Below are 219,359 nucleotides of genomic sequence, written 5' to 3'. Positions count from 1 at the left end.
GGCATTGGCCGCGAAATTACCCCCTCAGGGGGTCACTATTGCGAGCGATTTTACAGGTGACGCTCGCGTTTCGCCATGCGTTGCCCCACGTGCCGGGCCAGACCCTGACGGGGCTGCTGGTCACCTATCCCCCGGCGGGGCGCTCGCCCGTCCATCACCATGCCGGAAGCGTCGTGGCCTACGTGCTCTCGGGCGCCGTGCGATCGGAGAACTCGGCGACGGGACCGGCCCGCACCTACAAGGCGGGTGAAAGCTTCTTCGAGCCGCCGGGCAGCACGCATCTCGTTAGCGAGAACGCGAGCGCGACGGAGCCCGCCAGCCTCCTGGCCGTCTTCGTCGCCGACGACGGAGCCGTGCTGAAGACGGACGAACGATGAGGGCGGCTAGCCGCCCGGCTCCGCCCGCCATCGACGACGATGCAATCGCGGCGCTGATGGAAGCGTTCTACGGCCGCGTCCGGCAGGACGCGATGCTGGCGCCGGTGTTCGTCCAGGCGATCGGCTCGGCTGAGGCGGACTGGGTGGACCACCTCGCCACGCTGCGCGCTTTCTGGTCGTCCGTCATGCTGACGAGCGGGCGCTACAGCGGCAACCCGCTGATCGCGCACGCGCGGCTGCCCGACCTTGAACCCGCCATGTTCGACCGATGGCTCGCGATCTTCGAGCAGACCTGCACCCACACGCTCGAGCCGGACGTCGCGGCCGCCTTCGTCGAGAAAGCCAACCGGATCGCCCATAGTCTCCGGCGCGGGGTGTTCGGACCACCGACTCAGGAGGACGTCTGATGGCGTCGTGCGTGACGCACCGATGGACGCGCGGGACGGTGATCCTGCTCATGACGGTCGCTGCTATTACGCCCGCCGCGGCGCACGTGAAGTGGTTCGCGCCTTACATCGTGGGCGCACCGCCGGCGCCCGTCGGCCAAACTCTGCGCGACAGCTGGTTCTGGCTGGCCATTGGCCTCGTGCTGGCCTTCTTCACCGGAACAAGATGGATCGAGATTGGGCCCCATGGCGGGGCCGTGATGGACGGCCTCGACCGGCTGACCCAACCCATGTGGGGACGCCTCGACGACTACGTGCGCGCCATCGTGGCCGCTTTTTTCGTCGCGATCTTCTCGGTCGGCGGCATCTATCTCACGCCGGATCTGAAGACACCGGCCGAGTGGGTGTCATGGATGCAGCTCGTCATCGCGGCCCTCATCTTCTGGCGCGCCACCATGCCAATCGCAGGCGCCGGCATCGTGGCGCTCTGGCTCTTGGCGTTGCGCGACTACGACCTGTTCCACCTTTTCGACTATCTCGCACTTGGGCTCGGCGTCGCGGCCTATTTGGTGCTCGCGGCCTTGCCGCAGGAGGGCTGGCGCGTCCACCGCTTCGAGGCGCTGCGCTGGGGGCTGGCGGTCGCGCTCATGTGGTCGAGCCTGGAGAAGTTCGCCTACCCGTCCTGGTTCTACCCGCTCGTCGTCGAGAAGCCGTTCCTCACTTTCGGGCTGCCGCGCGACGCCTTCATCCCTATAGCGGGCGTCGCCGAGTTCACGCTCGGCTTCGGCCTCCTGTGGACACCGCTGATTCGTCGCCTCTCGGCCGTGGCGCTGTTCGTGATCTTCACATCGGCCGTGTGGCCGTTCGGGCGCATCGAGATCATCGGCCATGGGTTGATCATGGCCATTCTGCTCGCTGTTGCGGCGGACCACAGCCGCCTGTCGCACGTCTTCGCGACCTTCAAGCTGCCGCTGCGCAGCATCCCGATCGGGCTGGCGGCGGCGCTTGTTGCCTTCGTGACGGGCTACTGGGAGCTGCACGTGGCCTTCTACGGTCCGAACGGCCATGCCGGACCGGCCACGACCGAGAAGACCACGCACTCCCACAACCCCGAGCACCCGGATGGACCTGTTGCAGCCGGCGGCATCGGCGCGCCCCCCACGCGGGGGCAGGACACCGCCGACTGACGGCCATCTGCATGACAGGCGAGCGAAGCTTGCGCCAACAGCGGCCTTTCGCGCCTTTGCCGAAGGCAGACATGGGTGATGGTACATCACTCAAGCAGACCGTGCGGAAAGTCCTGAGTTTCGGGCTGGTCTCGTAGGGGCATGCTGCAGGGACTAATTTCGGGACGTGACGGCCCCGGTGGGAACCAGTGGCCATCCTGAGGGCACCAGGAGCCGATCCTGGACCGGCTACGGCCCGCGGCAGGGCGCACAGCCCTTCATTCGCCTGCGGCGGTGATCAGGCCTGGAACCCCGACCAATGTGATGGCGCGGCGTATGTTGTAGGCGAGCGCCGTCAGGCTGAACTCGCCGCGCACGTTCTCCAGCCGCCGCATCAGGAACGCACCCTGGCCCATCCACTGCTTGATGGTGCCGAACGGGTGCTCGACGGTTTCACGCCGACGGTCGAGGATGTCGGGGCGCGCCGCCAGTCGGGCCGCCATGCGATCGAGCACGGCCTCGTTCTCCAGCCGCGAGACGTGCCGGTATGTCCTCGTGCAGCGCGGGCGGAGGGCGCAGCCTTTGCAGGCAGCTCGGTTCGCGTAGTCGATCTTCACGTTGTCACGCGAGCGGCCCCGGCGACAGGGTGAGAGCGTCTGCCCGGCCGGACAGGTGAAGACGTTCGCCTCGGGGTCGAAGCGGAACGCCGTCTTGGGGAAGAACCCCTCGCGCACCGCTGGACCGCCTACGGACTTGGGAAGATAGGCTGTGACGCCGGCCTTCTCGCAGGCCTCAACATCCTCGATTTTAAAGTAGCCCTTGTCGGCCACCGCTTCGATCCGCTCCACGCCGAGCGTCACCATGGCGGCTTCCACGGTCGGCGCGAGAAGCCCCATGTCGAGGACCTGATTGCAGACCTCCTGCTCGACGATCAGCTTGTGCTTGGCATCGACGGCGATCTGCACGTTGTAGCCGACCCCGACCTTGGTCATTCGCGCCATGGCGCGGCTGTCCGGGTCGGTCAGCGAGATCTGGTCCTGACCCGTCTGTTCCAGCTCGACCAGCATCGCCTTGTGGCGGTCACGCTTGCCCTGAATGGCGGCGATCTTCTCCTTCAGCTTGTCCCTACCGCCTCTGGTGCCGCCCACGTGCTCTTCCTGCGCGTCGCCATCATCCAGGCGCTGCAGGTACTTCGCCAGCCTCTCGTCAGCCAAGCGAATGAACTCGGTGAGAAAGCCCCGGGTGAAGTTACGATCCTTGTTGTTGACCGCCTTGATGCGCGTGCCGTCGACCGCCAGCAACTCGCGCCCGAACAGGTCGAGCTGGCGGCACAGCAGGACGAACTCGCGGAACACGGCATTGAAGGCCGCCCGGTTGTCGCGGCGGAAGTCGGCGATGGTCTTGTGGTCCGGCTTCAGGTGCCGCACCAGCCAGATCACCTCGATGTTGCGGTGGGCCTCGGCTTCCAGGCGCCGGCTGGAGCGAACCCGATTGAGGTAGCCGTAGATGTAGAGCTTGAGCAGGTCGGCCGGATCATAGCCGGGACGGCCCGTCGCCTTGGCCTGCACGCGGGCAAAGCCGGCCGTCTGGAGGTCGAGCTGATCCACGAAGGCTTCGATGAAGCGCACCGGGTTGTCGGGACCGACATAGTCGTCCACCGTCTCCGGCAGGAGCATAAGCTGCGAGCGATCAGAGCCGGCCAGGTGCGCCATGCCGAAAGCTACCATGACCCGTCAACGGGAGAAATCCTCAGCCGCCTTTCCGCACGGTCTGCAAGAATGATGCACCATAAACTCAGACGCTAAGACTATGCACGGCGTACACAAGCCGTTCGCCGCGTTCTTCGCTGTGGACAGCGCTGCAAAAGGCCATGCCGAGCTTTCTCAACGTTGAGATCGAACCATGGTTTTTCGGCGAGACCTGAGCCAAAACGCGCTTTAAATGAAGGGTGCTGAACCCATACTCGATTTGTCCAAGCCCGATCTCAGTCGCGTAGCCACGCCCCCATGCGTCCCGACGCAGAACAAAGCCAAGCTCGAAGTCCGGCTGACCAAGCGCACCGCATGGGACCAAGCCCGCGAAACCAGTGAGCTCTTTCGTTTCGCGCTCGATCAGGACACCAAGCTTCCTGCCTGTTTGATCGTGGTCGAAGTTGCTATCGAAAAACGCCTTAGATTGCGCCGAGGACAGCGGATTGCCCGAGAAGGCGAAACGCATGACATCGGGATCGGACAGCACGTGATCTTGTAGGCCCTGCAGGTCTTGGGCAACCGGACTCCGAAGAACGAGCCGCCGCGTCACGATGATGTCCATTGTGGAATTATAAAGCGGCGCGGCGCGCCCTGACCAGATTCACTGGAAGCGGACATTCCCAATTTCCTCAAATGGTCAACTCGAGACCATGGCCGACAGCGCGCTCAGCATGGTTGGATGCATTGTCATCCTGTATCGCCCCATGACGCGAACGTTCAGGCGTAAACACGCAGGATCGGGGCTCACACGACGCGCTGCACCCATTCCATCTTGGCGACCAGACCTACCTCCGTTTCCATTGTTCGCACCACCCGAAAGAGCCTGCTGCAACCCCGATCATAGATGAGGTCGCCGATCCGGACGGAGAGAAGTTGAGCCGGAAGGATCCGATGCACCGTCCAGCCGAGGTCAGCATACAGGGGGCGAACCCTCGCGAAGGATAGTGCCAGGAGCGCCGCGCAGATGTTGCGGCGGCTCGGTTCAACTCTCACCAGATCCTGCATGATGCCGTCCTTCAGCACAGGTCGTCGTCGAACGGGATAGCCGATTTCTACGGCCGGTCCGACTCCAAATTACCGATGCATGTTTTACACCGGATCATGATGAGGAGGTTGGAAGGTCTGCAGGGAGCAGCAGAAATAGCAAAAGGTGATCTCCGAAACAGGAAGGGCCCCAAAGGAGAGTCGGCGAGACCGAAGCCGGTCCGTCTCACACCGGCCCAGAGTAAGAACCATGACCACGATGAACCCCGGCGAGACCTCCAGCCGCACTCAGGCCAAAACGCTCATCGCCCACCTCGCCTCCCGGGTGTACGACACCTACGGGCAGCTCGTCGCCGCGCGCGGGACGGATCCGCACCGCGCCGACGCGCTTGAACTGCAGTTCAGGACGCTGACGCTGTTGATGGCCTCCGAGCCGGCCCAGGACTGGAGCGAGGTCGAGCCGAAGGTGATCGCGGCAGCCTTCCTCCGCTACGATCGCGAGCACGGGCTCGTGTCGCTGTCCCACTCCCATCTCGCGACGCTCTTGGATGTCGCCATCGAGGCCGATCATCGACGGCTTAACAGCGATTCACTGCCGAACTGATCGGCCCACGCCGTTGCATGTTGGCCGCCGCCGTACGCGACGGCCGCTTCCATTTGCGGCCAGGCGCATGGCCCTGTCCGCATCATCACCTACCACCTCAATCCACGCGGATTCAGCCCACCTGCCGGCACTCACGTCAGGGCGGGCGAAGTCGCGCCCAGGCTCTCCTGCAAGTTGGCACCCATGACACCCACATTCTCCATGTCCGCCGTTGGCGACGCTCGACCAGACACCCGTGCAAGCATGCCCGAGGATCCAGCGCCCGTACCGGCCATACCAGCCACCCTCCATGCGGCGGCCCGCGTCGCATGGTCGGTCCGGCAAGAGGACGATCCGTTCGAAGCCGCCATCCCTGCAACGCTGCCCGACGCCGTCGAGGAGGACCGCATCGCGGAACGCACCATCCCAGGCACGATGGCGATCGAACGCATGGCCATCCACCGCGCGATCCAGGCGACCGGCTTCGACGGCAACTTCGATACCCTGTCGAGCAACGAGGAGCAGCGCGTCAGGCTCCTGCTCCACTATCGCGACCGCGTGCGGCTCCACAAACCACACCTGATCGCCTCTGAAATAACAGCCGGTCGGCTCGACACCTTGGCGCAGGCGCAGCCCAACTTCGCGGGCGTCACCGCATTGGTCCACGATGCCGCACAGCTATCGCTTGCGACCCAGACGCCGATGCGCGTCACGCCGCTGCTCCTGCTCGGGCCGCCAGGGGTCGGCAAGACGCGCTTCGCGAGGGCGCTCGCCCAAGCGTTGGACACGACGCTCGACACCATCGACGGTGCCACCATTCCGGACATGGGCTCGATCGTCGGCTACCCACCCGTATGGCGCGCGGCCGGACCCGGGTATGCCGCGAAGGCGCTGGTCCAGGCGACCTCGAGCGCACCTTTGATCCTGTGCGACGAGATCGAGAAGGTCGTCGACCACGACCGCAACCCGCACCCGGCCAACAAGCTCCTCGGGCTGCTCGAGCGGCACACCGCGCGCGTCTACCAGGACGAGTTCATCCGCGTGCCGATGAACGCGGCGCATGCGATCTGGATCTTCACCGCGAACAGCACGACAGGATTGTCCGCGCCCTTTCTCGACCGCGTCGTGACGGTCGCCATCCCGCGCCTGTCCCGTGCAGCGCGCGACGCCGTTCTCGAAGCCATGCTGGCCGAGGTCGCGGGGGAAATCGGACTGCCGGTGACGATAGAGAACCGGACCGCGCTCCATGCGACGCGGCCGCTCGGCCTTCGTCGGGCGCGGCTCGCCATCGAACTCGCCGTCGCCCATGCGGTCGCGGATGGCCGGCGGGTGCTCAGCCGCGACGACCTCGTTGCCGCCGCTCTCCGGCTTCGCGCGCGTGCCACGTCGCCCCGCATGCCCGCACAGAAGCCGACGTTGCGCGGCCCTGTCGGCTTCATCGACCTGCGCCGACCGCGATTTGTGTCGCGGCAGGATGTCCCCGACGCGAGTGGCTTCTGACAAAGGCTGAGGAGCAATGCCGGCCACGACGCGCCGGGCCGGTCCAGAGGCGAGTCGACGTACGATCAGAAGCCGGCGCGGCCGTGGTGAAGGCGATCAACAGAACACGGGTGGAAGTGCGGGCGACAGGTGCGCCAGCCCCAAGCCGAAACGAACCAAAGATGAAGGAAGAGACATATCATGAACATACTTACTGCAGCCCTCAATCCAGCCGTATCGTCCGCCCTGGCGTCGTGGCTTCAGCTGACGCAAGAGGATCGCTCCATGTTGCGTAACGCCATAGAGGCGCTCAGCACCCTGGACCCCTCGCCCCGACGGTCCGCGATGTCGGCGCCTTGCGAACCGCCTGTTTCAGCGGGACTGCGGCCGATCACCATCGACGACGTTCCGGAGGTCGATGCCGAGCTGTTTCGCTCGGCAGCCTACCGGGCCCTCGGCCGCGGACCGAGCATGTGCTTCTACCTCGGCGGGTGCCGCGGGCTGTTCGAGTGCGCCCAGGTCGTTGGGTTCGGCATCTACAAGGCCGGGTTCAGCCGCGGCACGGCCGCCCAAACGCGCTTCGCCCACCTGCGCCAGAGCCGCTACGCGTCGCACCGGCAGGATCAGGACGTCATGATGGCCGAGCCCGGCTTCGACAACTGGGAAGGCACGATCGTGCCCGCCGGTGTTCGCCCGATCGACAGCCCGGTGCGCACGCTTCGGGCGGCGCTTTCGATCGACCTGCCCGGGGGTGTCGACCCTTCCGCGCTCGATCGCGCACTGATGCAGGCTCTCGCGCCGCGGAGCCTCGCCGGTTTCGCCGCAAGTGCCGAGGGCCTCGCACATTGCCGGTCGTGCGGCATCGACCCGCAACGGCTCCTGCGCTTCACGGTGCATGAGACGAAGCGCGGCCGCACCCACAAGGCTGCGCGCGAGCTGTTTCGCCTCGCGCCGCGGCAGGAGGCCGAGACGCTCGCACGGCTCGTGGAGGTGCTGGTGATCCGCGCCGCGGCGCCGCTCATGAACCGCTGACGCCATTCCCAACATCCCGACACTATCCACCGGATCGACAGGTCATGTCCTCATCCATCATCACCAATCGCACCGACCCACACCCGTTGGCCGCAACACCCGATCGGTCCACCGGACTTGATGCCCCTTTCCTGCCGCTTCGCGCCTTCCTCGACCTGGCGGGCCAACTGCTTCGCGGCCTTCCCGAGACCGTGTGGCTCGAGGCCACCATCGTGGCCAGCAAGGCCGGACGGAGCGGCCACACCCTTGAGCTCGTCGAAGCGGGGGCGCCCGTCGGCCAGGGTGGAGCGCTGCGCGTCTTCCTGGCCGGCGCCGTGCTGGACCGCATCTCGAGCAGCATCGGCGGTCCGGTCGAGGCGGGCCTCCTGGTCGGCATGACAACCGTTCTCAAAGTGTCGCCGCAGTGGTCGAGCCGCTACCACCTCGGGGCGCGCGTCCTCGATCTTGGGCGCGACACGACCCAGAGCCTGGCCCAGAAGCGGCTCGAGCAGTTGCGGCAGGCGCTCCGCCGCGAGGGCCTCTATGACCGGCAACGGCGCCTGCCGATGCCGCGCGATGTCACCCGCGTCGCCATCGTTCACCCGGCAGGGGCCGCGGGCTATGCCGACATCGCCGCGACCCTGGCCCGCTGGGAAGGCGCCGGCCTGCTCGTGATCCGCAGCCACGCGGTGCCGTTCGAAGGGGCATCGGCCCCGCAGGCGCTCGCCACCGCGCTACGCGCCGCGGTCGAGCCGCTGGCCGGGAGCAGGCCCGACCTCGTCCTCATGGTGCGCGGCGGGGGTAGTCGCGCCGGTCTGGCGGTCCTCGATCACGAGACCATCGTGCGCGCCGTCGCCCTTTGCCCGGTGCCGATCGCCTGCGGTCTCGGCCACGCCATCGACAACGACCTCCTGCTCTGCGAGATCGCTTGGCGGAACCTCGACACACCATCGAAAGCCCTGGCATGCGTGGCCGAGCTCATGCGCGCGCCGGCGCGGCAGGTTCGAGGCGCCCTGGAGGCGATCACGAGCCTCGCTGGGCAGCGGCTCCAGGCCGAAGAAATCCGGCTGCAGGCGTACCGGTCGGGGCTGACGGCGCAGGGCGGCCGCTGCCTCACCGGGGCCGAGGCCGATGTCGACCGCGTCTTCGCCGAGGTCCGCATCGCGATCGGTGCCGCCGGGGCGCGCTGCCGGCAGGCGATGAGCGACCTGCGGCACATGATGGCCGCGCTGCACGCGACGGTTCCGCTGCGCATCGACGCCGCCGCACGCGCGAGCCGGGACCTGCGGGTCCAGGTGTCGTCGGGGATGCGAATGCGCCTGAGCGCGATTGACCCGGGCGAGCCGGCATGGCGCAGCGTCGTCCAGGCCGCCGGGACGCAGTTGCACCTGCAAGCAGCGGGCCTGCGCCCCCTCCGCGACGCGGTCGGCACGGCTGCAACCACAAGCCTCGATCGATCGGCCGCGGCGCTCGTGGCAGCCGAGGCGATCGTCGCGGCCGCAAGTCCCGAGACGGTTCTGGCGCGGGGCTTCGCCCTGGTGCGCGGCCCGGACGGGCGCGTGATCCGCACGGTCGCGGCTGCGCACGAGGCGCATGGCCTCACCCTTCACCTTCATGACGGCGATGTGGCTGCCGTCGTGGAGGCCTGACCCGTGCCACGCTTTCAGAAAGGACCAACCACCATGCCGACCAACACACCCGCGGGGACCGCGCTTCCCGCGACCGCGACCTTCGCCGAGGCTTACGCACGGCTCTCCGCCATTGCGACCAAGCTCAAAGGGCCGGGCAGCGCGACGTCGATCGACAGCCTGGTCCAGGACGTACGCGACGCAAAGGAGGCTTATGCGCTATGCAAGGCGCGATTGCAGGTCATCCGGACCGAAGTCGAGGGTCTCGAGCACGCCGAACCCGAGGATCTCTGACGGGCTCGTGCCTCTCGGACCATCGGAGACACCTCAAGCTTCGCTGATCCGAGCCTTGCCTGCCGCGCGGCGAGTGCTGCTCGGCAGCGTCTGGAACAATGGAGCCGGCACCGAAGACCACGTTGCCGGTCTTTGGTCGACCCTTGAAATTACGCCTCGTTCCAACCCAGCTTGGTGAGGTCGAGCCCTGGGAAGCTGATCCTCTCTACGTCGCTCAACAGGATCTCGAGCGAGAAGGCACCTTCCCCATCGTCGCCATAGCCCAACGTCGTGTCGGAGCTGCGATGCCCCACCGACGCCTTGATACGCTCCTCAGGCACCTCGGCGGCCCGTAGCTTGGCGATGAAGAGATGCCGGAAGCTGTGGAACGTCTTGTCCGGCTCCTTCGTGACATGTTCGTCCGTGTGCCGGCCCCACCATTTGCTGAACTCCTTGGTGCAGCGATTACGGTAGACTGGCAGCTCGTGAAACAGACGGGTCGCTCCGCGTCGCCGCCGGCCGGCGACGAAGTTCATGAACCCGAGTTGCAGCAGCGTAGGGTGCAGCGGGACGCGGCGACGGGCGGCGTTCGTCTTCACCGACTTCGTGGCGGCACCCTCGGGCTTGGCCGCGTCGTCGTCATCGTCCGTGACGTCGGTGATGTGCAGGTAGGGGATGCGATCCGCGACCTTGACGTCGGCCAGCTCCAGCTGTCCAAGCTCCTCGAGCCGCGCGCCCGCGAACATCGCCAGCAGCGGCAGCCAGAACGCCGCGGCGCCACACCCGGCCTTGGGCACGACAGCCGGCTGCTTGTAGATGGAGGTCGCGTAAATCTTCTTCAGGTTGGTCAAGCTGTACGGCTTGCGCTTCATGACCTCGTCGACGCTTTCGTCGAGGTCCATGCCCTTACACGGATTGGCGGAGACCAGGCCCAGGCGCTCAGCCTGGGTCAGGCAGGCGCTAAGGGAGCCGAGACCCTTCGCATTGATGGTGCGGCGCTTGAGGCGGCGCTTGCCGCGGTTGTCCGGCAGCTCGCTCCATTCGGCACGGGCCATTAGGCTTCCGCGACGCAGGGCATGCGGAACGTTGCGAGCACAGCGGTCGAGAAGCTTGAGGTATTGGTCGATCATCGGTCGCGTGATGTCCGCCACCGGCAAATCGCCGAAGAGCGACACGAAGTAGCCGACGTAGAGAGCATTGTCGTCCCGCGGCTTCTGTTCGGGGCGCTTGTCCAGAATCCAGGCTTCCCGCATGGCCGAGAGGGTTTGCGACGGCTGCGCGGGGAGTGCCGCAGGCCGCGGCATCATGGTTGGCGGCCGGGATGGCGTGTCGATCCCGGCCCCGGCATCGCGTCGCTTGATGATCTCGTGCGTCGAAACCTGGGTACGAAGGAGCGACAAGGCCAGAGCGCGGCGATCGGCATGGCCTTCGGGCAACGCCAACCCGTTCTCGGCGAGGCGACAATCGATCTCGCTCGGCATCGTCGTCGCTTTTGCTTCCGCCTCGTGCATAGCGCGCATCTGGGCCGTCGTAAAATGCGTAATCCGTCCCGACCGGAGGCCTTCGATGTCGAACAGGCTAGCGTCGAGCTCTGACACCAGGATGCTGCGGTCGACCCATCCTGGCTCGCGTTCCCGCAAGGCTGCCCGCGCCTGCTGATGCTCGATGTCCTCGGCTTTGCGCCGGGCGCCTTCGATGAGCTTCCTGTCTGCAGCCTCGACGGTGCTCTGTCGCAACAGCTTGAGCACGACGCCCGCGAGCGGCGACGTGAAGGTGGGATCGATCCAGCCCTGATCATGGGCGTTGAGCCGATCGTGCTTCAACTGACCCGCGATGGTGGCGCTCACCCCCGGCGCGAGACCTTCCACCGGCCGAACGGCTTTTTTCCGCACAGCCTCGGTATTGGCCGCGATCTGTGCGAGTTGGAGCAGCGCTTCGACCTGCGTATGGACGTGCAGCCAGCGCACGCGTGCGGTCTTTTCATCCCCAGTCGACAGGGAGATCTTGATCACCGAGCGACAAGGCTCGAGCCGTGCGATCCGCGCCGTCCAATCGAGCGAGACGTCTCCCGAAACATGGAGAGCCAAACTTGGGTTCAGATCGCGCTGGTAGGCATATTTGCCCGTATCTTTCCTGAGCACCAGGAACGGAAAGCCGGACGGCGACATGGGCACTCTCTCGCGCAAGGTTCCTACCGGAAATCCTACCGGTTTTCCGCCCGAATCGAGCAAGCCCGGGAGGAGCATGCGAGGAGAGTAGGGAAAACAGCGCCTTAGCGCAAAAATGGAGCGGGCGAAGGGAATCGAACCCTCGTATTCAGCTTGGAAGGCTGCTGCTCTACCATTGAGCTACACCCGCGCTGTATTCCCATAGCCCATCGTGACTGGAAAGGCGATGGTTTTTGCGAGGTCGCGGAGGCTGAACAGGTTGCTCTTGGACGTGGAAGCCGTGGTTCCCCGGCCTTCGCTTATGGCCGAGACGCCTCGTTACGGAGGCTGCCCGGGCATGGCCCGAGGACTCTCCGGTCTCACATCGTTTTTCTGCAGCGGGGTCACCGAGGAAGAGGGCAGCCCTCGCCAGCGCGCATTCGACGCATCATTTGGTGCTGGCATTGTGCCGATTGACCGATAGGTCTCCCTCCCAGTCCTGGACCGAAGGCCTTCGAATTATATCGGAGCCGGCGGGCCGGGGAACCGATGGATACCATGACGCGCTTCGACCTTTCCCGAGTTACGACGCCCTTCATCGAATTGAATGACCTGAAGCGCATCACGTCGGCCGGCCGGCCGAGCTCGATCGCGACGCGGTTGTTTGCCGACGCCTGGGCGGCGCTTGTCGGCGGGGTGGCGCTCGATGCCGTAGCCGGCAGCATTGTCGGGCGCGGCCTTGCGGCAGCGCGGCTCGGCGACCTGGATGCGACCGTCCTGCTGGTGGCTGGGGTGCCGCGGCCTGCCGTGCGCAGCATTCTGATCGAGGCCGCCGAGGCGGTCGCCGGTGACCTGCTGGTCCCCCTGCGGTCCATGGTCGAGCAGGGCTTCGACCGGGACGACCGCGAAAGCCCCGCTGGCCCGGCCTTTGTGGCCGCGCTGGCGATGCAGCCTCGGGCGGGCATCACCTGTCCGGGCAAGCCGCGCATCATGCTCGAGCCGCCCGAGAACCATGCCGAACATTGTTTGATGGTGGCGCTCTACGGCGTGCTGCTGTCGCCGTTGTATGGAGCCGATCCCGGTCGCGTCTTCCTCGCCGGTCTGGCGCACCACTTCCACAATGCTGGCATGCCGGATTCCGGCTTCACGGGTGAGGTCTTGCTTGGACCCTATCTGAAGACCCTGATGGACCACCATACGGCCGCCTGCCTGGCACAATTGTCGCCCGCGTTGCGGCACACCGTCGAGCAGGCGCGCGCCGTCCTGCCCGACACCACCACCCCCGAGGGCCAGGCCTTCCACGCGGCCGATGTGCTCGACCGCGTACTGCAACTGAACCAATACATGCGGGCTTCGGCCCTCACGCCCGAACGTATGCTCGGCGAGATGGAACTCGTTCACGCCGGGCCGGTGAAGGGGTTCCAGGACGAGGTGCTGCGCCAGGCAGGCCTCCTGTGATCGCTCCGTTGCGATCCCCCGTCACGGGGGCGTTCCTCGAGCCTGACGGCCCGGCCCTGCTTCGCGACCAGGATGGCCGGTTCTGGCCGGTGGTCGACGGCATCCCTTATCTGCGGGTCGGACGCGAGGCCCTGGTGGATGCCGCCGTCGCATGCCTCCGAGACAATGATCGCGACGGCGCGTTGATTATTCTGCTGGCCGACCAGGACGATTGGTGGACCGGCGCCAAGCCGGAAGAGCGTGCCCTGCGCCATCTCCTGGCGGAACGGGACCGCTTGTCGCTGCGGGACGCGATGGATCTGCTCGGCTTCGACCGCGTCGGGCATTATTTCGCGCATCGTTGGAGCGATCCTACCTTCCTGGCCGGGCTTGCCTTGCTCGAAGCGCATTGGCGGCCCGCCGGTGCGGCCTTCGAACTCGCCTGCGGCATTGGCCATTATGGCCGCGAACTGCTGCGCCGCGGCGTCGCCTTCACGGGCGGCGATGTGGTGTTCAGCAAGCTCTGGCTGGCGCGTCATTGGGTGTTGCCGCCCGCGGCCACCCTCGTCTGCTTCGATGCGGCCGCCCCCTGGCCTGTCGCCGACGGACGGTTCGACCTCGTGTTCTGTCACGATGCCTTTTACTTCCTCGAGCCGAAGCCGGCCATCCTGGCCGCCCTGCGGCGGCTCAGGTCACCAACCGGACGGCTCGCCTTGAGCCACATCCATAATAGCGGGGCCGACAACCTGTCGGCGGGCCGTGCCGTGTCGGTCGACGACATGGGCCGTTTCTTCCCCGACGCCACGATCTACGACGATGCCGAGCTGACGCAGGCGCTGGTCGAGGCACGGCCGCCTCGCTCGCAGGCATTGCCGGACCTCAGCCGTGTCGAGGCCTTTTCGCTCGAGGATGGCGTTATGGCCGCCGATCCAGTGGCGTCCGGTTGGGATGCGCCGCTGCCGGCTGCGGCGCTGCGGCTCAATCCGCTGTACCAAGGAGAGGGCGAGGCGCTGGCGGTGGCATGGCCTTCGCCGCGCTACGAGGCCGAATATGCGGGCCGCTCGACCTTTCCGCTGCATTTGTCGCGTGCCGAGGGCGATCGCCTGCTCCAGGCCAGGGATGCAACGGCAGTGCGCACCCGGACCCTGGTCGACCTGCCGGAGCGCTGGTGATGGCACGGCCGATCGGTTGGGGCATTGCCGGCTTCGGGTGGGTGGCGGCCGACTATATGGCGCCGGCGATCGCGGCGGCGGGAGATCGTCTGGTGGCGGTGGCGGACCCTTCGCCTCGCGCGCAGGCGGCCGCTAAGGCGCGCGGTGTTCCATCCTACGCCAGTGTCGCCGAATTGGCGGCGGATGCGGCAGTCGAGGCCATCTATGTGGCGACGCCAAACCATCTGCACCGCGTGGCGGTCGAGGCCGCGGCGGCGGCCGGCAAGGCGGTGTTGTGCGAAAAGCCGATTGCCGCGACCCTGGCCGATGCGGAAGCCGCGGTCGCGGCCTGCCGGAAGGCCGGCGTGCTTTATGGCACCGCCTTCGATCAGCGCCACCATCCGGCCCACAAGGCCTTGCGCCAGGCGGTCGCCGATGGCGCCATCGGCTCCGTCACGGCGGTTCGCATCCTTTACGCCTGCTGGCTCGGGCCGGACTGGAGTTCCGGCCACGATGGGGGCCACAACTGGCGCGCCGATGCCGGGCAGGCCGGAGGCGGCGCCTTGATGGACCTGGCCCCGCATGGGCTCGATCTCGTCGAGTTCCTGCTGGGCGAGCCGGTCGCCCAGGTCGCCGCCATGCTGCAGCGACGCATCCACGCCTATCCGGTCGACGATGGCGCCATGTTGATCGGCGGCACCCGCTTAGGCGTGCTGGTCAACCTGCATGTCGCTTATAATTGTCCCGATGCCCTGCCACGCCGACGGCTCGAAGTGGCCGGCAGCGCCGGGCTGCTGGTGGCCGAGAACACCATGGGCCAGGACGCTGGCGGGTCGCTGACACGCATCGACGGTGCCACGGGCCGGCACGACGCGATGGTTGTCGCCGATGCGGATGCGTCACCGTTCCTCGGTCAGGTCCAGGCATTCGGCGATGCGCTCCGATCGGGACGATGGGACGCATTCTCGGGAGCGCGGGATCTGGACACCATGCGGCTTCTTGCCCAAGCTTATCGCAACGAGGTGAAGATTTGACCGGTTTGCCCGAAAACCTGCCGGAGGCCGCCAAAGCCTATATCGCGGGTTTGCCGAAAGGCCGGCTCGTCGGCTTTCCGATGACGCCGATCGACCGTACCGGTGTACCGGCCTGGAAGGTGGCGTTATTCCTCGACGATGGCGGCCGGCTTCCCGGCAACATGCCGTCGGGCTATGGTTACGGCACCACGGACGGCGAGGCCATCATCGGCGCCCTGGCCGAGATCGCGGAGGCGATCTGTCCGACACTGCGGCTCATGGAAACGCCGCATCGGCTCGGCAGCTACGCATCGCTCGTGACGGAGGTCGGGCGCGATCGCATCGTCGATCCGCTGACCCTGTGTCTGCCGGCCGGCAGCCCCGTCGATGCCGACACGCCGCTCGCCTGGACCGAGGCCGTGCGGGCCCGCAATGGGGAGCGCGTTCTGGTGCCGCTCGATGTGGCGGCCACCGACTGGTTCGAGTTGCCGGATGGCTATCAACCCTTCACGACATTGATCACCAACGGTCTCGGCGCCGGGCCGGACCTCGACTGGGCGGTCGGGCATGGCCTGCTCGAATGTCTACAGCGCGACGGCAATGGTCTGCTGTTCCGCGCCCTCGACCAGGGCATCGTGCTCGACCTCGACGACAGCCTCGACGCGGATACCCGCGCCCTGGTGCGCCATGTCGAAGGCTGCGGCATCGAATTGCTGCCGAAGTTCGCCACCGACGAGTTCGGCCTGGCCAACCTTTACGTGGTCGGCTTCGACCGGGAAGGGCAGGGGCCGCGCGTGCCCATCATGTTGTCGGCCTGCGGCGAAGCCTGCGATCCCGACCGTAACCGGGCGCTGCGCAAGGCGATCCTCGAATTCTGTTCGGCCCGGGTGCGCAAGACCTATGGACACGGCCCGCTCAGCGAGGCGCTCGGCGTGGCGCCACCCGGCTATGTGCGCGACTTCGTCGGACGCGCCCTGCCGAGCCTCGAACAGGAAGAAAGCCGCGCGCTTCGGTCGATGATGGCGTGGGCGCAAGACGGCGCGATGATCCGGACCGCGCTGGCCGACACGGTGTTTTCGGTCAAGGGCCACAAGGCGTTTTCGGATCTGCCGGCCGTGACGCTCAACGACACGCGCGAACGGGGCGCCTTTGCCCGCCGCAGGCTCGAGGCGGCGGGCTTCGATGTGCTCTACATCGACGGGTCGCCCGCCGGTGGCGAGTTCGCGGTCGCCAAGGTGATCGTGCCGGGCCTCGAGGTCGAGACCATGAGTTACGGCCGGATTGGCGAACGCAACACCCGGAAGCTGCTGGAGCGCGACAGCGCGCTGATCCGCTTCGGCGAGGCTTCCGACACGCGGCGCCCGGTGCGCATCACGGCAGCGGCGGCCGAGCGGCTGTCTCCGCTTACCGGCGGGCGCCAGCCCTTGTTCGACACCGCCGAGGCCGAGCGCGTCGTCGGCCCGCTCTACCCTCTCTACCGCGAGCCGGAAGCTCACCACGTCGCCCTGCGTCTCGGGCAGATCGTACCGGAGGAAACACCATGAACTTGCGCTATGCCTACAACACCAACGGCACGGCTTGGCACCGGCTCGACGACGCCCTCGTTCTGATGCACGAAGGTGGCTACGACGGCGTCGCGCTGACGCTCGACCACAACCATTTCGATCCGTTGTCCCCCGACTGGGAGCGCAACGCCAAGCTGCTGCGCAAGCGCGTCGATGACCTCGGCCTCGGCGTGGTCATCGAAACGGGCGCGCATTTCCTGCTCGACCATCGGCAGAAGCATGAGCCGACCTTTGTGTCGGCCGCCAAGGACGGTCGCGCCCGCCGCCTCGAGTTCCTCAAGCGCGCCGCCGACATCGGGGCGATCCTCGGAGCCGAGGTGCTGTCCTTCTGGGCTGGGCGCCTGAAGCCGGGCGTCGATGAGCGGGACGCCACCGATTGGCTCTACGAGGGCACGGCCGCGATCGTCGAATACGCCAAGCGTCAGGGCCTCGTGCCGGCGCTCGAGCCCGAGCCCGAAATGTTCGTGTCAACCGTCGACGATTTCGCCAAGCTGGTGCGCGTCGTCCCCGACGTGAAGCTGGCGCTCGACCTCGGCCATGTGCTGGTCACCGGCGAACGGGAGCCCCATGCGGCGATCCGCGAATTCGGACGCTTCATCGCCGACGTGCACCTCGAGGACATGAAGCGCGGCGACCATGTGCATCTCGCCTTCGGGGATGGCGACATGGATGTGCCGGAAGCCCTGCGGGCGCTGCGCGACATCGATTTCCAAGGACTCGTCTGCGTGGAGCTGTCGCGTGACAGCTATCGGGCCGACACCATGATCCCGGAGGCCCGCCAGGCCATCGCGGCTTATGAGCGCGAGCTCGTCGCGTGAGGGTTTGCTTCGTCAGTCGGCGCTTCTTCCCGGCCATCTCGGGAATGAGCGTTTATGCCGTGAATTTGCTACGCGAGCTTGTGCGGGCCGGGCACGACGTGACGATGATCAGCCAATATCGCGGCGATGCGTTCGGCACCCGCGTTTATGGGGGTGGCCCGCCGCCGGCGGTGCCGGGCGTCACTGTGATCGGCCTCGAACAGCTCGGCGAACAGACCGATGGCGACTTTGAGCGCGACATCGACACCATGGTCGAAACCATCAAGGCTGCGCATGGGCGTCACCCCTTCGACGTGCTGCATGCGCAATATGGCTATCCGACCGGCTGGGCCACCCTGTTGGCGGGACGCGCGTTGGGGCTGCCGGTGGTGGTGTCGATCCAGGGGGGTGACGGCCACTGGGTCGGATCCTGTTGCGAAACCCACCGGCTTGCCATGCAGCGGGTGCTCGACGGGGCCGACGCCCTGTTGATCGGCGGCGAAAGCTTCGTCACCGAGGTGAGCGAACGCCTCGGCACAGCCCGCGACCGCTTCACCATCGTGCCGGGCGCCGTCGACACCGAACGGTTCCGTCCGATCGACCCCGCAAAGGTCGGCGAAGCGCCCTGGCCGGTGCGGCTGCTCTACCACGGCCGCGTCGACCGTCGCAAAGGCGCGCTCGACTTCATCGATGCGCTCGACATGCTGCGCGCCCGCGGCGTGCCGTTCGAGGGCATCATTTCGGGTATCGGGCCGGACCTCGACGCCTGCAAGGCCAGGGCCGCTGCGCTGAGCTTCGACGCCCGCAAGCTGCGCTTCACCGATTATGCCGACTACGAGACCGTGCCCGACATCTACCGCCGCGCCGATATCTTCGTGTCGCCGACCTATGGCGAAGGCTTTTCCAACACCATCCTCGAGGCGATGGCGACCGGCCTCGCCAACATGTCCTGCTTCGCCGTGGGCGTGAACGATTGTTTGCGCAACGGGGAGAACGGCCTGTTGTTCGAACCCGGCGACATCGTCGGCCAGGCGGACGGATTGCAGCGGTTGATCGAGGATGCCGCCCTGCGGCGGCGCATCGCCCAGGCGGGATACGACGAGTGCCGGCGCGTGTATTCCTGGGACGCAGTCGGACGGCAGATCATGGACGTTTACGCCCGCGTGCTGAAGTCGGAGCCGGGTCCGCAGGTCGATCCCCATCTGCCGATGACGTCCTGCCGCTTCCGCGCCGAGCCGCATCTGCTGTGAGCCGCACCGCCCTCGCGTTGTCGCCCCATCTCGACGATGCCGTCTTCTCCTGCGGCGGCACGCTGAACCGGCTCGCGCGTGCGGGGTGGCGGGTCGTGGTGGCGACCTTGTTCACGCGGTCGGTTCTGAACCCGACCGGCTTCGCGCTGGCCTGCCAGCTCGACAAGGGATTGACACCCGAGGTCGACTATATGGCGTTGCGGCGGGCCGAGGATGATGCGGCGCTGCAGCGGCTTGGCTGCGAGCCCGACCACGGTGACTTGGTGGAGGCTCCGCATCGCGGCTACGATTCCGCCAGGGCGCTGTTCGCCGGACCGCTACCGGCCGACACCATTGTCGAGGCGCTGGGCCGCACCGTCTCGGATCTTCGGGCCAGGGTCCGGCCGGATCTGCTGCTGGCGCCGCAGGCCATCGGCGGTCATGTCGATCACATTCAGCTGGTGCGTGCACTTGGCGAGCCTGAAGGCCCCGTGCTGTGGTGGCGCGATTTTCCCTATCTCGTCCGCAGCGCCACGCCGCCCGAGCCCTTCGGCGCCGTTATGGCGGCCAAGCCAGAATGGGCGGTGACGCTGGACGCTCTGGCAATCGCGCAGAAAGAGGCCGCTTGTTTGGCCTATGCGAGCCAGCTCGGATACCAGTTCGGCGGCCCTGACGGCCTGCGGGAGCGCTTGGCGGCGACCGGCGGCATCGAGCATTTTCGGCAGGACGGACAGGTCGATGTGGCGTTGGAGCCCACCATCCGGAGCGCGTCGGTGCGATGACGGGTTCCACGCCCATGGTGGTGCTGGCGGGCGGCACGGGCGACCTCGGCGCGCGGGTCGCCAAGGCCCTGGTGCGCCGCAAGGTCGAGGTGCGGGCCTTGCTGCGACCCGGTCGAGATCCGGGACCGCTGAAGGCTCTCGGTGTGACGCCGATCGTGGCGGCGCTCGAGGCACGATCGGCTTTGATCGAGGCATGCCGCGGCGCGGTGTGCGTCGCCTCGACGTTGAACGGCCTCGGTGATGTGATCGTCGACGCGCAGGGCCGTCTGCTCGAGGCTGCGGTCGCGGCCGGCGTGCCCCGCTTCATCCCTTCGGATTTCTCCCTCGATTATACGCGGGTTCCGGTGGGATCGAACCGCAACTTCGACCTACGCCGCGCTTTCCGGTCGAAGCTCGATGCGGCGCCGATCCGCGCCACGTCGGTGTTCAACGGCGCCTTTGCCGATATGTTGGCCGGGGAGATGCCGCTGATCGTCCGGCCGATCCGCCGCGTGCTTTATTGGGAGGATGCCGACCATGGTTTTCCGCTCACGACCAAAGACGACACTGCGGCCGTAACGGCTGCCGCGGCGCTGGATTCCGAGGCGCCACGCGACCTGCATGTGGCGGGCAGCGTCGCGAGCGCCCGCATCCTGGCGGAGACCCTGTCGCGGATCAGCGGCCAGCCCTATCGGCCGTTGCGGTTTGGCTCGCTGCAATCGCTGCGGCGTTGGATCGGCATCACGCGGCGGATCGCGCCGCAGGCCAACAGCGTGTTCCCGGCCTGGCAGGCCATGCAATATCTCGACACCATGTTCAGCGGCCAAACCCCCGCCGCGGGCGGCGACAACAACCGCTATCCCGATGTTGCCTTGACGCCGATCGACACCGTGCTGCGCGCCTGGCTGAGTTGAGCTGAGCCGCCGCAGCGCCGTCAGAGCGTCTCGAGCGGCACCGGATAGGCATGCGGCCGGGTGGCCATCATGGTGTCGATCAAGGTCAATGCTTCCCGCCGTCCACTATTGGCGGCCTGTTCGAAGGGCGTCCAGGTCTGGGTGAAGTCGAGCGCCGCAAAGACATCGCGATAGCGGCGGAGCTCGGCGGGGGTCAGCGGGATGCCGCGTACAAAGGCCTTGTGGGCCGAGATCGTGGTGGCTCGGCGCGCGTCGGCCGGATCGAGCTCGAATTTCAGGCAATCGCCGCAGAACAGGATGTGTCGCCCGCGATCGTACAACACCGTATGGCCGTCGAAATGCCCGGCCGTCAGGTGCAGGCTGAGGCCGGGCAGGGGTTCCAGCACGTCGTCGAACGGCCAGCTGACGCAGAGCGCCCCCGACCAGGACAGGTCGCCGGGGTGCAGCGCCAGCTCGGGATCGAAGCGATCCTGCAGTTGCCAGATGGCACCATAGGAATGCGGATGCGAGGCGGCCAGCACCTGCACGCCGCCGAGCGTCGCGATTAAAGCCAACGCGTCCTCGCTGTAGACGCCGCACCCCTCGAAGGCGAGGTTTCCGGCCGCCGTCTGGATCAGGTAGCCCGAGGAGCCGATGCCATCGATGGGATCGTTGAAGAAGCGCCACACGCCGGGTTCCACCTCGGCCCAATGGCACGGATAGCGGTCCCGGGCTTCCTCCACGGTGTGGAAGTGCCAGCCGCGCTGCGGCATCACGTGACGCGAATCGATGCAGAGCGGGCAGGAGTCGGGCCGGGTGAAGTGCCGCTGCCAGAAGCCGCAATTCTCGCAAAAGAAGGCCGGCAGGTCGAGCGCGTCCTTGAACGGCAGGTATCCGGGACTCATGGTGATGTCGCCTTAAGCTCAGGGTGCGTCGTCGGCGCCGGCTTGGCGCCATTCGGGGTAAAGCGTGTTGGCGATCGTCAGAACACGGTCGGCCTCGGCTTCGGATAGCACGCCCCGCCAACGGTCGCGCGGCGGCATGGCCTGGGCCGCGAAGACATCCGGGTGCACGGTCGCGGACGGGCGGGAGAAATCGACTGTCCGCCTCGGCACGAGCCCGAGCCGGCCGCATAGGCCCGCCAAGGTCGCGGCCGGGTCGGACGCAAAGTCCTCGTAGCGGATGACCGCCCCCCAGGACTGTGCGGCCAGGGCGGCGGCTGCGATGCGCTCCGTCACGGCCCAAAAGGTCACGATTCGGGACAGGGCGTCGGTGTCGAACCGAAGGGCCGCCTCGTGCTGCTCCGCAGGCAAAGCGGTCCCGAGCCGCGGCAACACCACCGCCAGCGGCGCCCGGGCGAAGCTCCAATGCCAATCGGCCGTCATCAGGCTGGACACGACCGCACCTGGATGGCGCCGGATATGCACCACGGGCGTGCGGCATCGCTCACGGTAGCCACCGAGGTTGGCTTGCAGCCGCACGTCCTTCAACACGACCACAGGGCGCATCGACTCGGCCACGTCGCGCCGGCAACTCATCAGGTAGCTGGTGGCGATGCGGCCCGTCGCGGTGCGGTCGAGATAGGTCCAGAAGGCATCCCCTTGCGGCACGGGACCGGGAATCGTGGCCTGCCGGACGTCTTCGCTGTCGTTGGGATGGATGGCGAGCATCGCGCCGCGACGGCGCGGCTCCATCGGCGACAACGGCTCGAACACCGTCTTGGCCTGCAGCGCCTCGGCCAGGCTTTCCTGCAACCACGTGGTGCCGCTGCGCCAGAACCCGCTGACCAGCACGACGGGGCGCGCCACACCAAGGCCGCCGAGACTCCGATCGATGCCGCAGGCAGCGGCATTCTCCAGGGCTGTTCTGACACGCCCATGCCGCAGCCCGTCGCGCGTCCCGTAGATGAGACGGCTCGTCGCCTTGCGGCTTGCCGGTCGGCTCGCATCCTCTGCCATGAGGCCGTTCTGCCATCGGGCGGCATCGCTCCGCCATGCGTTTGGGTCAGCATGCGAACACCTGTCGCACGGGGGCTTTGGCTCGGGGCTTGGTACAACGGTCCATGACCCCCATCGGTTCGACTCTCGACACCCGTCCAGCGCCGCTTTCCTTGCCCGAATTGCGGCGGCTGAACCTGCGACGGCTCGCTCTCGTACTGCCCAGCCTCGGCCTCGCGGCCACCGTGCTGGGCCTTGGCGGCGCGGTGCTGGCGGCCCGGCCGCATGGGTGGGTCGACTGGGCCTTGCTGGTGCCCTTCAGCCTCGCCATGGGCTGGGAATGTTTCATCGTCTGGCAACTCGTGCTGGGGTTCGTGCAATGGCTGCGCGGCCCAGCTGGGCGATCGCCCATCGAGAATACGGCCGACGCGGTCGAGCCGGTCGCCACCGGGCGTAGCCGCACCGCGCTCCTGGTGCCGATCTACGAGGAGGACGTCGCAGCGGTGTTCCTCGGCGTTCGGGTGATGCTGCAATCGCTGGCCCGGCTCGGGACCTGCGACGACATCGAACTCCACGTGCTGAGCGATACGCGCGACCTCGCAGTCGCGGCCGCCGAGGAGGCCGCCACGGCGGCGGTGCGGGCCGACTTTCCCGGTATCGGCTTCGCCTATCGGCGCCGCGTCTCGAATGCCGGCCGCAAGGCTGGCAACATCGCGGATTTCCTCGATCGACAGGGAACGGGGTTCGATTTCGCCATCGTGCTCGACGCCGACAGCCTGATGAGCGGCAGCGCCATCCGGCGCCTGATCCGCACCATGGAGGAAAGCCCACGGGTCGGGCTGCTGCAGACCGTGAGCTATGCGGCCGGGCGCGGCACCTTGTTTGCCCGCATCCAGCAATTCGCGGTGCGGCTCTACGCACCCCTGGCGTTGCGGGGCCTGCACTTCTGGCAAGGGCCTGAGGGCTCTTATTGGGGCCACAACGCCATTTTCCGGGTGGCCCCGTTCCGCGCCCATTGCCGGCTTCCCGTGCTGCCCGGCCAGCCGCCGCTTGGGGGCGAAATCCTGTGTCACGACATCGTCGAAGGCGCGATGCTGGCCCGGGCCGGCTGGGAGGTGCACCTCCTGCCGGACTTCGAGGGGACCTGGGAGGAGATGCCGACCAACACGCTCGACCTGCTGGGTCGAGAGCGGCGTTGGTGCCAGGGCAATCTGCAGCACATGCGCGTGCTGCCCTGGCCGGGCCTGAAGCCAGCCAGCCGCGCCCACCTCGGTCTCGGCATCGGCGGCTATCTCGTGGTGCCGGTCTGGTGGGCTTTCGTGCTCGGCGGTGCCCTGCGGGTGCTGCTGGTGCCCGCCCCGGAAGGCTACGGTCTGTTGGCCTATGGGCTGACGGAAGGCGGTGCGGCCGCAACCGCGCTGCTGAGCCTCACCCTCGTGCTGACGATCCTGCCGCGCCTGCTCAACGTGGTCTGCGCGCTGGCGCGGCGGAGTGTCCGACTGGGTTTCGGCGGAGCGCGACGGCTGCTGATCGGGGCTGCGGTCGAGCAGATCTTCGCCCTGCTGCTCAACCCCGTGCTGTCGATCACCACCGCCGGGTCGGTTCTGGCCATCCTGGCGGGCCGCAACGCCGGGTGGGGACGTCAGGTCCGTTCGGACCGGCAGATCACGGTGTTGGAGGCGGCCCGGCACCATGGCCTGCAGATCGGGTTCGGCCTGCTGCTTTGCGGCGCCGTTGCGGTCGGTGGCGGCTGGTACGCGCTTTGGATGGCGCCGACCGCCCTGGGGCTCTGCATCAGTCCGTGGCTCACCGTCCTGTCGAGCCGGCAGGATCTGGGGCGCGCGTCGCAGCGCCTCGGCCTTTTCATCACGCAGGACGACGTGCATGCGGCCCCCGAACTGGTGGCCTTGCAGGAAGCACGCGCCCTCGGGGCGTGACCGCGCTCCCTTGCCGACTCCGCTAAGGTCGCGCCCATGCTCCTAACGTCGCGTTCAGGAGCTTTGCCGACGCTTCCCGGTCCGCGGCCGATCATGCGCAGGCGTAGGGTAGGGGTCCCATGGTCCAGGGCGCCTCGCGATGTTTCTCAGCGTCTTCGATGTGTTCAAGCTCGGTATCGGCCCGTCGTCGTCCCACACAATGGGACCGATGACGGCGGCGGCGGACTTCCTCGATCGGCTCCGAGCCTCGGAGGTGCGCCACGATGTGCGCCGGCTATGGGTGACGCTGCACGGCTCGCTCGCCTTTACGGGCCGGGGCCACGCGACCGACCGGGCCGTGGCACTGGGCCTGTTGGGCTTTCGCCCGGCCGACCTCGACATCGACAAGGCCGAGCATGCTTTGGCAGCCCTGCAGGCGAGCCGGCGGCTGACCCCCGCGGACCTGCCCGACATCGCCTTCGACCCCGCCTCCGATATCGTTTTCGATTTCGGGCCGCCGTTGATTGGCCATGCCAACGGGCTGATGTTCCATGCTACCGGCGCCGCAGGGGCCATCCTGGTGTCCGAGACCTATTATTCGATCGGTGGCGGTTTCGTCGTGACGGCCGCCGAACGGGATCAGCGGAGCGAGACGATCCTCGGCGGACAGCCGGCCCCGCCTCCTTGGCCTTATCCCTTCGCGACCGCGGCCGAGATGCTCCGCATGGCGCGGGCGAGCGGCCTGACGATCGCCGGCATGAAGCGAGTCAACGACGCGGCCGCCCGGCCCGACGTCGAAGTGCAGGCGGGCCTCGACCGCATCTGGTCGACCATGGACGGCTGCATCGATCGTGGCTTGTCGCACGAAGGCACCTTGCCGGGCGGTCTAGGGGTGCGGCGTCGCGCCAGGCAGATCCGACAACAGCTCGACCGCGAACGCGGCTCGAACCGCAGCCAGCCGCATGTCGTATCGGATTGGCTGAACGTTTACGCCATGGCGGTCAACGAGGAGAATGCCGCCGGTGGCCGGGTCGTGACGGCGCCGACCAATGGCGCCGCCGGCGTCGTTCCGGCGGTGATCCGCTATTATCTCGACCATTGCATCGGCGGCCGGCGCGACCGTGTGCCGGAATTCCTGCTCACCGCGGCGGCGATCGGCGGGCTGATCAAGCACAACGCCTCGATTTCGGGGGCCGAGGCCGGTTGCCAGGGGGAGGTCGGCTCAGCCGCCGCCATGGCGGCGGCGGGCCTCTGCGCCGTGCTGGACGGCACGCCCGAGCAGGTCGAGAATGCCGCAGAAATCGCGCTCGAGCATCATCTCGGCATGACCTGCGATCCCGTGGGCGGCCTGGTGCAGGTCCCCTGCATCGAGCGCAACGGCATCGGCGCCACCAAGGCGGTGGCGGCCGCCTCCCTGGCGCTGCGCGGAGACGGGTCGCATTTCATGCCGCTCGACAATTGCATCGAGGCCATGCGGCAGACGGGCGTCGAAATGAGCCATAAGTACAAGGAAACCAGCCTCGGCGGGTTGGCGGTCAACCTGCCGGAATGCTGAGCCGGCCGCGACGACGCCCCAGGGTCGCCACCTCAGTCGCGGACGGCTGCCTTGCAGATCCAGCGATGGCCGTCCGGATCCTGGAACGACAAGGCCGAAGATCCATCCCAAACGCCCTGACGCATCGCGTGACCACGCGCGCTCAGCCTGGCCCTGATCCGCGCCATGTCGCCGACCAGAATGGTGCGCGACGCGACAGCATCGATGCCGGACGCCGCGGGCGCTGCGCGACGGCTGCCGGTGCGATAGCCGAGGAGTTCGAGGTGCGGGGGCGACGCGCCGGGCTGTAGCGCCACGACGTCGACCGCGTCGTTCGGGACTGCGTCGAGCTTGCTTTGTTCGATGCCCGCGTTGCGGGTGCATGCCGTGACCGTGAAGGCGAGTACATCGGCGTAGAACGCGGCACTGGTGTCGGCGTCCGAGACCGCGATGGCGGTATGGTCGACCCCCTGGAACACCGGCGGCGCCGCCGTGTGCCACGACGGATCACCGATGCCGGTTGGGAAGAACAGCAGTTCGAGCGGATGGCCGGTCGGATCGCGGAACTTAAAGGCCGCGACGCCCCCTGTGTTGGCAGGCAGGCGCTGCGGTCCGTGTTCGGAGATGGGCTGCGCCCCGGCCTGCATGACGCGGGTGTAGGCGCTGGCCATGTCGGACACCACCACGGCGCAGTGCTGAAACCAAAGGTCGCTCGACCGGCTGCCTGTGGGATAGGGCCGGCCTTGCGGCAGGAAGTTCAGCAGTGTGATGGATTGCCGGCCCAGCCGCAGGGTCTGGCGCCAGCCCCGTGCCTCGGTGGCGTCGAGCAGATCGAGCTCGCCGGACGACAGCGCCACCGGCTCGCCTTCGCTGACGCACCCCCAGGCGGCCGCGTAAAACTGATGCGCAACGGCCAGGTCCGGCACTGTCCGTGTGACGGTCTCGATGTGGCTGCTGCCTGTTGTGCCGGTCGTCATGGAAAAACGACGCCCCGCTGGTTGGTGGAGATGGTGAACAGGGCGTGCGAGGCGCAGATGAACAGCTGGCTGCGGTTGCGACCACCAAACGTCAGGTTCGACACGGTGAACGGCAGCTTGATCTTGCCCAGCAGCGTGCCGTCAGGCGCGATGCAGTGCACGCCATCCCCGGCGCTGCTCCACAGATTGCCGTCCTGGTCGCAACAGATGCCGTCGGCATTGCCCGGCTTCACGCTATGGAAAACGCGCCCGTTGCGCAGTTGCGATCCCGCCTCGACATCGTACGCCCGGATATATTGCGTGGCCTTCGGGTCGAACTGCCGCCCCGTCTCGACCACGTAGAGCACCGCCTCGTCGGGTGAGAAACACAAGCCATTCGGTCCGACGAGATCATCGGCCACGATGCTGAGCTCGCGGCCGGCTGGATCGAGGCGGTATACGGTGGCCGGTCGTTCCTGGATCTGCTTGCCGCCCTCGTAGTCCGTGTTGATGCCATAGGGCGGATCGCTGAACCAGATCGAACCATCCGACTTCACCACAACATCGTTGGGGGAGTTCAGCCGCCTGCCGTCGAAGCGGTCGGCCAGCATCGTCACGGTGCCGTCGAGCTCGGTCCGGGTGATGCCGCGATCACGATGCGAACAGGACACGAGGCGGCCCTGGCGGTCACGCGTATGGCCGTTCTCGAATTGCGACGGCTCCCGGAACACGGAGACGCCGCCCGAAGACGTCCAGCGCATCACCCGGTTGTTCGGCACGTCGCTGAACAACAGGCATTGCAGGTCGGCGAACCAGACCGGCCCCTCGGTCCAGCCGAACCCGTCGCCCAGGCAGACCAGAGGCGCATTCGGCAACACGTAACCGTTGAATCGCTCGTCGTAGACTTCGTAGTCGTTTGACATGACCACATCCAATCGTCGGCCGGCTTCGTGCCGGGCCGACCTAGGCCGCGACGGTTCTCTGAAGATCGCCCAGCACGTAGCTGTTGCCGCGTGCCGGTTGGGCCTGCGGGCTATCGGCCACACCCATGCGGGCCTTCAGGTGGTCGGCGACCCTGAGCGCGTTGGCCACGATGGTCAGTGTCGGATTCACGGCACCGATTGAGGGAAAGAAGCTCGCATCCGTGACATAAAGGTTGTCGATCTCGTGCGCCTTGCAATTGAGGTCGAGCACGGAGGTTTCGGGGTCGGTGCCGAAGCGCAGCGTCCCGGCCTGGTGGGCGGTGCCGCCGATCGGGATGTCCTTGCCGAAATACAGCTTGCGTTCCAGCAGCACGGGCGCTGCGCCCTCCTTGGTCATGATCTCCTTCAGCTTGGCCCGCAGGCGGCGATGCGCCTCCATGTTGTTTTCATGCAGATCGAGCACGACGCGCTCACCATCGTAGAGGATGCGGTTTTCCGGCCGGGGCAGGTCCTCGCTCGACAGCCAGAAGTCGAGCGCATGGTCGGCCATGACGTCGAACGGGGTGTTGGGCAGCCAATTGGTCATCCACGCCGGCACTTCCTCGCCGCTGATCTGCGGGCCTTGCGTGGTGGCGCACATCTGGATGAGGCCGAGCGGATGTTTCCAGTCGTCGGACCCGAAATAGAAGTCCGAAACGCCCAGCGTCTTCTGGAACACCGTCGTGTTCTTCTTCTTCAGCAGTGCCATCAGCACCGACTGATTATGCCGCATGTAATTGCGTCCGACCTGGCCCGACCGGTTGGCGAGGCCATTCGGATGCTTGTCGGTCGCGGAACGCAGGAACAACAGCGCCGACGACAGCGAGCCGCAGGCCACCACCACGGTCTCGGCGGTGTAGCGCTCATCGACGCCATGCCGGACCACCTGCACGCCGGTGATGGCCGTGCCGGCCGGGTTGGTCTCGAGCCGCTTCGCATAAGCACCGGTCAACAGCGTCACATTGGAAAACCGGGCGACGGTGGGATCGATGCATACAACCTGGGCATCCGCCTTGCCGTTCAGCAGGCACGGAAAGCCGTCAAAAGCGTTGCAGCGGATACAGATGCTGGTCGGCGTGGCCTTGCCGTTGCGCTCGTCCAGCATGATGCCGAGTGGAAGGTGGAACGGGTTCAGGCCCTGGCGGGCAAAGCCTTCGCTCAGGTTCTGCACCATCGGCTCATGCGACACCGGCGGATAAGGGAAGTCATCGGAGCGCGGCGGTTCGTTCGGGTCTTCCTTCCATTGCCCATGCACATGGAAGAGCGCCTCGGCCTGTCCGTAATAAGGTTCGAGTTCGGCGTATTTGATCGGCCACGCCGGTGCGATCCCCTCGCTGTGCTCAACGTCGTCGAAGTCACGTTCGCGCAAGCGGATCAGCGCCGCGCCATAAACCTTGGAGTTGCCGCCGACATAATAATGCAGGCCGGGGTGGAACGTCTTGCCGTCTGTGCCGTACCAGACCTCCTTGGTCTGATATTTGCCATCGACGAAGACGGTTTTTGCATCCCAATTGGCCTGCTCACGTGGAAGGTAGTCGCCGCGTTCGAGGATGAGGATGCGCTTGCCGGTGGGCGCCAGCCGGTGCGCCATGGAGCCGCCGCCCGGGCCGGAGCCGATGATGATGACGTCGTAGTGCGTGTCGGACATACGGGCCTCGGCCGTTCGCAAAGCATCGAAACCCTCAGGCTGGATCGTTGCCGTCGTGGTTTCAGCATCAACGGCAGGTTTCGCGGATCGTTGCATGAGACCGTAATGCCGTCGGGCGGGCGCCCCACGCCATTGGTGGCGCCTAAGGTGGCGACGCGTGGCTTGGCAGCCCAGGGTGGACAAAAACGGGGCGGCCTGCGAAATCAGCCATCTCGTCCTTTTGCTCGTCCGCTCCTCACATGGTCAGGCGAAGCCCTGCCAGGTGGCCCTCATGAAGTTCCTCGACGAAGCCAAGATCTACATCCGTTCCGGTGACGGCGGTGCTGGGGCCGTGTCGTTCCGCCGCGAAAAATTCATCGAGTTCGGCGGCCCCGACGGCGGCGATGGCGGCAAGGGCGGCGACGTGGTGGTGGAATGCGTCGGCGGCCTCAACACGCTGATCGACTACCGGTTTCAGCAGCACTTCAAGGGCAAGACCGGCATGCACGGCATGGGCAAGAACCGCGCCGGTGCGAAGGGCGCCGATGCGGTGCTGAAGGTGCCCGAGGGTACGCAGATCCTCGATGAAGACGGGGAAACGCTGATCGCCGACCTGACCACGGTCGGGCAGACGCTGCGGCTGTCCAAAGGCGGCAATGGCGGTTTCGGCAACGCGTATTTCAAGACCTCCACCAATCAGGCGCCGCGTCACGCCAACCCGGGCCAGGCCGGTATCGAGCGGACGATCTGGCTGCGATTGAAGCTGATCGCCGATGCGGGGCTGGTGGGACTGCCGAATGCCGGCAAGTCCACCTTCCTGGCCGCCGTATCGGCCGCCAAGCCGAAGATCGCTGACTACCCGTTTACGACGCTGAAGCCGGGGCTTGGTGTCGTCAGGGTCGACGACCGCGAATTCGTCATGGCCGACATCCCCGGCCTCATCGAGGGCGCACACGAAGGGCTCGGCCTCGGTGATCGGTTCCTCGGCCACGTCGAGCGCTGCTCGGTGCTGCTGCATCTCGTTGAAGCCACCAGCGAACATGCCGGCCAAGCCTACAAGACGGTGCGTCACGAGCTCGAGGCCTATGGCGACGAACTCGCGGCCAAGCCGGAGCTCGTGGCCTTGTCGAAGGTCGATGCCGTCGATGCCGACACCTTGAAGACCCAGCTCGCCCGATTGAAGCGCGCCGCCAAGAAGACGCCGCTCTGCTTGTCGGCCGTCAGCGGCGAAGGCATGCGCGAAGCGCTCGGGGCCGTGCTGGCCGAGGTCGGCGAGGAGCGTGCCCGGACCACGCAACGCGACGATCCCGCGCCCGCCTGGACCCCCTGATGCGGTGGCCCGCCGCTCTGGCACGGTTGGTGCCGGACCTCGGCGAGGTCAGCGCGGCAGAGCGGCTTCGGGCGAGCGTCGGCGCTTTGCTGGGCTTGCTGGTGACCGGCTTCGTCAGCCGCGCCGCAGTCGGTCCCGGTGACAGCCTGCCGTTGTTGATCGCCCCGATGGGCGCGTCGGCGGTGCTGCTCTTCGCCGTGCCGTCGAGCCCGCTGGCACAGCCGTGGTCGATTCTTGGCGGCAACATCGTTTCGGCCACGGTCGGCGTCACGGCCGCCCGCCTGATCCCGGACCCGATCGCCGCTGCCGCGATCGGTGGCGCTCTCGCCATCGCCTGCATGATGGTGCTGCGCTGCCTGCATCCACCGAGCGGCGCCGTGGCACTGACGGCCGTGCTGGGAGGCCCGGCAATTCGTGTGGCGGGCTATGGCTTCGTGTTCTGGCCGGTGGGGATCAATTCCGTTCTTCTGCTGGCTGTGGCCCTCGTTTTCAACAACGCGACGGGGCGGCGCTATCCACACGGTTGGTCCAGCCGGACGCAGGCCCCGACGACCGCCGTCGTGTCGGCGCTCCGCGCCCACGACGAGATCGTCGATATCGGACGGCACGATCTCGCCGTTCTGGTCAGCGAGGTGCAGGAGCGGTCCCGATCCACCCCGGCGAGCCTCGACAGATGTGCGGACATCATGCGTCCCGAACCGGATTCGCTCGCAGCCTCCAGTTCGCTTGAGGACGCGCTCGATGGCATGGCCGCCACCGGACGCGTCGCCTTGCCGGTCGTGTCCTCGACCGGCTGGTGCATCGGCGAGGTCCACCAGTCAGCCCTCGTGCGCCATCTTAGATCAATCCGGGCAGGACGTCGTACGGCACAATTGTTCCAGCGTTCCCTGCATCAGCGGCTGGCGCCCACGACCGTCGGCACCATGGCGACGCCGATGGCGGTTGCCGCTCGGCCCGACGATCCCGTGCACGTCATCGTCGACGCTTTGTTGCGCGCCGGCGCCGATTATTGCCCGGTGCTCGACCACGATGGCCGCATCCTTGGCGCCATCACCCAGTCGGATTGTTTGCGCTGGTCGTTGACACGCCCGAAGGCCGCTTGAGCCACCTCGGCGTTTTCAGCCAAGTTCCGTCATCCAGCGTTTGTAATGGTCGAGCAGGTCGGCCGGGTCGGCGTAAATCTGGCTGGCGCCACCCGCGCGAAGATCGAACTCAGGAAAGCCGCCGCATAACACGCCCGTGGTCCGGACACCGGCCTTCAGGGCGGCTTCGGCGTCAAAGGGCGTATCCCCGACCACCACGCAAGTCTTCGCCGGCAGTTTCAGGCGATCCAATGCCGCCAGAAAGATATCGGGATGCGGCTTCGACTTCTCCGCGTCGTCCGAGGACGTCTGGCTGAGGTCGAGGTCGGCGATGCCTGCCGCCTTCTTATAGGCTTCCAATTCGTCACCCTTAGCCGAAGACGCGAGTGCGATCCGCTTGCCATCGTTCAGAAGCCGCTCGAACAAGGCCCTGACCTGGGGAAAGCCCTTCACCTTGTGGAGGTAATCCTGGGCAAACAGCGTCTTGCGATAGGCCTCGATCTCCTTGCCCTGGCGCTCCACGGCATCGTCGGGCAGGAAAACCGGTAGCAGTTGATCGCCGCCCTTGCCGATCTGACCGCGGGCCTGGGCGGTCTCGACCGTCCAGCCGAAATGAGCGAAGGCCCGGCTCCACGCCTCGGCATGCAGATCGACCGAGTCGACCAGCGTGCCGTCCACGTCGAAGATCACCGCATCCAGCATCGTGTCCGCTCCCGTCAGTCCTAAGCGAAACAGGACGGAAGCGGGCTTGTTCCCTGGCCGAAAACGCGGCGACCGCGTCCCGCCGACCCGGTCAAGCCTTGGTCTTGGCCACGCAGGCCTTGATGGCGGCGCTGCGGGCGCCCTTGTCCATGGTCTTCAGGCTCGGGTCCATGTGGCACTTGACCCGCGCCTCCATGTCGGGCCGCTGCTTGACGATGCAATCCGCCATGGCCTGCTTGCGGGCGTCGCCCTTGAGGTCTTGGCTCTTCACTACGTCGCGACACTGGGCGCGCACCACCTTCATGCGCGGCTTGCCGTCCTTGGTGAGCTCGGCCGATCCGGCAGCCGTGGCCGCGGGCGCTGCCTGCGCGGCAGGGGCCGCAGGCGCAGCATTCTGCGCATAGGCCGCGCCGGATGCGAGCATCAAGGCGAGTGCGGCTGCGGTGCGAATCAGGGTCATGGGTTAGCTCCGGTGTCTGGCGTGCACGTTAAAAGGCGCGACGATTGAACACGGCCTGAACGGGAGCGTCGAGAACCGTTCAGGCCGCACTCCATGTTGGCAACACAGGAACGAGAAGCGCGAAGGGAAGTCGAGACTTGAACTATATTGCAAGCAATAGCGCGCCGATCCTGGTTGCCTCCCTGGCAGGGCTTCTGATCGGTGCGCTTTACGGGACTGCCATCCATCGCGGCCGTGTCGGACCCATCAATCCTGCCATGCTGGTTGCGGCATGCATGGCCGAGTTCTGGCTCGCTTGCATCCTGGCCGGAGCTCTCATTTTGGCGCCGAATGGGGCAGGGCGCTGGACCATGGCGATCGGCAGTGCCGTGGTGATCTGGATCGGCTTCGTGCTGCCGACCATGCTGGTCAGCTACGCGTTCCGTCGCCTCGGTTTCGGCGCCATCGTGGCTGACGCGTTGCACTGGCTCATTGTCATGGTGGTGCAGGCGGCGGTTCTGGAAGCGATCGGCCTCGTGCATCCGTGAACGGTTGTTGTGCGTCTGCGGCCGCGTTGCAATCGCTGTCGCCCTGGCGCAAACATGCCAGCGAATCTAAAGAAGCACCATGCCGGCGCGGCGTGGAGGATGAAGTCATGTCACACGAAATGAACCCTGCGAGCCCGCCTGCGCCGACGCCCGGCAAGCGCAAGCTGCGGTCGCAATTGTGGTTCGACAATCCCGAGAACCCCGGCATGACGGCGCTCTACATCGAGCGCTATCTCAACTTCGGCATCACACCCGGCGAATTGCGGTCCGGCAAGCCGATCATCGGCATCGCCCAGACCGGCAACGACCTCAGCCCGTGCAACCGTCACCACCTCGAGCTCGCCAAGCGCGTGCGCGACGGCATCATCGCGATGGGCGGCGTGCCGATGGAATTCCCGGTTCATCCGATCCAGGAAACCGGCAAGCGTCCGACCGCGGCGCTCGACCGCAACCTCGCCTATCTGGGCCTCGTTGAAACGCTCTATGGCTATCCGCTCGACGGCGTGGTGCTGACCACCGGCTGCGACAAGACCACCCCGGCCTGCATCATGGCGGCCGCGACCGTCAACATCCCATCGATCGTGTTGTGCGGCGGCCCGATGCTGAACGGCTGGCACAACGGCGAGCGCACCGGCTCCGGCACCATCGTCTGGAAAAGCCGCGACCTTCTGGCCGGCGGCCAGATCGGCTACGAGGAGTTCATGGATCTCGTGACCTCGTCGGCCCCCTCGGTCGGCCATTGCAACACGATGGGCACGGCGTCCACCATGAACGCGCTCGCGGAAGCGCTCGGTATGACGCTGCCGGGCTGCGCCGCCATTCCGGCGCCCTACCGCGAACGCGGCCAGATCGCCTACGAGACGGGCCGTCGCATCGTCGACATGGTGTGGGAGGATTTGAAGCCGTCCGACATCATGGACAAGCGGGCGCTCGAGAATGCCATCGTGGTGAACTCGGCGATCGGCGGCTCCACCAATGCCACCATCCACATCAATGCCATCGCGCGTCACGTCGGGGTGCCGCTCCACATCACCGAATGGGAAACGGTCGGCCATAAGATCCCGCTGCTGGTCAACATGCAGCCGGCCGGCAAGTATCTCGGTGAGGAGTTCCATCGGGCCGGCGGCGTGCCGGCCGTGATTGCCGAGCTGATGAAGGCCGGTCACATCCGCGAGGGTGCCCTGACGGTTAACGGCAAGACGATCGGCGACAACAACCGCGGCCGCACGGTCAGCGACCCGGACGTGATCTTCCCGATCGACGCGCCGATGCGCGAAGACGCCGGCTTCATCATCCTGAAGGGCAATCTGTTCGACAACGCCGTGATGAAGACGAGCGTGATCTCGAAGGAATTCGCTGACCGCTATCTGTCGAACCCGGCCGACCCGGGCGCCTTCGAGGGCCGGGCCATCGTGTTCGAAGGCCCGGAAGATTATCACCATCGCATCGACGACCCGTCGCTGGACATCGACGAGCATTGCCTGTTGTTCATCCGCGGCACCGGCCCGATCGGTTATCCGGGCGGCGCCGAGGTGGTTAACATGCAGCCGCCGGCGCACCTCATCAAGCGGGGCATCCATGCGCTGCCGTGCATCGGCGACGGGCGCCAGTCGGGCACGTCGGCGTCGCCGTCGATCCTCAACGCGTCGCCCGAAGCCGCGGCTGGGGGCGGCCTCGCGCTGCTTCGGACGGGCGACAGGGTGCGCATCGACCTCAACAAGCGCGCTGCCGACATCATGGTGTCGGCCGAGGAGATCAACCAGCGCCGCGCCACGCTGCAGGGGCAGGGCGGCTACCAATATGCCGGCAATCAGACGCCCTGGCAGGAGATCCAGCGTGCCATGGTGGATCAGTTTGACGAAGGCATGGTGTTGAAGCCGGCCGTCAAGTATCAGCGCGTCGCCCAGACCATGGGCGTGCCGCGCGACAACCATTGAGGGTGACGCAACCGCCCCTATGAAGCTGTGAACAAAGCAACCCGGGCGGGAACCACGCCCGGGTTTTCTTCATTCTGCTCCCAAACCTGGAGCATGACGATGACGACCAAGACATTGAAGCCCCGCGATAAGGTGACCTGGGACACGGCGCAAGGCGAGACCCACGGCACCGTGGTCAAGAAGGTGACCGGCACCGAGAAGGTCGGTGGCCACACCGCAAAGGCGACTGAGGACGAACCGCAATATAAGGTGAAGTCCGATAAATCCGGCAAGGATGCGATCCACAAGCCGGAACAGTTGAAGAAGCACTGACACGAAGTCACGAGCCCGCAGCTCGAAGCGGCTTGCCGCAACCGGGCCGCGGTGCCAAGCAGGATGCTATCACGGTCAGATCGGCTGACCGTTCCATGAGCCTCATGCCCATGTCGGAACCGCCTCGTCCTCTCGGCGCCACGGTTGGAGGTTCGCCGGCGCTCCGGCCGCGGCATCGTGCCGTCACAGGGCGGTTCGTGACGCTGACGCCGTTGTCGCCGCATCATGCGGCCGAGTTGTTTGCGAGCGTCGGCGGCCAGGACAAGGCCTGGCTGTGGGACTACATGCCCGATGGCCCTTTCGAAGACCTTGGCGCTTTCCGAGACATGATCGCGCAGAAGGCCGCGTCCGAGGACCCGCTGTTCTTCACGATCATGGACCAGAACACCGGACGCGCCGTCGGCTATGCGGCGCTGATGCGGATCGATCCAGCCCAACGCACGATCGAGGTCGGCAACATCATGCTCTCGCCCGCCATACAGCGCAGCGCGGGCGCCACCGAGGCTCTGTTTCTTCTGGCCCGAACGGTGTTCGACGACCTTGGCTACCGTCGGTACGAATGGAAGTGCAATGCCCTGAATGCGCCGTCTCGTCGGGCCGCCGAGCGCTTGGGCTTCAGCTTCGAAGGCGTGTTCCGCCAGCACATGATCGTCAAGGGCCGCAATCGCGACACCGCCTGGTTTTCCATGCTCGATCACGAATGGCCGGCCATCAAGGCCGGGTTCGAGGCTTGGCTGCTGCCGGATAATTTCCGAGCGGATGGCCAACAGGTGCAGAGCCTGAGCGAATTGCGCCGGTAACGCCCGGCGCTTGGCATCGCGTCGGCTCGGCGCTACCTAGGTCGCAGACGGCAGCGCCTGAGCGCGCGGCCTGGATCCCTCGTTGATCGACGACGCAGACAAGAGTGCCATGACGTCCTTGCTTGAAGCCGTTACGCCGATCGAGGCTGGCGCGCATGTCACGGCCGCCGCCTTTCTGGGCGGCACGCCGGTTCTGGCGCTCGGTGACGGTGCCCTCGTTTTCGCGGGGCCGGAACCGCGTCGCGTCGAAGCCCACCCCGACGGCGCGATCCTGGTGGCCTGCGTGGCGGGCGACCGGCTTCTAACTGGTGGCGACGATGGCCGTGTCGTGCTGGTCGAAGCGAGCGGCGGCTCCACCGAGATCGGCAATGAGGCCGGAACCTGGATCGATGCGGTGGCGCTCCGGCCTGACGGGGCTGCGGCCTGGACGGCCGGCAAGACCGTGCGGGCCCGATCCCCCAAGGGAGAGATCAAGACCCTGACGGTCGCCTCGACGGCGCGGGGCGTCGCCTTCGCGCCCAAGGGCTATCGGCTTGCGGTCGCGCATTACAACGGGGCGTCGCTCTGGTTCCCGAACACCGCCGAAGCTCCTGAAGCGCTGAGCTGGAAGGGGTCGCATCTCGACATCACCTTCTCGCCCGACGGCCGGTTCCTGGTGACCTCGATGCAGGAAAACGCGATGCACGGTTGGCGCCTCGCCGATGCCGGCAACATGCGCATGTCCGGCTATCCGGCGAAGCCAAGATCGCTCAGTTGGACGCGCGACGGCGACTGGCTCGCCACATCGGGCGCCGAGGCTTGCGTGGTGTGGCCGTTCGAGGGCAAGACCGGCCCGATGGGCAAGCAGCCCCGCGAATGCGGTGTCAGGCCCGCCAAGGTCACCCAGGTGGCCTGCCACCCGAAGGCCATGGTGCTGGCTATCGGCTATGAGGACGGTTTCGTGCTGTTATGCCGTTTGTCGGATGCCTCCGAGCTGCCGGTTCGGCTGGACGATCCGAGCGGCGGCGCCGTCTCGGCCCTGGCCTGGGACCACAAGGGCGAGCACCTGCTGTTCGGCACCCGCGGGGGCCGCGCCGGTTTGCTGCGCATGCCCCTCTGACGCGAGCCCTCCCATGCGCATCAAGGTCATCAACCCCAACACAACCGAATCGATGACGCGGACCATCGCGGCGGCGGCCCGCGCCGCGGCCGCGCCCGGCACCGAGATCCTGGCCGCCACCGCCAGCACAGGGCCGGTCTCGATCGAGGGCCATTACGACGAGGCCATCAGCGTCATCGGGCTGCTCGAGGCCATCCGGGAAGGCGAGCAACAGGGCTGCGACGGCTATGTGATCGCTTGTTTCGGCGACCCCGGCCTGTTGGCGGCCCGCGAAATGACGCGGGCGCCGGTGCTCGGCATCGCCGAAGCCGCCATGCACGCCGCGAGCTTCGTGGCGACCGGCTTCAGCGTCGTCACGACACTCGGCCGCACCCGTATCATCGCGGAACATCTGGTGCACGCTTATGGCATGGGGCGGCACTGTCGCCGTGTGCGGGCCACCGAACTGGCTGTGCTCGAGCTGGACGATCCCGCCTCGGATGCACGCCGCAAGATCGTCAACGAATGCCGGCGCGCGCTCGACGAGGACGGGTCCGGCGCCATCGTGCTCGGCTGCGGCGGCATGGCGGACCTCGCCCGCGAGCTGACGGCCGAACTCGGCGTGCCGGTGATCGACGGCGTCGGCGTGGCGGTGAAATTCATCGAGGCTCTGGCCGGACTCGGCATCGGCACCAGCAAGCGGGGCGATTTCGCGCCGCCGCTGCCGAAATTCTACACGGGGCGCCTGTCCGACATGGCATTCCAAGCGCCCGGCAAACCATCGGCGCCGTAGCGCCGATGGTTTCGGGGTTACCAGACGCGGCAGATGCGACGCGGTCCGTAATAGCCGTCAACCCAGCGGCGATGGCGGCGCGGACCACCCCAATAGGGCGGCGGGGGCGGCCGATGGTGCCATCCCCAACCGGGCGGCGGGGGTGGGGGCGGGCCCCAGCCATAAGGCTGGGCTTCTGCGGCAGCGCTGCCGAGCAGCAGCAGGGCGCACCCCACCAAAACAGATCGCATCGTCGAACCTCCGTGATCGCTTGACCCGCGACGGTTTAGGCCGGTGAAGTTGAACGGACGCTGAAGCGATCTTCCTAGCGTCCTTCCTCGTCCTGCGTCTCTGCATCCACCACTGCGACGGCCGTCGAGAATGAGAATCCGGCACGGATCAGCCGGCGCAAATCCTTGTCCCGGGCGACGGCACGGTCGCCGAGGCGGAATGGCCCCAGGCGCTTGCGCTCGGCGAAACGCCGGGCCTGGACGGCATCGTCGAGCGGTTCCTCCTCGGCGGTGTCGTCTTCGATCTGGAGGCCCTGCTGGCGAAGTGTCATGGTGATGCGAGAGGCCGGCAATCCCTTGCGGGCCAGGGCGCGGCTGCGTGAGGCCGCCAGGAGCGTATCGTCCAGCAGCCCTAGCGCTTGAAGCCGCGCCACGACGTCCTCGACGGCCGTCCGCACCGCGTCGGGTTCGGGAGGCTCGAGACCGCGGGTTGCGCACCAGCGTGCGATCCGTCGGGCCAGCACCTGGCGGAGCCGCTGACTCGACGCCGCATAGCGCGCCAGGTAACCGGTCGCCATGCGCATCAGAGCGGAGCGGTCGGGGATCGCAGGGGGCTCAGCCGACATTGGCGCGGCCTTCCCGCCAACCCTGCGAGGCATGTGTCATCATTGTGTCAGATCCGACGGATGACATCCGTCTACCTCGATTCGGGTTCTCCATGCTGTCCGTCAAGATCGCCTCCTCGACCAGCAGTTTCGATATCGACTTGGCCGTGGCTTTCATAAAGGCCATGCCGGAAGCCGTGCTGTTGTTATCGCCGGATATTCGCGTGCTGGCCGCCAACGCGCCGGCCATGCAGACGCTGCCGAGCCTCAAGGTCGGTGGCCCTCTGGCCTTGTCGTTACGCGATCCGACCGTGCTCGATGCCGTGCGACGCGTCGAGGCCGGCGGGCCGTGCGAAACCGCGGTCTGGCGTGACAGGGTGCCGGTGGAACGGACCTTCGAGGTCACGGTGGCGCCGCTCGCGCCACATGGCGTGCCGCAGGCCGTGGTTCTGACGCTGCACGATTTGACCGAAGCACACCGCATCGAGCGGATGCGGGCCGAATTCATCGCCAATGCTAGCCACGAGCTCCGGACGCCGCTGGCCTCGCTGCTGGGCTTTGTCGAGACGCTGCAGGGGCCGGCCCGCGATGACGCGCGGGCGCGTGAACGCTTCCTCGGGATCATGGCCGATCAGGCCCGGCGCATGGCCCGGCTGGTCGACGATCTGTTGTCGCTGTCGCGCATCGAGCAGAAGCGCCACATCCGCCCATCGGCTCCCGTCGACCTGTCGAGCCTCGTCGGCCACGTGGCCGACACGCTGGGGCCCATCGCCCGCGATGGCGGGCTGACCTTCCATCTCGCCATCGAACCGGGCGTGATCGTCACCGGCGACCGTGACGAGTTGGTGCGTGTGGCCGAAAACCTGATCGAGAACGCCATCAAATACGGGCGACCCAGCGGGCCGCGTGGCGACGACGCCGAGCGTTGCACCATCGCGATCAACGTCGCGCGTCGAGGTGGCCAGGGCACCCTGACGGTGCGCGACCAGGGTGACGGCATCGCGCGTGAACATCTGCCGAGATTGACCGAGCGCTTCTACCGGATCGATGCGGGCCAGAGCCGTGCCAAGGGCGGTACCGGCCTCGGTCTGGCGTTGGTCAAGCACATCGTGGCGCACCATCGTGGCCGCTTCAGCTTCGACAGCATTCTGGCGGACGGGTCGGTGTTCTCGGTTGCGATTCCTTTGTTCGGAAAAGCCTAGTCCGAACAAAGCGATCGCCTGTCATATCGTTGTCGTCGGACCGTCGTACAAGCCACACGAGACCCCGCTACAAAGCCGCCGCCGGGACGATGAGCCCCGGACGCCATCAAACCCCGAGGTTCCATGTTCAACCCTTCGTTCAAGCGCGCCGCGCTGCTGGCTAGCGTCTTCGCGGCTGGCGTGGCGACCGCGCAGGCCGCCGACATTTCCGGCGCCGGAGCCACCTTCCCTTATCCCGTCTATGCGAAATGGGCGCAAACCTATAAAAATGCGACCGGCACGGGCGTGAACTACCAGTCGATCGGCTCGGGTGGCGGTATCAAGCAGATCAAGGCGAAGACCGTGACGTTCGGCGCCACCGACGCGCCGCTGCAGGCCAAGGACCTCGACGCCGCCGGGCTCGAGCAATGGCCGATGGTGATGGGCGGCATCGTGCCGGTGATCAACGTCGACGGCATCAAGGCCGGTGACGTGGTCATCGACGGTCCGGCATTGGCCGGCATCTTCATGGGCACCATCACCAAGTGGAACGATGCGGCCCTGAAGAAGCTGAACCCCAGCGTGGCGCTGCCCGACATGGCGATCGCGGTCGTGCACCGCTCGGACGGGTCAGGCACGACCTTCAACTTCACCAACTACCTGTCGAAGGCCTCGGCCGACTGGAAGTCCAAGGTCGGTGAGAACACGGCCGTCGAATGGCCCGTCGGCCTCGGCGCCAAGGGCAACGAGGGCGTGGCCAACAACGTGGCCAACACCAAGGGCTCGATCGGCTATGTCGAATACGCCTTTGCGAGGCAGAACAACCTGACCACGACCAAGATGGTCAACAAGGACGGCAAGGTGGTGGCCCCCACGGTCCCGGCCTTCCAAGCCGCGGCTGCCAGCGCCGACTGGGCCCACGCGCCCGGCTTCTACCAGATCCTGACCGACCAGTCGGGTGCGGAGTCCTGGCCCCTGACGGCTGCCACCTTCATTCTGATGCAGAAGCAGCCGGCCGACACCGCCGCCGCTGCGGAAGCCATCAAGTTTTTCGGCTGGGCTTTTGAGAAGGGCGACGCCGAGGCGGAGTCGCTGGACTACATCCCCATGCCGGGTGCCGTGAAGACGCTGATCAAGAAGGCGATCAGCACGGACATCAAGGGCGCCGACGGCAAGCCGGTCGTCACCCTCCAGTAAGGCTCCAAAGCCTGATCGATGCAGGTGGAAACGTGCTTCGATCAGGCCGCCGCCAAAGCGGCCATGCAAGGGTCTGACGGGTTCAGCGAGGACCGGTCAGGCTTTCGGCACGGGGTGTTGGCCCGCTGGGCCGCCCCTCCACTAACAGGAGCCGCATTTGGCTAATCTTGCGATCGAGGCGGGGCACGGCCGCGCCGGAGCGAAAGACGCTCGCACCACGCGGTTGGAGCGCTTCCGCTCCATCGACCGGTTGTTCGCCGGTCTGACGCGCGGCTCGGCCCTGGCGGTGCTGGTGTTGATGGGTGGCGTCATCGTGGCCCTGGTGCAGGGCTCCGCGCTGGCCTTCAAGACGTTCGGCTTCAGCTTCCTGACCACGCAGGTCTGGAACCCTGTCGACGACCGCTATGGCGCGCTCGCGGCCATCTACGGCACCGTGATGACCTCGCTCATCGCCATGCTGATCGCCGTGCCGGTCGGCCTCGGCATCGCGATCTTCCTGACGGAGCTTTGCCCGCACTGGCTGCGGCGCCCGATCGGCATCGCCATCGAGCTGCTGGCCGGCATTCCAAGCATCATCTACGGCATCTGGGGCCTGTTCGTTTTCGCGCCCTTCCTGCAGCAGCACGTTCAGCCCGGCCTCATCGCCCTGTTCGGCCCGATCCCTGTGCTCGGTGCGATCTTCGCCGGGCCGCCTTACGGCATCGGCATCCTGACAGCCGGCATCATTTTGGGCGTCATGGTGCTGCCCTTCGTCAGCTCGGTGTCGCGCGACGTGTTTGAGACCGTGCCGCCTGTGTTGAAGGAAGCCGCCTATGGCATCGGCTGCACCACCCGCGAGGTGGTGAGCCACGTCGTGATCCCGCATTCTCGCACCGGCATCATCGGTGGCGTCATGCTCGGGCTCGGCCGCGCGCTTGGCGAAACCATGGCGGTCACCTTCGTGATCGGCAATGCGCATCGCATCTCCGGTTCGATCCTGGCGCCCGGCACGACCATCTCGGCCTCGATCGCCAACGAATTCACCGAAGCCGTGGGTGACATCTATACCTCGTCGCTGATCGCCCTCGGCTTGATCCTTTTCGTCATCACCTTCGTGGTGCTGGCCATCGCGCGGCTCATGCTGATGCGTCTCAACCGTCGATCGGGAGCCTGACCCATGGCGACCACAACCTTCATGGCGCGGCGGCGCCGGTCGAACGCCATCTTCCTCGGCCTCTCGATCGCGGCCGCGCTGTTCGGCCTCGTGTTTCTCGTCATCATCCTGGCGGCGCTGCTCTACAACGGCCTCGCGGGGCTGCGACCGGCCGTGTTCCTGGAAATGACGCCGCCGCCGGGTAGCGCGGGCGGCCTGCTGAATGCCATCGTGGGCAGCCTCATCATGACGCTGATCGGCGTCGCGGTCGGGACGCCGCTCGGCATGCTGGCCGGCACCTATATGGCGGAATACGGCCGCTATTCGAAGCTGACCGTCGTGGTGCGCTTCATCAACGACATCCTGCTCAGCGCGCCATCCATCATCATCGGCCTTTTCGTCTACGAGGTGCTGGTGGCGCCGCTCGGCCATTTCTCCGCTTTCGCCGGCGCCGTGGCCTTGGCCTTCATCGTGGTGCCGATCGTGGCCCGCACGACGGAGGACATGCTGCTGCTGGTGCCGAACCCGCTGCGGGAGGCCGCCGCCGCCATGGGACTGCCGCGCGCCTATGTGATCACCAAGGTGGCCTACAAGGCCGCTCAGGCCGGCATCGTCACCGGCGTGCTGCTGGCCGTGGCCCGGGTGAGCGGCGAAACGGCGCCGCTGCTCTTCACCGCGCTCAACAACCAGTTCTTTTCGGCCAACCTCAACGGGCCGATGGCCAGCCTGCCGACGGTGATCTTCCAGTTCGCGCTCAGCCCCTACAAGGACTGGCAGTCGCTGGCCTGGACGGGGGCGCTGCTGATCACCGTCACGGTTCTCCTGCTCAGCATCGTGGCCCGGGCGCTCGGAACGCCAAGGACAAGCAAATGACCATGACCGAGACGGCGCCCATCGAGGCGCCCCGCGCCCGTGTCCAGCCGAAAATTGCCGTGAAGGACCTCAAGTTCTTCTACGGCGACACCATGACCCTGAAGGGGATCTCGCTCGACCTGGCGCCCAACCGCGTCACGGCCTTTATCGGGCCGTCCGGCTGCGGCAAGTCCACGCTGCTGCGCGTGATGAACCGCATGTACGACCTGTATCCGCGCCAGCGCGCCGAAGGCCAGGTGCTGCTCGACGGCGAGGACATTTTGCGGCGGGACATCGACCTCAACCTGCTGCGCTCGCGCGTCGGTATGGTGTTCCAGAAGCCGACGCCGTTCCCGATGTCGATCTACGAGAACATCGCGTTCGGGATCAGGCTTTACGAGAAGGTGGCGAAGTCCGAGATGGATGGCCGCGTCGAGCAGGCGCTGAAGGGTTCGGCCCTCTGGCCGGAGGTGAAAGACAAGCTGCACACGAGCGGCCTCGGCCTGTCGGGCGGCCAGCAGCAGCGCCTTTGCATCGCCCGCACCATCGCGCTGCAACCCGACGTGATCCTGCTCGACGAGCCCTGCTCGGCGCTCGACCCGATCTCGACCGCCAAAATCGAGGAATTGATCGACGAGCTGAAAAGCCGCTTCACGCTTGCGATCGTGACCCACAACATGCAGCAGGCCGCGCGCGTGTCCGACAAGACCGCCTTCATGTATCTCGGCGAGCTGATCGAATTCGACGACACCCGCAAGATCTTCACCAGCCCGGCCGTCAAGCAGACCCAGGCCTATATTACCGGCCGTTTCGGCTGAAGGGCTCCGCCATGTCCGAACATATCGTTTCCGCCTACGACCAGGAACTCGAGGGTCTCGGCCGCAAGATCGCCGAGATGGGCGGCATTGCCGAGCACATGCTGTCCGACGCCATGGATGCCTTGTCGGCGCTCGACACCGAGCTCGCCAACCGGGTGATCGGGATCGATCCGCGCCTCGACACGCTGCAGCGCGAGATCGAAGAGGCCGCGATCCTGACCATCGCACGCCGGCAGCCGATGGCCGTCGACCTGCGCGAGATCGTGGCCGCCATCCGGGTGTCGGGCGACCTCGAGCGCATCGGTGATCTGGCCAAGAACATTGCCAAGCGCACCATGAGCGTCGCCACCGAACCGCGCGTCGCGCGCGCCGCCGTCGGGTTGCGCCACATGAGCGAGATCGCGGCCCATCAGCTGAAGGATGTTCTCGACGCTTACGCGCAGCGCGACGTCGAGCGTGCGCAATCGGTGTGGTCGCGCGACGGCGAACTCGACTCTCTCGAGGATTCGGTGTTCCGCGACCTGCTGACCTTCATGATGGAAGACCCGCGCAACATCTCGTTCTGCACCCACCTGTTGTTCTGCTCGAAGAACATCGAGCGCGTCGGCGATCATGCCACCAACATTGCCGAAACGGTGGTCTATCTCGTGACCGGCGAGGCTCTGCCGATCGACCGGCCGAAGGGCCGTCTCGCGCCCTTGTCCGGCTGACGGCTTCGGAGCGCCGCCCGATGAACACGCTGCGATCGACCGCCGACCGCGTCCCCGTGGCGGGAGCGGCACCCCATATCCTCGTCGTCGAGGACGAGCAGGCCCTTGGGACGCTGCTGGCCTACAATCTCGAAGCGGAAGGCTTCTCGGTCGAGCGGGTCGAGCGCGGCGATGACGCGGAACTGCGCCTGACCGAGATGGCGCCCGACCTGGTGATCCTCGACTGGATGCTGCCCGGCGTGTCGGGCCTCGAGATCTGCCGGCGCCTGCGCGCCCGCGAGGCAACCCGCACCCTGCCGGTCATCATGCTGACCGCCAGGGGCGAGGAAGGCGAGCGCGTCCGGGGGCTGTCGGTCGGGGCGGACGATTATGTCGTCAAGCCGTTTTCGGTGCCGGAACTGATGGCGCGGGTGCGCTCGCTGTTGCGGCGCTCGCGGCCCGAGCGCCTCGCCAACCGGTTGACCGCCGGCGACCTCGATCTCGACCGCGAAACCCACCGGGTGCGCCGCGGCCACCGCGACATCGCCCTCGGGCCCACCGAGTTCCGGCTGCTGGATTACCTGATGGAGCGCCCCGGTCGCGTTTTCTCCCGGGCGCAATTGCTCGACGGCGTGTGGGGATTGTCGGCCGAGATCGACGAGCGCACCGTCGATGTGCATGTCGGGCGGCTGCGCAAGGCGCTGTCGCGCGGTCGTGAGCGCGATCCGATCCGAACCGTGCGGGGCGCCGGTTACGCCTTTGACGAAACCTTCGGCAAGGGCTGAGGCCTTGCTCCGGCCTGTGAGGCGGCGCTCCCTTTAGAGGATGAGGTCTTCCCCGAACTGATCTGCCGGCAGCGGCACCGTGAACTGAATACCGACGCCATTCCCGAAGGCGCGCACCACACGTCCCGGCGTCGAACCCAGCATGACGATGCTGCCGAGGGGCGGCCGCTGGTCCGCGATGATGGCGGCGCCCGAAATCGAGATGTCGAGCAGCCGCACTGCCATCTCGGTGCCGTCGTCCATGCGCAGGGTGGTGCGGAGGTGTTTCGGAACGATACGCCCGTGACGGCGATCTTCCGGCAAGCCGAGCGCCTGCCGGTTGGCCAGCCAAGTCAGCTGATCGGCCCATTTCTCTCGCTTGATCAACGGCACGCTGAACCCGAGCGCGAAACCGTGCGAAAACTGGCGCGCGACCGTGCCTTCGACACGGCCGATCTGCTCCAGGTAGCAGACAACGCGCTCGCCGACCTCTCCCAGCACCGGCGCCACCAGGGCCAGGCCGCCGGGCGACATGTCGATCGATTGACAAGGGTATTCCTGACGGTCGGCCAGCATGTAGCGGCCGAGCAGCACGACGCCGACGCGTTGATGGCGGCGGCGTTCTTCCGGTCTGTGATCGAGCTTGCGCTGCGGGGTCATGAACGACGCGTCGAGAGGGGCGGTTCGGATGACCTTGGCATACCGGTCTTAACGCGGACTTGCTTGGGCGCTGCCGTTACGTCACCGTTGCGTCCGCCTTCGTAAACCACGAGGTGGGCCCGTCGTATGCCCCCGGTAAACCGCATCGGTGCGGCGTGCTGCATGGCGGCGCTCTCGGCACGTGCGTCTAGGGCGCGCCATCCTGCGAGGCTCAGCGGCGCCAGCGGCAGCAAGCCGATCCAGCTCGGCGTGCCGGCCGGCACGAGGCTGCACAGCAGCCGCGCCTGGGTGCGGCCGTGATGCCGTAGCGGAAGTACCAACAATTCAAAGGCCGTGACGGTATCACCCGCGGGAGCACCGGACACGCCGAACAACATCGGCTGGGTGTCGTCCAGAACGCCGTCGAGGAGCGTGCGCATCTCCGGCGCCGCGTCGTCCGACCAGAGATCGTCGAAATCGGCACCCTTCATCTCGCGCCGGAACAGCGCATCCAATCGCGTGCCGCTGAGGCGGATCGTGAAGCGTCGCTCCGACGCCGGGCCGTGCACCTCGAGCATGAAGGTATGGGCCAGCATGCCCCGCATGGCTGCGGGGTCGAGGTCGTGCCTGTCGGGCGCGACGCGTCCCCGGCACAAGGAATGCCAATATTCGAACACCGCTTGCGAGGTTGCCAGCTTCATGACTTGCGCCCCTGTGTGGATGCGGCGCGCCATTGTTCCGAAACAGGACGCCACATCGCTGTCGAGAGGAAAAGAGCAGGAGCGATGCCAGCCGGTGGCGGACCTTTCCGGTCGCAGCCGAAGCCGCGGTCGGCTAATCTCATGGATCGCGATAAGGCCTCAGGACACACCTTGCAATCCGACCGCTCAGAACCCGTCTTCAACATTCCCGCGGTGATCCTCGCGGTTCTCGGCGTCCTGGTGCTGGTCCAGGCCGGGCGAGGGCTGCTCGGGGCGGGCAGCGACATGGCGATCGTGTCGCGCTTCGCCTTCGTGCCGGGCCGGCTGACCTTCGCGGTCGACCCGATGGGAGTCGTCCGGCATCTCGCCGCGGGTCAGAACAGCGCCGCGGGGGCCCAGCAATCCGCTTGGGCCGACATGCTGCTCCGCCGCGGTGGGTCGGCGCCATGGAGCCTGCTGACCTACGCGCTGTTGCACGGCGGCTGGACGCATCTCGGCCTGAACGGCGTCTGGCTGGTGGCGTTCGGCACGCCCGTGGCCCGGCGTTTCGGTGCCGCTCGCTTTCTCCTGTTCATGGCCGTGACGGCGGTCGCCGGCGCCCTGGCGCACTGGCTTTGCTTCCCATTCGGGTTTCTGCCCGTGGTGGGGGCTTCGGCCGCCATCTCGGGTCTCATGGGGGCTGCCGTGCGCTTCATGTTCCAGGGGGAGGCGCCGGGAGCGGACCTTCGCCGGGTCGTCCCGTTGGGGCTCGCCGTGGTGTTCCGCGACCGGCGGGCCTTGTCGTTCGTGCTCGTGTGGTTCGTCACCAACGGCTTGTTCGGGGTCGGGGCGCAGACGATGGGCTTTTCCGATGCGCCTGTGGCTTGGCAGGCCCATCTGGGAGGCTTTCTGGCCGGCCTCGTGTTGTTCCCATGGTTCGACCCCAGCGGTTCCGCCGCCCTCGCGGTGGAACCGCAGGATGTCATGTCGCTCGACCCGGCCGACCACGGCCAAGCGTCAGATGGGGAAGCCAGCGAGCCGCGTTGACGCCTCCTCTCGGCTCGGTGTAGCTTGATTGCGTGGTGATTTCGCTGACTTGCCGCCACGGTAAACAAAGCGCTAAGGGCCGAGTTCTTTCGAGCCTCTCCCCGATCCGGTCATGCTGCGAGCCTTTGGCGCGTGGCTGATGGACAAGCGCCGGCGCAGCGGGATGGAGAGTGTGATGGCAAGCGATAATCGCATCGCCTCGTTGAGGCCCGCGACCCGGCTCGTGCATGGGGGAACCCTGCGGTCGCAATTTGCGGAAACCTCCGAGGCCCTGTTCCTGACCCAGGGCTATGTGTATCCGAGCATGGAGGCCGCCGAGGCCCGCTTCAACGGCGAGGACCCCGGCTTCATCTATTCGCGGTTCTCGAACCCGACCGTGGCCATGTTCGAGGAGCGGATGGCCCTGCTCGAAGGCGTTGAAGCGGCGCGGGCCACCGCCACCGGCATGGCGGCCGTCACGGCTGCCATCATGGGGCAGGTGAAGGCCGGCGACCATGTGGTGGGCGCCAAGGCCTTGTTCGGGTCGTGCCGCTACGTGATCGAGGATCTGCTGCCGCGCTTCGGTGTCGAGACGACCCTGGTCGATGGCGAAGACCTCGACCAATGGCGAAGCGCCATGCGGCCCAACACCAAGACGCTGTTCCTCGAAAGCCCGACCAACCCGACGTTGAGCCTCGTCGATATCGCGGCTGTGGCCGAGATTGCCCATGCGGGCGGCGCGACCCTGGTGGTCGACAACGTCTTCGCAACCCCGATGCTGCAGAGCCCGCTGCAGCTCGGGGCCGATTGCGTGGTTTATTCGGTGACCAAGCACGTCGACGGGCAGGGGCGTTGCCTTGGCGGCGTCATCCTGGCCAGCAAGGCCTTCATCGAAGCCCACGTGCACAACCTGTTGCGCCAGACCGGCCCCGCCATGTCGCCTTTCACGGCCTGGGTCATGCTGAAGGGCCTGGAAACCCTCGACCTCAGGGTGACGGCCCAGAACGCCGCTGCCGCGATCGTCGCGGACTTCCTGGCCGAGCAGGGCGTCATCGAGCGGGTGATCTATCCGTTCCGCGCCGATCACCCCCAGCACGCGCTGGCGAAGCGCCAGATGCGGGGTGGTGGCACCCTGGTGGCCTTTGAACTGGCCAACAAGGCCAAGGCATTCCAGGCCGCCAATGCGCTCCGGATCATCGCCATCTCGAACAATCTCGGCGACTCGAAGAGCCTCGTCACTCATCCGGCCACGACGACGCACCAGCGTCTCCCCGCCGAAGTGCGGGCCGGCCTTGGCATTGGGGAAGGCATGCTGCGCTTGTCGGTCGGGCTTGAGGATGTCGAGGACCTGAAAGACGATCTCAGCCAAGCTTTCGAGAGCCTCGGCCGTTAAGGCTGGGCTTTCGCATCAACAAGGAGGAATCGCGCACATGTACACGGCCGTGACGGAAGGCATCCAGGTGACCGTGACGCCCGCGTTTCTCGCCGAACGATCGGATCCCGATCAGGACCAGTATTTCTGGGCCTATACGATCGAGATTCTCAACCGCGGGCCGCGGCTGATGCAATTGATCGCCCGCCATTGGCTGATCACCGACGGTAACGGCAAGCTCGAAGAGGTGCAGGGCTTGGGCGTGGTGGGCGAACAGCCGGTGCTAAAGCCGGGCGAAACCTTCCGCTATACCTCGGGCTGCCCCTTGGCGACCCCGACCGGCATCATGGCCGGGACTTACACGATGACCGATGAGGATGGGATATCGATCGAGATCGAGATTCCCGCCTTCTCGCTGGACGTGCCGGAGATGCGCCGCGTCCTCAATTAGGCGGGCCGGCAGCACGCTCGTCTACGCACGCGCCTGGTTTGACCGCGACCCGGAGGCAGGGCGCGACCGCTCAGCGAGCCCGCAGTGAGGCGCCCACCCGCTGAATGGTCATGCTGCCGAGCGCCGTCACCAGCTTGGCCGGCGGGATCTGTCGGCGCGCCTCGTCGTTGCACCAGTATTCCACAAGCCCGTGGCGGATGACCTTCAGGAACTGCCAGAAGGCTGACGAGATACGCAGATCCGTCATGGCCAGGATGGCCATCGTGGCGGCGGCACTGCGATCGTCGCGGCGCCAATAGCGCAACAGCCCGGATCGGACCACACGCAACTCGGGCTCGCGGCGGCTGCAAACGTCGTGAAGCGCCGTGGCCACCATGCGGCGGCTGCGCTGCGTCCGACGGCGGGCGCGGCCGTAATGCCGGAACGCCTTCTCGAAATCGGCCGGATGTCGACGCAGCGCATCGCGCAGGCGAATGCCGTCGCTGATCCCGACCGTCATGCCGGTCGCGGTCAACGGGTGACAACTGCCGCCGGCATCGCCAACCAGCACGACGGCGCCCTTGTGGGTGGCCTCGGCGATCACCTCGGCGCTGCGGAACCCGAGCGGCTTCTGCACGCGGATCGTTTCCGCGACCTGATGCCGAAACGGTTCCGGAATGGCTGCAAGCAAGGCCTCGCGATGATCCACGGGCGTCAGGCCGTCCTGCTCGAGAGGCTGATCGAACATGACGCGAGCACGGCCGTTGCCAATCTCGTAAGCCAGCACCACCGACGATCCGCCCATGATGACATGGCCGAAGCCCGGCGCCGGCAAGGCAGCGTTCTCCACCACGTAGCCTGAAATGTTCGAGATGCTGCGCCGGCTATGGGCGATGCCGACCATGCTGCGCACGGCACTCGCGGCGCCATCGGCCACCACCAGCATGCGGCACCGGATGACGTCGAGGCCGGACGGCGCTTCGATCGAAACGACAGGCGCCTTGGGATCGGTGAGGTCGACCGACTTCACGCGCGCGTCGTCGATGAAACTGATGTGGTCGAGCCGGCGTGCCGCCTGATCGAGGTTGCGCCGCAACAGGCCGTAGTCGACCGCCATGGCGCAGGGCGCCCGCCCGGCTTGACGCCCATAGCGCAAGGCGATCTTCGATGACGCGTCACCGGCGTCCGGAATGACCGCAAAGCCGTGGATCATCACCGCCTCCGCGAAGGCCTCTTCGGCAAACAACCCGAGTTCGCGCAAACCCGCCACACCGAGAGGGTGGATCATCTCACCCGCAAGGCGACGATCGGTGCGCTGGCCGGGTTCGACCACGACCACCGACATGCCGGATTCACGCAGGGCCGCAGCGGCCGCAAGCCCCGCGATGCTGCCGCCGGCAACAACGACGTCGACCTCACGCATGGGTGAGGCGGTCCAGTTGGGTCAAAGCCATGAGGGGGAAGTAAGTATTGTAGAGGCGGTAGTCCAGCATCGCAGTCCCGAAGAAAACGCCATTCACGCTATCGCGCGGCCAATCGCCCGTCTCGTCCTGATGGAGCCTCAGCCATGCGCCCCCACGCATCGCCGCCACACCCGGCTTCTCGCTCGTACACAACAAGGCCAAGGTCGCCCATGCCGTGGATATCACCAGACTCTCGGGATTGTCGACGTATGTACCTGTCGCACAACCCGAAAAGTGCTCGCCCCAGCCGCCGTCGCCCTTTTGCCTCGCTTCGAGCCAAGCGCGAGCAGCCTGAATCGAGGCATGGTCTGTCGCAAGGCCGACATCTCGCAAAGCCGTCAGGGCGAACAAGGTTCCATAGACCGCGTTGATCCCCCAGAATCCTGGCCAGCTGCCGTCCAGGTTCTGGCGCGACAGCACGATCGCGGTACCCTGCCGGACGGCCTGCTCCGCAGCGGCACGATCGATCGGCGCCTCCGTGTCGAGGATGCGGCGCAGGGCGCGGATCGCCGATGCGGTGCACTCGACATAGGTGAGCTCCGTCATGCAGCGACCGAACATTTCGGACGGGTTGAGAGTCTCCAGGAACCGAGCCCCGCGCCGGCGTTCATAGCTGCCGAAGCCGCCGTCTGCGTTTTGTCGGCTCAGGATGAAGCTGGCCGCCTCGGCGAGGTGCTGCGGCGATATGCGCTGATCGGGATCGATCAAACCCGGGTGGTCGTGACAGGCCAGCAGGGCCAGTACGGCTTCGGCGGTGCAGTCGCTGACCGGCCAGGCCTGCGTACCTTCGGTGAAGCACCATCCACCCAGGATGGTGTCGCGGTCTTCCGCGATGCGATCGGGCAGTTCCGTCGTGGCCTGCATGGTGCGAAGCCGGTCGTAGCCGCGCCGCATCGCATCCCCATGCTCCTCGACCGAGCCGATGGACCCATCAGCGAGAGCCTGCAAAGCGAAGCTCGTGTCCCAGGCCATCGACCGAGCCCCCGCATAACGCAGGCCGTCTGTCGCATCGTTCCAGCACCAATATTCGGCGCCGGCGAGGCTTGCGGCAGCATCCGGGTCGGCTGCATTGGCATGATGAAGCGCCAGCGTGTTCAACAGTCCGCTGACCGGGGACAAGCCCTGGAACCCGGTGGCGCGCTGCTCATAGCGAATGCGCGCCAACGCGTTGCGGAGAGCCCTTCGACGCAGGAGTTCAGACCCCGGCATGGCCCGCCACAGCGGCCCGAGCACCCGCGTCGCCGCATAGGCGATCGACAACACCGGGCCGGGCAGCTCGTGCAGATCGGTCGCGGCCACCGCAACCGCATGCCGGGCGCCGCGCGCCCCCGCAAGCCCGGGCAGTTCGGCCCGGATATCGTCGAGTACAGGGCCAAGATCGGCGTGGAAGCGCACGCCGCCCAGATAGGCCATAGCGAGGTAGATGTACCGGGTGTGGCAGTAGAACCGCAAAGGTGAGAGTGCCGAACCGCGCGGCAGCAGAAAGAGCTCGGCCGGGCAGGCGTTCAGGTCGGCCCAGTCGTAGAGGCCGACGAGCGCCATCCAGAAGCGGCCCCATTGCGGATTCGCCAGAACGCCGCCGGGCTGCCGGCTCAGGAAGGCCCGGGCCCCGGCCAGCATGGCATCGCCGGCCGGAACGCCAAGGAGACGAGCCGCGATATACACCACCGTGGTGACGAATACGTAGGAGTGTGACTCGGGGTGCAGCCCCCACCCGCCATCGGGGCGCAACGTCACACGGAACTGCTGCACCATGCGGTCGCGTCGTGCGCCTGTCGGGCACTGGCCGACACAGGCCTGCACGATAGCGGCCTGCGCGGTGACGACCGGGCTCCACACCACCTCGGCTTCCCACGATCCGTCGGGGTGTTGCAGGCCAGCGAGGCAAGCCTGCCCGCGCGCGACGCTCGAGCCCGTCCGCGATGTCAGGTCTGCGGTGCTGTTCATCCGGTCGCGTCTGGCTCCATGGGGTAGGGCGGCCTTGTCGGGTCGGCGCGTCTCGCACTAGAAGGACTGGTCGGGAGACACCGTCTTGTTCTACCGGACGGGATCGATGCGCAAGAGCTCGCTGCAGGTCTGGCCGCGGTGGTTCACCGGATCACCGAGGCTGAATTCCTGATCGCGACTGAGAACCGGCCTAGCCGCCTTGAGCACAGGGTAGCGCTTCAGGTCTGGCCCGGCCTCAGCTTGTAAAAGATATGGTTACCGATCTTGTCGGCCCGCACCAGGCGGCGAGCCCAGCGCGGTCGCACGTAATTGGCGTGGTAATGGGTCGCGTCACCGATGTCGGACACATAGGCGGCGCCCTCCAGAACTTCGCGCGCGACCCGCGCCGCACGGCTCCAGGCCGCCGGCTCGGTGACGTGGAGCGCGTGGCCTTCGCACGCGAAGGAAAACTGGCAGGCGTTGCGGCGCTGCTGGTTCTGGAACACTACGCCACAGATCGAGGCAGGGTAGAGCCCGCTCATGGCGCGGTTGAGCACCACCTGCGCCACGGCGGCCTGCCCTTCTTCGGGCTCGCTGCGTGCCTCGAAATAGACGGCCTCGGCCAGACAATGTTGTTCCGCCGCGGCGTTTTCGCCGCTGAGGAGCGCCGCATAGGTCGGCGTTGGCTCGACCACGCCCATCACCACGGTGGTGCCGCTTGCCAGTACGCCGTTCGTGCCGCGGGAGAATTTCGGCAAGGGCGCGATCTGGATCGGGGTCGAGCCGGCTTCGACCGGCGTGGAGGAGGCGAGGACCGAGGCGCGGGTCACGGCGGGCGACGACCCGTCCTGGTGAGACGGCTGGGTTGTGCCGGTGCCGCCAGCCGACGGGGAAGCGGCCGCAAAGGATTGCCGCGTCGTCAAGGCGACGCCGTCGGGGAGGGGCATAAAATGCGCCACGCTGTCGGGTCCAGGCGGCGCATCGCCGGGCGGGATCAACTCATGCGGCGGCGCTCCGTCGTCGCCGTCGGCGAAGACGACCGCGGCGCGGACGTAGTCCGGCAGGGCTCCGCGCCGTCGGAGACCGATCTCAAAGGTGGGACGCAAGCCGATCGAGGGATCGCCCTTGGGGGCGCGGTTCACCTCCGGCACAGAGCCATGGTCGGCTTTGACGACAATGCGGGGGTCGGTCTCGTCGGGCGTGGCATCGAGATCCGGTCGGCTGCCGACATTGAGCCGGGCCTCCCGCACGATGCCGTCGCGGGCCAAAGACTGCAGACTGTCGCGCACGCCCGCATCAAAAATGTCCATGGCGGGAACCAGCACGCCCGGTTGGCCGAGCCCGACGGCGCTCAGCGTCGCACGGGTGGCGCCGATCACCGGATCCTGGCCCGCATCGGCCACGAAGGACATCAACAATCCGATCGCCAAGCACCAGGGCGCAACCGTCCAACCGGCCCAGAACAAGGGGCTGTGGGATCGGACCCGTGATCGAACCGCGACGCGCCTGCGGGCCATGCTGCTTCCCGACGGCCGTCGCCCCGCTGCCCGAACGGCATCGACGAAAACCACATCGCCGATTTATCGGTGCGCAGGCTTGACGAAACGTTAAGGCGTCGAGGCCAGCGGCTCGGCACGAGGTGCGGCCCGGGTGTAGGTGCGCGCGGCCTCGATGTTGGCCAGGAACTGCCGGGTGCTTTCGGTCCAGGAGAATCGCATCGCGTGGGCCCGCGCTTGCGCCTTGGGGATCGCGAGGGCCGCCAGGCAGGCAGCACGGAGGTCGTGGCTCAGCACGCCGGCGCCGCTCGTGCCGATCACGTCGAGCGGGCCGCCGGCCGGGTAGGCCGCAACCGGCAGGCCGCTCGCCAGGGCTTCCAGCAACACAATGCCGAAAGTGTCGGTGCGGCTCGGAAAGACGAACACATCGGCGCTGGCATAAAGACGGGCCAGATCTTCTCCGGTGCGGGTGCCCAGGAAGGTCGCACCGGCATGCCGCGCCTGCAGCTCCGCCTTGGCCGGGCCGTCGCCCACCACCACGCACGACCCCGGCAGGTCGAGCGACAGGAATTCGTCGAGGTTTTTCTCGACCGCGACGCGCCCGACCGACAGGAAGATCGGCCGCGGCAGGTCGAGAATCGATATCTCGCGCGGATGGTAGAGCGAGGCATCGACACCGCGCGACCATCGCATCACCCGTTGAAAGCCGCGGCCGGTCAGCTCGTCCGCGAGGCCATCGGTGGCGACCATCACGCCGTGGCTTGCATTGTGGAACCAGCGCAGCGCCGCGAAGGTCAGGCCGCGCGGCACCGGCAGGCGGGCCGCGAGATAATCCGGAAAACGCGTGTGAAAGCTGGTCGTAAAAAGGCGCCCCTGCCGCAGGCAGGCACGCCGCACCGCCAATCCGATGGGACCTTCGGTGGCGATATGGACATGATCGGGTCGGATCGCCTCGAGGTGGCGGCCCATCGCGGTGGCGCCCACCAGCGCGAGCCGGATGTCGGGGTAGCTCGGCAAGGCGATGGTCCGCCGACCTTCCGGCGTGATCATCGTCACCGCAATGCCGATACGGCCCAGTTCCGCGGCGGTCGCCTGCAGGGACCGCACCACGCCGTTGACCTGGGGATGCCACGCGTCGGTGGCGATGGCGAGGCGCATCAGGCGTATTCGGGTTCGGCGATCTCCCCCAAGCCTTCCGGCTCCCGTTGCGGTCGCAGCGCCCTCCATTTGAGGATCTCGAGAGACCCGTCGAAATGTTCCGCGACGGCGGTGCAGCTTTCCACCCAGTCGCCCGTGTTGACGTAGCTGACGCCATGCAGGTCGCGAATGACCGCGTGATGGATGTGGCCGCAGATGATGCCGTCGAATCCATGCTTCGAGGCATACTCCGACAAGACGTCCTCGAAGGCTCCGATGAAGTTGACGGCGTTCTTCACCTTCAGCTTGGCCCAGGCCGAGAAAGACCAATAGGGCAGCCCTAGCTTGCGCCGGCCGTAGTTGAAGTACGTGTTGCAGAACAAGGCCGCCTGATAGGCCCAGTCCCCCAGAAAGGCGAGCCAGCGGGCATGGCGGATGACGATGTCATATTCGTCGCCATGAGTGACGTGGTAGCGGCGACCCGCAGCCGTCACATGGGTGGCGTTGCGCACCACCTGGATGCCGCCCATGCTCAGCCCGGCATAATCGCGCGCAAAGTCGTCGTGGTTGCCCGGAATAAAGATGATGCGGCAGCCCTTGCGGGCTTTTCGCAAGAATTTCTGGACGATGGTGTTGTGGGCTTCCGGCCAATACCAGCCGGACCGCAATTGCCAGCCATCGATGATGTCGCCGACCAGATAGATCGTCTCGGCATCGTTGTGGCGGAGGAAGTCGAGGAACAGTTCGCCCTGGCACCCCTTGGTGCCGAGATGCAGGTCCGAGATGAACAGCGTGCGAAATCGCGCCTGGGGCTTCATGGCGTCATCCGGCTCCTCTCGCGTCGAGGCGTCGTCAGCTAGGCCAGCCCCACGTGGCATGCGTGTGACGCTCTTGGGTGTCGTCGATCCGAAGGGGTCGCGGTGTGTTTTTCGAAGCACGGCGCGCGTCAGGGCCTCGATCACCATGCGGTTTGCCGCGGCGTCACCGTCCCGCCCTTCGCGCACCCTTGTCCGCCCATGCGTTCCGTTCTGTATTTCGAACGATTTCGTATAGTATGAGGAACACTGTTCATACGACCAGGATGGATTGCGACATGGGTGTCGAAGGCAGGGACAAGGCTCGCGTGCTCGAGGCCGGCGCCCTGGCCTTGACGGGGCAGCTCGGCAAGACCGTGCAGCGCCTGCGCAAGACCTACAACATGTCCTTGTCGGAATTGGCCGAGCATTCGGGCGTCGCGAAGTCGATCATCAGCCAGATCGAACGCAACGAAACCAACCCCACCCTCGCCACCATCTGGCGCCTGACGCAGGCGCTCGACGTGTCGATCGACCGGGTGTTGCAGGGCGCGGACGACGACGCCTTCGTGGCCAAGACCACGCGGGCCGACACCCCCATCCTGGTATCCGACGACGGCCGCTGCCGGCTCGCAATCATCGGCTGGATCAAGACGGTCGACTGGCTGCAATGGTACGATTTTGCCGCCGACCCAGGCGGGCAGCTCGAATCGGAAGCGCATCAACGCGGCTCGATCGAGTGTCTTTCGGTGCTCGACGGAGAACTCGAGGTCGAAGTCGCGGGGACGCTCGATCGGGCCAAGGCGGGCGAAACGCTGCGCTACCGCTGCGACCGGCCGCATGTGATCCGCAACTGCGGTCCCGTCACCGCCCATGCCACCATGGTGTGCATCTTGAAGGCCGCGGTCATGGATTGACCGGCCGCCCGCGTCGCGGCTTCTCATCCCCAGAGGTCAGCGGTCGGAGGGTGGATGATCGAGCCGTCATAGTGCAGCCCCGGGTCCCGGTCTTGCGCCAGAAGCAGCGGCCCATCGAGATCGACGAACCGGGCCCGGGCCGCCAGCAGCATGGCCGGCGCCATGGCGAGCGATGTCCCTACCATGCATCCGACGAAAAGTCCGAAGCCAAGCGCCTCGGCTTCCGTGCAGACCGCCAAGGCTTCGGTGAGGCCCCCCGTCTTGTCGAGCTTGACGTTGATCAGGCCGTAGCGGTCGCGGAGCGCAGCCAGGCCCTCACGGGTATGGACGCTCTCGTCGGCGCAAAGCGGCACGGTCGTGCGGATTGTGGCCAGCAGAGCGTCCTGCCCGGCCGGGAGCGGTTGTTCCACCAGGGCGACGCCGGCTTTCTCGCAGGCCGCGAGGTTCTCGGCCAGAGTATCGGAAGTCCAGCCTTCATTGGCATCGACGATCAGCGTCGCCTCGGGTGCCGCAGCCCGCACGGCCGCAATCCGGGCCACGTCTCCGTCACACCCGAGTTTGATCTTCAACACGGGACGGTGGGAGGCAGCCGCCGCAGCCGCAGCCATGCGGTCGGGGCTATCGAGCGAAAGCGTAAAGGCTGTGGTGGCCGGCGCCAACCGATGCAGCCCCGCCAAGCTGGCGACCGGAACCTCGAGGCGCTTCGCTTCGAGGTCCCACAAGGCGCAATCGACCGCGTTGCGGGCCGCCCCGGCGGGGAGCAAACCCTGCAACACGCCCCGCGAGGCACCCGCTTCCAGTTGCGGCCGGATCGATTCGATCTGGGCCACCACGCTTTCGAGGCTTTCCCCGTATCGTCCATAGGGCACGCATTCACCGCGCCCGCGAACCCCATCCTGCATCACGGTCGCCATGACGACGACGCTTTCCGTTTTGATGCCGCGGGCGATTGCGAAAGGCTGCGCCAGAGCGAAGCGCTCCACCGCAACCGTCAGCACCCGCCTCATCGGTCGAGCCGCCTAGTCAAGCCGGCCCGCCGCATGAGCCAGCATGGCGTAGACCTTGCCGGTATCGGAGGCGAGGTAGCTTCGTGACAGATTGCCGTCGCGATCCTGCGGCTCGGCTTCGCGCAGCACCCGTTCGAACTCCTCCGTGTAGCGCAACACCGTGTCGCGGAATGCAACGTCGCTGCGAACGCGGCGCCGAATCTCCTCGAGCGTCTGCTGGCCTGCCGCCGTGTAGACACGACGCCCGAAAGCATTGCTTTCGCCCCGACGGTAATGCTCCCAGGCGTCCATCAGCGCGTCCGCGTTGATGAGCTTGGTCACATCGAACGACAGGCTGTGGAGCGGTTCCTCGCCGTTCGCGGCCGGCGGCGCAACAGCCTCGCCGTCGCCATCGCCATCCTCGGCCGAAGCCCTGGCCAGAAGATCGGACAGCCAGCCGCCGTTGCGGTCCACGGGTGCGGCGCGTGTCGGAGCAGCCGAGCGGGTCCGCGCGGCGTCACGCGCCGGACGGACCGGCGGGGTCGAGGGGCGCAGATCCAAGGCCGGCGCCACGGGCTCCCGGGTACCGGCGTCACCGGCCTGGCTTGCGGCTGCCTCGAAGCTTGGCGACACGCGTCCCAACAGGTCGGTGAGCGACGCAAGCGTCCGCACCTGCTCGTCGAGAACCGTGCGAACCTGCCGGGCCTGATCGGCCGTTTCGCGGGGGAGATCGACCGTGATGCGCTTCAGGTCGTCCCGCGTCGCGGTCAACTCGCGCTGCAAAGCCGCCGCCATTCCGCGCACTTCCGTCGAAGACTGGCGGAACTTCTCGAGCGTCTTGCCGAACATGCCGCCAACATCAGTGACGGCCTGCTCGAACAACCCGCTGAGTTCCACGGCCGCGTCCTGCCGCACCTGGGCGGCCTGAGCCCCGAGGGTGTCGAACTGCTGCGCGATGATGCCCTGCGCATGCCGGGTCGCCTCGACGACGCTGGCTTCGAGCTGACGGGTTTGCTGGCCCGTGTGGCTCACCGCGTCTTCGATCCGACCGGAGAAGCTGTGCATCAGGCTGCCGAGGTCCTCGGTCCGCTGGCCCAGGGCATCGAACAGCCCTTCGAGGGCCAGCCGGCGCCGTTCGACGTCACCGTCGAGTTCCTGCTGCACATGGGCCAGCGTGCGGGCCGCGGTGACGAGCGAGCGATGCTGCGCTTCGATCGATTGCGCGACGCCATCGGCGTCCTGCACCGTCGAGGCCGCGGCCTCGCTGACGGCTTCAAGCCGTCCCGCCACATCGCTCACCGATCCTTGCAGACCGTTGATGCGTGCCGCGAGCGTGCGATCGACCGCCGACAGCTTCTCACCCGCAAGGACAATCAACTGCCCCAGCGAGGCGGTGGCGCCAGACACTTCATCGAGGAGGCCGCCCAGTTCGACCCGCAACCGCTCCGTCGACCCCGAGACGGCGCCTACGTTCCGATCGACCGAAGCATCAAGCAGATGCTGCAGGGCACCGCCGGCATCGCGTAGACCACCGGCGAGTTCGGCCTGCCGTTGCGCCAAACGATCCAACAAGGTGACGCTGCGCTCATCGATCGTCGCCGCGATGGCCTGCCCGGCCTCGGCTAGAAGGCGCGAGGCTTGGTTGCCACGCGCGGACAGCAACTCGACGAGCTCCCGTCCCCTTGTGTCGAACAAGGTCTTCAGCGCATCCGAACGGGTCGCGAGAACGGTCTCGAGACCGTGACCGCCCTGTTCGACAAGGCTTGCCAGCGCTTCCAAGCGTCCGTCGAGAGCGGCGTGGACATCGTCGAGCCGTCCCGCGACGGCATCGCGGATCTCGCCCGAGCGGGCGCCGAGCGTATCGTCGAGGTGGCGGGTGGCCTCCGCCAGCACGGTTTCCAAGCTTTGCGTGGTCGTGCCGAGAGACTGCTCGATTTCGCCCGATCGCGAAATCAGCGTTAGGCTGATCTCGGAGCCGCGCGTTCCCAGCACACCGTCAAGGTCGGTCACGGTGCGCCCGAGCACATCCGTCAAGGCGTCGATGTGGCCGCCAAGCGACTGGCCGATCTGCTCAGTGCCGCCGGCGAAAACATCCGCCACATCCCGCGCGTGCCCCGCCAAGGCCGATCCGAGATCGCGCTTCGACCGGTCGAGCATCGTGCCCAGGGCGTCGTTCTGATGTTCGAGCGTCGCGCGCAGACTCTCGGCGCGCTCCTGGAAGTCTGCCTGCACGGCGCTGGCGCGCTCGGTCAAAGCCACACTGCTTTGCATCACCGCGGCGGCATGCTGGCCGAGCGCCACGTCGATGGCGCCCGTGCCGGCCTGTAGCGCCTCGTGAATGGCGCCAGCATGGCTTTCGAACACCTCGTAAGCTCCGCGCACCTCGCTCGCCAGCGCCTGGCCCTGCGCCGCAGCAGCGCTGCGGAGTTCGGCCACCCCCTCGGCCACGGTCTCCTTGATGGCCGCCACATGCGCCATCACAGCGTCATGAATTGTGCCGCCGCGCGACTCGAGCGTCGCCTCGACATCCTGGATGCCTGAACCGAGCAGGCTTTCGATGTCCTTCAGCCTGGCGTCGAGCCCGTCCTGGAGGAAGGCGACCCGGCGCTCCAGGGCGACCCCGATCTGCTCCGATCCGGCGTCGAAGGCGGCCCGGATGCCGGCGACCTGCTGGTCCATCAGGGACGCGATCCCATCGGCGCGGCCATCGAGGGCCGATTGCAGTGCCAGAGCCTGACCGCCGATCAGCCCATCGACGCGTTCGGCGGTCGTCTGCAGCGTGCGTACCGCAGCCTCGCTTCCCGTGTCGAGGCGACCCGCCACGACCTCGAGCCTCGACACGACATGCCCTTCATAGCGTTCGATCTGCTGGTCCATGGCGGACAGCACGCCCCCGGTCCGGCTGCCGAAAGCCTGATCCAGGCTGGAAAGCCGGTCGAACAGCGTGTCAGCCAGCGTGTTGGACCGCGTCGTCAATCGCGCATCCACCTCTGCGGCACGCCGATCGAGGGCTTCCGCCATGTCGCGACCGCCTTCGCCTAGCGCATGGGCCATGTCCATGATGCGCTGCGTCAGCGCCTCATTGAGGGCCGAGGCGCGCGCTTCGAGATCGGTGTCGACCCGCGACATCACGGCATCGAGCGACACCTCGATCATCTGGGCCTTGCCGCCGAGCCGCTCCTCGAAAGCGGTCATCTGTGCTTCGAGACCTTCGGTGGTTTCACGGGCGTGATCGCCCATGCGCGCCACAAGGCCTTCGCCATGCTGGCCAAGCGATTGCTCAACCGCGCCGATGCGCTCGTTGACGGAGCTCACGAGATGGTCGGAATGGCGACCCATGCGGGTGTTGAGTTGATCGCCGCTTTCCGCGAAGGCGCCCTCGATGCGATCCACGTAGCCAGCCAGTCGCGTCCCGATCTCCGACGTCTGCAGGTCGAGGCGCTCGGACAACCGGCCGCCTTCCTGCACCAGCGTCGTCTCGAACCGCGTCAGGCGCTGCGCCAAAGCGTCGTTAACCCGGTCGCCATGCACGCCGATTGCCGCCAGGGCCTCCGTGGCCACCACGGCGAAGCGCTGGCTCATGGTTTCCGCGCCATCGGTGATGCCCGCCAGGGATTGACGTGACGCCGCCAGGAACTTGTCGCGCAACTCGTCGGCCTGCGACACCAGCAGGTCGCGCATCATGCCTTCGCGTCCATCGAACGCGAGGGCGAGATCCTCGATCGTGCGTTCCATGCCGCTCCGGGCGAGGGCTGCCCGCTCTTCGATCAAGCTGGCGATGCGCTCGCCCGCCTGTTGCAGCAGGTCGGTGCATTCGCCCGCCAGGGTCGCCATGCGCCCTTGTGTTTCGGCGAGGGCCGCGTGGCGGGCATCCAGCAGCGCATCGATGGCTTGCCCCGACGTGTCGAGGAGCGCACGGGCCGACGACAGCCGGTCGTCCAGCACGATGGCGAACCGGTCGCCCGCCACCGCCAGCTCCTGCGATTTGCGCTCGATCACGGCCGCCAAGGCGGTTTCGGAATCGGCGAGATGCTGGCGCGTCGACGCGGAGGTCTCGTCCAGAACGGCTCCGACCCGCTCGCCCACCGACAGGATGTCACGGGCGCGATCTTCCATCAGGCGACCGATGTTCTGCTCGGTGATGTCGAGAGCACGCTGGGTTTCGCCCGACTTGCGGTCGAGTTCGGCCAGGAACCGCTCGCTGCTGCCGTTGAGCGCCGTCGTCCGGGCATCGAGCAACGAGGCGAAAGCGTCTTCGGATGCACTGAGCGCCAGACGCGCGGCTTCGACCTTACCGTCGAGCACGGTCGCGAGCGCGTCCCCGACATCCGCAAGGGCGCCCGAGCGCGCATCGACCAGGGTCGACAGATGGGCCTGCGCCGCATCCAGCGTCTGCTGCGCCGCGACGACTGCCTCCTCGAAGCGCGCTGCGATTCGTTGGCCCGCGGTCGACAGATGTTCCTCGCGTCCCGACAACACCTGCTCGAAGGCTTCCTGGGTGGTGAGCAGCGCACCCTGGCTCGCAGCGGTCCGCTCATCCAACAGCGTGACGAAGTCCTCACCGGCCACGCGGATCTGCTGTTCGCGGTCGGCCAAAAGCCGCTCGATGTCCTGCCCGGCCGCGGTCAGGCTTTGGCGGTTGGCATCGCTGCGCTCATCGATGACGGCGGCGATCCGCTCGCCGATCGCGGCCAGTTCGTCGGTCCGATCGACGAAGAACCGGTCGAGCGCGCCTTCCGACAAGCCAAGCGCCTGCCGCATCGCCTCAAGGCGCTCATCCAGCACGGCTGCAACATGGTCGGTCGACACCATCAGGTCGGCCACGCGCGTGTCGAGCAGCGCATTGACGGCACCATGGGCGGTCTCGAGCGTTGCCCGGGCGTCAGCGATCCTGTCGTCGATCTCATTGGCGACACGCTGACCGACATTGGCGAGCGCTGCGCTGCCGCCATCGTCGATGCGGGCCACGGCCTGTTCGAGCGCCGCGAGCGTTTCGCCACTGCGGGCCGCATGAGCGTCGAGCAAGGCAACCAGACGCTCGCTCGAGCCGGACGCCTCGGCGGTCCTGCTGTCGAGCAGTTGCGCCATGTCGCCATGCAGGCCCTCGAGCGTGGTCCGCAACGTCGCGACCTTGGTTTCCAAGTCGGCAGCGACGCGGCCACCGGCCTCGACCACCGCCGTCGTGTTGGTGCGGCCGGCATCCTCTGTCACCGACGCGAAGAGCGCGACGGTCTCGGCCATGCGCTCGGCATGAGCGGTGAAGAGGCCGGACATCGTGGTGTCGAGGTTGCCGAAATCGGCCACACGCGCGTCGATCAGCCGGCCGATCTCGGTCTGGGCGGCCGCGACATCGTCACGAAGCGCTGACACCTTGCCGTCCAGCATCCGGGCCAGCCGATCGCCAGCCGCCGACATAGCAATCCCGCCGGTTTCGCCGAGTGCTGCGAGACGCGTTTCGGCATCGGCCAACGTCGCGTCGGATGCGGCCGCATAGGAATCCAGCATGGCGACGAGACGCGCCTGAGCGGCCTCGACCTGCTGGCCACGGTCTTCCAAGGCGCGCAAAACGGCGTCCTGCGACGACGCGAGCGCCGAGCCGGTCGCTTCGCTGCCAGTGCGGAACTCGGCGACAATCCGATCCCCGGCCTCGACTAGATTCTGGCCGCGCTCCGCGAACAGGCGCTCCATATCGTCGTTGGCGGCCGTCAGGGCCGTTCCGAGAACGTCGGCCTGATGCCGGACGAGACCGGACAGCCGGTCCTGCGCCAGGGCAAGCGCGTCCGCCTGCTGGTTCACCGAGTCGTCGTGCAGAGCCATGATCTCCGCCATCGTGGTGCGCTGGCCCGCGAGCCGCTCCTCGAACTCGGCGGCAATGCGCTCGGCCGTGGCCGCGAGGCCGGCCTCATGGGTCGCAAAAGCCTGATCGAAGTAATGGGCAAGCCCGTTCAGGTTGCCCTGGGTCAGCGCGGCGGAGTCCTGCAGGCCCGCTACGGCCTCATCGACCTTTGCCGCGATTGCCGAGCGCTTGTCTTCGAACACAGCCTCGAAGCGATCGGCCTGCTGTTCGGACAGGTGAGCCAGATGATCCGTGACGGCGGCAAGCTGGTCGCGCTGCTCGGCAGCCGTGCGGTCGATCGCCACCGCCAGATCGGCGGTGCCGGACCTTGCATCGTCGGCCCGGGCGTCGAGAAGCGTCATCAGGCCCGCGTCACGCTGCGTCAGTTCGGTCAGATGCGTTTCGAAGGCAGTCCGCAGGGCTGTGGTCGCCTCCTGCAGAGCCAGCTCGACACGGGCAATGCGATCAGCACTGTCGCGCTCGATGCGCGCAGCCGTTTCACCGAGGGTCGCGTGGTGGCCGTCCAGGTCGTGGCTGAGACCGCCCGCTATCGTGGCATAGCTTTCCCGCATGCCGGCTGCCTGGGCCGCAAAGGCGTCGGCGGCTTCCGCATGGCGCGACGACAGGGTCGACAGATGGGCGTCGAACAAGCCGCGCAGCGTCGAACCCGCAGCCTCGACCGTGTCACGCAGGCGTTCGGTGCCTTCTGCGGACGCCGAAGCATAGAACTGGCCGGCATCGCGCAGGCTGTGCCCATGGGCCTCGAACGTGCTGGCAAGGTTGGACGCGGCGCCGTCCAGGGCGACCTGAATGGCGGAAGATCGATCGTCGAGCAGCGTGCGAATGCGATCTTCGACCGCCGCAAGCCCCTCCTGGCGCTCGTCGAAGACCGCTGCGAGGCTGACATTGGAATCCTGCACCGCCGCCTTGGCGGCCGCGGTCCGATCTGCCAGCAGATCCGCCACGCGGCTTCCTGCCGATTCCAGCGTTGCGGCGAGGTCGCTGCCCCGTACCGCGACCGTGTCGTGCAGGCGATCGTTCGTTTCGGCCAAACGCGCCACCAGCGAGGTACCGTGCGTGGCGAGGGTTTCCGTGACCCTGGCGCCGGCGGCCTCGAGCTCGGCCGCAACATCGCTGCCCTGCCGATCGAAGCGACCGACGAGGTCTTCGCCCGCCTGCTTCAGCTTGGCATCGACCTGATCGACGCGGCTGCCGAGCAATTGGGTGACGCTGTCGGTGGCATGGCTCAATTGTGCAGCCACATCGGCGCTGGTTCGCTGCAGCTGCTCCACGAGGTCGCTTCCGTGCGCCGCAAGGTCGCGGCTGACGGAGCCGTTGGTCTGCCCCAGGGCTTCGGAAATGTCCTCGGCTCGTGCGCTGAGCGAATCGGCCACACGGTGCCCGACCTCCTCCACCGTCCGGGCGATGCGATCGCCCGCGTCGTCGAGCTGGCGTCCCAGCATCTCATTGGCCGAACCGATTGCGGCGCGAACGCGCTCGGCGTTGAGCACCACGGCCTCACGCTCGCTTGCGAGCCCGTCCACCAGGGCGCGGATGCGCCGTTCATTGTCGGAATACGAGCGCTCGAGATTGCCGACCTCGGTTCGCACCATGGCTTCGAGCTCGCCGGCTCGCGCCAGGGCGCGCTCCAGGCCGTCGCCCATGGAGGCGACTTCGCGCCGGATCGCCTGCGACAAGGTGACGACCTGGTCGCCCGCCACGGCTTCGGGCTGCAACAGTCGCAAGGCCACCTCGGCGACAGAGCGGGTCGCGACGCGGAGTTCCTGCGCCCGGCGCAGCATGGAAGCGGCAAGGATGATGAACAGGATCGGGCCGAGGGTCAGGCCCGACACGATGCCCCATTCGGGGCGTGAGAATGTGGTGCGCAGCGGCCCCGCATGCTCGTAGATGCGCCAATAGATGAAGTAACCGCAGACCGCGAGCCAGGCGATGGCCAGCAGGGTCGCCATCGTGCCGATGCCGCGGCCCGGCGCGCTCGTAAGGCCGGGCGCAATCGGACGAGCAAAGCGAACGTCGTCATTGGCAGGTTGACGGGATGGATCGGCCCGACGAGGCACCGGGGCGTCGACGAGGCTTTCGCGCGCCGCGCCCACGAAGGCAGGCCCGGTCCCGGAAAAATCGCGGCTTTCGCTTTTGACGGGCGGCGAAGCCGTGGTGCCGACGTCGGCATCGTTCTTGGTGGCACCGGGCAAGGCTGGAACATCGAGCCCCGTCGCTTCGGGCAAGTGTTCGCCATCGAGTTTGGCCAGATTAAGGGCTTCCTCAATGGCCAGGAGCGCGGCTGCCGCGGGATCCCTGGCTTGGTTCTGCACGCTCATTCTCGCCTCATACGCAGACGGAGAAACGGCCCCTGCCACAGGACCGTCTTGGCATCTCCCGACAAAAGCCACCGAAGCACGCCGCCGCGCCGGGACCAGGGAGACACTCCATTAACCACATCGCAGTGTACTCCTGCCATGCCATTCTGAACACCAGCAGAGCCGCTCATCCACAAACGTCGTTAATCCTCGCGGCGATGGCGGGGCGGACGGGCCGGAGACCCCCGTGTGATCGATCTCGAACATCTGGCGCGGCAAACGGCAGGGGATCTGTCCCTGCAACACGAGTTGCTGACCTTATTCCAGACGCAGCTTGATGAGCTGCGGGATTGCGTCACGGCGGCCACGCAGCGACCTCACGTCACGCTGGAGGCTACCCTGCACCGTGTTCGGGGCGCGGCGGTAGCGATCGGGGCTTTCGGGCTGGCTGAAGCACTGGGCCGCGCCGAGGCTATCTGCGATCAAGAGGCGCTGTCTCCTCTCCAATCTGCGACGCTTGTCGCGGTGATCGAAGCAACGCGCACCGAGACCACGGGTTTGATCGCCGCGTCAGCACCCCAACGTCTCGCCAAGGCTGGGGAAAGTCGGTAAGAGCCTGCCGAACGGCTGCACCACGCGGCCGAATGCGATTGGCGAGACCGGGCCGGCATGGCGCAGATTACCTTCATCGACTCCGCGGGACAGGCCAGGACGGTCCAGGGCGACAATGGCGCCACCGTCATGGAGACGGCGATCCGCAACGGCGTGCCCGAGATCGAGGCTGAGTGCGGTGGCGCCTGCGCCTGCGCGACCTGCCATGTCTATGTGGAACCCGATTGGGCCGACAAGGTCGGCAAGCCTCAGCCGATGGAAGAAGACATGCTCGACTTTGCCTGGGAGGTGAAGCCGACGTCCCGACTGTCGTGTCAGATCAAGATCAAGCCGGAGTTGGACGGTCTGGTTGTCCGCACGCCGTCGCAGCAGGGCTGAAGCCCGAGCGAAGGTCGAGGCCGATGCGCACTGCCTCAGCGACGCGTGGCCCGCGCTTCTGGGGGAAAGCGCGGGCCGTCGCCCTTCCTGCGAAGGGAGAGTTCTCGGCCGTCTCGAATGAGGGGGCTGGTACGGCCGGGAACTCGGTCAAAGTTACGGGTCGTAGGGCCGAGGGTTTCAGGCCGATCGATAATTTCCGGGACGGGCGGGGAAGCGACATCCTGGCGCTCGACGGCTTCTCGCGTCGGGGTCGAGCATGAGCGTCGCGTCTTCCGTTCCCCGGCTGGCCCAGCCGCTGTTCGACCGGTCCGGCCGATGGTCGTGGCTGAAATCCGCGACATTCGTCGCCCTGTTCCTTCCCGGCCTTTGGATCGCGCTCAGCTGGCAGCAGGGCTGGCTCGAGCCGAAGCCCGTGCTCGAGGCCATTCATGGCAGCGGTCAATGGGCCGTGCGACTGCTGCTGGTGTCGCTGCTGGTCTCGCCCTTGCGCCGGATTGCACGGTGGAACCGCTTGATTCTGATCCGGCGTATGCTGGGCTTATCGGTTCTGGCCTATCTGCTGATCCATTTCGCGCTCTACGTCGTCGACCTGCGTTTCGATCTCGCGCGCGTGGCCAGCGAAATCGCATTGCGGATCTATCTGACGATCGGCTTCGTGGCGTTGGTGGGCTTCTGTGCGCTTGGCGCCACCTCCACCGATGCGATGATCCGCCGGATCGGACCCGAACGCTGGAACGGGCTACATCGGGTTGTCTACGGGCTGACCATCCTCGGCCTCCTGCATTTCTTCATGCAATCGAAACTGGACGTCACACAGCCGACCCTGGTGGCGGGGTTCTTCCTGCTTTTGATGGGACAACGGCTGCTGACGCGCCTGCGTGTCGGCGACCACTGGGCCGCGCTGCTGGCCCTGGCGCCTGCGGCCGGGGTAGCGACGGCGCTGCTTGAAGCCGCGTGGTACCGGTTCGCCAGCGGCGTTCCACCCCTACGCGTGCTCGAAGCCGATCTCGACTTCAGCGACGGTCTGCGTCCGGCCTGGTGGGTGGCGATCGTCGGGTTGGGTTTCGTGGTGCTGCGCGTGGCGCGACCCTTGTGGGCGGATCGCGGCAGAGCGTCGCGGCCGCAACGACGGACCGCCTGACAGGCCGCTCGTCGAGCGGTCTGCGTCAGCAGCAAAGAGGCTTCACTAAGCCGGCGATTCGGCCTTGCTGCTCGGGTGGCTCGGGCCCGGCCCGTTCGGTTGCGCTTCAGTGCCGGCCAGAAACATGCCGTAGGCCGGGTTTTCGGTTTCAGACCAGCACGGGTAGTCGAGGTCCTCGAGGAAGCGCTCGAAGAGGGGATAATCTGCCGGCGGCACCCGGATGCCGGCTAGGACGCGGCCGTAGTCGGCGCCGTGGTTGCGGTAATGGAACAAGGAAATGTCCCAGGTGCCGGCCATCCGGCTGAGAAAGTCCAGCAAGGCGCCGGGCCGCTCGGGAAACTGGAATCGGTATAGCAGCTCATCCGGGATGGCGCCTGCGCGGCCGCCCACCATGTAGCGGATGTGCAGCTTGGCGAGCTCATTGTCGGTCATATCGACGACCGGGTAGCCGGCCTGGCTCAGCTCGGCCAACAGTGCCTGCTTCTCGGCCACGCCGCGCGTCAGCTGCACGCCGAGGAAGATCTGGGCCGACGCGGCATCGGCATAGCGGTAGTTGAACTCCGTCACGGCGCGGTTGCCGAGCAGGCCGATCAGTTCGCGATAACTGCCAGGGCGTTCCGGGATGGTGACGGCCAGCAGGGCTTCGCGATGCTCGCCGATCTCGGCCCGCTCGGCCACATGGCGCAGCCGGTCGAAGTTCATGTTGGCGCCGCTGTTGATGGCGATCAGGCTGCCGGCGCCCTCCGGGCGGCGTTCCGCATAAACCTTCAAACCCGCGAGTGACAGCGCACCGGACGGTTCCGCGATGGTCCGGGTGTCGTCAAAGATGTCCTTGATGGCGGCGCAGATGGCATCGGTGTCGACCAGGATCACGTCATCCAGCAGGGCATGGCAGAGGCGAAAGGTTTCCTCGCCGGCTTCCCGCACCGCCACGCCATCGGCGAACAGCCCGACGCTGTCGAGCTTCACCCGCCGTCCCGCCTGAAGCGCCGCCGCCATGCCGCCGGCATCCACCGGCTCGACGCCGATCACCTTGATCTCCGGCCGCAGGTATTTGGTGAAGGCCGCGATGCCGCTGGCAAGACCGCCGCCGCCGATCGGCACGAAGATGGCCTCGATGGGATCGGCGTGCTGGCGCAGGATCTCGAGACCAACCGTGCCTTGGCCGGCAATGACGTCCGGATCGTCGAACGGATGGATGAACGTCAGGCCGCGCTCATGTTCGAGCGTCTTGGCGTAGGTCAGGGCCTCGTCGAAGGCGTTGCCGACCAGCAGCACCTGAGCGCCCCGGTCCTCCACGGCCCGCACCTTGATGCCGGGCGTGGTGCGGGGCATCACGATCGTGGCCGCGATGCCGAGCCGCTGGCCCGCGAAGGCCACCCCCTGGGCGTGATTGCCGGCCGAAGCGCAGACGACGCCGCGCTGCGCTTCATCGGCGGTCAAGCTCGCCATCTTGTTGAAGGCGCCGCGAATCTTGAAGGAGAAGACGGGCTGCTGGTCTTCGCGCTTGATCAGCACCGGCCGATCGAGGCGCTTGGCGAGGCGCGGCAGCGGATCGAGGGCAGTCTCGATCGCGGCTTGATAGACTTTCGAGCCGAGGATGCGCTTGGCATAGGCCTCGAGGTCGGGCAGGGGCGGGGGCGACGTTTCGCTGGTCATGCGCTTCAGCTATCCTGACTGGCGCCGAACAGGAAGGGCGCCACGTCCTTGACGCCCGGTTGCGGCCCTGCCGCGAACGGCATCGGCCGGCAGACCGCCATCGCCGACAAGCCGACGCGTGTCGTCAGCAGCCCGTTCAGCACCCCTTCGCCGAGCCGCGCCGACAGCTTGGCCGCGATGCCGTGCCCGACCACCTGCTGCAGCAGACTGTCGCCGATCGCCATGCCGCCCGTGACGGCCAGGTGGGCTCCGACCGACCGGGCCAGCTTGACGAAGCCCAGGAACCCGGGCCGGCCGCTATAAAGCTCGGCTACGCGGCGGATCAGGCGGATGATCTGGCCGACGACGAAGACGAGGTCGAGGATGGCCCGGGGGCTGATCGCCGTCACCAGCGAAACGCGCTTGGCCGCTTCCGCGATCTCGCGCGCCACGGCGGCATCAATCGGGTGCAGCAGCAGGCGTTCGGTAATATCCAGAAGGTCGCGTCCATCGACAATCTCGCCAGTTGTCCGGGTGATCTCGGCCCGGGCCGCGGCGGTCGACGAACGCTGTGCGTACAGGGCCGCAAGCTCGCCGACCAGACGTCGCGCCGCATCGGTGTCGTCCGCCAGATGGGCGGCAGCGAGCGCCGCGTGCAGCTTGGCGACATGCGCCTGGCGAAAGACGCCGATCACCTCGCGAATCGTCAAGGCCAGCAGCGCCAGCACCACCAGGGCCGCGAGCGCCACCGCGATCCAGCCGAGCCCCGCCGCCCGGCTGAACAGCTGTTCGATCAGCCCATCGATCCACAAGCCGATCCCAAGCGACACGAGGCCGCCGAGCGCGGACCAGAACAGCCCGCCCCAGCCCAGACGAAACCAACCCAGCATGCCGCGCCGCTGCGCCATCTCGACCACCGCCTCGTCGACCGGCAGCGCGACGGGCTTCAGCTCATAAGGATCGGGCTGCAGTTCGATTTCGATCTGCGGCGGCTTGGAAACAGGTTGCGCCATGGCGGCTTCCGCCACCTGACCCTGCGGGTCGAGCCGGAACGCCCGCGGGCGGGCGCGGCGGTCGTCGGCCGTCATGCGAGCTTGTCTCCGATCAGGAACTGCAGGGCGCGGTCGAGCCGGATGTGGGGGAGCGGCTTGGCCTGCCCCCCTTCGCCGGACTGCGCCACGGGAGGGCGGAAGCGCACGAAGCGGTAATCCGCCTCCGTATCCGGCACCGCCAGGGCATCGCCCCGCAAGGCGCGGCGCGGATCGGCCGGCAGTTCGCCCGGAAAGATCGCCGCTTCGGCGACGCCGTCGAACAATTCGCCGTCGACGCGCTCTCCCGCGAGCGGCGTCCCGATGATGGCTTCCAGCTGGGCGCCATCATGCGTCACCCGGGCCTCGCGGGTGGCCCGGGTGGCCGCAAGCGCGATCACGTCGATCTTCGCGCCGACATCCTCGGCCCGGGTGATGGCCCGTGCGGTCAACACCCGCAGGATGGCCTCGAGCCGGTCATGGCTCGTGTGGTGCAGGTGGTCGGCCTTGGTGGCCGCGAACAGAATGCGGTCGATGCGCGGCCGGAACAGCGAGGCCAGCCGCGACGCGCGACCGGCGCGAAAACTCTGCATCACGTCGCCGAGCGCCACCTGCAGGTCGCGCACCGCGGACGGGCCGGAGTTGAGGGCGCCGAGCGCGTCCACCAGGACGATCTGCCGGTCGAGCCGGGAAAAGTGGTCGCGAAAGAACGGGCGTACCACGTGGGTCTTATAGGCCTCGTAGCGGCGCTCCATCATACCGGCCATGGTGGTGGCGCCGTAAGCAGCCCCCTCGGTGACCGGTAAGGGCGCGAAGGTCAGAGCCGGAGAGCCTTCGAGTTCGCCAGGCATCAGGAAGCGGCCCGGAGGCAGGGTCGACAGCGCGTAGCGGTCGGATTTCGAAGCCCGCAGGTAGGCGGTGAAGCGTTCCGCCTGATGTCGGGCTGCGGTTTCGGAGAACGCGTCTTCCAGACGCAGCCCCTGCAGGCCGCCGCGCCAGTCGGCCGCGAGGCCCGCCCGCCCGGCCTCGGCACTGGCCTCCAGGGTTTCGCGCGACCACTGGGCGAAGCTCTTGTCGAGCAGCGGAAGGTCGAGCAGCCACTCACCCGGATAGTCGATGATGTCGAGCGTCAACGAGCCCGTGCGCGACCGCCAGCCGGCTTGCCGCTCGAATTCGAGATTGATCCGCAGTTCCGAGATGCGACGCGTTGATTCGGGCCAGTGACGGTCGAGCGTCAGTGACGCGAGGTGGTCTTCATAGGTGAAGCGCGGGATGGCATCGTCGGGCTGCGCCTGAAGCGTGGCCGAAGTGATGCGCCCTTCCGCGCTGGCGCGCAGCACGGGAAGCCGCCCCCCTGCGGTGAGATTGTGGACGAGGCTGGTGATGAACACCGTTTTGCCGGCCCGTGACAGGCCCGTCACCCCGAGCCGCAATCCCGTGCCGCCCATGTAATCGGCGACACTGCGGGCCGTGATCTGGGCTTCGCTCAACAGGTTGGAGAAGAAGGTCACGGAGCGTTCCGGCATTCCTGGTGGCAGGCCCAGGCTGCGGACGCCGCCGGATCGACCGCTATGTGGAGAGGCGGGGCGGCTTTGCCCAGGGGCGATGCGCTCCGCGTCGGTCAGTCCTGGTCCGGCTTGCCATCGAGGACGCCGACCAACACACACGCGTGCGGCGCCAATCCGGCCCAATCCGAGTCGAACCGGAACAGCGCCGCCTCGGCCGTCGCGAGACCCTGGGCCAGCCGCGCCGGATCCGATGCAGGGCCACCCGCCGCCAACAGGGCCGCCAAAACGCTGATGCCCGGATTGTGCCCCACCAGCACCGCACCGGGAAGGCCCGGCGGCAAGGCGCGCAGCAGGCTCAGCAATGCCTCGGGATGCGCCTCATAGATGGCTTCTTCGATCGTCACATGGGCCGGCTCCCAGGTCGGAAAGGCCAGTGCGGCGGTTTCGCGGGTCCTGGCGGCGTCGGAAACCAGCAAGGCAGTGCCGGACGGCAGGAGTTGGGTCAGCCGTTCGCCGACCGCCGTCGCGGCGCCACGCCCCGCTTGACTTAAAGGTCGGGCATGATCGCCACCGGGCGCTTGCTTGGTCGCTTCGGCATGGCGGAGAAGGGCAAGAACCGTCATGGCCTGCCATAGCGCAACCGCCAAGGCCGGCAAAATGCTGGACGATCAGGGATTGTGCCGCCTGAGCGCGGCAGCGAAGACACGCTGCGGCATCAACGAACGATTAAGTCATGTGCGAGCAATTGTACGCTCGGTCCTCGCCGACTATAAGGGCGCCGCGTGGATGACGTCCGGGCCAGGGAGGCCAGCGTTGATGATGTTTTCCAACCTTTTGGGCGACGCCTACAAGCCGTCCGACGAAGAAATGTTCATGAACGATCGCCACCGGGATTATTTCCGGCGGAAGCTGATCGCATGGAAGGACGACATCCTTCGCGAAAGCAAGGAAACGCTCGCTGCCCTGCAAAGCGAGAACGAGAACCATCCCGATTTTGCCGACCGGGCTTCGTCGGAAACCGATCGATCCATCGAGCTTCGCGCCCGCGACCGACAACGCAAGCTGATCTCCAAGATCGATGCGGCGTTGAGCCGGATCGATGAGGGCACCTACGGGTATTGCGAAGAAACCGGCGATCCGATCGCGCTTCGTCGTCTGGATGCGCGCCCGATCGCGACCTTGTCGGTCGAGGCGCAAGAGCGGCACGAAAAGCGCGAGCGCATCTACCGCGACGATTGAGAACGCCGACCGGCCGCGTGCCGCCGCCGATCAAACGGAGTGATCGAAGCAAACAAAAAGGGCAGCGCCACGATGGCGCTGCCCTTTTTGTTTCAAGACCGGCCGGGTGTCAGCTGTCCGAGCCCGATGGGTCGGGCGGCGGCATGGGCCGCCCCAGAAGTTTCGCCATCTCTTCCTCGAGCGACCCGAGCGAAGGAAGAGGCGCGCGCGGTGCCGCCTGAGTCGGCGCGGCGGGTGGCGGGCTCGAGGGCGTCGTGGGACGGGGTGGCACCGCGCGGGTCGGTGCCGATGGCGTCGTGGCAGGGCGCGGTAGCGGCCGGGCCACGGAAGGCACGGGCGCAGCGTTGTCCTCGCCGGTGGTCGGACGCGGCAGCGAAGGACCTGGGCCGACGCCCCGCGTCGCGTCTGCAGGCGAAGCCGCGTCCTCGGTGCGGCCGACCCTGATTGCGGGCGCCCGACCGAGCGGGCTCGACTCGCGCGGCTGATCGGCGTTCTTGTCCCGGTCGGGCGCAGACACCGGGGCCGGGTCGAGCGGTCGCCCGAGCGCTGGCTCCTGGCGTCCGCCTCCATTCTGGCCCGAAGCGGGAGCCGGGGCGTTTGGCGTGGCGCGCGGCAGATTGGTGCGCGGCGTCGGAGTCGAGACCGGCCGTGTCACGGGCCCTACGGGCGGCCGGGGCGGCAGGCCGGCACCCGGGCGAGGGGTCGTTTGCACGGGCCGGGCGGCTGCGGGCAGCGTCGCGGCCGTCGGCAAGCGGGTTTCTGGCGTCGGCTGGCTTGAAGGAGCCGCTTCGGGCGCCCGCGACGACGATGAAGGGGCCATGCCGGGGTCCGACACGACCGATGGTCGCGGCTCGGCCGGCATCGGCATCGGAACACCCGGCCCGCTCTCGAGGCCTGCGTTCGGCAGCATCGGTGCCAAGGCCGGAACGGCGGTGGGTTGCAGGGCCAGGACTGGCTGCACCGGCGCTTGTTGCGCGACCGGGGCCGGAATGCCGACGGTCGGGCTTACGCCTGCGTCCTTTTCGCGCCCCGCCAGCATCGCCGGCGTTCGTACGATGGCGGCTTCCACCAGGACGTCGTTGGGTCCACCGATCATCAGCAGATGTTCGACATTGTCCCGCCGGATCAGCACGAGCTGGCGCTGGCGGTCGAGATCGAAGGCGTCCACCACGCCGAGGCGCGGCTGACGTGTCCGCCCGCCCGACATGTGCAGGCGTCGTCCGAAGATCAACCTGAACAACGCCACCCCGACCGCAAGGATGACCGCGATCGCAGCCAGCACAATGCCAATGGCCAAAAGCCTGTTATTCGCAAAAAGATCACTGAACGACTGCATCAGGCTTCCAACTCAACAACCTGGTTCGATCCGACCCACAAGGTTTCTACGCTATAGCGGCTCGGGACCGACGTGGTAAATGAGCCCTAGCGTTGCGAAGGCGATTTTTGTGTGTGCAGAGTGCGCACCGGACGCGCCCACGCGACGGCGGAAACTTAACGGTTCCCCCAGCTTTTTCGACCATGCTGGCATCGCGGCCAGTTCCACATGGTGACCGTCCCTGGATCAGATGACTGACACTTCCCTGCGAGCCGTGAACCGTGGCGGCCGGACCGGCAGCCCGGGGCTGGTGCTGTTCCTGGCCTTGTGCCTCGTGGCGGCGGCCGTGTCCTATTCGCTGTTGCCGCAGGACGACGCGGGACGGCTGACCCTTGCGCTGCTGGCGCTGCTGGCCATCGTCGGCTTGATGGCCCTGTTCTTCTTCGCCGTCGGGTTCCTGCAGGTTTCCAGCCAGGCGGGCTCGAACGACCTGACCAAGACCGTGGCCGACACGTCGCCCGAGGGTCTGCTGATCTCGGAGGACGGCGGCCGCATCCTTTATGCCAACGAATCCTACATGGCGATGTCGGGCACGCGAGACGGCGTCGGGCTGCGCGGCGTCGAGCGGCTCTTTGCGGGCTCGCCGGACGTGTCCGAGGCCGTGTACCGGCTGGCTCAGGCGGCGCGCGACCACAAGCGCGGCACCGAGGAAATGCGCTTGTCGCCCGCCCTGGTGGGCGAGGCGGCCGTCGGTTGGTACCGGGTCCGCGTGCGGCCCATCGGCTATCAGGGCCGCGACGCAAGCCTGTGGACCGTGGCCGATGTGACGCGCGAGCGCGAGCGGCACGAGAACGTCTTCCAGGAACTGCGCCACGCCATCGATTATCTCGATCATGCGCCGGCAGGCTTCTTCTCGGCCGAGCCGGATGGCCGCATCTCCTATATGAACGCCACGCTGACGGCTTGGCTCGACTACGACCTCGCCCAGGTCGGTTCGGGTGGCTTGTACGTCACCGATCTGATCGCCGCCGACGGCGCCGCCATGCTGACCGCTATCGCGGGAGCCCCGGCCGAAGTGAAGACCGAGCAGTTCGACATCGACCTGAAGCGCCGCAACGGACAGCGGCTGCCGGTCCGTATCCTGCACCGGGTCGCCTTCTCGCAGGACGGCATCCCCGGCTCATCGCGGACGCTGGTCATCAACCAGGCCCCGGGCGAGACCCCGAGCGAGGATCTGCGGGCCATCGAGGTGCGCTTCGCCCGCCTGTTCAACTCGACCCCGATGGCGATGGCGTCGGTCGATGCCGCCGGCACGGTGACGCGATCGAACGCCGCCTTTGCCAAGCTGTTCGGAGACCGGCTGCGCGGCGGCGAAGCTGGACGCGCCATTTATGCGGGGCTGATCGACCGTGACCGCGCCGCCCTGCAGGCTGCCGTAGCGGCGGCCGTGACGGGCAAAAGCGATGTGGCGCCCGTCGACGCCAGCCTCGACGGCCCCGGCAACCGCGCCGCCCGCTTCTATGTTTCGGCCGAGGACGAGCGCGAGGGCGGCCGCACCGCCAGCATCTTCGCACTCGACACCACCGAACAGCGCACCCTGCAGGAAAGCTTCGCCCAGGCACAGAAGATGCAGGCCATCGGCCAGCTGGCCGGCGGCGTCGCGCATGACTTCAACAACGTGTTGACCGCCATCATCGGCTACTCGGACCTGCTGCTCGCCAACCATCGGCCGACCGACCCGTCCTTCCAGGACATCATGCAGATCAAGCAGAACGCCAACCGGGCCGCCGGTCTGGTGCGTCAGCTGCTGGCCTTTTCGCGACGGCAGACGCTGCGCCCGGAGGTGATCCAGTTCGGCGAAGTGTTGGCCGAGCTGCAGAACATGATGCGCCGCCTCGTCGGTGAGAAGATCGACATCGACGTCAAGCACGGCCGCGACTTGTGGCTCGTCAAGGCGGACGTCAACCAACTCGAGCAGGTCATCGTCAACCTGGTGGTCAATGCTCGCGATGCGATGCTGGAAGGCGGTCGCGTCACGGTGCGGACCCGCAACGTGGCGGCTGCCGAAGCCGCCGGCTTCATCACCGAAGTGGCGAGTGCCACCGCGGTCGATTGTGTGATGGTCGAGATCGAAGACAACGGTCAGGGCATTCCGCCCGATGTGCTGCCGAAGATCTTCGAACCCTTCTTCACCACCAAGGAGGTCGGCAAGGGTACGGGCCTCGGCTTGTCGACCGTCTATGGCATCGTCAAGCAGACCGGCGGCTTCATCTTCTGCGATTCGACGGTCGGCATCGGTACCACCTTCCGCATCCTGCTGCCCCGCTTCAAGCCGGCCGACAAGCCTGCCGTCGAGGAGGTCGACCCGAAGGCTGTCGCCAAGCCGGTCGGCGCCGATCTGACGGGTCGCGGCACCATCCTGCTGGTCGAGGACGAGGAAGCGGTGCGGGCCTTCGGGGCTCGGGCCCTGACGTCGCGCGGCTACACAGTGCTCGAGGCGGGCTCCGGCGTCGAAGCCTTGCAGGTGGTCGAAGACAGCGACACCCTGCCGGACATCATCGTGTCGGATGTGGTGATGCCCGAGATGGATGGCCCGACCATGCTGGGTGAGCTGCGCAAGCGCGGCATCAAGGCCAAGATGATCTTCGTGTCCGGCTATGCCGAGGATGCCTTCGAGAAGAACCTCCCCGAAGGCCAGGAATTCACCTTTCTGCCAAAACCCTTCTCGCTCAAACAGTTGGTCGAGACGGTCAAGGAAGCGATGGAGCCTGATCCGACCTGATCACAGCTTCGACAGGAAACCTGCGAAGCTCATCAGACCTTCGGGCCAGGGCCCATGCCCCGACTCGCTGTTGATATGTCTGGCTGCGCCGGCATCGAGCAGCGTCGCGCCCCAGGCTTCCGCCATCGCGGCCGCGGCCGGCAAGCTGCAATAAGGGTCGTCGCTGCTGGCCACCAGCATGGCGGTGCAGGGCAGCGGCTCTCGCGGGTAAGGGCGAAAGTTTGCCGATACCTCCGGGATGCCGGCGACGCGGGCCTCCTCCGGCGGCGCCACCAGGAAGGCCCCGGCGACGCGGCGGGGAGCAGCGGTCCGCAAGGCAAACACAGCTGCGACGACGCCAAGCGAATGAGCCACCAACACCACCGGCTTCTCCGCGGCGTCGATTGCCAGCAAAATCTGAGCGACCCAGACGTCTCGATCGGGGTGGTCCCAATCGGCCTGGACCACCCGGCGGGCGGCGGACAGCTTGGCCTCCCACCGGGTCTGCCAGTGTTCGGGGCCCGAGCCGCCGAGGCCAGGGACGATGAGGATGTCGGCGTCGCGCGATTTCATACCGATCTGATTCCCTGAACTGGGCGGGAGGGTCAAGCCACCTCGGCGCTGGACAGAAACGCGCGGCGACGTCAAAGCACGGACTAAACCAAGAAGGAGGCCAGGGTGGTCGCACGGGTCGCATGCGCTGGCGAATGTATGGTGGAGCTGCGCGAGCAGCCGGACGGCAGCCTGATCCGGGGCTATGGCGGTGACACGTTGAACACCGCCGTTTATCTGGCCCGCCTCGGCGTACCGGTGGATTACGTCACGGCGCTCGGCGACGATGCCTGGAGCGACGAGATGGTGGCGGGCTGGCAGGCCGAAGGCGTCAACACCGGCCACGTTCACCGGCTGCCCGGTCGGTTGCCGGGGCTCTACATCATCCAGACCGATGCGACGGGCGAGCGGCGGTTCTCCTACTGGCGCGACAGTGCCGCCGCCCGGCATGTGTTCGATCACGCCGATCTCGAAGCGCTGAGCGGCTTCGACGTTCTCTACGTTTCCGGCATCACGCTATCGATCTTCGATCGCGCAGCGCGGGAAACCCTGCTGGCGACGTTGCGCCGATTGCGTCAGAGGGGCGGTCGGGTGGTGTTCGACACCAATTTCCGTCCACGCGGTTGGCCCGATCGCGATGTCGCACGAAGCCTTTACGAACAGGTCTTCACCTTGTCCGACATGGTGTTCGCCTCGGCCGAGGACTTGGTTCAGCTGTTCGGTCCTGATGGCGACGCCGCGTTGCTGCGCCATGCCGACACCGTCGAGATCATCCTGAAGGCCGAGCAGCCGTCCTGCCGGGTGCTGCATGGCGGGATTGTCGTGACGGTCGCGGCCGAGCCGGTGGCCAAGGTCGTCGATACCACGGCGGCCGGCGACAGCTTCGCGGCCGCTTATCTGGCAGCCCGCCTGCGGGGCGCCGAACCCATCGAGGCGGCGCGCGCCGGGCATGCCCTGGCCGGACTGGTGGTCGGCCATTCCGGTGCCGTGATCCCACGGAGCGCCATGGCGTCGCTGATGCAGGCGAACCGGGACGGAGCCGTCAGCGCGCCTTGATGCGATCGGCCCAGCGCTTCGACAGGCGCGGCTCCGGGGCATAGGCGAAGCCGTCCTGGAACGGGAAGGTCGGCCGCAAGCGCCGACGGTTGGCGAGGCGGGGAATGTCCTGGTTCACGACGCCTTCGGTCAGCGCCATGAGATTGGGATTGGCCAGTGGCGCCAGTTCCGGCGACAGGTAGCCCGATTTGACGACCAGAAGCCGCACGGCAGCCGGATCGAGGCCGAGCGCCTGAAAATCGGACATATTGTGATACGGGCGGCGTCGGGACGACAACACCACCGTGATGTCGTGGTCGGCCAGCCGCACTACGGCCTGCCGGTCGGCAAGGTCGAGGCGAAGCACGTCCGCCTCGCCCGAAACCTGGATGCCGGCCGGATCGAGCGAAGCGCCGATGGTCAGCCTGAGCCGCGCCCCCGTGCCTGCCGCAATGCAAGCCGCGACGGCGGAGCGGTCGACGATGCCGGCCAGCAAGGCGCCGTGCTGGCGGCGAGCCATCAGGGCCGCCAACACATCGGCGCGGTCGCCCACGCCGCCCCCGGTCGGGTTGTCGCCGGAATCGGCCAGGATCACAGGGTGCGTCGTGGCAGCCGCGGCGATGTCCAGCATGGCATCGAGCGAGCCGGTTTTGGGGCCGAAGCGGAACGCGCGGCGTGCGTCCCAATAGCCTTGCGCGATGCCGGCCGCGATCCGGCTGGCTTCCGTCGGGTCGGTGCCGGTCACCAGGGCCGCCGCGGTGGCCCGCGGCTGGTCGGCCCACACATAGCCGACCAGGAGGTTGGCGTCGCAAACACCCGGCAAGCGGTCGAGCTCGGCCAAGCCACCGTAAAGGCCGCGCGCGGGCTCGTCTTCTGTCGAGGTGCGTTCGCCCGGCAACAGCACCGGGATCGGTGCCCAGGCCAGACCCGGTCGAATCGCGTCGCGCAACGTCGCCAGGAGCAGAACCCAGGCCCGCAGCGCCGTGTCCCGCACGTCGATGTGCGGGGCTGTGCGATAGGCGGCCAGAATGTCGAGCCCATCGACGATGGTCTGACTGAGGTTGCCGTGCAGGTCGTAGCTTGCCGCCATCCAGCAGGCCGGCCCGACACAGGCGCGGGCCGCGCCGATCCAGTCGGCTTCGGCGTCGTCGAGCCCTTCCACCGTCACGGCACCGTGCGTGGCGAGGAAAAGGCCATCGAGCGGCAGGGTCGCCCGCAATCGGTCGAGAAACTCCGCCTTGAAGGCCTCATAGGTGGCGCGCGACACCGGGCCGCCCGGCACGGCGCGGGCATAGAAGGTCGGCAGCAGCGCGACATCGGGAGCGGCGAGGCTGCCGAGCGCCTCGGTGGCGAACATCTCGGGGCCGCGCAGTACGCGAAAGTCACCCTCGGTCATCACCACCGGCGAGGCGGTGCTGCATTCCGTATGCAGGCCGCCGAGCGCCACGCGGTAGCGCGGGCTCATAGGCGGGGAGCCAGCGGCGCGATGGCGGCGAAGCGCGGCCAGTCCTTGCCGGCGCTGGGGGTCCAGGCCGCTTCCGCCACCGCTGGCAGGCGGGGGAACACCAGCCGGTTGAAATAGGCCCGGGAGGTGAAATGCTCCGACCAGATGCAGGCCTGCACGCCTTTCAGATGCACCTGAAGCTCTTCGGGGAACTCACCCGCCGCCTCGTAGCCGTAGGAATGGGCGGGCGGCACCGTGCCGGCCCAGCTGGCGCCCGGCTCCTGCCACGCCTCGTCCTGCACCATGTCGAGGTAATAGGCTTGGCCGGGCGTCATCACCACGTCGTAGCCGCGCCGCGCCAGATCGATGCCGACCTCCGGGGTTTCCCAGGCCATCAACAGGGTGCCCTCGGGCGCGACGCCGCCGCCATGCGCGACCTCGTTCCAGCCCACCATCACCTTGCCGCGGCGCGTCAGCATCGCCTTGACGCGCCGCAGGAGATGCGCCTGCAGCTCGAAGGTGCCGGCGAGCCCTTCGCGTTGCATCAGGGCCTTGGCTTGTGGCGAGCCCAGCCAGGCGTCGCGGGCCACCTCGTCGCCGCCGACATGCAGGTAGGGCGACGGGAACAACGCCACCAGCTCGTCGAAGACGGCTTCGAGAAACGTGTAGGTCAACGGCAGCGCGGGGTTCAGGGCGTTGTTGGCGAAGCCTTGCACCGACAGGTAGCTGTTCGGCGCCTCGGCCCGATCGACGAGGTCGGGCAGGGCCACCAGGGTCGCGGCATTATGGCCAGGGATGTCGATCTCCGGCACCACCTCGATGCCGAGCGACGCCGCATGGGCCACCACGGCGCGGACGTCGCGCTGGCTATAATGCCCCTCGGTCGGGACCGCGCCGCCGCCGAGTTGTGGCGTCAACGGCGCATCGGGCCCCCGCCGCACCCCGGTGCTGGTCAGCTCCGGAAAGGCCTTGATCTCGATCCGCCACGCCTCGTCGTCCGTGAGGTGCCAGTGGAAGATGTTCAGCTTGTACCAGGCCAGGATGTCGATCAGGCGGGTGACGTCGGCCACGGGATAGAACTGCCGCGACACGTCGAGGTGGCAGCCGCGCCATGCGTGGCGCGGCGCGTCGACGATGTTGCCCGCGTCGGGAAAGGCAAAGCGGCCGGGCTCCCGCCGCGCGCCGAGCAGCAGCTGCGCCAGCGTCACCAGGGCATGCCGCCGCCCCGCCTCGCCGGCCGCCACGACGACTTCGTCGACGGAGAACCGGATCGCATAGCTCTCCGGGGTGGCCTCATGGGCCGGCTCGAAGCGCAGCGGACGACCTTGGGGGTCTGCCACGAGGCTGAAGGGCGCGTGGTCGGTCGGGAACAGGCGGGCGTGCAACCGCATGGCCGTGTCGACCGACGCCACCGTGTCGCGATCACACTCCGGCGCAGGAAACAGCGTCACCGGGCAGGACTCGCCGGGACGGGCGTCGATCTGCATCGGCCAAGGGATGAGGGCGAAAGGCTGGGCGGGCGCGTCGGTCGGCAGCAGGCGCGGGGGCGGCGCGCTCGGCTGGCCTTCGAGGAGCAGGTCCGAGACGGCGGCCTCGATGTGGGTGCCGTCCCCGAGCGTCACATAGGCGGATTTCGCCCCGTCGGTGCAGTGCCGGGCTTTGCGCTGTAGGCCGCCGACCGTGAACCGCCACGTGGCTCCGGGCGCCAGAGACAAGCCCTCAGGCGGTGCGACCTGGTGAAAGCTGGCATCCCGGGCAACGAGGCTGGCGTTCCCGATGGCGGCCGGATCGACCATCCGGGTTAGCGTCGTATAGGCGAGGCGGAACCCCGTGACGGCCTCGGCGCCAAGGTTCAGCAAGGTGAAGGCGAAGGTGCCGTTGCCGGCGTCCGGCTGCCACACGGTTTCGAGACGGAAGGCATGCGGCATGGCGGCTCTCATCGATAGCTGTCGGATTGCGAAAAGGTGCCGGCGACCTCGCCCTGGCCGGCCGTCAGGCCACAATCGACCGGCAGGCAGACGCCCGTGATGGCCGCAGCCTGCGGGCTGGCCAGGAACGCGACGGCGGCCGCCACATCCTCCGGCTCGACGATACGACCGAGCGGGTACCAGCGCGCCGCCTCGGCGAACACCGCCGGGTTGCCGGCCGCGCGGGCGTTCCAGGCCTGGGTCCGCACCGTGCCGGGCGCCACCGCATTGGCCCGGATGCCGCTGCGGCCGTATTCGACGGCGATCAGCCGCGTCAGGTGCAGCAGGCCGGCCTTTGCGGCGCTGTAGGCCGGGTGGCCGAATACCGCCATGCCGTTGACCGACGCGACATTGACGACCGATCCCTTGGCGGCCGCGAGATGCGGCTCGGCGGCGCGGAAGCACAGGTAGGCCGCCTCGAGGTTGAGAGCCACGTCTTGCCGCCAGATGGCCGGCGTCGTGTCGCGCAGGCTGACGGCGCGGGCCGCGCCGGCGTTGTTGACGAGCGTCCGCACGCTGCCGATCGCGGCCGCTGCCGCCACCATGGCGGCCACGCTGGACTCGTCCGTCACATCGGCCGCATGGGCCACATAATGGCCGGTGTCACCGAGCGTCGCGGCGGCGGTCTCGACCGCGGCGGCGTCGATGTCGGCCATCAGCACGATGTCGTGGTCGGCCGCGAGGCGGCGCGACAGGGCGCGGCCGATGTCGCCGGCGGCTCCGGTCACGATGGCGACGGTCTGGGTCATGCGGGCTCCGATCCCTAGTCGCCGAGCGGTTGGCGGTCGTCGCCATCCCGGTGGACGACGAGCTGTTGCTTGATGCGCCGCAGGGTGGCGGTGGCCTGCGGCTGCATGCGGGTGGCGATCAGGCTCGCCAGGATGTCGACCGCCACCAGATAGGCGACCCGCGTCGCGGTGGGGCGGTAGATGTTGGGTGCCTCGGCAAGGTCGATCGGGATGGTCACGTCGGCCGCCGCGGCGACGGGGCTGGCGCTCTGTGTCAGCGCCACCGTGGCGGTTCCCTGCTGCCGGGCCAGCGAAAAGGCGCGAGCGAGTTCGGCGTTGCGCCCCGACAACGACGAGCCGATCAGCACGTCGCCGGGTCGCGCCGCAGCCGCCATCATCAGTTGCAGCGCATGGTCGGCGCTGGCCGTGATGCGCAGGCCCAGGCGGAACAGCCGGTTTTGCAGCTCGCCGGCGATCATCGACGAATTGCCGCCCGACCCGAAGGCATAGATCATCTCGGCCCCGGCCAGCAGATCGGCGGCCCGCTCGATGGCCGGCAGATCGAGCGCACGGTGCATGAGGAACAGCGCGTTCTGGGCCTGCTCGACCACATCCTTGGCAATGTCGCCGGCAGCGTGGCTTTGCGGCTCGGGCCGCAGATAGCGGATCCCCACATAAGCCGTGCGCGCGAGCTGCACCTTGAAGTCCGAATAAGAGTCGCAGCCCATGCGCCGGCAGAAGCGCGTCACCGTCGGCGGCGATACGCCGGCCCGCTCGGCCAAGCCCGTGATGGAAGCGTTCACGGCGAATTCGTAGTCGTTGACCAGGATGTCGGCGATGCGGCCCTCGGAGGCCGACAGGCGGGTCCGCTCGTCCTGCAGCATCGAGAACAGGTCCATGACGCTTCCGGTCTAGCCCTGGGGGTCCTTATAGGCCACGCAGTCGATCTCGACCTTGCAATCGACCATCATGGCCGACTGCACGCAGGCACGCGCCGGCGGATGGGCGCCGAAATAGCTCTGGTAGATGCTGTTGAAGCTCCAGAAATCGCGCGGATCGTCGAGCCAGACACCGACCCGGACCACATGCTCGACGCCGTATCCGGCCTCGTCCAGGATCGCCAGCAGGTTGGCGATGGCCTTGTGGGTTTGGGCCACGATGGTGCCCTCGATGATCTCGCCATTTTCCATGGCGACCTGTCCCGACACGTGCAGCCAGCCCGCCGCCTCGACGGCGCGCGCGAAGGGCAGGGGCTTGCCGCCCGCGCCAGCCTGCACGGTGCCATAGCGTTTGATCGTCATCACCATTCCGAAAATTATTTTCGTGATCGATTGACAGGGGACCATGATCTCCGGATTTTCGCCAGAGCAAAACCACGTCCGTGAAAATATTTTCAACAATGGTCGAAGTCATGCGCGATCCGTTCCGTAACCCCTTCCCGATCGACGACGCGCCACGCCACGCCATCTGGACCATGTTGGTCGAGCGCGACATCGACGCGTTCCTGAACGCCGACTGGAGCCTGGTCGAGGCGGATTTCGTCGCCGAAGGCTTCCTCGGCATCGACGCGGGCCGCGACACCAACCCGGACCGCTGGCGCCTCGGCTTCCCGACGCTGGCCGCCTACCGGGACGAATGGCTGCGGCAGGCGCAGGATTTCCAAGGACAGCGCTTCGCTGAAGACCCGCGCGCCGCGATCTTCTCCACCACGACGCTCGAGTCGATCGACATCGACGGCGACGCAGCCCTGGTGCGCAAGAAGTTCGACGGTGGTTTGAAGAAGGCCGACGGCAACTACGACGTGATGAAGTGGCAGACGCTGTATTATTGCCGCCGCCAGGACGGACGCTGGAAGATCGCCGGCTTCACGGGCTACCTGCCCAATCCCATGGGCGTGGCCTGAGCCGGCAGGGCGCAACTCCGATGCGCGTCTTCACGGCCGCCCTGGCGACGGAAACCAACACATTTTCGCCGATCTGCATCGATCGGCGTGCCTTCGAGGCGTCGCTTTATGCCCCGCCCGGCCAGCATCCCGCAACCCCGACGCTCTGCACGGCGCCGCTGACGGTCGGGCGTCGCGTCGCGGCCGAACGCGGCTGGACGCTGATCGAGGGGACCGCTGCCTGGGCCGACCCGGCAGGATTGTTGAATCGCGAGGCCTATGAAAGCCTGCGCGACGAGATCCTCGATCAACTCCGGGCCGCCCTGCCGGTCGATGCCATCGTGATGGGCCTGCATGGTGCCATGGTGGCGGACGGGACCGAGGACACGGAAGGCGACCTGCTGGCCCGCATGCGGGACCTCGTGGGACCGGGCGTGCCGATCTTCGCGGAACTCGACCCGCATAGCCATTTGACGGCCAAACGGGTGACGGCCGCGACCGCGCTGGTGTTCTTCAAGGAGTTCCCGCACACCGATTTCGTCGACCGGGCCGAGGACCTGTGGCGCATCGCAGTCGACACGCTTGAAGGGCGTGTCGACCCGGTGATGTCGGTCTTCGATTGCCGGATGATCGACGTCTACCCTACCTCGCGCGAACCGATGCGCGGCATCGTGGACGGGCTGATGCGCCGCGAACAAGCCGACGCCGATATCCTGTCGCTGTCGATCGTGCACGGGTTCATGGCGGGCGACGTGCCCGAAATGGGCACCAAGGTGCTGGCCGTGACGAATGCCCGGCCCGACAAGGGCGCGGCCATGGCGCGGGAGATCGGCCTCGAACTCTTCGCCCGGCGCGGCACCTTCATCATGCCGCAGATCGGGCCCGACGAAGCCGTGGCGGAGGCGCTCGCGGCGCCACGCGGGCCGGTGGTGATCGCCGATGTGTGGGACAACCCCGGCGGCGGCACCGCCGGTGACGCAACGGTGTTGCTGGCGACGCTGCTGGCCCAGGGCGCCCGTGATGCGGTCATCGGCACGATCTGGGACCCGATGGCGGTGCAGATCTGCATGGCGGCCGGCGAGGGCGCCAGCATTCCGCTGCGGTTCGGCGCCAAGTCGGCGCCCGGCACCGGCCAGCCGATCGATGCGCGGGTCGAGATCGTGCGGCTTGTCCGTGACGCCCATATGCGGTTCGGCGACAGCGCGGTGCCGTTCGGCGACGCCGCCCATATCCGCTTCGACGGCCTCGACGTGATCCTCAACTCGACGCGCGCCCAGGGCTTCGACCCGAGCCTCTTCACGGCGCTCGGCATCGATCCGCTGGCCAAGAAGATCCTGGTGGTCAAATCCACCAACCACTTCCATGCCGCCTTTTCGCCGATCGCCGCCGCCATCCTGTATTGCTCGGCCGGCACGCCTTATCCCAACAATCCGGCCGAAACAGCCTACCGACGCGCGCCCCGCACCCTCTGGCCAATGGTGCCGGCGCCGCATGGAGCCTCGATCCCATGAGCGATGACGATGCGCTGCCCAGACCCGGCGATCCGCTCAGCAGCGTCTCGACGCCGCGCCCGGTTATCGACGAGGACCGGCTCACGGCCAATATCGCCCGCGTCCAGACCTACATGGACCGCGTCGGCCTTGCGTTCCGACCGCACATCAAGACCCACAAGATCCCGGCCGTGGCACGGGCCCAGGTGGCGGCGGGCGCCACCGGCATCAACTGCCAGAAGATCAGCGAGGCGGAGGTTTTCGCCGATGCCGGATTCGACGACATCCTGATCACCTTCAACATCCTCGGTGCGGCCAAGCTCGACCAGTTGGCGGCGCTGCATGGCCGCATCGGCGGCCTGAAGGTCGTGGCCGACAGCGCCGTGACGGTGGACGGGCTCGCGGCCCGCTTCGAGGCTGGCCGGCCGCTGCCGGTGCTGGTCGAGTGCGACACGGGCGCCGGACGCTGCGGCGTGCAGACGCCCGAGGCGGCGGTGGCGCTCGCGGCCCGCATCCATGCCGCCCCGGGGCTCAACTTCGCCGGGCTGCTCACCTATCCGAAGCCCGGCGGCGCGCGCGACACCGAGGCGTTTCTGGCCGCCACGCTGGCGCGTCTCGAGGGGAACGGGATCGCCTGCCCGATCCGCAGCAATGCCGGCACGCCGAGTTTGTTCGACGCGCACTTGGTGCCCTCCGCCACCGAACATCGCGCCGGCACCTATGCGTATAACGACCGGGCCATGGTGCAGGCCGGCCATTGCGGGGCGGACGATTGCGCCATGCACATCCTGGCGACCGTGGTGTCACGGCCGACACCCGATCGCGCCGTGATCGACGCGGGGTCGAAGGCCATCACGTCCGACCTGCTGGGCCTCGAGGGTTATGGCGCGGTCGAGGGCTACCCCGGTGCCGTGATCCGCAGTCTGTCGGAAGAACACGGCACCCTCGATCTTTCGGCCTGCGAGGGTCCGCGGCCCGCCATCGGCGAGCAGCTACGCATCGTGCCGAACCACACCTGCGTGGTGTCGAACCTGTTCGACCACATGGTGTTCCACCGCAACGGCGTCGTCACCCGGGTCGAGGCCGTCGCGGCCCGCGGGCGCGTCTGGTAGGACGGCCTCAGGCCGCCACGGCAGGTCGCAGCAGGCCCGCGTCCATCTGCGACAGGTCGATGCTCCGCTCATAGGCACGGCCCACGGCATCGAACAGGTGGCAGTCGGTGACCCGCACCCCGGCCAGCATGGGCTCGTCCACCCGCACGCCCGCCATGCCGGGCAAGAGGGCGCAGAAGCCGTCGCCAGCCTCCGTCGACGCATAGGCGACCGTCTGCGGTCCGAGCCGCTCGATCACGGTGGGCTTCAGCGAAAGCGCAAGGTCGGCCGGCCCGATCTGGACGTGATCGGGCCGGATGCCGAGCGTCAGCGCCGTTCCGGGTTCGGTCGGTCGCGCCGCGACCGGCAGGGTGACGCGCTGGCCGCGATAATCGACCGTCATGCCGGCACCGTCACTCGCCACAGCCGTGACAGGGAGCAGGTTCATCCTCGGATTGCCGATGAAGGTGGCGACGAACAGGTCGGCCGGCTTGTGGTAAAGCTCGAGCGGCGCCCCGACCTGAGCGATGACGCCGCCGTTCAGCACCACGATGCGATCGGCCATCGTCATCGCCTCGATCTGGTCGTGGGTGACGTAGATCATCGTGGCGGCGAGTTGCTTGTGCAGTCGCGCCAGCTCGATCCGCATGTCGGCCCGGAGCGCGGCGTCGAGGTTCGACAGGGGTTCGTCGAAAAGGAAGATCTTAGGATGCCGCACGATGGCGCGGCCAATGGCGACACGCTGCCGCTGGCCGCCCGACAGCTGGCCGGGCCTCTGCTGAAGGCGTGATTCGAGGTGCAGCACGCGTGCCGCCTGTTCGACCTGGCTCTTGATCTTGTCTTCCGGCAGCTTCTCGACCCGTAGCGGGAAGGCGATGTTCTCGAAGACGCTCATGTGCGGGTAGAGCGCATAAGATTGAAACACCATGGCGATGCCGCGCTTCACCGGTGGCAGGTCGTTGACGCGCTGGCCGTCGATGTGGATGTCGCCCGCCGTGATCTCCTCGAGGCCGGCGATCATACGCAGCAGGGTGCTCTTCCCGCAGCCGGAAGGTCCGACGAAGACCATGAATTCGCCGTCGCGAACCTCGAGGTTGACGCCCTTGATGATTTCGAGGGGCGCGTAGGATTTGCGAACGGCACTGAGCGTGAGTTGACCCAAAGGGCTGTCTCCAGGTTACGGGTCAAACGATAAGCCCCATCCCGGAGGAAGCGGAGCGACGATCCGGAACCGGGGCGCCACGGCCACGGGGGTCGGTGCACACCGGTTCCGGGTTCGGCTGCGCCGCGCCCGGGAATGAGGGATCGTGGTTTGGGCGGCCTACTTATATTGCTCGACGTCGGCCGCGGTCTTCTTCAACGCGTCGGCCGGGGTGGCCTTGACGGTCACCACCGCCTGGACCATGTCGATCATGGCGTTCTGGAAGCCCTTGTAGTCGGTGAAGAGGGGCTCCGGGCCGCCGAACTTGATGCCGTCGAGGAACGGCTTCCAGGCCGGGTGGTCGGCCACGAACTTGTCGACCGTCGGCGACGGGCGCAACGGCACGAGACCGTCGTCGCCTTCGAGCTCGTATTCTTCCTGACGGGCCGGGGCCGTGAGGAACTTGGCGAACTCGATCGCCTTCGGCTCGACGCCCGAACCCTTGAACACCGCGAGGCTGTCGGTGATCAGCAACGTGCCGGGGCCCTTGGCATCCGGCCCGAGCGGCAGGTTGGCGACGCCCCAATGCAGCTTTGTGCCTTCGAGCCGCTTGATGGCGCCGGTGCTGTTCTCGATCATGCCGAGCTTGCCGTCGAGGAAGATGGCCCGCACCTCGTTCTGCTCATAGGCGGTCGGACCTTCTTCCGCATAAGGGACGAGGTCCTTGATCGTCGTCAGCGCCGCCAAGTTCTGCGGGCTGTCGAGCACCACCTTGCCGGAGGCATCCTCGATCTGCCCGTTGTTGGTGAACACGTAATGCAGGAACTGGTGCATCGTGTTGTCGAAGGTCTTGGCCGGCAGACCGTAGCCCGCGATGCCGGTCTTCTCCTTGATGGCCTTGGCGTCGGCGATCTCCTCGGCCCAGGTGGTCGGCGGCTTCTCGGGGTCGAGGCCGGCCTGTTTGAACAGGTCCTTGTTCCAGAACAGGGCCTTGGTCGAGAAGGCGATCGGCACGCCCCATTGCTTGCCGTCGAAGGTGATCGTGTCGATGATGTGGGGCTGGTAGCTGGCCTTTTCGGCATCGGTCATCGGGATCGGCACGATCAGCTCGTCGCGGGCGAATTGCTTGAGGGTACGGGACCCCACATAGGCGAGCGCCACCGGGTTGCCTGCGGCGGCCAGCGTGGTGGCTTTGTCCTGGCATTGTTCCCAGCCGACGAGCTCGGGCGCCACCTTGGCGTCGGCGTTGGCGGAGTTCCAGGCGTCGAACGCCTTCTTGTGCACCGGGTTGATGGCGTCGCCGCAGTAGATGAAGCTGATGTCCTTGGCGAAGGCCGCCGGGGACAAGGCCGTCGAGGCCAACAAGGCCAACGAACCGGCCAGTACCGAACCACGCAATGTCATGGAAACCCCTCTGAACGAGAAACGTGCGTTCCTACTTCACGGCGCCGGCCGTCAGCCCGGCGACGAGATAGCGTTGCAACAGGAAGATGAGGACCAGGGCCGGGGCGATGCCGACGAAGCTCGCGGCCATCAGCTCGTTCCACACCACTTCCTGTTTGCCGAAATAAGCGAAGAGCCCCACCGAAAGCGGCATGTATTCCGTCTTCGAGTTGAAGGTCAGCGCATAGATGAATTGCTGCGCATAGGCCGTGATGAAGGCGTTGATGGCCACCACGATGATGCCCGGCATGGCGAGCGGCAGGATCACCCGCCGGAACGTGTAGAAATACCCCGCGCCGTCCACATAGGCGGCTTCCTCGAGTTCGCGCGGGATGCGCAGCATGTAGGTGCGCAGCAGCCAGATCGCGGTGGGGATCAGGAAGGCGGCGCCCGGCACGATCATGGCGAAGTAGGTGTTCAGCAGGCCGAGGCCGCGCATCAGCCGGTACAGCGGGATCAACAGAACGGCGCCGGAGAACATGTTGACGGCCAGAAACATGCCGAGCAACGGCCCGCGGCCCCGGAAGGTGAAGCGCGCGAACGCATAGGCGGCCGGCACCACCAGGATCAGCGTCATGGCCGTCGCCGCGAACGAGATCAGGAACGAGTTCAGGATGTACCAGCCGATCTCCGGCACGCTGGTCCACATGGTGCGGTAGGCCGTGAAGGAGCCGTTGGCGGGCCAGAACCGGTAGGGCGAGGAAAACAATAGGCTGAGCGGCTTCAGCGACACCAGGAAGCCTTCGACGAAGGGCGCCAGCAGGAAGATCAAGAACACCGCCGCGCCGGCGTAAAGCCCTAGCATCTCGTACCAGCGATAGCGTTTGATCAGGGCGCCCTGGCTCATCGGGCCTGCTCCGCGCCAATCCGGCTCGTGACCTTGAAATAAAGGTAGCAGAACCCCGACAGGAACAAGCAGATCAGCACCGCCCGCGCGGCGCCCTCGCCGTATTTGTAGGAGCCGATCGCGGTTCGGTAGGTGTCGATGATCATCGTGGTGGTGGAGCCGGAGGGGCCGCCCTTGGTCAAAATCCAGATGATGTCGAAGGAATTGAAGGTCGAGATCAGCGAGATCATCGAGATGGTGATGATCGAGGGCACCAGCAGCGGCAGGGTAATGCGGCGGAACCGGTAGAGGCGGCCGGCCCCGTCGGTCCAGGCCGCCTCGTACAGGTCTTCCGGGATCGCCTGCATGGCGGCCAGCAGATAGAGCGTGACGAGCGGCACGCCGATCCAGACATCCGTGACGATGGTGGCCCAGAAAGCGCTGCTCCCGTAGGCCAGGAACGCCACAGGGCCGCTGGTGATGCCAAAGTTCTGCAACTCGCCCGAGATCATCCCGAACTGGCCGTTGTACATCCAGCCCCACATGAAGATGCCGATCGCCATCGGCACGATCCAGGGTGGCATCGTCAGGATGCGGAACAGCGCCCGCCCCGGGATGGCGGCGTTGAGCAGCACCGCGCCGCCGGTGCCGACGATCATCTTCAGCAGCACCGAGAAGAAGGTCCAGACAAAGGTGCGGACGATGACGGCCGCGAAAGTCTCGTTGAAGATCTTGGCGTAGTTGAACCAGCCCACCCAGTTAGTGGTGCGCTTCAGCGAGGCGTCCGTGAAGGACAGGATGCCGGTGTCGACCAGCGGATAGGCGACGATCACCCCGATATACAGAATGGCAGGCGCCAGCAGGGCCCAGGCGAAGATCGTGGTGCTGCGCTGGTTGAACATGGTGCGCGCGGCGCCTGCTAGGCGGCCCGGCCAAGAAGCGCTTCGTCGAAGCGATCCCAGACCGGTCGGAGGTCGACCACGGTGCGACTGATGCGGGCCTCGTCCATGGCGAGGGCCAGGATGCCAGCTTCGAGCGCGTTGAGGGTGGATACCGGCAGCGGCATTGCCCGTGTCAGGTTGGCCAGGATGTCGGCCGCCATCTGCTCGTCGGCCCCATAATGCTGCGACAACGCCGTCTCGGTGTAGCGCGTATCCACCGCCATCTCGCCCGTGAGCGCCCGATGAACCTGCAGGCTCCCACGGACGAAGTCGCCTTCCGCCATGCCCCTCGTGCCGATGACGCTGAAGCGGCGGTATTCGTCCGGCACGTTGAGGTTCGTGTGGAAGTTCATGCCGACACCATTGGCATATTCGACGATGGCCACCTGATAGTCGATGATGTCGCCGTCCGAGTCGAAGACTTTGTCGCTGCCCATCCAGCCGCTCGGCTTCTTGTGGAAAACCGTGAGGTCGTTGATGCCCTCGCGTGCCGGATCGTTGTTCGGCACGAAGGTCTTGCGGCCGCCGAAACTCGCCACGCGCTCGGGCCGGGCGCCCACGACGCCGTTGTAGAGGTCGAGGTCGTGGCAGCATTTTTCCAGCATGAAGCTGCCTGACCAGCGCGCGTAGCGACGCCAGTCCCGCATGAAGAAGGCGCCATGGTAGGGCGCGATGTGTTCGGACGCTTCGATCGACACCACGTCGCCGAGCAGACCCTCGGCCTGGGCCGATCGTAGGTCACGATAGAGCGGCGAATAGCGCAGCACGAGGCCGACGATCAGCCGCTCGGCTCCGAAGCGCGCCATCAGGGCTGCAAGCTCCAGGCTTTGGGCCACGGTGGTGACGACGGGCTTCTCGCAAAACACCGTCAGGCCCGCTTCGAGCCCGGCCCGGATGTGGTCGAGGTGCATGTGGTTGGGCGAGCCCACCATCAGCAGATCGAGCGGCTCGGTGGCAATCAGTTCGGCCGGCGTGGCATAGGCGACCCCGGTGGCGATGCCGTGCTGGTCGAGTTCGGCCTTGCCGGCCGGGGCCGGATCGACGGTGCCGACGATGCGGAAACCCGGGTCGATCGTCGAAAAGACGCGGCCCAGGTAGCCCAGTCGAAACCCCAAGCCGATGATCCCGACCTTCACGACCGCTCCATCCCCGCGAAATTCATTTTCGCAGAATGCGGCCGACTATGGGCACCGTCAATCCTTCGGCAAGGCCCGTCCCGCGCAATGAAAAGAATTTTCATGCTTGCCGTTTAGGCAGGGGCGATCCCGGTGCCCAGCGCGGGAGCAGCGGACCGGACACACGTCACGCGATGGCGACCCGCAACGCGGCCACGATGCTGGCGTCCGTGGCGAACAGGGTGGGGGGGCAGAAGCCCCAGCGGACGAGGTCGGCGTCCTGAATCACCGCGGTTTTGGCGGACGCATGCACCTCGCCGACCCCGGTCTCTTGCAGCAGCGCACCGACGGTGGCCGGGGTCACGCCGCCGCCGGCCATGATCGTGATGCGCGATCCGGCGCGCGCCACCAGGGCTGCGAGGCGGTCGCGCCCCGCGGCTGCGTCGGTGGCGCCACCGGAGGTGAGGATGCGTTCGAAGCCAAGCTCGATCGCGGCGTCCAACGCCACGTCGAGGTCGGGCGTCAGGTCGAAGGCGCGGTGCAGCGTGCGGCCGAGGCCCGCGGCGGCTCGGCACAGCGTTCCCAGTGTATCGATGTCGACGCTACGGTCGGCGCGGGAAGCGCCCAGCACCACGCCGGCAAGGCCCGCCTGCCGGGCGGCCGCGATGTCGCCCAGCATCACCGCGATATCCGCCGTGCCGTAGATGAAGTCACCGGCGCGCGGGCGGATCATCGCATAAACGGGGATCGGCGCCGCGCGGGCGGACGCCATGAGGCCAGGGCTCGGCGTCAACCCGCCCACCCCGAGGTCGGCGCAAAGCTCGATCCGGTCGGCGCCGCCGCGGATGGCGGCTGCCAGCCCCTCGGCGGTATCGACGCAGATTTCCAGGCGTGTGGGGGCGCGTGAGGGCATGCCGGCTCGGTTGGCTGATTTCGCGGGACGGTGATGGGGCGCTTGACAGGTACGCCCTGCGGCCCCCTGTGCGAGCCGCAACGCACCTCGTCCCTACCGCCTTCGCCAAGCCATGACCAGCAGCCCTGAAATCAACACCTCAGCCACCCATCCGCCGCGTGGCATCTGCGCCGATGTCGGCGGGTCGTTCATCAAATCCGTCGTGCTCGGCGCGACCGGCGTGGCGGCTGCGCCACAACGGCGACCGACGCCGGCAGGCGATTGGAACGCGTTCAGGGTTGCCCTGCAGAGCCTTTGCGCCGATCTCCCAGGCGACGCCCCCTTGGCGCTGTCGATCGCCGGCATCGTCGATCCCGAAAGCGGCATGGCGCTCAGTGCCAACGTGCCGTGCATCACCGGGCGACGGCTTGGCGCAGAATTGAGCCAGGACCTCGGACGCGCCGTGCTGGTGGCCAACGATGCCGATTGCATGGTGCTGGCCGAGGCGATGCGCGGCGCCGCCACGGGGCACCGGGTGGTGTTCGGCATCGTGCTGGGTTCGGGCGTCGGCGGCGGCCTCGTGGTGGACGGTCGCATCGTCGAGGGCGCGGGCGGCATCGCGGGCGAATGGGGCCATGGCCCGATCCTTGGGGCGACGCAATTCGGCGATGTCGTGATCCCTCCGCTCGCCTGCGGCTGTGGCCAGTCCGGTTGTCTCGACACCCTCGGTGGCGCCGTCGGCCTGGAGCGGCTGCACCGGTTGCTGCATGGCATTAAGTGCGACAGCCGAACCATCTGCGCGGCCTGGAGTCAGGGCGAGCCCCAGGCTGGCGCCACGATCGCGGCCTGGCTCGATCTCCTTGCGGGGCCGCTCGCCATGGTGGTCAACGCCACCGGAGCCGGCATCGTGCCGGTGTCGGGCGGCCTCGGCAATGATCCCGCGCTGATCGAGGCGCTCGACCACGCAGTGCGCCGCCGCATCCTAAGACGCAGCCGCGAGCCCCTGGTGGTGCCCTCCCGGTTCGGAGATGCGGCCGGGCTCGAGGGCGCGGCGGAAGTGTTGAACACCTATCGACAAGCGGTTCGCCCGCACGCGAAAGGGTGATTGCAACTGCACTGGCGGTGGCGCCATTCCGCGCCACCATTCAAGGCGGATCAAGCGAAGGCTGCCCGAGGCGGCACGAAAGGGTGACATTCCATGAACGACACCAGCGCATTCGGTATCGGTGAAGAACGTGACCTCGACATCGCGGCCGGGCAGGAAACCAACATCCGTGCCGGCAGCGAGGTCAGCCGCCTGAAGATGACCTTCGCGGACGGCGCGGAGGTGGAGCTGACGATCGGCCCGAACGAGGTGATCCGCATCAAGCGCGGCACCGGGCCGGTCCGCATCCAATTCGAGGAAGCCGGTGCCAGCGTGCACGACCCGCTGCGTTCGGCTGTGTAACGGACGGTCGCCACCGCCGCCGTAGTCGGCCGTTCGATCGGGCAAGGTGGCAGCCCACCGCGCCCGAACGGGTTCTAACCTGTGTTGCGAAGGCCTGCCGCGACGCCGTTGATCGAGATCAGGATGCCGCGCTGGATCTTCTCCTCGGTCTGACCGGCGCGCCAACGGCGGATTAGGTCGACCTGCAGGTGGTTCAGCGGCGTGATATAGGGGAACCGATGGGCGATCGAGCGGGCCAGGCTGGGGTTTTCGGCCAGCCTTTCGGTCGATTCCGTGATGGCGTCGATCGCCTCGACGGTGCTGTTCCATTCACCTTCGATGGCCTCGAAGATGCGGCGAGCCAGGGCGCGATCCGGCACCAGCTCTGAATAGCGACGCGCCACCGAGCGGTCCGCCTTGGCCAGCACCATGTCCATGTTGGACAACAAGGTGCGGAAGAACGGCCATTCGGCATGCATACGCCGCAACAAGGCAAGCCCGTCGGGCGTCGCCTCGAGAAAGCGCGACACCGCAGAACCGAAGCCGAACCAGCCCGGCAGGGTAACGCGGCTCTGCCCCCAGGAGAAGCTCCATGGGATGGCGCGCAGGTCCTCGATCTTGCGGTTGGCCTTTCGGGATGCCGGCCGCGAGCCGATGTTGAGGTCGGCGATTTCAGAGATCGGCGTGGCGGCGAAGAAGTAATCCGTGAAGCCCGGCATGTCGTAGACCACCGACCGGTAAGCCGCCATGCTGTCGGCCGACAAGGTCGCGGCCGCTTGTAAAAAGGCGTCGGGCGGTACCTCCTTGCCTGACAGGAAGGTGGCTTCGAGGCTTGCGGCCATCAAGGTCTCGAGGTTGCGGCGGCCGATGTCGGCGTTGGCGTATTTGCTCGAGATGACCTCGCCTTGCTCAGTCAAGCGGATCTGCCCGTTCACGGTGCCGGGCGGCTGGGCCAGAATCGCCTGGTAGCTCGGGCCGCCACCGCGGCCGACGACGCCGCCCCGGCCATGGAACAGCCGCAAGGTGACGTCGGGCAGCGTATCGAAAAAGCGCATCAGCGCGGTCGAGCCGCGGTAAAGCTCCCATGAGCTCGTGAAGAAGCCGCCATCCTTGTTGCTGTCGGAATAGCCCAGCATGATGTCCTGCTGGGCGCCCGAACGCCCGACGAGACCCCGGATGCCTGGCAAGGCGTAGAACGCCCGCATGATGGGTTCGGCGTTGCGCAGGTCGGCGATGGTCTCGAACAGCGGCGACACGATCAGTTCCGCCCGGCTGTCCGCGGCCGTGTCCGACACCGTGCCCCGCAGCAGGCCGAATTCCTTTTGGAGCAGCAGCACTTCGAGCAGGTCGCTGACCGTCTCGGTATGGCTGATGATGTAGTGCCGGATCGTGTCAGGGCCGAAGGCGTGACGTAGCTCGCGCGCCTTGATGAAAATGTCGAACTCGCCCTGTGCCTTTTCGGAATAGGTCGCGAAGGGCAGTCGCAGCGGACGGGCGTCGCCGAGCACCCGCAGCAGCAGGGCCTGCTTGGAGGCCTCGTCGAGCCCCGAATAATCGGGCTCGACACCCGAAACGCTGAACAGCTCAGCCAGGGATTCCTCGTGCCGGTCCGAACTCTGCCGCAGATCGACCGTGGCCAGATGGAAGCCGAACACCTCCACGGCGCGGATCAGAGGCCGCAGACGCAGATCCGCCAAGGCACCGCCATGGTGAGCCGCGAGGGACGCTTCCAGCACCCGCAGGTCGGCGATCATCTCGCCAGGAGAACTATACGGCTCGAGCGTTCCGCCGCGCACATGCAGGGCCGCCGCTCCGGTCAGTGCCGTGAGGGTGGCGGCGAGCCGGCCGTGGATGCCGCGGGCGGCCCGGCGATAGGGCTCGTCGTCCCGGTGGGCACTCGAATCCTGCGAGGCCATCGCGAGGGCGTCCACCTCCGGGGTGCAGCCGACCAGCATGCGGGACACCGACAATTCGGCACCGAGGTTGTGCAACTCCCCGAGATAATAGGTGAGGGCGGTTTCGCATTGGCGGCGCACCGCGATCGTCAGCGTCTCGGCATCGACATTGGGATTGCCGTCGCGGTCGCCGCCGATCCAATTGCCCATGCGGAAGAAGGGCGCCACCGGCTCGCCGAGCAGGTGCTCCAGTTCGGCATAAAGGCGTGGGATCTCACGCAGGAATGTGGTCCGGTAATAGCTGAGGGCGTTTTCGATCTCGTCGCGGACCGTCAGCTTGCGATAGCGCAGCAGGCGGGTCTGCCACAGTTGCATGATGCGCGTGCGGAGTTGGCTCTCGTTCAGGGCCCGCTCCCGGGCGTTGAACAGCCCGTCTCGCGCAGCCAGCAATTCCGCGACAGCGAGCTCGGCGTCGAGGAGGCTTTTGCGTTGCACTTCGGTCGGGTGGGCGGTCAGCACCGGCGACACCCAGGCGTCCTGCAGGGCCGCGGCGATCTCCTGCTTGCCGATGCCGGCCTCGGAAAAGCGGCGAAACGCCTGAGCCAAGCTGCCGGGCTGCAGCGCTCCGCCGTCGGGATTCTCACGCTCGTGGTGGGCGCGACGCCGGACGTGGTGCCGGTCTTCCGCGATGTTGGTGAGGTGCGAGAAATAGGTGAAGGCCCGCACGACCGACACGGCCTGAGAGGGCGTCAGACCCCGAAGCAGCAATTCGAGCGCATGGCCGGCGGCTTCATCGGAATTGCGCTGATGGGCGACGCTCAACCGCCTGATCGACTCGACGAGATCGAAGGCTGCGGCCCCCTCCTGCTCTCGGATGATGTCGCCCAACATAGTGCCGAGCAGGCGAATGTCGTCAATCAGCGGCTGCGTCTTGCTGTCCAGACCGGGTGCGGGAGCTGAGTTCGACGAAACGACCGCGTCCATGATCCACCTGCAAGTCCAAGCACCAAGGCCAGGCGGTTAGGCCGGCTCGCGCTGCTTGTTGCAAATCACGTGCCCGATCACAACGGGCGGACCGCGCCTCAGTCGGGATTGATGCCGTCGATACGATGCCCGGCTGTTTCGATGGCCGGTTGCGCTCGACGCTGCGCCCCGACCCAGCCGTGCACGAGATCGTGCATGAAGCCGAGTTTTTCGATGATGGTCGGCGTCAACACGAAGGGGTAGAAGTCACCAAGACCCATGCTGCGGTTCAAGCTGTTGACCGCAAAGGTCAGCGGCACCCAGGCCTCGATGATCGGCGCGATGCTGTCGGCCGTGTAGGGCGAGAAATCGACACGCGTCGCCAGGGCGTCGGACGCCACGATGTCTTTCGGCTTGATCCGGATGCCGAAAGCTTCAGCGGTGTTCAGCGTGTCGATGATGTGCAGGTAATGCGCCCAGGTCTCCGCAAAATCCTCCCACGGATGGGTGGTGGCATAGGCGCTGACGTAGTGCTCCCGCCAATGGGCGGGCGGCCCCTCGCGATAATGCTTCTGCAGCGCGGCATTATAATCTTCCCGCTCGTCGCCGAAGATGGCGCGGCAGGGCTCGAGCGCCGGGGCATCGCGCACCAGGCGATCCCAATAATAATGGCCGACCTCATGCCGGAAGTGGCCCAGCAGGGTCCGGTACGGCTCGTGCATGGCGGCCCGGCGGCGCTCCCGCTCGGCGTCGTCGGCTTCCGCGATGTTGATCGTGATGTCGCCATGGTCATGGCCGGTCAACACCCGCTTGGTCGCCGATTCGTCCTCCTTGAACTCGAAGATCAAGCCTTCGATCGGATCCTGGCCGCGCGTCACGAGGGGCAGCTTGAGGGCCAGCAGGGTGTAGAACAGCCGGTGCTTGGCAAATTCGAGCTGCTTCCACAGCAGCTTGTTGTGGTCCTTACCGAGGTCCGGGACGGTCCGGTTGTGACGGCAGGCGAGGCAATAATCGTCCGAATCGTCGGCCGCGATCAGCCAGTTGCAGACATCGTAGGCCGCGTTGTCACAGAACTTGACCGAATGACTCGGGTCGCCGGCCTTATGCCAGACCAGATGGCTGAGCTCTTCGGCGTCGCGGTCGAGGGCCATCAGCGTGTTGGAGCACGTGTCGTAGCCGACCCGCAGGCCGCAGCGCTCGCACCGCGTGTTTTCGAAGAACAGGGTCTGCCCACAATTCTGGCAATCGAACAGCTTCACGACCTCGCTCCCAACGCGGCTTACGCGACCAAAGGGTCACGCCAGCTTGCCTCGCAAACTCGGCAGGTCTCGGATCGATCCCTCTCGCCCCCAGAATCTTCCGCATTGCAGCAGAGACGCTGGCCCGGCGACGACTGTTCAGGAGCCGCCGTAAAGCCAGTCCAGCCGGGCAAGCGCGCGGGAGCCTCCGAGCAGCCGCATCGCGAGGTCGCGTGCGTCGGCCGCGGGTCTGCCGAGGTGATAGATGTCGCCTTGCCGCCGGGATTGCTGCTGAACCCGCGCGGCCTTGTCGCGACGCTGGTGTTCATAGGCCGCAAAGGCAGGAACGACCGACACGCCCTCCGCGAGGCATACCGCGAGGCTGCCGGCATCCTCGATCGCCTGGGAGGCGCCCTGGGCCAGGAACGGCAGCATGGGATGGGCGGCGTCACCCAGCACCGTCATGTTGCCCTCCGACCATCGCGCCCGAGGCGCGGCATCGCGAAGGCGCCAGCAGCGCCATTCCGCAGTCGGATCGAGAAGCTGCAGCGCCTCGGTGTGCCACCCCGCGAAGGCATGCCGCAGCGCCGCAGGATCGCCGGGACGCGACCAGGGATCGTCCGACCGGGACGGCGTCGCGGCGGAGGCTTGCGTGATGGCGACGACGTTGACGTGCGTCCCCCCAGGAACGGGGTAATGCACCAGATGGGTACGAGGCCCAAGCCAAAGGTTGGTGTCGGGCGCCCGGTGGGTGGTGCCCAGTCGCGCGCTCGGCACCAGGGCCCGCCAGGCGATGCGGCCGCTGTCGCGCGCCGCCGCTGTTGCGATGCCGCGCGCATCCACGAAGCCGTCGCATGCGAAAGGCTCGCCTTGACCTGCGAGCGCCACGCCCTTCGCCGAGGTGCCCGCGACGTCGGCGCCGAAAACAAGGCGGATCGCGGGCTCCACACTGGCGTGCTCGGCCAGCACCCGTTGCAGATCCCGGCGCAACACAAGCAGGAACGGCGCGCCATAGCGCACTACGGCATGGTCGCCCAACGGAAAGCGGATCAGCTCGGCGCCATCGCGACTGCGCCGTACCCGGACCGAGCGGGGTTCGAGCGCCACGGCCCGCACGGCCTCGAGAAGCCGCAACCGCGACAACACTCGCGTCGCATTGGGGGAGAGTTGAAGCCCGGCGCCGAACTCGGCCAAGGCCGGTCGTCGTTCGAACAGGCTGACGCGCAAGCCTACGCGCGCCAAGGACAAGGCTGCCGCGAGGCCGCCGATGCCGGCTCCCGCGACCGCCAGATGGGTCACGCCCGAAGGCAGGGTCAGGGGGCCGTGTCGGGCCGATAGGCGCAGGAGGCAGGCTCGCACCCATGGCCGAGCGAGCCGTCATGCACGTAGTGGGTCGAACAATAAGGGCAGACCGCGTCGCCGCTGTCGCCCATGTCGATAAAGGTGTGCGGGTGGTCGAATGGCGGCAACGCTCCCGTGCACATGAACTCACGGACGCCGACCCGGATGGTCGGCACGCCGATCTCGTTGTGGAAATGCGGCGTCTGGTGAGGAGCGGCCATGAAGAGTTCCGGAGAAATGTTGCTTTCCCGGCCGGTATCGCTCAGTTCGATATGGGATGCGAGCGAAAACCGGCAGGGTGTCGGCTTGCAACTCATCGCCCTCGACGAGCCAGCCATGCCCGAATTCCGATCCGGCGACCTTACGCTTTTCTATATCGACGAGCCGCCGGTCGGCCAGGACCGGCGCGAACCCATCCTGCTGATCCACGGCTTCGCCTCCAACCATGCGGTGAACTGGGTCAACACCGGCTGGGTCAAGGCGCTGCAGGCCGATGGACGACGGGTGATCGCGCTCGACAACCGCGGGCATGGCCGAAGCGACAAGCCGCGCCGGCCGGAAGACTACCACACCGACCTGATGGCCACCGATGCCGTGCGGCTGCTCGATCACCTCGGCCTCGAACGGGTGGATGTGATGGGCTATTCGATGGGCGCGCGGATCACCGCTTTCCTGGCTTCGATGGCTCCGGAGCGCACCCGCTCGGCCCTGCTCGGGGGCCTTGGCATCCATCTTCTGGACGGCACCGGGCTGCCGCAATCCATTGCCGATGCCCTCGAGGCGCCATCGCTCGATGCCGTCAGCGGCGCCATGCCGCGCATGTTCCGGCGCTTCGCCGATGCGACGGGTGGCGACCTCGGGGCACTCGCGGCCTGCATCCGGGGGTCTCGCCAGAGCCTGTCGACCGAGCGGCTTGCCCGCATTCTGGTGCCGGTGCTGGTGTCGGTCGGCACGCGGGACGATATCGCGGGCGATCCGCACGCCCTGGCGCGCCTGCTCATTCAAGGCAGGGCGCTCGACATCCCGGATCGCGATCACAATCTCGCAGTGGGTGATAAGGTCCACAAGGCCGGTGTCCTTGCGTTCCTGGCCGAGCGCCCGTAACCACCGCGGCCGGCCGCTCGGAACCGCTGCGACGGTTGTGGTTTATGCTATGAAGACGTCGACGCGGCCGCGAGGCGCGCGGCACGAATGGGCCCTGTGATGCACGCAGTTACCGCAAAGGTCATCGACTTCGCGGCCATCGATCCGGTGTTTTCGCGCATCCGGATCGAGGCCGACGATATGGTCAGGACGGAGCCGCGCTTGGCCGGGTTCGTGTTCTCCAACATCCTCAATCATGCGACGCTGGCGCAGGCGGTGATCTACCGGGTCGCGACGCGGTTGGGGCACGAGGACCTGCCGACCGCCTTGCTGCAGCAGACCTTCGGCGACGTGCTGGCCGGGCATCCGGGGATTGCCGAGGCGATCTCGACCGACATCATGGCGGTCTTCGACCGTGACCCGGCCTGCACGCGGCTGATCGAGCCTATCCTGTATTTCAAGGGTTTTCACGCCATCCAGGCGCACCGGCTGGCGCATGCGCTCTGGGCCAACGGCCGTCGCGACCTCGCGCTGTATCTGCAGAGCCGGTCGTCCTCGGTGTTCCAGACCGACATCCACCCGGCGGTGCCGTTCGGCAAGGGCATCTTTCTCGACCATGCGACGGGGCTGGTCGTGGGCGCCACCACCACCATCGACGACAACGTTTCGTTGCTGCAGAACGTGACGCTCGGCGGCACCGGCAAGGAACAGGGCGACCGGCATCCCAAGATCCGCAAGGGCGTGCTGATCGGCGCTGGCGCCAAGGTGCTGGGCAACATCGAAATCGGCCATTGTTCGCGGGTCGCGGCCGGCTCCGTGGTGTTGGCGGCCGTGCCGCCCAACAAGACGGTCGCCGGCGTGCCGGCGCGCATCGTCGGCGAGGCTGGCTGCGCCGAACCCGCGCGCAGCATGGATCAAATTATTGCCCAAAAGACCGCCGATCGAGCGGAACAGGGCTTCTGACGGCGCCCCCCGCCGCCACGACAAAGGACGAGCGCGTGCTGGAAAAGACGGAAATCCATAAGCTGCAGGAGTTTCTGCGGCGGACATTCGGTAATGATGGCCTGAAGGTGACGCCGGGCGCCAAGGACAGCGACGCGGCCGATGTGGCGCTCGGCGAACGCAAGATCGCCCATATAACGGTCGACGACGAGGACGGCGACCGTTCCTTCTCGCTCGATATGAAAGTGCCGGTCGAGCGCGCCGCGATTGAATCCTATCTCCGTAAGCTGTTCAGCAACGACAAGCTGAAAGTCGCTGCGCGCTTGAAGAAGACCGATTCCGTGGAGTTGAATTCGGGCAGCGACTTCATCGGCGTGATTTCGGCCGACGATCCCAAGGGCAAGTCCTTCACCCTGCAGATGGCCATTCTCGACTTCGACCTCGAAGAAACCTGATCGCCGATGGCCATAGGGCTTCCCCGAGTGGCGCGATGTGGAACGCTTTGGACAAGCGCCGCGTCGCGCTTTCTGACGCGGCCAGCATCTCACCGGGCCATTGCGGGCGGCCCGACGCGATCTTCCGCTTGATGCTTGCGACAGCTGCCTTGCTTGAACAAGGCGAATTGAAAGCGCGGCAAATGGATCGTGATTGGGTTGCCGACCGCATCGCATCCGGGCCGGGGCTTGACGCTGCGGTCGGGCGTAGTCAGTTCAGCGCAAGCGGCTTAGCACCGAAAGGCTCCTGCCATGACGATGACCGAAACCTATCCCGTGACCCGCAGCGACGCCGAATGGCGGGAGCGTCTGACCCCCGAGCAGTATCAGGTGATGCGCCGCCATGGCACCGAGCGCCCCGGCAGCTGTGCCCTGCTGCATGAAAAGCGGCCCGGCACGTTTGTTTGCGCGGGGTGCGACACGCCGCTGTTCGAATCTTCGCTGAAGTTCGAGAGCGGCACCGGCTGGCCGAGCTTCAACGATCCGGTCGAGGGTTCGGTCGCTGTGACCGAAGATCGCTCGCACGGCATGGTGCGGACCGAAGTCCATTGCGCCACCTGCGGCAGCCATCTCGGCCATATCTTCGACGACGGCCCGGCTCCCACCTACCTGCGCTATTGCATCAATGGCGTGGCGCTGGATTTCGTGCCGGGCACCTGAGGCGTCTTGGGAGCGGCCTCGGGCCGCTTTCGGTCATGCAGAGCCGAGCCAGGAAGGCGCGCCCTGAAAGCCTACGATCTGGCGACACGGGCGACCGTCCAACCGACTCCCGTGTCAGCCATAACGGCACCTTTGCCTTGCCACTCAGAAGGCTTAGAGGCGAGGTTGCGACATCATACGGCTTCCTGCTGGTCGAGCGTCAGACGGAGCCAGTCCTCCTCAGCCAGCACCAGGGCGCGTGCCAGTTCGCCGCGCTGGCGCGCCAGAGTCGAGGCCCGCTCGGGCTCGCGGGCGAAGATGCCGCCATCCCCGAGCGCCCGATCGATCTTGTCGATGAGGGCCTGAAACTTTGCCATCTTGTCTTCCTGCGCGGCCACCTGCTTCTTCAGCGAGGACGGTTTGGCGACGGGAGGGGGCGCGCTTGCCTTCTCGTCGGCCTTAGCGGCGCCGCGGTTGTTGCGGCGGCTGCCGCCGCCTGCGCGATCGAGGACGAGCTTCTTGTAATCGTCCATGTCACCGTCGAAGCTCTTCACCGTGCCGCCGTCGACGAGCCACAGGCGATCCGCGCAGGCATCGATCAGGTGACGATCATGCGCGATCAGCACGATGGCGCCCTCGTAGGCATTGATGGCCTCGATCAGGGCGGCACGGCTGTCGATGTCGAGATGGTTCGTGGGCTCGTCGAGGATCAGCAGGTGGGGCGCATGAAAGGTCGCGAGGCCCATCATCAGCCGCGCCTTCTCGCCGCCCGACAGCTGCGACACCGGCGTGTCAGCCTTCTGGCCTGGGAAGCCGAACTGGGCGCATTTGGCCCGCACCTTCGATTCCGGCTGGTCGCGCATCAGCTCCGACAAGCAGGCGAACGGCGTCTGCGTGAGATCGAGCTCCTCGACCTGGTGCTGGGCAAAGAACCCGACGTCAAGCTTGCTCGAGCGCCGCATCGTGCCCCCCAGGGCCGGCAGGCGCCCGGCGATCAGCTTGGCAAACGTCGACTTGCCGTTGCCGTTCGAGCCCAGCAGGCCGATGCGGTCGTCATTGGAGATGTTGAGGCTGAGCTTCGACAGCACGGTGCGCTCGCCATAGCCGGCGCTGGCGCCCTCGAGCGCGATGATAGGCGGGCTCAGCTGCTTCTCGGGCGAGGGCAGCACGATCGGCAGCACGTCGCTGTCCACCATGGCTGAGATCGGCTGCAGCTTTTCCAGCATCTTCAGGCGGGATTGCGCCTGGCTGGCTTTCGAGGCCTTGGCCCGGAAGCGGTCCACGAAGGCCTGCAAGTGCTTGCGGTGTTCGTCCTGCTTCTTCTGATGCTTGAGCTGGATTGCCTGCTGCTCGCGGCGCTGGCGTTCGAAGCTGTCGTAATTGCCCCGCCACAGCGTCAGCTTGGCACGGTCGAGATGGAGGATGTGGTCGCAAACCGCATCGAGCAGGTCGCGGTCATGGCTGATGACCAGCATGGTGGCCGGGTAGGTGGCGAGATAGTCAATCAACCACAACGTTCCCTCGAGGTCGAGGTAGTTGGTCGGCTCGTCGAGCAACAGGAAATCGGGCTGGGAAAACAGCACGGCCGCCAGCGCCACGCGCATGCGCCAGCCGCCGGAAAACTCCGACAAGGCCCGGTTCTGCGCCGCCTCGTCGAAGCCGAGACCGGACAAGATCGTGGCGGCTCGGGCCGGCGCCGAATGGGCGTCGATGTCGACGAGGCGCGTCTGGATGTCGGCGATGCGGCCGGCGTCGGTGGCGGTGTCGGCTTCCGCCATCAGGGCGGCCCGCTCGGTATCGGCTTCGAGCACGAAATCGATCAGCGTCGTCGGCCCGCCGGGCGCTTCCTGCTCGACCCGGCCCATCCGCATGGTGCGGGGCAGGGTGATGCCGCCGCTTTCCGGATGCAAGTCGCCGGAGATCATGTTGAACAGCGTCGTCTTGCCGGTACCGTTGCGTCCGACAAAGCCGACACGCGCCCCTTCCGGCAAAGCCGCTCCGGCCTTGTCGAACAGGATGCGCGGCCCGAGCCGATAGGTCAGATCATTGATGTGCAGCATGGGAGGCTATGTCGCGTGGCGACGCCCATCATGCAAGCGGATTGGCGGCCTCAGTTCTTGCGACCCTGGCAAAGTACGATCGGGTTCGACAGGGCATTGGCAAAGCCATAGCCCTGGTAGACGGCTTGGTTCGAGGCTCCCGGCGGGAGCAGGAACGATCCCTGGACCGTGCTGAGCGCGCCGTCCGTCGAGGACAAGGTCCAGCTGAAGGTGCAGAACTGCTCGGGTGCGCTTGGCCGCCTATGGCTGCACACCAACTCCGCTCCGCCCGCCATCGCGGCGCCGCCGCAACTGACCACCGCCTCCGCCCGCGCCGGGCTGACGGCACCTCCCACGAGAGCCATGGCCGCGCCGATCAGCCACGCGGTGCGGAGCCGATGAAATCGAGCGACAGCCTTCACGTCGAACGCTTGCCGTTGGGCGCTTTACCGTTTATGTGTTGCACTATCATAAGCTAGCTTATCAATTGCCTCGAGCCCGTCGTCAATGGTTCATGACTCCCCGACGCTCGGGTTCCTTCTGAATGATGTGGCACGCCTGCTGCAGAAACGCTTCGAGCAACGCGCTCGTTCACTCGGTCTCACGCGGGCACAGTGGCAGGTGCTGGTCTACCTCGCGCCGAACGAGGGCATTCATCAGGGCGGCTTGGCGGAACTCCTCGACATCGAGCCGATCACGCTGGTGCGCATTCTCGACAAGCTCGAAGCACGCAAGTTGGTCGAAAGGCGCCGCCATGCGACCGACCGGCGTCTCTGGCTGCTTTACCTGCAGGAGGGTGCCCATCCTCTGCTGAAGATCCTGCGGGCCTACGGTGATGCCACGCGAGCCGAGATGCTGGTGGGCATCGACGAGGACGCGCAGCAACAATTGTTCGATCGCCTGGGCGGCATGAAGTCCAATCTCCTCAAAGCCTTGATCTTGCCGGTCGAGGACGATCGCGAGGCTCGCTATGGTTGAATATTCTTCCCCGCGTGAGGCCGACGATGGTCAGGACCGGGTTCGCGACCTCGAGTCAGGGGTGGCCCATGATTATCGGGACGACGACAAGCGTCCCAGGGTCGACTTCGAGGCCGCGGTCGCACCGGAACCCGTCGGCAAGGTCGCGGCGCCCGTCCTCCCGCCGGCACCTCCGGTGCTCGCAGCAAAATCCCGGCGTGGCTGGACGCGTCCGGTGCTGTTCGCGCTGCTTCCGGTCGCGCTCGTGGCGGGCGGCTATGCCTATGTGACGGGCGGCCAGGTGATGTCGACCGACAACGCCTATGTGCAGGCCCAGATGCTGGGATTGTCGACCGACGTGTCGGGAACGGTGAGCGAGATCGCTGTTCACAACAACCAGCATGTCGCCAAGGGACAGCTGTTGTTCCGGCTCAGGCCGGACTCCTTCCACATCGCGCTCGAAGGCGCCGAAGCGCAGCTCGGCACGGTGCGCAACCAGGTGCTGACGCTGCAGGCCAGCTACAAGCAGTCGATGGCGCAGATCGATCAGGCGAAGGCCGACCTGCCGTTCTATGAGACGAGCTTCAAACGGCAAATGGACCTGATCGCCACGGCGGTGGCCTCAAAGGCGAGCTTCGATCAAGCCGAGCACGACCTCACCTCAGCCCGTCAGCGCCTGACGGTGTCGGAGGCACAGGCGCTCTCCATGCTGGCCCAACTCGGCGGCGACGCCAATCAATCCGTCGAGCAGAACCCCTTCTACCTCCAGGCCAAGTCCCTGGTCGACAACGCGCGCCGCGACCTCGACGACACGGTGGTGCGGGCGCCCTTCGACGGCACCGTGACCCGCGTCGACAGCCTGCAGGCGGGTGCCTACCTGAAGGCCGCGCAGCCCGGCTTCATGCTGGTCAGCGACACCAATATGTGGATCGAGGCGAGTCCGAAGGAGACCGAGCTCACCTGGGTGCAGCCCGGCCAGAAGGCGACGATCACGGTCGACACCTATCCCGGCGTCGCCTGGCAGGGCACCGTGGCCAGCATCAACCCGGCTTCGGGTGGTAGCTTCTCGCTACTGCCGGCCCAGAACACCACCGGCAACTGGGTGAAGGTGGTGCAGCGCATTCCCATGCGGGTCGTGGTCGACGACATGGCCGGCAAGCCGCCGCTGCGCGTCGGTATGAGCGTGGTGGTCGATGTCGACACCGGACACGCGCGCGGCGTGCCCGAGATGCTGAAGCCAATTACGGCTTGGCTCTCGCCCTGGGTCGATCGGGCCCGGCACTTCGCGTCTCACCGTGGGGTCACCCATGGCTGAGGCGTCAGCGCCCGCCGACGGCGGCATCGTCGCCAACCGCGGCATGATCACCGCCTGCGTGATCCTGGCCGTCATCATGCAGGCGCTCGACACCACCATCGCCAATGTGGCGCTGCCCTACATTCAGGGCAGCGTTTCGGCCAGCGCCGATCAGATCAACTGGGTGCTGACGTCCTATATCGTGGCAGCCGCCATCATGACGCCGCCGTCCGGCTACATCGCCAACCGGTTCGGCCGCAAGCGCGTCCTGCTGGTCTCGATCGCCGGCTTCGTGGCGGCCTCGATCCTGTGTGGCGTCGCCCAGTCTCTCGTGGAGATCGTTGGATTTCGTCTGCTGCAGGGCTTTTTCGGCGCCGCCCTGGTGCCACTCAGCCAAGCCATCCTGCTCGACATCTACCGGCCTGAGGAGCGCGGCTCCGCCATGGCGCTGTTTGGCGTCTCGGTGATGGTGGGGCCCGTGCTCGGGCCCGTCATCGGTGGCTGGCTGACCGACAATATTTCGTGGCGCTGGGTGTTCTACATCAACCTCGGCATCGGGGCCGTGGCCTTCGCGGGCGTCTCGGCCTTCGTGACGGAATCGAAGCGCGATGCGACCGCCAAGCTCGACTGGCTCGGTTTTGGCACGCTTAGCCTCGCCATCGCGTCGCTTCAGCTCTGCTTGGACCGCGGCGAGCAACTCGATTGGTTCTCGTCCGGCGAGGTGTTGATCGAGGCGCTGGTGGCGGCCTGCGCGGCTTACGTGTTCGCGGTCCATACCTTCACGAGTCGGAATTCTTTTGTGAATCCGCGGTTGTTCCTCGATCGCAATTTTACGGTCGGGATGGTCTTCATCTTCATCGTCGGCATCACCTATCTAGCCTCGATGGCTCTGATGACGCCTTACCTGCAGACCCTCATGGGTTATCCGGTGGTGACAGCCGGCATCGTCATGGGGCCGCGTGGCATGGGCACCATGCTTTGCATGTTCGTAGTGGGCAAACTGATCGGCAAGATCGAGATCAAGTGGCTGCTGCTGGCCGGCCTCATGCTCACGGCCTGGGCCATGTCGGACATGACGGGCTGGACGCCCGACGTTTCAGAGCAGCGCATCATCACCACCGGGTTCATCCAGGGCATGGGGCTCGGGTTCCTGTTCGTACCGCTCACCGTCGTCACCTTCTCGACGCTCCCGGCCGAGAAGCGGGGCGAGGGCACGGGGCTCTACAACCTGTCGCGCAACATCGGCTCGAGCGTCGGCATCTCGACCGTGACGGCGCTGCTGACCGAAAACGTCCAGGAGAACCATGCCGAGATCGCCCGCTACGTGACGCCGTTCAACCGGGCCTTCCAGAACGAGGCGGTCACGCAATATCTCAACCCTCTCACGGCGGCCGGGCGGGCGGCGCTCGACGGCATCATCACGGTACAGGCCACGGTCATCGCCTATATCGACGACTTCAAGCTGATGATGGTGCTCTGTATCGCCGTGATGCCCCTGGTGTTCCTGCTCAAGAAATCGGCTCAGCCCGTGGCGGTCGACCATAGCGCCATCATGGAATAGGGCGGCTCGCCTTGCTGGCATGGGGCCCGGCCGCTATAAGCCCGGCGTACCCCTGCCTTCAAGATGAGCAAACGCGCCATGGCGATCGAACAAACCTTCTCCATCCTCAAGCCCGACGTTACCCGGCGCAACCTGACGGGCGCGGTCAATGCCGTGATCGAGAAGTCCGGTCTCCGCATCGTGGCGCAGAAGCGCATCCACATGACGCGGCCGCAAGCGGAGCAGTTCTACGGTGTCCACAAGGAGCGGCCCTTCTTCGGCGAGCTCGTCGAGATGATGACCTCCGCCCCTGTGGTGGTGCAGGTGCTGCGCGGCGAGAACGCCATCCTTAAGTATCGTGAGATCATGGGCGCCACGAACCCGGAAAAGGCCGATGCCGGCACGATCCGCAAGGATTTCGCGCTGTCGATGGGCGAGAACTCGGTGCATGGCTCCGACGCTCCCGAGACGGCCGCAACCGAGATCGCCCAGTTCTTCGCCGAGGGCGAAGTCGTCGGCTGATCGCTTCCGAGCGAACGAGGCAACGCCGGCGCCTGGGCCGGCGTTTTCATTTGAGGATCAGCACGGCGCCTTCGCGGCCGATCAGCCGGGCCAGTTGACGGAGCCGGTTCATCACGCGGTCGCTGACGAGGTCGGCCTCGGCCGGCGCCACCGTCAGCGACACGGCCGCGCGGGTGCAGGCCAGCGGAAAACGGCGCAAGACGCCGGCCTGGCCCGCCGTCATGATAAAAGCGATCCGCATGGCGGCGGCCAGGATGCGAGCCCGGTCGAGCAGACGTGGCGACACGAGGCTGCGCAACGAAGCATTGCCGTCGTCATCCGCATTGGCGTGCCTATAGGCGCAGGCCAATGCCAGAAAGGCGCGGCCCGCATGGTCGATGCCGATCAGGTTGGCGTTGGCGATAATGTTGAGGGATTGGGCGGCCCGATAATCCGGATGCGCCCGCCAGGAAATGTCCGACAAAAGGCAGGCGGCGTGTCGCAGGCGCCGCTCGTCCTCGCTCTCGTCGAGGTCGGCCGAGGCCATGAAGGCATCGGTCCAGCCGCACAGGTCATGGCCATGGCCGGGGCTGCGGGCCCGCAGCGCATCATAGTGCTCGACCGCCTCGATCAGCGGGTCGGCGTCGCGGCGCTTCGTCGACAAGCGCTCGAAGAGCAGGCCTTCGCGCACTCCTGCGGCCGACACCACGATGGCGCGGGGCCGACCCTGGTGGATGATTTCGTCCAGCACCACCGCCCCATAGGACAACAACGGTCGGCGGGCGGCCGACACCGAGCCGATGGCGGTCAGCATGTTGGTGTCGACCCGCTCGACCAGCCGGGCAAAGGCCTCGGCCTCGTCGCCCGGGATGACGTAGCCGTGCATGACGTCGAGCGGGTAATTGCGCTGATGCATGTGGAGGCGGGCGAGCGCCCGCCAGGTGCCACCGACCGCGTAGAAGGTGCGTCCGCGCAGCGCGTCGAGCGGCCCCGCGGCTTTGAGGGCGTCACGGGCGATCTTCAGCGCCCGCTTCGGGCTGCCCTTCGACAGGTCCGACAAGGCGAGGCCACCGATCGGCAGCGACACGCCCTTGCGCAGCTTGGCCTTGCGGAGCTCGATCAGCTCGAGCGAGCCGCCGCCGAGGTCGCCGACGATGCCATCGGGCTTGTGGAACGAGGAGGCGACGCCAAGCGCCGCCAGCTCCGCCTCGCGGGCGCCGCCGATCAGCTGTGCCGGCACCCCGATGGCGTCCTGGGCAGCTTCGAGGAAGGCGGCGCCGTTGCGGGCATCGCGCGTCGCCGCCGTGGCCACCACGGTGATGTCGTCGATCCCCATGTTGCGACATAGGGCCCGGAAAGTGCGCAGCGCCGCCAGCGCCTTGTCGGCCGCCTCGGGGGCCAGCAGCCCGGTGGTGGCGACACCCTTGCCGAGGCCGCACAGCACCTTTTCGTTGAACAACGGAGTCGGGGCCCGGGTCAGCGCCTCATAGGCGACGAGGCGGACCGAGTTCGAGCCGATATCCACGATGGCGAGCGGAGCCGCCGCCGCAGAGGCGGCGGTCGACGGCACCTCAGGTCTTGCCGAGTTTCTTGAGGAGGATTTTGGGACTGGATTCACGCAGCGATTTGCCTCGACCCGACAGGCTCGGGTTGGTCATGAAATAGTTGTGGGCGTTGAACGGCTCCTCGTTCGGAGCCGGCACCACCCGCTCGCTCCGGCCGTTCGGCAGCACCCGGTAGCTTTGCTGGTTGTCGATCAGGTTGGCGATCATGATCTGGTCGAGCACCTGATCGTGCACGGTGGGGTTGGTGATGGGGATCAGCGCCTCGACGCGACGATCGAGGTTGCGGGGCATCAGGTCGGCCGAGGAGATGTACACGCGCGCCTTGGCGTGCGGCAAGCCGAAGCCGGCCCCGAACGCATAGATGCGGGTGTGTTCGAGAAAGCGGCCGATGATCGACTTGACCCGGATGTTGTCGCTGAGGCCCGGCACCTCCGGCCTGAGCGCGCACATGCCGCGCACCACGCAGGTGATCTTCACCCCCGCCTGGCTCGCCTCGTAAAGGGCATCGATCACGGTTGGATCGACCAAGGCGTTGCACTTCAGCCAGATGGCGGCCGGCTTGCCGGCCCTGGCGAAGCCGGTCTCGGCGGCGATGTGCTTCAGCAGCGTCGTCTTGAGGTTTAGCGGCGAGACGGCCAGGCGCTCGAGCCCTACCGGCTCGGCATAACCGGTGATGTAGTTGAACAGGTGCAGCACATCGCGGCCGATGGCGGGATCGGCCGTGAACAGCGACACATCCGTATAGATCTTGGCCGTTTGCGGATGGTAGTTGCCGGTGCCGAGATGGCAGTAGGTGGTCAGCGCGCCCCCTTCGCGACGCACCACCATCGACAGCTTAGCATGGGTCTTCAGCTCGATGAAGCCGAACACCACCTGGACGCCGGCGCGTTCGAGGTCGCGGGCCCAGCGGATGTTGGCTTCTTCGTCGAAGCGCGCTTTCAATTCCACCAGCGCCGTAACCGACTTGCCGGCTTCCGCCGCCTCGATCAGCGCCCTGACGATCGGGCTGTCCTTCGAAGTGCGGTAGAGCGTCTGCTTGATGGCTACCACATTGGGGTCGCGCGACGCCTGCACCAAGAACTGGACGACGACGTCGAAGGCTTCATAAGGGTGATGGACGATGAGGTCCTTTTGGCGGATCGCCGCGAAGCAATCGCCCGAGTTGTCGCGCACGCGCTCGGGAAAGCGGGCGATATAGGGCTTGAACTTCAGGTCCGGCCGGTTGAGCGCCACCAGCTCGGCAAGCTCGTTCAAGGCCAGCATACCCGCGACCGAAACGTTCTGCTCGGAGGTGACGTCAAGTTCCTCGGCCACCAGGAAGCGCAGGCCTTCCGGCATCTTGGCGTCGAGTTCGAGGCGGATCACCGTGCCGCGGCGGCGGCGTTTCAGGGCGCTCTCGAAGAACAGCATGAGGTCTTCGGCCTCTTCCTCGATCTCGAGGTCGCTGTCGCGGATGACGCGGAAGAAGCCTTCCCCCAGGATCGTGTAGCCGGGAAACAGCCGGCCGGTGTTCATGGCGATGAGGTTTTCGATCGTCACGACCCGGATCTCGCCGGGCTTGTCGCCGTCGGGCAGACGGATGAAGCGTTCGGTGCGGCTCGGAATGCGGATCAGCGCATGCAGCTTCCGGGCATCGGTAGTGCGGGCGAGGTCGAGCGCCACCGTGAAGCCGAGGTTCGGAATGAACGGGAACGGGTGCGCCGGATCGATGGCGAGCGGCGTCAGCACGGGAAAGACGTGCGCCATGAAGTGGTCGTGCAGCCAGTCGCGATCGGCCTTGCCGAGATCTTCCGGCTCGGCCAGCACGATGCCGTTGTGGGCCAGTTCGGCCCGCAGCTGCTCCCAGCGCAGCTGCTGGGCCGCCACGAGGTTATCGACCGACCGTGCGATCTGGGCCAACTGGTCGGCAGGCGACAGGCCGTCGTTCGACGGCGTCGTAACGCCCGAGCGCACCTGGCCGTAAAGGCCCGCCACCCGCACCATGAAGAATTCGTCGAGGTTGTTGGCCGAGATCGACAGGAAGCGCAGCTGCTCGAGCAACGGATGGTTGGGGTTCGAGGCTTCCTCGAGCACGCGCCGGTTGAACTCGAGCCAGGATTGCTCGCGGTTGACGAAGCGCTTTGGCGACGACGCCAGCGACACGCCCTCAGTTTCCTGCGGCGGTTCGATTTCGATGACGACGTCTGCGATCAGGGCCATGGCGGGTCTCACGGGTCGGCAGGGTTGTGTCCCAGCCCCGTGACAACACCATGACCGGATGCATCCCTGGCTTCAAGCGATGCCAGCACCGCCGCGGCGACCGTTCGCGTGATGCGGCGCCCTTCTGCGAGGCTGGCGTGGTCGAGCGCCGCCACCAGCCGGCGGGCCGCCCCGAGCGAGCGTTCCATGTGGCGGGACAGGAAAGCCAGCACGGGCGCGTCGATCGAAAGCTGCCGGTCGGCGAAGAGTTTCAGCAGCACCGCCTGCACGAAGGCTTCGTCGGGCTCGCCGAGGCGCACCAAGGGCGCGAGCCGCAGCCGCGACAGAAGGTCGGCCGTGCGCAGGCCCCAGTTGTCGGGCGCGGTGCGGGCCGTCAGCAAAGCCGCGCGGCCATTCTCGCGCAGGAGATTGAGGCGATGGAACAGCGCGGCCTCGTCGGCCCCGAGCCGATCCGCATCCTCGACCAGCACGTCGCGACGCCCGAAGAGCTCGGGCGGGGTCGCCGCGAGCCCCGCGCCCGTCACGATGGCGGCCCTGGCGCGGTCGGCCCAGATGGCGCCGAGGTGGCTTTTGCCGGCGCCTTCCGGTCCCACCAGCACCAGCACGTGCCCGGGCCACACGGGCCAATGCCCGACGGCCTCGAAGGCGTCCTGGTTGGCGGCGGCCACCAGATAGTCGTCGGCGCCGAAGCGGGGCGGCCCGGCGAGGTCGAGGGGAATCTGGTGCATGTCAGGCGAGGGTCTTGACCTGGCGCGGCATGGGGTAGGGCACTCCGGCCTCGGCCTCGCCGGTGTAAAGCTCGCTACGCAGGTATTTGCGCAGCAGGAAGCGCAGCACCACGCCGGCGGCGGCCGCCACCGGCACCGCCACGATCAGCCCCGTGAAGCCGAACAGCGATCCGAAGGCCAGCAGCGCAAAGATGATCCACACCGGGTGCAGGCCCACCGAAGCGCCGACGAGGTTTGGCGACAGCACGTTCCCTTCGAGGAATTGCCCCACGAACACGACCCCGAACGTCATCGCCATCAGGTCCCAGGCCGGCCAGGACTGCACCAGCGCCACCGCCAGCGACACGATCATCACGGCCAGCGAGCCCACATAGGGGATGAAGCTGAGAAAGCCGCCCGTCATGCCGATCAGAAACCCGAAATTCAGCCCGACCAGCGTCAGCCCCACACCATACCAAAGACCCAGGAACACCGACACGATGAACTGCCCGCGCACGAAGCCCGCCAGCGCCTTGTCGATGTCGCGCGCGATGGCCCGCACCTCGAGGCGGTGCTCGATCGGCACCCAGCCGTCGATGGTGGCGATCATCCGCTTCCAGTCGAGCAGGATGTAGAAGGCCACCACCGGGGTGACGACCAGCAACGAGAACAGGCCGTAGAGCGCCTGACCGCCGAACCACAGCGAGCGCAACAGCCCCAGCACATAGGTCGTGGCCTGGCTGATCAGCGAACCGATCGAGTTCTGGATATCGGCGTTCGACACCGTGTCGCTGAGGCCGAGCTTCTTCAGCGTTTCGCCGCCATGGTGCTGCAGGTAGCGGCTGCCGAGGCCGATGAGTTCCTGCAGCTTGCCGGCCAGCGTCGGAAGGTTGTCCACGAAGGCCATGAACTGGTGCGCCAGGATGGGGGCCAGAATCAGCACGAGCAGCACCAGGGCCACCAGGAACGACACCAGGATCACAATGGTGGACCCGAGGCGGTGCAGGCCGAAGCGCTGCATGCGATCGGCCAGCGGGTCGAGCAGGTAGCCGAGCGTGATGCCGGCCACGAAGGGCAGCAGGACGCCCGACAGCTGGTAAAGCCCATAGGCCAGCACGGCCGCGAGGGCGGTCCAGACCAGCACATGTCGCTGCAGGATCATGGGCCGGCCCTCCCCCGAATGCGCCGTGGCGCCCCTCGCGCAAGCCGTGGCGCTTCTGGCGCAAGCCATGCCGCCAGATACGCCGCGCCCGCGGGAAGCGTCAATGCGGCCCGCTGCCTTGCCGAAAACAGCCCGGCACGCTAAGGCGCCGCAACCCATCAGCGAGGACGAGATGACGACGCCGCCCGGAACCCCGCTGACTTATGCCGCCGCGGGCGTCGACATCGACGCCGGCAATGCGCTCGTGCAGCGCATCAAGCCGCTGGTGCGCAGCACGCGCCGGCCCGGCGCCGATGCCGAGATCGGCGGCTTCGGCGGCTTGTTCGACCTGAAGGCGGCGGGCTTCGTCGACCCTATCCTGGTGGCGGCCAACGACGGCGTCGGCACCAAGGTGAAGATCGCGGTGGAGAGCGGGCGTCACGGCACGATCGGCATCGATCTCGTGGCCATGTGCGTCAACGATCTTGTGGTGCAGGGCGCCGAGCCGCTGTTCTTCCTGGACTATTACGCGACCGGCCGGCTCGAACTCGAAGAAGGCGCGGCGATCGTCTCGGGGATCGCGGAAGGGTGCCGCCAGGCCGGTTGCGCCTTGATCGGCGGCGAAACGGCCGAGATGCCGGGCCTTTATGCGGGGCGCGACTACGATCTCGCAGGCTTCGCGGTAGGGGCCGCCGAACGCGGCCGCCTGCTGCCGCAGGGCGTGGCGGCGGGCGACGTGCTGCTCGGCCTGCCGTCCTCGGGCGTACATTCCAATGGCTTCTCGCTTGTGCGGCGGATCGTCGAGCGGGCAGCGCTCGGCTGGAACGATCCGGCTCCCTTTGCGGCGGGCCAGAGCCTCGGTGAGGCGCTGCTGACGCCGACCGTCATCTACGTGCGGCAGCTGTTGTCGGTGCTGAAGCAGAGCGACGGCCTGCGGGCTCTGGCCCACATCACCGGCGGCGGCCTGCCGGAGAACCTGCCGCGCGTGCTGCCGGACCATCTGGCGGCCGCGATCGATCTCGACGCCGTTCCGGTGCCGCCCGTCTTCGGTTGGCTGGCCCGCACCGGCGCCGTGCCGCACGACGACCTGCTGCGCACCTTCAATTGCGGCATCGGCATGGTGGCCGTGGTGGCGGCCGCCCAGGCCGATGACGTTTCGGCGTTGTTGGCCGCATGTGGTCCGACACCGGTGCGGCTCGGTCATATCGAGCCCCGCGCCGGGGCGTCGATCCGGTTCCGCGGGGCGCTCGCGCTATGATGCGGGAGCGGCTGCGGACCGCCATCCTGATCTCCGGCCGCGGCTCCAACATGGGTGCCCTGATCGAGGCCGCGCGCCGGCCCGATTATCCGGCCGAGATCGCCCTGGTGCTGTCGAACGACCCGGCTGCCTCCGGCCTAGAAGCCGCGAAGGCGGCCGGCATCGCGGTGGCGGCCGTCGACCACCGCATCCATGCGCACCGGGAGGATTTCGAGCGCAGCATGGACCGCCTGCTCGAAATCCACCGCATCCAGTTCCTCTGCCTCGCGGGTTTCATGCGCTTATTGACGCCCTGGTTCGTGGCGCGCTGGCACGGGCGGTTGATCAACATCCATCCGGCGCTGCTACCGGCTTACAAGGGGCTGCGGACGCATGAGCGGGCGCTCGCCGACGGCGTGAAGATCCATGGCTGCACGGTGCATTACGTCGTGCCGGCCGTCGACGACGGCCCCATCGTCGCCCAGGCGGCGGTGCCGGTGCTGGACGGGGACACACCCCAGACGCTCGGGCGCCGCGTATTGACGCAGGAACATCGGATCTACCCGTTGGCGTTGCGCCTCATCGCTTCTGGGGCGGCCGTCATGGCGGACGGCGTGGTGCGGATCGCCGCGGCCGATCAGGAAGGCAGCCGGGCGCTGATCCAGCCGCTCGACAGCTGAGTCTGGCGGCAGTCGGCCGGGGGGACTCGCTACACGCCTGCCTCTCCTCATTCCGGGGCAGCGAAGCCGAACCCGGAACCGGTGTAGTTCGACCTTGATCGCCGAAGCTCCCGATTCCGGCTCTCCGGCCGGAATGAGGGTGGGGCTTGCATCCCGTCAGGCGCGTACGTGGCTGCGACGCCGTCCAGGCGTAGAAAACCCGTTGCCTCCTGTCAGGCCCGCGCTGCGGCAGGCTGCTCCGTGGCTTCGGCATCCTGCCATTCGAGCAGGGTAACGCGCCCGCGCTCGACCGTCAGGGCCAACCGACCCTGTTTCAGCTCAAGTGCCTTGGCCCCGAAGATGCGCCGGCGCCAACCCTGCAGGGCCGGGACATCGGCCTTGTCGTCGCTGGCGATCGCCTCGAGGTCGTCGACCGTGGCCACGATCTTGGCCGCCACCCCATGGGCTTCCGACACCTGCCGCAGCAGCACCTTCAACAATTCGACGGTGGCACCGCCACCGCCGTTGCGGCGCTCGCGTTCGAGCTTCGGCAGGTCCTTCGGATCACGCTCGAGGCCGCGCGTCACCGCCTCGATGATCTCGATCCCGGCTTTGGAGCGTTCCATGCCGCGCGGTACGGCGCGCAGCTCCGCCAAGGCTTCGGCCGTCTTCGGCGCCGCCAGGGCGATCTCGATCAGCACGTCGTCCTTCAGCACGCGGGAGCGCGGCACGTCGCGGCCCTGCGCCTCGCCTTCGCGCCAGGCCGCGACCTCCATCATCACGGCGAGGTCGCGTGGACGCCGCAAGCGATTGCGGAAACGTTCCCAGGCATTCTCGGGATGCTGCTCGTAGGTGGCGGGCGAACACAGCACCTTGATCTCATCACCCAGCCAGGAAAGCCGGTTCTTCGACTCGAGCTGTCGCCGCAGCGCCAGGTAGACGTCGCGCAGATGCGTGACGTCCCCCATCGCATAGGTCACCTGAGCTTCGGACAGCGGCCGCCGGCCCCAGTCGGTGAACCGCGACGACTTGTCGACCGTCACGCGGCAGATGTTCTGCACCAGCTCGCCGTACGCGACCTGGTCGCCGTAGCCGCACACCATGGCGGCCACCTGGGTGTCGAACAACGGGGTCGGGATCGACCGCGACAGGTTCCAGATGATCTCGATGTCCTGCCGCGCCGCGTGGAACACCTTGACGACCCGCTCGTCGCGCATCAGCGCGAAGAACGGCTCCAAGTCGATATCGGGGGCCAGTGCATCCACCACGATGGCCTCGTCGGTGGAGGCCACCTGGATGACGCAGAGTTTCGGCCAGAAGGTCGTTTCGCGCAGGAACTCGGTATCCACCGTCACGAACTCGTGGGTGGCCAAACGCTTGCAGGCCTCAGCCAGCACATCGGTCGAGGTGACTACGCTCATGCGGATTGCATAAGGCAAACAGCACGGTGACGCGACCGCTTTGTGACGGCCGCGCGTGCTTCGCATCGGACAAACCTAACGGATCCTCGCCGAAGAGCCGCCGAAAGCCTGGCGGGTGCCGTTGTTGACAGCTCTGGTCCCGCATGGCCATGTCCGCCGCTCGCGCTGGCGGCTCGGTTCCGCCTCCTTTCGCACGATCCGAGAAGTTCCGAAGATGCATCGTTACCGTTCGCACAGCTGTGGTGCCCTGCGGCCGTCGGACGCCAACAGCGACGCCCGGTTGTCGGGATGGTGCAACCGCATCCGCGATCATGGCGGCGTGCTGTTCATCGACCTGCGTGACCATTACGGCATCACGCAATGCGTGGTCGATCCCGACTCGCCCGCTTTCGCGGCCGCCGAGGGCTTGCGTTCGGAAACGGTGGTGCGGCTCGACGGCACCGTGCGGATGCGGCCGACCGGCACCGGCAATGCCGAGATGCCGACAGGCGCCATCGAGCTCTACGTCACGGACGTCGAGGTGCTAGGGCCGGCCTCCGAGCTGCCGCTGCCGGTCGCCACCGACCAGGACTACCCCGAAGAAACGCGCCTGAAATACCGCTTCCTCGATCTGCGGCGCGAGCGCCTGCACAAGAACATCATGCTGCGCGGGCGGGTGATCGACTCGTTGCGCTCGCGCATGAAGGCGCAGGGCTTCTTCGAGTTCCAGACGCCGATCCTGACCGCCTCCTCGCCCGAAGGCGCGCGTGACTATATCGTGCCCTCGCGTGTGCATCCGGGCAAATTCTACGCCCTGCCGCAGGCGCCGCAGCAGTTCAAGCAGCTCATCATGACGGCGGGCTTCGACCGTTACTTCCAGATCGCGCCCTGTTTCCGCGACGAGGATGCGCGCGCCGACCGCTCGCCGGGCGAGTTCTACCAGCTCGATATCGAGATGAGCTTCGTCACCCAGGAGGACGTCTTCGAGGCGGTCGAGCCGGTGTTGCGCGGCGTGTTCGAGGAATTCGGCGGCGACAAGAAGGTGACGCAGAAGTTTCCGATGATCCCCTACCGGGAGTCGATGCTGAAATATGGCGTCGACAAGCCGGATCTGCGGAACCCCATCGTGATCGCCGACGTCACGGCCGAGTTCAACGCCGAGGCGGTCAGCTTCAAGGCGTTCAAGACCGTCATCGCGGCCGGCGGTGTGGTGCGGGCCATTCCGGCGCCGGGCGCCGGCGCGCAGCCGCGCTCCTTCTTCGACAAGCTGAACGATTGGGCGCGCGGCGAAGGCGCACCGGGGCTCGGCTACATCATCTTCGATGAAACGGACGGCAAGCTCGTGGGCCGTGGCCCGATCGCCAAATTCATCCCGGAAGACATCCAGGCCACCATCGTGGGGAAGGCCGGATTGAAGGCGGGCGATGCGGTGTTCTTTGCCTGCGACCAGGAAGGAAAGGCCGCGAAGCTCGCCGGCGCGGCCCGGGTCAAGCTCGGCCACGAGCTCGGGTTGATCGATCCGAATGTCTTCGAGTTCTGCTGGGTCGTCGACTTCCCGATGTACGAGTGGAACGAGGAGGACAAGAAGATCGACTTCTCGCACAACCCGTTCTCGATGCCGCAAGGCGGGCTTGAAGCGTTGCAGACCAAGGACCCGCTCGACATCCTGGCCTATCAATACGACATCGTCTGCAACGGCATCGAGCTGTCGTCGGGCGCCATCCGCAACCATCGCCCCGATCTGATGCGCGAAGCATTCCGCATCGCCGGCTATGACGAGGCGGTGCTGGAGGAAAAGTTCGGCGGCCTGTATCGCGCCTTCCGCTACGGCGCCCCGCCGCATGGCGGCATCGCGCCCGGTGTCGATCGGATCGTCATGCTGCTGGCCGGCGAGGAGAACCTGCGGGAGGTCGTGCTGTTTCCGATGAACCAGCGCGCCGAAGACCTGCTGATGGGCGCCCCGTCGATCCCGACCGCCAAGCAGCTGCGTGAAACCCACATCCGGCTGAACGTGCCCGACAAGAAAGCCTGAGAAGACTCGAATGGGGGCTGGTCGAAGGGTCGGCCCCTTGATCCGCAGCCTCCCGTCGCGGTTGGAATGTCACGCCGGTGCGGAGGATCCGCATCGGCGTGGTCTTGATCCGGTGCGTGCCTTCGGTCGTCTGCGCAACGCGCCTAACCGCTTGCAGGCCGGCGGCAGCCGCCACCGGAGTTTCCGCTGTGGCTGACACGTGCCTTCGACGACCGCCCAGCAGTTGCGCTTGAAGCCAAGTTTTTGACCTCAGGGCGCTTCCGTCATCCCCGAAAAGCCATGGACGCCACGCTTCTACGCCTTACAGCGCGAAGCTCGTGCCGCAGCCGCATGACGCCGTGGCGTTCGGGTTCTCGATCTTGAAGGCCTGCCCGATCAGGTCGTCCACATAGTCGATGTGCGAACCGCGCATATATTCGAGCGACACCGGATCGATCAGCACCGTAGCGCCATCCCGCTCGACGACGAGGTCGTCCGGCTCGCGGCCCTGCACGATGTCGAAGGCATATTGAAATCCCGAACAGCCCCCGCCGTTGACGGCGACGCGCAGCAGGGAGCCATCGGGTTCCTTCGACAGAACGCGGCGCACCTGCTTGGCGGCTTTCGCCGTGAGCGCGACCGGAAGAACTTCGAGCGTATCGGACATGGGGCTAAACTCCGCAACAACCGGTTCAAGGCCGGCGCAGCGATGGGTTGATGCTATGGGGGAAGATAATCCTTCCACTCACTCGCCGCAATGTGAGGGCGTGACGGGCACGCGCGTCTGGTCGCCGAACGCGCGTGTCGCCATATGGGGCAAACCAAAGGGAGCTAACACCTGTCTGTGCCCGACTCTCGCCAACCCCGTGGGCTCGCGCCCTATGCGTCAGAGGCCGATACGTCCCGCGGCCGGCTGGTGCCCGAGCCCGCTTCGTCGACCCGGGGTGCCTTTGCGCGCGACCGCGACCGCATCATCCATTCGTCCGCCTTCCGCCGCCTCGCGCAGAAAACGCAGGTGTTCCTGCCCGACTACGGCGATCATTTCCGCACCCGGCTGACCCATACGATCGAGGTGGCGCAGATCGCTCGGACGATTGCCCGCGCGCTCGCGGTCGACGAGGATCTGACCGAGGCGCTGGCGCTGGCGCACGACCTCGGCCATACGCCCTTCGGCCACACCGGCGAGGCTGCGCTCTCAACCGTGCTTTGCCCCTTCGGCGGCTTCGACCACAATGCCCAGACGCTGCGCATCGTCACGCTGATCGAGCGTCGCTATCCGGCATTCGATGGGTTGAATCTCACCTGGGACACGCTCGACGGCCTCGTCAACCGCAGCGGCGACGCGCAGGACCGGCCAGCACCCTGGTCAGCCTGGCACCACGACGGGCTCGCCTGTGTGACGGGGACGGACGCCTGGAGCCGCGCGCTTGGCGCCCACCCCAACCCAGGGATCGAGGCGCAGGTGGCGGCCGCCTCGGACGACATCGCCTATAACGCGCATGACATCGAGGACGGACTCCAGGCGGGATTGTTCAGCCTGGTGGATCTCGAGGCCGTGCCGGTTCTCGCCGAGGCGAAACGGCGGCAATTGGCGGAGGCCCCCGGCCTCGACGATCTGCTGCTGATCCGCGGCATCACGCGTGAGCTTGTGGGCGTCTTCGTCGACGACATCATCGCGGCAACCCGACGCCGCCTCGATCAGGTTGCTCCGCGCGACGCCGATGCGGTGCGGTGCCTGCCCGTGCCGCTGGTGAAGCTTTCGCCCCCTCGGCAGGAAGACAGCCTCAAACTGAAGGATTTTCTCTTCGAGCGCATGTACCGGCATCCCCGGCTCGTCGTGGTGCGGCGGCGCGCCTGGACCGTGGTGCAGGACCTCGCGGCCAAGCTGCTCGAGGCGCCCGACCTGTTGCCCGCGGCGTGGCGGATCGGCGACCATGGGGGCGGCACACGGGCTCACGCCCGCCGTGTCGCCGACTACGTGGCCGGCATGACGGATCGGCATGCCGTGTCGGAACATCGCCGGCTTTTTGACGATACCCCCGATTTGAGCTAGGTGCCGCCCGGCCCCGTGCCTCGGGGCGGGAAGGCACCATGGACATCTTCGCCGAATTTCGTCGCCGCTTCGTGGCGGTTCTCGAGCCTATGCTGGCCGACGGCCGCTTGCCGGCCGGACTCGACCTCGGCCGTTTCGTGGTCGAGCCGCCGCGCGACGCCAGCCATGGAGACCTGTCGACCAATGCCGCCATGGTTTATGCCAAGGAGGCACAGGCGCATTTCAAGTCGCCGCGCCAGTTTGCGACCGTTCTGGCCGCCGTGTTGGCGGAAGACCCGGACGTCGATGCGGCCGAGGTGGCGGGCCCGGGATTCCTGAACCTTCGCCTGCGGCCGCGCATCCTGGGCGAGGTGCTGCGGTCGAGCCTCGCGGATGCGGCAGGCTTCGGGCGCAATGCGGCGCCCGGCGCGCCGTCCGTCAACATCGAGTTCGTGTCCGCCAACCCGACCGGCCCGATGCATGTCGGCCATGGCCGCGGCGCCGTCTTCGGCGACGCGCTGGCGGCGCTGCTGGGCTTCGCGGGCCAGTCGGTGGTGCGGGAATATTACATCAACGATGCCGGCGCTCAGGTGGACGTTCTGGCGCGCTCGGCTTTCCTGCGCTACCGCGAGGCGCTCGGCGAGACCATCGGAGCGATTCCCGAAGGGTTGTACCCCGGCGATTATCTGAAGGGCGTCGGCCAGGCGCTCGCCCGCCAGCATGGCGATGCACTGCTTCAGCAGGACGAGGCCGCCTGGCTGCCGACCGTCCGCGACGACGCTATCGCGGCCATGATGGACCTGATCCGCGACGACCTCGCCAGTTTGAACATTCGCCACGAGGTGTTCTTCTCGGAACGCTCGCTGACGGCGAACCTGCCCGGTCGGGACATCAATGCCGTCGAGGCGGCGATTGCGGATCTCGAGGCCAAGGGGTTGATCTATCTGGGCCGCCTGCCGCCGCCCAAGGGGCAGTTGCCGGACGACTGGGAAGATCGCGAGCAGACGTTATTCCGCTCGACAGTATTCGGCGACGACGTCGACCGCGCGCTGCGCAAGTCGAACGGTGCCTACACCTATTTCGCTTCGGACATCGCCTACCACAAAACCAAGATCGACCGCGGCTTCGGGGCGCTCATCGATGTGCTGGGGGCCGACCACGGCGGCTATGTCAAGCGCATGACGGCGGCCGTGGCGGCCTTGTCGAACCGCAGTGTGGCGCTCGACGTCAAGCTGTGCCAGTTGGTCAAGCTGCTGCGAGCCGGTGAGCCGGTGAAGATGTCGAAGCGCTCGGGCGACTTCGTAACCCTGCGGGAGGTGGTGGACGAAGTCGGCGTCGATGCCGTCCGTTTCATGATGTTGTTTCGCAAGAACGACGCGCCGCTCGACTTCGACCTCGAGAAGGTGCTGGAGCAATCCAAGGACAATCCGGTCTTCTATGTGCAATATGCCCATGCGCGCGGGCGTTCGATCATGCGACAGGCCGCGACCGTTCTTCCCGATCTCGACCAGACCACCGGCGCCTTGGCCGAGGCCGATTTCGCGCTGTTGAGCGACGAAGGCGAGCAGGGCCTCATCAAGCTGATCGCGCAATTCCCCCGTGTGGTGGCCAGCGCCGCGGCGGCCCATGAGCCACACAGGATCGCCTTCTACGTGCACGAGCTTGCCAGCGCGTTCCACGCGCACTGGAACCGCGGCAAAGATCATCCGGAACTACGGTTCGTTAAGGAAGATCAGCGAGATTTATCGCGGGCCAGGTTGGGCTTGGTGGGATCGTTGTTGATCGTGCTCAAGTCCGGCCTTGGCATTCTCGGGGTCAATGCCCCGGAAGAAATGCGGTAGTCGATCCGAAGCATCGCGCCTTTTTTCCGTCGTGCTGCCGTGTTGGTCTCAAACACCAATCGGGAACAGGCGGAAGAGGGCCGCGCTTCGAACGAAGGTTCGGATCGAGGCGGCCGCGACGCGAGGTGCAGGATGAGTGAGCCGTTCATGCGGCCGCGCCAGAATATGGCCGGTTACGACGCGCAGGGTCAGCGGCCGGGCTCGGATCGCGAGGATCCGCTGGCGGAGCTGGCGCGATTGGTCGGCAAGGACGATCCGTTCCGGTCGGGTGGCCAGGCGCCGGCTTCCACGGTGACGCGGTTCCCCCAGCTTGGGATGACCCCTCCGGCCCACCCCCACGACGCCACTCCCGAATATGACGACCGGGATTTCGATCACGGCGATCCTGTCGACTACCATGCCGAGCACACGCACCAGCAGGCGCAGCCGCATGGCTATGCGGCCGGTGAAGGTGCTGAAGCCTTCGAGCCGGCGCTCGGCTACCCGGTGGCGGGGGGGCGTGGCGAGGCACCCCCGTTGAATGCCGATCTTTGGGCCGAAGGGGCTCTGCCGCAGGCCGGCCCGACCGGCGACCTGTTCCATGAGCCTAGCCGCGATCTGCGGCATGACGGCAGGGGATCGCGCCGCACCTTGGTGGTGTTGGCGGCCGTCGTGGCGCTGACCGGTGGTGGCCTTGGCGCGACCTTCCTGATGCGCGACGGTTCCGGCCTGCATGGCAGCAACGGCGCGCCGCCCACCATCATGGCGGCCGAAACCCCCACCAAGGTGCCGTCGCCCGACGTGGCGAGTGGCAACGCGCCCGATGCCAACACCGCCCTCCTGGAAAAGACCGGCAGCGACAAGGTCGACAACGCCAAGGTGGTGACCAACAACGAGCAGCCGGTCGACTTGAACCAGCTGCCGAAAACCGCTTCGACCGACGCCGCCGCAGGCTCGACGGAGGCCACCAGCGCGTTCCCGCAGCCCCGCAAGGTCAAGACGGTGCTGATCCGCCCCGATGGCTCCGTCGTCGGCGAAGCCCCGCAGGCCGCCGCGGCGGCTCCGATCGGCATGGTGCTGCCGCAGGCTGCCGGCGGCGCGGCACCCGTGAGCGCCGAACCGAAGCCTTCGACCCCGAAATCGACGGGGCGCGCGTCGGCAACGCCGACCTCGCCGGTTGCTGGCGCCTCCGGCACCAAGCCGGCCGTTGCTCCGACCCGTGCGCCGAAGGCTGCCATTCTGGCGTCGGCCACGCCGTCAGCTGCCGCTGACGCTCCTGCGGCTGCGCCCGGAACATGGTCTGTGCAGCTCGGCGCGCCGCCGAGCGAGCAGGAAGCCAAGGACATGTCGACGCGCCTGCAGAAGAAATTCGCGGCGGAACTCGGCGGCGCTAAGCCGGCCATCGTCAAGGCGGACCGGGACGGCAAGTCCATCTTTCGTGTGCGGGTCGGCAATCTGGCACAGGCCGATGCCAAGACGCTTTGCACCAAGCTGCAGGGTAGCGGCGGGTCGTGCTTCGTCGTCCGCAACTGATGGACGTTGTTCCCAAGGCCTTCGTTTGCGGCTGCGAAGGCCTCGCGCTCAGCGATGACGAGCGGCGCTTCCTGACCGACGAACAGCCGTGGGGCTTGATCCTCTTCAAGCGCAATGTGCAGTCGCCCACTCAGCTTCGGGCGCTCACGGCGGCCTTCCGGGAAGCGGTCGGGCGCTCGGAAGCGCCGGTCCTGATCGATCAGGAAGGCGGCCGTGTTCAACGGCTCGGGCCGCCCCATTGGCCCCTCTATCCAGCTGCCGCAGCCTACGCGAGCCTAACGTCGGAAGCCCATCAGATTGAAGCCGCTACGCTGGGAGGACGGCTCATCGCCTCCGACCTGCGCGATGCCGGCATCACCGTCGACTGCGCCCCCGTTCTGGACGTCCCCGCCCCAGGCAGTCATCACGTCGTCGGCAATCGGGCCTTTGGGGCCGATCCAGACACCGTTGCGCGGCTCGGGCGCGCCTTCGCCAACGGGTTGCTGCACGGGGGCGTCCTGCCGGTCATCAAACACGTGCCAGGTCACGGTCGCGGCATGGTGGATAGCCACCACGACCTTCCGGTTGTGGATGCCACCCTGGAGGAATTGGAACGAACAGACTTTCGGCCCTTCATCGCGCTGGCGGACCTGCCGGCCGCGATGACGGCCCATGTGGTTTACAGCGCCATCGACCCGGAACAGCCTGCGACGATCTCCCGGATCGTCCAGGACACGATCATCCGCGGGGCGCTCGGCTTCACAGGGCTGTTGTTGAGTGACGACCTGTCGATGCAGGCGCTGAAGGGTTCCCTTCGCGAGCGCGCCATGGCTGCGGCCATGGCGGGTTGCGACATCCTCCTGCATTGCAATGGCAAGCTGGACGAGGCGCGGCAGGTTGCTGAGGCGGCACCCCGGCTGGCCGGGCTCGCCGCAGAGCGGGCCAGCAAGGCGCTTACGTTGATCGCGCGGGAACCGTCTACGGCAACGGCCGACGAACGATCCCGCTTCGAGGCGCTGCTCGACGCGCTGGTCTAAACCGCGCGCCGCTTGCAGCCTTCGGTCGCCTGCGTTTTACCGCCTCAACTCGACAAGGGCTGGCGGTGCCACGCAAGGCCCGCATGTTTGTAAGGCGGCAGAACGCCTCACCAGCTTCCGGTATTTGGCATCGACGACCAGGGTTCCTGGGCGGGAAGCGACCCGTTCTTTTGGATCAGTTCGATCGAGATGCCGTCAGGGGTGCGGATAAAGGCCATGTGGCCGTCGCGTGGCGGCCGATTGATGATGACGCCGGCCTTCATCAAGCGATCGCAAAGCCCATAGATATCGTCCACCGCATAGGCCAAATGGCCGAAATTGCGGCCCCCGGTGTAGCTTTCCGGATCCCAGTTGTAGGTGAGCTCCACAGTAGGAGTGTTGGCCTCGCGGGCCCGTCCTTCGTCGTCCGGGGCTGTCAGGAAGACCAAGGTAAAACGACCCTTCTCGTTTTCGATGCGCCGGACTTCCGTGAACCCCATCTTGGCGCAGAAGAAGTCGAGACTTTGCTCCAGGTTGGTGACGCGGACCATGGTATGGAGATATTGCATGAGACCTCTCAGCTAATCGTAACCGCGAAACCACCACCGCGCCGCGGTAAGTGGATGGCCGCGTTGTTGCAGCAGCGTGGCTGGTTCCGGAACCGTTTTTCCATCGCTGCGTTTTCCATTCAACTCGGTTCGATGGAGTTGAGTATGTCTACGACGATGATGAATGTTGGTTCCGCAAGGAATCTGATCAAGGCCGGTGTGGCAGCGGTCGCCCTTGTGGTCGCTGGCGCCGGAATGACCGATCCCGCGGCCGCCTTCGGCGGTCCCCGCTTCTTCCCGGGTGGCGGTGGCTTCCATGGTGGGGGATTCCACGGTGGTGGCTTTGGCGGATATCGTGGCGGTGGCTTCGGTGGCGGTTATGGCGGTGGGTATCGCCATGGTGGTTACGGCCGCGGTTACGGCTATGGCATCGGTGGCTTCGGCACAGGCCTTCTGCTCGGCAGCGCGCTTGGTTATGGCTACGGTGGTGGCTATGGCGGGTACGGTGGCTACGGTGGCGGCTACTACGGTGCCGGGTATGGTGGTTACGGTGGTTACGGCGGCGGGTACGATCAGTGCCTGCGCCGTGTGTGGGGGCCCTACGGACCTCACCTCGTGAACGTTTGCTACTGAAATCATCGGGGAGGCCGGCGTTGAGCCGGCCTTCTTTTTATGCTGTCTGCCAGCGACCTCGATGGAGGTTTTCAGCTTCTCGCGTGAAGTGCCCATCGGGGCCATGCAGGGCCAAGGACGGCAAGACGACCATCGGAGCCTTGCTTCCAAGCTTTGCTTCCAGCAACACCCGGGTGGCCGGCTCGCCGGACCGGGCGTGGATGAAGCGAAGTGTGACGGCAGCACGGTTCGCCGCCACCTCGAGAAAATCTCGCAAGGCCTCGGGACGGTGAATCGCCAGGATGCGTCCACCCGGGCGAGCTAATGAAAACAGCCGCCTGAACCAGTCATGATGGCCACGTCCGTCCAGCACGTGCGATGCGGCCCGTTGGGGATGGTGCGACACCCTCACAGTTTCGGCCTGAAAAAACGGCGGATTGGACAGCACGACGTCAACGGGCTGTCCGAGTCCGATGCGACAGGCGGCTTTATCGAACAGGTCGGCTTCAAGGACCTGGGCTCGTGGCGCGAAGCCGTTTGCGACCACATTGTGGGCCGCCAGGGCGGCCATCGCTGGATTGCCTTCCAGCAGTATCGCGGTGACAGCGTCGGATTGCGACAAGACCGCCAGCGCCACGGCACCAGCACCAGCACCGGCATCGAGCACGTGAGCCCCGGCCTGCGGCCGTGCAAAGGCTGCTAAAAGCAGCGCATCGGTTCCCGACCGGTGACCGCGCTTCGGCTCGCGCAGGACAAGGCGATTGTCGAGGAAGCCGTGATCCGCGACGTCGTCGCTCATCGGTCTGCGAGTTCAGCCCCGAAGCCGGCCTCGCGCATCAATCGTCTCGCCCGCTCGACCACGTCGATCGGCACCAGGATCCGCCGCTGCATGAAGCCGGTCGAGCCCTCGAGTGTGGACATGTGCTGATCGGCCAGGAAGAAATCGACCCGCTCACTCGTCAGGATGGCCTCGATCACGGACAGCAGGACGATGTCGTTGGTTCGCAGCAACTCGATCATGGACCCTGCACTGGCTCCTTCCACGACTGCGACCCTGCCGGTCACCGGCGCGAGTTGCGACCGCGGGAGGCTTTCTCTATGGTTCGCCAACTTGGAAACCACAAGGATTTCGCAGTTGGGTCTGGTTATTCCCTTCGAGGAAGCCACCGGGAGCGGGGATATCGCCAAGCTGGCGGCGCTCGCGCGCGGCGACATGGGACGTGTCAACGAAACCATCCTGTCACGTGCGGATTCGCGCGTCGCCATGATCCCGGACGTTGCCAACCACCTGATCGAATCGGGTGGCAAGCGCCTTCGGCCAATGATGACGCTCGCGACGGCTGCCCTCTGCGGCTACACGGGGCAGGGCCACGTCAAGCTGGCGGCGTCTGTCGAGTTCATGCACACGGCGACGCTGCTGCACGACGACGTGGTCGACGAGAGCGACCTGCGGCGCGGCAAGCTGGCGGCCCGGATGCTGTGGGGCAACGAAGCCAGCGTGCTGGTCGGCGACTTCCTGCTCGGTCAGGCATTTCGCATGATGGTGGAGGTTGGCTCACTCCCGTGCCTCGACGTCCTTTCGACGGCCGCCACGGTGATCGCCGAAGGCGAGGTGATGCAACTCGCGGCCGCGAAAGACACCAGCACGACCGAGGACGATTATCTGGCGGTGATCCGCGCCAAGACGGCCGCCCTGTTCGCAGCCGCTTGTGAGGTCGGCCCGATCCTGGCCGATCGTCCAAAGGCCGAGATCGCGGCCTGCCGCGCTTATGGCATGAACCTCGGCATCGCGTTCCAGTTGATCGACGACGCGTTGGATTACGGCGGCTCGAGCCAGAAGCTCGGCAAGAACACAGGCGATGATTTCCGCGAAGGCAAGATCACGCTGCCGGTGGTGCTGTCGTTTCGCCGAGGCCCGGAAGCCGAGCGTGCGTTCTGGCGCAAGGCGCTCGAAGCCGGCGAGATCGTCGAGGGCGACCTCGACCGGGCGATCGGCCTGATGCGCAAGCATAAGGCGATCGAGGACACGATCGAGCGGGCTCGTCATTATGGGGCGATGTCGCGTGACGCCCTGGGATTGTTCCCGGCCAGCGACTGGAAGGATGCGCTGCTCGACGTCGTCGATTTCTGCATCGATCGGGCTCACTGACGGGCTTCAGGTCGCCGCCAAGACCTCAATCCAGTCTATGAGCTCCGGCAACGCCGAAAGCTCGCGAAACCGGGGATGGCCATGCGGCACCTCGGCGACCTCATGGCTCCACACCAAGGGGTAGGGGATCAAGGCCGCATAGGCGCCGGTCTCGAGCACCGGCAGAACATCGGACCGGACGGAATTACCGGCCATCACGGCTTGTCCGGCGCCCACGCCGTAGCGTGCAAAGATACGACTGTATGTTTCCGGTGTTTTGTCGCTCACGACCTCCACACCTGCGAACCAGGCGCCGAGGCCTGAGGCCGCCAGTTTGGCTTCCTGATGGAACAGGTCGCCCTTGGTGATCAGGACGAGGCGACCGAGGGTGGACAGCCGCTCAACGGCCGCCACGACGCCCGGCAGGGGCTCGATGGGGTGGCCCATCATGGAGCGGCCCAAGGCCAGGACCTCCGCCATCGCCGGGCCCGTGATGGCTCCATGGCTGAGGTCGAGGGCCGTTTCCAACACCGACAGCGTAAAGCCTTTGGCGCCGTAGCCATAAAGGGAAAGGTTGCGCCGCTCGACCGTGTCGATCTCGCGCGCGATGCGCTCGGGCGACGCGAACGGCGCCATTAGGGCTTCGAACCTCGCCTGTGCGGCTCGGAAAATGGTTTCGTTGTGCCAAAGCGTATCGTCGGCATCGAGACCGATGAAAGCGATGCTCATTCAGGGCGTTCCTCGAGCCGTGCAATCCCAGCACACGGCGGCTTCGACCCTCATGCGATGCTGGGCTTTCCCTGGCAAGAGTCGGCGGACGGAACCAGCTTCGGCAGGCACTCGGGTTCTATGTGAGCCCCGAGACCATTCTGAGCCAGAAAGGTGACAGGCGATGCGGAGACCCTGGCGGACCACAACGCCGCGCTTCCGAACGCGCCTACGCCTGCCTCATCGCAGTCGATGAAACGACTTAAGATGGAAGCTCTAAGAACCAGAATGATTTGGGTGATGGTGGAGGAGGTAGGACTCGAACCTACGAAGGCATAGCCAGCGGATTTACAGTCCGCCCCCTTTGCCACTCGGGACACTCCTCCGCACCATCGCGGCCTAGGGCCACCGGATGCCGAATTAGCCTGCCCGCTAAGCGGACTGGCCTTCCCGTGCGGCGCTTATGGGGGATGGCTCCCTGGTCTGTCAACACGGAAAACCGCGTCAGCGTTGGGACACCTGCCATTGTGGCGCATCGTAGAACGGCGCGTTCGAAGCGGGCAGTCGAGGGCGGTCGCGGATGTGGTCGGCGGCCTTCTCGGCCAACATGATCGTCGGCGCGTTCAGGTTTCCGGTGGTGATGGTCGGCATTATGGAGGCATCGGCCACCCGGAGGTTGTCGACCCCGATCACCCGCGTATCGCGATCGACCACCGCCATGGGGTCGGCGGCATCTCCCATGCGACAGGTCGAGCAGGGGTGGTAGGCGCTTTCGACCTTGGCCTTGATGAAGCCATCGATCTCCGCGTCGGTCTGGACGCTCAGGCCCGGTTCGATCTCGTCGCCCCGGTAGGGTGCGAAAGCCGGCTGCGCGAAGATTTCACGGGTCAGCCGGACGGCGGCACGCATCTCGGTCCAATCGTCCGGATGGCTCATGTAGTTGAACCGGATCGCCGGCGCCTCGCGCGGATCGGCCGACCGCAGCGTGACGCTGCCGCGGCTCTTCGAGCGCATGGGTCCCACATGCGCCTGGAAGCCGTGCTGGTCGGCCAGCTCCTTGCCGTTGTACGAGATGGCAGCCGGCAGGAAATGATACTGCAGGTCCGGCCAGCGGATCCCGGCCCGACTGCGGATAAAGGCGCAGCTCTCGAAATGGTTGGTGGCCCCGAGGCCGCGGCGCGTCAGCAGCCATTCGGCGCCGATCTTGGCTTTGGCCGGCATGTTCATCGAAGAAAACAGCGTGATGGGCGTGGTGGCGGCCATCTGGAAATAAATCTCGAGATGGTCCGTCAAATTGGCGCCGACACCAGGGCGGTCGGCCACCAGCGGGATGCCGTGGCGGGCGAGTTCCGCCGCAGGGCCGACGCCGGACAATTTCAGCAGCTGTGGCGAATTGATGGCCCCACCAGCCAGGATCACTTCCTGCCGAGCCTGGGGCAAGGTGGAGGCCCCATTGCGGCGGCAGCGAATGCCGGTGGCGCGCCGTCCCTCGAAGGTCACGGCCTCGACCAGAGTCTCGGTCCAGATCGTCAGGTTCTTGCGGGTGCGGGCCCCGTCCAGATAGGCCCGCGCGGCACTCCAGCGCCGCCCCTTGTGGACGGTCCTATCCATGCGCCCGAACCCCTCCTGCTGGGCGCCGTTCACATCTTCCGTGACGGGATAGCCGGCTTCCCTTCCGGCCTCGATGAAGGCGCGGTACAGCGGATTCTCGAGCGGCCCGTAGCTCGTGTGCAGCGGGCCATCGTGACCCCGATAGCCGTCGCCGCCTTCCTCCCGGGTCTCGGCCTTGCGGAAATAAGGCAACACATCGCGATAGGCCCATCCTCGCGCCCCGGCGTCTTCCCAGCCTTCGAAATCCAAGGGATTGCCACGGATGTAGACCATGCCGTTGATCGACGAGGAGCCGCCCACCACCTTGCCCCGCGGGCAGGTCACCCGGCGCCCGTCGAGGCCCGGCTCAGGTTCGCTCATGTAGTTCCAATTGGCGCGCTTGATGTTCATCGCCAAGGCCAGCGCGCTCGGCATCGCCATGAACAGGTGGCGGTCGCTACCGCCTCCCTCCACCAGCAGCACGGTGCTGGTACCGTCCTCGCTCAGTCGATTGGCCAGCACGCATCCGGCCGATCCGGCACCGACGATGATGTAATCAAAGACGTTCGACGGGTCGGCCTGCGTCACTGGCACCTCTGCGGGGATTGCGCCGTTCCTGCGACGGCGTCCGGGAAAAATGCTCCGAGTAGCATTTCGAGAAATGCGACGCCGAAACGAAGCCGCAGGCGAGGCCGATCGACAGAATCGGCATCGTGGTCTGCAGCAGCAGGTGGCGGGCCCGTTCCAGCCGCAGGCCCAGGTAGTAGCGGGTCGGCGCTTGACCGAGATATTTGCGGAACAACCGCTCGAGCTGGCGGGTCGAGAGCCCGACCCCATCGGCCAGATCGGCGCAGGACATCGGTTGCTCGATGCAGCGCTCCATTTCGCCCACCACGTTGATGAGCTTGGGATGAGCGACGCCGAGGCGGGCGCGCAGCTCCATGCGTTGCCGCTCATGGGCGTCCCGCATGCGGTGATGGATCAATTGATCGGTGACCGAGGCGGCAACATCCTTGCCGCGTTGCCGCTGAATGATCGACAGCATCATGTCAATGGCCGCTGTGCCGCCCGCGCAGGTGAAGCGCATGCGGTCGAGCTCGAACAGCTCCTGGGTGAGCGTCAGGTCCGGGAACTCTTCATGCAGCGCGTCAAAATTCTCCCAGTGAATGGTGCAACGATAGCCGTTCAGCAGACCCGCCCGGGCCAGGACATAGGGCCCCGTACAGATCGCGCCGAGCGTCACCCCCCTGGCCACGAGGCCGCGCAGCTTCGCCATGAGATCGCGCGTATCGATGGTCTGCACGTCGATGCCGGCGCAGACCACGGCAGCGGTCGCATAAGACGCTTCATCGTAGGCGCCGTCCGCCGGAATCGCGATCCCGTTCGAGGCTTCGACCGGACGGCCGTCGGGGGTCAGCACCAGCCAGCGATACACGTCCTGACCCAATGCCCGATTGGCAAGACGCAACGGCTCGAGGGCTGACGCGAAGGCGATCATCGAGAACTGATGCACCATCATGAAAGCGAAGGTGATAGTCCCGACATCCAAATCGAGCGTGGCATCGAGCATCATGGGTGCGCGTGAGGGGCGCGCCGCCACTGGAGGCCTGCCTTCGACCCTCGTCGATCCATGCACCATGACCATGCAAAGCATCCCCGTCTGGATCGAATGGGCGCAGCAGCTGTCTTTAGCCTTTGCCGAATTCCATTCTAGATCGAACGCGCAAATCTATGCAATTCCGACGCCAGTGTCGGGGCGAGGATATTTTCGAGGTCTCAACACCTCTCGCTGCCGATGCACATCGCCGGGCCGTGCAGGTTAAGCGAGGCAATGCCGCTGCTGTGTTTGTTTGATAGGCAGCTTGCCACATTGAGGACGGTCAACAAGGACGCGGACGCCCCTTTCTTTCCCGTCGGTGCTGTAGGAAAGCGTAAACAAGCGCCGCTCAGGCTCGTCATTCTGTTCCGCCATTCACGGGGATGACGATCGTGACCGAGCAGTGCGCAGACATCTTTCGAGACAGTATCACACCTGTGGCCGGATGGTTCGTCAGCGTCGGTCACCCGCTGGTGCAACAGCGGTTCTATGCTGCCATCGACACAAGCGGCAGCCTGTGCTGGACCGACGATCCCACGATTGCCGAGCAATTTCCATTGCGCCAGGATGCCGAATGCTTCGCGCGACTGGCTTGCCTGGATGAGGACTGGTCCGTCGACCGCTGACGAGACTCAGGCGTTCGGTCAACGGCGGCGCCGCTCTACCCGAATGCTTCCGGTGAGCGTCAGGGCATCAGCTCCCAGGTGATCTGAACCCGGGTCTCCACCACCGAGGACCCAGCTTCGACCGGAGGCGCCGGTGCCGGCACCGCCATAGCGAGCTTGAAGCTGCGAGCCATCGGCGCGGATGTGACATCGTTCGGCGCGATGCGAAGGATGCGGCCGAGCTTCAGATTTGCGGCGCTGGCATAGATCTTGGCTTTGCGAAGGGCATCCGCAGTGGCGAGGCCGCGCAAATCGTCCAGGATCGGCTGCTCATCGGCTCGTTCGAAGCTCACGCCGTCGATGGTGTTGACGCCCTGCGCCGTCAACTGCCCGATCAGGGCCCCGACGCGGCTGAGGTCATGCACCCTGAGTGTTACGACGTTGCTGGCCCGGTACACCTTCACCTTGGTGCCGGTCGGCACGTCCATAACGGGCGACAAGCGAAGCTGCGCGGTCTGGATGTCGGCTGCGGCGAGACCCGCGTCCCGTGCACTTGTCACGACAGCCGCTGCGGCTCGAGCATTGTCGTCGGCCGCCAGTGTGGCCGTGGTGCGGTCCGTGGTGACGCCCAACATAACGATGGCCACATCGGGGATCACCTCACGGCGCGCTTCGCCCTCCACCACGATGGACGGCACACTATCCACCAGGGCGGCAGCGACTTGCGCCGAAGCCGCGTGCACGGTGAGCGAAAGAACAGTGCTGGCCAGCAGGACGCGCAGGCCGGCCGCCGTCACGCGGCGATCTGCTTCGGAGCGATCAGCTTGCGGTTGACCAGCACCTCGGCGATCTGGATCGCATTGAGGGCCGCGCCCTTGCGCAAATTGTCGGACACGCACCAGAACGACAGACCGTTCTCCACAGTCGCATCCTCGCGAACGCGCGAAATATAGGTGGCGTCCTCGCCGGCCGCCTCATGCGGCGTGATGTAGCCGCCGGGTTCGTGCTTATCGATCAACAAGCATCCGGGCGCTTCGCGCAGGATGTTCTTCGCATCCTCGGCCGAAATCGGCCGCTCGAATTCGACGTTCACCGCTTCCGAGTGGCTGACGAAGACCGGCACGCGCACGCAGGTGGCGGTCAGCTTGATCTTCGGATCGAGGATCTTCTTGGTCTCCGCCATCATCTTCCACTCTTCCTTCGTGTAGCCGTCCTCCATGAAGACGTCGATCTGGGGAATGAGGTTGAAGGCGATGCGCTTCGGGAACTTCTTCACCTCCATGGTGTCGGACACGAAGACGGCCCGCGTCTGGGAGAACAACTCATCCATGGCGTCCTTGCCGGCACCCGACACGGACTGGTAGGTGGCCACCACGACGCGCTTGATGGTTGCAACGTCGTGCAACGGCTTGAGCGCGACTACGAGTTGCGCCGTGGAGCAATTCGGATTCGCGATGATGTTCATCTTGGTGAAGCCCGCGACCGCGTCGGCATTCACTTCGGGCACGATGAGCGGCACGTCCTGGTGCATGCGGAACGCGGAGGAATTGTCGATCACGACGCAGCCCGCGGCGCCGATCTTGGGCGACCACTCCTTGGAGACTTCGCCACCGGCCGACATCAGGCAAATATCGGTGGTCGAGAAGTCGTGGTGCTCGAGGTTCTTGCACTTCAACACCTTGTCGCCGAACGACACTTCGGTGCCGATCGAACGCGATGACGCCAAGGCGACGACCTCGTCGGCCGGGAATTTGCGTTCGGCCAGAATGTCGAGCATCTCCCGCCCGACGTTGCCGGTCGCGCCCACCACTGCAACCCTGTAACCCATCGATATTCTCCGTTCGGATGTCGACGGCGCGATGGCCGGACGAAACTCGATCCTGGTCGGACCTTAAACCCGACCAGGACGAGTGGAAGCGTGGTGCCGTGGCGTGAAAGGCCAGCGGGCCGGCCCTTTCAAGGTCGTATTACGCGATCTGGCGGACGTCGACGAAATGACCCGCCAATGCGGCGGCTGCCGCCATGGCGGGCGACACGAGGTGGCTCCGGCCCTTATAGCCCTGCCGGCCCTCGAAATTGCGGTTCGACGTGGTGGCGCAGCGTTCTCCCGGCGACAGCTTGTCGGGATTCATGGCGAGGCACATGGAGCAGCCCGGCTCGCGCCAATCGAAGCCAGCTTCCTTGAAGATGCGATCGAGGCCTTCGGCCTCCGCCTGCAGCTTCACCAGGCCGGAGCCCGGAACGATCATCGCGCTCAGGGTCGAAGCGACCTTCTTGCCCTCGACGATCTTGGCCACTGCACGGAGATCCTCGATACGGCCATTGGTGCAGGAGCCGATGAAGATCCGGTCGAGCCGGATATCCTCGATGCGTTCGCCGCCTTTCAGGCCCATATAGTCGAGCGCCCGGGCGATGGTGTTGCGCTGTTCGTCGGTCGAGCCATCCTCGGCACGCGGAACGGTGCCGCTCACCGCCACGACATCCTGCGGCGAGGTGCCCCAACTGACGATCGGAGGCAGGCGCGCCGCATCGAGCCGCACGACCTTATCGAAATGCGCGCCTTCGTCCGATCCCAGCGTCCGCCAATAGCCAACGGCCTGATCCCAGGTCTCGCCCTTGGGCGAGCGCGGACGATCCTTCAAATAAGCAAAGGTCTTCTCATCGGGCGCCACCATGCCGGCCCGCGCCCCACCTTCGATCGACATGTTGCAGATCGTCATCCGGCCTTCCATCGACAGGGCCCGGATGGCTTCACCGGCATATTCGATCACATGGCCCGTGCCGCCGGCAGTGCCGATCTCGCCGATGATGGCCAGGATGATGTCCTTGGCGGTCACGCCAGGCGGCAGGGTGTTGTCCACCTGCACCAGCATGTTCTTGGCCTTCTTCTGGACCAAGGTCTGAGTCGCCAGCACATGCTCCACCTCGGAGGTGCCGATGCCGTGCGCAAGAGCCCCGAAAGCCCCATGGGTCGAGGTGTGACTGTCGCCGCAAACGATCGTGGTGCCGGGCAGCGTAAAACCCTGCTCAGGTCCGATGATGTGGACGATGCCCTGCCGCTTGTCGAACTGATCGAAATAGGTGAGGCCGAAGTCTCGCGCGTTCTCGGCCAAGGCCTCGACCTGCATGCGGCTTTCGGGATCGGCGATGCCCTCGCGGCGATCGGACGTCGGCACGTTGTGATCGACGACCGCCAGCGTCTTGTCCGGCGCGTGGACCTTTCGCCCGGTGGTGCGCAGCGCTTCGAAGGCTTGCGGGCTGGTCACCTCATGTACGAGGTGACGGTCGATATAAAGAAGGCAGGTCCCGTCCGGCTGCTGGTCGACGATATGGTCGTCCCAGATCTTGTCGTAGAGCGTGCGAGGGGTGCCGGAAACCATGTCCTTCAAGTCCTGAACACGCCGGGACGAAGGGGCATGACGCCCGCGACCGCCCCGGCCGAGACACAAAGCCGGCGACAACCCGAAGGGACCGCCGGCGTCGATTCAGATAGGGGCTGGTAAGACGCTTGTCAGCCCTTGGCCTTGTCAGCCTTCGGCTTGGTGTCGACGCGCTCAGCGATACGGGCCGACTTGCCGCGACGATCGCGGAGGTAATACAGCTTGGCGCGACGCACCTTGCCGCGACGAATAACCTTGATTGAATCGATGTTCGGCGAATAGACCGGGAACACGCGCTCGACGCCTTCACCGTAAGAGATCTTGCGGACCGTGAAGCTTTCCTGGATGCCGCCACCCTTGCGGGAGATGCAAACACCTTCATAGGCCTGAACGCGGGTGCGCTCGCCTTCCTTGACCCGGACGCTCACGACAACCGTGTCGCCGGGCTGAAACTCGGGAATGGCCCGAACCGTGGCAAGGCGCTGAAGCTCTTCGGCTTCAAGAGCAGCAATGATATTCATGGGACGGAAACTCCTGCCGAGCGGTGGTGCATCCACCGCAGCGTTCGGCGCGCTGTTGTGATTTGAGGACGCGCCTATACCGCAGCTTCGGAAGAAAGTCGATGGTTTCCGTCTTGGATCAAGCGATCTGGACGCGATCTTCGGCCATGGCGCTCATCGCCAGCGCCCGCTTCAGCTTTTCCATGGCGCGACTCTCGATCTGACGCACACGTTCTTTGGAAATACCGAGCGTCCCGCCCAGGGCTTCGAGGGTCGCTGCATCCTCACGGAGGCGACGCTCCCGAACGATTCGGAGCTCTCGCTCGGACAAAACCTTCAGGGCTTCGCGCAGCCAAGTGACGCGACGATCGCCATCGATGGCATCGCCGACCGTCTCATCCGGCAGCGGGTTTCCGTCGACCAGAAACTCGACGCGTTCCGTTTGCCCTGAATTTTCGTTGTCGGTGACCGGTGCGTTGAGCGACATGTCCGGTGCCGAAAGGCGCGTATCCATCAGTTCCACATCGGCCGCCGACACCTTAAGGGCCGTGGCGATCGTTTGGAACATCTGCACATTTCCGTTCTGGTTCGACCCGTCTCTCGACAATTTTGCGCGCAGGCGCCTCAGGTTGAAGAACAAGGCTTTCTGGGCGGAACTCGTCCCGCCGCGCACGATCGACCAGTTGCGCAGGATATAGTCTTGGATCGAAGCCCTGATCCACCATGTGGCGTAGGTCGAAAAACGGACCTCCCGCTCGGGCTCGAACCGTGCCGCAGCTTCGAGAAGGCCGACATGCCCTTCCTGGATCAAGTCGGCGATGGGCAAGCCATAATGGCGGAACCGGGCCGCTAATGCGATGACGAGCCGCATATGGGCTCCGGCAAGCTCGTGAAGGGCGACCTCGTTGCGGTCATCTTTCCAGCTGACCGCCAGGGCACGCTCCTCGTCCCGCTCGAGAAACCTGGCCGTCATGGCCGCCCGAACGAACTGCCGCCGTACGCCTGCCAATTGCATCGCGTCTTCTCCCAAGAGTCCAGTAATAGGACGTTTCAAGGGCACGATGGTTGCAGGCGGGCGCAGGAATGTCGGCGAGCCGACCCTTCAAGGGCCGCGCCTTACGCCATCACTCCGTCACAACTTTGTAGCGCTCGCCGACATGAAATCCAGAGGGCGATTCGAGGCCGTTCAGGAGCAGAAAAAATTCGAGGGGCTTGTCGCTCACAGCCATCCGGGCCGCGAGCCCGTCGGGAGTGGCGCCGGCATCGGCGGTTACGACAGCAATGCGGGTTGGTTTAATGGCTTGCGCCTCGTCAGGCGAGATCTTGCGGAAGCTTTCGATCGAGGCGCGGAACTGCACGGCGAGGTCGTCGGTGAGGGACCGTGTGGCGAAGATCATGCGATACACTTCGCTGCCGTAGCGAATCGCCGCGAGCCGGAACGTCCATTCCTGGCCCTTGGCGACCGCCATCACGGCTGGAAACCCGTTGATGACGAGGCTTTCGACGGAAGCGGCCTGAAGCCCGTCGATCCACCCCGATCCGATATAGGATTCGAGCGTGGTTTCGGCCGGAACGTGCACGCGATCGAGCCGCAACGCTTCAGCGCCGCCATCGGCGATCCCGAGCACCGCTTGCGCTGAATTCTCAAGCGCGAAATTGGGGGGCGCCACGAAGGTGAAGCCAAGCTTCGGATGCACAAAGGCGTGACCGCGCACGACGCCTTCCGACGGGTCGTCGCCAAATTCGATGCCGTCGATCGCCGCGAGGTAGCGGTCCCGCCCGACATCGCCGATGCCCGGAGCGGAAAGCTGGCGCGCCACCGCGATGGCCTTGGCGATGCGCTCGGGCGTCGAAGGATGGGTCGAAAGAATGTCCGGCTTTTCGGCGCTGGTGTTTCGCCCGAGCAGCGACTGTCGCAGGTCGACGGAGCGACCTAGCGCTTCGAGGAAGCGTGATGCGCCATAAGGGTCGTACCCGGCCCGCGCGATCACATGAATGCCGATCTCATCGGCCTCATATTCCTGCTGGCGCGAGAAACTCGCGAGCGATAGCTGTGCGTAGGTCTGGAAGTTGCGGGTCTTGTCGCGGTTCTCCAGCACCAGGGCTGCCTTGCTGATGACGTCCGAGCGCTTTTCGAGCTCGGCGCGCTGCAACGCGTGCCGGGCCGTCACATGGGCGATCTCGTGCGCCATCACGGCCGCCACCTCGGAGGTGTCGTTGGCGAGCGCCAGCAGCCCGCGTGTCACGTATAAGCTGCCTGATGGCAGCGCGAAGGCGTTGACGATGGGCGAATCGAGAATGGTGACCTTGTAGGTCAGGCCCGGCACGTCGGACGCCACCGCGAGTTTCGACAGCACCTCGTTGAGGAAGCGCTCCGTCGCGGGCGCCTGATATTCGCCGCCGTAAAGCGCCACCACCTGCTTGTGCTGCCGCACAGCCGCCGATTCGATGCCGGTCGTCTTGGGGGCCGCCAACGGCACCGCCACAGCCTCGGCGCTTGGCGCCGGAGCACCAGTCTCAAGGCTCGAACAGCCGGCCGTGGCGAGCAGAAGCGCCGCGACAAGCGGATGCAGCAGGCGCACCCGCCCTTGGTGTGTCCGCATCGAAGCATGCTGCATCAGCCCGGCCACATATCCTCCCGCTGGCTTGCTGCCTCGATACAGCAACAGCTGCGACATGCTCAATGAAAAGCAATGTGGCGGCTCAGGGTGGATCGAGTCGCAACTGCTGTAGCGAGGTGACGTCGATCTGCCACCCCCACCGATCGTCCAGCAAGCCTCGTACCGCAAGATTGCGCCCCACCCATCCGGAAGGGTCCTGGCCACCCTTTGTCATGCGGCGCACCAGGGGCAGCGCCAAGGCGGCCGCGAAGCCGGTCCCGCCATCGCCGGAAAACCGCAGGTAAAGGCGGGCTCGACCCGCGTGGACGCGCGCCAGCCGCCCTTCGACGATCGCCAGAGCGCCGGCATTGGCCTGCAGGGCGGTGGCATCCTGCGGATCGATCATGTGTCGGGTCGCCCAGAGACCGCGTCCGGTGCGGCGCGCCTCATCCTCGAGGCTGAGGTAGTCCGCCCAGCAAGGATCGATGTCGGCATCCGGTCGCGCCAGCACGAGGCCCGCCTCGAGCAGCGCCTCGGACACGGACACCAGGCCGGGCGACGATCCCCCGGCCTCCGCAAAGGCCAGGGCAGGGGTGCGACCCCAGCGATCCGGTTCACTGCGAAGAACACGAACCAACATCGGTGTCCGAAGCAACCAGCCTCGCAGCAAGGTGCGAGCGTCCGTGACCCGGCCGGGAGCGGCCGCCACTCCAGGCAGGTGAACCACGCGTCCGTCGCGAAGATGCAGGTCGAGCGCTTCGTCCACATCGGCCAGTTGTGCCGCCTCACCACCCGACAAACACCCAGGCGACACGATGCCGGCCGCTGCCCCAGCGCCTCCGATCCACACCCAAAGCAGGCCGCCGCCAGCGATCAACCCCCACTTTGTCAAGCTCACCACCCGTGCTACAGGTCGGACCGATGTCCCGGTAGCTCAGCAGGATAGAGCAACGGTTTCCTAAACCGTAGGTCAGGGGTTCGAATCCCTTCCGGGACGCCAAAGATTTGCGGGGTGGATGTCGCTGCGCGCCCTGCGAGACGCGACGGTCGCCGGTGCTTCGCTGAGGCCCTTCCCTAAAAAGCTGGCTAGCCCTTCGAAGTCCTCTGGTCAGGGCTCACCCGATATGCCAGCATGTGGTATAAATGGTCCGGCAGCCCTTCGGGCTTGCTTTGCAGCTTCATGTCGGTCTTGAAACGCGATCGCGGGTTGACATCGCGCGCGTCAGACCCTCATTTTCCCGCATCGATCTAGGCCGTTTGTTCAAGCCGTTTCTGCCCTCCGGCAATCCAGCTTCTATTCGATCCCGACCGTCGATGGTGCAACACGATCGTCCGCGGTCGAACAGATAGAGGTGCCAGTATGGCCACAGGTACTGTGAAGTGGTTCAATGCCACGAAGGGCTACGGCTTCATCCAGTCCGATGAAGGTGGTTCGGATGTGTTCGTCCATGTCAGCGCCGTCGAGCGCGCCGGCCTCGACTCGCTGCCGGAAGGCCAGAAGGTCAGCTACGAGCTGAAGGCGGATCCCCGCTCGGGCAAGCAGTCGGCAGAGGCTTTGAAGGTCATCTAAATGCAGGTTCTCGTTCGCGACAACAACGTTGATCAGGCTCTCCGGGCGCTCAAGCGCAAGCTGCAGCGCGAAGGCGTCCTGCGCGAGCTGAAGGCTCGCCGGCATTACGAGAAGCCCTCCGAGAAGCGTGCCCGTGAGGCCCAGGAGGCGGTTCGCCGCGCTCGCAAGCTGGCCCGCAAGCAGGCCGAGCGTGAAGGCCTTGTGGCACCCCGCAAGAAGCCCGAGCCGAAGCCGCGTCGTCCCGCTCCCGTTCTAGCCCCGGCTCCGGCCCAGGCGTGAGCGACCAAGGTCCCGAGGAGGCTCCGTCCCGCGCAGAGCTTCGTCGGGCCCGCGCCGAGATGCAGCTTGTCGATGCTGCCAAGGTGCGTGCCGAAATGGCCGCCGCCCGCGTGGCCGAGGACGCGAAGACCGTCCGACTGCGTGCCTTGAGGCTCGCCAAGGAGGCCGAAGACCGTCAAGCCGCCGAGGCCGTGCCCAAGAAGCCGCTACGCAAGCCGCGCTGACGTGGTGACCGGAAAGAGGTGTGCGAAGATGTTCGCCTCTTTCGGCCCGACATCATCACCACGATCGATCAAAACCGGTACGGCTGCGTAACTCGCGCTCGGCCCTCGCCTCGGCCGCAACGCGAAACTCCTGTTCTGGTGGAGGCCAGCCGCCTCGCCTTACGGCGACGCCATGGCCTCACGCAGCGGCGCGAGGTGCTTGGCATAGGCTAGCCAGCGTTGCATCGAGCGGCGATTTAGTCCTTCACGGACTTGGCCGAAGCTTGCCGTGAAAACCGGTCGCTGCGCCTCTGGAAAATCCAGGCAGGCCGCGTCCCAAGACAAGCAGCAGTGATCGATCATGCGCCTCGCCGTGGTCTCGAAATCTTCGACCAGCTGCTCGTAATCGATCTCCAGCATCGCTCCGGCCGGCAGCGCCTCGCGCCAATGCGCCATCGTGGCCGCATAGGCGCGATAATAACGTCCGAGCTCCGCCAGATCGAAGCTGAACGGCTGATGCCCGGTGAAGCGCGTGGCAAAGCAGGACAGGCAGGTGTCGAGGGGGTGCCGGCGCGTGTGGATCACGACGGCGTCGGGTAGCATGGAGCGGATCAGACCGACCATGCGGAAATTGTCGGGGAGCTTGTTGGTGACGGCCCCGGCCGATGGTGCCAGGGCGGCAAGCGCAGCGCGGTAGGCTTCGCCGGCTCGGCGCAACACGTCGCAGCCGTCTCCCGCCACGAAGAGGCCTGTCGAAGCCATCTGCAAACCCATCGGGCCCTGATCGCGCAGAACCCTGGTCAGCAGATCGGTTTCGCCCGCTGCGGCAACGTCGGGGTGACCGGCCAGCACCTGTTCGACCAGCGTGCTGCCGGACCGCGGCATGCCGAGAATGAAGATCGCCCGCGGTCCGCTTGGCATGGTCGACGCGGGTTCCGCAGGCGGAAACACCCCATGCCGCAAAGCTGCGAGATTGGCCAGCGTGGCGGCTTCGTCATACGGCGTCCTCCCCCGCTGCAGGCGATTACCGGCTGCGAGGTGCCCGAACGCCGCGTCATGCTGCCCGACGTCGCTCAGGGCCTTGCCGAGCCCGAAATGCAGGTCGATCCTGTCGCGGATCGGCAGCGACGCCGTCGCGGCGAGCGCCTGCATGGGAGCCAGAAGGGGATCGTCAGGCCGGAAACGTCGACATTGGGTCAGACTGTAGAAGGCCCGCGTGTGTCGCGGCGCACGCGCTAGGGCGCGCTCGATCGCGGTACAGCCCGCCTGGACTTGGCCGCGCTCGACCAGCAACAAGCCGCGATCGACCAGCGACTCGACATGGTCGGGCCCCGCCGCCGCAAAGGCTTCGAGCGCTTCTGTATAGCGGCCGAGCTGCTTCAGGATCGTGCCGCGCGTGGCCGCGATCGAAGGCTCGTCAAGGCTGAGGCGCTGCGCTGCGTCACAAGCCTCGAGAGCCTCATCGAGGCGACCGAGGTCGATCAGCGTCGTGGCGCGGTTGTGCTGGGCCGGCGCGAAACCAGGGTTCGCCGCGACAGCGGCCTCGTGGGCCGCCAGGCTGTCCGCGATGCGGCCGAGCTGACGCAGCGCGCTGCCCCGATTCGTGTGGGCCGCCGCGTAGTCAGGTGCCAGCGCCAGGGCGCGGTCGAAGCTTTCCACGGCCGCGCCGGAGCGCTGCAACGCCCGTAACGCGTTGCCTCGATTGTTGTGGCTTTCCGGTCTGTTGGGTGCGCAGACTATTGCGACGTCGTAGCTCGCAAGGGCCTCCGCGTCGCGGCCCAGGGCCGACAAGGCGTTGCCGCGGTTGTTGTAGGCCTCGACGAAGCCTGCGTCGTGCGTGAGGGCGCTGTCGAACGCCGCAAGAGCCTCGACGGGGCGACCGAGCGCCTGCAGCGCGGTACCGCGATCGACATGCAACTCCGCCGATGCGGGACGGGCCGCGAGCGCGGCGTCGAACGCCGTGAGGGCCTCCTGGTTTCGGCCGAGCCGAGCCGAGGCGATCCCCTGCAGCCGCCAAGCGGCTGGATCGGCCGGGCGAAGCTTGAGAGCGGTGGCGAGGAACGGTAGTGCCGCCTCGATGCGGCCCCGTTCGACCATCGACAGCGCCAACAGATAGGCAGCGTCGAAATGGGCCGGTTCGCGTTGCAGCAGGTCGGTATAAAGCCGCTCGGCTTCTTGCCGGTTGCCGGCGCGATGCTGGTCGAGCGCCCGCCGCAGGCTCTTATCGGCCTGCGTGCCTGGCGAGAGCCGCTTGCCGCGGTCGGAAGGCGACCTCATGCGGCGGGCAGCCGCCCGTCCGGTTCGAGCGGGAAGGCGGCGTCCCAGCGCGCGCGCTTGTCGTGGTAGAGCGCCGCATAAGCGGCGTCATCGAGCCCGTAGGAAGCCTCGATCGCGGTCTCGAGGCCCATCTCGTGATAGGCGTCGAGGTTGCGCAGGTCCGGCACCGGCAGGGTGCCGGCCTCATGGCGCTCCCACATGGTCCGATAGGCCGCTTCGAGCTCGGCCACCAGCCGGGGCGTGTCGAACAGCAGGCACGTGTCGCGCCCGTCCCGCAATCGGCGTTTCAACGCCACAAGGGCCGCACGGTCCTGCCCGAGCGCGACGGCCTTTGCCACATAGGCCTCCGCATCGTCGCAAACGAGTTCCGGCAGGCCGGCCGCCGTGATCAGGCTGGCACAAACTCGCGACGCAAAACTCCGTCCCGGCACGGTCAGCAAGGGCACGCCCATCCACAGCGCATCCGAGGCCGTGGTGTGGGCGCCATAAGGCGCATTGTCGAGGAACAGGTCGGCCAGCGCGTAGCGGGCGACATGCTGCGGATTGGCGGCTTTGCCGGCGAAGATCAGCCGCTCGGGCGCGACGCCGGCGGTGGCGGCGCGCTCGCGCAGGCGTGCCTGGGTGTCGGACGTGCCGCCCAGCAGCCAGAGGACGCCGGCCGGCACGCCGGCCAGAATACGCATCCAGAGCCCGAACGTGGCTTCGGTCAGCTTCTGCAGGCCGTTCAAGCAGCAGAATACCACCGCATCGGCCGGCAGGTTTTCCGCGGCTCGGCTCGGCGGCTCGGCCGCAACGCTCCGCTTGCGGTCGTTCGGCTGGTAGCAGGGCAGGCGCACCACGGTTTCGGAAAAATAGCGCTCGTGACCGGGCGGGATCGTGATGGCGTCGGCCAGGATGAAGTGATGGTAGGGGCTGCCCATCGTCGAGGGAAAGCCGAACCAGTTCACCGCGATGGGGGCAGGGCGGCGGGCGAAGACCGCCGTGCGCGCATCCTTGGTGTAGCCGTTGAGGTCAATCAGGATGTCGATGCCATCGGCCCGGATGGCGGCCGCGGCCTGGTCGTCGCTCATCCCCGAAATGTCGGTCCATTGGTCGGCCGCGGCCTTGCCGCGCGCCTTGACGGCATCGTCCCGGGGGATGCCGCAATAATAAATATGCACTGAAACCCGGGCCCTGTCGTGCAGCTCGAAGATCTCCGCCATGCAGAACCCCACCGCATGTTCGCGCAGATCGGACGACACATAGCCGATCTTCAGGCGCTCCGGACCGACCAGGGCGGGCCGCGGCGCCATCGGGCTGACGCGTCCAACCAGCCCCTTGTTGTAGCGCCACGCATTGGCGAGCCCGAACAACGGATCGTCCCCGAGCGTCGCGGCCGACAAGGGCGAGATGCCGGCCATCAGGTCGGCGCGGGTGACGCGGTTCAACGGCGCCAGCACCGGCCACTTGCATTGGCGCATCCGCAACGCGATCCAGTGCTGGATCACCTTGTCGTCGGACGCGAGTTCGAGCCGCTGGCGCAATGCGTCCTCGGCCGCGACATCCTGATCGAGGCCTTCGAGCACGCGCCCGCTGTTCTCGAGCGCCATGATCCTGTGGCCGAGGTTGTCGGCGTTCACCTCAGCGAGGTCGGTCGCGACGCCGAGCCAGCTCTTGATCGCGCCGCCGACCTGTCCGGCCTTCTCCAGGCACATGCCGAGGCTGAGCCGCGCCTGCGGGAAGTCCGGCTTCAGCCGCGCCGCTTCGCGCAGCGCCAGAATGGCGCCGGCCGTGTCGCCCGCTTCGTTCAACACCGTGCCGTAGTTGAAGAACACCGCGTAAAGCAGCGGATCGTCTTCGTGCGAGGCGATCCAGCCCTTGTAGAGGGCGGCGACGTCATCGGCCGTGCCCTGGCGCTTGGTGGCCTCGGCGAGGCCGAACAGGTCACCCACGCTGAGCTTCTGGAGAGCGGCGAAATCCATGGCGTCGTTCCGAACCGGGCTGGCCTCAGGAGGCGGCATCGTTGAGGGCGCTGCGCTGGGCGTCCGAGAGCGCGGCACGTTGCGTGGTGGTCAAGGCGGCGGCCTGGACACCGTTGAACATCGACAGTTCCGTTGTTGTCAGTCCGGCCAGCATCGTCGTAGTCAACTGCGACACCGTCGTGGTGGTCACGCCGCTGAACTGCGCGCCCGTGAGTTCCGCCAGCGTGCTGCCGGACAGGCCGCTGAGTTGCGCCGCCGACAGCCCGCCGATCTGCGTTGCCGAAAGGGCGCCGAACAAGGTGGTGCTCAATCCCCCGAGTTCCATCGTGGTCAGGTTGACCATCTGGCTCGTGCCGAGCGAGGCGATCTGCGTGGTCGACATGGCATTCAGCTGGTCGGACGACAGGGCACGCAACTGATCGCGGGCGAGGCCGGTCATCTGGGTCGTGGTCAGGGCCGCGATTTGCGTGGTGCTGAGGGCCACCACCTCGCCGCTTGTCAGGCTCATCAGTTGCGAGCTCATCAGGCCGCCGAATTGCGTCGACGTCAGGCCCGTGATCTCGGAGGCGGTCAAGCCCGCGATGCCGAGAGTCGAAAGGCCGCTGATCTGTGTCGGCGTCAGGGCCGCGAACTGGGTGGTGGTCATCGCGGCCAGCTCGGTTGCGGTCAGCCCACCCATCTCTGACACCGACAACAGCCCGATCTGGGTGGTGTTCAGGCTGGCGAATTGCGTCGCCGTCAGCGCCGCGATGGCCGTCGTCGACAAACTGCTGAATTGCGTGGCGCTGAGGTTGCCGATCTGGGTGGTGGTCAGGGCTGAAACGAGCGTGCTGGTCAACCCGGGTATCTGGCTGGACGTCAGGGCGGCCACCTGGGTGGAGGTCATGTCGTTGAACTGCGTGGCCGTCAGGCCCGCGATTGCGGTCGAGGTCAGGCCGCCGATCTGGTTGGCGCTCAGGGCCGCGATGTCGTCGTCCGACAAGGAGGCTACCGCGGTCGAGGTGAAGCCGCTCATCTCGGTCGTGGTCAACAGGCCGAGCTGCGTTGTTGTCAGAGCCTCGAATTGCGTCGCACTGAGAGCGCCAATCTGCGTGGCCGTGAAGCCTTGCAGCTGGGTGGTCGTCAGGGCGCCGATCTCGGCCAGGCTCAGGCCCGTCAAGGTCGTAGTGGTCATCCCGGCCAGCTGCGTCGTCGTCAGAGCGCCGAACTGGGACGGCGTCAGGCCGGCGAGCTGGGTCGGGGTCAGGCCGCTGAGGCCGGTTCCCGCCAGGGCGCCGATCTGGGTCTGGTTCATGGCCGCGAGCTGCGTCCCCGTCATGGCCGCCAACTGGGTCGCGGTCAGGCCGGCCACCTCGGTGGCGGTCAGCAGGCTGACCAGGGTGGTGGTGAGGCTGCCGATCTGGGTGGCGGTCAGGGCCGCAAAGCCGGTGGCCGACAGACTGGTGAACTGGGTCGAGGTCAGGGCCGCCAGTTCGGTGACGGTCAGCCCGCTCAAGGCCGTGGTCGACAGGGCCGCCATCTGGGTGGCCGTGATGGCGCCGAGCTGTGTGGCGGTGAGGATGCCGATCTCGGTCGAGGTCATGCCGCCGATCGCGGTCGTCCCGAGGGCGCGAATCGTCGTTGTCGTCAGGGCCGCCACCTGATCGGCCGTCAGATCCGCCACCTGGGTCATGGTCAGGCCCGCAGCCTGGCTGCCGGTCAGGGCCGCGATCCCGCTCGTCGTGAAGCTGTCGAGCTGGACGGTCGACAGGGCGCCGATCTGCGTCGCGCTGAAGGCGGCGAGCTGGGTCGTGGTCAGGTCGACGATCTGGGTCGTCGACAGGCCGGCGACCGCCCCTGTCGACAGTGCCGACAGTTGGGTGCGGGTCAGGGCGTCGAATTGCGTATCCGTCAGGGCCGCAGCCTGCGTCTGGGTCAGCCCCGCGATGCCGCTCGTCGTGAAGCCGGACAATTGCGCGGTGGTCAGGCCGGACACCACGGCTCCCGAGAAGGCCCCGACCTGGGTCGGCGTCAGGCCGCGGATCTGCAGTGTCGTCAGGCCCGTCGCCTCGGTGGTGGTCATCGCCGCGATTGCGGTGGTGGACAGCCCGGAAATCTGGGTCGACGACAGGGCGGCAAACTGGGTGGCGGCCAGCCCGACGATCTGCAGGTCGGACAAGCCCGACATCTGCGTCGCCGTAAGGGCCTGCACCTGCGTGGTGGTGAGCGCCGCCAGCTCCGTCGTCGTGAAGCCGCCGATGGCCGCCGTGGTCAGCGCGGCGATCTGGGTCACGGCCAAGGCCGCGATCTGCGCAGTGCTCAAGGCCGCCGCCTGGGTGGTGATGAGGCCGCCCAGCTCCGCCGCGTTCATGGCGGCGATCTGGGTCGCCGTGAAGGCCGCGATCGCCGTGGTGTCGAGCGCCCCCACGAGCGTCGCGGTCAGGCCGCGCACCTGCGTGGTGCTGAGGGCTGCGATCGCCGTGATGGTCAGCCCGTCAATCGCCGTGGGCGCGATGGCGCCGATCTGCGTCGCCGACAAGGCCGCGAGCTGCGCCGTGCTGAGCGCCGTCAACTGCGTGTCGGCCAAGGCTGCGATCTGCGTCGCCGCCAGGGCGGACACCTGGGTGGTGGTCAGGACCGCAATATCGGCGGCCGACAGACCTTCGAGTCCGGTGGACGACAGGCCCGCCATCTGGGTGCCGGTCAGGCGGGCCATCTGGGTCGTCGTGAAGGCCGCCACCTGGGTGTCCACCAGCGCTGCCAGCTGGGTGGCCCGCAAGGCGCCAAGCTGGGTGGCGTTCAAGGTTGCAAGCTCGGTCACGGTCAGCCCGCCCATGGCGGCGCTCGACAGGGCCGCCACCTGGGTGGTGCTCAGGGCCGCCAGCTGCGTCACCGTCAGGGCCGCGGCCTGGGTCTGGTTGAGCCCCGCTGCGGCGGTGCGGCTCAAGGCTTGCAATTGCGTGGCGGTCAGCGATGCCACCTGGGTGTCGGCGAGAGCGCCGATCTCCGTGGTGGTCAGGTTGCCGATCTGGGTTGCGGTCAGGGCCGCCATTTCGGCCGCCGTCAACCCGCTCAAGCCCGTGATCGAAAGGGCTGCGACCTGGGAATCGGCCAGCCCCGCCACCTGAGCGGTTGTCAGGGCGGCGATCTGGGTGTCGGTCAAGGCCGCGATCTGGGCCGTAACGAGAGCGGCGATCTGCACGAGGGTGAGACCCGCAAGTTCGGTCGAGGTAAGGCCCGTCATGCCGGTGGCCGACAGGTGCGCGATCTGCGTGGTTGTGAGGCTCGCCATCTGGGTGGTGTTCAACTGCGCCACCGCGGTCGCGGTGAGGCCGGCGATGCCCGCCGTGCTGAGAGCCGCGAGCTGAAAGGCCGTCAGCGCCGCCAATTGCGTGCCGGCCAGGGCCGCCGCCTCGCTGAGCGTGAAGGCCGAAACCTGGGTGGTGCTCAAGGCGGTGATCTGCGCGACCGTCAGGCCGCTCAGCCCGGTGACCGACAAGGCGGCCACCTGTTGGGTCGACAATTGCGCCAGCTGTGCTGCCGTCAGGCTGCCGATCTGCGTGTCCGTGAAGGCACCGATCTGGGCCGTGGTGAGCGCCGCCACCTGGCTCGTCGTCAGCGCCGTCATCTCGGAGGTGGTCAAGCCCGTCAGCCCTGTGGTCGACAAGGCCGTGGCCTGTCGGGTGGTCAGCGCCGCGAGCTGCAGCGTCGTCAACTGGCTGAGCTCGGTGGCGGTCAACGCCCCCGTGGCCGTGGTGCTGAGCGCCGACAGCTGGGTGGTGCTCAGGGCCGCGAGTTGGGTCTGGCTCAGCACGGCCGCTTCGGAGGCCGTCAAGGCGCCGATCTGGGTGGTGGTGAGCGCCGCCACCTCGGTGGCGGTGAGCCCCGTGACGCCGGTGGTCGACAAGGCGGCGATCTGGCCGGTCGACAAGGAACCGATCTGGCCGGTCGTCAACGCCGCCACCTGGGTGTCCACCAGGGCGCCGACCTGAGTCGCGGTCAAGACCGCGACCTGCGTGGTGGCGAGGGCCGCCAGTTGGGCGCTCGTCAAACCACCGATGCCGGTTGCCGACAAGGCCGCCACCTGGGTGCCGAGCAGCCCGACCAGCTGGCTCGTGCCGAGCGCCGCCACCTGGGTGGCCAACAGCGCCGCCAGCTGGGTGGTGCGCAGGGCCGCCAATTGCGCCGCGCTCAACTGGGCGATGTCGGTCGAAGTCAGTCCGGTCAGGCCGGCCGTCGACAAGGCCGCCATCTCGGTGGTGGTCAGGGCAGCCAATTGCGCCGTCGACAACGCCGCCACCTGGGTCTGGCTCAGGCCCACCACAGCCGTCTGGGTCAGGAAGGGGATCTGGCTTGTCGACAGCGCCTGAATCTGCGTGTCGGCGAAGCCGCCGAGCTCCGTCGCGGTCAGTTGCGCGATCTGCGTGGTGGTGAGCGCCGCAATGCTGGTGGACGCGAAGCCGCCGACGCCCGTGACCGACAGGGCGGCGAATTGCGCCGCAGTCAGCGAACCCACCTGTGTGCCCGTCAACGACGCCACTTGCGTGGCATTGAGGGCGCCGACCTGGGTGGTCGTCAAGGCGCTCAGCTGTGTCAGGCTGAGGCCCGACACCTGGGTGGCAGTCAGGCCGGTGATGCCCGCGGCCGAAAGCCGGGCCACCTGGGTGGTGGCCAGGGCCGCCAGCTGGGCGGTCGTCAGGTCGGACACGAGGTTGGCCGTCAATCCGGAAATGCCGGAGGTCGAGAACGCCGCCACCTGGGTGGCGCTCATCGCTTCGATCTGTGTGTCGGCCAGAGCGGCCGCCTCCGTGGTGGTCAGCGCCGTCACCTGGGTCGTGGTCAAGGCCGCCACCTGCGTGGTGGCAAGCCCGCTCACACCGGTGGTCGAGAGCGCCCCGACCTGCTGGGCCGAAAGCTGCCCGATCTGGGTCAGGCTCAGGCTGGCCACCTGGGTATCGACCAGCGCCTTCACCTGCGTCGTCGTCATGGCGGCGATCTGAACCGCCGTCAGGCTGCCGACCTCATCGCCGGTGAGCGACGCCATGGCGGTCGTCGACAGCGCCGCGATCTGCCAGGTCGTCAGCGCGTTCAATTGCGCGGTCGAAAGCGCCGCCATGGCGGTGGTGGCAAATCCGCTGACCGCGCGCGTGCTCAAGGCCGCGGCCTGGCCAGCCGTCATTGCCGCGATCTGGGTGGCCGACAAGGTGGCGCCGTCGGTGGTGGTCAGGGCCGCCAATTGGGTGCTGCCAAGCGCCGCCACCTGCGTCACGGTCAGACCGCTGAAGCCGGTGGTCGAGAGCGCCGCGACTTGCGTGGTTGCCAGCTGGGCGATCTGGGTCGTGGTCAAGGCCGCGACCTGCGTGTCCACCAGCGCCCTCACCTGGGTCGCGCTCAAGGCCGCGAGCTGCGTCTGGGCCAGCGCCGCGAGGTCGGTGCTGGTCAGCCCCGCGAGCCCGGTCGTCGACAGGGCGCCGATCTGGCTTTGGTAGAAGGCCGCCAGTTGGGTGGTGCCGAGGGCGTTGACCTGCGTGCTCGCCAGGGCCGCCACCTGGGTGGTTCGCAGCGCGTCGAGCTGCGCCGTCGACAAGGCTGCGAGCTCCGTCGAGGTCAGGCCCTGCACGGCGGTCGCGGTCAGGGCGGTGATCTGAGTGGCGGCGATCGCCGACACCTGCTGCGTAGAAAACGCCGCCACCTGGGTCGCAGTGAGGCCAGACAAGGCCGAGCGGGTCATGGCGGTGATCTGTGTCGCGCTCAGCGCCGCGATCTGGGTGACCGCCATCGCGGTCACTTCGGTCGACGTGAGGGCAGCGATCTGGGCGGCGCCGAGCTGCGTTACGGCGATGGTGGTCAGGCCCGTGATGCCGGCGGTCGACAGCGCCGCCACCTGCTGGGTGGTCAGCGCGCCGAGCTGCGCACCCGTCAGCGCTGCAACCTGGGTGGCCGACAGGGCCGCCACCTGGGAGGTCACCAGGGCGTTTAGCTGCGTCGCTGTCAGGGCCGCTACTTGCGACGACGCGAGCCCGCCAAGGGCGCTCGACGTCAGCTTGGCCATCTGTGCGGTCTGGAGGGCGGCGAGTTGCGCGAGGCTCAGGTCGGCCACCAGCGATGCCGTCAGGCCGCTGATCCCCGATGTGCTCAGGGCCGCCACCTGGGTGGCCGTGAGCGCCACGATCTGGCTGTCGGCCAGGGACGCGGTTTCGGTGGAGGTCAGGGCATTGATCTGGGTTGTCGCCAAAGCGCCGAGCTGACCCGTGTCGAGGCCGCCGATGCCGGTGGTCGACAAGGCCGCGACCTGCACCCGCGACAAGGCCTGCAGTTGCGCCGCCGACAGCTCCGACACCTGCGTGTCGACAAGGGTTCTGACCTGCGTGGTCGTGAGGGCAGCGATCTGCGTGGGCGTCAGCGCCGCCATCTCGTCCGACGTGAGGGACCCGACCGCCGTGGTGTTGAGAGACGCGACCTGCTGGGTCGTCAGGCCCTGAAGTTGCGTGGTGTTGAAGGCCGTCACGGCCGTGGTGGCGAAGCCGCTGACGCCGGTGGTGCCGATCCAGGAGATCTGGGTGGCCGACAGGCCGGCGATCTGCGTGCCGGTCAAGCCTGAAGCGCCGGCGGCCGAAAGCGCCGCCACCTGCGTGCTGGTCAGCGCGTCCAGCACCGTTGCGGTCAAGCCGCTCGCCCCGGTGGTGGACAGACCGTTCATCTGCGTCACCGTCAGGCTTTGCGCCTGGGCGGTGCTGAGGGCCGCCACCTGGGTGTCGGTCAGGCCGCTGCTTCCTGTTCGGGTCAGCGCCCGCAGCTGCCTCGTGCTCAGCGTGGCGATCTGGCTCGACGTCAGGGCGGAGGTTTCCGTGCTGGTCAGCGCCGCCATCTGGGTGGGGGTCAGCACCGCCACCTGATCGAGTCCGAGCTCGCCGATCCCGGTGGTGCTCAGGGCCGCCACCTGGGTGGCCGTCAGGGTGGCGACGTTCGTGGTGGAAAGATTGCCGAGCGCTGTCGCGCTCAAAGAGGCGATCTGGCTGGTCGACAAAGACGTGGCCGTGAGGGCGTTGAGGGTCGCCGCGCTCATGTCGGTCAATTGCGTGGACGTCAGGCCATACACTTGCGCCGCGGTCAGGGCGTTCAGCTGGACCGTGCTCAATCCCGCCAGGGCCGTGTCGCTCAGCCCCGCCACCTGGGTGCTGGTCATGCCGCCCAGCTGAGTGGTCGTGAAGGCCTGGAGATGGCTCGTGTCGAAACCGTTCAGCACCGTGGTGGAGACGGCGGCGATCTGCGTCGCCGTCAGGCTTGCGAGCTGCGTCGCCGTCATGGCTTGCAGCGTATCGATCGCCAGCCCGGATATCTGCGTGGTTGCGATGCGGGATGCCGTGAGGGCCTGCAACCCCGTCGTGGCGAGATCCGCGATCTGCGTGGTGTTGAGGCCGGCGATCTGGGTCGACGTCAGCACGGCGAGCTGCGTCGTCGTCACCTCGGCCAGCACCGTGTCGGTAAGCCCGGCCAGTTGCGTCGCTTGAAGGCCGCCCACCTGGGTGATGGTCAAGGCCTGGATGGTCGCCGCATCGAGCGCACTCAAGGTGGTGGTCGTCAAGGCGCCCACCAGCGTCGAATTCAGGGCGCCGAACTGCGTCGCCGACAAGGTGATCAGCGTGATGCTGCCGAGCGACGCCATCTGGGTGGTCGAGAAGGTGGCCCCGTTGATGGCCGCCAAGGCGGTGCCGCTCAGGTTGGTCAGCTGGGTCGTGGTCAGGCCCTGCACCTGCGCGCTGGTCAGGGTGGCCATGACGGATGTGGTCAGGGCCGCCAGCGCAGGGTCGGACAGGTTCGCCATCTGCCGAGGCGTCAGGCCGGCCGCCTGAAGGGTGGTCAAACCGGCCGTTTCGGGGGCCGTCAGGGCGTTGAGCGTCGTTGTGCTGAGGGCGCCGATCTGGCTCGCGGCCATGCCGGCGACCTGACCGGCCGAAAGGTTGCCGATCGCAGTCGCGCTCAGAGCCCCCATCTGAGCGGTGCTGAAGTCGCTCACCGCGAGGGCCTGAATCATGCTGGTCGCAAGATCGGTCAGCTGGCTGGCGGTGAGACCTTGCTGCTGGACCGTGCTCAGGGCCGCGAGCTGCGTGGTCGTAAAGGAGCCCAGTGTCGCATCGGTCAAGCCCGCCAGCTGCGTCGGTGTGAGGCCGGCCGCCTGGGTGGTCGTGAGCCCCTGGAGGGCAGCGGTGGCGAGGCTGTTCAGGTTCGTGGTCGACAGCGACCGCACCTGGATGGCCGACAAGGCCGCGACCTGGCTGGCCGCAAGGTTGTTGAAAGCCGTGGTGCTCAATTGCGCCACCTGGGCCATCGTCAGCAGGGTGACGTCGAGCCCCTGAACCTGAACGCTCGACAGGCTGGTGATCTGTGCGGCCGTGAGCGCCTGCAGCTGGCGGGTCGACAGCGCCGCGATCTCGGTCGCGGTGAGCGCGTCGAGCGCCGTGGTGGTGAGCTGCCCGACCTGGGTGGCGGTCAGCCCCGCCTGTTGGGTGGCCGTCAATGCGGCGATCTCGGTCGCGCTCAGGGCATTCAGGCCGTTGGCCGACAGGGCCGAAAGCTGCGTCGCCGACAGCGCCCCGACCTGGGTGGCCGACATGGACTGGATTTCGGTGGCGTTCAGGCCCGACATCTGCGTGGCCACCAGATCGGTCACGTCGAGCGCCAGCATCTGGTTGACCAGCAAACTGTTCAACTGGGCGGTCACGAAGCTGCCGACCTGCGTCGATGTCAGGCCGCCGATCTGGGTTGCGCTCAGCCGCGTCACGCTGGTTGTGGCGAGGCTGGTGATCTGCGTCCGAAGCAACGCGTTCAACTGCGTCAGGCTGAGGGACTGCACCTCGCCGGTGTCGAGCGCATTCAGCTCCTGGCCGGTCAGACCTGCCATCTGCCGGGTCGTGAAGGCCGCGAGATCGTCATCGGCCAGCACGGTGAAGCTCGACAGCGACAACCCCGCGAGGGCATTCGGCGTGATGGCCGCCACCTGGGTGGCCGACAAGGCCTGCAGATTTTCCGAGCTGAACGCGTTCAACTCCGTCGCGGTGAGGCTCGCGACCTCGGTGGTTTCGAAGCTCTCGACGTCGGTGGTCGTGAAGTCCTGGATCGTTGTGGTGGCCAGCCGGGCAATCTGAGCCGGCGTCATCGAGGCAAGGATGGACGTCACGGTCGGATCACGCCTGCGCTTGGTTCTTCATGCCGGGTCTCGCCCCACCCTGTTCGCCCTAATGTGGGACAATCTTCCACGTTCTCACACCCTGCGAATCGCCATCCGATGAGGTTGCGATTGCATGAGTCTGGCTGGCCGGCCTTGCGGGAAGCTGGCGTGAAGCGAGGCCGGTGGTCCGCGCGTCAGTAACCGATCCAGAGGTCCTGAGCCTGTCCCAGCCCGTGCCAGGCCTGATCCAGCAGGTTGGCCCGGGCGGCAAACTCGGCCGGCGCCATGTCGAGCAGCAGCTCGGAAGCGTAACGCATCAGGGTCGTCGTGCCGTCCATGGCGAAGAGGGCGGCGCCGAGATCGCGGATCGCCTGCCGGAACGCCGCTCCGAGGGGGTCGGACAACAAGGCGCCGAGGCGCGCCTCGGCGGTCGACACATTGGTGGTGCGACCGAGCAGGCGCAGTCGCGCCGCGGCCGTCCTGTTCGACTGTGTGGCCTGCTGCTCGGCATGCGGAACAGCGGCGAGCAGCAGCACATGCAAGGACTGCACGATCGGATCAATATCGATGGGCATGGGTCGGGGCGAGGCGGCTGGGTCCGGCGAAGCATCGAACGGCACCTGCAGCGCCATTCGGGAGGACGACCGGGATCTCAAAAATTCACGTCAGCGTTGGGGCTGAAAGGTGGCGCGTTCGGTGCGCCGCCAGCATGCCGCAGTCTGGTAGAACGCGGGGCCAGTGGTGCGGACGACGGGAATCGAACCCGTACGCCGGTGAAGGCGGGGGATTTTAAGTCCCATGTGTCTACCAGTTCCACCACGTCCGCGAGCCGGGCCGCTTATTGCACCGGCATCCCGCAAGCGGCAAGCCGGATCGATCCTTGGTGCTTCAGCCTTGCGTTCCGTGGGCGATGGGCGGCTGAAACGAATAGCCGAGGTCCCAAGGAAAATAGATCCAGGTGTCTTGCGACACCTCCGTGATGAAGGTGTCAACGAGCGGCCGCCCCAGCGGCTTGGCGTAGACCGTGGCGTAATGCGCGCCCGGCAACATCTCGCGCACCATCTGCACGGTTTTGCCTGTGTCCACCAGATCGTCGACCACCAGCACTTTGCTGCCCCGGTCGAGGGCTCGAACGGTGTCGGCGACCGTCTTGATCACCTGCAGGCCGCCCTGGGTCTGGTAGTCGTGGTAGCTGGCGATGCAGACGGTCTCGATCAACCGGATGCCGAGCTCGCGCGACACGATGGCGGCCGGCACGAGCCCGCCACGGGTGATGCACACCATGGCGTCGAACGGCCCGCTGGCGCTGAGCCGCCAAGCGAGCGCGCGGGCATCGCGGTGGAACTGATCCCAGCTGACCGGAAAGGCCTTGGGCGCCAGCGGTTCGCTCATTCGTGAAGTCCTTCGGTTCAGGCTTGCGCCACGCGGGCGCCAGGGATCGTCGCGAGGGCTGCGAGGATCTCGGCCTTGACGGTTGCCACCGCGGCGGGGTCGCGGCCGCGCACGACGATCTGATTGTGAAAGATGCCGTCGCGATAGGACGGATACGAGCCGATCGACGTTTCGGGACGCGCCGCCGCCACGCCGGCGAGCGCCGCCGCATAGGCGCCCTCGGGCAGGCCGAGCGCCTCCACGGTCTCGATCGTCAGGGGCGTGCCGGTGCGCAGCCGCGGCGTCACGTCGTCCAGCATCGCCTGCATGATGTTCGGCACGCCCGCCATGACGATGACGTTGCCGATCATGAAGCCGGGTGCCTTGGAGATCGGGTTCTGGATCAGCTCGGCCCCGTGGGGAATGCGGGCCATGCGGCGGCGCGCCGTGTTCAGGTCCTCGGGCTTGATGCGCTCGAGCAGCAGCGCGATCGCGCGCGGATCCTCGTCGATCGCGACGCCGAGCGCCTTTGCGACGCTGTCGGCCGTGATGTCGTCGTGGGTCGGGCCGATGCCCCCAGTGGTGAGCACGTAGTCGTAGCGGTGCCGCAGGGCGTCGAGCCCTGCCACGATCTCGGCTTCGACGTCGGGCACGACGCGCACCTCGCGCACCTCGATGCCCATGCGCGTGAGATGTTCGGCGATGTGGCCGATGTTCTTGTCTTTGGTGCGTCCTGACAGGATCTCGTCGCCGATCACCAGGATGGCGGCTGTGACAAGCAATTGCGGCGACATGCGGGAGGCTCCGGGACGAGCGGCCTTCTAGCGCCGCGCCGCGCCGGTGGGAAGCCCGACTAAGCGATGCGCTCGAAGATGTCGTTGCTGCGCGTTCGCAGCAGCTTGCGATAGGCCCGCCCATCCCCGAGCGCCTCGACGGTCGCGGTCGCCTGGGCGGACCCGTTATCGACGATCAGCAGGGTCGGCCACAGGCGCCCCGGCACGGTGCGGAAGAAGGGTTCGAGCACCAGGTCTTCGGCACCCTCGACATCGACCTTCAAGGCATCGATCCGGTCCAGCCGCTCCTCGCGCAGCACGGTGGCGAGTGTTTTGCTGGCCACCCGCACCGAGGGACCCTGATCCCGCACATGAACGAAACGAACCGAGCTTTCGCCGCTGTTCGCAGGATCGAGAAACATCGTGATCTCGCCGTCCTGGTCAGCCACGGCACATTCGAGCGCCTTGATGCTGCCGAAGGGGTTCTGTCGCACGTTGTAGACGAGCCGCTCGAAGATATCGGGCTGCGGTTCGACCGCCAGGATACGGGCATGCGGCCCAGCCTGGGCCGCGACGAACAAGCTGTAGCCCCCGACATTGGCGCCGATGTCGATGAACACGAATCCTTCACCGATGCGGGACGCCAGCAGCTCCCGCTCTTCGGGATCGAACAGGTGGGGCGTGAACAGCAGGTTCTTCTCGGACACGTTATGCGAGGGGTAGAGCCGCATGCGGGCTCCGATCGCATCAACATCCTGAGGGGCGCCGCGCAGCAACGCCAATCCGGCGGCCCGGCAGGCGAACCCGAACCGACGCCCGAGCCAGGACTCCCGCCGATGCCGGGTCAGCCGCAGCACTTTCGCCACAAGTCCGCGCGGCGCATGATGCCCGAACGGCGAAAGGTCATTCACGACGGTCATACAGCTCCACGGCCGGGGGGTGGCGCCCGCACTCCTCGACTGGTCTAAGCCCGGCTCCGGGCGGGGCACAAGGGCTTGCCGCCAATCTTCCCCGCGGGCCTCGCGATCGCGTTCGTGATCCGTGTGAAGGCTCGGCATCAGTGACACTTAGCTTCAAGGGTGATCGCAGCGAAGTGGGCGAGGCTCTCCTTAAGGCCTCAATGAGCCAGCGGCCACGCCGGCCGTCGCCAAGGCAGCCCGTGTGGCAGTCGCCCACCGCCGGGGTTCTGAGCGAACCCGGGCGGTGGGTGAGGTCTCATTCAAGGCGCAGGCGTTTGGCTTCGCCCGATCGCAGCGGATTACTTCGCCGCGAAAGCGGCCTTCAGGTTCTTGACCGCAAGATGCTCGGCCTGCTTGGCCTTGCCGACCACAAGACCCATGCCGAAGAATTCATGCGTGACGCCGGCATAATCCTGCGCGTCAGCCGATCGAAGATCATCGTCGCTCGGGCAGATGCTGAACCGCGGTTGCCTGAACCACGCGCTCAAGTCGGCTCGCATCCAACTTGCGTCAGCCAGCCATCCGCCTTGCGGCCAGCAGCGCCATGACCAAAGTGGCGAGGGCTTGCAGCCCTTCGGCCTGCTCGGGCGTCAGACCGGCTGGGCGCGGCACCGAGTCGAGCACGCATACGGTTCCGAGCGCATGGCCATCCGCGGTGCGCAGCGGCGCGCCGGCGTAGAACCGCAGACGCGGCCCGGCGATGACCAGCGGGTTGTCCCGGGTGCGGTCATCCTGCATGAGGTCGGGGATGATCAGCAGTCCGACGCCGCCGAGGGCGTGGCTGCAGACCGATGCGTCGAGCGAGGTTTCCTCCGGGCCGAAGCCGGACCGCGCCTTGAACCATTGCCGCTCTTCGGCCACCAAGCTGATCAAGGCCACAGGCGCGGCGCATAGCGTGCGTGCGAGCAGCACGACGCCGTCATACGCGGACTCTGGACCCGTATCGAGAACGCCGGTCTCTTTCAGCGCGGCGAGTCGGCCGGCATCCCCCACGAGGGGTGGTGGTAAAGGCAAGCTCGTCACGGTGCTGCGCTCCGCACCGAGGCCGCCTCGGCCATCACCTGCTGCAGCATGCGGGACAGCTGGTCCGCCGAATAAGGCTTGTGCAGCAGCTCGAACCCGTGGGTGCCTTCCTCAGCCAACACGTGGCTGTAACCCGAGGCCAGAACCACCGGCAGTCGGGGGTAGCTGACCTTCAGGATCTTGGCGAGCTCGATGCCGCCCATGCCCGGCATGACGACGTCCGAGAATACGACGTCGAAGGCCGCGTCGTCGTCGGCAAGCTTGCCAAGCGCCTCTTCGGCATTCGGCACCCAGGCGATGTGATAGCCGAGGTCCTGCAGGATCTGGGTCGCAAAGGTGCCGACCTCGACGTTGTCCTCCACCACCAGGACGCGCCGGCCGCCCCCGTCGATCGACAGGTCGAAGCTCTTGTCGATGCGCGCCACCACACGGCCTCCATCGACTTCCGGCAGGTACAGGCGAAACGTCGTGCCTGCGTCGGTGACACTCTCGACATCCACGTCGCCGCCAGACTGCTTGGCGAAGCCGAACACTTGGCTGAGGCCGAGGCCGGTGCCCTTGCCGACTTCCTTGGTGGTGAAGAAGGGCTCGAAGATGCGGCTGAGCTGGTCGGCCGCGATGCCGCAGCCCGTATCGACCAGGGTGATGACCGCGAAAGGCCCGCGCGAGCCGGCGTGCCCCCGGATCGCCGGCAGGGCCTGACCGGCTTCCAACCGCAACGTCAGCGTGCCTTCGCCCTCCATGGCGTCACGGGCATTCACCCCCATGTTGACCACCGCGGTCTCGAACTGGCTGAGGTCGGCATTGACGAAGCAGGGCTCCGACATGATCTCGGCGACGACCCGGATGCGCGCGCCCGTGACGGTGTTCAGCATGTCGGCGACGCCGCCAAGCCGCTCGCCCACATCGAACACTTCGGGCTGCAACGCCTGGCGCCGCGCGAAGGCGAGCAATTGGCCGGTCAGTTTGGCGGCCCTGTCGACGGTATCGGACACCGCATCCATGTATCGGCCGCGCCGATCCTCGCTCAGACCAGGGCGACGCAGGAGATCGACCGACGACCGGATGATGGTGAGCAGGTTGTTGAAATCATGCGCCACGCCGCCGGTGAGCTGGCCCACGACCTCCATCTTCTGGCTTTGTCGCAGCGCTTCCTCGGCCAGGGCGCGCTCGTCGATCGCCTGGGCCACGCGGTGCTCGAGGGTTGCGTTCAGATCGCGCAGCCCTTCCTCGCTGGCACGCAGGTCGTCGAGCCGGGTCCGAGCCTCGTATTGCCTGCGTCGGCCCCGCAACGCCGTCTGCACCAAGCTGACCAGCGTGGTGGGGTGAAAGGGGCGTTCCAGGAAGGTGACGTTGCCGAGCAGGCTCGACAAACGCGCCGCCCCCGAGTTGCGCTCGAGGCCGCCGCCTTGCTGGGTCAGCAGGATGAACGGCATGTCGGACCAGGCCGGCTGGTCGGCGAGCCATGCCGCCAGGGGATGCAGATCGACGGTGCGAACCGCTTCCTCGGTCAGCAACACCGCACCGGCCGTCTCGACCAAGCAGCCAAGAAGTTCAGGCAGCGTCGCCACGGCCAGGGACGCAACGCCGGCATCGTGCAGCAGCTTTCCGGCGATCGCGGCATCGCGACCACTGGGCGCCAGGATCAGGATACGTTCGGAAACGCGGTCTGCATAACCGCTCACGACGGATCGCGATCGAGTAACGTGGGTTCGTCGGCTGCGCCCACGAAGCTTGGCGTCCCACGCAGAACACCGACGAAGTTGCTGAGCGGCTCACCGACCTGCAAGCCACGCGCACCGATCCGATATTCCCGGATCGTATCCTCGTGATTGCTGGCGCGCTTCTTGATGACCGAAATGGCGCGGCGCACCCGCCCGAACGCCTCGAAATAGCGGAGCAGCACCACCGTGTCGGCCAGATAGGTCACGTCCACCGGCGCCTTCATGTCGCCCACGAGGCCGTGCTGCGCCACGGTCAAAAAGGTGGTGGCGCCCTGCCGGTTGAGGAACTGCAGCAGTTCGTGGATGTGCAGCACGAGCGCGTTCTCGTCCGGCATGGCGGCCTGGTAGCCGTTGAGGCTGTCGATCACCACGGTCTTCACGCCGTTGCGGTCGACGATGCTCCGCACCTTATGGGCGAACTCGCCTGGCGACAGTTCGGCCGCGTCGATCTGCTCGATGAACAATTCGCCACGGTCGCGGTGGCCTTCGAGATCGAGACCCATGGCACGGGTCCGAGCGAACAACATCGCCAGTTCCTCGTCGAAGACGAACATCGCGGCGCGCTCGCCGCGCTCGATGGCGGCCAACACATATTGGACCGAGACCAGTGATTTACCGGTGCCGGCCGGCCCGAGGATCAGTGTACTCGAGCCCTTCTCGATGCCGCCGCCCAGCAGGGCGTCGAGCTCGGCAATGCCGCTGACGAGCCGATCGCGCGAGAAGCCGGTCTTATGTTCGAGCGAGATCAGGCGGGGGAACACCACCACGCCACCGGTGGCGATGGTGAAATCGTGAAAGCCGCCGCGGAAGCGCTGTCCACGATATTTGATCACCCGGAGGCGGCGTCGCTGCGCGCCGTAATCCGGCGCGAGTTCCTGCAGCATCACGACCGCATGCGCGATGCTGTGCACGGTGTTGTCCTGCGTATCGGCCGACAGATCGTCGAGCATCAGCACCGTCACGGCCTCGCGGGCGAAGAAATGCTTGAGAGCCAGGACTTGGCGCCGGTATCGCAGCGACGATCCGGCCAGGAGCCGGAGTTCCGACAAGCTGTCGAGCACCACCCGGCTCGGCTTCGCGCGGTCGATGGCCGCGAAGATCTGGCGCGTGGTTTCGCCGAGTTCGAGGTCGGACGAATAGAGCAGGCTCTGCTGTTGATTCTCGTCGAGCAGGCTTTCGGGTGGGATCAGCTGAAAGATTTCGACGCCGTCGAGCGACCAGCCATGCGAGGTGGCGGTTTCCCGCAACTCGTCTTCCGTTTCCGACATGGTGATGTAGAGGCCGGTCTCGCCCGCCCGCGTGCCCTCGAGCAGGAATTGCAGCGAGGTCGTGGTCTTGCCGGTGCCGGGGCTGCCTTCGAGAAGATACACCCGCTCGCGCGTCAGCCCGCCCCCGAGCACGTCGTCGAGGCCCTCGATCCCGAAGGTCGCCTTGCCGCTGTCAGCGACCATCATGAACCATCCAGGTACGTGCGACTGTTTCGAACCACTCGCTTATCGCCACAGCGGATGGATCGGTGCCGCCACCCAAAGCCGGCAGGACGGTCCTGCCAATGAGCCGGCCCAGCTGGTGTTAGGGAGAATCGTGCATTCAAACGCCGGCACCGTGTTGCGTCTCTTGGGACAAGCTTCAAACCGCGAAAGCTGTCAACGGGCGAGGCACTCCCTGCACCATTCTGCGGCACGTTTTTGATCTGGGCGGTAGCAGGCAGCCGTGACGATCGTGCAGCGTCGAGCCAAACACGTGCGCCTTCCGCTTGGTCGCGTTGCTGGTCATGGCGGCCCGGGGCCCGCTGACGCAAGCTCGCGCCGCGTGCAGCACGTCTGCCGACATTCCTCCGCGGACGCAAAGTCAAACATTGCCCTGGCCGGGTTTCGGCATAGACTAGGGGATGCTCTCCCTCCGATTTCGCCCGCTTGTGCCATGACGTTCACCGAAGCCGCCGTCGCCCCGATCCGCAAGACGGGCCAGATCAAGCTGCATGGTCCGGATGAGTTCGAAGGCATGCGCAAGGCCGGCCGGTTGACCGCCGAGGCCCTCGACCTGATGACCGAGGCCGTCAAGCCGGGGGTCACCACCGAGGCGCTCGACAAGCTCGCCTTCACCTTCGCGATGGATCACGGCGCTTACCCGGCCTCCCTCGATTACCGCGGCTTCCGCAAGTCGATCTGCACCTCGATTAACCATGTTGTCTGCCACGGCATTCCCGACGAGAAGCCGATGCGGGATGGCGACATCGTCAACATCGACCTCACCCTCATCGTCGATGGCTGGCACGGCGATTCGAGCCGCATGTATCTCGTGGGCGACGTGCCGCGCCGGGCCGAACGGCTCGTCCAGGTCACCTATGAAAGCCTGATGCGCGGCATCGCGGCCGTGAAGCCGGGCGCCACCACGGGCGATATCGGGGCGGTGATCCAGGATTATGCCGAGGCCGAGCGGTGCTCGATCGTGCGTGAATTTTGCGGCCACGGGCTTGGCCGCTTGTTCCACGACGAGCCCAACATCCTGCATTACGGACGCAGCGGCGAGGGCGTCGTGCTGAAGCCCGGCATGTTCTTCACCATCGAACCCATGGTGAACCTCGGTCGACCGCACGTGAAGGTGCTGAGCGACGGCTGGACGGCCGTGACGCGCGACCGCTCGTTATCGGCCCAGTTCGAGCATACGGTTGCGGTCACCGAAACCGGCGTCGAGATCTTCACCCTGTCGCCGGCGGGGCTGCACCAGCCCGCCTACGCCTGAGGGTTGGCGCAGGTGAGTGGTCTCGACGAGGCGCCACTCTTCACGCCGAAGCCGACCGATACGGCCCTGCCGGACGCGTCGCCTCGCAGTCCCGACCCGATCCCCGCGCTCATCGTCAAAGACCATCGCGTCGGCCACCGTGACCGGCTGCGCGAGCGCTTCCTGAACGCCGGGGCTGAGGGCATCGCCCCCTATGAGTTGCTGGAGCTGATCTTGTTTCGGGCGCAGCCGCGGCAGGATATGAAGCCGCTTGCCAAAGCCTTGCTGGCCCGGTTCGGCTCCTTCGCGGAAGTTCTCACGGCGCGGCCGGATCGGCTGCGCGAGGTGAAAGGCATCGGTGATGCCGCCATCGTCGAGCTGAAAATCGTCGAGGCGGCCGCCCAGCAGATGGTGAAAGGCGCCGTCGCCAAGCGGACCGTGCTGGGTTCATGGGCCGCCGTGATGGATTATTGCCGCGCCGCGCAAGCCTTTGTCGAGCGGGAAGAATTCCGCATCCTGTTCCTCGACAAGCGCAACGTGCTGATCCGCGACGAGGTGCAGAGCACCGGCACCGTCGATCACACGCCCGCCTATCCGCGTGAGATCATCAAGCGGGCGCTGGAACTCGGCTCCACCGCCTTGATCCTGGTCCACAACCATCCCTCGGGTGATCCCACCCCGTCGCAAGCCGACATCACGATGACGAAGCAGATCGTCGCCCTGGCGCGCGCCATGGAGATCGAAGTGCACGACCACCTGATCGTCGGCCGCAACGGCACCCAGAGCTTGCGCAAGCTGAAGCTGATGTAGGGCCGGCCGCGCTCAGTGAAGCTGGAATTCAGCACCGATGAGACGCAACTCGCAGGGCTTCAGCAAATGAGCGTGGTTCACCCGCACCGCGTGCAGAGCACCGTCGAGCGTATCGCGCCAAAAACTCAGAAACTTGTTCAGCGCCGGAAAGCTCGGCGTCACGTCGTAGTCCTGCCAGACATAGCTTTGCAGGATCGAGGGATGGTCGGGCAGGCGATACAGGATTTCGGCCGTGGTCAAGCCATAGCCGGACAGGAGGGTCACGCGGTCGCTGAGGTCGTCGAGCAGCAATGCCATGGAATCCGCCTTTTCAGGTTGCGTCGGTGTCGGTCCTGGTTGTGGCGCGGCGAAACGGTCGCGCCTCGCCGATTGCACGCTCGAATGATCAAGCCTTGGTTAACGGCTCCGAGAGGTCTGCCGGCGCGTCCATGTCATGGGCAATGCCGGCGTCGGACAGCGCCACCTCGATGACGCGCAGCGCCGGGTCGCGGAGCAGTTGGCGGGCCCCGACATCACCCCGCAGCGTGTGAACGGCCGGGAACAGCGTCCGCGACAGCACCACCGGGTTGCCGCGGATGCCCCCATACGACGGCACAACGGCGCTGGCATCGGGGCTGGCGAGCGCGGCGTCCAGCAGCGCGTCGAGGATGGCCGGGGTCACGGCGGGCATATCGGCCAGCATCACGAGGGCGCCGGGGCAGGCGGGCGGCACAGCAGCGATGCCCACCTGGAGCGAGGTTGCGAGCCCCTCGGCAAAGGCTGGATTATGTGCGGGCCTGACTGCGAGACCCGCGAGCGCCGCCAGGACGGCTTCGGCCGCATGGCCAGTGACAACGATCACCGGTGCGGCGCGCGACTCGAGGGCGGCTCGTGCCGCGTGACGCACCAACGGTTCGCCGCGCCACGCCGCGAGCAGCTTCGTTGGTTCGGGACCGCCCGCGGCGCGGTAGCGGGTGGCTCGACCGGCCGCCAACAATACGATGGCGTGGGGCGTCACGCGGCCGAGGGCTCCGCAAGCGGTGGGGCCGAGGCGCCGCCGTCGAGGCGCGGCTGCGGGCGCGAAACGATCTCCATCAGCAGCCCACCGACCCCGAGCCTGCGAACGTCGGCCCGAGTGACCTCCAGGCCGGCCAGGAGGCGCTGCAGCACCCAGTCGAAGCCGTTCTCCTTCGGGCTCCGGGCGCATCCCGGCGCGCCGATCACCGCCGCGCCGCCGAGCCGGCCGAGGAGCAGCAGGTTGCCGGGATCGACCGGCATGCCGAACTGCTCGATGGTACCGCCGGCTTGCAGCAAGGCCATCGGAATGATGTCGCGGCGGTCCGTGATGGCCGAGGCCCCGAACACCACGATGATGTCACAGAGTCCGGCCACCTGGGCGAGGCGCGTGGCCAGGGCCTCGGCGTCGTGCGGCAGCGCCTCGTCGACCACGATCGGGGCGGCGGCCGGGGCGAGTCGCGCCGCCAGATGCAGCACCGTCTTGCGAACCACGGCCGGTTTCAGCCCCGGCAACACGGTCGACAACACGCCGACCCGCAACGGCTGGAACCGATGCACCTGCACCACCGGGCGCGACGCCAAGGCGAGCGCCTGGTCGAGGATCGGTCGCGAGACCGCAAACGGAATAATTTTGACGGTCGCCACCATCTCGCCCGCCGTCACGGCGCGGTAAGGCGGCAGGGTCGCGAGCGTCAGCGACTCGTCGACCGCGTTGAGATCGTCCACGCGGGCTGCCTCGACCTGCAGGATGCCGTTGTGTCGCGCGAACAGGTTGGCCCGTCCCGTGAAGGCGCGCTCGACCGTAATCTCCCGGCCCGCCAGGGCCGTGGCGATGCTCTGCGCCGCTTCGTTCTCACCGACGTCGTCGGCTTCGAGCCGCGCCACCACGATCTCGCGCAGGCCACGCTCGGCCAGCATCGCCGCATGCGCATGGGTGACCGTCTCGCCCTTTTTCAGCACGAGCCCACCGAGCTGCACCGTGTGGACCACGGTGGCACCGACCGCGTCCGGCACGGGAACCGCTCCGAACTTCATCGGTTCGTGCCTCCGCCATCCCGCTCGGCGCGGGTCGGCTTGCGGCGGAGCGCCAGGATCACCTGCGCCAGGATCGATACCGCGATCTCGGCCGGGCTGACGGCGCTAATGTCGAGGCCGATCGGGGCGTGGATGCGGTCGGTCGCCTCGGGGCCGAAGCCGAGCGCCGCCAGCCGGGCCAGCCGCGCCGCATGGGTTTTGCGCGAGCCGAGCGCCCCGACGTAGATGCAGTCGCTGCTGAGCGCCGCCGCGAGAGCGGGGTCGTCGATCTTGGGGTCATGGGTCAGCGCCGCCACGGCCGTGAAGCGGTCGAGGCCACCGAGACCGCGAAGGGCCTCATCCGGCCAGGCGGGTACGACGGCACAATCAGGGAAGCGCTCGACCGTCGCAAAGGCGGTACGGGGGTCGATCACTGTCATGGCGAAACCTGCGAGCCGGGCCATCGGGGCGAGGGCCTGGCTGACGTGGACCGCGCCGATCACCACCAGCCGCACGGGCGGAACCTGCACGGCGACAAACAACGCACGGCCGTCGTGCTCGACCACGCCGCCCCGCCCCGAAGCCAGCCGGCTCGCGAGGAGGTCAGCCAGGGGGTCGGCCGCCATCGCATCGGCCGGGACGAGCCGCTGTTCGCCGCTGCCGAGATCCGTCACCACGGCGGCGGCGCGGCGCGCGGCGCGCTCCCGGTTGAGGGCGGCGAGAAGCTCGAGACGCATCGTTGACCCTCAATCGATCCGTTCGACCAGCACCCGGATGCGGCCGCCGCACGACAGGCCGACCCGCCAGGCGGTTTCGTCCGCGACGCCGAACTCCAGCACCTTGCTGCCACCCGCGGCGATGATGTCGATCGCTTCCGTGACGACATCGACCTCGACGCAACCGCCCGAGACCGAGCCCAGGAAGGCCCCATCCTGATCGGTGACGAGGTGGCTGCCAACCGGTCGCGGTGCAGAGCCCCAGGTCTCGATCACGGTGGCGAGCGCCACGCCCTTGCCGGCCCGCCGCCAGGCTTCGGCAGCTTCGAGGATGGCATCGTCACTGGCCAGCATGATCGGGGCTCCTTGCCGGGACGGAGAGACCGGGCGTCACCACGGCCGGCATCCTGCGGTGCTCGACCTCGATGCGCGACCCCGCCACCCGGTAGATCACCTCGTCCCCGACCTCGACGATGCCAAGGTCGAGGTCGCGATCGGGCAGGATCGCGGTGGCGCGCTTGCCGACAAAGACGAGAATTTGGTTGTTGCGGGAGGCGCCCAGGGCGGCCCAACGCTTGAACTGCGCGTAAAAGGGCTGGCTGCGCCAGGCCGTCGGGGCGCCGACGTCCGGCACCACCACCATGCGACGACCGCCCATCTCCGTATAGATCAGGAACTTGGCCCGGTTGGGTTGCCACTCCGGCCCGAGCCGCGGGTTGCGCAGCCAATGACAGAAGAACTGCCGGCACGTTTGCGGCCGCGTATCATGGATGCCGCAGCCCCGCCCCTGCACGACATGGCGGCACCATTGGCCCGGGACCTTGTCCAACTCCGCGATGGCGAAGACTTTGCAGCACAGGGCGCAGGTCCCGCAGCTCCGCCCAGGCACGAGCGTGGGCGGCAAGGCTTGAGCGAGGGCAGGCGCAGAGGACATGGGCGGCTCCGGCAGGCTTATGGCACGCCAGCCGCGGCGCTGTCGCGTGCGGCAAAGACCCTCGGATCGACCCCCGTCAGGTCGACCGACAAATCCCAAAGCCGCGCCGCCGCATCGACGTTGCGGGCCTGCGGGGCGATACGGGCCGCCTTCGGGGCGCCTTTCAGCTCATAGTACCCGTCCGGTCCGTAATAGCCGCCCGCCTGGATGCGAGGCGCCGTCGCGGCATGCAGGATGGGTCGCGCCCCGGCGACCGCCGATTGCCCGAAGACCGGGAAGGCCAGCATGCCAATGCGCTCCTTCCAGCCCGACGCGCCGCCCAGCGTCGGACCGTTGCTGAAGATCTCCGTCTGGGCCCAGCCCGGGTGGGCCGAGACGCCGATGACGCCCCAGCCAAGCGCCGCGCTGCGCCGTTGGAACTCGGTGCCGAACATCAGCATGGCGAGCTTGGACTGGCTGTAGGCCTTCCAGGGATGATAGCGCCGCCGCCCCTGCGGATCGGCGAAGTCGATGCGGCCGCGAAGGTGCGCCAGGCTCGCAACATTGACGAGCCGCGCGCTTCGGCTGCGGCGCAGCAGAGGCAGCAACCGGCCCGTCAGAGCGAAATGGCCGAGGTAATTGGTGCCGAACTGCAGCTCGAACCCGTCGCGGGTGTCATGCCGGGTCGGCACCGCCATCACGCCGGCATTGTTGATCAGCAGGTCGATTACTCCGTGGCTCGCCTCGGTGGCGGCGGCGAAGGCCGAAACGGATTCGAGGCTCGCGAGATCAAGCAGGCTGAACGCCACCGCGGCGGTCGGATGCGCCTGCCGGATGCGGGCGACGGCGTCCTGGCCCTTTTGCGGATTGCGGCCCGCCACCACCACCGTGGCACCGGCGCCGGCCAGCGCCTGCGCGCATTCGAAGCCGAGTCCGCCCGTGGCGCCAGTGACGATCGCGACGCGGCCGGCTTGCGACGGCAGGATATTCTTCGAGAACAGCATCAGGCGGCCGTCACAGGCCGCGCCGGCAGGGTGGCCGCGAAGTTGGCGAAAAATCCATCGGCCATGCGCTTGGCCACCCCATTGATGAGCTTTCCGCCGAAATGGGACAAGCGTCCGCCCACCGTGGCCTCGACCGCATAGGTCACGAGCGTCCCCTCCGGCACGCTGAACAGGCGCACATCGGCGATGCCGCGAGCAAAACCCGCGATGCCGCCTTCGCCCTCGCCGACGATGCGGCAACCATGGGGCGCATCGACGTCGTAAAGGTCGAGCTTCCCCCGCACGGTGGTGCGCAGCGGACCGACCCGCATCTTGGCTGTCGCCACGAAGTGGGTGGCGCTGGTCTTCTCCAGGCTGTCACAGCCCGAGATGCACAGGCGCAGGACCTCCGGATCGTTCAGCTTGGTCCAGACGAGCTCCTGCGCGGCCGGCACCGTGAACGTACCCTCCATGGTTGTTGCCATTACCATCCTCCCAGCCTGCAATGGTAAGGCAGAAGCGCCGACCCGCAAGCGCCAGCTGAACCGGGCGCTTCGCATCGACGCATGCCGTCCCCGTAACCGAGGTCCCGAACGATGGCCAACACGGATGTTCTGGTCCTCGGCGCCGGCATCGTCGGCGTGTCGGCCGCGATTCACCTGCAACGACGCGGGCGACAGGTCGTGTTGCTGGACCGCCGCGGGGCCGGCGAGGAAACCAGCTACGGCAATGCCGGGCTGATCGAGCGGGCCTCCGTCTTTCCCTACGGGTTCCCGCGCGCTCTCGGCACCCTGCTGCGCTATGCCGGGAATGGCGCCACCGATGCGCATTACCATCTGTCGGCCTTGCCGCAGGTGCTGCCCTGGCTGGTGCGCTACGCCATGAACTCGTCCCCCGAAGCCATCGCCCGCACGGCAGCGGCCGCCTGGCCGCTGATCCAGCGCTGCCTCGTCGAGCACGAAGCGCTGATGGCCGAGGCCGGAGCCGCGCCCTTGTTGCGCAAGGTCGGCTGGATCAAGGCGTTCCGCACGGCCGAAAGCCTCGCCAAGGGCCTGGTCGAGCGCGAAAAACTCAGGCCCTACGGCCTCACGGTCGACGTGCTCGACGGTGCCGGCTTGGCCGAGCAGGAGCCCTTCCTTGCCGAAGGCTTGGCGGGCGGCCTGCATTTCCGTGATCCCGCCGCGGTGTCGGACCCTGGCGCCCTGGTGCAGGCCTATGCGGCGCTGCTGGTGCGGCTCGGCGGGCGCTTCGTCCGCGGCGACGCGCTGAGCCTCAATCAGGATGCAGCCGGGTGGCGTGTCGCGACGGAGGGCAGCGCCATCGTCGCCCGTGAGGTCGTGGTGGCGCTGGGGCCGTGGTCGAACAGCCTCACGGACCGCTTCGGCTACCCGGTGCCGCTTGGCGTCAAGCGCGGCTACCACCAGCATTTCCGGGCGCGGGGCAATGCCGTGCTGAACCGCCCCGTACTGGACGTCGACGGCGGCTACCTGCTGGCTCCGATGGCGCAGGGCATCCGGCTGACCACCGGGGCCGAGTTCGCCCGCCGCGATGCGCCGCCGACGCCCGTCCAGGTGGCACGCGCCCTTCCCAAGGCGCGACGCTTGTTCCCGCTCGGCGACGCCGTTGAGGCGCGTCCCTGGATGGGGTCGCGGCCCTGCCTACCCGACATGCTGCCGGTGATCGACAAGGGGGCGCGGCACAAGGGGCTGTGGTTCGACTTTGGCCATCAGCACCACGGCTTGACGCTCGGGCCCGTCACGGGACGGCTGCTCGCCGAGATGATGACCGGTGAGCCGACCTTCACGGACCCGACACCTTACCGGATCGACCGCTTCTAAGGTTTCGCCGCGGCGGCTCCGGATGTCAGCCGGGCGCCGTCGCCGCGCAGGCCGCGCAGGTGCCATGGACCTCGACCGCACTGGCCCGCGGTGCGAAGCCCCGGGTGCTCAGATCCTCATCCAGCCGCGCGAACAACCGCTGGTCGAGGAACTCGTCGACCTGCCCGCATCGGTCACAGATCGCGAAGGCCACCGCGCTGCGCCGCGACCCATCCGGCCCATGGCCATCCCCGGCATGATGATGGGCGCCATCGCAGCACGCCACGAAAGCGTTCAGCGATTCGATGCGATGCACCTTGCCGGCAGCGATCAGCTTGTCGAGGGCGCGATACACGGTCAGCGGCGCCGTGACCCCGGTCGGTCGTAGCCGGTCGAGCAGGTCATAGGCGCTCAACGGCCGTGGCGCCTGTCCGAGTGCGTCCATGATGTTCGAAGCGTGTGCGTCGCCCTTGCGGCTCGCCATGATGGTCACTCGTGATCGATGCGCGAGGGTTAGCACAAGTCCGCAAAACCCGCACGCGTTCCCAAATGATATATTGTAACTCTTATTGTTACAGGGTAACAAAATCTGATCCCGCTGCCGTGGCGGGCCGGCCGAAAGCGATTGTCCATGCGCGCTACCACCTGTGTTCTCGCATTCGCCCTGATGGGTCCGGCCGCGACAGCCTTTGCGGCGCCTATGACGATCGTGGCGGCCGAGAATTTCTACGGTGCGCTCGCCACGCAGATCGCCGGCCCGCACGCGACGGTGGTCAGCATTCTATCGAACCCCGACCAGGATCCGCACCTGTTCGAGGCCGATGCCAAGACCGCCAGGGCGCTGTCCACCGCCAAAATCGTGATCAGCAACGGCGTCGACTACGACCCTTGGATGGACAAGCTGCTGCAGGCGTCGAAGGGCACCGATCGCATGACGGTCGTGGCGGCCGAGTTGATCGGCCGCAAGCCGGGCGACAACCCGCACCTGTGGTATGAGCCCGCCACCATGGTGGCGGTCGCAAACGCGCTGGCCGAAGACCTCGGAAAGGCCGATCCGGCCCACAAGGCGGACTACACCCAGAATGCCAAGGCCTTCGAGACCGGCTTGAAGCCGCTCACCGCCAAGATCGTCAGCATGAAGGCGACCTATGCGGGCACGCCCGTGACGGCATCGGAGCCGGTGTTCGGCCTCATGGCGCAGGCGCTCGGCCTCGACATGCGCAACCAGGCGTTCCAGACCGCCGTGATGAACAACACCGAGCCGAGCGCCTCGGACGTGGCGGCTTTCGAAGACGACCTGAAGCAGCATAAGGTGAAGGCGATGCTCTACAACGCCCAGGCGGACCACCAGGCGGTGAAGCGCCTCGTCGACATCGCCAAGGCGGCGCAGGTTCCGGTGCTGGGCGTGAGCGAAACGGAGCCGGCGGGCAAGTCCTATGAGGCGTGGATGATCGACCAGTTGAACGACCTCGATGCGGCTCTGGCGGGCAGCAAATCTTGACCGCCATTGCGTTCGAGAACGTCACACTGAAGCTCGGTGCCCGAACGATCGTTTCGGGCGTCGATCTGGCGATCGGGGCAGGGGAGTTCGTCGGCCTGCTCGGCCCGAACGGTGCCGGCAAGACCACCTTGCTGCGGGCCATCCTGGGGCTTCTGCAGCCGAGCGCCGGGGCGATCCGCTTGTTTGGTGCCGCGCCCTTGAAGGGGGATCGCCGCATCGGCTACATGCCGCAGCACCGGGTGGCGGCCGCCACCCGGTCGCTCACCGGGTGGGACTATGTGGCCAGTGCCGCGGGCGGCTGGCGGTGGGGCCTGCCGCGTCTCAGCGCCGCCGAGCGGGACGAGGTCGGCTGGGCGCTCGAAACCGTAGGGGCCGCCGATCTGGCGCGTCGACCCTTGATGGCCTTGTCGGGGGGCGAACGGCAGCGGCTGCTCATCTCGCAGGCGCTGCTCGGCCGGCCGAAGCTGCTGTTGCTCGACGAGCCGCTGATCAGCCTCGACCCGAGCCGGCAGCAGTCCACGGTGGATCTGGTCAAGCGCCTGCAGGCCGAGTTCGGCATGACGGTGTTGTTCAGCGCCCATGAACTCAACCCGCTGCTCGGTGCCATGGACCGGGTGCTTTATCTTGGCAACGGCCATGCCATGCTGGGCACGGTCGACGAGGTGGTGACCGGCCCCTCGCTGTCGCGGCTGTATGGCGCCCCGATCGAGGTGTTGCGTCTCGGTCGCCGGCTGTTCGTGGTCAGCGGCGACATCGAGGTCGAGGCTGGCGCGCATCGTCACGACGCTTGCGCCCATCACGACCATGCCGGGCACGGCGCTGCGGAGCACCACCATGCTTGACTACGACTTCATGCGCCAGGCCTTTGCGGCTGGCGGCATCGTGGCGGTGTTGTCGGGACTCGTCGGCTACTTTCTGGTGCTGCGCGGCCAGACCTTTGCGGGCCACGCGCTCAGCCATGTCGGCTTCACGGGCGCCACGGGGGCGATCTTGTTCGGCCTATCGCCCCTGGCGGGCCTCGTCGGCTTCACGGTGCTGGCCGGCATTGGCATGGGCCTGTTGGGCGAGAAGCTCTCGGCGCGCGATGTGGCGATCGGCATGATGTTGTCGCTGGCGCTCGGACTCGGCCTGCTGTTCCTGCATTTTTACACCGCTTACGCGACGGAGGCGACGGCGTTGTTGTTCGGCAACGTCCTGGCGGTCGGGCCGTCGGCGCTGCTCAGCCTCGCTGTCTTGTCGGGTTTGAGCCTGTTGGCACTCGGCCTCATCGCCCGGCCGCTCTTGTTTTCCAGCCTTCAGCCCGAGCTTGCCGAAGCGAAGGGCGTGCCGTTGCGCACCCTCTCGGTCGCCTTCCTGGTGATCGTCGGCGTGGCGGTGGCCGAATGCGCCCAGATCGTCGGTGTGCTGCTGGTCTTCACCTTGATGGTGGGGCCGGCGGCGGCGGCCCAGAACTGCACGTCGCGCTTCGGCCTGGGTCTCGGGCTCGCGGCGCTGCTGGCCTTGGGGGAGGCCTGGGGCGGCATCATCTTGGCCTGGGAAACCGATTGGCCGACGAGCTTCTGGATCACATGCTTGTCCGGCATCGCCTATCTGGGCAGCCTGCTGGTGGGATGGTTGGCGCGCCGAGGGGCCGGCATAGTGCGGCCGGTGCCTTTGGTCGCGCAAACCTCCTCCTCGGCCGAATAAAGTCCGCTGGCCGGCACGTCGCCGACTATGAATGTCGCACGTTGGCGTGTCGCCCAGGCTTGGCGATCGAGCCGGAAGGGCTAAGAAGGAGTGGACCGCGTGACATCTGCCCAGGAACACCTGTTCGCCGAACGCGACCGTGTCGGCTCTGCCAGCTTCACCGCGTCGGACTATCGGCTGGGTACCGTGGTGCATATCGTGTTGTTTCGTCTCGCGACCGGAACCACGGCTGAGATCCGCGCCGAAGTGGTGCGTCGCTTCCTCGACCTCGGCCGCACCTGCCAGCGCGACGGCCGGCCCTATATCCGCGACATCGTGGCCGGGGCGGCGAACGGGGGCGAAGGCGCCGAGCGTGGCTTCGAACTCGGCTTCGTGCTGCGCTTCGACTCCGAAGGCGACCGCAACTTCTACGCCGGCACGCCCGCCATCGACGATCCCGCCCTGATGGACGCCGCCCACGCGGCCTTCAAACTCTTCATGCGCCCGCTGCTGGCGCCTGAGGGCGTGCTGGCCTTCGACTTTTCGCCAGGATCAAGCTGAGGACGGCGCCTGGGGGCGATCTGAGCTCGGTATCGGGCCGACAGGCTGGCGGAAGGGGTGGGATTCGAACCCACGGTGAGCTCACACCCACGGCGGTTTTCAAGACCGCTGCCTTAAACCACTCGACCACCCTTCCGTATCGCCGTTATCCCTCGATATGGGGCACAGAGGCAAGAGGCGACTGTGGGGAAACGCGGCGATCCGGTCGCATCAACGGTTCGGACCATGTGGTGCGCAGATCGGGACGCTCTTCGTGGAACCTCGAAGCCGCCGCTGCGACCCGACCGGGGCCGTCGCACGAGGGCGCAGTTGTCGCAGGTCCGTGACGCTATCGAACCCGCTCGAAAGCCTGTTGTGGGTCCTGCGGCAGTCGGCTTGATTATCCAGCGATTCCCTATACCGATAAGGGCTTCTCGGAGATCAAGACGCATGCGTATCTCGTTCGCGCCACTCGGCCTGGCGTTCCTTGGGGCCTTGGCCTTGTCGCAGATGGCCCAGGCGGCCGATGTGGTGGTGTCGTCCAAGATCGACACCGAGGGGGCGCTGCTGGGCAACATCATCGCCCAGACCCTGAAGGCCAACGGCATCGCGACCCACGATCGCATTTCGCTCGGCAGCACGCCGATCCTGCGCAAGGCCCTGCTGGCCGGCGAAGTGGATATTTATCCCGAATATACCGGCAATGCGGGCTTCTTCTTCAACAAGGCCGAGGATGCCGCCTGGAAGGATGCCGCCAAGGGATACGAGTTGGCGAAACAGCTCGACTACGACGCCAACAAGGTCGTCTGGCTGCAGCCCGCGCCTGCCAACAACACCTGGGCCATCGGCCTGCGCAGCGACGTCGCGACGCCGAACGCGTTGAAGACGATGAGCGACTTCGGCAAATGGGTGTCGGGCGGCGGCAAGGTGAAGCTCGCGGCATCGTCAGAGTTCATCAACAGCGCCGCCGCGCTACCGGCCTTCGGCAAGACCTACGGGTTCGCGCTGAAGCCCGACCAGCTGCTGAACCTGTCGGGTGGCGACACGTCGGCCACCATCAAGGCGGCCGCCGACGGCACCGACGGGGTCGATGCCGCCATGGTCTATGGCACCGACGGCGGCATTGCGGCCGCCGAACTCGTGGTGCTGGACGACGACAAGGGCGTGCAACCCGTTTACGCGCCTGCGCCGATCGTCCGCGAGGCCGTGCTGAAGGCCAATCCCAAGATTGCCGACGTCCTGAAGCCCGTCTTCGCCAGCCTCGACCTGAAAACCCTGCAGGAGCTCAACGACCGCATCCAGGTCAACGGCGAGCCGGCCGCCGATGTGGCCAGGGACTATCTCAAGAGCAAGGGCTTCACCAAGTAGCCTCCGTCACGGTTCGGATCGGATGTCGTCCCGCCGCGAAGCCGATCCGGCATGAGCATCGATGTCGTACGCGCGCGCCGATCGAGCTCGCCTGCCTGGCGGGGCCTCGATCCCGTCGGGACGCTGCTGGCGGCCCTGGCCGTTGCGGCGCTCCTGGCGGAGCCGTTCGTCACCTTGCGGCCGAACCGCATCGCGTCCGGCAAGGGGCTGGCGCTCTGGGCGTCGCTGCCCCCGGTCGGGGCCGTGGCCGCGTTGCTGGCCTTCGCGGTCCTGGCCGTGATGGCGGCGCGGCGCGGCGCCCCGCTGGTGCAGATCATGGTCGGCGGCCTCGGACTGGCACTGCTGATCGGCGTGGTGGGAGAAGCGCCGCGGCAGCTGGTCTTGCCCGGTAACGCCTTTGCCCGTGTGTCGCCGGCCGGCGGCTTCTGGATCGCGCTCCTGGCCTTCGCGCTGCTGGCCACCGACGGCGCCGCCAAGTTGCGACCGGGGCCGCTGGCGCGCCTCGCCGCATTGACCATGACCTTGGGAGCGGGTGGGGCCGTGCTGGCCTCGGGCTGGCTCGACGGCTTGTCGCCGCTGCACGAATATGCGTCTCACGCCAACACGTTCTGGGGCGAGCTTGCGAAACACGTCGAACTCAGCCTCGGCTCGCTGATGGCCGCCGTGCTGGCCGGACTGCCGCTCGGCGTCGCCTGCGTGCGGGTGCCCCGGCTTCGGGCCGCCGTGCTGCCGGTCCTCAACATCGTGCAGACGATCCCGAGCATCGCCATGTATGGGCTGATGATGGTGCCGCTGGGGCTCCTGGCCGCCGAGGTGCCGCTGCTGGCCGATCTCGGCATTCGGGGGATCGGCACGGCCCCGGCCGCGATCGCGCTGTTCCTTTATGCCCTGCTGCCCGTGGTGGCCAGCACCGCCACCGGCCTCGATCAGGTTCCGGCCGCTGCCCGGGATGCGGCGCGCGGCATGGGCATGACGTCCGGCCAGCGCCTCCGCTCCGTCGAACTGCCACTCGCCACGCCGGCGATTCTCACCGGCATCCGGGTGGTGCTGGTGCAGAACATCGGCCTCGTCACGGTGGCGGCGCTGATCGGCGGCGGCGGCCTCGGCACCTTCGTGTTCCAGGGCATCGGCCAATCGGCCACCGATCTCGTGCTGCTTGGCGCCATTCCCATCATCGTTCTGGCCTTCACGGCCGCCGTGCTGCTCGACGCTACGGTCGACCTGACCCGCAAGGCCGCGCCATGATCGCCATCGAACACCTGTCACGCCGCTTCGGCGACGCCCTGGCGGTCGACGACGTGTCGATGGTGCTGGCGCGCGGCACCATCACGGCCGTGGTGGGCACATCGGGCAGCGGCAAGTCGACCCTGTTGCGGATGATCAACCGCCTGATCGAGCCAAGCGCAGGCACCGTGCGGATCGACGGTCGCGACACGGCCGACCTCGATGGGGAGACGCTGCGACGCGGCATCGGCTACGTCATCCAGGGCCATGGGCTGTTTCCGCATTGGACGGTGGCGCGCAACATCGCCACCGTGCCGACGCTGCTCGGCTGGGACCGCGAGCGCATCGAGGCCCGGGTGCGCGAGTTGATGCAACTGCTGCGGCTCGATCACGCCATCTACGCCGACAAGCGGCCGCATCAGCTGTCGGGGGGCCAGCAGCAGCGCGTCGGGGTGGCGCGGGCGCTCGCGGCCGAGCCGGCGGTGCTGCTGATGGATGAGCCCTTCGGGGCGCTCGACCCGGTGATCCGCGGCCAGGCGCAAGCCGATCTCCTCGCTTTGCAGAAGCGTCTCGGCACCACGGTGGTGCTGGTCACCCACGACATGGAGGAGGCCATTCACCTCGGCGACAGCATCGCCGTGATGGATGGCGGCCGGCTGCTGCAGCATGCCGCCCCGGCGGTTCTGCTGGCCGCGCCGCAGGCCGGCTTCGTGGAGCGGCTGGTCGGCACCGGGGAACGGCCGTTCCGCCTCCTGTCGCTACGCCGCGTCGGCGATCTGGCCCAGCCCGGCGACGCGCCCGGACAGCCGCTGCGACCATCCGCGAGCCTGCGCGACGCCTTGTCGGAGCTGTTGTGGCGCCGACAAGACAGTCTGCCTGTGGCGGCGGAAGACGGCAGCCCGCCCGGCCGTATCACCCTTGCGGCGATCCTGGCCGAATCCGGCGCGCCAAGCCACGATCCATGACCGTCGTGCCTGTTCTGGCGCGGCTCGGCGCCCTCGGGCTGCTTCTCGCCCTCGTGCTGACCCCGCAAAGCTTTGCACCGGTTTTCCGTGGCCTGACCGAGAACGGCGCCCCGCCGATCTACACGCAGACCAGCCTGCTCGACCTGACGCTCGCCCATCTGACTCTGGTGTTTGCGGCGAGCCTCGTCAGCGCCGTTCTGGCGCTCGCAGTCGGCATCTTCGTCACCCGACCGGTCGGGGCGGCCTTTCTGCCGCTCTCGCGCGCCCTCGTGAACATCGGTCAGGTGTTTCCGCCCGTGGCGGTGCTGGCCATCGCGGTGCCGCTTGTCGGCTTCGGCACCACACCGACACTGATCGCCCTGGTGCTTTATGGCCTACTGCCGGTGTTCGAAACCACCATCACGGGGCTGCGCGAGGTCGATCCGGTCGTCGTCGAGGCGGCACGCGGCATGGGGCTCGGCGCCCGCCAGCGCCTGTGGGGCGTGGAGCTGCCCCTGGCGTTGCCCTTGATCCTTACCGGCCTCCGCCTGACGCTTGTTATCAACATGGGCACGGCGACGATCGGATCGACGGTGGCCGCCAAGGGCCTCGGCGAGGTCATCATCGCGGGGCTGCAATCGTCGAACACGGCGTTCATCCTGCAGGGCGGCCTCATCGTCGCACTGCTGGCTGTGCTGATCTACGACGGCATGACGCTGCTCGAAGGCGCATTGACTGGCCATGAAAGCCGCGATTGAGCAACGCTTTGCGCTTCGCCAAGCCAGCCTGTCCCGCTACAAGGCCCGCCATGAACACCAGTCGTCCCGTCACCTTCGAAGTTCTCGTCCAGATGGCCGCAGAGGAAGGCCCCGAGCGGCGCATCATCGCGATCGCCGGTGCGCCAGGCTCCGGCAAATCGACCCTGGCCGAGCGGCTCGTGGCGCAGCTCGACGCAACAGGGCCCGGCAGCGCTGCCGTGCTGCCGATGGACGGCTACCACCTCGACGACGCGGTACTGATCGCCCGCGGGCTGCGGGCCCGCAAGGGGGCACCCGAAACCTTCGACGTGGCCGGCTTCGGGCACATGCTGGAGCGGCTGCGCCGCAACCAGGAGGACGAGATCGCGGTGCCGGTCTTCGATCGCGCCCTCGAGATTGCCCGAGCCGGGGGACGCATGATCCCGCGTACCGTGCGCACCCTGGTGGTCGAAGGCAATTACCTGCTGCTCGACCGGGCGCCCTGGAGTGCGTTGCGCGTCCACTTCGACCACACCGTCATGGTGTCGGTGCCGGAGGCTGAGTTACGACGCAGGCTGACCGAGCGCTGGCTCGGCTACGGCATGACGGGCGCGGCGCTCGAGGCCAAGCTCGAGGAGAACGACCTGCCGAACGGTCGCCTCATCGTGAAGGGGAGCATCGCGCCTGACTTCATCCTGACGCAGGACGGCATCAACGTCGGAGGTTGACGGCGGCTCGAGCGGCCCGTCCTCTCACGACGAGCCGGTCCGGCCCGGGGTGGCCATCAGCGCCGCCCAACCGGCCTCCGTCAGCGCGAAGAGGACGCGCGGCTCGCCGGACGCGACGTCTTCGACGCTGCGACACCAGCCGCGCTTGGTGCAGCGGCCCACCGGCCCCTCGCGCAGGGGCTGCGGGCCCGAGGCGAGGCGCCGCAGGAGCGTCACCTCGGACGGGCGGGGCGGGCGCATCGTCATTGGGCGACCGGACGGGTTGCCGATCCACGCGGCGGCGCCTTGATGCGGAACCACGCCACATAAAGCGCCGGCAGGAAAAACAGGGTCAGGAAGGTCGCCGCCACGATACCGCCGATCATCGCATAGGCCATCGGGCCCCAGAACACCTGCGGTGCGATGGGGATCATGCCGAGGCTCGCCGCCGCGGCTGTCAGCAGGATGGGGCGCATGCGGTGCTGCGTCGCTTCCACGACCGCGCTCCAGCGGTCCTTGCCCTCCGCCAGCACCGCGTCGATCTGGGCCATCAGGATGATCGAATTGCGGATGATGATGCCGATGAGGGCCAGGATGCCCAGGATCGCCACGAAGCCCATCGGCTTGCCGGAACCCAGCAGCGCCGCCACCACGCCGATCAGACCGAGCGGCGCAACGCTCACCACCAGGAACAGTTTCTGGAAGCTCTGCAACTGCACCATGATGAAGAACGCCATGGTGAGCAGCATCACCGGCACGACCGCCGCAAGTGGACCCTGGCCCTTGCCGCTTTCCTCGACGGCGCCGCCAACCGCGAACTTGAAGCCGTCCGGCAAGCCCTGCGCGAACGCCGCAGTGGCGGAATCGAGCTGCTGCACGACGGTTGCGGGCTGCGTGTCGTCGCGCAACGCCGCCCGCACTGTGATGGTCGGCAGCCGATCGCGCCGCCAGACGATCGGCTGTTCGAGCTCCATGCGAAGGGTCGCGAAGGATAGGAGCGGCACGACAGCACCACTGGCCGTAGGAATCTGCAAGCTTTGCAGCGTCTCGATGCGGTTGCGTTCGCCGGCGGCAGCGCGGCCGATGACGTCCACCAGATAGATGCTGTCGCGCACCTGGGTGATGCTGGTGCCGCCCACGATGCCGTTCAGGATGGCAGCCACATCGGTGGACGAGATGCCGAGCTGCCGCGCCTTGTCCTGCGCGATGTCGACCCGCACCACCTTGCCGGGCTCGTTCCAATCGAAGGTGGGCGCATCGAGGTGCGGGTTGCCGGCCATGATCTTCGCCAGCGCCAGCGCCCGGGTACGCAACACCTGGATGTCGGGACCGCTGACCCTGTATTGCACCGGCCGCCCGACCGGCGGCCCGAGGTCGAGCGGGTGGACGAAGGCGTCGGTCCCGACGAAGCTCGTGGCCAGTTGGGTCTTCAGCCGGGCCTGAAGCTTGGCGCGCGCCTCGAGCGACTTCGTCACCACCACGGCCTGCCCGAAGAACGGATTGGCGAGCTGCTGATCGAGCGGCAGGTAGAAGCGGATCGCACCCTCGCCCACATAGGAGCTCCAGCTGACGATGTCCGGGTCGGAACCGAAGCCCGATTCGAGCCGGTCCATCTGGGCCTTGGTTTCGGCGATGGAGCTGTTCTGCGGCAGCGTCATGTCGACCAGCAGTTCCGGCCGATCCGAGGAGGGGAAGAACTGTTGCTGCACATGCCCCATGCCGACAATCGCGAGCCCGAGCAATGCCACGCACCCGACGATCGTCACCCAGCGCCAGCGCATCGCCCCGACCAGAATCGCCGTGAAGGCGCGGGTCAGCAGGCCCGGACGGTCGCTGTGCCGCTTCATGGTCTTCGGCAGCAGCTTGACGCCGATCAGCGGGGCGAACAGCACCGCCACCACCCAGCTGATCAACAGCGCCGCCGCGATCACCACGAACAGTGAATAGGTGTACTCACCGGCCGACGAGCCGTTGAAGCCGATCGGGATGAAGCCCGCCACGGTGACGAGCGTGCCGGTCAGCATCGGAAAGGCCGTCGACGTATAGGCAAAGGTGGCGGCCTTGGTCAGGCTGTCGCCTTGTTCGAGCCGGCTCACCATCATCTCCACCGTAATCATGGCGTCATCGACGAGGAGACCGAGCGCGATGATGAGCGCACCGAGCGAAATGCGCTGCAGCGAAATGCCGAAATAGTTCATCGCCACGAAGACGATCGCCAGCACCAGCGGAATCGAGAACGACACCACGAGCCCGGCCCGCAATCCCAGGCTGACGAAGCTGACCAGCAGCACGATGCCGACGGCTTCGAGCAGGGCTTCGGTGAAACCACCGACCGCTTCCTCGACGATGCGCGGCTGGTCGGACACGAGGTGCACCCCGACCCCGATCGGCAAGGTCGCCTTGACGGCCTGCATCTTGGCTTTCAGGTCCTGGCCGAATTGGAGAAGGTTGCCGGAAGCCTTCATGCCGATGCCGAGCCCAATGGCGGGCACGCCGTCGACACGGAACAGCGGATCGGGCGGATCCCGGTAGCCGCGCGACACCGTAGCGACATCGCCGAGCGGGAAATATCGGTCGTTGACCCGCAGGTTGATGGCCCGAAGGCTGTCCTCGGAGGTGAACTGGCCGCTGACCCGCAGCGAAATGCGTTCCGGCCCGGCCTGGACGACGCCGGAGGGCTGGACGGCGTTCTGGTTTTGCAAGGTTTGAACCAGAGACTGCACGTTCAGGCCCAGCGCTGCCAGCTTGCGGGCTGAAAAGTCGAGATAGATGACTTCATCCTGGGCGCCGATCACCTGCACCTTGCCGACATTCGGCACCGTCAACACTTCCGAGCGCACCTGCTCGACGTAATCGCGCAATTGCCGCTGGCTGAGTCCATCGGCCGTGAAGCCATAGATATTGCCGTAAACGTCGCCGAACTCGTCGTTGAAGCTCGGGGCCTGCACGCCGTTGGGCAGCGTGTATTGGATATCCTCGACGTGCTTGCGCACCTGGTAGAAGTAAGCGGGCACCTCCTTGGCCTTGGTGGTGTCCTTCAGGTTGACCAGCACCGTCGTCTTGCCCGGCACCGTGTAGCTTTTGGTGTAATCGAGCGCGTCGATCTGCTTCAGCTCCTTCTCGATGCGCTCCGTCACCTGATTGAGCATCTCGTCGACCGTGGCGCCCGGCCAGCTTTGCTGCACCACCATGGTCTTGATCGTGAACGGTGGGTCTTCTTCGCGGCCGAGCCCCCGATAGGCCATCAAGCCTGCCAGGGCCGAGACGATCATCAGGAACCACACGAAGGAGCGGTGCCGCAGGGCCCACTCGGACAAGTTGAAGGATGTCACGGGATCAGGGTTCCGAAGCAGAGGATTTGACGGCTTGTCCCTTCGACAAGGAATGCACGCCGGCGACGACGACCCGCTCGCCCGCCGCGAGGCCGGCCGTCACCGTGACGCCCTCGGCGGTTCGCGCCCCGAGCGTCACCGGCCGGGGCGACACGGTCCCGTCGGCACCGACCAGCCAGACCGTCGTCTGCTGACCCTCGGTGAGGATGGCAACGTCGGGCAACACGATCTGGGCGCCCGCGGTCTGCGCGAGGGACACCCGTATGGTGGTGCCGAGCCGGAACGCGACACCCGGGTCGGTCAAGGTGAGGCGGATGCGGCGCGTCAAGGTGGCGGCATCCGATTGCGGTGCGATCTCCCGCACTTCGCCGGGAGCGGTGACGCCGTCGTCGGCGAGGAGGTGCACGCTGAAGCGCGCCCCCACGGGAAAACGGTCGAGCAGGTCGTCCGAAACATCGAGCACGGCGTCGCGCTGGTCGGGACGTGCGATCGTCACCACGGTCTGGCTCAGGCTGACGACCTGCCCGACTTCGGCGCTCCAGCGCGCCACGATGCCGTCGTGATCGCTGGTCAGCACGGTATAGCCGAGCTGTTCCTTGACCTTGGCCAAGCTGGCTTCGGTCTGGTTGAATTTGGCCTGGGCGGTGTCGCGCGCCGCCACGGCGGCATCGAGCTGCGCTTGGCTGACGCTTTCGGTCTTGATCAGGGCTTGTTGCCGCAACAGCGTCGCGGCCGCATTGGTAAGCTGGGCCTGCGCATTGGCGCGGTCGGCCTCCGTGGAGGTGAGCGCCAGGCGGGCCACCACGGGATCAAGCGTCGCGAGCTGCTGCCCCTTGTGAACCACGTCGCCCACGTTCACGTCGCGGGAGATCATGCGTCCGGTCATCTGGAAACCGAGCTCGGCTTGATAGCGGGGTTCCACCGTGCCCGTGAAACTGCGGTCGACCCGACGCTCGGTTGGCTGCACCACGAGGCTCAGCACCGGCCGCACGGGCGCGGGCGGCTCGTCTTGATGATGCCGATCGCAAGCGGCGAGCGTGAGCGCCGCCGCCAAGACGAGCAGGCGATGCGTGCCGTAGGGGGACCTCATGGAGCGTTGCCTTCGACGACCAGAACCTTCTGGCCGGGGAACAACAGCTGTACCCCGTCCACCACCACCCGTTCCCCCGCCGCGAGGCCGTGCGCCACCGTGAAGGCGCCGGTGCGATAGGTGCCGACCTCGATCGGTCGCAACGCAACCCTGTTCTGGTCGTCGATCACCCAAAGCGCCGGCTTGCCGTCGCGCTCGAAGAGCGCGCTCCAGGGCAGCAGGGCGGTTTCGTGCCGGTCCCAGCGCGCGTGGCCCACCACGGCCGTGCCGAGTGCCATCTGGGGCGGCGTTTCGATAAGGCCGATCTTCACCGTGACGGTGCCGGTGGCGGGATCGACCAAGGGTGCGATCTCCCGCACCGTGCCCGTGGTGGCGACCTTGGGATCCGACTGCAGCACCACATCGGTGGTGTTGTCGCTCGGCGGCGCAGTCAGCAGCGCTTCAGGAATCGCAAAGACGGCGTCGCGCGGGCCATCCTGTGCCAACACGAAGACGGTCTGGCCCGCCTGAACCACCTGTCCGGCCTCGAGCGTGCGGGACACGATGACGCCGGACTGGCCGGTCTTCAGCTCCGTATAGGACGATTGCTCCTTGGCGGTGTTCAGCGCCGCCTGGGCGACCGCCACCTGGGCCGTATTGGCGTTCAACGTCGTTTCCGCCTGGTCATAGCTGGCGCGCGTCGTGAAGCCGCTGGCGATGAGCTGCTTCTGACGGTCGAACGTCTGTTGGGCCTGCTGGAGGGTGGCTTGCGCCGCCGCGAGGGCGGCCGTGGCACTGCTCACGTCGGCCCGCTGCTCGGTCGGGTCGAGCCGTGCCAGGACGTCGTTCGGCCCCACATGCTGGCCGACTTCGACCAGCCGGGCCGTCACCTTGCCGGCCACCCGGAACGCGACGTTGCTCTGGATGCGGGCCGCGATCGTGCCCGTCAAGGCGAGGTCCGGGGCGTTCTCGACCTGCCGGGCCACCGCGGCCCGCACCGGCACGGCGGGGTCATCCTGCGCTATCGCCCGCTGAGGCAGCCCCGCCGAGACGGCAACGCCAAGACAAGCGCCCACCGCCCATCCGGAGCGGCGGGCCAAAAAAAACCAAAGCGGAGGAGGGCGGGTCGACATGAAACATCCAGCCGGCGACTTGTGGACGATCCCATATCGCGGTAATAAAAATCCGTCCAGTTGGTTTTTTTATGACTCATCGCCTGTCGCAAGCGCGTAGCCGAGCCACCCTCGAGAAGATTCTCGCGGCCGCCGAGGCCGTGGTGGCGCGGGATGGCTTCGGGGGCCTGACGCTCGACGGCGTCGCTGCCGCAGCCGGGATCAGCAAAGGCGGCTTGCTGTATCATTTCCGGTCGAAGGACGCCCTGATCGTGGCGGTGGCGGCCCGCAAGCTCGACCTGCTGAGTGAGGGCATGGATCGCGCCGCCGCCGCCCGCCGCGGCCTGCCGCATCCGACGTTGGCCGGCATGATCGCCCATTCGACCGAAACCTATCGCAACGACGAGGGCTTCTCCCGGGCGCTGCTGGTGGCCGCCGTTGAGAATTCCGAGTCGCTCGTGCACTTCCGGGAAGCCTTTGCGGACGTCATGGCCCGCGTGCGGGCCGAAGGCACCCGCCCGGACATGGCTCTGGCGATCTTGTTCGGCGTCATGGGGCTGCAGGTGATGCGAACGCTCGGGGTCACGGATCTGCACCCGGCCGAGGCTGAGACCATCTTTGCGGCGCTGAGCGACCTGGCGGCGTCCATGCCGGCTGTCGCCGATCCGAACGACTGACGTCGAACCTCGCATCTTCGCCGATCAGGTCGAGACCACGTCACAGCAAGTTTTTGCCGATGCGGGACGAAGTCATGGTTTCGGCACGGTAAATCCACATCCGGCGAATTGCAACGACTGCTTGTGAAAACCTACATCGATCGATGTCAGAACAGATCCGTATTGCGATGTTCGATTATCGATCTGTGGGATGATGGCCGTGAAACCTATCTCTATTGCAGGCTGGGGATTGGCAGCGTTGCTGGCGCTGCTTTACGCGGAACTCCCGCTCAGCGTCGAAGCGCAGCTAGCCATCGTTGTATCGGCGCTGGGCCTGATGGTCGTCGTCAAGGCGTTGCGGCTGGGCGGCGCATGGCGCAGCGTATTTCTCGCCTTGGGCACCTTTATCGTGCTGCGCTACATCATCTGGCGCGTCACCAGCACGGTACCCTCGATCAGCTCGCCGCTCGATTTCGCGGCCGGGGCCATGCTGGTCCTCGCCGAATGTTACTGCGTCACCATGATGTTCCTCAGCCTGTTCACGATCGCCGATCCGATCGACAGGCCAAGGGCGCCCCTGCTGAGCGACGATGAGGCCCCGACGGTCGACATCTTCGTGCCGTCCTACAACGAAAGCCTCGACATCGTGGCCCCGACGCTGGCGGCCGCCAAGCGCATCACCTATCCGGCCGGCAAGCTGAACGTTTTCCTGCTCGACGACGGCGGCACCGACGCCAAGGTGAATTCCGACGATCCCGCCACGGCGGCGCGCGCCCTGAAGCGGCGCCAGACCATGCAGGCGCTCTGCCGCGAACTCGACGTGCAGTACCTCGCCCGCGAGGAAAACCAGCACGCCAAGGCCGGCAACCTCAACAACGGCTTGGCGCACAGCACCGGCGATCTCGTGGTGGTGTTCGACGCCGACCACGTGCCGGCGCAGAATTTCCTGCGCGAAACGGTCGGACATTTCCGCGACGACAAGAAGCTGTTTCTGGTTCAGACGCCGCATTTCTTCCTCAACCCCGACCCGATCGAGCGCAATCTGCGCGCCTCGCAGATGCCGACCGAGAACGAGATGTTCTATGGCCTCGTGCAGAAGGGCCTCGACAAGTGGAACGCCGCCTTCTTCTGCGGCTCGGCCGCCGTCCTGCGGCGCGAGGCGCTCGAACAGGTGGGCGGCTTCCATGGCTCGTCCATCACCGAGGATGCCGAAAGCGCACTCGAGCTGCATTCGCGCGGCTGGAACAGCCTTTATGTCGAGACCCCGATGGTGGCCGGCCTGCAGGCCGAAAAATTCGACGCCTTCATCACGCAACGCTCCCGCTGGTGCCGCGGCATGGTGCAGATCCTGCTCCTGAAGACGCCGCTGTTCAAATCGGGCCTGTCGGTGCCGCAGCGTCTCAGCTACCTGGCCAGCAGCATGTTCTGGCTGTTCCCGCTGTCCCGCATGGCCTTCATCTTCGCGCCGATGCTGTATATCTTCTTTGATCTGAAGATCTACGTCGCCAATCAGCAGGAGTTCTTTGCCTACACGGTCGCCTATATGGCCTCGGCGCTGTTGATCCAAAGCTACATCTTCGGCCGCGTCCGCTGGCCGTGGATCTCGGATGTGTACGAATACATCCAGTCGGTGATGCTGTTCCGCGCCGTCATCAGCGTCTTCATCAACCCGCGCAACCCGAAGTTCGAGGTGACGGCCAAGGGCCAGACGCTGGAGCACGACCGCATCTCCGAGATCGCGCTGCCCTATTTCGTCGTGTTCTTCATGGTTCTGGCGAGCCTCGTGGTGCTGGGCTACCGCTTCGCCTACGAGCCGGAAGCCCGCGAGTTGATCGGCGTCGTCGGGGTGTGGAGCCTGCTCAACCTGATCCTGGCGGGTCTCGGGCTCGGCGCGGTCTGCGAACTGCGCGAGCGCCGCAGCGTCCCGCGCGTGGATAGTCGTGGCGCCGCCACCCTGGTGTTCGGCACCGAGGCGATCCCGGTGACGATCGAAGACATGTCGTTCGGCGGCCTGCAGGTACGTCTGCCCGACGGCGCCCAGATCAAGCCGCGCGCCAGTGGCACCCTGCGGATGGCCGATCCTGCCGATCCGAGCCGCATCTGGGAAACCCCGGTGGTGGGCGTCAGCCGACGCACCCTGTCGGAAGGGCGGGGCGTCGGGCTCCGGTTCTTCGGGGTCAACGGCGACCGGTTCCGCATCATCGCGGCCACGGCCTTCGCGGATGTCGGGATCGTTTACCGCAAGCGCCAGGGCCAGGTGACCCGTACCGGCATTCTGCACGGCTCCGCCCTGATGACGTTGTGGTGCATCGTGCAGACCGGACGCGGGCTTTATTACGCCGCCTTCCGCCGCGACGGGGCCTCGCCGTCGGCCGCCGCCCCGTCATCCGAGAGCTCGGTCGCCTGAGGCGAACCGTCCCGTAGCGTCGATCTCAGGATTTTCCCCATGGCACCCATCAAGGTCCTCGCCTTGTTTCGACCGCATGCCTTCCTGCTCGCGGCCTCGACCCTGGCGCTGACGGCGGCCACAGCCGCAGCCGACGGCGCCGCCCCGGCCCCCTTCGTGATCGCGCCGCGAACCGTCGCGGCGGCGGTGCCCGGTGGCGTCTTGCTGAAGCGCCTTCCGGCCGGCCAGGACGGCCTGACGTTCCGGGGCGAGATGGCATCGCGCCGCTTCGCCGTGGCGTTGGGCCGGAGCGAGGCCGCCCGGATCAACACCTTCCAGGTGGCGCTGCGCAACACGGTGTCGTTGCTGCCCGAACATTCGGCCATCACGATCAGCGTCAACGGACGCACCCTGGCGGCCGTGCCGGCCAATGCGGCCGACAAGACCATGCTGGTGCCCATCGCGGTACCGGCCGGGCTGCTGGTGCCCGGCGCCAACACGGTTCAGGTCACGGCAACGCTGACCCACCGCGTCGATTGCTCGGTACCGGCCACCTATGAGCTTTGGGCGACGCTCGACCCGAGCCACACCGGCTTCGTGGTACCCGATGGGGCAGCCGACCAGATCGCCGGCGTGGCGGACCTCGCTGCGGCGCCCCTGGCCGAGGACGGCACCACGCGCATTTGGGTACGCATGCGCGAGGGGGCCGACGAGGCCGAGATCGGCCAGGCCGCCCGCGCCGTGCAGACCCTGGTCCGCCGCGCCAAACTGGTGCGTCCGGTGGTCGAGGTAGCGCCCGAGGCCGGTCGCGGGCCAGGCCTCGACCTGATCGTCGCAGGCCACGAGCCCGAGGGTTTCGCGCCATTGGCCAAGACCGCCGGCATCGGGGTCGGTCAGGACGCGGGGACGGGTCGCATCATGGTCGAAGTTGATCCGGAAGCCGACGAGGCGCCGCGCGCCACGCCGTCCGTCGCAGCTGGGGTCGTCGAACCGCCGCGCGACGGGTTCCGCAAGAGCTTCGCGCAGCTCGGCAGGAACACCGAGGTGTTCACCGGCCGACGCTACGAGGCGAGCCTTGCCGTGGTGCTGCCCCCCGACTTCATGAGCACCAATGATCGGGCGCGCCTGCGCCTCGATGGCGGCCATTCGGCCACGCTGGTCGACGGCGACGGCTTGGCGCTGCGGGTCAACGGCACGCTGGTGTCCTCCGTGCCTTTGCTGGCCCGCAAGGCAGAGCGCTTCGATCATCGCGAGGTCGAGCTGCCGCTCCGCTTCTTCCATCCGGGTCGCAACGACGTCACCATCGAGGGCACGCTGTCGGCCGAAGCCGATGCGCAGTGCAAGACCATGACGATGCCGCATGAAGCACGGCTGACGATCGCGGATACGTCCGAGCTCGAGTTTCCCGGCTTCGCCCACCTGACCACCATTCCGCAGATTCCGGCCGCCATGGCGGCGCGTGGCGATCTGCCGGTCTACCTGCCGGGCAGCGATCGCGCGTCGATGGCGGCCGCCCTGACGGTTCTGGCCAATCTGGCAGCATCGGGCAGTCCGGCCGCGACGCTCCAAGTGCACCTCGGCATTGTCGACGAAGACCGGCCCGGCCTGCTGGTGGCGGCTGCCGACCAGCTGCCGGCGTCGATCTCCGGCGCCCTGCGCAGCCTCACGGCGCCCGTCGCCCCCGCACCGGCTAGCGTCGATGCGGCCAACGCCAGCGCGGCAGACACCGATGCGGCAACCGGTGCCAGTGAGACGACACCGGCTGACGCCACGCCACAAAGCGTCGCCCCAACGCGCCTCGGCGTGCTGGTCGACGGAGTGCGGGCCGGGCTGCGCAGCCGCGGCTTCTTCTTCGGCAACGACAAGGCCGACCTGCTGACGCTGAAAAGCGACGATCTGCTGGTGGCGGCCGTGACGCCGGGCGGCAAGGCTCCGCGCGACAGCCTCGACGTGATGCCGCGCTTCACCCGGGACGCCACCCATTGGCTTGTGGTGACGGCGTCGAGCCCGGCGACGCTCGACGGGGGCCTCGACCGGCTCGCCGCCAGTGGGCGATGGGACCAGTTGCGCGGCGAGGCCGTAAAATTCGACCCCACGAGCGGCGAGATCGAGGTGCGGCAGCCGCGCGGCGTCACCTATGTGCTGCCGTCCGAGGTGGTGGTGGCCGACGTGCGTCCGATCCTGGGCGGCCTGATGAGCGACAACATCTTGATGAGCTTGGCGATCCTGTTCGTGGTGATGGGCACGCTCGGCGTCTCGACCCACGCGCTGGTGCGCCGCATGGGTGCGAAATGAAGGGCGCCGCGATCCTGCTCGGGGCGATCCTGATGGCCAGCAGCTCCCAGAATGGCGCTCGGGCCGGCGAAACGCTGGCGTCCCTCGACGCCGCCCAGCACACCCAGAGCCTGGTCGACCGCGCGTCCCAGGACTGGCTTTCGTCTGAATGGCGCAGCTATGCGGCCCGGTTCGTGACCCCGGACGGCCGGGTGGTCGACAACGCCAATGGCGGCATCTCGCATAGCGAAGGGCAGGGCTATGGCATGCTGCTGGCCGTCAAGGCTGGTGACGCCGCGAGCTTCGAAACGCTGTGGCGCTGGACCGCGCGCACCCTTGCGGTGCGCAAAGACCACCTGCTGGCCTGGAAATGGGATCCCGCCGTCAAGGCCGTCACCGACACCAACAACGCCACGGACGGCGACATCCTAGTGGCCTGGGCGCTGGCGGAAGCCGCGAAACGCTTCCATCGTCCCGACTACCGAGAGGCCGCGGTGGTGCTCGCCCGTGCGGTCGGCAGCCACGCCATCCTGCCGACGCCCTTGGGCCCCGTGTTGAAGCCCGGCCTCACGGGCTTCGGTGCCTCCGAACAACCGGACGGCCCCGTGGTCAACCTGTCTTATTGGGTGTTTCCGGCCTTTGCGTCCTTGGCCGCTTTGGCCCCCGAATTCGACTGGGCGGCCGTGCGGCACAGCGGCCTGGCGCTGATCCAGGCGAGCCGATTCGGCACCCTCGGGGTGCCATCCGAATGGGAGGGGCTCGCCAGCGGCGCGCCGCGCCCGGCCGCTAACTTCCCAGCCGCCTTCGGCTACAACGCCATCCGGATCCCGCTGTATCTGGCCTTCGACGGCGGCGCCGACACCCGGATCGCGTTGGAGCCTTTCGCGGCCCCCTGGGGCCAGACAGCCTCGACGACACAATTGCTGCAAGCCCATGAGGTGCCGGTGACGGTGCCGCTGGCGCAACCCGGCTATGACCTCGTCATGGCCACCGCGCGCTGCGTGTCGGCCGGCACGGCCGTGCCGCCGGAGATGATCAACGCCCGCAGCGATCTTTATTACCCGGAAACCCTCCGGCTTCTGTCCGTCATCGCCATTCAGGAAAGGGTATCCGCATGTCTCTGACCCCGCGCGCCATGGCCCTGCTGATGACCGGCACGGCCTTGTTGATCGCCACGGCCGGCCCCTGCCTGGCCGCCGCCGACCCGTCCGATGCGGTGGTGTTCGGCAAGCCGATCCTCGCGGCCGACTCGCCCCTCATGGCGAAGCCCCCTGGCACCAAGCCGGCGCCCGCTCCCGCCGACGCCGGATTCCTGCCGAACCGGGCTGCCCCGACCCCCGCCGCCGTCGCCGCGACCGGCGAACCCAACCTGAGCGCCTTGCGGTTTTATGCGTCGCAGAACGACCTCGCGCGCGTGGCCGCCGAGATCCGCCTGCTGCGGGCGAAGTTCCCCGGCTGGGAACCGCCGACCGATCTGTTCACGGATGACCGACCGGGCGAATCCGAGCAGGCGTTCTGGGACCTTTTCGCCGAGCACGACCTGCAGGGCCTGAAGGACGCGATCGCCGAGCGACAGCGCCAGACCCCGGGCTGGAAGCCGAGCAACGACCTGTCGACCAAGCTGGCGCTTGCCGTTGCCTACGAGCAGCTCGTTCATGCGTCCGACGCGAAATCCTACGGCACCGTGCTCGATGTGGCGGCGGCCAATCGCGGGCTTTTGACCTGCAGCACCGTCGATGCGGTGTGGCGCAGCGCGGAAGCGCTCGTGGCGACCGGCGACGAGCCACATGCGGTCGAGGCTTATCGCTATGTGCTGAACACCTGCACCGACCCGCAGGAGCGGCTGGCCACGGTGCAGAAGGCTTCCGCGCTGTTGACCACGCCGGGCGCCGTCGATGGGTTGGTCCAGATGGGCAAGCGCCTGCCCGACGGGTCGAGCGAATTCGCCGACCTCAAGTTCGATGCGGTGCGGCGGCGTGTCGGCGATGCCTTGGCGGCCAAGCAGGTCGCGCCCCAGGCCGACCTCGACCAGCTCACCATGCGCGCTCGCGCGGCGAACGGCAGCAAGGATGCGGAGCTGCTCGGCTGGTACGCCCTGAGCCGGCAGGATTTCGCCGGCGCCGAGACGTGGTTTCGCGAGGCGCTCAAGGCTGGCGCCGCGGCAAAGCCGGCCGAAGGGCTGGTGCTGGCGTTGCGCGACGGTGGCAAGGCCGGAGAGGCCGTGGCGATGGCCCGGCACTATGCGTCGCTCGGTGCCCCCAACGCCAAGCTGATGGTCGAGGTGCTGGTGGCCAACCTCGACGCCAAGGTGCCGCTGCCGGCCGACGCTCTGGCGGCGCTGCCAGGAGCGATCGACGAGGGACATTTGGCCGATGCCGCCCAGGCCTATGGATGGCATCAGTTCAAGTTGAAGGCGGTACCGGAGGCCCAGAGCTGGTTCCGCAAGTCGCTCGACTGGCAGTCGAGCGAGGCGGCGGCCGTCGGACTCGTGGTGACGGCCAAGCAGCTGAAGCAGCAGGCCGCGTTTACGGCCGCCGTGGCGCAATATTCCCCCACCTATCCGCGGGTCGCCGAACTCGCCACGGTGATGAAGTCGGCCGAGCGCGTCCGGCCGCCGGTGCACGAGGTGCGCGAGGCCCGTCGCCAGAAGCCTGCTGCCGGGGGACATGCGCCGAAGGGCGACGGGTGGGACAGCGGCGCGACCGAGATCGTCAACACCTTCCAGGGTGGTAACCTCGATCAGGCGCTTGCCATGATGGATGCCCGGCGAGCCGGCCATGCCGAGCCGAAGGGCCTGTCAGTGGTGCGCGGCTGGGCCCTGTTCAAGAAAGGCGACTGGGAAGGCGCCAAGCAGGTGTTCAACGACCTCGACGCCAAGGGCATGCACGACGAGGCCAGCAAGGGGCTGAAGCAGATCGAGCTCGGCTACACGCCGCCGCGCTTCCGCTGAGCCACCCCATCCGCCAGGCGGCCTCGACGATCCTGCTTTGCCGGAGCCACGCGGCCCGAAAGGAAACCCCATGCCGATGAAAGCCGTCGGGCCGATGGCCCTGTTGCTGATCTCCGCCGCAGCGCTCGGCACATCGAGCGTCGCGGCCAGAGCCTCGATCATCCAATATACCTACACGGGCCAGGTCGGATACGGCTATGATCGAGCCGGCTTGTTCGGCAATGCCGAGACCCTCACGGGCGAGCGCTTCACCCTTGTGGAACGCTTCAACACCGACCGATCCGCCTTCCGCTACGTCGATGCGGCGCAAAGCCTGCAGTTCGGCGGCCAGCAACGCGGCGCCCCGGGGGCGGCGAGCTTGACCGTCACCATCGGCGGCGTCAGCCGCAGCATCGCGGATCTCGAGGACTACATCTACAGCGGTTCCGTCACCGGCAAGCACCTCGACTTCGTCAAGAACGCGACGGGCTACGAATACGGCGGCTTTTATGTCGAGTCGCCGCTGATGCGGGCCGACTACGGCTCGGCCACGACGCTCAATGCCGATCAGGCCCGCTTCATCGGCAACTACCAATATTTCAACGCGGCCGATGCCTCGCTCGCCACCTACGCGAGCTTCGATGTGGGCCGGCTGACCGTGGGTCTGGTGTCCGCAGTGCCACTGCCCGGCAGCCTTGCGCTCTTCGGTGGCGCCTTGCTTATCCTGGGCTTCGGGATGCGCTATCGCCGGACCGCGATCCGGCTGGAGAAACCCAAGCCTTGAGGGTCCGAATAGGCTCGCTCGGCGCCGTCGCGGTTCCATGCTGGTTGTCAGAAAGACGCGTACCGGATGCATCCGGACCGCACGGCAAGCACGTTCCGAACGGTAAGTTCGGTAATCATCCCAGAAACATCTGCGATTCGCCAAACTCTCCAGAGGTATAAACGCGGTTGCGGGGGGCCTCGGCATTATTGATGATAGGCAAGGGGTCGTTCGAGGAGCATCCATGAGCAAACACGCTTTTGCCGAAAGCCGAGAGACCACGCCACAATGTGGCTGGTTGGGTCGCGGTGTTCAGCAACATGCGTGGGGTCCCATTTGATTTCCCAGCAGCCCGTGGAGCCGAGTACGGTTGTCGCGCCGAGTTTACCGCAAGACCTCCTCGATCATGGCGTTTTTGCCAAAGTGTTCGGTACGGATCGTCTGACGCTCGGCCTTATTGCCCCGATCGAGGCTTATCCCGAAGGTCCGATGCCAACGCTTGCGGGTCACGTCGATCGAGTGCGTTTGGCGGAGCAGGCCGGCTTTGCGGCAATCTGGCTGCGTGACATCCCCTTCCTCGATCCGGGGTTCGGTGATGCAGGCCAGGTGTTCTGCCCCTTTGCCTATGCGGGCTACCTCGCGGCCGTCACGTCTCGGATCAGCATCGGCACCGCCGGCATCGTGCTGCCTCTCCGCAACCCCATCTGGGTCGCCAAGCAGGCCACGAGCGTCGATCAATTGCTTGAGGGCCGATTCCTGCTGGGGCTCGCCTCAGGCGATCGTCCTGAAGAATACCCCGCATTGGGCGTCGACTTCGCCAGCCGAGCCGAGCTCTACCGAGAATCGGTCGACATCATCAAGGCGGTGGTCGGCGAAACCTTTCCGCACCATCGATCGCAACGTTACGGCCGTCTCAGCGGCAAACTCGATCTCGTGCCGAAGCCGGTGTCCGGCCGCATTCCCTACATCGCGATCGGTCGCGCAGGGCAGGATCTCGACTGGCTCGCGAGCAACGTCGATGCATGGATCTGGTATGGGCCCGAGGTTTCGGAGTTCGGCGCCATCGTGCCTCATTGGCGTGACCTCTCACCCGCGGGCGTGGTCAAGCCTTACGGCTATGGAGTCATGTTCGATCTGCTGGAGGATCCCGACGCGCCGTTGCAACCCGGTCGCCAGCTTCGGGTGGGGCGCCACGCCTTGATCGAACTTCTTCAGCGCCACCAAACCGAAGGCGTGTCCCATGTCATGCTCAACATGAAGCCGAGCCGCCGGGCGGCCGAGGCCGTGATGGCTGAGCTCGCCGAACACGTGATCCCCTTGTTTCCATCCCTGTAAGCGCTGCTGCGTTCCAACCCGATCGTCGAGCCCGGGGTTGATGCCGAGGCAAGCCGGATGCACTGCATACAGTAGCGAACCTTCGTGGCGTGCTCACCCCGCCTCGACTGGCGGATATGCAGCAAAGTCGGTTCCGGCTGTAAAATCACCACTTTAAGCAGGAATAGGCTCGTTAACCGGAGTCGTGGATCAAGCGTCCGACATCAAGGAACGGGCGTGGTGTCCCACCCGTGCATCTCCTTCGTATGACGGACGACGATCTCCTGAAATGCCGTCGAGGGCAGCGGGCGCGCGAAATAATAGCCCTGGTATTCGTCGCACCCGCGATCCTTGAGCCACATCAGCTGGCCCAGCGTTTCCACGCCTTCAGCAACGATCTTGACCTGCAACAGCTTGCAAAGCGAGATGATAATCTGCGTCAGCGCGCTCTCGGCAGGCAGCCGCGCGATGAATCCCTGGTCGATCTTCAGACAATCGATGGCGAATTCATGGAGACGGGCGAGGTTCGAATATCCGGTGCCGAAGTCGTCGATGGAAATCTTGATGCCGAGCTTACGGATGCTGTCGATCACGATCGACATGTCCGCTCGTTCCATCAACATCGATTCCGTGATCTCGAACTCGATGCAGCCAGGCGAACAACCACTTAGCGCGAGCGCGTCTTCGACAATGGTCACGAAATCGCCTGCACTCAGCTGACGCTGCGACACGTTGATGGAAATGCTCAAGGGATAGCCGAGCTCCTGGAGCCGTCGCTGCTCCTTCATCCCGGTCACCATGATGTGGCGTCCCAGCTCCTCGATCAGACCGGTCTCTTCACAGAGTGGAATGAAGGCTGCCGGCGAGATCATCCCGCGCTCAGGATGGTTCCAACGCACCAAGGCTTCGGCACCGACAATGCGGTCGTTACAAAGCGAGACCCGCGGCTGGTAATAAACCTCGAAGGCGCCGTCGGTCAGAGCCTTCTTGATGTCGGACTGAAGATTGAGCCGCTGATCGGCCTGCACGCGCAGGCCGATCGAGAAATGGCGCAAACAGTTACGCCCGGCCTCCTTGGCCTCGTACATGGCGAGGTCCGCACTCTTCATCAGGGTCTCACCGTCGTCACCGTCCTCCGGATAACGGCTGATTCCGATGCTTGTGGTAATGTTCAAGCGGTGATGTCCAACGATCACCGGATCCGATAATTTTGCGAGCGCCTCGATGGCAAGGGCTTCATAACTTTCGCGGTCACCGCCCGACATGATGACCAGAAATTCATCACCGCCGAGGCGGATCGTCACCATCTCGGGTCGCCCGATGTCCAGCAATCGTTGGGCTACGATTCGCAAAACGTCATCGCCTAGCGCATGGCCAAGCGAGTCGTTGATGACCTTGAAGTTGTCGAGGTCGAGGAACAGCACGCCGATGCTGTCGCACCGAAGCGCAGCGGCTGCGATCAGCGCGTCGAAATGCTTTGGGACCGAAGCGCGGTTGGGCAAGCTCGTCAGCGGATCGTGATAGGCGAGATACTGGGCCTTGGCCTGGGTGTTCTTGAGATCGCTGACGTCCACCTCGCTGACCAGCACGGCGGCCTGTCCGGTCACGGCATCATGACACTGGCGTGCCGTGACTTCGTGCCAGCGTGCGCCGTGTTGCGTGTTGATGCGCAGGATGCGGCTGACCTCGCCGGCGCGTGCCAGCTCGACGCAGAAATCCTCATAGGCGTCCGGCTCGACGAATTGCAGCCGCAGGTCGTCCCCATGGTGTCCAACGGCGGCGCGCGCCGCAGGATTGCGGTAGAGCGGTGTCCCACACGCGGAATACAGGGAGATCATGAGCTGCGTGTGAAGCAGCGCGTCTGCGCTCCGTAGCCGTTCGGGCTCAAGATCGACGTCGTCGCGGGCCTCGCAGAACATCCCTGTCCGCCCGTCGGGCAAAGCGAAACCGGAGAACAACACCCGCACAGTTCGGGCCTGCCCTCCTGGGTACACGGTCCAGAGCTCGGAAAACACGGCGGATGTGCGACGGAAGTCGTCCTGGTATTGCTGCAACCGGCGTGCAACCGATGCCGACATGTCGGCCTTCATGTCCCGCGCACTGAGATCATCGAGCGAGGTGGCGCACCAAAGGTGCAAGCCGGGCTTATTGGCCCAGACCACGCGTCCGAAGTCGATATCGAAGATCCAGGTCGCCACTGAAAGGCGGTCTAAGATGTCTGCCTTCTCCGGATCGATCGGATCGGTCGCGGTGCGGGAGAGTAATGTCACGGCTTAAGCGCTATCCCTGCTTTTTCGATGCGGAAAGCGTCATGCCACCTTCGCCCCCGAACCTGTCCCCTCGCACGCCCTCGTCCCTCGCAGGAGCGACGTCATCTCGTCGATGGTCGCAAAGTCGGGCGTCGCTCTGACCCGTTCGATCCATGAGCGCACAGCCTGAAAAGCGTCAAGGTCAATGCCGCCTTGCGGCGCTACATGAACGTAGCCGAATACACTGATGTCCGCGATTGAATAGTGCGCACCTGCGATGAAGTCGTGCGATTGCAGGTAAGCGTCCAGGATCGCCAACCCCTCATGCGCCCGGCTTTGCCACTGCGCGATGTCACGCTCGCGTCCACTCCCACGCTCGGGTGCGATAAAGGTCAGGAAGCGGGCTGGTGAAATAAACGGCTCCAGCCGCGACTGTTCGAAGAAAGACCATTGAAGGCCCTTAGCGCGTGCGAAGGCTTCCGACGGCATCAAGGACGAGCCCTCGGCGATATACCAGAGCATGGCATTCGATTCGCTCAGGCCGAGTCCGCCAGGCGCGCGAAGATAGGGCACGACCCCGACCGGATTGATGGCCAGGAACTCGGGAGACTTGGTTTCTCCCGCAAGCACATCCACCATGCGCAGGGTTACGGGAATACGAAGCTGCCGCAGCGCCAGGAACGGCTTGAAACAATTGCCCGAGCCTGGGGCCGCATAAAGGTCGAACACTGTCCTGCTCCGGGAGGTTCAGAACAGTGCTCCCATACAAAAGTTTTCTGGTTGTTACCGATGATGTTTATCATCGCTGCGGCACCCGTCCCCGCCGCATGATTTGCCTTCGTTCCTACGAGGGTCTGTTCGATCCCGTTGGAACCGGACAATCATGCCGTCAGCTCGTATTCAACTGCTGTCAGGCCCAAGTGGAATCCTCTAGAGCCTGACAGCTTTAATCAGGAGCTTCGACCAGACCGAGGGCGCGGCGTGCCTCGACCCAAGCTTGGTCACGCCGGATGCGGTACTCGGCCGACTCACCATGCCGGGTCTTCATGTCTTTCAGGATCACAAGTTCCAGAAGCGCCGACCGGATCGCGGCAGCGTCATGCGAGACATCGATCGCCTGGCAGTGATGCTCGGGATCTTGGCTCACGCGGGCGTCTCCTCGACAGGCGAGCCGCTGGCGACAACGTTCTCCAGGTGCAGCCTGTGAACGATACGATCGAGAAGGCCCGGGTGCTGGGCGTCGGGATGATCGGGCTTCAAGACCGAAGCGTCCAGCTTGAAGGCATCCAGGAAACGCGACAGGGGGATGCCGTGTTGCAGGCCCACCGCCATGGCGATCGCGACGTCGTTTGTGACCGCATGCGAGGGGCCCCCACCATCGCCGCCGAAGAGATCCGCCGCGGCACGGCCCGACATCGGCACACCCTGCAGGACGCTCACCACAGGGCGGGATGCGGAGGAGGCTTCCCACAACACCGGATCATGGAGGCCCGATCGGCGAGGGCTGGTGGCAGGACTTTCCGCCCCGGCTGTCGATAGCGCCGCAATCCACACCTGCTCGGGCAAGGATGCGACAGGGTCCGGGGCCGCAAGGACGGCGACGTCCTCTTCCTCGATCTCACGGTTCGCGCTGAGCGGTTGCGAAAGCTTCGACCCGTCCCGGTAAAGCGCGACGGCCTTGAGGCCCAACTTCCAGGACAGCGAGAACACGTGCGTACAATCCGCCACGGTGGCGCTTCCGGGAAGGTTGACAGTCTTCGAGATCGCCCCGGACAGGAAGGGTTGGGCCGCCGCCATCATGCGGATGTGGCTTTCAGGGGACAGGAAGCGCGTTCCCATGCGGCCGCAGGCGTTGGCACAATCGAACACCGATAGGTGTTCAGCGCGCAGATGCGGCGCACCTTCCAGTGTCATCGCCCCGCAAGCATGCACGTTGGCGGCTTCGATCTCGGCTCGGCTGAAGCCGAGATGGCGCAGCAGATTGACGTCCTGGTCGAGGCGCGCGGGTTCCAGTCCCAAGCGTTCGACGAGAAAATCGTCGCCCAGCGTCCATCGATTGAACACGAACTGGATGTCGAAAGCTTCTGGAAGGGCGCGGTCGATGGCTGCGATCGCCTCCGGGGTGAAGCCACGCTCGGCGAGCGTGCGGTGGTTGATGAAGGGCGCATCGGCCAGCGACCCGAAGCCGATCGCGTGGTGCTCCATCTCGGCGATCTCCTGCGATCGATAGCCGAGCGTCGTCAGCGCCTCCAACACCGCGTGGTTGACGATCTTCAGGTAACCGCCCGCCGCCAGCTTCTTGAATTTGACGATGGCGAAGTCCGGCTCGATCCCGGTCGTGTCGCAGTCCATCACCAATCCGATGGTTCCGGTCGGTGCGATGCAGGTCGCCTGGGCGTTGCGGAACCCGTATTCGGTCCCGTGCTCGACGGCCTCGGTCCACAAAGCCTGCGCACGCGACGCGATGGCGGCCCCGTTGAGCCCGGGGATGGACGCGAGGGCTACAGCCGCAAGCGGTACCGGCGGAACCGAGACTTGCTCGTAGCCGTCCGGCAAGCCGAGAGCGGCGCGGCAATGGTTGCGAATTACGCGCAACATGGCGTCCCGGTTGGGTTCGAAGCCTTGGAACGCACCGAGGTCGCGAGCCATCGCGGCGGATTCGGCATAGGCCGCACCCGACAAGACGGCGGTAAGCCCGGCGCAGAGCGCACGCGCCGCGACGGAATCGTAGGGCAGGCCGAGACGCATCAACAACCCACCCAGATTGGCATAGCCGAGACCGAGAGGGCGGTAATCGTGGGTGCGCCGGGCGATCCGGGCTGAGGGCAGCTGCGACATGGCCACCGAGATATCGAGCGCCACCGTCCAAAGTCGGCACGTATGTTCGAAGCTATCGAGATCGAACCCGTTATCGGTTGTCTTGAAGCGCAACAGGTTGAGCGAGGCGAGCGTCGCGCCCGTGTCGTTGAGGAACACGAATTCGGAGCACGAATTGGAGGCCTGGATCAATTCGGTCGATGGGCAGGTGTGCCAGTCGTTGATCGTATCGGAATAATGCAGGCCGGGATCGGCCGAGGCCCATGCGGCATGGCCGATCGCTGCCCAAAGCTGGTCCGCCTCGACGGTCTTGACGGCCGCTTGGCTTCGCCGGGCCACGAGATCCCACGGGCCGCGGTTTTCTACGGCTTGCAGGAATGCGTTGGTGACGCGGATCGTGTTGTTGGCGTTCTGGCCCGCCACGGTGGCATAGGCCTCCTGGTCCCAGGCACCGTCGAACACCGGAAAGTCGATCGAGTCGAACCCCTCGGTCGCGAATTGCAAAGCGCGGCGGACGTAGTTTTCGGGGACGTGCGCATCGCGAGCCGCCCGCATCGCGGCCCGCAGGCCAGGGTTCCGACGCGGATTGATCTCGAGGACGTCATTCATCGTTGCAGCTTGCAACACGGCCGTCAGGTGCTGCTGACAGGTGCGGGAGCCGGCGATCAGCGCGGCCACTTTCCGCTCCTCGTCGGCTTTCCAGCGAACGAAGGCCTCGATATCCGGGTGATCGATGTCCACCACCACCATTTTGGAGGCGCGTCGCGTGCTGCCGCTCGCCGTGACGAGGGCCGCGGCGCGATCGCTGGCGCGCAACACCGCCAGCAGGCCTGAAGCACGCCCTCCACCGCTCAAGGTTTCATTGGATCCCCTGACATCGGAGAAGTTCGCCCCGGTGCCCGAGCCGAATTTGGCGATGCGCGCTTCCTCAACGATGAGCGGCAGAATGCCGCCTTCGTTGACCAGGACATCGCGCACGGACTGAATGAAGCAGGAGTGGGTTTGGGGGCGCTCGAAGGCGTTCGCGCTTGGCTTAACCGTATTGGTCGTCTCGTCGACGAAGTAATGGCCCTGGGCCGTCCCCTCGATCCCATAAGCCCAGTGAAGGCCGGCGTTGAACCAATGCGGTGAGTTCGGGGCCGCCATCTGCTGCGCCAGCGTGTATCGGATTTCATTGAAGAACGTTTCGGCATCGGCCTCGCGTTCGAAATAGCCGCCCTTCCATCCCCAGTAGGTCATGGAACCCGCAAGGCGGTCGAACACCTGCCGTGCGTCGTGTTCGCCGCCCAGCCTTTCACCTGGCGACAGCAAGGCAAGGCGATCGTCGTCGGGCACCGAGCGCCACAGCCATTCGGGGACACCAGCTTCAGCAACCCGGCGCAGCACAGCCGGGATGCCAGCCTTGCGGAAATATTTCGTCGCAAGAATATCGACGGCGATGTGGCTCCAGTGTTCCGGCACCACGATTGCGGTCTGCTCAAAGGCTGTCGCGCCGCTTTCCCTGACCACCTTGCTGGTTCGATGTGTGAATTTGAGGCCCTCGTAGGGACCATGGCCCGCAACTGTTCCGCACCTGGAGAACCGCATGATTGCCTCTCGATGTCGGCAACGCCACCGGACATGCCGACTTCGAGGAGGTTAACATCGCTTAACCTAAAAGAGTAAACGCGCTTCCACTTATGATTAAGATGTCAGTCAATGTGACATAAACGCGCCTGTGCGGGAAACGTTGGTCGAGCTTGACGGGGCCGTAAGACGGGCAAGACACCCGTCCCAATCTCTCTCCACCCTGCCAAACGTGGGCCTACGTCTCATTGCGGTGCATGTGAGTTGCAACGACCATACCTTGATAGGCCGCAAGCTAGACCTTCTGCGGCATGCCTGTTTGGGCCGATAGGGTGGCGGCATCGGCCAGCACCTGGGCCCGCAGCCCGTCGTGGCCCGTGGGGGTGGGTGCCTTGCCGGAGGTGACACAATCGAGGAACTGGTCGAGTTCGCGCCGATAGGCGGGTGTGTAGCGCTCGAGGAAAAAGTTCATCACCGGCGCGCCGCGGAAGCCGCTGGCATCCGCCACCTCGACGGCCGACTCGTGCAGGTTGTGGGCGCGCAGCATGCCCTTGGCGCCGTGCACCTCGATGCGCTGATCATAGCCATAGGTGGCACGGCGCGAATTGGAGATCTGGCAGATCTTGCCCGACGCGGTTTTCAGCAGCACCGCGGCCGTGTCGACGTCGCCTGCCTGACCGATGGCCGGATCGACCAGCGACGAGCCGACGGCATGCACCTCGACCGGCTCGTCACCCAACAGGAAGCGGGCCATATCGAAATCGTGGATCATCATGTCGCGGAACAGCCCGCCGGAGCGCTGGATATAGGCGATCGGCGGCGGCGCGGGATCGCGCGACAAGATGGTGACAAGTTCGACATCGCCGATCTCGCCCTCGGCGAGGCGGGCCTGCAGGGCCGCGAAATGCGGATCGAAGCGACGGTTAAAACCGATCATCAACGGCACCCCGGCTGTCTCGACCACCTTGAGGCAGGCTTTGATGCGATCCGAGCTGAGATCCACCGGTTTTTCGCAGAAGATCGCCTTGCCGGCCTTTGCGGCCGCCTCGATCAGATCCGCATGGGTGTCGGTCGAGGAACAGATCACGATGGCCTGAATGGATGTGTCGGCCAGGATGTCCTCGACCCCGCGCACCGGCACGCCCAGCTCAGTGCCGAGCGCCTCGGCCGGCGCCGCGACCGCATCCGCGATGGCAACGAGCTTCGCCTTGGGGCTGATCGCGATGTTACGGCCGTGAAGCGCGCCGATGCGTCCGGCGCCCAGCAATCCAATGGTGATCACGATGAAGGTTCTCCGAGGGTAAACGAGAAGGCATGGGCCGCGAAAAGCCGTCAGGCTGCTTCGGCGACATTTGCAACCGTGAAGGCTTCACGGAAGCGCTTGAGGGCGCGCTCGTCGTCTTCGAATGCAAAGGCCTCGAGGCCGATCACGCCGGCGTAGCCGAGCCGCTTCAGTTCCCGCGCAATGGCAGGATAGTTGATCTCACCGGTGCCCGGCTCGCAGCGGCCCGGCACGTCGGCCACCTGGATCTCGCCCACATAAGGCAGGGCGCGGCGCAGCAGCGCGATCAGGTTTCCCTCGCCGATCTGGGCATGGTACAGGTCGAGCATCAGGCGCAACTCAGGCTGGTCGACGGATCGCACCAGCGCCAAGCAATCCGAGGCACTGCCAAACGGCACTCCGGGGTGATCGACCTCCGCATTGAGGTTTTCGAGCACGAAGGTGACGCCATGTCGCCTGCCGAGATCGGCGATGCGGGTGAGCGTATGCTGTGCTTTCAGCCACATCGCCCCCGTCACAGCGTGGCACGGCACGACCGGCAAGCCATGGGCGTCGAGCCCCGTGCCGTGCAGGTTCAGCCTGGGTACGCCTAATGTCGCCGCAACCGCGATCGACTGCTCGGCCGTGCGGAGCAAGGCGTCGGCACCGGCGTCGTCGGCCAAGGTGCCGGTGACATAGCCGGTCATTGACGAAAAGGTGGCGCCGGTCGCTCGAAGCGCCGCGATATCATGCCGGGTCCAATCCCAGATCTCGACCTGAAAGCCGAGGGCCGCGATCCGTTCGACGCGCTCGACGATCGGCCGATCGCGGAACACCATCTCGGCACAAACCGCCAACGGGAAGGAGGCCGGCTCGCGCGATGCCATCTCCGACGCCGGTGTTGACGTCATCGCTGACGCCCGGAACGGCAGGAGCAATCGCCTAGCCCGGTCCGCATCGGGCGCGGGTCGGCTCCAGGTTTCTCGACATGATGGCGCAACGATTTCTCCCTGCCTGAGCCAGGCTCCCCACGGGCTGAGGTGCATTCGCCGCGATCGGCGCTGCACCTCGTTGTTTTCAGGCCGTCGCCTTTGCACCCGGGTGCAATCATCCTATACTGGGACTCCGTCGGGCTGCAAGATCGGTCCAATCGATAGCGTCGGACGCCTGGCCCGATCGGCCTCGAGGACATGCCATGGAGGATCCGCCGCGGCCCCATGCGCCCACCCGCAAGGCCACGGCCAGCGATGTGGCCCGCGAGGCCGACGTGTCCAAGTGGACCGTCAACCGCGCCTTCCGAAGCGATGCCTCCATCGCGCCGGACAGCCGGGCTCGCATCCTGGATGTCGCGGCGCGGCTCGGCTACCGCCCCAACATGCTGGCCCGCAGCCTCAGCACCAAATCCACCCAACAGGTCGCGGTGCTGGTCGACGACTTCGGCAACCCGCACAAGCTGCAGATGATGAGCCTGCTGACGGCCGCGCTGCAGCGCGACAATCTCGTGGCGGTCCTCATCAACATCAACGCCACCAGTGGCCACGTCGAAGCCATGCTGAATGCCGATCAGCGGCAGGTGGATGCGATCGTCCTGCTGGGTACGGCCTTCCAGACCGACATTCTGCAACATCACACGCGCCAGCAGGGCGGCCCGCCCTTGTTCGTGATCGGTCGGGAAAGCGACTTCGTAGGTGTGACCGCAGTGTCCTGCGATCCCGCGGTGTCGATGACCGCCATCGGCCTGCATCTGTGGGGGAGGGGGTACCGCCGCCCGGGCTTCCTGTCGGGCCCCCGCACCTTGTCGACCGCGCTTGGCCGCAAGCACCATTTCGCGGCCTTCTGGCGCGAGCGCGGCATTGCAAACGTGCCGGAGCTGATGGGGGGATCGTATGATCGCGAGCCGGGCAGCGCGGCCGTCGCCCGCTACCTCGCCGAGACTCCGCCCGGAGCGCGCTTCGACGTGCTGATGTGCGAGAATGATGCTCTGGCCTTCTGGGCCATGGACGTGGTGCGCTCGGGCTACGGGCTGCGCATCCCCGGCGACCTCGCGGTGGTGGGCTATGACGGCTCGGATCTGGCCGGGCACCCTGCCTATGGCCTGACCACCTATGAGCAGCCGATGGCCGAGATGGTTGACCAAGTCGTGTCGATGATCGTCGGCCGTATCGCGCCGCACTCCCACAACCTTCCCGGTCGGCTGCTGGTGCGCCAGTCGACGTGACGCCACCTCGCACCGGCATGACCGCGAGGGGCCGGCCCGCCACCTGAACTGGAAGGCTTGTCGTTTCAGCCGTTGTGGTGCTGGTGCAATCCAAAAACGCCTGGAGCGACGCGATGGACCGACCTTGCATTCTGATCGGCGTTCCCGTGAACGAGGGGGCAGGCCGCCTCGGCTGCGACATGGGACCGAGCGCCTTCCGGGCCGCAGGGTTGGCGGAGGCCCTGCGGGCTCTCGGCCTTGCGGTCGAGGATCGGGGAAACCTCGTGGCGCCGACGCGGAATGTGGCATCCCACCCGAATGCGGCCATCAAGCATCTGGCCACCGTGGCGAGCTGGACGGAAAGCTTGAGCGAAGCGGCTTTTGCGGCCTCGGCCCTCGGGTTGCCGATCTTTCTCGGGGGCGATCACAGCTTGTCGGCCGGCACGATGGCCGGCATGAGCCGCCGGGCCGCGGCTGAGGGCCGCGACCTCTTCGTGCTTTGGCTCGATGCGCACCCCGACTTCCACAGCCTCGACACCACGGTCAGCGGCAACCTGCATGGCGTGCCGATGGCCTATGCGACCGGCCAGCCCGGGTTCGAGCCGCATTTTCCCCGGCTCGGCACGAGGGTGGATCCGCGCAACGTCTGCATGGTGGGCCTCCGCAGCGTCGATGCGGCCGAACGCAGGGCCCTGCAGGCCGCAGGGGTGGTGGCGCATGACATGCGGGCCGTCGACGAGAAGGGCATCGCGCCGCTGGTGGGCGCCTTCCTGGCGCGCGTCGCTGCCGCCGGCGGCCTGCTGCACGTCAGCCTCGACGTCGATTTCCTCGATCCCGGCATCGCGCCCGGGGTCGGCACCGTGGTGCCGGGCGGCGCCACCTTCCGGGAAGCGCATCTCGCCATGGAGATGGTGTCCGACAGCGGTCTGCTGAGCAGCCTCGACCTTGTCGAACTCAACCCCTTTCTGGACGAGCGGGGGCGCACCGCCTTGCTGATGGTCGACCTCGCGGCGAGCCTGATGGGCCAGCGAGTGCTCGATCGGCCGACACAAACCTATTGAGGTCAGGAAAACGCCTCGCCGGTCGGCCCGGGCCTTGCGGCGCCCCTTGGGTTGTCAAGAAAGTGGGTTAGCAGCGCCCCGGTGTCGTGCCGGCGATCGAGCAAGTCGTGGTGGCGTTGGGCATCAAGCCCATTCGCCGCGCCGGAACACCGGCACCCGGCTGCCATCGGGCCGCACGCCATCGATGTCGATCTCGTCGGAGCCGATCATCCAGTCGATGTGGATCGAGCTTGTATTGCCGCCCTGTGCCGCGATCTGCTCTGGCGTCAGCCGTGCTCCATCGACGAAGCATTTGGCGTAACACTGGCCAAGTGCGATGTGACAGGCCGCATTCTCGTCGAACAGCGTGTTGAGGAACAAGATACCGCTCTTCGAAATCGGCGACGAATGCGGGACCAGCGCCACCTCACCGAGCCGGCGGGCGCCCTCGTCGATGTCGAGCACCTTGTTCAACACCGCTTCACCCTTGCCCGCGTGGGCCTCGACGATCCGTCCTTCGCTGAAGCGCACCCGGATGTCGTCGATCAGCGTGCCCTGGTGCGACAAAGGCTTGGTGGAGCGCACGTGGCCGTCCACCCGCAGCGCATGCGGGGTGGTGAACACCTCCTCGGTGGGGATGTTGGGATTGCAGGTAATACCGTTCTTCGCCGTCGATGCGCCACCATGCCATTCGTGCCCATCCGCCAAACCGATCGTCAGGTCTGTGCCGGGTCCGGAATAGTGCAGGGCGCTGAACTGTTGGCCGTTCAGCCAGGCGGTACGCTCAGCCAACGCGGCATTGTGCTCGTGCCAGGCCGCAACGGGATCGGCCCGGTCGACCCGGGAGGCCGCAAAGATCGCATTGGCCAAGCGGGTGACGGCCGTGGCCTCGCCGTCGCCGGGGAAGACCTGACGCGCCCAGGCGGCGCCCGGATAGGCCACGATGTTCCAATTGATATCGAAACCCGCGATCTTCTCGAGCGCCGGGCGATAGGCCATCGAGGTGGCCTTGTTGGCGCGTGCCACCTTGTCGGCGTCCTGCCCGGCCAGCAGCATGGGGTCGTCACCCACCACCGCCAGTCGGGCCGTATTGGCGTCGAAGGCTTTGGCGAAGCCCTCGTAAAGCCATGTCGCGGCCCGATCGAAGCTCGCATCGGACCCATGGTCGAAGCGCGCCAGCGTCACGGCTTCGTCGGACAGGAATGGCATCACCAGACCCGCACCCGCCCGATACGCATGGACAACGAGCCGACGCACCAGAGGCAAGGCCGCCACTGGCGCCGTGATGAGCAGATCCTGTCCCGCCTGCAGCCGCAAGCCCACCTTGATGGCGACCTCGGCCAGCCGGTCGAGCTTCTCTGGGTCGATTGCATCGCTGAAGGGCAGGTCGGTCGTCATGGCGTCGGGCTCCGGCTGTCGTGCCAGTCCATGTAGCGCCGAAGCCTCACGCCGGCCATGTCGGATCGATCACCAAACTGCGCCGCGACCCCATTCTTGGCTTGCACCGCGGCAAGGTCCTGCTATGAAAGCCCCGCGCTGCTCCCTTCGTCTAGCGGTCTAGGACGTCGCCCTCTCACGGCGAAAACAGGGGTTCGATTCCCCTAGGGAGCACCAAGCCTTTTCAGCCACTTAAGCCTGAATTTGGAAGCCAAGCCGGGCCTTGTACGGAAATTTTACGGAAGACATGGTGGCGAACGTGGGCGGACGTTGACGCGACGCTCTGCTTAGCAGCAATGAAGTCGCCTGCGATCGTTAGGATCTGCAATGGAACGGCCGGCTATGATCCATGTTCTCGCGTTTGTCACAGCAAAACCCGGTTCGCGAGATCAGGTTCTTGATCACTTCCGCGCCAACATGCCGGCGGTGCATGCCGAGCAGGGCTGCATCGAGTATCAGCCCGCGATCGATGCTCCTGGCGGCGGCGCCATGCAGGAGCCGCTTGGTGCCGACACATTCGTCGTTGTCGAGAAGTGGTCGACGATGGACGATCTCAAGGCGCATGCCGCATCAAGCCACATGGCGGCTTACGGAGCGAAGGTGAAGGATCTGCTCGCAGGCCGGACCATTCGTGTCCTTACCAGCGCTGCCGAGTAAGCGCTGAAGAGGCTGCCGGACCCGGGTCAGCAGCACTTCGCTTTCGGTTGCTTCCTCACTGCCTCGCCCTGATCGCGTTCGGTCCCGTCAGCAAGGGTCCGAGGATGATGCCGCGGCGCACGTAGCCGGCAACGCTGCGAAGCTTTCCGGCCTCGACCGTGGCCGGCATCTTGGAGATCAGAAGCTTGGCGAGCTGCGGATCGAGCAAGGCTTCGCGGTAGCGCTCGCGTGCCACTCCAAGCCCGGTCGAGCGCAAGGTGTTGTAGAGATAGGCCACGCCTGCCGCACCGCCCGCATAGGCCGCCTCCTTGAGGCCGCCATGGGCAAAGGCCGCGGTGCCGGCGCCGATCGCGGCCGACATAAACGAGAAATGCTTGCCCTCCTTGCTGGCCCGGTCGACCAAGGCGCCGAGGTTCTTCACCGTATCCGACCCGCCCTTGATCGCGGTTTCGGTGCGCCAGCGTGCGCCGGCCTCGGCATCGCGGGCCACGGCGCCGAACATGGACACCTGCTCCTGCGTGAACAGCTCCTTGAGGGTATCCCGGTTGTCGGTCACGAACTTGATGAACTTGGCCCCGGACAGCGAACCATCAGCGTTGCTGAAGCTGCGCACCATGTAGTCGACACCCGCCTTGCGAAGGCCGGCTAGGGCCGCAGGGTCTGAACCCGCATCGGTGGCGAGTGACCGCATGCGGCTCGCACCCGTCCGGCCGGTGCTCATCATGGCGCCGATCGTGTTCTCGACCTCCGTGGGCGCCAGACTACGGCCGACCGTCTGTCCGAACCTGCCGGCCGGCGTCCTGCCGGCATCGGCCAGGATGGCGCGCTGGGTCGCGATGGTGGAGCGAAGCTGCGCTGCCTCGGCCGCGCTGGCGGTTCGCAGCGCATCGCGATTGGCCGAGATCGAGGCCCGAACGGTCGCGGCGTCGCTGCGGTTGGCGGTTTGAGTGTCGGCACGGCCTGCGGCTCGAGCCGCAAGAAGCCGGCCGGCCTGCTCGCTCTCGAATTGCCGCAACTCGGCGCGATGCTGCAGGCCGGCATCGGTCAACGCCTGGGTGGCGCTGGCGGCGTTGTCGAAGCGGGACGAGAAGGCGGGGCTTACCTCGTCTATGGCGCGAAGCGAGCCTGCATATTCCGTTTTCCACCTGGCGAATGCGCTGGGGCTCACGGTGCCCAAGCCCGTCAGCTTCGTGCGGATCGGGTTGAGCGCGAAATCCGTGATCGACGACACGGCACGCGGGTCGTTGCGGGCGGCCGTCAGGAAAGCGCGGGTGCGCTCGTAGCCGGCCGGGCCGGTGGCAAAGGCCTTGGCCGCCACCTCGCCGTTGGGGGCTACGTACTGCCCGGCAAAGCCGTTGGTCTTGATCGCGGGTGCGACGGGGCCGTTGCGGTAAGTCTGCGCGTAGGTGGCGTGGGCGGCCTTGGCGGCTGCAAGCCGGTCTGCGGCGCCCTGATCGAAGTTGGGCCGCAAGCCTTCCTGTCGGCGCTGCTCGGGCGCGAGGCCGGGCGGGTACATATCGGCCTCGGTGTAAGCCGAAAGCGGCGTCTTGGGAGGCACGGCGCTGCTGCCGCCGTACTGGCCTCGGCTCTCGTCGTGGATGACCTTCTCCTGGCGGTAGGCGTCCCACGCGTGGGACGCGCCTTCATCCCTGACCGAATAGACCGGGTGCTCCGGGTCGACGTGTTCGAAAAGGTCATTGATGGTGGTGTTCGCCACCGCGTGCTGCGTGTCAGCGCCGAGATAGCCGGCTTCCGCAGCGGCCTCGCGCATCTTGTCGGGATGCAGGCCTTCCCCCGGCTTGGCGATCAGCCCGCGGATATCGCCATAGCCCATGCTCCGCAGATCGCCACCAGGATCTTGTACGCCGCCGCGCTCGCGGATGAAGTCGACGAGGGACTGTGGTTGCGGGTTCTGCGGCCTTACGGGTCGGCTTGGCCGTCCTGCGGGGTCGTAGAGAGGTGCTTCTGACGATAGGCCCGGATCGCGCGGAGCTTGAGGAGATTGCCGTCCCGTCTGGCCCGCTGCTCGAACCGAGCCAGAATAGCCGGATGATCCACGGGCGGAAATTCCTGCATCCCCTGTTCCAGTGCGAGCAACGCTTGCTCTGGCGTCAACTCGCTCGGCTCCGAAATCGTCATTCCACAAAGAGCCCATGCGCGCCTGCATGGCCTGATCTGGCCGCAGCAAGCCTTCGTTGACCAAGCGAGCTTCGTGCGCCACCTGGTTCTCAACGCCATCATGGATAGCGTCGACCACGGCGCCCTTCAACTGCGTCAGGCGTGACAAGGCTTCGGGGTCGTTCGGGTTGGGGTTGCGGCGGGCGTCGGCCATGGCGGCCGTCACGCGGGTGTCGAGCTTCTGCAAGGATCGGAACGGGATCACGTCGGGCAGGCGGTCGATGTCGTTCCAAAGGCCCGCCTCGGCGCCGCTGGGCTGCACCCCGGAATAAGGATCGATGCCCTTGGCGATGGCCTGCTTTGCTTCCTTCACGGGCGTCACGACGGTGGCGAGGGTGCCATCAGGGTCAACGGCCTTGTAGAGGCCATCCCGCGCGCTCTTGGCGGCGGTGCGGGCTTCCTCGACGGCGCTCCGCAGGGTCGCGCCGGCCTGTTCCGCCGGCACCACGGGGCCGAGCGGGGCCGCGGCGTCCTGCGCGCGCTGCTGCGCCTGGCTCTGCGCCTCGGCGAAGGATTGGGTGAGGTGGTCGTGGGCGGCCTGCTGATCGGCGCCGAACCGGTCGAGGGCGTCGGTCGAGGCTGCCTGCCGATCGGATTGGCGGGCCATCAGGTCGGCATTGGCTTGGTCCTCGGCCTGCTGCCCGGCCTGCGCCCTGGTGGCCGTTGCGGCGTCATGGGCGGCCGTCAGGCGTTCCTCGGCCTGCTGGGTGGCAGCGTCGAGCGCGTCAAGGCGATCGGCGAACATGCGGCCTGGTCGGAACACGTCCCCCGTGGGCTGCTGATTGCCGATGACGCCGAGCTGTGCGTCGCTGCGCGCCGTGTCGATCGCGTTGAATGGCAGGTTGTTGGCATTGCGGGCATCCTTCTCGGCCTGGAAAAGGCCACGATCGTTGCCGACCGCGGTGGCCGTGGTGCTGGGAGAGTTCGGAACTGCGCTCGGCGTGTCAGGCGTCGCGGCCCACGTCCGCAAGGCAGCCGGGTCGCTCGACTGCTTGAGGAGTTGCTGCGCCGCAGCCTGGTCCCGCGCATCCTGCAAGGCGGGACCGAGAATGGGCGCCGTGGTGGCGCCAGGAATGCCCGCCACGGCGGGAGAGAGCACGCGGGCCGCCACCTTGCCAGCCGCGCTCGCGGCGCCCCCTGCCGCGGCTCCCGCGGCCATGCCGTACAGCGGATCTTGCATGACATCGGTCGCAACCTGAGACGCCGCTCCGGCCGCCGCGTTGGGCACCGCGAGTTCAAGGCCGCCCCGCACGATGTTGCCGGCCCCGCCGCCTGCGATCACGGGGGAGAAGCCCGAAACGGCCGCCTCGCCCGCCGCCATGGCGGCTTTGCCGAGTTCGCTGTCGGGCTTGTACTCGCCCGTCTTGGCCAGCACGGGAGCGGCGATCTGCTCGCCAGAGGGCAGCCAGTTCCGGGGATCGGCATACTTGAAGACAGGGTCGGCGGCGCTCTGTTCCTTGAGGTCGGCCTGTTCCTTCAAGATGTCGGCGACCGGGCGGCCGGTGATCTTGGCCTGGGCTCTAGCCACGAGGTAATCAGCCGTGTCCATGGCCCCGCCAAAAATGCCGGGGATGTCGGACAGGCCCTTGATGACCGCCGTACCGGCACCTTTCAGGAAGCCCGACGTGTTGCTGTCCGTGGGGCTGTTCGCGAGCGCGCCACCGGCCCCGCCGCTCGGTGCGATGCCGAGATCGGCGTCGGAGAACAGTTGCGGCTTGTCGGGTGCCGCCCCCTGCTGCACCGGCATGGGGCGAGCCTGCGCCCGCACCGTGAGCGGAGGCGCCGTGTCGGTCGAGGCAGGCGGAACAAAGAGCGAGCCCGGCGCCGGGGTGCTGGTGATGCCGAGATCGGCGTCGGAAAAGAGCGCGTCGGCCATCAGTTCTTGCTCCACCCGTTGCCCTGCCACCGGAACACGCCCTGACCCGGCACGGCGTAGCGCTGTCCAGTCACGCGCTGATCGGCAGGCGGGATCGCAACGCCGAGCGGCGCAATCTCCTTCTTGGCGTCGCCGACATAGCGGCTGAGGGGGTTCGCCTTGGCCCAATCGGTCTGAAACTTGGCGTCGTTGCTGGCGCCCTTGTTGCCGTCATACCAATCCGAATAGTCGCGGTAGTTTTGATCCCGATAGCTCTGGATGCCTTTGATCTGCGCAATCATGGCTTGGTTCGCGGCGGGTTGCAGATTGGGGTTCGGGTTGGAATTGATGGCGGACTGCACCTCCGCGACGAACTGCTTGTTCCCCTGTTCCCGCATGGCGGACAGGACCGACGCATAGGCGTTCTTGGCGAAGGTCTGCATCGCGGCCGGGTTCGTGGTCGCCGTGTCCGGCACGTCGATGCCGAAGGAGCGGAGGTTCGCCGCGGCGTTGTTGAAGGCGTCGCTGTTGGCGCCGGTCTGAAATGTGGAGAGCAGGTTGCCGAGGGCGTCCAAGCGCTCGCCTGCGACCTGGCGTTCCTGGAAAGAGGTGGCGCCGTCATTGAGCTTGGACAGGAGCGCGGACTGCCCCTGCGTGACATAGGCCGGCTGCGATTTCACCACAGGGCCGTTGCTGCCGCCGCCGGCCGTGCCGTTGAGCACCTGAGCGCGGGGCACGTAGATGGTTGTCCCGTCCGGCTGCTGCGTCTCGATCAAGCCATACTGCGCACTGGCACGCGCTCGGGCGTCGGCCTTCTGCTGGGCCTGCTGGTTCTCCAAGTCGAGCGGGGAGCCGGTGAAGCCGTATTGATCCCGCATTGTGCCGAAATTCTTCTGCTCGGGTGTCAGTTCGGCATTGTGGGTCTGAAGGTCGAGCTGGGACTTCTGAGCCGCCTCGAGCTGGGCTTGCACCTGCTGGGCGCGCACCGTGTAGGCCTTGGCGCGACCCTCTAAGCCGGCATCGGCATACTGCGAGGCCATGCCCAGGACGTCGTTAATGTAGCGGGTTCCGCCGCCGGGCTGCTGGTAGCCGGCCGGAAGGCCAGGAACATCGGCGCCGGCCTGCGGCTGGACAGGCTGAGGAACGGCAGGGGTCAACTGCGGTCCCGGCTGCGCGACGAAGCGACCCAGCGCGCTGGCCTGGGTCGGCATGGGCGCTGCGGCAGGATCGGCGGCCACGGGGTTGACCGATCCGACAGGCGGGCGAGGCGGCGCCCCTGCGCTACCGCCAGGGCCGAAGGGATGCGAGTTGCCGGGCACAGGCTCGGCGGTCGTCGCCGCCGCCGTGGCAGAAGGTGACGCGCCAGGCTGTGACGTGGGCTGCTGCCGCGAGGCTTGCAGGACCGGCAGCACAGCGCGACGGATGTTCAGATCCTGAACGTCGATGCTCTCGCCCGGGTCGATGCCGATCGCATCGGCGATCTTGCCGGCGAGGCCTGGATCGTTGGGATTGAACTTGGCGGCCCATTCCGCGGGCGTGACCATCTGCGATTGCGCGGTGCCGGCCGTGGGAGAGCCGTTCGCGGCACCGAAGCCAGGCGGCTGCGGGTTCGCGGTGGGGGCTGAGGCTGGCGGTGATCCGGCCGGAGGCGCGACGGGGCCGAGGGAGGCCACGCGATAGGGCTGTTGGCCCGTGGCGGCGCCGATGGCGGCTTGCGCCGGGGCTGCGGCAGGCTGCGGGGCGTAGGCGGCGACGGTCGAGGGCCGGCCGCCGATGCCGGCGAAATTACCGATGCCGAGCGCACGAGCACCGTGGAACGCGCCCCACCCGTTCTTCGCGGCGTGGTCGAGGGCGAAGTCGACCTGGGCCTTCCATGTCGAAGGATCGCGAGCGTCGAGGCCGGTCGCCTTGGTGAAATCATCGCCGAGGCCGGCCACCTGATTGCCGGCACCCGATCCAGCAACATTGCCGTAGTGAAGCTGGAACGGTCCGAAGCTGCTGTTTCCGTCGCCGGGATTGGCGCTGCCATTCGGGTCGAAACCCTTCAGGCCTTCACCCCCTGACACGGCAAGCGCAACGTTCGGGTTCATGTCGCGCTGTTGCGCTGCCTGCTTGACGTAGGCGACCACCTCCGGGTTCGCGCCCTTGGTCGAATTGGCCGGGTTGAATGGGCTGCTGGTGCCACCCGCCGCCGAAGCCTGCGGGCCGGCGCCACCACGCCCCAGCGGGTCGTCGAGGCTGCCGGGCGAGTTCAGCACCTTCTGGCGCAAGCCGAGCGACATGAGCGTTCCGGCCTGATCGTAGGCGCCGAGCTGCATCAAGCGGTTGGTCAGCGCCGTCATGTCGGGTGCGGAGGCTCCCGCAGGCGTGGTGTCCTGACCCGCATTGGCGATGTCGAGTTGACGCTGCTGCAGAACGCCTTGGCGGTACGTCTGCGGAAGCTGGGCAATCCAGCTCGTGTCGACCGGGGGTGGGACGGCTTGGCCGAAAGACGGGACCGCGACGGGTGCTTCGAACATGGGCGTCTAGCTCGGATCGACGGCCGGAAGGCCGGACAGGAAGGCGTGAAAGGCAAGGAAGCGGTCACGGGCCGCGTAGGCCTGACCCATGGCGTTCGCGATGCGCTGGGTGTGCTCGTCGACCGTGGCGCAATCTTCGGGCCACAGCGAGACGGTGATCTGCAAGTCACGGATCGCCTCTGCGGCGGTTTCGAGGTGCATGACCATTTCGAGCGTCGAGCGGTCGTACTCGACGGTTGGCGCCGCGATAGAAGCTGAACTGTCCGGTTCGGGACTGTTGTCTGTTGCGGTGGTTAGTTCAGCCTGCTCATGCAATGCCGCGACTTTCTTGAGAAGTGTCGAAGCAAGATAGCGCAACACGCGCCGTGCGTCCTACCGAATGCTTACGTCATTCCGCTTTTTGCGATCAATTCGATCAAGTCGAACTTCGAAGCATCGCGAGAATAGTGGGGCTTATGCTTCGTAAGCAGCGATGGCTTGGCCTTGTCGGCGAGCTGGCCGAGTTGGCTTATTCAGGAGCACCACCCCATGAAGCGCATTCTCGCCCTCGCGGGCCTTCTCGCTACGCTGGCCGGGCCGGCGATGGCCGATCCTGCTGCGCTGACAAGCCTAGTGCACTGACGCGCACAGAGGATTCACAGGACGCTGGGCTCGTGCGAGTCTG

At 66.7% G+C, this 219,359-nt stretch carries 189 protein-coding genes, 6 tRNA genes and 1 riboswitch; of the genes, 93 read left to right on the top strand and 102 right to left on the bottom strand.

All coding sequences use genetic code 11. The features are described 5' to 3' along the window. The 3 genes from P7D22_RS00975 to P7D22_RS00965 all read left to right on the top strand — a co-directional run. The coding region (locus P7D22_RS00975; protein ID WP_319932323.1) for a cupin domain-containing protein at positions 1 to 377 on the top strand (377 nt) is incomplete at its 5' end. Then, positions 374 to 784 carry a group III truncated hemoglobin gene (locus P7D22_RS00970; protein ID WP_319932322.1) on the top strand — a complete coding sequence of 137 codons (411 nt, stop codon included), beginning with the start codon at positions 374 to 376 and terminating at the stop codon, positions 782 to 784. The genes P7D22_RS00975 and P7D22_RS00970, both read left to right, overlap by 4 nt. A 50-nt stretch (positions 785 to 834) precedes the next feature. Further along, positions 835 to 1,950, top strand: a complete 1,116-nt coding sequence (locus P7D22_RS00965; RefSeq protein WP_319932321.1) for a hypothetical protein — start codon at positions 835 to 837, stop codon at positions 1,948 to 1,950. Positions 1,951 to 2,207: 257 nt separating this feature from the next. Here P7D22_RS00965 and P7D22_RS00960 read toward each other — a convergent pair whose 3' ends face one another. The 3 genes from P7D22_RS00960 to P7D22_RS00950 form a co-directional block, all read right to left on the bottom strand. Beyond that, the gene (locus tag P7D22_RS00960) at positions 2,208 to 3,641 is read right to left on the bottom strand and encodes an IS1182 family transposase (RefSeq protein ID WP_319932320.1); all 1,434 of its coding nucleotides are present in this window, start codon (positions 3,639 to 3,641) and stop codon (positions 2,208 to 2,210) included. An 82-nt stretch (positions 3,642 to 3,723) separates the two neighbouring features. Further along, a complete protein-coding gene (locus tag P7D22_RS00955; RefSeq protein WP_319932319.1) occupies positions 3,724 to 4,242 on the bottom strand; it encodes a GNAT family N-acetyltransferase in 519 nt (172 codons plus the stop codon). Between the two features lie 182 nt (positions 4,243 to 4,424). Further along, entirely contained in the window at positions 4,425 to 4,685 is a 261-nt protein-coding gene (locus tag P7D22_RS00950) for a hypothetical protein (protein ID WP_319932318.1), read from the bottom strand. A gap of 238 nt (positions 4,686 to 4,923) precedes the next feature. On the opposite strand from P7D22_RS00950, the gene P7D22_RS00945 reads away from it, so the two are divergent. The 5 genes from P7D22_RS00945 to P7D22_RS00925 all read left to right on the top strand — a co-directional run bounded on the left by P7D22_RS00945 (position 4,924) and on the right by P7D22_RS00925 (position 9,659). Then, a complete protein-coding gene (locus P7D22_RS00945) occupies positions 4,924 to 5,268 on the top strand; it encodes a hypothetical protein (RefSeq protein ID WP_319932317.1) in 345 nt (114 codons plus the stop codon). Between the two features lie 243 nt (positions 5,269 to 5,511). Then, a complete protein-coding gene (locus P7D22_RS00940) occupies positions 5,512 to 6,747 on the top strand; it encodes an AAA family ATPase (RefSeq protein WP_319932316.1) in 1,236 nt (411 codons plus the stop codon). A gap of 180 nt (positions 6,748 to 6,927) precedes the next feature. Continuing rightward, entirely contained in the window at positions 6,928 to 7,758 is an 831-nt protein-coding gene (locus P7D22_RS00935; protein ID WP_319932315.1) for a hypothetical protein, read from the top strand. Between the two features lie 44 nt (positions 7,759 to 7,802). Beyond that, positions 7,803 to 9,386: an exodeoxyribonuclease VII large subunit gene (locus P7D22_RS00930; RefSeq protein WP_319932314.1), complete on the top strand. Its 1,584-nt coding sequence runs from the start codon at positions 7,803 to 7,805 to the stop codon at positions 9,384 to 9,386. A 33-nt stretch (positions 9,387 to 9,419) separates the two neighbouring features. Then, a complete protein-coding gene (locus P7D22_RS00925; protein ID WP_319932313.1) occupies positions 9,420 to 9,659 on the top strand; it encodes a hypothetical protein in 240 nt (79 codons plus the stop codon). Between the two features lie 149 nt (positions 9,660 to 9,808). Here the strand turns inward: P7D22_RS00925 and P7D22_RS00920 are convergent, their stop codons facing one another. Together P7D22_RS00920 and P7D22_RS00915 are read right to left on the bottom strand one after the other, a co-directional pair. Beyond that, positions 9,809 to 11,806 (bottom strand): site-specific integrase, encoded by a 1,998-nt coding sequence (locus tag P7D22_RS00920; protein WP_319932312.1) that lies wholly within the window; start codon positions 11,804 to 11,806, stop codon positions 9,809 to 9,811. A gap of 116 nt (positions 11,807 to 11,922) precedes the next feature. Continuing rightward, positions 11,923 to 11,996: transfer RNA gene (locus P7D22_RS00915), tRNA-Gly, on the bottom strand. Positions 11,997 to 12,343: 347 nt separating this feature from the next. Here P7D22_RS00915 and P7D22_RS00910 point away from each other — a divergent pair. The 8 genes from P7D22_RS00910 to P7D22_RS00875 are packed head-to-tail and all read left to right on the top strand — an operon-like array spanning position 12,344 to position 20,652. Continuing rightward, positions 12,344 to 13,243, top strand: a complete 900-nt coding sequence (locus P7D22_RS00910) for a hypothetical protein (RefSeq protein ID WP_319932311.1) — start codon at positions 12,344 to 12,346, stop codon at positions 13,241 to 13,243. Between the two features lie 8 nt (positions 13,244 to 13,251). Further along, positions 13,252 to 14,394 carry a class I SAM-dependent methyltransferase gene (locus P7D22_RS00905; RefSeq protein ID WP_319932310.1) on the top strand — a complete coding sequence of 381 codons (1,143 nt, stop codon included), beginning with the start codon at positions 13,252 to 13,254 and terminating at the stop codon, positions 14,392 to 14,394. Continuing rightward, positions 14,394 to 15,407, top strand: coding sequence for a Gfo/Idh/MocA family protein (locus tag P7D22_RS00900; protein ID WP_319932309.1), 1,014 nt, complete (start codon positions 14,394 to 14,396; stop codon positions 15,405 to 15,407). Before P7D22_RS00905 ends, P7D22_RS00900 begins: the two co-directional genes overlap by 1 nt. Next, on the top strand, positions 15,326 to 16,930 hold the full coding sequence (locus P7D22_RS00895) for a YcaO-like family protein (RefSeq protein WP_319932308.1): 1,605 nt from the start codon (positions 15,326 to 15,328) through the stop codon (positions 16,928 to 16,930). The genes P7D22_RS00900 and P7D22_RS00895 overlap by 82 nt, the downstream gene beginning before the upstream one ends. Then, entirely contained in the window at positions 16,927 to 17,769 is an 843-nt protein-coding gene (locus P7D22_RS00890) for a sugar phosphate isomerase/epimerase family protein (RefSeq protein ID WP_319932307.1), read from the top strand. The genes P7D22_RS00895 and P7D22_RS00890 overlap by 4 nt, the downstream gene beginning before the upstream one ends. Beyond that, the gene (locus P7D22_RS00885) at positions 17,766 to 18,998 is read left to right on the top strand and encodes a glycosyltransferase family 4 protein (RefSeq protein ID WP_319932306.1); all 1,233 of its coding nucleotides are present in this window, start codon (positions 17,766 to 17,768) and stop codon (positions 18,996 to 18,998) included. Before P7D22_RS00890 ends, P7D22_RS00885 begins: the two co-directional genes overlap by 4 nt. Beyond that, a complete protein-coding gene (locus P7D22_RS00880) occupies positions 18,995 to 19,759 on the top strand; it encodes a PIG-L deacetylase family protein (RefSeq protein ID WP_319932305.1) in 765 nt (254 codons plus the stop codon). Before P7D22_RS00885 ends, P7D22_RS00880 begins: the two co-directional genes overlap by 4 nt. Beyond that, positions 19,756 to 20,652 carry an NmrA family NAD(P)-binding protein gene (locus P7D22_RS00875; RefSeq protein WP_319932304.1) on the top strand — a complete coding sequence of 299 codons (897 nt, stop codon included), beginning with the start codon at positions 19,756 to 19,758 and terminating at the stop codon, positions 20,650 to 20,652. The genes P7D22_RS00880 and P7D22_RS00875 overlap by 4 nt, the downstream gene beginning before the upstream one ends. Before the next feature lie 20 nt (positions 20,653 to 20,672). Here P7D22_RS00875 and P7D22_RS00870 read toward each other — a convergent pair whose 3' ends face one another. Both P7D22_RS00870 and P7D22_RS00865 read right to left on the bottom strand, forming a co-directional pair. Next, entirely contained in the window at positions 20,673 to 21,536 is an 864-nt protein-coding gene (locus P7D22_RS00870; protein WP_319932303.1) for a hypothetical protein, read from the bottom strand. 18 nt (positions 21,537 to 21,554) lie between these two features. After that, a complete protein-coding gene (locus tag P7D22_RS00865; protein ID WP_319932302.1) occupies positions 21,555 to 22,589 on the bottom strand; it encodes a sulfotransferase in 1,035 nt (344 codons plus the stop codon). A gap of 104 nt (positions 22,590 to 22,693) precedes the next feature. On the opposite strand from P7D22_RS00865, the gene mdoH reads away from it, so the two are divergent. Then, positions 22,694 to 24,505: a glucans biosynthesis glucosyltransferase MdoH gene (gene mdoH, locus P7D22_RS00860; RefSeq protein ID WP_319932301.1), complete on the top strand. Its 1,812-nt coding sequence runs from the start codon at positions 22,694 to 22,696 to the stop codon at positions 24,503 to 24,505. Positions 24,506 to 24,644: 139 nt separating this feature from the next. After that, on the top strand, positions 24,645 to 26,039 hold the full coding sequence (locus P7D22_RS00855; RefSeq protein ID WP_319932300.1) for an L-serine ammonia-lyase: 1,395 nt from the start codon (positions 24,645 to 24,647) through the stop codon (positions 26,037 to 26,039). Positions 26,040 to 26,071: 32 nt separating this feature from the next. Here P7D22_RS00855 and P7D22_RS00850 read toward each other — a convergent pair whose 3' ends face one another. Genes P7D22_RS00850 through P7D22_RS00840 form a run of 3 tightly spaced genes read right to left on the bottom strand, consistent with a single transcriptional unit; the run spans position 26,072 to position 29,584 of the window. Further along, entirely contained in the window at positions 26,072 to 26,995 is a 924-nt protein-coding gene (locus P7D22_RS00850; protein ID WP_319932299.1) for a VOC family protein, read from the bottom strand. Beyond that, the gene (locus P7D22_RS00845; protein ID WP_319932298.1) at positions 26,992 to 27,897 is read right to left on the bottom strand and encodes an SMP-30/gluconolactonase/LRE family protein; all 906 of its coding nucleotides are present in this window, start codon (positions 27,895 to 27,897) and stop codon (positions 26,992 to 26,994) included. Before P7D22_RS00845 ends, P7D22_RS00850 begins: the two co-directional genes overlap by 4 nt. Positions 27,898 to 27,937: 40 nt before the next feature. Then, positions 27,938 to 29,584 carry a GMC family oxidoreductase gene (locus P7D22_RS00840; RefSeq protein WP_319932297.1) on the bottom strand — a complete coding sequence of 549 codons (1,647 nt, stop codon included), beginning with the start codon at positions 29,582 to 29,584 and terminating at the stop codon, positions 27,938 to 27,940. Positions 29,585 to 29,855: 271 nt separating this feature from the next. Here P7D22_RS00840 and obgE point away from each other — a divergent pair, with 271 nt between their 5' ends. Together obgE and P7D22_RS00830 are read left to right on the top strand one after the other, a co-directional pair. Next, a complete protein-coding gene (obgE, locus tag P7D22_RS00835; RefSeq protein WP_319932296.1) occupies positions 29,856 to 30,893 on the top strand; it encodes a GTPase ObgE in 1,038 nt (345 codons plus the stop codon). Next, entirely contained in the window at positions 30,893 to 31,996 is a 1,104-nt protein-coding gene (locus tag P7D22_RS00830) for an HPP family protein (RefSeq protein WP_319932295.1), read from the top strand. The genes obgE and P7D22_RS00830 overlap by 1 nt, the downstream gene beginning before the upstream one ends. 15 nt (positions 31,997 to 32,011) lie before the next feature. On the opposite strand, the gene P7D22_RS00825 is transcribed toward P7D22_RS00830, so the two are convergent. Both P7D22_RS00825 and P7D22_RS00820 read right to left on the bottom strand, forming a co-directional pair. Next, positions 32,012 to 32,677 carry an HAD family hydrolase gene (locus P7D22_RS00825; RefSeq protein ID WP_319932294.1) on the bottom strand — a complete coding sequence of 222 codons (666 nt, stop codon included), beginning with the start codon at positions 32,675 to 32,677 and terminating at the stop codon, positions 32,012 to 32,014. 91 nt (positions 32,678 to 32,768) lie between these two features. Beyond that, complete coding sequence (locus tag P7D22_RS00820; RefSeq protein WP_319932293.1) at positions 32,769 to 33,137, bottom strand: hypothetical protein; 369 nt, start codon at positions 33,135 to 33,137, stop codon at positions 32,769 to 32,771. Positions 33,138 to 33,274: 137 nt separating this feature from the next. Here P7D22_RS00820 and P7D22_RS00815 point away from each other — a divergent pair, with 137 nt between their 5' ends. From P7D22_RS00815 to P7D22_RS00790, 6 genes are all read left to right on the top strand, one after another. Then, positions 33,275 to 33,664, top strand: a complete 390-nt coding sequence (locus tag P7D22_RS00815) for a DUF1761 domain-containing protein (RefSeq protein ID WP_319932292.1) — start codon at positions 33,275 to 33,277, stop codon at positions 33,662 to 33,664. 107 nt (positions 33,665 to 33,771) lie between these two features. Next, complete coding sequence (locus tag P7D22_RS00810; protein ID WP_319932291.1) at positions 33,772 to 35,601, top strand: IlvD/Edd family dehydratase; 1,830 nt, start codon at positions 33,772 to 33,774, stop codon at positions 35,599 to 35,601. 99 nt (positions 35,602 to 35,700) lie between these two features. Then, the gene (locus P7D22_RS00805) at positions 35,701 to 35,913 is read left to right on the top strand and encodes a DUF2945 domain-containing protein (protein WP_319932290.1); all 213 of its coding nucleotides are present in this window, start codon (positions 35,701 to 35,703) and stop codon (positions 35,911 to 35,913) included. A 197-nt stretch (positions 35,914 to 36,110) separates the two neighbouring features. Then, positions 36,111 to 36,713 (top strand): GNAT family N-acetyltransferase, encoded by a 603-nt coding sequence (locus P7D22_RS00800; RefSeq protein ID WP_319932289.1) that lies wholly within the window; start codon positions 36,111 to 36,113, stop codon positions 36,711 to 36,713. Positions 36,714 to 36,822: 109 nt separating this feature from the next. Next, positions 36,823 to 37,812, top strand: coding sequence for a WD40 repeat domain-containing protein (locus tag P7D22_RS00795; RefSeq protein WP_319932288.1), 990 nt, complete (start codon positions 36,823 to 36,825; stop codon positions 37,810 to 37,812). A 13-nt stretch (positions 37,813 to 37,825) separates the two neighbouring features. Beyond that, the gene (locus P7D22_RS00790) at positions 37,826 to 38,584 is read left to right on the top strand and encodes an aspartate/glutamate racemase family protein (RefSeq protein ID WP_319932287.1); all 759 of its coding nucleotides are present in this window, start codon (positions 37,826 to 37,828) and stop codon (positions 38,582 to 38,584) included. 17 nt (positions 38,585 to 38,601) lie between these two features. Here P7D22_RS00790 and P7D22_RS00785 read toward each other — a convergent pair whose 3' ends face one another. Together P7D22_RS00785 and P7D22_RS00780 are read right to left on the bottom strand one after the other, a co-directional pair. Further along, a complete protein-coding gene (locus tag P7D22_RS00785) occupies positions 38,602 to 38,814 on the bottom strand; it encodes a hypothetical protein (protein ID WP_319932286.1) in 213 nt (70 codons plus the stop codon). A 74-nt stretch (positions 38,815 to 38,888) separates the two neighbouring features. Further along, a complete protein-coding gene (locus P7D22_RS00780) occupies positions 38,889 to 39,419 on the bottom strand; it encodes a regulatory protein RecX (RefSeq protein ID WP_319932285.1) in 531 nt (176 codons plus the stop codon). 92 nt (positions 39,420 to 39,511) lie between these two features. On the opposite strand from P7D22_RS00780, the gene P7D22_RS00775 reads away from it, so the two are divergent. The 7 genes from P7D22_RS00775 to phoB all read left to right on the top strand — a co-directional run bounded on the left by P7D22_RS00775 (position 39,512) and on the right by phoB (position 46,052). Next, positions 39,512 to 40,600, top strand: coding sequence for an ATP-binding protein (locus tag P7D22_RS00775; RefSeq protein WP_319932284.1), 1,089 nt, complete (start codon positions 39,512 to 39,514; stop codon positions 40,598 to 40,600). A gap of 123 nt (positions 40,601 to 40,723) precedes the next feature. After that, positions 40,724 to 41,776 carry a phosphate ABC transporter substrate-binding protein PstS gene (gene pstS / locus P7D22_RS00770; protein ID WP_319932283.1) on the top strand — a complete coding sequence of 351 codons (1,053 nt, stop codon included), beginning with the start codon at positions 40,724 to 40,726 and terminating at the stop codon, positions 41,774 to 41,776. Positions 41,777 to 41,933: 157 nt separating this feature from the next. After that, positions 41,934 to 42,929 carry a phosphate ABC transporter permease subunit PstC gene (gene pstC, locus P7D22_RS00765; protein ID WP_442915995.1) on the top strand — a complete coding sequence of 332 codons (996 nt, stop codon included), beginning with the start codon at positions 41,934 to 41,936 and terminating at the stop codon, positions 42,927 to 42,929. Between the two features lie 3 nt (positions 42,930 to 42,932). After that, complete coding sequence (gene pstA, locus P7D22_RS00760; protein ID WP_319932282.1) at positions 42,933 to 43,781, top strand: phosphate ABC transporter permease PstA; 849 nt, start codon at positions 42,933 to 42,935, stop codon at positions 43,779 to 43,781. After that, positions 43,778 to 44,578, top strand: coding sequence for a phosphate ABC transporter ATP-binding protein PstB (pstB, locus tag P7D22_RS00755; RefSeq protein ID WP_319932281.1), 801 nt, complete (start codon positions 43,778 to 43,780; stop codon positions 44,576 to 44,578). Before pstA ends, pstB begins: the two co-directional genes overlap by 4 nt. 11 nt (positions 44,579 to 44,589) lie before the next feature. Further along, positions 44,590 to 45,288 carry a phosphate signaling complex protein PhoU gene (gene phoU, locus P7D22_RS00750; RefSeq protein ID WP_319932280.1) on the top strand — a complete coding sequence of 233 codons (699 nt, stop codon included), beginning with the start codon at positions 44,590 to 44,592 and terminating at the stop codon, positions 45,286 to 45,288. Between the two features lie 20 nt (positions 45,289 to 45,308). After that, complete coding sequence (gene phoB / locus P7D22_RS00745) at positions 45,309 to 46,052, top strand: phosphate regulon transcriptional regulator PhoB (protein ID WP_319932279.1); 744 nt, start codon at positions 45,309 to 45,311, stop codon at positions 46,050 to 46,052. Between the two features lie 33 nt (positions 46,053 to 46,085). On the opposite strand, the gene P7D22_RS00740 is transcribed toward phoB, so the two are convergent. Further along, positions 46,086 to 46,691 carry a PilZ domain-containing protein gene (locus P7D22_RS00740; RefSeq protein ID WP_319932278.1) on the bottom strand — a complete coding sequence of 202 codons (606 nt, stop codon included), beginning with the start codon at positions 46,689 to 46,691 and terminating at the stop codon, positions 46,086 to 46,088. Further along, a complete protein-coding gene (locus P7D22_RS00735) occupies positions 46,688 to 47,371 on the bottom strand; it encodes a PAS domain-containing protein (protein ID WP_319932277.1) in 684 nt (227 codons plus the stop codon). The genes P7D22_RS00740 and P7D22_RS00735 overlap by 4 nt, the downstream gene beginning before the upstream one ends. Before the next feature lie 171 nt (positions 47,372 to 47,542). On the opposite strand from P7D22_RS00735, the gene P7D22_RS00730 reads away from it, so the two are divergent. The 3 genes from P7D22_RS00730 to apaG all read left to right on the top strand — a co-directional run bounded on the left by P7D22_RS00730 (position 47,543) and on the right by apaG (position 50,199). Further along, positions 47,543 to 48,397, top strand: a complete 855-nt coding sequence (locus P7D22_RS00730; RefSeq protein ID WP_319932276.1) for a rhomboid family intramembrane serine protease — start codon at positions 47,543 to 47,545, stop codon at positions 48,395 to 48,397. Positions 48,398 to 48,419: 22 nt separating this feature from the next. Beyond that, positions 48,420 to 48,492, top strand: a riboswitch (SAM riboswitch). 80 nt (positions 48,493 to 48,572) lie between these two features. Continuing rightward, a complete protein-coding gene (locus P7D22_RS00725) occupies positions 48,573 to 49,769 on the top strand; it encodes an O-succinylhomoserine sulfhydrylase (RefSeq protein WP_319932275.1) in 1,197 nt (398 codons plus the stop codon). Positions 49,770 to 49,806: 37 nt separating this feature from the next. Next, positions 49,807 to 50,199, top strand: coding sequence for a Co2+/Mg2+ efflux protein ApaG (gene apaG / locus P7D22_RS00720; RefSeq protein WP_319932274.1), 393 nt, complete (start codon positions 49,807 to 49,809; stop codon positions 50,197 to 50,199). Positions 50,200 to 50,269: 70 nt separating this feature from the next. Here the strand turns inward: apaG and P7D22_RS00715 are convergent, their stop codons facing one another. The 5 genes from P7D22_RS00715 to P7D22_RS00695 form a co-directional block, all read right to left on the bottom strand. Continuing rightward, positions 50,270 to 51,601, bottom strand: coding sequence for an FAD-dependent oxidoreductase (locus tag P7D22_RS00715; RefSeq protein WP_319932273.1), 1,332 nt, complete (start codon positions 51,599 to 51,601; stop codon positions 50,270 to 50,272). Continuing rightward, positions 51,594 to 53,588 carry a prenyltransferase/squalene oxidase repeat-containing protein gene (locus P7D22_RS00710; RefSeq protein ID WP_319932272.1) on the bottom strand — a complete coding sequence of 665 codons (1,995 nt, stop codon included), beginning with the start codon at positions 53,586 to 53,588 and terminating at the stop codon, positions 51,594 to 51,596. Before P7D22_RS00710 ends, P7D22_RS00715 begins: the two co-directional genes overlap by 8 nt. A gap of 218 nt (positions 53,589 to 53,806) precedes the next feature. Further along, positions 53,807 to 54,979 carry a cell wall hydrolase gene (locus P7D22_RS00705; RefSeq protein WP_319932271.1) on the bottom strand — a complete coding sequence of 391 codons (1,173 nt, stop codon included), beginning with the start codon at positions 54,977 to 54,979 and terminating at the stop codon, positions 53,807 to 53,809. Between the two features lie 195 nt (positions 54,980 to 55,174). Continuing rightward, the gene (locus tag P7D22_RS00700; RefSeq protein WP_319932270.1) at positions 55,175 to 56,221 is read right to left on the bottom strand and encodes a glycosyltransferase family 4 protein; all 1,047 of its coding nucleotides are present in this window, start codon (positions 56,219 to 56,221) and stop codon (positions 55,175 to 55,177) included. Beyond that, the gene (locus P7D22_RS00695; protein WP_319932269.1) at positions 56,221 to 57,018 is read right to left on the bottom strand and encodes a UDP-2,3-diacylglucosamine diphosphatase; all 798 of its coding nucleotides are present in this window, start codon (positions 57,016 to 57,018) and stop codon (positions 56,221 to 56,223) included. The genes P7D22_RS00700 and P7D22_RS00695 overlap by 1 nt, the downstream gene beginning before the upstream one ends. Before the next feature lie 275 nt (positions 57,019 to 57,293). Between P7D22_RS00695 and P7D22_RS00690 the strand changes: the two genes are divergently transcribed. Continuing rightward, on the top strand, positions 57,294 to 57,911 hold the full coding sequence (locus P7D22_RS00690; RefSeq protein WP_319932268.1) for a helix-turn-helix domain-containing protein: 618 nt from the start codon (positions 57,294 to 57,296) through the stop codon (positions 57,909 to 57,911). Between the two features lie 23 nt (positions 57,912 to 57,934). Here the strand turns inward: P7D22_RS00690 and dgcA are convergent, their stop codons facing one another. Beyond that, a complete protein-coding gene (gene dgcA / locus P7D22_RS00685; RefSeq protein WP_319932267.1) occupies positions 57,935 to 58,918 on the bottom strand; it encodes an N-acetyl-D-Glu racemase DgcA in 984 nt (327 codons plus the stop codon). Positions 58,919 to 58,930: 12 nt separating this feature from the next. Then, the gene (locus P7D22_RS00680; RefSeq protein ID WP_319932266.1) at positions 58,931 to 67,072 is read right to left on the bottom strand and encodes a hypothetical protein; all 8,142 of its coding nucleotides are present in this window, start codon (positions 67,070 to 67,072) and stop codon (positions 58,931 to 58,933) included. A 228-nt stretch (positions 67,073 to 67,300) separates the two neighbouring features. On the opposite strand from P7D22_RS00680, the gene P7D22_RS00675 reads away from it, so the two are divergent. From P7D22_RS00675 to P7D22_RS00665, 3 genes are all read left to right on the top strand, one after another. Beyond that, entirely contained in the window at positions 67,301 to 67,663 is a 363-nt protein-coding gene (locus P7D22_RS00675; protein WP_319932265.1) for an Hpt domain-containing protein, read from the top strand. Positions 67,664 to 67,720: 57 nt separating this feature from the next. Next, positions 67,721 to 68,041 (top strand): 2Fe-2S iron-sulfur cluster-binding protein, encoded by a 321-nt coding sequence (locus P7D22_RS00670; protein WP_319932264.1) that lies wholly within the window; start codon positions 67,721 to 67,723, stop codon positions 68,039 to 68,041. A 256-nt stretch (positions 68,042 to 68,297) separates the two neighbouring features. Further along, complete coding sequence (locus tag P7D22_RS00665) at positions 68,298 to 69,182, top strand: sulfite oxidase heme-binding subunit YedZ (RefSeq protein WP_319932263.1); 885 nt, start codon at positions 68,298 to 68,300, stop codon at positions 69,180 to 69,182. A gap of 45 nt (positions 69,183 to 69,227) precedes the next feature. On the opposite strand, the gene ilvA is transcribed toward P7D22_RS00665, so the two are convergent. The 4 genes from ilvA to P7D22_RS00645 all read right to left on the bottom strand — a co-directional run bounded on the left by ilvA (position 69,228) and on the right by P7D22_RS00645 (position 73,979). Next, the gene (ilvA, locus tag P7D22_RS00660) at positions 69,228 to 70,841 is read right to left on the bottom strand and encodes a threonine ammonia-lyase, biosynthetic (RefSeq protein ID WP_319932262.1); all 1,614 of its coding nucleotides are present in this window, start codon (positions 70,839 to 70,841) and stop codon (positions 69,228 to 69,230) included. A gap of 5 nt (positions 70,842 to 70,846) precedes the next feature. Then, positions 70,847 to 71,908, bottom strand: a complete 1,062-nt coding sequence (locus P7D22_RS00655) for a YcjF family protein (RefSeq protein ID WP_319932261.1) — start codon at positions 71,906 to 71,908, stop codon at positions 70,847 to 70,849. Then, positions 71,905 to 73,374: a YcjX family protein gene (locus P7D22_RS00650; protein WP_442915994.1), complete on the bottom strand. Its 1,470-nt coding sequence runs from the start codon at positions 73,372 to 73,374 to the stop codon at positions 71,905 to 71,907. Before P7D22_RS00650 ends, P7D22_RS00655 begins: the two co-directional genes overlap by 4 nt. A 95-nt stretch (positions 73,375 to 73,469) precedes the next feature. Beyond that, on the bottom strand, positions 73,470 to 73,979 hold the full coding sequence (locus tag P7D22_RS00645) for a SixA phosphatase family protein (protein ID WP_319932259.1): 510 nt from the start codon (positions 73,977 to 73,979) through the stop codon (positions 73,470 to 73,472). A 196-nt stretch (positions 73,980 to 74,175) separates the two neighbouring features. Here P7D22_RS00645 and dksA point away from each other — a divergent pair, with 196 nt between their 5' ends. Next, a complete protein-coding gene (gene dksA / locus P7D22_RS00640) occupies positions 74,176 to 74,595 on the top strand; it encodes an RNA polymerase-binding protein DksA (protein ID WP_319932331.1) in 420 nt (139 codons plus the stop codon). Between the two features lie 109 nt (positions 74,596 to 74,704). Here the strand turns inward: dksA and P7D22_RS00635 are convergent, their stop codons facing one another. Then, positions 74,705 to 75,892 carry a hypothetical protein gene (locus P7D22_RS00635; RefSeq protein ID WP_319932258.1) on the bottom strand — a complete coding sequence of 396 codons (1,188 nt, stop codon included), beginning with the start codon at positions 75,890 to 75,892 and terminating at the stop codon, positions 74,705 to 74,707. Between the two features lie 268 nt (positions 75,893 to 76,160). On the opposite strand from P7D22_RS00635, the gene cckA reads away from it, so the two are divergent. After that, positions 76,161 to 78,692, top strand: coding sequence for a cell cycle histidine kinase CckA (cckA, locus tag P7D22_RS00630; RefSeq protein ID WP_319932257.1), 2,532 nt, complete (start codon positions 76,161 to 76,163; stop codon positions 78,690 to 78,692). Here cckA and P7D22_RS00625 read toward each other — a convergent pair whose 3' ends face one another. Further along, complete coding sequence (locus P7D22_RS00625) at positions 78,693 to 79,244, bottom strand: RBBP9/YdeN family alpha/beta hydrolase (RefSeq protein WP_319932256.1); 552 nt, start codon at positions 79,242 to 79,244, stop codon at positions 78,693 to 78,695. Positions 79,245 to 79,349: 105 nt separating this feature from the next. Here P7D22_RS00625 and P7D22_RS00620 point away from each other — a divergent pair, with 105 nt between their 5' ends. Then, the gene (locus P7D22_RS00620; RefSeq protein WP_319932255.1) at positions 79,350 to 80,279 is read left to right on the top strand and encodes a sugar kinase; all 930 of its coding nucleotides are present in this window, start codon (positions 79,350 to 79,352) and stop codon (positions 80,277 to 80,279) included. Here the strand turns inward: P7D22_RS00620 and P7D22_RS00615 are convergent. The 5 genes from P7D22_RS00615 to P7D22_RS00595 are packed head-to-tail and all read right to left on the bottom strand — an operon-like array spanning position 80,266 to position 85,698. Further along, positions 80,266 to 81,723 carry a M81 family metallopeptidase gene (locus P7D22_RS00615; RefSeq protein WP_319932254.1) on the bottom strand — a complete coding sequence of 486 codons (1,458 nt, stop codon included), beginning with the start codon at positions 81,721 to 81,723 and terminating at the stop codon, positions 80,266 to 80,268. The genes P7D22_RS00620 and P7D22_RS00615 overlap by 14 nt on opposite strands. Further along, a complete protein-coding gene (locus P7D22_RS00610) occupies positions 81,720 to 83,630 on the bottom strand; it encodes a beta-N-acetylhexosaminidase (protein ID WP_319932253.1) in 1,911 nt (636 codons plus the stop codon). The genes P7D22_RS00615 and P7D22_RS00610 overlap by 4 nt, the downstream gene beginning before the upstream one ends. 8 nt (positions 83,631 to 83,638) lie before the next feature. Continuing rightward, entirely contained in the window at positions 83,639 to 84,418 is a 780-nt protein-coding gene (locus tag P7D22_RS00605; RefSeq protein WP_319932252.1) for an SDR family oxidoreductase, read from the bottom strand. A 14-nt stretch (positions 84,419 to 84,432) separates the two neighbouring features. Next, positions 84,433 to 85,296 carry a MurR/RpiR family transcriptional regulator gene (locus P7D22_RS00600; RefSeq protein WP_319932251.1) on the bottom strand — a complete coding sequence of 288 codons (864 nt, stop codon included), beginning with the start codon at positions 85,294 to 85,296 and terminating at the stop codon, positions 84,433 to 84,435. 12 nt (positions 85,297 to 85,308) lie between these two features. Further along, complete coding sequence (locus P7D22_RS00595) at positions 85,309 to 85,698, bottom strand: RidA family protein (RefSeq protein WP_319932250.1); 390 nt, start codon at positions 85,696 to 85,698, stop codon at positions 85,309 to 85,311. Positions 85,699 to 85,808: 110 nt separating this feature from the next. Here P7D22_RS00595 and P7D22_RS00590 point away from each other — a divergent pair, with 110 nt between their 5' ends. From P7D22_RS00590 to P7D22_RS00580, 3 genes are read left to right on the top strand one after another with little or no spacing between them, the layout of a single operon-like run. Further along, entirely contained in the window at positions 85,809 to 86,300 is a 492-nt protein-coding gene (locus tag P7D22_RS00590; RefSeq protein ID WP_319932249.1) for a hypothetical protein, read from the top strand. Positions 86,301 to 86,320: 20 nt separating this feature from the next. Further along, positions 86,321 to 87,790, top strand: a complete 1,470-nt coding sequence (locus tag P7D22_RS00585; protein WP_319932248.1) for a M81 family metallopeptidase — start codon at positions 86,321 to 86,323, stop codon at positions 87,788 to 87,790. Beyond that, positions 87,787 to 88,881 carry a D-TA family PLP-dependent enzyme gene (locus P7D22_RS00580; protein ID WP_319932247.1) on the top strand — a complete coding sequence of 365 codons (1,095 nt, stop codon included), beginning with the start codon at positions 87,787 to 87,789 and terminating at the stop codon, positions 88,879 to 88,881. Before P7D22_RS00585 ends, P7D22_RS00580 begins: the two co-directional genes overlap by 4 nt. Before the next feature lie 7 nt (positions 88,882 to 88,888). On the opposite strand, the gene P7D22_RS00575 is transcribed toward P7D22_RS00580, so the two are convergent. From P7D22_RS00575 to P7D22_RS00550, 6 genes are all read right to left on the bottom strand, one after another. Further along, positions 88,889 to 90,022: an ABC transporter ATP-binding protein gene (locus P7D22_RS00575; RefSeq protein WP_319932246.1), complete on the bottom strand. Its 1,134-nt coding sequence runs from the start codon at positions 90,020 to 90,022 to the stop codon at positions 88,889 to 88,891. Between the two features lie 159 nt (positions 90,023 to 90,181). Then, positions 90,182 to 91,405, bottom strand: a complete 1,224-nt coding sequence (locus tag P7D22_RS00570; RefSeq protein ID WP_319932245.1) for an extracellular solute-binding protein — start codon at positions 91,403 to 91,405, stop codon at positions 90,182 to 90,184. A gap of 31 nt (positions 91,406 to 91,436) precedes the next feature. Beyond that, positions 91,437 to 92,291, bottom strand: a complete 855-nt coding sequence (locus P7D22_RS00565) for a carbohydrate ABC transporter permease (protein WP_319932244.1) — start codon at positions 92,289 to 92,291, stop codon at positions 91,437 to 91,439. Beyond that, positions 92,288 to 93,172, bottom strand: coding sequence for a carbohydrate ABC transporter permease (locus P7D22_RS00560; protein WP_319932243.1), 885 nt, complete (start codon positions 93,170 to 93,172; stop codon positions 92,288 to 92,290). The genes P7D22_RS00565 and P7D22_RS00560 overlap by 4 nt, the downstream gene beginning before the upstream one ends. A gap of 17 nt (positions 93,173 to 93,189) precedes the next feature. Beyond that, positions 93,190 to 94,347, bottom strand: coding sequence for a Gfo/Idh/MocA family protein (locus tag P7D22_RS00555; RefSeq protein WP_319932242.1), 1,158 nt, complete (start codon positions 94,345 to 94,347; stop codon positions 93,190 to 93,192). 166 nt (positions 94,348 to 94,513) lie between these two features. Continuing rightward, positions 94,514 to 95,239 (bottom strand): copper homeostasis protein CutC, encoded by a 726-nt coding sequence (locus P7D22_RS00550; RefSeq protein WP_319932241.1) that lies wholly within the window; start codon positions 95,237 to 95,239, stop codon positions 94,514 to 94,516. Positions 95,240 to 95,351: 112 nt separating this feature from the next. Here P7D22_RS00550 and P7D22_RS00545 point away from each other — a divergent pair, with 112 nt between their 5' ends. Both P7D22_RS00545 and P7D22_RS00540 read left to right on the top strand, forming a co-directional pair. Next, positions 95,352 to 96,323, top strand: coding sequence for an ROK family protein (locus P7D22_RS00545; RefSeq protein ID WP_319932240.1), 972 nt, complete (start codon positions 95,352 to 95,354; stop codon positions 96,321 to 96,323). Positions 96,324 to 96,416: 93 nt separating this feature from the next. Beyond that, positions 96,417 to 96,665, top strand: a complete 249-nt coding sequence (locus P7D22_RS00540; RefSeq protein WP_319932239.1) for a hypothetical protein — start codon at positions 96,417 to 96,419, stop codon at positions 96,663 to 96,665. Between the two features lie 74 nt (positions 96,666 to 96,739). On the opposite strand, the gene ppc is transcribed toward P7D22_RS00540, so the two are convergent. The 4 genes from ppc to P7D22_RS00520 form a co-directional block, all read right to left on the bottom strand. Beyond that, the gene (gene ppc / locus P7D22_RS00535; protein ID WP_319932238.1) at positions 96,740 to 99,523 is read right to left on the bottom strand and encodes a phosphoenolpyruvate carboxylase; all 2,784 of its coding nucleotides are present in this window, start codon (positions 99,521 to 99,523) and stop codon (positions 96,740 to 96,742) included. Positions 99,524 to 99,621: 98 nt separating this feature from the next. After that, on the bottom strand, positions 99,622 to 100,761 hold the full coding sequence (locus P7D22_RS00530) for a zinc-binding metallopeptidase family protein (protein ID WP_319932237.1): 1,140 nt from the start codon (positions 100,759 to 100,761) through the stop codon (positions 99,622 to 99,624). A gap of 138 nt (positions 100,762 to 100,899) precedes the next feature. Continuing rightward, the gene (locus P7D22_RS00525) at positions 100,900 to 102,039 is read right to left on the bottom strand and encodes an FAD-dependent monooxygenase (RefSeq protein ID WP_319932236.1); all 1,140 of its coding nucleotides are present in this window, start codon (positions 102,037 to 102,039) and stop codon (positions 100,900 to 100,902) included. A 14-nt stretch (positions 102,040 to 102,053) separates the two neighbouring features. After that, complete coding sequence (locus P7D22_RS00520) at positions 102,054 to 102,302, bottom strand: zinc-finger domain-containing protein (RefSeq protein WP_319932235.1); 249 nt, start codon at positions 102,300 to 102,302, stop codon at positions 102,054 to 102,056. 115 nt (positions 102,303 to 102,417) lie between these two features. Here P7D22_RS00520 and P7D22_RS00515 point away from each other — a divergent pair, with 115 nt between their 5' ends. The 4 genes from P7D22_RS00515 to msrB all read left to right on the top strand — a co-directional run bounded on the left by P7D22_RS00515 (position 102,418) and on the right by msrB (position 105,260). Next, on the top strand, positions 102,418 to 103,185 hold the full coding sequence (locus tag P7D22_RS00515) for an alpha/beta fold hydrolase (RefSeq protein ID WP_319932330.1): 768 nt from the start codon (positions 102,418 to 102,420) through the stop codon (positions 103,183 to 103,185). Positions 103,186 to 103,284: 99 nt separating this feature from the next. Then, entirely contained in the window at positions 103,285 to 104,127 is an 843-nt protein-coding gene (gene cysE, locus P7D22_RS00510) for a serine O-acetyltransferase (protein ID WP_319932234.1), read from the top strand. 38 nt (positions 104,128 to 104,165) lie between these two features. Further along, positions 104,166 to 104,561 carry a DUF3126 family protein gene (locus tag P7D22_RS00505; protein WP_319932329.1) on the top strand — a complete coding sequence of 132 codons (396 nt, stop codon included), beginning with the start codon at positions 104,166 to 104,168 and terminating at the stop codon, positions 104,559 to 104,561. A gap of 291 nt (positions 104,562 to 104,852) precedes the next feature. Beyond that, positions 104,853 to 105,260: a peptide-methionine (R)-S-oxide reductase MsrB gene (msrB, locus tag P7D22_RS00500; RefSeq protein WP_319932233.1), complete on the top strand. Its 408-nt coding sequence runs from the start codon at positions 104,853 to 104,855 to the stop codon at positions 105,258 to 105,260. Positions 105,261 to 105,433: 173 nt separating this feature from the next. Here the strand turns inward: msrB and P7D22_RS00495 are convergent, their stop codons facing one another. Together P7D22_RS00495 and P7D22_RS00490 are read right to left on the bottom strand one after the other, a co-directional pair. Beyond that, positions 105,434 to 107,299, bottom strand: coding sequence for an ABC-F family ATP-binding cassette domain-containing protein (locus P7D22_RS00495; RefSeq protein WP_319932232.1), 1,866 nt, complete (start codon positions 107,297 to 107,299; stop codon positions 105,434 to 105,436). Positions 107,300 to 107,349: 50 nt separating this feature from the next. Next, the gene (locus P7D22_RS00490) at positions 107,350 to 107,643 is read right to left on the bottom strand and encodes a hypothetical protein (RefSeq protein ID WP_319932231.1); all 294 of its coding nucleotides are present in this window, start codon (positions 107,641 to 107,643) and stop codon (positions 107,350 to 107,352) included. Positions 107,644 to 107,785: 142 nt separating this feature from the next. Here P7D22_RS00490 and P7D22_RS00485 point away from each other — a divergent pair, with 142 nt between their 5' ends. The 4 genes from P7D22_RS00485 (at position 107,786) to ndk (ending at position 111,591) form a co-directional block, all read left to right on the top strand. Continuing rightward, positions 107,786 to 108,256, top strand: coding sequence for a MarR family winged helix-turn-helix transcriptional regulator (locus tag P7D22_RS00485; protein ID WP_319932230.1), 471 nt, complete (start codon positions 107,786 to 107,788; stop codon positions 108,254 to 108,256). After that, on the top strand, positions 108,249 to 109,550 hold the full coding sequence (locus P7D22_RS00480) for an HlyD family secretion protein (protein ID WP_319932229.1): 1,302 nt from the start codon (positions 108,249 to 108,251) through the stop codon (positions 109,548 to 109,550). Before P7D22_RS00485 ends, P7D22_RS00480 begins: the two co-directional genes overlap by 8 nt. Further along, positions 109,543 to 111,090 carry a DHA2 family efflux MFS transporter permease subunit gene (locus P7D22_RS00475; RefSeq protein ID WP_319932228.1) on the top strand — a complete coding sequence of 516 codons (1,548 nt, stop codon included), beginning with the start codon at positions 109,543 to 109,545 and terminating at the stop codon, positions 111,088 to 111,090. Before P7D22_RS00480 ends, P7D22_RS00475 begins: the two co-directional genes overlap by 8 nt. A gap of 78 nt (positions 111,091 to 111,168) precedes the next feature. Further along, on the top strand, positions 111,169 to 111,591 hold the full coding sequence (gene ndk, locus P7D22_RS00470; protein WP_319932227.1) for a nucleoside-diphosphate kinase: 423 nt from the start codon (positions 111,169 to 111,171) through the stop codon (positions 111,589 to 111,591). A 46-nt stretch (positions 111,592 to 111,637) separates the two neighbouring features. Here ndk and ppx read toward each other — a convergent pair whose 3' ends face one another. From ppx to P7D22_RS00450, 4 genes are read right to left on the bottom strand one after another with little or no spacing between them, the layout of a single operon-like run. Then, complete coding sequence (gene ppx, locus P7D22_RS00465) at positions 111,638 to 113,140, bottom strand: exopolyphosphatase (RefSeq protein ID WP_319932226.1); 1,503 nt, start codon at positions 113,138 to 113,140, stop codon at positions 111,638 to 111,640. A 1-nt stretch (position 113,141) separates the two neighbouring features. Next, positions 113,142 to 115,334 carry an RNA degradosome polyphosphate kinase gene (locus P7D22_RS00460; protein WP_319932225.1) on the bottom strand — a complete coding sequence of 731 codons (2,193 nt, stop codon included), beginning with the start codon at positions 115,332 to 115,334 and terminating at the stop codon, positions 113,142 to 113,144. Between the two features lie 8 nt (positions 115,335 to 115,342). Further along, positions 115,343 to 116,062 carry an HdaA/DnaA family protein gene (locus tag P7D22_RS00455; RefSeq protein ID WP_319932224.1) on the bottom strand — a complete coding sequence of 240 codons (720 nt, stop codon included), beginning with the start codon at positions 116,060 to 116,062 and terminating at the stop codon, positions 115,343 to 115,345. A gap of 1 nt (position 116,063) precedes the next feature. Beyond that, positions 116,064 to 117,203, bottom strand: a complete 1,140-nt coding sequence (locus P7D22_RS00450) for an AI-2E family transporter (RefSeq protein WP_319932223.1) — start codon at positions 117,201 to 117,203, stop codon at positions 116,064 to 116,066. A gap of 172 nt (positions 117,204 to 117,375) precedes the next feature. On the opposite strand from P7D22_RS00450, the gene purM reads away from it, so the two are divergent. Continuing rightward, positions 117,376 to 118,440 (top strand): phosphoribosylformylglycinamidine cyclo-ligase, encoded by a 1,065-nt coding sequence (gene purM / locus P7D22_RS00445; RefSeq protein ID WP_319932222.1) that lies wholly within the window; start codon positions 117,376 to 117,378, stop codon positions 118,438 to 118,440. Beyond that, entirely contained in the window at positions 118,437 to 119,099 is a 663-nt protein-coding gene (gene purN / locus P7D22_RS00440; RefSeq protein ID WP_319932221.1) for a phosphoribosylglycinamide formyltransferase, read from the top strand. Before purM ends, purN begins: the two co-directional genes overlap by 4 nt. 212 nt (positions 119,100 to 119,311) lie before the next feature. Here the strand turns inward: purN and rnd are convergent, their stop codons facing one another. Then, positions 119,312 to 120,499: a ribonuclease D gene (gene rnd, locus P7D22_RS00435; protein WP_319932220.1), complete on the bottom strand. Its 1,188-nt coding sequence runs from the start codon at positions 120,497 to 120,499 to the stop codon at positions 119,312 to 119,314. A gap of 214 nt (positions 120,500 to 120,713) precedes the next feature. Between rnd and aspS the strand changes: the two genes are divergently transcribed. Further along, positions 120,714 to 122,510, top strand: a complete 1,797-nt coding sequence (gene aspS, locus P7D22_RS00430; RefSeq protein WP_319932219.1) for an aspartate--tRNA ligase — start codon at positions 120,714 to 120,716, stop codon at positions 122,508 to 122,510. Positions 122,511 to 122,811: 301 nt separating this feature from the next. Here aspS and erpA read toward each other — a convergent pair whose 3' ends face one another. Then, positions 122,812 to 123,156, bottom strand: a complete 345-nt coding sequence (erpA, locus tag P7D22_RS00425) for an iron-sulfur cluster insertion protein ErpA (protein WP_319932218.1) — start codon at positions 123,154 to 123,156, stop codon at positions 122,812 to 122,814. A 177-nt stretch (positions 123,157 to 123,333) separates the two neighbouring features. Between erpA and P7D22_RS00420 the strand changes: the two genes are divergently transcribed. The 4 genes from P7D22_RS00420 (at position 123,334) to nagZ (ending at position 128,890) form a co-directional block, all read left to right on the top strand. Continuing rightward, a complete protein-coding gene (locus tag P7D22_RS00420; RefSeq protein ID WP_319932217.1) occupies positions 123,334 to 124,542 on the top strand; it encodes a deoxyguanosinetriphosphate triphosphohydrolase in 1,209 nt (402 codons plus the stop codon). 38 nt (positions 124,543 to 124,580) lie between these two features. Further along, positions 124,581 to 126,362 (top strand): arginine--tRNA ligase, encoded by a 1,782-nt coding sequence (gene argS / locus P7D22_RS00415; protein ID WP_319932216.1) that lies wholly within the window; start codon positions 124,581 to 124,583, stop codon positions 126,360 to 126,362. A 132-nt stretch (positions 126,363 to 126,494) separates the two neighbouring features. After that, positions 126,495 to 127,874: an SPOR domain-containing protein gene (locus P7D22_RS00410; protein ID WP_319932215.1), complete on the top strand. Its 1,380-nt coding sequence runs from the start codon at positions 126,495 to 126,497 to the stop codon at positions 127,872 to 127,874. After that, positions 127,874 to 128,890, top strand: coding sequence for a beta-N-acetylhexosaminidase (nagZ, locus tag P7D22_RS00405; RefSeq protein ID WP_319932214.1), 1,017 nt, complete (start codon positions 127,874 to 127,876; stop codon positions 128,888 to 128,890). The genes P7D22_RS00410 and nagZ overlap by 1 nt, the downstream gene beginning before the upstream one ends. 107 nt (positions 128,891 to 128,997) lie before the next feature. Here nagZ and P7D22_RS00400 read toward each other — a convergent pair whose 3' ends face one another. Then, a complete protein-coding gene (locus P7D22_RS00400; protein WP_319932213.1) occupies positions 128,998 to 129,438 on the bottom strand; it encodes a VOC family protein in 441 nt (146 codons plus the stop codon). A 54-nt stretch (positions 129,439 to 129,492) separates the two neighbouring features. On the opposite strand from P7D22_RS00400, the gene P7D22_RS00395 reads away from it, so the two are divergent. Next, positions 129,493 to 130,050 carry a hypothetical protein gene (locus tag P7D22_RS00395; protein ID WP_319932212.1) on the top strand — a complete coding sequence of 186 codons (558 nt, stop codon included), beginning with the start codon at positions 129,493 to 129,495 and terminating at the stop codon, positions 130,048 to 130,050. A 37-nt stretch (positions 130,051 to 130,087) separates the two neighbouring features. Here the strand turns inward: P7D22_RS00395 and P7D22_RS00390 are convergent, their stop codons facing one another. Further along, the gene (locus P7D22_RS00390) at positions 130,088 to 130,828 is read right to left on the bottom strand and encodes a tRNA1(Val) (adenine(37)-N6)-methyltransferase (RefSeq protein WP_319932211.1); all 741 of its coding nucleotides are present in this window, start codon (positions 130,826 to 130,828) and stop codon (positions 130,088 to 130,090) included. Next, on the bottom strand, positions 130,825 to 131,049 hold the full coding sequence (locus tag P7D22_RS00385) for a putative signal transducing protein (RefSeq protein ID WP_319932210.1): 225 nt from the start codon (positions 131,047 to 131,049) through the stop codon (positions 130,825 to 130,827). Before P7D22_RS00385 ends, P7D22_RS00390 begins: the two co-directional genes overlap by 4 nt. 115 nt (positions 131,050 to 131,164) lie before the next feature. On the opposite strand from P7D22_RS00385, the gene P7D22_RS00380 reads away from it, so the two are divergent. Then, entirely contained in the window at positions 131,165 to 132,178 is a 1,014-nt protein-coding gene (locus tag P7D22_RS00380) for a polyprenyl synthetase family protein (protein WP_319932209.1), read from the top strand. A gap of 6 nt (positions 132,179 to 132,184) precedes the next feature. On the opposite strand, the gene P7D22_RS00375 is transcribed toward P7D22_RS00380, so the two are convergent. From P7D22_RS00375 to P7D22_RS00360, 4 genes are all read right to left on the bottom strand, one after another. After that, the gene (locus P7D22_RS00375) at positions 132,185 to 132,886 is read right to left on the bottom strand and encodes an HAD family hydrolase (RefSeq protein WP_319932208.1); all 702 of its coding nucleotides are present in this window, start codon (positions 132,884 to 132,886) and stop codon (positions 132,185 to 132,187) included. 280 nt (positions 132,887 to 133,166) lie between these two features. Further along, positions 133,167 to 133,251 (bottom strand) — tRNA-Tyr (locus P7D22_RS00370). A 118-nt stretch (positions 133,252 to 133,369) separates the two neighbouring features. After that, the gene (gene betA, locus P7D22_RS00365; protein ID WP_319932207.1) at positions 133,370 to 135,043 is read right to left on the bottom strand and encodes a choline dehydrogenase; all 1,674 of its coding nucleotides are present in this window, start codon (positions 135,041 to 135,043) and stop codon (positions 133,370 to 133,372) included. Then, positions 135,012 to 136,028 carry a GlxA family transcriptional regulator gene (locus P7D22_RS00360; protein WP_319932206.1) on the bottom strand — a complete coding sequence of 339 codons (1,017 nt, stop codon included), beginning with the start codon at positions 136,026 to 136,028 and terminating at the stop codon, positions 135,012 to 135,014. Before P7D22_RS00360 ends, betA begins: the two co-directional genes overlap by 32 nt. A gap of 407 nt (positions 136,029 to 136,435) precedes the next feature. Between P7D22_RS00360 and P7D22_RS00355 the strand changes: the two genes are divergently transcribed. Beyond that, the gene (locus P7D22_RS00355; RefSeq protein ID WP_319932205.1) at positions 136,436 to 136,678 is read left to right on the top strand and encodes a hypothetical protein; all 243 of its coding nucleotides are present in this window, start codon (positions 136,436 to 136,438) and stop codon (positions 136,676 to 136,678) included. A gap of 59 nt (positions 136,679 to 136,737) precedes the next feature. Here P7D22_RS00355 and P7D22_RS00350 read toward each other — a convergent pair whose 3' ends face one another. From P7D22_RS00350 to P7D22_RS00320, 7 genes are all read right to left on the bottom strand, one after another. Then, positions 136,738 to 137,454, bottom strand: a complete 717-nt coding sequence (locus P7D22_RS00350) for an SIMPL domain-containing protein (RefSeq protein WP_319932204.1) — start codon at positions 137,452 to 137,454, stop codon at positions 136,738 to 136,740. Next, positions 137,451 to 138,485 carry an aspartate-semialdehyde dehydrogenase gene (locus P7D22_RS00345; RefSeq protein WP_319932203.1) on the bottom strand — a complete coding sequence of 345 codons (1,035 nt, stop codon included), beginning with the start codon at positions 138,483 to 138,485 and terminating at the stop codon, positions 137,451 to 137,453. Before P7D22_RS00345 ends, P7D22_RS00350 begins: the two co-directional genes overlap by 4 nt. A 139-nt stretch (positions 138,486 to 138,624) precedes the next feature. Next, a complete protein-coding gene (gene leuC / locus P7D22_RS00340; RefSeq protein WP_319932202.1) occupies positions 138,625 to 140,037 on the bottom strand; it encodes a 3-isopropylmalate dehydratase large subunit in 1,413 nt (470 codons plus the stop codon). A gap of 131 nt (positions 140,038 to 140,168) precedes the next feature. Continuing rightward, positions 140,169 to 140,558 carry a 50S ribosomal protein L19 gene (rplS, locus tag P7D22_RS00335; protein WP_319932328.1) on the bottom strand — a complete coding sequence of 130 codons (390 nt, stop codon included), beginning with the start codon at positions 140,556 to 140,558 and terminating at the stop codon, positions 140,169 to 140,171. A 118-nt stretch (positions 140,559 to 140,676) separates the two neighbouring features. Continuing rightward, positions 140,677 to 141,552 (bottom strand): RNA polymerase factor sigma-32, encoded by an 876-nt coding sequence (locus P7D22_RS00330; protein WP_319932327.1) that lies wholly within the window; start codon positions 141,550 to 141,552, stop codon positions 140,677 to 140,679. A gap of 109 nt (positions 141,553 to 141,661) precedes the next feature. Further along, positions 141,662 to 143,140, bottom strand: coding sequence for a M48 family metalloprotease (locus tag P7D22_RS00325; protein ID WP_319932201.1), 1,479 nt, complete (start codon positions 143,138 to 143,140; stop codon positions 141,662 to 141,664). Positions 143,141 to 143,240: 100 nt separating this feature from the next. Continuing rightward, on the bottom strand, positions 143,241 to 144,035 hold the full coding sequence (locus P7D22_RS00320; protein WP_319932200.1) for a thermonuclease family protein: 795 nt from the start codon (positions 144,033 to 144,035) through the stop codon (positions 143,241 to 143,243). Positions 144,036 to 144,060: 25 nt separating this feature from the next. Between P7D22_RS00320 and P7D22_RS00315 the strand changes: the two genes are divergently transcribed. The 4 genes from P7D22_RS00315 to P7D22_RS00300 all read left to right on the top strand — a co-directional run bounded on the left by P7D22_RS00315 (position 144,061) and on the right by P7D22_RS00300 (position 145,210). Beyond that, positions 144,061 to 144,137 (top strand) — tRNA-Arg (locus P7D22_RS00315). A gap of 360 nt (positions 144,138 to 144,497) precedes the next feature. Then, on the top strand, positions 144,498 to 144,707 hold the full coding sequence (locus P7D22_RS00310; RefSeq protein WP_319932199.1) for a cold-shock protein: 210 nt from the start codon (positions 144,498 to 144,500) through the stop codon (positions 144,705 to 144,707). After that, the gene (rpsU, locus tag P7D22_RS00305) at positions 144,708 to 144,986 is read left to right on the top strand and encodes a 30S ribosomal protein S21 (protein WP_319932198.1); all 279 of its coding nucleotides are present in this window, start codon (positions 144,708 to 144,710) and stop codon (positions 144,984 to 144,986) included. It begins immediately after the preceding gene. Next, positions 144,983 to 145,210 carry a hypothetical protein gene (locus P7D22_RS00300; protein WP_319932197.1) on the top strand — a complete coding sequence of 76 codons (228 nt, stop codon included), beginning with the start codon at positions 144,983 to 144,985 and terminating at the stop codon, positions 145,208 to 145,210. The genes rpsU and P7D22_RS00300 overlap by 4 nt, the downstream gene beginning before the upstream one ends. A gap of 159 nt (positions 145,211 to 145,369) precedes the next feature. Here P7D22_RS00300 and P7D22_RS00295 read toward each other — a convergent pair whose 3' ends face one another. The 12 genes from P7D22_RS00295 to P7D22_RS00240 all read right to left on the bottom strand — a co-directional run bounded on the left by P7D22_RS00295 (position 145,370) and on the right by P7D22_RS00240 (position 165,879). Next, positions 145,370 to 147,466 carry a tetratricopeptide repeat-containing sulfotransferase family protein gene (locus P7D22_RS00295; protein WP_319932196.1) on the bottom strand — a complete coding sequence of 699 codons (2,097 nt, stop codon included), beginning with the start codon at positions 147,464 to 147,466 and terminating at the stop codon, positions 145,370 to 145,372. Next, positions 147,463 to 149,427, bottom strand: coding sequence for an O-linked N-acetylglucosamine transferase, SPINDLY family protein (locus tag P7D22_RS00290; RefSeq protein ID WP_319932195.1), 1,965 nt, complete (start codon positions 149,425 to 149,427; stop codon positions 147,463 to 147,465). The genes P7D22_RS00295 and P7D22_RS00290 overlap by 4 nt, the downstream gene beginning before the upstream one ends. Positions 149,428 to 149,452: 25 nt before the next feature. Next, the gene (locus P7D22_RS00285) at positions 149,453 to 158,584 is read right to left on the bottom strand and encodes a beta strand repeat-containing protein (protein WP_319932194.1); all 9,132 of its coding nucleotides are present in this window, start codon (positions 158,582 to 158,584) and stop codon (positions 149,453 to 149,455) included. A 185-nt stretch (positions 158,585 to 158,769) separates the two neighbouring features. Beyond that, positions 158,770 to 159,126, bottom strand: coding sequence for a hypothetical protein (locus P7D22_RS00280; protein ID WP_319932193.1), 357 nt, complete (start codon positions 159,124 to 159,126; stop codon positions 158,770 to 158,772). A 188-nt stretch (positions 159,127 to 159,314) separates the two neighbouring features. Beyond that, positions 159,315 to 159,401 (bottom strand) — tRNA-Leu (locus P7D22_RS00275). A gap of 62 nt (positions 159,402 to 159,463) precedes the next feature. Next, positions 159,464 to 159,967 carry a xanthine phosphoribosyltransferase gene (gpt, locus tag P7D22_RS00270; RefSeq protein WP_319932192.1) on the bottom strand — a complete coding sequence of 168 codons (504 nt, stop codon included), beginning with the start codon at positions 159,965 to 159,967 and terminating at the stop codon, positions 159,464 to 159,466. A gap of 17 nt (positions 159,968 to 159,984) precedes the next feature. Further along, positions 159,985 to 160,740, bottom strand: coding sequence for a competence/damage-inducible protein A (locus tag P7D22_RS00265; RefSeq protein WP_319932191.1), 756 nt, complete (start codon positions 160,738 to 160,740; stop codon positions 159,985 to 159,987). Between the two features lie 59 nt (positions 160,741 to 160,799). Beyond that, the gene (locus P7D22_RS00260; protein ID WP_319932190.1) at positions 160,800 to 161,639 is read right to left on the bottom strand and encodes an FkbM family methyltransferase; all 840 of its coding nucleotides are present in this window, start codon (positions 161,637 to 161,639) and stop codon (positions 160,800 to 160,802) included. A gap of 338 nt (positions 161,640 to 161,977) precedes the next feature. Further along, positions 161,978 to 162,166: a hypothetical protein gene (locus P7D22_RS00255; RefSeq protein ID WP_319932189.1), complete on the bottom strand. Its 189-nt coding sequence runs from the start codon at positions 162,164 to 162,166 to the stop codon at positions 161,978 to 161,980. 22 nt (positions 162,167 to 162,188) lie between these two features. After that, positions 162,189 to 162,701: a GAF domain-containing protein gene (locus P7D22_RS00250; protein ID WP_319932188.1), complete on the bottom strand. Its 513-nt coding sequence runs from the start codon at positions 162,699 to 162,701 to the stop codon at positions 162,189 to 162,191. After that, complete coding sequence (locus tag P7D22_RS00245) at positions 162,698 to 164,386, bottom strand: ATP-binding protein (protein ID WP_319932187.1); 1,689 nt, start codon at positions 164,384 to 164,386, stop codon at positions 162,698 to 162,700. The genes P7D22_RS00250 and P7D22_RS00245 overlap by 4 nt, the downstream gene beginning before the upstream one ends. After that, entirely contained in the window at positions 164,383 to 165,879 is a 1,497-nt protein-coding gene (locus P7D22_RS00240; RefSeq protein ID WP_319932186.1) for an ATPase domain-containing protein, read from the bottom strand. Before P7D22_RS00240 ends, P7D22_RS00245 begins: the two co-directional genes overlap by 4 nt. Positions 165,880 to 166,348: 469 nt before the next feature. Here P7D22_RS00240 and map point away from each other — a divergent pair, with 469 nt between their 5' ends. Both map and radC read left to right on the top strand, forming a co-directional pair. Beyond that, positions 166,349 to 167,170, top strand: a complete 822-nt coding sequence (gene map, locus P7D22_RS00235) for a type I methionyl aminopeptidase (protein WP_319932185.1) — start codon at positions 166,349 to 166,351, stop codon at positions 167,168 to 167,170. 66 nt (positions 167,171 to 167,236) lie between these two features. Further along, entirely contained in the window at positions 167,237 to 167,959 is a 723-nt protein-coding gene (radC, locus tag P7D22_RS00230; RefSeq protein ID WP_442915996.1) for a RadC family protein, read from the top strand. 12 nt (positions 167,960 to 167,971) lie between these two features. Here radC and P7D22_RS00225 read toward each other — a convergent pair whose 3' ends face one another. The 8 genes from P7D22_RS00225 to P7D22_RS00190 form a co-directional block, all read right to left on the bottom strand. Next, positions 167,972 to 168,256, bottom strand: a complete 285-nt coding sequence (locus tag P7D22_RS00225) for an usg protein (protein ID WP_319932184.1) — start codon at positions 168,254 to 168,256, stop codon at positions 167,972 to 167,974. 88 nt (positions 168,257 to 168,344) lie between these two features. Beyond that, positions 168,345 to 168,956 (bottom strand): nucleotidyltransferase family protein, encoded by a 612-nt coding sequence (locus tag P7D22_RS00220; protein WP_319932183.1) that lies wholly within the window; start codon positions 168,954 to 168,956, stop codon positions 168,345 to 168,347. After that, entirely contained in the window at positions 168,953 to 169,990 is a 1,038-nt protein-coding gene (locus P7D22_RS00215; RefSeq protein WP_319932182.1) for a molybdopterin-binding protein, read from the bottom strand. The genes P7D22_RS00220 and P7D22_RS00215 overlap by 4 nt, the downstream gene beginning before the upstream one ends. Then, positions 169,987 to 170,706 (bottom strand): XdhC family protein, encoded by a 720-nt coding sequence (locus tag P7D22_RS00210; RefSeq protein WP_319932181.1) that lies wholly within the window; start codon positions 170,704 to 170,706, stop codon positions 169,987 to 169,989. The genes P7D22_RS00215 and P7D22_RS00210 overlap by 4 nt, the downstream gene beginning before the upstream one ends. A 9-nt stretch (positions 170,707 to 170,715) precedes the next feature. Next, a complete protein-coding gene (locus P7D22_RS00205; protein WP_319932180.1) occupies positions 170,716 to 171,039 on the bottom strand; it encodes an XdhC family protein in 324 nt (107 codons plus the stop codon). After that, complete coding sequence (locus tag P7D22_RS00200) at positions 171,026 to 171,619, bottom strand: YkgJ family cysteine cluster protein (RefSeq protein WP_319932179.1); 594 nt, start codon at positions 171,617 to 171,619, stop codon at positions 171,026 to 171,028. Before P7D22_RS00200 ends, P7D22_RS00205 begins: the two co-directional genes overlap by 14 nt. Positions 171,620 to 171,636: 17 nt before the next feature. Beyond that, positions 171,637 to 172,602 (bottom strand): oxidoreductase, encoded by a 966-nt coding sequence (locus P7D22_RS00195; protein ID WP_319932178.1) that lies wholly within the window; start codon positions 172,600 to 172,602, stop codon positions 171,637 to 171,639. Beyond that, entirely contained in the window at positions 172,602 to 173,066 is a 465-nt protein-coding gene (locus P7D22_RS00190) for a CoxG family protein (protein WP_319932177.1), read from the bottom strand. The genes P7D22_RS00195 and P7D22_RS00190 overlap by 1 nt, the downstream gene beginning before the upstream one ends. A 111-nt stretch (positions 173,067 to 173,177) precedes the next feature. On the opposite strand from P7D22_RS00190, the gene P7D22_RS00185 reads away from it, so the two are divergent. Next, complete coding sequence (locus P7D22_RS00185) at positions 173,178 to 174,419, top strand: NAD(P)/FAD-dependent oxidoreductase (RefSeq protein WP_319932176.1); 1,242 nt, start codon at positions 173,178 to 173,180, stop codon at positions 174,417 to 174,419. A gap of 25 nt (positions 174,420 to 174,444) precedes the next feature. Here P7D22_RS00185 and P7D22_RS00180 read toward each other — a convergent pair whose 3' ends face one another. Further along, positions 174,445 to 174,882, bottom strand: coding sequence for a Fur family transcriptional regulator (locus P7D22_RS00180; RefSeq protein WP_319932175.1), 438 nt, complete (start codon positions 174,880 to 174,882; stop codon positions 174,445 to 174,447). A gap of 147 nt (positions 174,883 to 175,029) precedes the next feature. Here P7D22_RS00180 and P7D22_RS00175 point away from each other — a divergent pair, with 147 nt between their 5' ends. The 4 genes from P7D22_RS00175 to P7D22_RS00160 all read left to right on the top strand — a co-directional run bounded on the left by P7D22_RS00175 (position 175,030) and on the right by P7D22_RS00160 (position 178,125). After that, the gene (locus tag P7D22_RS00175) at positions 175,030 to 175,899 is read left to right on the top strand and encodes a metal ABC transporter solute-binding protein, Zn/Mn family (protein WP_319932174.1); all 870 of its coding nucleotides are present in this window, start codon (positions 175,030 to 175,032) and stop codon (positions 175,897 to 175,899) included. Beyond that, positions 175,896 to 176,741: a metal ABC transporter ATP-binding protein gene (locus P7D22_RS00170; protein WP_319932173.1), complete on the top strand. Its 846-nt coding sequence runs from the start codon at positions 175,896 to 175,898 to the stop codon at positions 176,739 to 176,741. The genes P7D22_RS00175 and P7D22_RS00170 overlap by 4 nt, the downstream gene beginning before the upstream one ends. Beyond that, the gene (locus P7D22_RS00165; protein ID WP_319932172.1) at positions 176,734 to 177,585 is read left to right on the top strand and encodes a metal ABC transporter permease; all 852 of its coding nucleotides are present in this window, start codon (positions 176,734 to 176,736) and stop codon (positions 177,583 to 177,585) included. Before P7D22_RS00170 ends, P7D22_RS00165 begins: the two co-directional genes overlap by 8 nt. 99 nt (positions 177,586 to 177,684) lie before the next feature. Then, positions 177,685 to 178,125, top strand: a complete 441-nt coding sequence (locus tag P7D22_RS00160; RefSeq protein WP_319932171.1) for a Dabb family protein — start codon at positions 177,685 to 177,687, stop codon at positions 178,123 to 178,125. Between the two features lie 46 nt (positions 178,126 to 178,171). On the opposite strand, the gene P7D22_RS00155 is transcribed toward P7D22_RS00160, so the two are convergent. Further along, positions 178,172 to 178,261: transfer RNA gene (locus P7D22_RS00155), tRNA-Ser, on the bottom strand. 353 nt (positions 178,262 to 178,614) lie between these two features. Here P7D22_RS00155 and osmF point away from each other — a divergent pair. From osmF to P7D22_RS00130, 5 genes are read left to right on the top strand one after another with little or no spacing between them, the layout of a single operon-like run. Further along, the gene (gene osmF / locus P7D22_RS00150; protein WP_319932325.1) at positions 178,615 to 179,472 is read left to right on the top strand and encodes a glycine betaine ABC transporter substrate-binding protein OsmF; all 858 of its coding nucleotides are present in this window, start codon (positions 178,615 to 178,617) and stop codon (positions 179,470 to 179,472) included. A gap of 51 nt (positions 179,473 to 179,523) precedes the next feature. Beyond that, positions 179,524 to 180,717 (top strand): ABC transporter permease, encoded by a 1,194-nt coding sequence (locus P7D22_RS00145; RefSeq protein ID WP_319932170.1) that lies wholly within the window; start codon positions 179,524 to 179,526, stop codon positions 180,715 to 180,717. After that, positions 180,714 to 181,661, top strand: coding sequence for an ABC transporter ATP-binding protein (locus tag P7D22_RS00140; protein WP_319932169.1), 948 nt, complete (start codon positions 180,714 to 180,716; stop codon positions 181,659 to 181,661). Before P7D22_RS00145 ends, P7D22_RS00140 begins: the two co-directional genes overlap by 4 nt. Beyond that, on the top strand, positions 181,658 to 182,398 hold the full coding sequence (locus P7D22_RS00135) for an ABC transporter permease (protein ID WP_319932168.1): 741 nt from the start codon (positions 181,658 to 181,660) through the stop codon (positions 182,396 to 182,398). Before P7D22_RS00140 ends, P7D22_RS00135 begins: the two co-directional genes overlap by 4 nt. Before the next feature lie 50 nt (positions 182,399 to 182,448). Beyond that, complete coding sequence (locus P7D22_RS00130; RefSeq protein WP_319932167.1) at positions 182,449 to 183,105, top strand: nucleoside triphosphate hydrolase; 657 nt, start codon at positions 182,449 to 182,451, stop codon at positions 183,103 to 183,105. 24 nt (positions 183,106 to 183,129) lie between these two features. Here the strand turns inward: P7D22_RS00130 and P7D22_RS00125 are convergent, their stop codons facing one another. The 4 genes from P7D22_RS00125 to P7D22_RS00110 are packed head-to-tail and all read right to left on the bottom strand — an operon-like array spanning position 183,130 to position 188,489. Continuing rightward, positions 183,130 to 183,351 carry a hypothetical protein gene (locus P7D22_RS00125; RefSeq protein WP_319932166.1) on the bottom strand — a complete coding sequence of 74 codons (222 nt, stop codon included), beginning with the start codon at positions 183,349 to 183,351 and terminating at the stop codon, positions 183,130 to 183,132. Further along, entirely contained in the window at positions 183,348 to 186,416 is a 3,069-nt protein-coding gene (locus tag P7D22_RS00120) for an efflux RND transporter permease subunit (RefSeq protein WP_319932165.1), read from the bottom strand. Before P7D22_RS00120 ends, P7D22_RS00125 begins: the two co-directional genes overlap by 4 nt. A gap of 4 nt (positions 186,417 to 186,420) precedes the next feature. Continuing rightward, positions 186,421 to 187,506 carry an efflux RND transporter periplasmic adaptor subunit gene (locus P7D22_RS00115; protein WP_319932164.1) on the bottom strand — a complete coding sequence of 362 codons (1,086 nt, stop codon included), beginning with the start codon at positions 187,504 to 187,506 and terminating at the stop codon, positions 186,421 to 186,423. Continuing rightward, complete coding sequence (locus tag P7D22_RS00110; RefSeq protein WP_319932163.1) at positions 187,503 to 188,489, bottom strand: efflux RND transporter periplasmic adaptor subunit; 987 nt, start codon at positions 188,487 to 188,489, stop codon at positions 187,503 to 187,505. The genes P7D22_RS00115 and P7D22_RS00110 overlap by 4 nt, the downstream gene beginning before the upstream one ends. Positions 188,490 to 188,689: 200 nt before the next feature. Between P7D22_RS00110 and P7D22_RS00105 the strand changes: the two genes are divergently transcribed. The 7 genes from P7D22_RS00105 to P7D22_RS00075 all read left to right on the top strand — a co-directional run bounded on the left by P7D22_RS00105 (position 188,690) and on the right by P7D22_RS00075 (position 198,940). Further along, the gene (locus tag P7D22_RS00105; protein WP_319932162.1) at positions 188,690 to 189,274 is read left to right on the top strand and encodes a TetR/AcrR family transcriptional regulator; all 585 of its coding nucleotides are present in this window, start codon (positions 188,690 to 188,692) and stop codon (positions 189,272 to 189,274) included. A 199-nt stretch (positions 189,275 to 189,473) separates the two neighbouring features. Continuing rightward, entirely contained in the window at positions 189,474 to 191,660 is a 2,187-nt protein-coding gene (bcsA, locus tag P7D22_RS00100; RefSeq protein WP_442915993.1) for a UDP-forming cellulose synthase catalytic subunit, read from the top strand. Positions 191,661 to 191,699: 39 nt separating this feature from the next. Further along, positions 191,700 to 193,934, top strand: a complete 2,235-nt coding sequence (locus P7D22_RS00095; RefSeq protein WP_319932160.1) for a cellulose biosynthesis cyclic di-GMP-binding regulatory protein BcsB — start codon at positions 191,700 to 191,702, stop codon at positions 193,932 to 193,934. After that, positions 193,931 to 195,037 (top strand): glycosyl hydrolase family 8, encoded by a 1,107-nt coding sequence (locus tag P7D22_RS00090; protein WP_319932159.1) that lies wholly within the window; start codon positions 193,931 to 193,933, stop codon positions 195,035 to 195,037. Before P7D22_RS00095 ends, P7D22_RS00090 begins: the two co-directional genes overlap by 4 nt. After that, the gene (locus P7D22_RS00085; protein WP_319932158.1) at positions 195,028 to 196,863 is read left to right on the top strand and encodes a hypothetical protein; all 1,836 of its coding nucleotides are present in this window, start codon (positions 195,028 to 195,030) and stop codon (positions 196,861 to 196,863) included. Before P7D22_RS00090 ends, P7D22_RS00085 begins: the two co-directional genes overlap by 10 nt. Positions 196,864 to 196,933: 70 nt before the next feature. Further along, a complete protein-coding gene (locus P7D22_RS00080) occupies positions 196,934 to 197,626 on the top strand; it encodes a hypothetical protein (RefSeq protein WP_319932157.1) in 693 nt (230 codons plus the stop codon). A 333-nt stretch (positions 197,627 to 197,959) separates the two neighbouring features. Beyond that, positions 197,960 to 198,940, top strand: coding sequence for an LLM class oxidoreductase (locus P7D22_RS00075; protein WP_319932324.1), 981 nt, complete (start codon positions 197,960 to 197,962; stop codon positions 198,938 to 198,940). Positions 198,941 to 199,143: 203 nt separating this feature from the next. Here P7D22_RS00075 and P7D22_RS00070 read toward each other — a convergent pair whose 3' ends face one another. The 6 genes from P7D22_RS00070 to P7D22_RS00045 form a co-directional block, all read right to left on the bottom strand. After that, positions 199,144 to 201,189 (bottom strand): putative bifunctional diguanylate cyclase/phosphodiesterase, encoded by a 2,046-nt coding sequence (locus P7D22_RS00070; RefSeq protein ID WP_319932156.1) that lies wholly within the window; start codon positions 201,187 to 201,189, stop codon positions 199,144 to 199,146. A 39-nt stretch (positions 201,190 to 201,228) separates the two neighbouring features. Continuing rightward, positions 201,229 to 201,897 carry a glutathione S-transferase family protein gene (locus tag P7D22_RS00065; protein ID WP_319932155.1) on the bottom strand — a complete coding sequence of 223 codons (669 nt, stop codon included), beginning with the start codon at positions 201,895 to 201,897 and terminating at the stop codon, positions 201,229 to 201,231. Positions 201,898 to 202,114: 217 nt separating this feature from the next. Continuing rightward, positions 202,115 to 202,315 carry a hypothetical protein gene (locus tag P7D22_RS00060; protein ID WP_319932154.1) on the bottom strand — a complete coding sequence of 67 codons (201 nt, stop codon included), beginning with the start codon at positions 202,313 to 202,315 and terminating at the stop codon, positions 202,115 to 202,117. After that, a complete protein-coding gene (locus P7D22_RS00055) occupies positions 202,312 to 205,494 on the bottom strand; it encodes an adenosylcobalamin-dependent ribonucleoside-diphosphate reductase (protein ID WP_319932153.1) in 3,183 nt (1,060 codons plus the stop codon). Before P7D22_RS00055 ends, P7D22_RS00060 begins: the two co-directional genes overlap by 4 nt. 352 nt (positions 205,495 to 205,846) lie before the next feature. Next, a complete protein-coding gene (iolG, locus tag P7D22_RS00050; protein ID WP_319932152.1) occupies positions 205,847 to 206,833 on the bottom strand; it encodes an inositol 2-dehydrogenase in 987 nt (328 codons plus the stop codon). A gap of 50 nt (positions 206,834 to 206,883) precedes the next feature. Further along, positions 206,884 to 207,723: a TIM barrel protein gene (locus P7D22_RS00045; protein WP_319932151.1), complete on the bottom strand. Its 840-nt coding sequence runs from the start codon at positions 207,721 to 207,723 to the stop codon at positions 206,884 to 206,886. 284 nt (positions 207,724 to 208,007) lie between these two features. Here P7D22_RS00045 and P7D22_RS00040 point away from each other — a divergent pair, with 284 nt between their 5' ends. Both P7D22_RS00040 and rocF read left to right on the top strand, forming a co-directional pair. Further along, positions 208,008 to 209,030 carry a LacI family DNA-binding transcriptional regulator gene (locus P7D22_RS00040; RefSeq protein WP_319932150.1) on the top strand — a complete coding sequence of 341 codons (1,023 nt, stop codon included), beginning with the start codon at positions 208,008 to 208,010 and terminating at the stop codon, positions 209,028 to 209,030. A gap of 113 nt (positions 209,031 to 209,143) precedes the next feature. Further along, complete coding sequence (gene rocF / locus P7D22_RS00035) at positions 209,144 to 210,070, top strand: arginase (RefSeq protein ID WP_319932149.1); 927 nt, start codon at positions 209,144 to 209,146, stop codon at positions 210,068 to 210,070. Positions 210,071 to 210,193: 123 nt separating this feature from the next. Here rocF and P7D22_RS00030 read toward each other — a convergent pair whose 3' ends face one another. Then, positions 210,194 to 211,447 carry an aminopeptidase gene (locus P7D22_RS00030; protein WP_319932148.1) on the bottom strand — a complete coding sequence of 418 codons (1,254 nt, stop codon included), beginning with the start codon at positions 211,445 to 211,447 and terminating at the stop codon, positions 210,194 to 210,196. Between the two features lie 140 nt (positions 211,448 to 211,587). On the opposite strand from P7D22_RS00030, the gene P7D22_RS00025 reads away from it, so the two are divergent. Both P7D22_RS00025 and P7D22_RS00020 read left to right on the top strand, forming a co-directional pair. Continuing rightward, a tRNA-Glu gene (locus tag P7D22_RS00025) sits at positions 211,588 to 211,663 on the top strand. A 165-nt stretch (positions 211,664 to 211,828) separates the two neighbouring features. After that, on the top strand, positions 211,829 to 212,143 hold the full coding sequence (locus P7D22_RS00020; RefSeq protein WP_319932147.1) for a putative quinol monooxygenase: 315 nt from the start codon (positions 211,829 to 211,831) through the stop codon (positions 212,141 to 212,143). 55 nt (positions 212,144 to 212,198) lie between these two features. Here P7D22_RS00020 and P7D22_RS00015 read toward each other — a convergent pair whose 3' ends face one another. The 3 genes from P7D22_RS00015 to P7D22_RS00005 are packed head-to-tail and all read right to left on the bottom strand — an operon-like array spanning position 212,199 to position 219,055. Beyond that, positions 212,199 to 216,197 (bottom strand): hypothetical protein, encoded by a 3,999-nt coding sequence (locus P7D22_RS00015; RefSeq protein WP_319932146.1) that lies wholly within the window; start codon positions 216,195 to 216,197, stop codon positions 212,199 to 212,201. Then, positions 216,197 to 218,695 (bottom strand): hypothetical protein, encoded by a 2,499-nt coding sequence (locus P7D22_RS00010; protein ID WP_319932145.1) that lies wholly within the window; start codon positions 218,693 to 218,695, stop codon positions 216,197 to 216,199. The genes P7D22_RS00015 and P7D22_RS00010 overlap by 1 nt, the downstream gene beginning before the upstream one ends. A gap of 6 nt (positions 218,696 to 218,701) precedes the next feature. Continuing rightward, positions 218,702 to 219,055 (bottom strand): hypothetical protein, encoded by a 354-nt coding sequence (locus P7D22_RS00005; RefSeq protein WP_319932144.1) that lies wholly within the window; start codon positions 219,053 to 219,055, stop codon positions 218,702 to 218,704. Positions 219,056 to 219,359 lie beyond the last annotated feature (304 nt).

This window comes from Lichenihabitans sp. Uapishka_5, from assembly GCF_033947565.1.
Taxonomy (GTDB): domain Bacteria; phylum Pseudomonadota; class Alphaproteobacteria; order Rhizobiales; family Beijerinckiaceae; genus Lichenihabitans.
This window is presented reverse-complemented; position numbering and strand designations above follow the sequence as displayed.

Coding starts and splice junctions, on each gene's coding strand:
- P7D22_RS00970 (WP_319932322.1), top strand. CDS start 374: ATGAGGGCGGCTAGCCGCCCGGCTCCGCCCGCCATCGACGACGATGCA.
- P7D22_RS00965 (WP_319932321.1), top strand. CDS start 835: ATGACGGTCGCTGCTATTACGCCCGCCGCGGCGCACGTGAAGTGGTTC.
- P7D22_RS00960 (WP_319932320.1), bottom strand. CDS start 3,641: ATGGCGCACCTGGCCGGCTCTGATCGCTCGCAGCTTATGCTCCTGCCG.
- P7D22_RS00955 (WP_319932319.1), bottom strand. CDS start 4,242: ATGGACATCATCGTGACGCGGCGGCTCGTTCTTCGGAGTCCGGTTGCC.
- P7D22_RS00950 (WP_319932318.1), bottom strand. CDS start 4,685: ATGCAGGATCTGGTGAGAGTTGAACCGAGCCGCCGCAACATCTGCGCG.
- P7D22_RS00945 (WP_319932317.1), top strand. CDS start 4,924: ATGAACCCCGGCGAGACCTCCAGCCGCACTCAGGCCAAAACGCTCATC.
- P7D22_RS00940 (WP_319932316.1), top strand. CDS start 5,512: ATGCCCGAGGATCCAGCGCCCGTACCGGCCATACCAGCCACCCTCCAT.
- P7D22_RS00935 (WP_319932315.1), top strand. CDS start 6,928: ATGAACATACTTACTGCAGCCCTCAATCCAGCCGTATCGTCCGCCCTG.
- P7D22_RS00930 (WP_319932314.1), top strand. CDS start 7,803: ATGTCCTCATCCATCATCACCAATCGCACCGACCCACACCCGTTGGCC.
- P7D22_RS00925 (WP_319932313.1), top strand. CDS start 9,420: ATGCCGACCAACACACCCGCGGGGACCGCGCTTCCCGCGACCGCGACC.
- P7D22_RS00920 (WP_319932312.1), bottom strand. CDS start 11,806: ATGTCGCCGTCCGGCTTTCCGTTCCTGGTGCTCAGGAAAGATACGGGC.
- P7D22_RS00910 (WP_319932311.1), top strand. CDS start 12,344: ATGACGCGCTTCGACCTTTCCCGAGTTACGACGCCCTTCATCGAATTG.
- P7D22_RS00900 (WP_319932309.1), top strand. CDS start 14,394: ATGGCACGGCCGATCGGTTGGGGCATTGCCGGCTTCGGGTGGGTGGCG.
- P7D22_RS00895 (WP_319932308.1), top strand. CDS start 15,326: ATGGGACGCATTCTCGGGAGCGCGGGATCTGGACACCATGCGGCTTCT.
- P7D22_RS00890 (WP_319932307.1), top strand. CDS start 16,927: ATGAACTTGCGCTATGCCTACAACACCAACGGCACGGCTTGGCACCGG.
- P7D22_RS00875 (WP_319932304.1), top strand. CDS start 19,756: ATGACGGGTTCCACGCCCATGGTGGTGCTGGCGGGCGGCACGGGCGAC.
- P7D22_RS00870 (WP_319932303.1), bottom strand. CDS start 21,536: ATGAGTCCCGGATACCTGCCGTTCAAGGACGCGCTCGACCTGCCGGCC.
- P7D22_RS00865 (WP_319932302.1), bottom strand. CDS start 22,589: ATGGCAGAGGATGCGAGCCGACCGGCAAGCCGCAAGGCGACGAGCCGT.
- mdoH (WP_319932301.1), top strand. CDS start 22,694: ATGACCCCCATCGGTTCGACTCTCGACACCCGTCCAGCGCCGCTTTCC.
- P7D22_RS00855 (WP_319932300.1), top strand. CDS start 24,645: ATGTTTCTCAGCGTCTTCGATGTGTTCAAGCTCGGTATCGGCCCGTCG.
- P7D22_RS00850 (WP_319932299.1), bottom strand. CDS start 26,995: ATGACGACCGGCACAACAGGCAGCAGCCACATCGAGACCGTCACACGG.
- P7D22_RS00845 (WP_319932298.1), bottom strand. CDS start 27,897: ATGTCAAACGACTACGAAGTCTACGACGAGCGATTCAACGGTTACGTG.
- P7D22_RS00840 (WP_319932297.1), bottom strand. CDS start 29,584: ATGTCCGACACGCACTACGACGTCATCATCATCGGCTCCGGCCCGGGC.
- obgE (WP_319932296.1), top strand. CDS start 29,856: ATGAAGTTCCTCGACGAAGCCAAGATCTACATCCGTTCCGGTGACGGC.
- P7D22_RS00830 (WP_319932295.1), top strand. CDS start 30,893: ATGCGGTGGCCCGCCGCTCTGGCACGGTTGGTGCCGGACCTCGGCGAG.
- P7D22_RS00825 (WP_319932294.1), bottom strand. CDS start 32,677: ATGCTGGATGCGGTGATCTTCGACGTGGACGGCACGCTGGTCGACTCG.
- P7D22_RS00820 (WP_319932293.1), bottom strand. CDS start 33,137: ATGACCCTGATTCGCACCGCAGCCGCACTCGCCTTGATGCTCGCATCC.
- P7D22_RS00810 (WP_319932291.1), top strand. CDS start 33,772: ATGTCACACGAAATGAACCCTGCGAGCCCGCCTGCGCCGACGCCCGGC.
- P7D22_RS00805 (WP_319932290.1), top strand. CDS start 35,701: ATGACGACCAAGACATTGAAGCCCCGCGATAAGGTGACCTGGGACACG.
- P7D22_RS00795 (WP_319932288.1), top strand. CDS start 36,823: ATGACGTCCTTGCTTGAAGCCGTTACGCCGATCGAGGCTGGCGCGCAT.
- P7D22_RS00790 (WP_319932287.1), top strand. CDS start 37,826: ATGCGCATCAAGGTCATCAACCCCAACACAACCGAATCGATGACGCGG.
- P7D22_RS00785 (WP_319932286.1), bottom strand. CDS start 38,814: ATGCGATCTGTTTTGGTGGGGTGCGCCCTGCTGCTGCTCGGCAGCGCT.
- P7D22_RS00780 (WP_319932285.1), bottom strand. CDS start 39,419: ATGTCGGCTGAGCCCCCTGCGATCCCCGACCGCTCCGCTCTGATGCGC.
- P7D22_RS00775 (WP_319932284.1), top strand. CDS start 39,512: ATGCTGTCCGTCAAGATCGCCTCCTCGACCAGCAGTTTCGATATCGAC.
- pstS (WP_319932283.1), top strand. CDS start 40,724: ATGTTCAACCCTTCGTTCAAGCGCGCCGCGCTGCTGGCTAGCGTCTTC.
- pstA (WP_319932282.1), top strand. CDS start 42,933: ATGGCGACCACAACCTTCATGGCGCGGCGGCGCCGGTCGAACGCCATC.
- pstB (WP_319932281.1), top strand. CDS start 43,778: ATGACCATGACCGAGACGGCGCCCATCGAGGCGCCCCGCGCCCGTGTC.
- phoU (WP_319932280.1), top strand. CDS start 44,590: ATGTCCGAACATATCGTTTCCGCCTACGACCAGGAACTCGAGGGTCTC.
- phoB (WP_319932279.1), top strand. CDS start 45,309: ATGAACACGCTGCGATCGACCGCCGACCGCGTCCCCGTGGCGGGAGCG.
- P7D22_RS00740 (WP_319932278.1), bottom strand. CDS start 46,691: ATGACCCCGCAGCGCAAGCTCGATCACAGACCGGAAGAACGCCGCCGC.
- P7D22_RS00735 (WP_319932277.1), bottom strand. CDS start 47,371: ATGAAGCTGGCAACCTCGCAAGCGGTGTTCGAATATTGGCATTCCTTG.
- P7D22_RS00725 (WP_319932275.1), top strand. CDS start 48,573: ATGGCAAGCGATAATCGCATCGCCTCGTTGAGGCCCGCGACCCGGCTC.
- apaG (WP_319932274.1), top strand. CDS start 49,807: ATGTACACGGCCGTGACGGAAGGCATCCAGGTGACCGTGACGCCCGCG.
- P7D22_RS00715 (WP_319932273.1), bottom strand. CDS start 51,601: ATGCGTGAGGTCGACGTCGTTGTTGCCGGCGGCAGCATCGCGGGGCTT.
- P7D22_RS00710 (WP_319932272.1), bottom strand. CDS start 53,588: ATGAACAGCACCGCAGACCTGACATCGCGGACGGGCTCGAGCGTCGCG.
- P7D22_RS00705 (WP_319932271.1), bottom strand. CDS start 54,979: ATGTCCTTCGTGGCCGATGCGGGCCAGGATCCGGTGATCGGCGCCACC.
- P7D22_RS00700 (WP_319932270.1), bottom strand. CDS start 56,221: ATGCGCCTCGCCATCGCCACCGACGCGTGGCATCCCCAGGTCAACGGC.
- P7D22_RS00695 (WP_319932269.1), bottom strand. CDS start 57,018: ATGAAGCCCCAGGCGCGATTTCGCACGCTGTTCATCTCGGACCTGCAT.
- P7D22_RS00690 (WP_319932268.1), top strand. CDS start 57,294: ATGGGTGTCGAAGGCAGGGACAAGGCTCGCGTGCTCGAGGCCGGCGCC.
- dgcA (WP_319932267.1), bottom strand. CDS start 58,918: ATGAGGCGGGTGCTGACGGTTGCGGTGGAGCGCTTCGCTCTGGCGCAG.
- P7D22_RS00680 (WP_319932266.1), bottom strand. CDS start 67,072: ATGAGCGTGCAGAACCAAGCCAGGGATCCCGCGGCAGCCGCGCTCCTG.
- P7D22_RS00670 (WP_319932264.1), top strand. CDS start 67,721: ATGGCGCAGATTACCTTCATCGACTCCGCGGGACAGGCCAGGACGGTC.
- P7D22_RS00665 (WP_319932263.1), top strand. CDS start 68,298: ATGAGCGTCGCGTCTTCCGTTCCCCGGCTGGCCCAGCCGCTGTTCGAC.
- ilvA (WP_319932262.1), bottom strand. CDS start 70,841: ATGACCAGCGAAACGTCGCCCCCGCCCCTGCCCGACCTCGAGGCCTAT.
- P7D22_RS00655 (WP_319932261.1), bottom strand. CDS start 71,908: ATGACGGCCGACGACCGCCGCGCCCGCCCGCGGGCGTTCCGGCTCGAC.
- P7D22_RS00650 (WP_442915994.1), bottom strand. CDS start 73,374: ATGCCGGAACGCTCCGTGACCTTCTTCTCCAACCTGTTGAGCGAAGCC.
- P7D22_RS00645 (WP_319932259.1), bottom strand. CDS start 73,979: ATGACGGTTCTTGCCCTTCTCCGCCATGCCGAAGCGACCAAGCAAGCG.
- dksA (WP_319932331.1), top strand. CDS start 74,176: ATGTTTTCCAACCTTTTGGGCGACGCCTACAAGCCGTCCGACGAAGAA.
- cckA (WP_319932257.1), top strand. CDS start 76,161: ATGACTGACACTTCCCTGCGAGCCGTGAACCGTGGCGGCCGGACCGGC.
- P7D22_RS00625 (WP_319932256.1), bottom strand. CDS start 79,244: ATGAAATCGCGCGACGCCGACATCCTCATCGTCCCTGGCCTCGGCGGC.
- P7D22_RS00615 (WP_319932254.1), bottom strand. CDS start 81,723: ATGAGCCCGCGCTACCGCGTGGCGCTCGGCGGCCTGCATACGGAATGC.
- P7D22_RS00610 (WP_319932253.1), bottom strand. CDS start 83,630: ATGCCGCATGCCTTCCGTCTCGAAACCGTGTGGCAGCCGGACGCCGGC.
- P7D22_RS00605 (WP_319932252.1), bottom strand. CDS start 84,418: ATGACCCAGACCGTCGCCATCGTGACCGGAGCCGCCGGCGACATCGGC.
- P7D22_RS00600 (WP_319932251.1), bottom strand. CDS start 85,296: ATGGACCTGTTCTCGATGCTGCAGGACGAGCGGACCCGCCTGTCGGCC.
- P7D22_RS00595 (WP_319932250.1), bottom strand. CDS start 85,698: ATGACGATCAAACGCTATGGCACCGTGCAGGCTGGCGCGGGCGGCAAG.
- P7D22_RS00590 (WP_319932249.1), top strand. CDS start 85,809: ATGCGCGATCCGTTCCGTAACCCCTTCCCGATCGACGACGCGCCACGC.
- P7D22_RS00585 (WP_319932248.1), top strand. CDS start 86,321: ATGCGCGTCTTCACGGCCGCCCTGGCGACGGAAACCAACACATTTTCG.
- P7D22_RS00580 (WP_319932247.1), top strand. CDS start 87,787: ATGAGCGATGACGATGCGCTGCCCAGACCCGGCGATCCGCTCAGCAGC.
- P7D22_RS00570 (WP_319932245.1), bottom strand. CDS start 91,405: ATGACATTGCGTGGTTCGGTACTGGCCGGTTCGTTGGCCTTGTTGGCC.
- P7D22_RS00565 (WP_319932244.1), bottom strand. CDS start 92,291: ATGAGCCAGGGCGCCCTGATCAAACGCTATCGCTGGTACGAGATGCTA.
- P7D22_RS00560 (WP_319932243.1), bottom strand. CDS start 93,172: ATGTTCAACCAGCGCAGCACCACGATCTTCGCCTGGGCCCTGCTGGCG.
- P7D22_RS00550 (WP_319932241.1), bottom strand. CDS start 95,239: ATGCCCTCACGCGCCCCCACACGCCTGGAAATCTGCGTCGATACCGCC.
- P7D22_RS00545 (WP_319932240.1), top strand. CDS start 95,352: ATGACCAGCAGCCCTGAAATCAACACCTCAGCCACCCATCCGCCGCGT.
- P7D22_RS00540 (WP_319932239.1), top strand. CDS start 96,417: ATGAACGACACCAGCGCATTCGGTATCGGTGAAGAACGTGACCTCGAC.
- ppc (WP_319932238.1), bottom strand. CDS start 99,523: ATGGACGCGGTCGTTTCGTCGAACTCAGCTCCCGCACCCGGTCTGGAC.
- P7D22_RS00520 (WP_319932235.1), bottom strand. CDS start 102,302: ATGGCCGCTCCTCACCAGACGCCGCATTTCCACAACGAGATCGGCGTG.
- P7D22_RS00515 (WP_319932330.1), top strand. CDS start 102,418: ATGCCCGAATTCCGATCCGGCGACCTTACGCTTTTCTATATCGACGAG.
- cysE (WP_319932234.1), top strand. CDS start 103,285: ATGCACGCAGTTACCGCAAAGGTCATCGACTTCGCGGCCATCGATCCG.
- msrB (WP_319932233.1), top strand. CDS start 104,853: ATGACGATGACCGAAACCTATCCCGTGACCCGCAGCGACGCCGAATGG.
- P7D22_RS00495 (WP_319932232.1), bottom strand. CDS start 107,299: ATGCTGCACATCAATGATCTGACCTATCGGCTCGGGCCGCGCATCCTG.
- P7D22_RS00490 (WP_319932231.1), bottom strand. CDS start 107,643: ATGGCTCTCGTGGGAGGTGCCGTCAGCCCGGCGCGGGCGGAGGCGGTG.
- P7D22_RS00485 (WP_319932230.1), top strand. CDS start 107,786: ATGGTTCATGACTCCCCGACGCTCGGGTTCCTTCTGAATGATGTGGCA.
- P7D22_RS00480 (WP_319932229.1), top strand. CDS start 108,249: ATGGTTGAATATTCTTCCCCGCGTGAGGCCGACGATGGTCAGGACCGG.
- P7D22_RS00475 (WP_319932228.1), top strand. CDS start 109,543: ATGGCTGAGGCGTCAGCGCCCGCCGACGGCGGCATCGTCGCCAACCGC.
- ndk (WP_319932227.1), top strand. CDS start 111,169: ATGGCGATCGAACAAACCTTCTCCATCCTCAAGCCCGACGTTACCCGG.
- P7D22_RS00460 (WP_319932225.1), bottom strand. CDS start 115,334: ATGGCCCTGATCGCAGACGTCGTCATCGAAATCGAACCGCCGCAGGAA.
- P7D22_RS00455 (WP_319932224.1), bottom strand. CDS start 116,062: ATGCACCAGATTCCCCTCGACCTCGCCGGGCCGCCCCGCTTCGGCGCC.
- P7D22_RS00450 (WP_319932223.1), bottom strand. CDS start 117,203: ATGATCCTGCAGCGACATGTGCTGGTCTGGACCGCCCTCGCGGCCGTG.
- purM (WP_319932222.1), top strand. CDS start 117,376: ATGACGACGCCGCCCGGAACCCCGCTGACTTATGCCGCCGCGGGCGTC.
- purN (WP_319932221.1), top strand. CDS start 118,437: ATGATGCGGGAGCGGCTGCGGACCGCCATCCTGATCTCCGGCCGCGGC.
- rnd (WP_319932220.1), bottom strand. CDS start 120,499: ATGAGCGTAGTCACCTCGACCGATGTGCTGGCTGAGGCCTGCAAGCGT.
- aspS (WP_319932219.1), top strand. CDS start 120,714: ATGCATCGTTACCGTTCGCACAGCTGTGGTGCCCTGCGGCCGTCGGAC.
- erpA (WP_319932218.1), bottom strand. CDS start 123,156: ATGTCCGATACGCTCGAAGTTCTTCCGGTCGCGCTCACGGCGAAAGCC.
- argS (WP_319932216.1), top strand. CDS start 124,581: ATGGACATCTTCGCCGAATTTCGTCGCCGCTTCGTGGCGGTTCTCGAG.
- P7D22_RS00410 (WP_319932215.1), top strand. CDS start 126,495: ATGAGTGAGCCGTTCATGCGGCCGCGCCAGAATATGGCCGGTTACGAC.
- nagZ (WP_319932214.1), top strand. CDS start 127,874: ATGGACGTTGTTCCCAAGGCCTTCGTTTGCGGCTGCGAAGGCCTCGCG.
- P7D22_RS00400 (WP_319932213.1), bottom strand. CDS start 129,438: ATGCAATATCTCCATACCATGGTCCGCGTCACCAACCTGGAGCAAAGT.
- P7D22_RS00395 (WP_319932212.1), top strand. CDS start 129,493: ATGGCCGCGTTGTTGCAGCAGCGTGGCTGGTTCCGGAACCGTTTTTCC.
- P7D22_RS00390 (WP_319932211.1), bottom strand. CDS start 130,828: ATGAGCGACGACGTCGCGGATCACGGCTTCCTCGACAATCGCCTTGTC.
- P7D22_RS00385 (WP_319932210.1), bottom strand. CDS start 131,049: ATGATCGAGTTGCTGCGAACCAACGACATCGTCCTGCTGTCCGTGATC.
- P7D22_RS00375 (WP_319932208.1), bottom strand. CDS start 132,886: ATGAGCATCGCTTTCATCGGTCTCGATGCCGACGATACGCTTTGGCAC.
- P7D22_RS00360 (WP_319932206.1), bottom strand. CDS start 136,028: ATGATGCTCGATGCCACGCTCGATTTGGATGTCGGGACTATCACCTTC.
- P7D22_RS00355 (WP_319932205.1), top strand. CDS start 136,436: ATGACGATCGTGACCGAGCAGTGCGCAGACATCTTTCGAGACAGTATC.
- P7D22_RS00345 (WP_319932203.1), bottom strand. CDS start 138,485: ATGGGTTACAGGGTTGCAGTGGTGGGCGCGACCGGCAACGTCGGGCGG.
- leuC (WP_319932202.1), bottom strand. CDS start 140,037: ATGGTTTCCGGCACCCCTCGCACGCTCTACGACAAGATCTGGGACGAC.
- rplS (WP_319932328.1), bottom strand. CDS start 140,558: ATGAATATCATTGCTGCTCTTGAAGCCGAAGAGCTTCAGCGCCTTGCC.
- P7D22_RS00330 (WP_319932327.1), bottom strand. CDS start 141,552: ATGCAATTGGCAGGCGTACGGCGGCAGTTCGTTCGGGCGGCCATGACG.
- P7D22_RS00325 (WP_319932201.1), bottom strand. CDS start 143,140: ATGCGGACACACCAAGGGCGGGTGCGCCTGCTGCATCCGCTTGTCGCG.
- P7D22_RS00310 (WP_319932199.1), top strand. CDS start 144,498: ATGGCCACAGGTACTGTGAAGTGGTTCAATGCCACGAAGGGCTACGGC.
- rpsU (WP_319932198.1), top strand. CDS start 144,708: ATGCAGGTTCTCGTTCGCGACAACAACGTTGATCAGGCTCTCCGGGCG.
- P7D22_RS00295 (WP_319932196.1), bottom strand. CDS start 147,466: ATGAGGTCGCCTTCCGACCGCGGCAAGCGGCTCTCGCCAGGCACGCAG.
- P7D22_RS00290 (WP_319932195.1), bottom strand. CDS start 149,427: ATGGATTTCGCCGCTCTCCAGAAGCTCAGCGTGGGTGACCTGTTCGGC.
- gpt (WP_319932192.1), bottom strand. CDS start 159,967: ATGAGCGAACCGCTGGCGCCCAAGGCCTTTCCGGTCAGCTGGGATCAG.
- P7D22_RS00265 (WP_319932191.1), bottom strand. CDS start 160,740: ATGTCGCCGCAATTGCTTGTCACAGCCGCCATCCTGGTGATCGGCGAC.
- P7D22_RS00260 (WP_319932190.1), bottom strand. CDS start 161,639: ATGACCGTCGTGAATGACCTTTCGCCGTTCGGGCATCATGCGCCGCGC.
- P7D22_RS00240 (WP_319932186.1), bottom strand. CDS start 165,879: ATGATGGTCGCTGACAGCGGCAAGGCGACCTTCGGGATCGAGGGCCTC.
- map (WP_319932185.1), top strand. CDS start 166,349: ATGACGTTCACCGAAGCCGCCGTCGCCCCGATCCGCAAGACGGGCCAG.
- P7D22_RS00225 (WP_319932184.1), bottom strand. CDS start 168,256: ATGGCATTGCTGCTCGACGACCTCAGCGACCGCGTGACCCTCCTGTCC.
- P7D22_RS00215 (WP_319932182.1), bottom strand. CDS start 169,990: ATGAAGTTCGGAGCGGTTCCCGTGCCGGACGCGGTCGGTGCCACCGTG.
- P7D22_RS00210 (WP_319932181.1), bottom strand. CDS start 170,706: ATGCGTCTCGAGCTTCTCGCCGCCCTCAACCGGGAGCGCGCCGCGCGC.
- P7D22_RS00205 (WP_319932180.1), bottom strand. CDS start 171,039: ATGCTGGCCAGTGACGATGCCATCCTCGAAGCTGCCGAAGCCTGGCGG.
- P7D22_RS00200 (WP_319932179.1), bottom strand. CDS start 171,619: ATGTCCTCTGCGCCTGCCCTCGCTCAAGCCTTGCCGCCCACGCTCGTG.
- P7D22_RS00195 (WP_319932178.1), bottom strand. CDS start 172,602: ATGCTGTTCTCGAAGAATATCCTGCCGTCGCAAGCCGGCCGCGTCGCG.
- P7D22_RS00190 (WP_319932177.1), bottom strand. CDS start 173,066: ATGGCAACAACCATGGAGGGTACGTTCACGGTGCCGGCCGCGCAGGAG.
- P7D22_RS00185 (WP_319932176.1), top strand. CDS start 173,178: ATGGCCAACACGGATGTTCTGGTCCTCGGCGCCGGCATCGTCGGCGTG.
- P7D22_RS00180 (WP_319932175.1), bottom strand. CDS start 174,882: ATGGCGAGCCGCAAGGGCGACGCACACGCTTCGAACATCATGGACGCA.
- P7D22_RS00175 (WP_319932174.1), top strand. CDS start 175,030: ATGCGCGCTACCACCTGTGTTCTCGCATTCGCCCTGATGGGTCCGGCC.
- P7D22_RS00165 (WP_319932172.1), top strand. CDS start 176,734: ATGCTTGACTACGACTTCATGCGCCAGGCCTTTGCGGCTGGCGGCATC.
- osmF (WP_319932325.1), top strand. CDS start 178,615: ATGGCCCAGGCGGCCGATGTGGTGGTGTCGTCCAAGATCGACACCGAG.
- P7D22_RS00145 (WP_319932170.1), top strand. CDS start 179,524: ATGAGCATCGATGTCGTACGCGCGCGCCGATCGAGCTCGCCTGCCTGG.
- P7D22_RS00140 (WP_319932169.1), top strand. CDS start 180,714: ATGATCGCCATCGAACACCTGTCACGCCGCTTCGGCGACGCCCTGGCG.
- P7D22_RS00135 (WP_319932168.1), top strand. CDS start 181,658: ATGACCGTCGTGCCTGTTCTGGCGCGGCTCGGCGCCCTCGGGCTGCTT.
- P7D22_RS00130 (WP_319932167.1), top strand. CDS start 182,449: ATGAACACCAGTCGTCCCGTCACCTTCGAAGTTCTCGTCCAGATGGCC.
- P7D22_RS00125 (WP_319932166.1), bottom strand. CDS start 183,351: ATGACGATGCGCCCGCCCCGCCCGTCCGAGGTGACGCTCCTGCGGCGC.
- P7D22_RS00115 (WP_319932164.1), bottom strand. CDS start 187,506: ATGAGGTCCCCCTACGGCACGCATCGCCTGCTCGTCTTGGCGGCGGCG.
- P7D22_RS00105 (WP_319932162.1), top strand. CDS start 188,690: ATGACTCATCGCCTGTCGCAAGCGCGTAGCCGAGCCACCCTCGAGAAG.
- P7D22_RS00095 (WP_319932160.1), top strand. CDS start 191,700: ATGGCACCCATCAAGGTCCTCGCCTTGTTTCGACCGCATGCCTTCCTG.
- P7D22_RS00090 (WP_319932159.1), top strand. CDS start 193,931: ATGAAGGGCGCCGCGATCCTGCTCGGGGCGATCCTGATGGCCAGCAGC.
- P7D22_RS00085 (WP_319932158.1), top strand. CDS start 195,028: ATGTCTCTGACCCCGCGCGCCATGGCCCTGCTGATGACCGGCACGGCC.
- P7D22_RS00080 (WP_319932157.1), top strand. CDS start 196,934: ATGCCGATGAAAGCCGTCGGGCCGATGGCCCTGTTGCTGATCTCCGCC.
- P7D22_RS00045 (WP_319932151.1), bottom strand. CDS start 207,723: ATGACGTCAACACCGGCGTCGGAGATGGCATCGCGCGAGCCGGCCTCC.
- P7D22_RS00040 (WP_319932150.1), top strand. CDS start 208,008: ATGGAGGATCCGCCGCGGCCCCATGCGCCCACCCGCAAGGCCACGGCC.
- rocF (WP_319932149.1), top strand. CDS start 209,144: ATGGACCGACCTTGCATTCTGATCGGCGTTCCCGTGAACGAGGGGGCA.
- P7D22_RS00030 (WP_319932148.1), bottom strand. CDS start 211,447: ATGACGACCGACCTGCCCTTCAGCGATGCAATCGACCCAGAGAAGCTC.
- P7D22_RS00020 (WP_319932147.1), top strand. CDS start 211,829: ATGATCCATGTTCTCGCGTTTGTCACAGCAAAACCCGGTTCGCGAGAT.
- P7D22_RS00015 (WP_319932146.1), bottom strand. CDS start 216,197: ATGGCCGACGCGCTCTTTTCCGACGCCGATCTCGGCATCACCAGCACC.
- P7D22_RS00010 (WP_319932145.1), bottom strand. CDS start 218,695: ATGTTCGAAGCACCCGTCGCGGTCCCGTCTTTCGGCCAAGCCGTCCCA.